This window comes from Streptomyces sp. NPDC055400, from assembly GCF_053644375.1.
The window spans coordinates 62,239-274,650 of the sequence record NZ_JBSHLM010000014.1 but is presented as its reverse complement, the minus strand read 5'-3'; the positions used below and the strand labels follow the sequence as shown (position 1 = coordinate 274,650).

The window sequence follows — 212,412 nt, the reverse complement described above, 5'->3', positions numbered from 1 at the left end:
TTTTGGGGGGGTGCGCGGCCCCCCCCCCCCCCCGGGGGGGGGGCGCGGGCCCCCCACCCCGCGGGCGGCGCCGGGCCTGTGGCCACCGGGCCCCCCCGCCGCTCGGGTGTCACTCGGGTGCGCTCGTGGCCCAACAGGCCCTTCCCGCTCAGTCGTTGGAGACGACCTCGTAGCGCGGGGTGCCCTCGGCCATCTGCTTCAGGGCGTCCTTGCGCTCGCGCTTGGAGAGGCGGTCGATGTACAGGTACCCGTACAGGTGGTCCGTCTCGTGCTGGAGGCAGCGCGCGAAGTAGCCCGTGCCGCGGACCTTGATCGGGTTGCCCTTCTCGTCCTGCCCGGTCACCACCGCGTAGTCGGGACGCGCGAGCGGCGCGTACGCCGTCGGCACGGACAGGCAGCCCTCGTTCGAGTCGTCGAGGCGGCGCCGGTCCGCGGGCAGCTCCTGGAGCACCGGGTTGCAGACCACGCCGGTGTGGCGCGCCCCGTCGTCGTCCGGGCAGTCGTAGACGAAGACCTTCAGGTCGACGCCGATCTGGTTGGCGGCGAGGCCCACGCCCTCCGCGGTGCGCTGGCTGGCGAACATGTCGTCGACCAGCTGCGCGAGCTCGTCACCGAACTCGGTGACGTCCTTGCACTCCTTGTGCAGGACGGGGTTCCCGACGACGGTGATCGGCCGCGACGTGCCGCGCGCGACGGCGGCCTCCTCGCGGGCGGCGTTGTCCTCGGTGTCGAGGACGAAGCCCTCGTCGTCCACGGGGAGCACTCCGGCGTGCTCGTGCTCGGTGTCCTGCTGCGCCATGTCCGACGTACGCCTTCCGGTACCTGCTACGACAAATTTTCCGGGGTACAGCCTACGGGGACCGGTCAGCAGACCTCTTCAAGGTCCCGCCAGTCCCTGGAGTCCGGGCTGTCCGCGACCCAGCCGTCGAGCAGCCCCCGCACCAGCGCCGCGGGCGCCGCGACACCGCACTCGCGCTCGGGCACCCACAGCTGACCGTCCGTGCGGTGACCGAGCGGCCCCGGATGTCCGGGCTCGCTGTGGTCGTGCGGGTCCAGGTGCTCGCCGTCGCCCTCGTCGGACGGCATCCGCGACTCGGAGCACATCCGGCACAGCAGCCGCACGGAGGACGACCAGTCCTCGGCGGCGAACCCGGCGTCGGAGGCGAGCTGCTCCAGGGCGTCCCGGTCGGCCTCGGTCGCCGCCTCCAGGAGAACGACCCAGGTGGGGACGGGCGAGGGAGCCCACAGCTCGATCTCGTCGAAGACGGGGTACGAGTGCCCGATGGCCGTCGTCCGCTCCCCGTGGGGCACGCCGTCGTGCAGTACGACCTCGCCCCAGCGCCGCCCGGAGGAGGGCAGCGGGATGGACAGGACCTCCATGCGGGCGGGGTCGAGCCTGCGCCCCCACACCACCTCGGCCTCGCCCTCCGGCGACAGCCGCACGGCGGCGCTGCCCAGGTCCATGCCGGTCGGCTCGCCGGCGGCGGTCGCGCCGCCCGGCACCTTCAGTCCGTACGCCTGCCAGGCCCGCCGTGCCAGCGGCCAGTCCTGCAGGGCGGTGGCCGCGATGCCCACGTTCCACCAGTCGGGGGCGCCGCTCTCGCGGTCCAGGAGGGCGACCGCGCGCAGGCCCGCGGCCCGCGCCTGCTCCCAGTCGTGCCGGAACTTGTGCAGCAGCGCGAGGTTGAACCAGGACTCGGACAGCCACGGCTCGAGGTCGGCGGCCCGGGTGAGCAGGGCCCCGGCGTCCTCGTACCGGCCGTCGCCGATGAGCGTGAACGCCCGATCGGTGGCCTGCCGCCATGAGGCGGAGGGCCGGTGCCGTCCCTTGCCGAAGATCCTCACGATTCCCGCCTGCATTCCCGCCTGTCGGTCCGGGGGACGGTGCCCTCGGGAGGCCTTCCCCCGAGGAGCACGGCCGGGGCCTGAGCCCCCGGACATCCTCTTCTTCGCATCCAACCACGTGCGGCCGCAGAGCCGCTCATTACCCATGGGTTACCCAGCTGGGGGCAGGGTCACCCCGCCCCTCGACACGACCCTGGCCAGCGATTCCACCACATCGGGCTGGTAGTCGCGCCCCGTGGCCAGACGCAGTCGCTCCAGGGCGGTGAGGGGGCCCTGGGGGCCTTCTCCCCGGGCCATCTCGTCGTATGCGTTGGCGGTGCGGACGATGCGCGCGGTGAGGGGCTGCTCACGGTAGGGGTCGGCCTGGCGCTCGACGACGACGGCGACCTCGGCGTCCACGCCTGTCTGGCGCACGACGGCCCCGCCGAGCAGCGCGATCCGGCGCTGCTCCTGGGCGGGCAGGGCGGCGGTGGCGCCCTCGGCCACGGGGTCGACGAGGGACAGCTGCCCGATGTCGTGCATGAGGGCCGCGTACTCCAGGACGGTGAGGTCGGGCTCGGAGAGCCCCAGCTCACGGCCCACGGCGCGGCTGAGCGCCGCGACGCGCAGGGCGTGGCCCTGGGGCGTGTAGCCGGCGATCTCGGTGGCGCGGGCCAGCGAGGCGATCGTCTGCCGGTACGTGGTCCGCACGGCGGCGTACCGGCGGAAGGCGAGCTGGGTCAGGAGGAGGGGCAGGCAGAAGACGGGCAGCGCCCACAGCCCGGCGACGGCCACGGCGAGGGCGATGACGGCGCCGGTGGCGCACACCGCGGAGCCGATGCCGCTCATGGCCCGCAGCTCGTCCCTGAGCAGCGGCCCGAACGGCCAGCCGGTACGAGCGTGCGCCATGGCCGCGGCGAGGACGGCGTCGCACAGAGCGGTCAGGACGAGCAGCCCGACGAGCAGCAGCGCGTAGGCCGCGCCGTCGCCGAGCCAGGCGCCGAACCTGCCCTCGTTGTACAGGGGTTGGAAGCAGACGGCGGCGAAGGTGACGGTGAGGACGCGCCGCGCCATGTGGTCGGCGGACGGCCCGCGCCCGACCGCGAGATGCGGGACGGAGCCGACGAGCGCGGCCGCGACGCAGACGGCGACGACCTGGAGCGCTCCGTGATGCGTCGCCTGCCCCGCCGTCTCCCCGAGGAGCGCGTACGCGAGCGCGCCGGCGACCCCCAGTGGCGCGGGCTCCCGGTCCCTTCCGGGTGCCCCCCAGCGCGCGAGTTCACCGACGGCGATGAGCACGCCGAAGGCGAGCGCCGTCCCGGGTTCCTCCAGGCCGTTCCAGAGGGTGGCGCCCAGACAGACGGCGGTGAGCACGACGGCGAGGCCGTGGACGGCCGCGATCGTGGTGCGCGCCCGGCCGCTCCCCGGGCCCGGGGACCGCGTCCACGTCACCGCGAGGCCGCCCGCCGCGCGACGCGGGGCCCGGGCATCTGTCCGGCGGCCTCGTCGGCGGTCACGGCGGGGTTCCATCCGTGCCGCCCGAGCGCCCGCACCAGCGCCCCGACCATCAGCGGGTCGAACTGTGCGCCCGCGCACCGGGACAGCTCGGCGAGGGCGACGTCGACGGGCCGCGCCCGCGAGTAGGACCGGGTGGACGTCATCGCGTCGAACGCGTCCGCCACCGCCACCACCCGCGCGAACTCCGGGATCTGTGCCCCCGTGAGCCCGTAGGGGTACCCGCTGCCGTCCATCCGCTCGTGGTGATGCAGGATCGCCGCCCGCGCCTCCCCCAGGAACCCGATGCCGCGCACCATCTCGTGCCCGTACTCGGGGTGCAGTTCGATGATGCGCCGCTCCTCGGGGGTCAGCGGGCCGTCCTTGCGCAACAGGCGGGTGGGGACGCCGAGTTTGCCGACGTCGTGCAGGATCCCGGCGAACCGCAGGACCTCGGCGCGCTCGTCCGCCATGCCGAGTTCGCGGGCGATCATCATGGACGCCCGGCCGACCCGCTCGCTGTGGCCGCGCGTGTATCCGTCCTTGATGTCGACGGCCTGTACGAGGGCCCGGATCGTCTCCTGGTGGGCGGCGCGCTCGCGGTGGTACTGGGCGAACACCCAGCAGGAGATGTACATCGGCAGCAGCACGAGCAGCGCGGCGAACGGGCCGTACGGGCTGCGCCACAGGACGGCCATCATGAGGCCCGCGAGGCCGTGCACGGCGACGGGTCCGAGGGCGCTCGGCAAGAGGCCGCGCCAGGCGGCGCGCAGCGGGACGCGTTCGGCGGTGGCGAGGATGCCGCCGTCGAGCAGGGCGAGGACGGCGCAGAAGACGAGGACGGCCGCTCCGGCGGGCACGAGCGCGTACGGGAAGTGGGGCGCCGACACCGCCGCGGTGCCGCCGAGCGCTGCGTGGACGCGGGCGGCGGCCCAGGTGGCGAGGGCGAGCTGGGCGGCGCGCCAGACGCGGCGCAGGCCGGCCGGGCGGCGGTCCGTCCTCGCGACGAGCGTGCCGGGCACGGCGACGAGGGCGGCCGCCGCCGGCGGCAGGAGGAACGCTCCGGCGAGCAGGACCGGGAAGAAGGTGCCCATGCCCTTGGGGACGCGCCGCCCGATCACGCGGCACTGGCCCGCGTGTTCGCAGCCCGTGTAGAGGACGGCGAGGAGTCCGACGGCGGGCCAGGGTGTGGCCGGGCCCGCGGCGGGGGCCAGGCACGCGAGGGCGCCGCCGGCCACGCACAGGACATAGCCGAGGGCCACTGGCGAAACCGTGCGCATACCGACCCCCCCCTCCCCGTGATCCCGCTTCAGGTTCCGGAGAATAGAGCGGTGGGGAGGGCGCGCGGGCGCCATCGCGAGGATTCCCCGGGCCACCCGACGGCGGATTAGTTCATTCGGGTGACGGGGGCGGGGAACGGCGGCGGGACGTGACGTATCGCCGTCACGTCCCGCTCATCACCGCTCGGCCTCGCGGCCGTGGTCTCAGGCTTCCCGCAGCTTGGGGGCCGACGCCGTCACGTCCTGGTCGGGCACGGCCTGCCCCGACCGGATCAGGTCGATGCGGCCCATGACCTTCGACCGCAGGTCGCTCGGTACGTCGTCCTGGCCGCAGCACCGCTTGACCAGCTTCTTCACGGCCTGCTCGAGGCCGTACTTCTCGAGGCACGGAGAGCACTCCTCGAAGTGCGTCTCGAACTTCGTGCAGTCACTGTCCGGCATCTCGTGATCGAGGAACTCGTAGAGATGGTCGAGGACCTCACTGCAGTCCGTCTCGTGGTGCTCGCCGCAGCTCATGAGCCCGAGCCTTTCGCTTCGTTCGACTCCCCGGCGCCGGCCGGGACCAGTCCGCGGTCGCGGGCGTAGTCCTCGAGCATTCCGCGCAGCTGGCGACGGCCTCGGTGGAGCCGGGACATCACCGTCCCGATGGGTGTCCCCATGATGTCCGCGATCTCCTTGTACGCAAAGCCCTCGACGTCGGCGAGATAGACCGCGATGCGGAACTCCTCGGGGATCGCCTGGAGCGCCGACTTCACGTCCGAGTCGGGCAGGTGGTCGAGCGCCTGCGACTCTGCGGACCGCAGGCCGGTCGACATGTGCGACTCGGCACGCGCCAGCTGCCAGTCCTCGATCTCCTCGGCGGCACTGCGCTGGGGCTCGCGCTGCTTCTTACGGTACGAGTTGATGAAGGTGTTCGTGAGGATGCGGTACAGCCACGCCTTGAGGTTCGTGCCCTCGCGGAACTGGTGGAACGACGCGTACGCCTTCGCGTAGGTCTCCTGCACCAGGTCCTCGGCGTCCGCCGGGTTGCGCGTCATGCGCAGCGCGGCCGAGTACATCTGGTCGAGGAACGTGAGCGCGTCGCGCTCGAAGCGCAGGCTGCGCTCCGCGGCGGTCTCCTCAGGCTCTTCCGCCTGGCCGTGTTCGGTCCCTGCGTCGGTGCCAGTGACCGGACCCACCTCCTCCAACGACGTGGCGGGGCCGAAGGAGACCCCACTCGAATCGGAGAATAGACGACCATCGGTCTCAGCGGCCTGGCGATCTGCTCCGCCCGCCGTCCGAATGGGGGCGGTCTTCGCCGCGTGCAGCACGCTCCACTCCAGGTCAGCGGCGCTGCTGCGGCTCGGGCAGATGGTCGAACCCATGCGGCGGACTTCCTCTCGTAAGCACTCGTGACAACGCGTGATCTCTCGCAAGTCTTCGACAGCACTCTCGTACCGTCTGTTCCCGACAACAGACGCCCGGGCCGCAACATTCCCGGGTGTTACGCGAGTGATCCGGCCCACTTCACGACGGCGTCCACGATGAGTGCCACGGCCTCGTCCTGGCCGATGTCCGCCCGCTTGGGCACCGCGAACCCGTGGTCCCCGTAAGGGATTTCGACGAGCTCGTACGCGGTGGATCCGGGGAATTCGGCGGGCTTGCCGAAGGGGTCGTTGCCGCCCTGGACGACGAGGGCGGGGACCCCGGCGCCGAGGAGTTCGTCGGCGCGGGACTTCTCGGGGCGGCCCGGCGGGTGGAGCGGGAAGCTCAGGGCGAGGACGGCGGCCGCGCCTAGTTCCCGCGCCGTGCGGCACGCCACGCGCGCGCCCGCGCTGCGCCCGCCCGATACGACCGGGAGTCCCGGCTTCTCCAGGGCGGGCCACACCCCGCGCCAGCCGACGTCCAGGGTCTTCGGCGCGGGCGCCACCTTCTTGCCGGCCACCCGCCACGGCTGCTCGACGAGGGCGACGGTCACTCCGTGTGCGGGCAGCTCGGCGGCGACGGCCTTCAGGTCGCGCGCCTCGATGCCGCCGCCGGCGCCATGGCTGAGGGCCAGGACGAGGCGGGCCTTCTTCGCGGGGGCCGGGTGCCAGGTGATGCGGGCCTCACCCGCGCCGGTCTCGACGATCTCGGTCTTCGCGGCGGGCCCGGCGGCGCTCGTGGTCGTGTTCTTGGTCACGTTCTTGGTCACGTCAGAAGAGTGTGCCCTCCTCGGGCCCCTCCAGCTCCTTGAGCAGCTCCGGCCCGTTGTTGCGCACGTTGCTGACCGCGGTCGAGACGGGGTAGGCCCGCATCAGGCCCTCCGGCGGCGGCGCGAGCAGCGACTTCAGGTCGTCGACGTCGGTGTGCGCCGGGTCGAGCCAGGCGTCCCAGCGGTCCGGCGTGAGCATGAGCGGCATGCGGGGGTGAATGTCAAAGAGGGAGCTGGGCCCCTCCTCGGGGGCGACGGCGAGCGGCGCGGTCTCCGCCTCGGTGGTGATGACCGTGCAGGTCACCCACCAGGCGAGGGGGTGCTCGTCGGGCAGGGTGCGGTCGCGCCAGAACTCGTACAGGCCCGCCATCGCGAAGACGGAGCCGTCGGCGGGCGTGACGAAGTAGGGCTGCTTGCGCGGCCGCTTCTTCTTGCCCTCGACCTCCAGGTCGCGCTCGCCGACGCCGGTGACCCACTCGTAGTAGCCGTCGGCGGGCAGGATGCAGCGGCGGCTCGAGAAGGCGCGGCGGTACGAGGGCTTCTCGGACACCGTCTCGGCGCGGGCGTTGATCATCCGGGCGCCGCCCTCGGGGGTCTTCGCCCACGACGGCACGAGGCCCCACTTGAGCGTGCGCAGCTGGCGAACCGGATTCGGGTCGGCGGCGTCCTTCACAGGGCGGTCGAGGACCGCGTAGACCTCCTTGGTCGGGGCCACGTTGAAGTCGGGCGCGAGGGTCTCCTCGGGCTCCCACTTCTCGATCTCAAAGATTCCTGCGAGATCCTCGGGCCTACGACTCGATGCATACCGTCCGCACATACGTGCCACAGTGCCAGATACTGGCCCGCCAGAGGGAGCCGCTCCAACCATGTACGTCACCGCGAGCAGCGGCGCCGCCGACCTGTGGGACCGGGTCTTCGGCAGCCAGTCCGACCCTGATCAGTGGGTGGTGTTCGCCACAGCGGCGGCCGCGCTCGCCGTGATCGTCCCGCACAACATATGGCGGCTGTCCCGCAACGCGATCACCATCGCCCACGAGGGCGGGCACGGCATCGTGGCCCTGCTCAGCGGGCGCCGTCTCGACGGCATCAGGCTGCACTCGGACACCAGCGGCCTCACGGTCAGCCGTGGCAAGCCGTCGGGCCTGGGCATGATCCTGACCGCGGCGGCCGGCTACACCGCTCCCCCGCTCCTCGGCCTCGGCGGCGCGGCGCTGCTCGCCGCCGGGCACATCACGGCCCTCCTGTGGCTGGCCACGGCCCTGCTCCTGGCGCTGCTCGTGATGATCAGGAACGCGTACGGCGCGCTGTCCGTGCTCCTGACCGGCGGCCTCTTCGTGCTCGTGTCCTGGCTGGCGGGACCGCAGGTGCAGGGCGCGTTCGCCTACGTCGTCGTGTGGTTCCTGCTGCTGGGCGGCGTGCGGCCCGCGTTCGAGCTGCAGAGCAAGCGCAGGCGGGGCGGGGCCGGGGACTCCGACGCGGACCAGCTGTCGCGGCTCACGCACGTGCCGGCGGGGATGTGGCTGTTCTTCTTCCACGCCGTCTCACTGTGCGCGCTGCTCGGCGGGGGCCGCTGGCTGCTCGGACTGTGACCCTCTGCTCGGCGGCGCGGGGGCTCGTGATCCGGCCCGATCGCCTGAGCCCACTAAAGTAAAGGCATGACCGAAATCCCCGCGCACACCTCTCTCTGGCCCGCCCCGCACGCGAGCGGCCCCGTCTTCGCGACGGTCCATGTGCCGGGGTCGAAGTCGGTCACCAACCGCGCGCTCGTCCTGGCCGCGCTCGCCGCCGAGCCCGGCTGGCTGCGCCGCCCGCTGCGCTCGCGCGACACGCTCCTGATGGCGGCCGCCCTGCGCGCCATGGGCGTCGGCATCGAGGAGGGCGTGGGCCCGGACGGTTCCGGCGAGGCCTGGCGCGTCATCCCTTCGGGGCTGCACGGCCCGGCCACGGTCGACGTGGGCAACGCCGGCACGGTGATGCGCTTCCTGCCCCCGGTCGCGGCGCTCGCCGACGGATCGGTGCGCTTCGACGGCGACCCCCGTTCGTACGAGCGGCCGCTGAACGGCGTGATCGACGCGCTGCGCGGGCTCGGTGCCCGGATCGACGACGACAGCCGCGGCGCGCTCCCGATGACCGTGCACGGCACCGGCGCCCTCGACGGCGGCCGGGTCGAGATCGACGCGTCCTCCTCGTCGCAGTTCGTCAGCGCCCTCCTGCTGTCCGCGCCGCGCTTCAACCAGGGGGTCGAGGTGCGGCACGTCGGCGGCCCGCTGCCCTCGATGCCGCACATCCGGATGACGGTCGACATGCTGCGCACGGTCGGCGCCCAGGTCGACACCCCGGAGTCCGGCGGCGAGCCGAACGTCTGGCGCGTCACCTCGGGCGCCCTGCTCGGCCGCGACCTGACGGTGGAGCCCGACCTGTCGAACGCCCAGCCGTTCCTGGCCGCGGCCCTCGTCACCGGCGGCAAGGTCACCGTCCCCGACTGGCCGGAGCGCACGACGCAGCCCGGCGACCGGCTGCGCGAGATCTTCACGCTGATGGGCGGCTCCTGCGAACTGACCGGGCAGGGCCTTGAGTTCACCGGATCCGGCGCGATCCACGGCATCGACGTGGACCTGAGCGAGGTCGGCGAGCTGACGCCCGGCATCGCGGCCGTCGCGGCCCTCGCCGACTCCCCCTCCACGCTCCGGGGCGTGGCGCACCTGCGCCTGCACGAGACGGACCGTCTGGCCGCGCTCACCAAGGAGATCAACGAGCTCGGCGGCGACGTCACCGAGACCGCCGACGGCCTGCACATCCGGCCGCGCCGACTGCACGGCGGGATCTTCCACACGTACGACGACCACCGCATGGCCACCGCGGGCGCGGTCATCGGCCTCGCCGTGCCGGGCGTGGAGATCGAGAACGTGGGGACGACCGCCAAGACCCTGCCCGACTTCCCCGACCTGTGGGCCGGGATGCTGGGGAACTGACGGGCGGATCGAGATCATGCGCCGTTACGGCAAGAACCCCGACGAGGACGACATCCGCGTCCGCCCCAACCGCAAGGGCAACCGCCCGCGCACGAACATCCGCCCGAAGCACGAGGACGCCGCCGACGGCATGGTCCTGACCGTGGACCGGGGCCGCCTCACCGTCCTCATCGACGACATCCCGGTCACCGCGATGAAGGCCCGCGAGCTGGGCCGCAAGGCGGCCGTCGTCGGCGACCAGGTCTCCGTCGTCGGTGATCTGTCCGGCAAGAAGGACACCCTCGCCCGCATCGTCCGCATCGGGGAGCGCACCTCTGTCCTGCGCCGCACGGCCGACGACGACGACCCGTACGAACGCGTGGTCGTCGCCAACGCGGACCAGCTCGCCATAGTCACCGCCCTCGCGGACCCCGAGCCGCGGCCCCGCATGATCGACCGCTGCCTCGTCGCCGCGTACGACAGCGGCCTCGACCCGCTCCTCGTCCTGACCAAGTCGGACCTCGACCCGCCGGGCAAACTCCTGGAGATGTACGGGGCGTTGGGCGTCCCCTACGTCGTCACCAGCCGGGACGAGCTGGAGAGCGGGGCCGCGGTCGCGCGGGTGCGCGAGCAGCTCGACGGCAAGATCACGGTGTTCGTCGGCCACTCCGGCGTCGGCAAGACGACGCTGGTGAACGCGCTGGTGCCGAAGGGCAGCCGGCGTACGACGGGTCATGTCAACGCGGTCACGGGCCGCGGCCGGCACACCACGACGTCGGCGCTCGCGCTGCCGCTGCCCGACGACAGCGGCTGGGTGATCGACACCCCGGGCGTGCGCTCCTTCGGTCTGCACTACGTCGACCCGTCGCGCGTCATCCACGCCTTCCCCGACCTGGAGCCGGGCACGGAGAACTGTCCGCGCGCGTGCAGCCACGACGAGCCGGACTGCGCGCTCGACGAGTGGGTCACTCAGGGACATGCCGATCCGGCGCGTCTGTACTCACTGCGGAGGCTGCTCGCCACGAGGGAGCGGCGCGAGGGCGACTGACCTCAGCGTTGTTTGCGACCGCGCCTCGACGGTAAGTGCATAATCGCACCAAGCCGGACGCAAGATCGAAACCGTACGAAGCGGTCACGGAAGTCGAAGATGCTGGAGGCAAGCACATGGCGTGGCTGCTGGTCATCGTGGCGGGGATTCTCGAGACCGGCTTCGCGGTCTGCCTGAAGCTCTCGCACGGCTTCACCCGGCTCTGGCCGACGATCGCATTCTCGTGCTTCGCCCTCGGCAGCTTCGGGCTCCTCACGCTCGCGCTGCGCAAGCTCGACGTGGGCCCCGCGTACGCGGTGTGGACGGGCATCGGCGCGGCGGGCACCGCGATCTACGGCATGGTCTTCCTCGACGACCTGGTCTCCACCCTCAAGCTCGTCTCGATCTCGTTCGTGATCGTCGGTGTGATCGGCCTTCAGCTGTCGGGCTCGGCGCACTGAGCCGTCGGCAGCTGTCTCGCCCCTTCAACCCGGCTTCCCCGACGGGCCGTTCACGTCAGATGACGGCGGCGCCCGCCCTGCGGTGCGTCAGCGCGTCCCGCACGAGGCGCACGACGCCGCCCTCGGCCTCGGGGGCGAGCAGACAGGACAGGGCGAGCCGGACGGCCAGTTCGCAGTCGCGGGCCAGATGGTCCGCCTCCGCCCGTGGCCGCCCCGCCGAACGGAACGCGGCCGCGGCCCGCTCGCGGACCAGCTTCACCAGGTCGCCGGGACCGGGGAGCGGCCCGTCGGCCCGGCGCTGCGCGGGCACGGTGGACGACGAGGGCACCCCGGCGAGCACCGGGGCCGGCAGCCGCTCGCCCCAGCAGCCGGTGAGCACGGCCCGTACGAGCGCGCTGGAGCCGGCCGCGGTGACGGTCCACTCGGCGACGGCCTCGATCCCGGCCTGCTTCAGGGCCCGGTCGACGCCCGCCAGATAGGCGTCGGCCTCGCGCCGGACCAGGGCGCGCGCGAGCCCGTCCTTGCTGCCGAACTCGTTGTAGAGGGTCTGCCGGGACACCCCGGCGACGGCCGCCACGTCGATCATCCGCACCAGGGGCCAGGGGCGCCCGGCCACCGCCGTACCGGCCGCGTCCAGCAAGGACTCCCGCGCTGTGGGCATCGTCGCCTCCCCACGCCGTAGCGGCTCAACCGCCAGGGTTGACGCGCCCGCGTGCCCTGTCAATAGCCCTCGCGGACCGCCGGGCCCGGCGCCCTGTGGCCCCGGACCGACCTCGATCGATACTGTTCATCCATGCCCGACTATCACGATGATCTGCGTCTTGCCCACGTCCTCGCGGACGCCGCCGACGCCGCGACCATGGACCGGTTCAAGGCCCTCGACCTGAAGGTCGAGACCAAGCCGGACATGACGCCGGTGAGCGAGGCCGACAAGGCCGCGGAGGAGCTCATCCGCGGTCAGCTCAAGCGGGCACGGCCGCGGGACGCGATCCTCGGCGAGGAGTACGGGATCGAGGGGACGGGCCCGCGCCGCTGGGTCATCGACCCGATCGACGGCACCAAGAACTACGTACGGGGAGTGCCGGTCTGGGCGACGCTCATCTCGCTGATGGAGGCGGGCGAGGGCGGCTACCAGCCGGTGGTCGGCGTCGTCTCCGCGCCGGCGCTCGGCCGCCGCTGGTGGGCCGCGAAGGGCGCGGGCGCCTACACGGGCCGCAGCCTGACGTCGGCCTCGCGCCTGCACGTCTCCAAGGTCGGGCGCCTCGCGGACGCCTCCTTCGCGTACTCCTCGCTGAGCGGCTGGGAGGAGCAGGGCCGGCTCGACGGCTTCCTCGACCTCACGCGCGCGGTGTGGCGCACGCGCGGATACGGCGACTTCTGGCCCTACATGATGGTCGCCGAGGGCGCGGTCGACATGGCGGCGGAGCCGGAGCTCTCCCTGTGGGACATGGCGGCGAACGCGATCATCGTGACGGAGGCGGGCGGCGTCTTCACCGGCCTCGACGGGCGCCACGGCCCGCACAGCGGCAACGCGGCGGCGTCGAACGGCCTGCTCCACGGCGAGCTGCTGAGCTACCTGCAGACGTGAGCGTCGCGCCGCTACGGCGCGCGGAAGCTCCATAACGGCGCAACGGACCTTCCGCGCCCCCTTGTTGACGGCCCGAACGGCTGCGACTCTGAGAGTCCCCCCACTTGTGAACTTGTGAATCCGTTCTCCAGGTCGGGACCGGAGGCAATCCTTCGGCATCCCGGAGGTCGCGGATTCACCAAGGAGGTGGCTCACGCCCATGCTCGTCCGCGACGCCATGAGCACGATGGTCCTCACCATCGGCCCCGCCCACACACTGCGCAGGTCGGCCCGGCTGATGTCCGAACGCCGCGTCGGCGCGGCGGTCGTCCTCGACCCCGACACCTGCGGGATCGGCATTCTGACCGAGCGCGACATCCTCAACTCGCTCGGCCTCGGCCAGAACCCGGACCACGAGATCGCCGGCACCCACACCACGACCGACGTCGTCTTCGCCGCCCCGGCGTGGACGCTCCAGGAGGCTGCCGAGGCCATGTCGCACGGCGGCTTCCGGCACCTCATCGTGCTCGACGACCAGGAGCCGGTCGGCATCGTGTCGGTCCGCGACATCATCCGCTGCTGGGCCCCGGCCCGCCGCGCGTCGACGACGCTGGTGAGCTGAGCCGCGCACGGCACCGCCGTACGCGAACAAGAGGGCCGGCCCCCGACGGGAGCCGGCCCTCTGCCTGCGTCAAGCGTCCCGGTCAGCCGCGAAGGGCCTGGACCGCGGCCTCGAGGCGCTTGCCGAAGTCACCGTCCGCCTGGCGGAAGTTGCCGATCGCGCGCTCGGCGATGTCGTCGCGGGAGACGCCCGCGATGTTGCCCGCGAGGTTCTCGATCAGACGGGCCTTCTCGTCCTCGGACATCAGGCGGTAGAGGTTGCCCGCCTGCACGAAGTCGTTGTCCTCGGCGTGCGAGGGGGCCTCGTGGTTGCCGGTGCCGCCGGTGACGGGTGTCGACACCCACAGCGGCCGGTCCGTCTGAAACGGGCCGCCGAAGGAGTTCGGCTCGTAGTTCTTCGCGCCCCGGTGGCGGCCGTCGTACAGGAAGCCGTCACGGGAGTTGGTGCGCGCCTCGGTGGCGTGCGGGCGGTTCACCGGCAGGTGGTCGGCGTTGATGCCGACGCGGTAGCGGTGCGCGTCCCCGTACGCGAAGAGGCGGCCCTGGAGCATCTTGTCGGGCGACGGGCCGATGCCCGGCACGAAGTGCGCCGGCGAGAAGATGCTCTGCTCGACCTCGGCGAAGATGTTCTCCGGGTTGCGGTTGAGCTCCAGCTTGCCGATCTCGATCGCCGGGTAGTCCTCGTGCGGCCACACCTTGGTGAGGTCGAACGGGTTGAAGCGGTAGGTCGCCGCGTCGGCCGCCGGCATGATCTGCACCTGCACGGTCCAGGACGGGAACTCGCCGCGCTCGATGGCCTCGCGCAGGTCGCGCTGGTGCGAGTCCGGGTCCTCACCGGCGAGCTTCGCGGCCTCGTCGGCCGGGAGGTTCTTGATCCCCTGGTCGGTCTTGAAGTGGTACTTGACCCAGAAGACCTCGCCGGCCTCGTTGTTCCACTGGTACGTGTGCGAGCCGTACCCGTTCATGTGGCGGAGCGTCGCCGGGATGCCGCGGTCGCCGAAGAGCCAGGTGACCTGGTGCGTCGACTCAGGGCTCAGGCCCCAGAAGTCCCACACGTTGTCGGCCTCCTGCGAGCCCGTGTACGGGTCGCGCTTCTGCGTGTGGATGAAGTCGGGGAACTTGATGGCGTCCTTGATGAAGAACACCGGGGTGTTGTTGCCGACGAGGTCGTAGTTCCCCTCCTCGGTGTAGAACTTCAGCGCGAAGCCGCGGGGGTCACGCACGGCGTCCGCGGAGCCGAGGCTGCCCGCGACGGTGGAGAACCGCAGGAACGTCTCGGTCTGCTTGCCGACCTCGGAGAGGAACTTGGCCCGCGTCCACTGCGAGACGTCCCGGGTCAGCGTGAACGTGCCGTACGCACCGGCGCCGCGGGCGTGCACGATGCGCTCCGGGATGCGCTCGCGGTTGAAGTGCGCGAGCTTCTCGAGCAGCGCCTGGTCCTGGACCAGTACAGGCCCGCCGACGCCCGCGGTCTCGCTGTTCTGGTTGTCGGCGACCGGCGCGCCGGCCTCCGTGGTGAGCGGTCCCTGCGACGTCACGTGCGCCTCCTGCCCCGGTGCAAGCACCGGCTCCACTGGAGCGGCTGTTGCCGCGCCCTCATCTGCTGCAAGTCCTGTCCTTGGCCAAAGCCAGTTTCGATCCTACAATGGACATTGTCCAAGTCAAGTGAGCTTCCAAAGTCACACCCGTTCGGGACCTGGTCCCTCCGCCTGTTAGGCTGGCCCTCATGAGTGACCTGTTGGAACGACTGCGCGGACGCGGCTGGCGTATGACCGCGCAGCGGCGCGTCGTGGCCGAGGTCCTCGACGGCGACCATGTCCACCTGACGGCCGACGAGGTGCATTCGCTCGCCGTCGCCAAACTCCCCGAGATCTCCCGGGCGACCGTCTACAACACGCTCGGCGAGATGGTCTCCCTCGGTGAGGTCATCGAGGTCGCCACGGACAAACGCGCCAAGCGCTACGACCCGAACGCGCACCGCCCGCACCAGCACCTGGTCTGCGCCCGGTGCGGCGCGATCCGGGACGTCCACCCGAGCGGCAACCCGCTCACCGACCTCCCCGACTCCGAGCGCTTCGGCTTCACGGTCTCGGACGTCGAGGTGACGTACCGGGGCGTCTGCCCGAACTGCGCGTCGGCGTAGCCCCCACCACCCTTTCCGAAGAGGGCCCGCACCGGACGGTGCGGGCCCTCTTCGCGCCCCCCTCCAGCGAGCCCCCGCGCGCCCCTTTGGTCCGTATCTCAACAACCCGCCCCCTTCCCCAATCTGACGACCCGTCATATCGTCGGCGGCGGCGCCCACCTCCACCGCACCCCGGGAGGGAAACCGTGGGAGATCCGCACCCCAAACTCCAGGCCCGTACACTCACCCGGTCCTTCGGCCGAGGCCACCGCACGGTGGCGGCCCTCGGCCCCCTCGACCTCACCGTCGCCCCCGGCGAGTTCACCTGCGTGGTCGGCCCCTCCGGCTGCGGGAAGTCCACCCTCCTGCGCATCGCCGCCGGCCTGCTGCGCCCCACCGCGGGCGAGCTGGCCATCCGCACGGACAGCGACCGCCCGGCAGCGATGATCTTCCAGGACTACGGGATCTACGACTGGAAGACGGTCCTGGCCAACGTCCGCTTCGGCCTCGACATCCAGAAGGTCCCCCGCCGCGAGGCCGACGCCCGCGCCACCGACTGGCTCACCCGCATGGGCCTCGCCGACTTCGCGGACGCCTATCCGGCCGCGCTGTCCGGCGGCATGCGCCAGCGCGTCGCCATCGCCCGCGCACTCGCCGTCGAGCCCGAGATCCTCCTCATGGACGAGCCGTTCGCGGCCCTCGACGCCCAGCTGCGCACGATCCTCCAGGACGAGCTCCTCGACCTCACCCAGACCACCCGCACCACCACCCTCTTCATCACCCACAGCCTGGAAGAGGCGATCGTGCTCGGCGACCGCGTCCTCGTGATGTCGGCACGGCCGGGCCGCATCATCGCCGAGCGCCGCCCGCCGTTCGCCCGGCCGCGCACCGGCGACATCCGCTCGACGCCCGAGTTCACCGCGCTGAAGGGCGAGTTGTGGGATCTGCTGCGGGGCGAGGTACGCCGCGACGAGGTGGTCCCGGCATGACGACGACCGCCCCGAAGGACGACACAACGCTCCTGGTCAGACGGCCGGGCCCGCAGGAGCTGCACCCCGCCCGCACCCACCGCAGGCGCCGCGCCCTCGAACTCTCGCTCGCCGTCGCCGTCCCCCTCGTCCTGGTCCTGCTGTGGCAGCTCGCCGCCACCCAGGCGTGGATCGACGACCGCGTCTACCCGGCGCCGTCCACGATCCTCGTGGACGGCTGGCACCGCGCCGCGGACGGCGACCTGTGGCCGGACGTGTGGGCCACCCTCAAGCGCGTACTCGCCGGATACGCGATCGGCACCGTCACCGGATACGCCCTCGGGCTCCTGATGGGCTCGCTCTCCGTGGTGCGCGCCGCCCTGGAACCGATGCTGGACGCGCTCTACGTCGTCCCGAAGCTGGCCCTGCTGCCGGTCTTCCTGAACATGTTCGGCCTCGGCGAAGGCCCGCAGATCGCGCTGGTCGCCACGACCGTCTTCTTCTTCGTCTGGATCTCCACGATGGCGGCGGTGCTCGCCGTCCCCTCCGGCCACCGGGACGCCGGGCAGGTCTTCGGCGCCTCTGCGTGGCAGATGTTCCGGCACGTCCTGCTTCCGGCGTCGCTGCCCGCGGTCCTGGTCGGCGCCCGGATCGCCGCCGGCGTCGCGGTCCTCGTGATCGTCGCCTCCGAGCAGATCGCGGCCACGAACGGCCTCGGCCACCTGATCTTCGACGCCCGCGCCCTCTTCCAGAACGACGTGATGTTCGTCGGCATCGTCTGCGTCGCCGTGCTCGGCGTCGTCTTCTCCGAACTGGTGCGCGTCGCGGGCCGGCTGCTCACTCCGTGGGCGCCGCGCGACCGCGGCCGCGGCCAGTCCTGACCTCCACCGTCCCTTCCCGTACGGAGAATCCATGCGCACCAGACTCGTCTGTACGACCCTGCTCGCGACCGGCGTCCTGTTCACCTCGGCCGGCTGCGGCGGCGGCAGCACCTCCTCGTCGGACACGGCCGCGAAGCCCCGCACGGTCAAGGCGGTGGCGGGCTGCGGGAAGAACGGCTGGACCGATCCGTCGGACCTGGCCGCCGACCGCGCACCCGCCCGCTGCGACAAGGGCGCCCCGGCCCCGGTGAAGCTCGCCAGGACCCGCAAGCTCACCATCGCGACCGGCACCCTGAGCGCCGAGTACGTGGCCCCGCTCGAACTGGCCCTGCAGAAGGGCGAGTTCAAGAAGGAGGGTCTCGACGTCACCCTGAAGGTCCTGCCGACCCCGGACGCGCTCCCGCTGCTGGCCAAGGGGGACATCGACGCGCAGTGGGCGGCGCCCGAGGCCGCGGTGATGAACGGCATCAGCGGCGGCTTCGACATCAAGTGGGTCGCCGGGAACTTCTCGCCGGACCCGAAGTCCAAGAGCGGTATGTGGGTGCGCCTGAAGAAGGGGCGGAGCCCGGACCACGTCCCGATGGCGGGGCGCAGGCTCGGCACGATGATCGGCAAGGGCTCGGTCATCTCGTACCCCATGGACAAGGCGCTGAAGAAGCACGGCGGCGGGCTCGACAAGATCCAGTTCCAGCAGCTCGGCTCGGCCGACGTGCTGACCGCGCTCCAGAACGGCGGGGTCGACTCGGCCTGGCTGCTCGACCCGGTGTGGCGCAAGGTCGACGGCGACAAGCGGTTCGCGTTCCTGGGCGGCCAGCCGCTCGGCGAACCCCTCGGCGGTCTCCTGTTCGGCCCGAAGCTCCTCAAGGAGGACCCGGATGCCGGGGTCGCGTTCCTGCGCGCGTACATCCGCACGGTGAACACGTACTTCGCGGGCGACTACAAGAAGGACCGGGCGTTCGTCGACGGCCTCGCCGGGCTCCTGAAGACCGACAAGGCCGTACTGGAGTCGACGCCGTCGCTGCGCATGGACTGGGAGATCAGGGCGGGCACGACGGACCGGCTCCAGGCGGCGTACCGCGCGGCGGGCGTCTCCAAGGGGGATCCGCTTCCGGAGGACAAGGTCGTGGACCGGGCGCTGTACGGAGAGGCGGTGGGCCACAAGCCGTGACGCCGGGCGATCCAGGCGGTCCGGCCGGGAAACAGAGCTGAGGCCCGGAACCAATGGTTCCGGGCCTCAGGCCTTCAGTAGCGGGGACAGGATTTGAACCTGCGACCTCTGGGTTATGAGCCCAGCGAGCTACCGAGCTGCTCCACCCCGCGTCGGTGAACACGACTGTACGCGAACGCCCCCGACCAGCGCAAATCCCTTCCGGCGTCCGGCCCGCGGGGGCGAAACGAGGGTCTGACGGGGGTGTGGCGGGGACCGGGCGTTCGTCGACGGCCTCGCCACACCCCCGTACGCCTCCGTTACGCGGACAGCTCCGACCGCAGCGCGTCCCGCAACCGCCCGGCCCGCTCGGACACCTCGGCCGGACCGAGCTCCACTGCCCGGTGCGCCCACCGCTGCCCCTCGACGAGGTCGCCACGGCGCGCGCACAGCAGCGCGAGCCGCAGCGCCGCGCGCCCGTGCCCGGCGTCGGCGGCACGCGTCCACCACAGCGCGGCCTCCGGCTCGCTCCCCTCGCGGGCGAGCAGCAGCCCGAGGTTGAACGCGCCGTTGCGCGAGCCCGCCTCCGCGGCCTCGCGGTACCAGCGCGCCGCGCGGACGATGTCGCCCCGCGCCGCGGCCAGCATGCCGACCCGCACCTGCGCGCGCCGGTGCCCCTGCTCGGCGGCCCGCTCGTACCACTCCTCGCACTCGGCGCGCTCGCTGACGCACTCGCCGAGCGCGGGCGGCCCGACCGGGGGCTGCCGCGCGTCGAGGACCGTGGCCAGGCGGTACGCGCCCTCGGCGCTGCCCCCGCCGGCGGCGCACCGCAGATGCCGCTCGGCGGCCCGCTCGTCGCCGTCCCTCAGCCGGACGATCCCGGCCTGGAGCGCGGCCTCGGTGTGCCCGCCCGCCGCGGCCCGCTCGTACCACTGGAGGGCGGCGACCTCGTCGTCCCGGCCGGCGTACAGGATGCCGAGGTTGAAGGCGGCGTCCACGCTGCCCGCCTCGGCGGCCTTGGAGAACCACGGCTCGGCGCCCGCCGCGTCGCCGCCCTGGAGGAGCAGCACGGCCAGCGCGTTCGCCGCCTCGCGGTGACCCGCGTACGCGGCACGCCGGTACCACTGGTCGGCCTGCACGGTGCGGCCCTGCTCGGCGCAGAGCAGGCCGAGGTTGTACGCGCCGTTGATGTCGCCCGCGTCCATGGCCGCGCGGTACCAGCGTTCGGCGGTCTGCGTCTCGCCACGCTGGGCGTGCAGGGCGCCGAGCGCGTTGGCAGCGTTGCCATCGCCCTCCTGGGCGGCGCGCAGCCACCAGACCCCCGCGCTCTCCTCGTCACCGGCGTCGCGCAGCAGGAAGCCGAGCGCGCAGGCGGCCCGGGGCTCGCCGTCCTTCGCGGAGTTCAGGTACCAGCGGCCGGCCTCCTTGAGCTCGCCGCGCTTCTCCAGGATCGCGCCGAGGTGCAGGGCGGCCCGGCGGTGTCCGCGCGCGGCGGCCTGCCGGTACCACTGCTCGGCCTCCGCGGCCGCGGGCAGCTTCCTGCGGGTGCCGGTCTCGGCCGCGACCCCGGGGGCGCCGCTCTCGTCGTCGGCGGGCGCGGGCGCACCACGGAGCGCTCCCTCGGGGCGCTCGTGCGCGGCGCGCCGGTCGAGGGTGCGGGCGAGCCGGTAGGCGGCCTCGCGGTGACCGTGCTCGGCGGCGGCGCGCATCCAGCGCTCGGCGCCGACGTCGCTGCGGTGTTCGAGGAGGTCGGCGAGCGCGTACGCGCCGAGGGCGTGGCCCTGTTCGGCGGACTGCCGCAGCCAGTACTCGGCGGCGGGCTCGTCGCCGCGCTCGCGGTGGTGGCGGCCGAGGGCGTGCGCGGCGGGGGCGGATCCGGCGACGGCGGCGACGCGCCACCAGCCGGCGGCCTCGTCCGCGTATCCGCGCTGGTGCAGCAGGACACCGAGGTTGTTGGCGGCGGCGCGGTCGCCCGCGGCGGTGGCAGCGCGCAGCTGGGGCTCGGCTCCGTCGAGGTCACCGCGGCGCAGCAGCATGGCTCCGAGAACGCTCATCGCCTCGACGTCGCCGGACTCGGCGGCCGGCCGATGACGTGCTTCCTCGGCGGCCGCCCCGGGTTCCTCCCGGTCGGCCGGCTGCACAAACCGCCCCGTCTCCAACAGAGTTGCCTTGTCCCCCATAACGTCCATCGTCGCACCACCTGCAACCTGGGTACACCTGGTATACCGCAGCCAGTGAGGTCACTTCAGCGTTTTGTCGACATGCCCACAGAGAGATAAGTGAAACACGAAAACCTCAACTACCCCCGGGAGAGGCACGCTTCGCACGGACGGACGGTTTGCCGCGCACACGACGAAGGCCCGGATCCTGAAAGATCAGGATCCGGGCCTTCGTCTTCAGTAGCGGGGACAGGATTTGAACCTGCGACCTCTGGGTTATGAGCCCAGCGAGCTACCGAGCTGCTCCACCCCGCGCCGTTGTGTTCAAACCGTACCACGGCGCGAGGTGGGTCTTCGCTCAGCTGCTCGAGCCCCCACTGTTCTCGCCGGTGTCCTTGTCGGCGCTCTGATCAGCACTCTTGTCGCCGGACTTGCCGTCGCCGGCCGCCTTGTCGGCCGCGGACTGCGCCTTGTCGGCGCGCTTGAGGGCATCCTCCAGCTTGTCCTGCGCGTCGGCGTAGGCGTGCAGGTCGCCCTTCTTCATGGCGGCCTGGCCATCCTCGAAGGCCTTCTCCGCGTCCGCGAGAGCTTCCTTGACCGTGGAGTTCTCCGGTGGCTTCGTCGTGTCGCCACCGGGCTTCTCCGGCTCGGCCGGCTGCGCGCCGGCCACGCCGAACGCCTGGTTCAGCGCGTCCCCGAGGTTGTCGGCGAATCCGGTTCTGTCGCCGTAGGAGACCGCGACCTTGCGCAGCAGCGGGTACTCCGCGTTGCGGCCCTGTGCGTAGATCGGTTCGACGTAGAGGAAGCCCTTGTCGAGAGGCACCGTCAGCAGATTGCCGTACAGGACCGTCGAGTCGGCGCCCTTCATGTCGCGGACGAAGTTCGCCACGGACGACAGGGAGTTGAGCTTGTTCTGCACCTGTTCCGGGCCGTACACCTTGTCCTCGGTGACCCGCAGCAGTCTTATCGTGCCGTAGTCCTTGCTGGTGGCATCGGCGTCGACCGCCATGAACGCGCGCAGGTTGGGGCGCCCGCTCGGGGTGAACGTCGTCGTCAGCGAGAACTGCTGGTCGGTCTGGCCCGGCATCTTCATGGACAGGTAGTACGGCGGGACCGCGCTGTTGTCCTTCTTCGTCGGGTCGTTCGGGACCTGCCACGCGTCGGACGCGTTGTAGAACTGGTCGGAGTCCGTGACGTGGTACAGGGACAGCAGCTCGCGCTGCACCTTGAACATGTCCTGCGGATACCGCAGATGGTCCTTGAGCTCCTGCGGGATCGCGCTCTTGGGCTCGACCGTGCCGGGGAACGCCTTCTTCCAGGTCTTGAGGACCGGGTCCTTGTCGTCCCACGTGTACAGCTTCACCGTGCCGTCATAGGCGTCGACGGTGGCCTTCACCGAGTTGCGGATGTAGTTGACCTGGTTCTGCTGGGCCACCACCGCGCGCTGGGTGTCGCCCTCGTTGAGGGAGTCGGCCGTCGTGTCACCGAGCGTCGTACGGGACGCGTACGGGTATCCGTTCGACGTCGTGTACGCGTCGACGACCCACTGGATCTTGCCCTTGACGATCGCCGGGTACGCGTCGCCGTCGATGGTCAGCCAGGGGGCGACCGCCTCGACGCGCTCCTTGGGCGTGCGGTTGTACAGGATCTTCGAGCCGTCGCCGATGGCTCCCGAGTACAGGATCTGCGGCTCGCTGAAGGAGACCGCGTACGCGGCGCGGTTGATCGGGTTGGAGAGGCTGACGCCGCCCTTTCCGCTGTAGCTCGTGGTCTTCTGGGTGCCGTCGTCCTGCTCGTAGTCGAGCTCCTTCTGGGGCCCGCCGACGATCGAGTACTGGCGGGTCTTCTCGCCGTAGTAGACCCGCTGCTGGTACGAGCCCAGGGTCCCGCCGGCGGGCAGGCCCGACTCGGTGAACAGGGGTGCGCCCGGGGAGTCCGGGTCGGTCTGCGTGCCCTTGGCCGCGACCGCTCCGAAGCCGTGCGTGTAGGTGAAGTGGTCGTTGATCCAGTTCCGCTTCTCGACGCCCGCGAGGTTGAGCTCGCGCAGGCCGATGACGGTGTCCTGGCCCTTGTAGCGGTCGACGTCGAGGGTCTTCGGGAACTGGTAGTACTTCCGCTCCTGCTCCAGCTGCTGGAACGTCGGCGAGACCACGTTCGGATCGTTGACCCGGTAGCTGGCCGCCGAGTCGGCATCCGTGCGCTGCTTGTTGGAGTCCTTGACCGTGCCCTTGCCGGTGTAGTCCACCGGGGACACCCCGGCGATCCCGTACGCCTTGCGGGTCGCCTCGATGTTCTTCTCGATGTACGGGGCTTCCTTGGACTGCTCGTTCGGCTGGACCTGGAACTTCTGGACGATGGCCGGATACAGGCCGCCGATCAGGATCGCGGAGAGCACCATCAGGCCGAAGCCGATGACGGGCAGCTGCCAGGTGCGCCGCCACAGCGTCGCGAAGAACAGCACGGCGCAGATCGCGGCGATGCAGAACAGGATGGTCTTGGCCGGCAGATACGCGTTCGCGTCGACGTACCGCAGGCCCGTCCAGTTGTCCGTCGCCTTGAAGTCGCTGGACTTCACCGCGAGCCCGTACCGGTCGAGCCAGTACGCGACCGCCTTGAGGGTCACGAACACGCCGAGCAGCACGGAGAGATGACCGGTGGCCGCGGCGGTGGCGCGCGCGCCCGGGCTGGTGATCCGCAGCCCGCCGTACAGGTAGTGGGTCAGCGCGGCCGCGATCAGGGAGAGGATCGTCGCCGCGAAGCCGAAGCCGAGCAAGAACCGGTACCACGGCAGGTCGAACGCGTAGAAGGCCACGTCGAGGTGGAACTGGGGGTCCTTCTGGTGGAACGGCACGCCGTTCACCCACATCAGCCACGTGCGCCACTGGGTGGCGGCCGAGGCGCCCGCGATGAGGCCGACCAGGGCCGTGATGCCGAGCAGCAGCCACTTCTTGTAGGGCGCGATGCTCATGCGGTACCGGTCGAGGCTCTGCTGCTCCATCGACATGGCGCTCAGCGGGGGCCGCAGCCGGTGCGCGAGCCAGACGTTCAGTCCGACGGCGATCGCCATCAGCAGTCCGAAGACGAAGAACAGCCCGATCTTCGTCCACAGGGTGGTCGTGAAAACGGACGAGTAGTTGACCGATCGGTACCAGAGCCAGTCGGTCCAGAACCCTGCGAACATGACGAAGGCCATGCCCAGTGCGGCAAGGACGCCGAGCGTCATGAGCAGGGAACGGACGCGCCGGGACGGTCGGCCCACTCTCATCCGTGGCCCCGTCGGGCCTCCGCCGCGGTCCGGCATCTGGAAAGCCAAGGTGCGCACCTCGAAAAGTTCGAAATCGATCGGTCAGGCCCCCGTGTTCGCGGACCCATCACCTATGCAACTTACTCACGCTTTACTCAGTTCCCGGTTCCGGGTACTAACGAGGCAGGATTGTGACCATGTCCAACACTCCCATGGCAGCCAGCCCGCTCACCCGGGCCGTACTCGAGATCGATGAGTACGCCTCCGGCCTCGGCTGGGACCAGCCCGCCCGCCTCTTCGCCCTCGTCGACACCGCCCGTCTGCGGGCCCAGGAACCCGGCCTCGCGGCCCAGCTCGGCCTGGACGGCGAGCAGGAGACCGCGGCCTTCACCCCGATCGAGCAGGACGAGGTGCCCGCCGACAAGCCGCTCGACGAGTTCCTCGGCACCATCGCCTGGCCCGACGCGGTCGTCGGCTGCGCCCTGACGGTGGAGCGGCTGATGCTGCCGCCGTCCGCGGAGGCGTCCGTTCCGGAGGGGCTCGGTGAGGCACAGCTCGCCGACTGGGTGGCGAAGCACCCCAGCCGTCAGGAGGTCCGGATGACGGTCGCGGTACTGCGTGACGGTGCGCGCGAGTCGGCGCTGCGCCTGCGCGAGAAGGACTCCCCCAACGAGGTCCTCACCGGGTCGGACCTGGTCCCGGGCCTGGCCGAGGCCCTCGCGGCGACGTTCGCCGAGTAGCACCCGCGCCGCAACGGAAAAAAAGGGGGGCGCCGCACAGTGTGCGGCGCCCCCTTCATGAACCTCGTGTCACCCCTTGACCGTGCACTTCGGCAGGTCGGCGGTGTTGCCCGAACGGATGTCCTTGAGGGCGTTCATCGCGTCGTCGATGGTGTTGACCTTGACGAGGGTCAGTCCGCCCGGAACATCCTTGGCCGCCTCGGCGCAGTTGTCCTTGGGGGTCAGGAAGTAGCGCGCGCCCTTGCCGCGGGCGCCGACGGTCTTCATCTGGATGCCGCCGATCGGGCCGACCTTGCCGTCGTCGTCGATGGTGCCCGTGCCGGCCACGAACCTGCCGCCGGTGAGGTCCTCGGGCGTCAGCTTGTCGACGATGCCGAGCGCGAACATCAGTCCGGCGCTGGGGCCGCCGACGTCGGCGAGCTTGATGTCGATGGCGAACGGGAACGTGTGATCGGTTCCGGCCTGGATGCCGACGATGGCGCGGCCGTCCTTGGCCTTCTCCGTGGTGACCGTGACGTTCTGCGTGACGGTGGGCTGCTTGCCCTCCTTCTCGGCTGCGGCCGCGTCCTTGACGGGCACGGTCGTGAAGGAGACGTCCTGGCCCGGCTTGTGCTTGGTGACGAGCTTCGCGACGTCGGCCGGCTTCCCGACCTTGGTGCCGTCGACGGCCTTGATCACGTCACCGGCGTGCAGCCGTCCCTCGGAGGGGCTGCCCTTGATGACCGACTGGACGATCACCCAGGACTTCACGGGGATCTTCAGCTCGTTCAGGGCGGCGACCTTGGCGCTCTCCTGGGACTGGCTGAACTCCTCGGCGTTCTCCTGCGAGGACTGCTGCTCGGTCTTGCCGTCGGGGTAGAGCGTGGCGTGCGGCACGACGATGCTGTCGTGCGCGAGCCAGCCGTAGACCGCCGAGACGAGGTTCATGTTGTAGTCGGCGCTCGTGACCCGGACCGTCGTCATGTTGAGGTGACCGGTCGTCGGGTACGTCTTCCGGCCGGAGATCTGGAGCACCGGCTCGCCGTCGTGGTCCCCGAGCGTGTTGACCGTCGGTCCCGGGGTCATCTCCGCGTACGGAACTTTGATGAGCACTCCCGCGCAGAGCAGCGCGATCAGCATCAGGGTCGAGGCGAGCATCGTCGCGGTGCGGCGTGGCATGGAACGACAGTACGGGACCGGTCCGTCAGTGCACCGCTGGGGCGTCCGTCCGGGACTCGACCGGGGGCAGCGCGTCCGCCTCGGGGTCAAGGGGGACGGTCTCCGTCCCGGTGTGCGACCGTTCCATGGCCTCGCGGAAGCGGACGTACCCGTTGAGCTCCGACACGTCACCGGTCCTGCGGTTCCGCGCGGCCCAGCTGCCCCACAGACCGGCGCCGACCGCTGCGACAAGCGGAATGAGCAGCCACAAGAGCGCCCCCATGCCGGACCTCCAACCGCACGAGCCACCACAACTGACTGATCAGCAGATTAACCATCTGCTGGGTCAACGCTCGCCGCAGGGGTGCGGTTACGCAACCGGAACCGCCCGTGTGGCCGAAGCGAGGATCGTGGCCCGGCTCCGGGAGGTCAGCAGGCGCCGACCCACTCCTCGGTGCCGTCCGAGAACTTCTGGTGCTTCCAGATGGGCACCTCGTGCTTGAGGTCGTCGATCAGCTTGCGGCAGGCCTCGAAGGCCTCTCCGCGGTGCGGGCAGGACACGGCGACGACGACCGCGATGTCGCCGACCGCCAGATCGCCCACTCGGTGGACGGCCGCGAGGGCGCGCACCGGGAACTGGGCGACGACCTTCTCGGCGACGGCCCGCATCTCGACCTCGGCGGAGGGGTGGCACGAGTACCCGAGCGCGTCGACGTCGGCGCCACCGTCGTGATTGCGCACCGTCCCCACGAACAGGGCCGTGCCGCCCGCCGCGTCCTCCCCGACGGCCCCGAACACCTCGTCCACGGACAAGGGCGTGTCTCGGATCGCGATGAGCCGGATGGGGTCGTGCGCCGACTGCTCTCCGGGGTGGTCGTTCGTGGTGCGTGCCATGAGGCCATCGTGCCGTACGCGGCCACCGGCACGGAATAGCGCTTTCCACCGGCACGCGCGCGTAGTGGCTTGGAGCCTCCTACAGGGCGGGCCGGTCCCGGTGCCGGCCGGGGCGGGCCGTCAGATCCTGCGCCTGGCCTTGCGGGCCCGGCGCACGACGGCGGCCGCGCCCAGCAGGGCGACGGTGGCTCCGGCCGCGCCGGCCGCCGTCGCGTCCTTGCGCCCGAGGCGGCGGCCCGCGACGGTGTGCCGCCCCGAGACCTCCTCGAGGAGTTCGGCGAGAACCTCCTCGTTGGTCCACTGCGGGCGCCATCCGGCGTCGTGCAGCCGGCTCACGCTGACCACCCAGGGGTACATCGTGTACGCGAGGTCGCCGGCGGGGGACGGCGTGAGCCCGATCCGGTGAAGCCGGGCCGCGGCGCCCAGGGCGACAGCGGAGGGCAGCTCCATGCGGCGGATCCCGCTGAGCTCCTCGACCTCCTCCTGCTCCAGCCAGCCGTCGCAGCCGACGGCGAGTTCCCCTTCGACCTTCTCCAGGACGGCGTACTCGAGGGCGCTGCACAGGTCCTCGACATGGCAGAACTGCCAGGCGGGCCGGGATCCCGCCACGACGAGGAGCCGCGGCGACTCGAAATACCTGGTCAGGGCGGTGTCGGTGCCGCCGATGAGGGTGGCGGGGCGGACCACGGTCACATTGAGTCCGGGGTGGGCGCGCGGCGCGCGGCGCGCGAGCCGCTCGACCTCCAGGAGGTCGCCGACGCCGGTGGCCTCCGCGGTCGCGCGCAGTTCGGCGTCCTCGGAGAGGGGCAGCTCGTTGTCCTCGAGCGCTCCGTAGACCATCGCCGAGGTGCACAGGACGACACGGTGGACTCCGGCGGCGGCCGCGGCGGTGAGCACCGTCTGGGTGCCGCGCACGTTGTACGCCGTACGGGCGGCAGGGTCGGTCTCCAGGTCGAGGTCGAGCGCGAGGTGCACGACGACGTCCGCGCCGCGCAGCTTCTCGGCGATCGCCGGGTCGCGCACGTCCAGGATGTGCCAGGTCGCGGACGCGCACTCACCGCGCCGCTCGTCGATGGCCAGGACCTGCTTGATCTCGTCGGACGCGGCGAGTCGCTCGGCAAGGAGCGCGCCGACGCCGGAGGCGGCACCGGTGACCGCGACGACGGGGCCGCGCGCTCCGGAACTGGTCGAAGGGTTTCGCGCTGCGCGAACCTGTGGATCTGGGGAACTCACCGGGCGTCTCCAGCGGTTGTATTCAGTACGTACGTGTACGACGCGTACGTACCAGGAGGCATCCATCCTGCCGCAGGCCGTGAGTCGGCGGAGCACCGAGGCCCGATCGCGTCACGGTGTCTACGCTGGGTGTGTAGTCGGGCAAACGCCGCCGGGACAGAACCGGTGGCCTAACCAGCCGAGGAACCCCGTGAGTGACACCCCATTCGGATTCGGCCTTCCGCCGGAGGAGCCGGACGACGGCGACGAGGGCAAGAAGAAGGATCAGCAGGGCGGTGGCGGTCAGGGACCTGCCAACCCCTTCGGTTTCGGAGGGATGCCCGGCATGGGCGGCGGGGACAACCCCTTCGCCGCGATGTTCGGTTCCCTGAACCCCAATGACCTGGGGGCCGCCTTCCAGCAGCTCGGCCAGATGCTCTCGTACGAGGGCGGCCCGGTGAACTGGGAGATGGCCAAGGACATCGCCCGTCAGACGGTCTCCCAGGGCACCGCCGACGGCACCAAGGACGCGAGTGTCGGCCCCGCCGAGCGCTCGCAGGTCGAGGAGGCCGTGCGCCTGGCCGACCTGTGGCTCGACGACGCGACGTCGCTGCCGTCGGGCGCCGGGTCCGCGGTGGCGTGGAGCCGCGCCGAGTGGGTCGAGGCGACCCTCCCGGTGTGGAAGGAACTCGTCGACCCGGTCGCCGAGCGTGTCGGCCTGGCCATGGGCGATGTCCTTCCCGAGGAGATGCAGGCCATGGCGGGCCCGCTCATCGGGATGATGCGCTCCATGGGCGGCGCCATGTTCGGCTCGCAGATCGGGCAGGCCGTGGGTGTCCTCGCGGGCGAGGTCGTCGGCTCGACCGACATCGGTCTGCCGCTCGGCCCCGCCGGCAAGGCGGCGCTCCTGCCGGTGAACATCGAGGCGTTCGGCAAGGACCTCGGCATCCCCAAGGAGGAGGTGCGCCTCTACCTGGCGCTGCGCGAGGCCGCCCACCAGCGGCTCTTCTCGCATGTGCCGTGGCTGCGCTCGCACCTGTTCGGCGCGGTCGAGGGGTACGCGCGCGGCATCAAGGTCGACACGGCGAAGCTGGAGGACGCGGTCGGCCAGCTCGACCCGCAGAACCCGGAGCAGCTGCAGGAGGCGCTTCAGCAGGGCATGTTCCAGCCGGAGGACACTCCGGAGCAGAAGACCGCCCTGGCCCGCCTGGAGACCGCTCTCGCGCTCGTCGAGGGCTGGGTCGACGCCGTGGTCCACGCCGCCGCGAAGCCGCGCCTGTCGTCGGCCGACGCGCTCCGTGAGACGCTGCGCCGCCGCCGGGCGACCGGTGGCCCCGCCGAGCAGACGTTCGCCACTCTGATCGGTCTGGAGCTGCGCCCGCGCCGCCTGCGGGACGCCTCGCGACTGTGGGCCTCGCTGACGGACGCGCGCGGTGTGGACGGGCGCGACGGCCTGTGGGCGCACCCGGACATGCTGCCGACGGCTTCGGACCTGGACGACCCGGACGGCTTCGTGCACCGCGAGCAGCTGGACTTCTCCGAGATCGACAAGATGCTCGGCGAGGCGGCGAGCAGCGGCCTGGACAAGCCGAACCTCTCCAAGGAGGGCGACTCCAAGGGCGACGGTCCCGCGGACAGCTCCAAGGACGACTCCGACGGCTCCAAGGACGACGAGGGCAAGTGACGCTGCACGACGACGCGGTCCTCGTACTGAAGGCCTACGAGGACCAGCCGGAGCTGCGCCAGGCGTACCTGGACCATCTGTCCGCCCATCCCGAGGACGGCTTGTGGAAGGCCTGCACGGACGGTCATCTGACGGCGAGCGCGCTGGTCATCGACCCGTCCCGCGGGCGGGTGCTGCTCACGCTGCACAAGAAGCTCCAGATGTGGCTGCAGATGGGCGGCCACTGCGAGCCGGGTGACCTGACGCTCGCGGACGCCGCGCTGCGGGAGGCGACCGAGGAGTCCGGCATCCCCGGCTTGACGCTCCTGCCGGGCGGCCCCGTGCGGCTCGACCGGCATCCGATCCCGGGACCGTGCACACGGCATCTCGACACGCAGTACGCGGCTGTCGCTCCCGCCGACGCGGTGGCCGCCATCAGCGACGAGTCGCTCGACCTGCGCTGGTTCCCGTACGACGAGGTCGCGGGGGTGGCGGACGACTCCGTCGTGCGCCTGGTGGAGGCGACGCGCGCCCGACTGTGAGCGGGCATGTGTAAGGGGCGGCCACCACGGTGGCCGCCCCTTACACATGTCACGTGGCACATGGTCAGTCAGGACACATGGTCACTGAGGACACATGGTCGCCCTTCGGGTCAGCTCCAGACGTTGCCCTGGTTCTGACCGCGGGCACCCTGCTGGCCCATGCCGTACTGGGCGCCGAGGCCCTGGCCGATCACCGCGTTCTGCGGGGGCAGCAGCTCGCTGGGCTGTACGAGGGCGTAGCCCTGGCCCATGAAGCTGAGCTCCCAGCCCTCACCCGTGTTGCCGCGGCGCCGCCACACTCCGGAGGAGTGCGTCTGGGCCTGCATCTGCACGCGCAGGCCGTTGGACCAGGCGACGATCGCGTCCGCATCGGCGTTGACGTAGCGGTCCGGGGTGACCTGGAGCATCAGCGGCTGCCCCGACGTCATCAGGGCGACCTTGCCGCGCCCGGTGATGTTGAGCTGGTACTTGCCGGAGCCGGAGATGCCGTACTGGCTGTCGACGGCGACGACCTGGTAGCTGAGCGAGGAGTCGAGCGCGAGGACGTAACTGCTGTCCACGGTCAGACCGTCCTGCTCGACCTCCACCACGTGGATGTACTGGGCGAGGTTGGCGAGGTAGACGGTGCCCTGCCCGTGGCAGCGCATCAGGTCGAGGCCCTCACCGGTGTTGGCGCGGGCACGCCGCTGACCGGAGGTCTGGATCTCGCCGTCGAACTCGACAAGGCCCTGGTAGGCGACCATGGCGCCCTTGCGGGCGAGGATGTCGTCGTGGCCTTCCAGGGTGACCCGCAGCAGCTGCGGGTTCTGAACGGCGTAGCGCTCCTGGGTCTGCTGCTCGGAGTGCGCGAAAAGCGGGCTCTGCATGGTGTTCCGTTCCCCCTCAGCCCCGGACTCGGAGGCGGTCGGTGCTGTCCTCACTGGGCTGTACGACGACGATGCCTTCCCCGGAGAAGCCCATCTGGTAGGCCTCGCCGCTGCCGCGCCCGATGAGCGAGCCGGCCTTGAAGCTGCGCTTGCCCTTCACCTTGAGGTTCGGGGACCAGGCGATCAGCGCGTCCGGGTCGACGTACGTCTCGTCCTCGCCGCGGCCGCAGTCGACGACGATGGGGGTGCCGCGGGACGTGAGGGCGACGTAGCCCTGCCCGGAGATCTTGATGTTCCACAGGCCCTGGCCGGCGAACTTGGCGAGGCCCTTGACGCGCTCGACGCCCCACTGGAGGTGCGCGTCGAACGCGAGCAGGTTCGTGCCGTTCACCGAGATCGAATCGCCGCCGAGGTTGATGACGACGATCTCGGCGCCGTAGTCGGCGAGGTAGAGGATGCCGTCTCCGGTGGCCTTCATCAGGGGCGCGCCCTCACCGGTCATCCAGTCGCGGGCGATCTGGCGGACGGCGGGCGGGTTGGGCTCGTACTGGACGAACCCTTCGTAGGCGACCATCGAGCCCACGCGCGCGAGGAGGTCGTTGCCGGTCTGCATGGCGACCTTGAGCATGTTGGCGCCGTGGTTCTCCATGCGGGCGGCTACCGGGGTCGGGGCGTAGCCCGCGAGCGGCTGGTTCATGACGGGCTCCCTCAGACCTCGAACGGCTGGACGACGATGAAGTTCCCTGGCGCACCCCGGAACTGGAGGTTCACGCTCTCCCCGCTGTGTCCCGGGTAGGCGTTGTAGCGCATGCGCACCTGGCTGGACACGATCGCCTGCGCGGCGGCCGACCAGGCGACGACCGCGTTGCAGTCGGCGAACGTCGTCGGCGTCACGGGCAGCACGACGGGCGTGCCGTGCGTCTTGACGACGACCGTGCCCGTGCCCTGGAACTGCATGACGAACAGGGCACCGCCGGGAATGCCGTGCCCCTCGATCCGGCGCACCTCGTGCTGGAGGCTCTCGTCGAACGCCAGCACGTTCTCCGCGGATACGCAGATCGCGTCGCCCTGGAGCTCGATGGGGTGCAGATGCGTGGCCTCTTCCGCGAGGAAGACCTGGCCGCGGCCGGTGCAGCGCATCAGCTGCATCTCCTGGCCGGTCGCGTTGCCCACGATCCGGCCGGCGAAGCCCGCTCCCTTGTAGCCGAACTCGACCTTGCCCTGGTAAAGCACCATGCTGCCCTGACGGGCGAGCACCGGCTGGTCGCCGCCGGCGCCGAGGTCGACGCGGATCAGCTTCTTGTTCTGCAGGGTCCACCGCTGACCGGTGGGCGCCTCACGGAACGCCGAGAGCGCGGCGGCGACACCGGGAGCACCTCCGCCCTGCGGCACACCCTGAGGTGCCCCGTACGGCGACGGGGCACCCTGCTGACCGGGGAACTGACCGGGCGGCATCTGCCCGTAACCGGCAGGCGGGGTCGGCTGCCCGTAGCCCGGAGGCGGGGTCGGCGCCTGGGGCTGCTGTCCGTAGCCGGGAGGCGCGGTCGGCTGCCCGTAGCCCGGGGGCGGGGGCGCGGTCTGACCGGGCACCTGTCCGATGGGCGGCGCGTGCGGAGTGGGCGCGGCCGGCGGCTGCATGGTGCCGGGCGGCGTGGCCAGCGGTGCGACGATCGTCGGCGCCGCGTGCACCGACGGCGGGGCCGGGGCGGGCGCGGGCGGCGGCGTGGCTCCCTGCGGCGGCGCGTAGCCCTGCTGGGCGTGCTGCGGGGCCGGGGCGGGCGCGGGCGTTGCGGGCGCGGGCGCGCCGAACGCGGGTGGCGCCGTGGCCTGCCCGGGCGGCGCGAACGACGGTGCACCGGCCGACGGCTGGGGCGGCGAGGCGGCGGGCTCCTCGTCGGCAACCTCACCGCCGAAGTTCTTCAGCAGCGCGTCGAGTCCGCCGTCGAACCCCTGCCCGACGGCCGCAAACCGCCAGACGTCCTTCAGGTAGAAGTCGCCCAGCATCACAGCACGTTCGGTCGAGAACTCCGTGCCGTTGAACGAATAGCGGGCGACCTCCTCGCCGCCCGCGACGATCCGTACGTATCCGGGGGCGATCTGCGACATCTGCCCGGCGCCGTCGATCGTCGCGGTGAACGACAGCTTCTGGATGTTCGCCGGGATCCGGTCGAGGGTGACGCGGAAGGACTCGCTGTCGCCGGCCTGCGCACCGAGAAGCTGAATCGACTCCTCGGGCGATTTCGGCTGATTGAAGAAGACGAAATACCGGTCGTCCGAGAGCCGTTCGTCGGCGTCAAGACCGAAGCAGCTGATGTCGAAGGTCAGCCCGGGACCCGTGATCTGCACGCCTACGTACAGATCGGTGCCCGCGGTGAGGTCACTGATCTTGGCCTTGTGGCCGCGTTGGAATTCCCTGGCCATGCGTAACGACCGTCCCCCATCCCGAAGGTGAATACGTCGCGTCAGGCTAACCGCAAACACTGACAGCGGCGGCAGCCGGTACAGCCCTGGTACACAACGGGCACGCGGCGGGCGGAGTCGGCGAAGGGGCGACGGACAGTCAGACCTGGCCGCCGGAAGGTCATAAGAGGGTGACTGCCGGTCGCTCCAAGGCAGTCGCTCATGGGAAGCCACTCACGGGCGGTCACTCCTGGGTGCTCACTCCTCGCGAGCGGCCGGCAGGTGGGCCAGCCGGTCGGCCGCGACAACACCCTCGAGATAGCCCCGCGCCCGCTCCGTGCGCGGATACGCCTCAAGCAGACGCCAGAACCGCGGCCCGTGCCCCGGCACCAGCAGATGCGCCAACTCGTGTACGAGCACGTAGTCGACGACGTACTCCGGCATCCCCTGCAGCCGGTGCGACAGCCGGATGCTGCCCTCGGACGGCGTGCACGACCCCCAGCGCGTGTTCTGATTCGTCACCCAGCGCACGGACGTGGGGCGGGCCCGGCCATCGAAACACTGCCCGGACAGCCGCTCCGCCCGCTCGGCGAGCTCCGCGTCCCCCAGGACCCGTTTGCTCTCCTGCGCGGCCAGCTTGTCGAGCATGACGTTGACCCAGCGCTTCTCCTCGGCCTCCGACATACGGGCCGGAATGAGGACGACGGTCCGGTCACCCTCGCGATACGCGGAGACCGTTCGGCGCCGCCGGGCGCTTCTGCGGACCTCTACCGCGCTCGCCCTCGGGCCGCTCGGCGGCGGGCTGGTCGTGCTGCGCTGCGTGTTCGTGGCACGGTGCAGTGGGTCGGCGGGCACGCCCCGACGTTACCCGCTGCACATGGGGGAAGTCCCGCCTCCGGGACTCTTCGGTGCGGCCCCGCACGCCTCCCGCGCGATTTATACGACTAACACCCACCCCCTGTGGATAACTTTTCACACGGATTCCCCCCGCCGTGCATCCTGGCAATCGACCGACCAGCCACCCGAATTCCGGACCGCGGTCACGTCACCGACACCACCGACTTCGCCAACGTCATCGACTTGACCGCCAACTTGATCACCAGAGCGAGAACACAGACACATCACGGGGGAACAGATGGGCACTTCACCGCCTACAGCCATGCATCCGATCCTGAAACCGGCGCTGCGACGCGGCTGGCGCGACCTCAATACCGTCCAGTTCGGCGTGGCAGCCGCCCACGCCGTCGTACTCGGCCCGGTCGACACCGCGACCGGCACCTTCCTCACCCTCCTCGACGGAACCCGCGGCGTGGCCCTGCTGCGCGACGAAGGCCGCCGGATGGGACTTCCCGACGGCCATGTCGACGCCCTGCTCCACCGCCTGGCGAGGGCCGGACTGCTCGACGACGCCACCGGTGGAGGCCCGGCCTTCGACGCGCTCCGCAGGCGCCAAGGAGTCCTCGACCGGCTCCGCCCCGACCTGGCAGCCCTCACGGTCCTCTCCCCTGAACCAGCCGCAGGGGCAAGGAAATTGGCGGCCCGCCGCAGCATGCGCGTCCAGGTCCGCGGAACCGGCCGCGTCGGCACGGTCATCGCGTCCGTCCTGTCCGCCGCAGGCGTCGGCCACGTCGATGTGCGCGACGGAGGCTGTGTCGAACCGTGGGACGTGGCCCCGGGCGGACTCCCCGTCGAATCCGTCGGAGAACGCCGAGACACGGCCGCGCATCGAGCCGTACGCAAGGCGGCACCCGACCGCCCACCCCGTCCCGACCGCCGCTCCCGCCCACCTCGATCCCAAGCCCAGCCCCCATCCCCGTCAGAGATCCAAGCCCCGCCTTCAGCCGAGGAACCTGCCCTCTCCCTCGTGGTCATCGCCCCACGCGACGGCCTGTCCGCACACACCCCCGACCCCCTGGCCGCCGAAGAACTCATCGCCTCTGGCACGCCCCACCTCTACGCCGGAGTGGTCGAGGCCACCGGAGTCGTCGGCCCCCTGGTACTGCCCGGCGGCACCGCCTGCGCCGGCTGCCTGTCGTTGGACCGCACGGACCGCGACCCCACCTGGCCCCGACTCCTCGCCCAATGGCGTTCCGGACGTCAACTCCAGGTACCCGCATGCGACCTGGCTCTCGCCACAGCCGTCGCCGGACTCACGGCAGCACACGCGCTGGCCTTCCTCGACGGCGAACTGCCGTCCAGCACCGGCGCCCGCTGGGAGGCATCGGCTCCGGGACTCGATTGGCACGCCCGCGCGGTATGGGCACATCCGGACTGCTCATGCGGAGCAGGTGAGAGAAGTAAGGGGGAGCAGACCTCCGAGGGCGGAGAGCAGCACGACACAATGGCCGGGTAACCGCCGCTGGCGGCACGGCAGGCTGGGACTTGGAGGGGCGCATGTCTGATCTTCCCCGGAAGGCGGTAACCCGGACCGCCAAACTGGCCGCGCTGCCACTCGGCTTCGCCGGGCGCGCGACCTGGGGCCTCGGCAAACGCATCGGCGGGAAGTCGGCCGAGATCGTCGGGCGGGAACTGCAACAGCGCACGGCGGACCAGCTCTTCAAGGTTCTCGGTGAGCTCAAAGGCGGAGCCATGAAGTTCGGGCAGGCCATGTCCGTCTTCGAATCCGCCCTCCCCGAGGAGGTCGCAGGCCCGTACCGCGCCGCGCTGACCAAACTCCAGGAAGCGGCGCCCCCCATGCCCACCAGGACGGTCCACGCCGTCCTCGCGGAACGGCTCGGCGACGAATGGCGGGAGAACTTCCTGGAGTTCGAGGACAAGCCCGCGGCAGCCGCATCGATAGGGCAGGTCCACCGCGCCATCTGGCACGACGGCCGCGAGGTCGCCGTCAAGGTGCAGTACCCGGGAGCCGGCGAGGCCCTGCTTTCCGACCTGAACCAACTCGGCCGCTTCGCCCGCCTCCTCGGCCCCCTGATCCCCGGCATGGACATCAAGCCGCTCATCACGGAACTGCGCGACCGGGTGTCCGAGGAACTCGACTACGGGCTGGAGGCACAGGCCCAGCGGGCTTGCGCCGAAGAGTTCGCCGATGATCCCGATGTGCACGTACCCGACGTGGTGCACCAGCGCGACCAGGTCCTCATCACCGAATGGATAGACGGAACACCGCTCTCCGAGGTGATCATCGACGGCACCGACGAACAACGGGACCGGGCAGGACAGCTTCTCGCCCGCTTCCTGTTCTCGGGCCCGGCCCGCACCAGCCTCCTCCACGCCGATCCGCACCCTGGAAACTTCAGGCTGCTGCCCGACGAGAACAACGGCTGGCGACTCGGAGTCCTCGACTTCGGCACCGTGGACCGGCTCCCCGGCGGCCTCCCCGAAACCATCGGCACCTCACTGCGCATGACCCTGGCGGGCAACGCGGAAGCGGTCTACGAACTGCTGTGCACAGAGGGCTTCGTCAAGGAGACGATCGACCTCGAACCCGACGCGGTGCTCGAGTACCTGTTGCCGATCATCGAGCCGGCCCTGGTCGACGAGTTCACCTTCACGCGCGGCTGGATGCGCAGCCAGGCCGCACGCATCGCCGATCTGCGCTCCCCCGCCCACCAGCTCGGCAAGCAACTGAACCTGCCGCCCTCCTACCTCCTGATACATCGCGTGACCCTCAGCACCATCGGAGTCCTGTGCCAACTCGGCGCGACGGTACGGCTACGGGACGAACTTGAGAGGTGGCTACCGGGATTCCTGGCGGGGGACGAGGAGCCGGTTGACGACACGGCAGGCGGAGCGGCCGTGGGATCGTCCGGCGGCACCGTCGAGGGCTCGGCCGTCGGCGCGGGCGAAGACATAGCTGCGGCAGCAGCGGCGAGCGCGGGGACGAGCGAGGGCGTCTCGGCTGCTGAGGCGTGATCAAAAACTGGGGGCGGGGTGGGGCGGGGAGGGGGCGGGAGGGAAGCCCCCCCAAGGAATGTTCCGCCGAAGCTCACCACCACTCCGAATCCAGCCGCCCCTCAATAGCCCGCAGGTTCTCCCGGGCGCAGCGGTCGCAGTAATGCCGGCCGGTCCCGTTCTCCACTGAGTAGGTCCAGGTCGGCGGGGAGCCCTGGGTGGTGGTGCCGCAGAGGGCGCACACGATGGTGCCGGGCTCGGGCTCGGGTCGCTGCGCTGAGTCGCCGTCGGGAAGAGACGTCACGTGGTGACGATAGCTCCGTCTTCCGAGGCTGGGGGGCAACGCACCGCGGGGGCCGGTCCGTTGTGGACCGGCCCCCGCGGGGTGGGTCACTGCATGACCGCCATGGCGAGCGCGCGGCGGGCGCGCAGTGATGCGCGCTCGGCGCGGCGCTGCATCCGGCGGGCCGTTGCCAGGCGCAGTGCGCGGCGTTCGGCCTCGGCGGAGCGCAGCCGCTCGTGCATATGCGCACGAGCCAGTGCTTCTGGGATGAGTTGCATCTCTCGGGTCCTGTTCTGACGCGAGTCGTTCGCGTCCGTGGTGGTGAAGTCTGGGGTCGCAGAGCCGGTGGGCTCGCTGGTGGACGGCTTCATCGGGGCCTGCTTCTGGGGGTCGTGCGTCAGGGGGCGGTCGATCGTTCCTCGTGCGTTCATGCCGCGACCGGGTTCTTGCGCGGGCGGCCACGCGGCCGCTTCCGGGCTACGACGACGCCCTGGACGAACAGTTCGCCGCCCCAGACGCCCCAGGGCTCGCGCCGCTCCTTGGCGCCGGCGAGGCAGGCCTCGACGAGCGGGCAGGTGCGGCAGAGGGACTTGGCGTACTCGACGTCCGCCGGCGACTCCGCGAAGAAGACCTCGGGGTCGTAGGCACGGCAGGGGACGGGTACGCCGAGGTTCTCGATGGCGTCGTCGAGCGCGGTGAGCGCAGTCAGGGGGTTCAAGGCGGGGTCCTCCGTGAGACCGGGCGGGGGGAGAGTGTCTGAAGGCGGTACTGACGGGGCGTGCGCTTCGAGTTGCACGGTGTTGTCTTCCTCGTCTGGTCGTTCCGGCCTGTGGGCCGGGTGGCGGTTGGTACCGGGTCTTTTCTTGTTCCCGAGGCCCCTTCGTTCTGTTGTCCCGTGCGGGCAAAACAGAAGGGCCGCGGATCCCGGGTGGGGTTCCGCGGCCCTGAAGGCGCCGGCCTGATCGAGGATCAGGCTGGATCACTCCAGGGTTCGAGCCCACGGAAGGCCCACATCGTGTGGTGGTGCGTCGTCTGCTTCCGGGATCCGGCACCGGCCGCCGCAATGGCATAGGCCTGGGCCTGTGCCGTTGCTACTGCTTCCGGTGCCTTGGTCGGTCGCTCATTGCCCTCGCGGACGGGAAGACCGGCGAGGGAGAGGAAGGACTCCGGGCGGGCGGCGGGGATGCCGGACGCACCGGTGCCCAGGTTCGAGAAACCGAGCAGGCAGGAAGCGACGACCGAGCGATCGGTCATTTTGGCGGTGCTGATGAAGCTGGCGTTGATGCTGATCACTGGAATTCGCCTCCTCTCGGCGTCTCTGGGACCGGGGTGAACCGGTCCGACGGCTTTAGTACAGCACGGAACCAGGGCCTCGGAGAAGAGGCGCTGTTCCCGTGCTTAAGAACCTATGGGGATTGCTGGGGCATGCGCAAACTATTTTTTCGACGAGTTTGCATCAGTCGTCCTCGTCGACTCCTCCAACGCCCTCATCCGGGGCCCCACCTGCGCAGATGGTGAGTACGTCGGTGCCGAACCGGTTGAGCTTGCGCATGCCGACGCCGGGGATGCGGGCGAGTTGGGCCGCGTCTTCGGGCATGGCTTCGGCGATGGCGATGAGGGTCTTGTCGGTGAAGACGCAGAAGGCGGGCTGTCCGAGCTGTTGTGCCTGGTCGGCGCGCCAGTCGCGGAGTCGCTCGTAGAGGCCTTCGTCCATGTCGGAGGGGCAGTCCTCGCAGCGCATGAGTTTCATCTCGCCGGCGTCGGTGAGGGTGCGTCCGCAGACGTGGCAGCGGGCGACGGTTCGGGCGGTGCGGCGTCGGACGGGTCCGGTGGTGGTGCGGGGCGTTGAGGGTGTGCCGTGTTCGATGCCGCCTTGTCCGGTGCTGGTGTTGCGGGCCGTGGCTCCTGAGGTGCCTGGCCGGATCCCGTCGAGGAAGCGGCTGGGGCGGCGGTTGGGTCGGCCGCCAGGTGAGCGGGAGAGGGACCAGGACAGGCTGAGGTGGTGGCGGGCCCGGGTGACGCCGACGTAGAGGAGGCGGCGTTCTTCCTCGATTTGTTCGTCGGTCTTGGCGTAGGTGATCGGCATCATGCCTTCGGCGAGGCCGACGACGAAGACGGCGTCCCATTCGAGGCCCTTGGCGGCGTGCAGGGAGGCGAGGGTGATGCCTTCGACGGTGGGTGCGTGTTGGGCGGCGGCGCGTTCGTCGAGTTCGGCGACGAGGTCGGTGAGGGTGGCGGTGGGTTTGGCGCGGGCGAAGTCTTCGGCGAGGCGTACGAGGGCGGCGAGGGATTCCCAGCGTTCGCGGACGGCTCCGGAGCCGTCGGGGGGTTGGCTGGTCCAGCCTTCGCCGGAGAGGACGGCTCGGACCTGCGAGGGCAGGTCGACGGCGTCGTCGAGGAGGGAGTCGTTGTTTCCGAAGCGGGCGGCGCTGCGGAGGGCGTGGCCTGCTTTGCGTACTTCCGCGCGCTCGAAGAAGCGTTCTGCGCCGCGTAGCTGGTAGGGGATACCGGCGTCGGCGAGGGCTTGCTCGTAGATCTCGGACTGTCCGTTGGTGCGGAACAGGATGGCGATTTCGCCGGCGGAGACGCCGTTGTCGATGAGGGTGCGGATGCGGCGGGCGGTGCCTTCGGCTTCGGCGGGTTCGTCGGCGTAGTCGGTGTAGGCGGGTTCTGGTCCTCGGTCCCGTTGGGAGATGAGTTCGAGGCGGTGTTCGGCGGCACGGCCTTTGGCGTGGGAGAGGAGGGTGTTGGCGAGGTGGACGACCTGGGGGGTGGAGCGGTAGTCGCGCACGAGTTTGACGACGGTGGCGCCGGGGTGGCGGGTGCGGAAGTTGAGGAGGTGGTCGGGGGTGGCGCCGGTGAAGGAGTAGATGGTCTGGCTGGCGTCGCCGACGACGCATAGGTTGTCGCGGTCGCCGAGCCAGAGGTCGAGGAGTCGCTGCTGGAGGGGGCTGACGTCCTGGTATTCGTCGACTACGAAGTGCTGGTACTGGGAGCGGACCTGTTCTGCGATGTCGTGGCGGTCCTGGAGGATGCCGACGGTGAGCAGGAGGACGTCCTCGAAGTCGATGAGGGTGCGGTCGCGCTTGAGCGTTTCGTAGGTGGCGTAGATCTGGGCGGTCTCTGCGTTGTTGCGGGGGGTGATGCGTCCGGCTTTGGCGGCTGCTGCGGCGTAGTCGGCGGGGACGGTCTGGGTGACTTTGGACCATTCGATTTCGGCCGTGACGTCGCGGAGCTCGCCGCGCTCGAGCCGGATGCGGCAGGCGGCGGCCGCGTCGGCGACGAGCTGGATCTTGCGGTCGACGATGCGGGGGAGTTCGCCGCCGACTGCTTTGGGCCAGAAGAACTGGAGCTGGCGCAGGGCGGCGGCGTGGAAGGTGCGGGCCTGGACTCCGCCGGCGCCGAGGTGGCGGAGTCGGCCGCGCATTTCGCCTGCTGCGCGGTTGGTGAAGGTGACGGCGAGGATGCTGTTGGGCTGGAGGATGCCGGAGCGGACGCCGTAGGCGATGCGGTGGGTGATGGCGCGGGTCTTGCCTGTGCCCGCGCCGGCGAGGACGCACACCGGTCCGTGCAGGGCGGTGGCGACGGCGCGCTGTTCGGGGTCGAGCCCGTCGAGCACCGCATCGGCCGTGTCCGGAACCTGCAGGAAGAGGGTGGAGTGCGTTGCTGCTGTCACCCCGCCATGCTGCCAGGTCGGTGGGGGCAGGTGCGTCGCGTTGTCCACAGGGGGCGGGTGCAGTCGTATTAATGCGGCGCGTGTCACGTCTTGATGCGGCGCGTGTCACGTCTGCGGGTGTGGTGGACCTCATGCGTGGGCGGTGGTGGGTGCTCGGGCGGGGGCGGGAATGGTGGCCGGGTCACGTACGTTCGACTCATTGCGAACAAGCATTCCGAGCCGTGAAGGAGCATGAGGAACATGCCGGGGACTGTGACGATGTACAGCACGACGTGGTGCGGCTACTGCCGTCGGCTGAAGGGCCAGATGGACCGCGAGGGCATCGAGTACAACGAGGTCAACATCGAGCAGGACCCGGATTCTGCGGCGTTCGTCGAGAAGGCGAACGGCGGAAACCAGACGGTTCCGACCGTTCAGGTCGTTCCCGCCAACGGTGGGGCCGAGGTCATCATGACGAACCCGAGCCTTGCCCAGGTCAAGCAGGCGCTGGCCGGCGCCGCCTGATCGCTCCGTCCGTACAGACTGGCCCCTGCTTCGGCGGGGGTCTTCTGCATTTCGTGGTCACTTTCCCTTTGGCCTGTCCGGGTCAGTGTCCCCCTCCAGGGGGTAGCCGATCTTGGTCGCCTCTTCGGCGACAGTGGTCATGGATGCCTCGGGGTTCAAGCGGAGGGTCAAGGTCCGGTTCAAGGGTCGGTGGGCGTACACGTGGCGTACTACGTCGATGTCGACCGCGGTCTCGTAGTAGTCCTCGGCGAATGCTTGGAATGCGGCTGGGGTCGCGTCGGTGAGCAGGCGGAACATCCATCCGGAGCCGTCGGGGTCCGGATGGATGTCGGGGTATTCGATGTCTCCCGTGCGCCACTGTTCATCGTCGGTCTCGCGCCATAGGCATGCCGTCACCATGGGCATGTCTTCGTCGGTGAAGGCCGGTTCGTCGACGTAGGCGCGGAACGGGGCGGGGACCGAGTCCACCACGCCCGGCCAGGGCAGATCGTCGACGTAGGGGCTCATCGGCGACTCGTGGTCGAAGGCCCGGATGTACGCGCCCGCGGGGGCGAAGACGATGTCGAACTCGTCTCCGGAGCCGTTTCTCATCGAAGCGATCTGGTCCGTGTCCGACCAGGTGCGGCTGTACGAGTAGTACCGCTCGCCGTCAGGGTTCAGTACCGCTTCCAGCATCGCCATCGAGCGGCACAGGTCTCGCAGGGCTGGGATGTCGGGAAGGCCGCGAGCTACGTCGTGAACGGTCATGCGGCCAATCCAAGCGGATGCCCTGCCTGATCCGGCTTGATCTGGCCTGATCCGACCTGACCGGCGGGCCCCGGGTCAGGTCGGATCTGATCTGAGCCAGGCTGGGCCTATACGGCGTCGCCGGGCTTGGGGAGGGGCTTGCCGTACCAGAGTTCGATGAGACGGGCCGCGATCGAGATCCCGTAGGGGGCCATGACCTCTCCGGACTCGAACGCGGCGCGCAGGTCTTCGCGGGAGAACCAGCGGGCCTCGTGGATCTCTTCGCCGTCGACGTTGATCTCGGACGAGGTGGCGCGGGCCATGAAGCCGAGCATGAGGCTGGAGGGGAACGGCCAGGGCTGGCTGGCGACGTACTCGACGTCGGGTCCGACGACGACTCCGGCTTCTTCGAAGACCTCGCGGCGTACGGACTGCTCGATGGACTCTCCGGGCTCGACGAAGCCGGCGAGGGTGGAGAAGCGGCCTTCGGGCCAGTGGACCTGGCGGCCGAGGAGTGCGCGGTCCTCGTCGTCCGTGACGAGCATGATCACTGCGGGGTCGGTGCGGGGGTAGTGCTCGGCCCCGCAGGCCTGGCAGCGGCGGATGTGGCCCGCGGCGGCGATGACGGTGCGTTCGCCGCAGCGGGAGCAGAAGCGGTGCAGTCGCTGCCAGTTCTCGAGGGCGACGGCGTGCACCATGAGGCCGGCGTCCCGGGGGGACAGGAGGAGTCCGGCTTCGCGCAGGCCGGCGGGGCGCGCGGACTGGTCGATGCGGCCGGGGAGGGTGTCCTTCTGGAGGGCGAAGTAGCTGACGCCGTCGTCGTCGGTGCCCAGGAAGTAGCGGTGGGCTTCGGTGAGGGGCGCTTCGAAGGACGGGGTCATGACCAGTTCGGTGGCGCCGTCCGGCGTCTCGTCGATGAGTACCTGTCCGCCGGAGACCACGAAGACGCGGGTGGTGGGGTGGCTCCAGGCCGCGGCGAGCCAGGCCTCGTCGAGGCGGTGGTGTGCGGCGCGGTCGATGCCGCTGGGTGCGGAGAGTGAGAGCGGACGGTCGGCTGTGCGGTCGGTCCAGGTGGTCACGGGTGCTTCCAACTCCCCCGGTGGAATGGGTGTTTCGGCGGGACGGTTCGGCTGGGCGGGTGCGTGGTGCGGCGGGTGGGGTGGCTCAGTGTGCATCGCGCCAGTTCTCCGCGAGGTCGCCCCACAGGTGGGCGGCGGTTTCGACGCCCTTTTTGAGGAGGTCGAGTTCGACTTTCTCGTTGGGTGCGTGCCAGCCGTCGGAGGGGACGGAGATGCCGAGGAAGAGGACGGGTGCGTCGAGGACGTCCTGGAGGTCGGCGGCGGGGCCGGAGCCTCCTTCGCGCGTGAAGCGGATCTCCTGGTCGAAGGCGAGGTTCATGGCGCGGACGACGGACTGGAGGGCGGGGTGGTCGAGGGGGGTGAGGCAGGGGCGGGTGGCGGCGCCGAAGGTGATGGTGTGGCGGATTCCGGCGGGGAGCTGCCCCGCGACCCAGTCGGTGACGGCCTTTTCGACGTGGTCGGGGTCCTGTCCGGCGACGAGGCGGAAGGACAGCTTCAGCGTGGCTGAGGAGGGGACGATGGTTTTGCCGCCGGGGCCTTGGTAGCCGCTCCCGATGCCGTTGACCTCGGCGGTGGGGCGGGCCCAGATCCGTTCGAGGGTGGTGTGGCCGGCCTCGCCGTGGGTGGCGTGCGACTTGGCGGTGCGCAGCCACTGGGCTTCGTCGAAGGGAAGCTCGGCGAAGAGTTCCCGTTCGCGGTCGGTGAGGGGGGTGATGCCGTCGTAGAAGCCGGGGACGGCCACGCGTGCGTGGTCGTCGTGGAGGGCCGCGACGAGGCGGGCGGCGGCGGTGGCGGGGTTGGGTACGGCGCCGCCGAAGGATCCGGAGTGGATGTCCTGGTCGGGGCCGTGGAGTTCGATCTCGCAGTCGGCGAGGCCGCGCATTCCGGTGCAGACGGTGGGGGTGTCCTCGGACCACATGCCGGTGTCGGAGACGATCACGGCGTCTGCGGTGAGGCGGTCCCTGTGCTGCTCGGCGAGGGCGCGGAAGTGGGGGGAGCCGGATTCCTCTTCGCCCTCCACGAGGAGCTTGAGGTGGACGGCGGGGGTGGTGCGGCCGGTGGCGGCGAGGTGCGCGCGGACGCCGAGTGTGTGGAAGAACACCTGCCCCTTGTCGTCGGCTGCTCCGCGCCCGTGGAGGCGGTTTCCGATGACGACGGGTTCGAAGGGGTCGGTGTTCCAGCCGTCCTCGCGGGCCGCGGGCTGGACGTCGTGGTGCCCGTAGACGAGAACGGTGGGGGCGTTCGGGTCGTCGGAGGGCCAGTCTGCGAAGACGGCGGGGGCGCCGGGTGTCTCCCAGACCTCGGTGGTCGGGAAGCCGGTCTCCCGGAGTTTCGCGGCGAGCCAGTCGGCGCTGCGGCGTACGTCGGGTGCGTGGTCGGGCTGGGCCGACACGGACGGGATCCGGAGCCACTCGGCGAGGTCCTGGAGGAACGCGTCGTGGTGGGTCTCGATGTACGCACGGACGGTGCTGACGGCGTTGTCAACGGGCTTGCTCATGGTCCCGAGCCTATCCGTCCGCCGAGGCGTGCTCGTGCGGTGGTTCCGGTGCTCTCCGGTCGCCGGGGCCGGGGGTGGGGTCTTCGAGGAGGAGGCGTTCCAGTTCGGCGCGTCCGGGGAGGTCGCGGGGGGTGACGGTCTCGCCGTCGCGTACGTAGACGAACGTCGCCTTGACGGCCTCGGGAGGGAGGCCGTGCTGTTCGGCCCAGGCGAGCCGGTAGACGGCGAGCTGGAGCGGGTCGGCGGTGCGGCCGCGGGTGGTCTTCCAGTCGACGATCTCGTACGTGGTGTCGTCGCCGTCGCCTTCTTTGTAGACGGCGTCGATGCGGCCGCGGATGACGCGGCCGGCGATGGCGAGCTGGAAGGGCGTTTCGACACGGTGGGGGGTGCGGTGGGCGTAAGGCGTGCGGTCGAAGGCTTCCTTGAGGGTTTCGAGGTCGCGTTCGTCGGCGATGTCGGCCTCGCTGCCGGGGAGCTCTTCGGGGTCGAGCATGGGCAGGCGGAGCTCTTCGAAGCGGGATTCGACCCAGGCGTGGAAGCGGGTGCCGCGGCGGGCGGCGGGCTGGGGCGGGCGGGGCATGGGGCGGGCCAGATCCTGGGCGAAACCGTCCGGATCGGCGGCCAGGCGCAGGAGCTGGGAGGCGGTGAGGGTGGTGGGGAGGGGGACGTCGCGGACGGCCTGGCGGGAGCGCAGGAGTTCGCCGGTGAGGGCGTCGAGGTCGCGGTCCCAGGAGGCGAGTGTGCGGGTCTCCTCCGGAGTGAGCGGGTGACGCTCCGGGGGGGCGGTCTTTGTGGGCGCCGGGTCGGGGTGGGGGCGGGTGTCGGCGTCCTGGGGCGGGGTGGGGTGCGGGATGGCACCCAGGGGGTGCGCGTCGGCGGGCGCGTGCGGGGCGTCGTGCACGGGCGCGTGCGGGGCGTCGTGCGTGGGGCGGGCGCCGTCCGGGTGAGGGTGCGCGTCGTTGTGCGGGGCGCCGGCCGCGGGCTGCTCCTGCGCGGGGGTGCCGGTCGGGTGCGGAAGCGTGGGGCGCTCGTGCGGCAACGCGTCCCAGTCGTCCCACTCGTCCCAGTCCGGTCCGGGTCCGTCCTCCGGCGAGCTGAAGAAATCGCCCTCTTCATTAAGAGGCTCGTCTTCGCAAAAGGGCTCGTCTTCGTAGAGCGCCTCTTCGTCCGGCGGGGCCGGCCAGTCCGGGTCGGTGTACGTGGCCGGGTGGGCCATCTCGTGGGAGTGGTCGTCGGCCGGGGTTTCGAGGTGGGCAAGGACCGTGGCCGCGGCCGCGCGGCGGCGTGCCATGGCCTCGTCGTCGAGCGGGAGCGGCCACGCGTGTTCGGCAGATGCCTCCTGGAGCGCGGGGTTCTCCTCGTCCTCTGCCGGTTCGTCGGCCCAGGTCTCGATCTCCCCGTGTCCGGCGGCGCAGTGGTCGTACAGCGCCTGGAGGAAGTCGGAGGGGCCGCGAGGGCGCTTCTGGGCGGGGCCCCACCAGTGGCCGGAGCCGAGGAGGAGGGTGCGGGGTCGGGTGTAGGTGACGTAGCCGAGGCGGAGCTCCTCGGTGCGCTGGTGTTCCTTCATCTCTTCGTGGAAGGCCTTCATGCCCTTGGAGTCCCACGCTTCGATGTCGGGCAGTGTGGCGGCGTCGCCGCGCAGTTCGTGCGGGAGGACCTTGCTCTGGGCGGTCCATTTCTCGCGGCCCTGGGCGCTGGGGAACGTCCCGGTGACGAGGCCGGGGACGGCGACGACGTCCCATTCCAGGCCCTTGGACTTGTGGGCGGTGAGCACCTTCACGGTGTTCTCGCCGCCGGGCAGCGCGTTGTCGAGGCCCTTTTCGTACTGGGCGGCGGTGCGCAGGAAGCCGAGGAAGGCGAGGAGGGTCGCGGAGCTGTCGTTCGCGGCGAACGAGGCGGCGATGTCGAGGAAGTTGGACAGGGTTTCGCGGCGGCGGGCGGCCAGGGCGTGCGGTGACGCGGCGAGTTCGACTTCGAGGCCGGTGACGGCGAGGACGCGGTGGAGTACGTCCATCAGCGGGTCGGCGAGTGAGCGGCGCAGGTCGCGCAGCTCGGTGGCGAGGCGTGCGAAGCGCACGCGGGCCTGCGGTGAGAAGGGCAGCTTGTCGTCGCCCGGTGCGTCGAGGGGCGTTTCGAGGAATGTGTCGAGAGCGTCGGCGAGCGATATCACTTCGGAGGGGTCGACCCCCTCGACGGCTTCGGCGAGACGGCGGTCGGGATCGTCGGCCTGGCCCCCGCGCGCGTGGGCGACGAGGAGGCGGGCGCGGCGGCCGAGGAGGGCGAGGTCTCGGGGGCCGATGCGCCAGCGGGGGCCGGTCAGGAGGCGGACCAGCGAGGCGTTGGCGCCGGGGTCCTGGAGGACTTCGCAGACGGCGACGAGGTCGGCGACCTCGGGCAGGTGGAGGAGGCCGGAGAGGCCGACGACCTCTACGGGGATGTCGCGTGCGACGAGGGCGCCCTGGATGGCGGCGAAGTCGGTCGCGGTGCGGCACAGGACAGCGATCTCGCCGGGGGCGGTGCCGGTGCGTACGAGGTGGGCGAGGGAGTCGCCGAGCCAGTCGATCTCCTCGGCGTGGGTGCGCAGGAGGGCGCAGCGGACGATGCCGTCGCGTTCGGCGCCGGGGGCCGGGCGCAGGGCTTCCACGCCCGCGTGGAGTGCGCGCAGGGGCTGGGCGAGGCCGTTGGCGAGGTCGAGGAGGCGGCCGCCGCTGCGGCGGTTCTCGCTGAGGGAGAGGCGGGCGGCGGGGCGGCCGTCGGCGTGGGCGAAGTGTTCGGGGAAGTCGTCGAGGTTGGCGACGGAGGCGCCGCGCCAGCCGTAGATCGCCTGGCAGGGGTCGCCGACGGCGGTCACGGGGTGGCCGGTGCCCGCTCCGAAGAGGCCGGCGAGGAGGATCCGCTGGGCGACGGAGGTGTCCTGGTACTCGTCGAGGAGGACGACGCGGAACTCGTCGCGGAGGATGGCGCCGACCTCGGGGCGGGTGCGGGCGAGGGTGGCGGAGAGGGCGATCTGGTCGCCGAAGTCGAGGAGGTCGCGGGCGCGCTTGGCTTCGCGGTAACGGGTGACGAGTCCGGTGAGGTCGAGGCGGGCGGCGGCGGCCTCGGGGACCTTGCGCAGGTCGGCGTTGGTGAGTTTGCGGCCTTCGAGTGCGTGCAGCAGGCGGGTGTCGTAGGCGCGGAGTTCGTCGGGGTGGACGAGGTGTTCGGCGAGCTCGCCGTCGAGGGTGAGGAGGTCGCTGACGAGGTCGGCGAAGGAGCGGGTGAGGGCCGGGTAGGGGCCGGGGGCCTCGCGCAGGACGCGGGCGGCGAGCTGGAAGCGGGTGGCGTCGGCGAGGAGGCGTGCGGTGGGTTCGAGGCCGATGCGCAGGCCGTGGTCGGTGAGGAGGCGGCCCGCGAAGGCGTGGTAGGTGGAGATCACGGGCTCGCCCGGGGGGTTGTCCGGGTCGATGACGTCGGGGTCGGTGACGCCTGCCTTGATCAGTGCCTTGCGGACGCGCTCCGCGAGTTCGTCGGCGGCCTTGTTCGTGAAGGTGAGGCCGAGGACCTGCTCCGGGGCGACCTGTCCGGTGCCGACGAGCCATACGACGCGGGCGGCCATGACCGTCGTCTTGCCGGATCCGGCTCCGGCCACGATCACCTGCGGGGCGGGCGGCGCGGTGATGCAGGCCGTCTGCTCCGGGGTGAACGGGATCCCGAGGAGCTCCTTGAGCTGCTCGGGATCGGTGAGGCGCGTGGTCACCTCATCGAGGCTAACCGGCCCCACTGACAGCGCCGCCCGTTCCGGCGGAGGCGCACGTCACTCCACGACGTGTTTGCCTTCGGGGCGGGCGCTGCACGAGGCGCGGAACGCGCAGTGGGTGCAGTGCTGTCCGGTAGTGGGGGTGAAGCGTTCGTCGAGGACCTTGCCGGCGGCGGTCGCGAGGAGGTCGCCGACCCACTCCCCCTCGCCTCCGTCCGCGACGTCCCCCAAGGGGTGCTGCGACTGCACCTTGGGGAGGGCGTCACCGCCGTCCTTCTTGGCGGCGCCCTGACGCAGCTGGACGAGGTCGGCGCCGCCGGGTTCGGGGCGTTCGCCGTCGAAGGGTTCGTCGACGGCGCCCTCGCGGACGGCGAGCTGGTAGACGGCGAGCTGGGGGTGGCGGGCGACGTCGGCGGCTGAGGGCGCCTGCTTGCCGGTCTTGAAGTCGACTACGTAGGCGCGGCCTTCGGTGTCGCGTTCGACGCGGTCCATGGAACCGCGGATGCGCACTTCGTAGGAGCCCGCTTCGAGGGTGACGTCGAAGGCGTGTTCGCTGGCGACAGGGGTGCGCACGGTGCTGGAGTCGACGTGCCAGCGGAGGAAGCGTTCGAGCGCCACGCGCGCGTGCTCCTTCTCCTGGGCGGACTTCCAGGGGGCGTCGAAGGCGAGGGCGTCCCAGACGGAGTCGAGGCGTTCCATGAGGACGGCGAGGTCGGCGGGGGTGCGTCCGGAGGCGACCTCGTCGGCGAGGACGTGGACGACGTTGCCGAAGCCCTGGGCGGCGGTGGCGGGGGCGTCGGCCTTGACCTCGCGGCCGAGGAACCACTGCAGGGAGCAGGTGTTCGCGAGCTGGTCGAGGGCGCTTCCGGAGAGCACGACGGGCTGGTCGCGGTCGCGCAGGGGGATCCTGCTCTCGGTGGGGTCGTCCATGCCCCACCAGCGGTAGGGGTGCGCGGAGGGTACGAGGGGGCGGCCGTCGTCGTCGGTGAGGGCGGCGAGGCGGGCGAGGCGGCGGGCGGCGGCGTCGCGCAGCGTGACGGAGGCGCGTGGGTCGACGGTGGTGGCGCGCAGTTCGGCGACGAGCGCGGCGACGGACAGGGGGCGGCGGGGGCGGCCGGTGACGTCCTGGGGGTCGACGCCGAGTTCGGTGAGGAAGCGGGACGGCTGGTCGCCGTCGTCGGCGGGTGCCTTGACCGCGGTGACGATGAGGCGTTCACGCGCGCGCGTGGTGGCCACGTAGAACAGGCGGCGTTCTTCGGAGAGGAGCGCTCCGGGGGTGAGCGGTTCGGCGAGGCCGTCGCGTCCGATGCGGTCGGCTTCGAGGAGGGAGCCGCGGCGGCGCAGGTCGGGCCACAGGCCTTCCTGTACGCCGGCGACGACGACGAGGCGCCATTCGAGGCCCTTGGAGCGGTGGGCGGTCATGAGGCGTACGGCGTCGGGGCGTACGGCGCGTCCGGCGAGGGTGTCGGCGGCGATGTCCTGGGCCTCGACCTCTTCGAGGAAGTTGAGAGCGCCGCGGCCTCCGGTGCGTTCCTCGGCGCGGGACGCGGTCGCGAAGAGGGCGCATACGGCGTCGAGGTCGCGGTCCGCGTTGCGTCCCGCGGTGCCGCCGCGGCGGGCCGCGCGTTCCAGGCGCTGGGGCCATGAGGTGCCGTTCCACAGCTGCCAGAGGGCTTCTTCGGCGGTGCCTCCGGTGGTGAGGGTGTCGCGGGCCGCGCGCAGCAGGGCGCCGAGGCGCTGGGCGCCTCGGGCGTGGGCGGGGTCGTGGGCGGCGAGGCGTTCGGGCTGGGCGAGGGCGCGGGCGAGGAGTTCGTCGGAGGGCGACGGTACGTGGTTGCCGGCGGCGCGTTCCTCCTCGCGCAGGGCGCGGCCGAGGCGGCGCAGGTCGGCGGCGTCCATGCCGGCGAGGGGTGAGGCGAGGAGGGTGAGGGCGGTCTCGGTGTCGAGCCAGACGGGCGGTTCCTGGTCCTGGTCGCCGTCGGGTTCGGGGATGTCCTGCGCGACGCTGAGGGCGACGGCCCTGAGCGCGGTCAGCAGGGGCGTGACGGCCGGTTCGTGGCGCAGCGGCAGGTCGTCGCCGTCGATGTCGAGGGGGACGCCCGCTGCGGTGAGGGTGCGGCGCATCGCGGGGATGGAGCGGGTGCCGGCGCGGACGAGGACGGCCATGTCGCTCCAGGGGATGCCGTCCTCGAGGTGGCCGCGGCGCAGGATGTCCGCGATGTTGTCGAGTTCGGTGCCGGAGGTCGGGTACGTGCAGACCTCGACGCGGCCGCCGTCCCGCGCGGGGGTGAGCTCTCGGTGGGCGCGGATCTTGTCGGCGGGCAGGCGGGTCAGGGGCATGCGCCGGGTGATGCGGCGGGTGGCGTCCAGGAGGTGTGCTCCGGAGCGGCGGGACGTCGTGAGGACCTCTACGGGGGCGGGGCTTTTGTCGGCGCGGGGGAACCGGTCGGGGAATTCGAGGATGCCGTTCACGTCGGCGCCGCGGAACGTGTAGATCGACTGGTCGGGGTCTCCGAAGGCGAAAAGGGTGCGGCCGTGCCCGGCGAGGGCGTGCAGCAGCCGGACCTGGGCCGGGTCGGTGTCCTGGTACTCGTCGACGAACACGGCGTCGTAGCGGGTGGCGAGTTCGTCGGCGACGGGGGTGCGGTGGGCGAGGAGGACCGCGCGGTGGACGAGTTCGGCGTAGTCGAGGACGCCGTGCAGGTCGAGGACGTCGAGGTATTCGGCGAGGAAGGTGGCGGCCGCTTTCCAGTCGGGGCGGCCGATGCGGCGGGCGAAGGCGTCGAGTGCGGCCGGTCCGAGGCCCAGTTCGCGGCTGCGGGCGAGGACGGCGCGGACCTCGTCGGCGAAGCCGCGGGTGGTCAGGCAGGCCCTCAGTTCGTCGGGCCAGCGGACGTGGGCGAGGCCGGCCTGCTCGAGGTCGATCTGGCCGGCGAGCAGTTCGCGTACGGCGACGTCCTGTTCGGGTCCCGACAGCAGGCGCAGGGGTTCCTCGAACAGGCCGGCGTCCTGATGGGCGCGGACGAGGGCGTAGCAGAACGAGTGGAACGTGGTGGCCTGTGGTGCGTGGGCGGCGCCTATGCGCAGGGCCATGCGGTCGCGCAGTTCGACCGCTGCCTTGCGGCTGAAGGTGAGGACCAGGATGCGCTCGGGGTCGGTGCCTTTGGCGATGCGTGCGGCGACGGCCTCGACGAGCGTGGTCGTCTTGCCCGTGCCCGGTCCCGCGAGGACGAGGAGCGGACCGTGCGGGTGGTCAACCACCGCGCGCTGGCGTGCGTCCAGACGAGGGGGGTCCACCTGGGCCGGCGGGGTACGCACCAGTCGGTACGCGCCGGGGATCCCCTGTCGTACCTGGCGGTGCGACAGGTTCCGGGTGGAGGAAGAGGAGCTCACGTGGATCGCTGGTCCTGGTGGTTGTGCTGGGGGAACTGGGAGGCAGCCGGCCGTCCGCGTCGTCGGGGCGTGGCGGTGGCTGCGGGGTGAGGGAGGTGTGCGCCGTCGACGCTACGCCGTCGAGTGTGGCGGAAGCCGGGCTTCCGCCGGGTCCCCCGGGTCCCGTGCGGCACGGGTGTGCCGCGATTCACGAACGTACGCGGTGGTGGCGAAGTGCCCCTCTCGCCCCGTTTCCCCCGTACGGGCCACAGGCCGTTCGAACAGGGGCGCGATGGAGGAAGCTGTCAGGTGTGAGATTCCGCGCGTTCTTCGCCGTCCCATCGCGCGCGCCTCATGTCGAGGCGCGGGAGGTGCCCCTCGGACGTACGGGAGGCTTCGCGCAGGGGGGTGCTCTCCGCGCGGTAGTGCGCCATGGCGTCCAGTTCGTGGCCGGGCAGCAGCACGCCGTCGGAGCGCACCACGCGCCACCACGGAACGGCTCCTCCGTAGAGGGCCATCGCGCGGCCGACCTGGCGCGGGCCGCCCTCACCGAGCCATTCGGCGACGTCCCCATAGGTCATGACGCGCCCGGGCGGGATCAGCTCCGCGACCTCGAGCACCCGCTCCGCGTACTCCGGCAGCTCTCCCGCCGTACCGCTCTCCTCGCTCATCCGACCCATCCTGCCGCACCCCACCGACACTGTGACGGCCCGGTCACGGGGCGTGGAGAGGCGTATGAAGAAGCACGAATCCGCGGTTGCGGGATACTTTGCTCCCCCGCATTGCACCCTGATGCCCCCCTGTGTCAGTGGGACGTGCCACCATCGTGCGGGCGGTGACCGGTGATACGAGACCAAGAAGAAACGACGGAGCAGCAGGGCGTGCATCCCGATAAGGCGGAGGGCACCTCTGGGGCTTCGGCGCGCCCGGACGGCGAAGAGGCCGACCACTCCCCCGTGACCGAGCGCCGTGGCCACCGGGCCGCGGCGCCACAGGCGGACGTGCCCGCGAAGGCCGCTGAGGCCGGGCCCGAGCGGACCGAGGTCCCTCTGGTCGACCCGGAGTGCATCGACGCCGACGCGCACGCCGAGCGGGTCGACGGCGACGAACCCCTCCTCCCCGCGCGCGTGCACCGTCCCTCCGACCTGATGCGGCTCCTGGTGGGCGTGCTCGCGATCGCCGTGCTGCTGTCGATCGCCGCGTTCGCCCACGGCACGACCTCGGGTCTTCAGCAGGACATCAGCAAGGGCACGGGCGCCGCTCCCGACCTCATGATCAAGTTCGCGGGGCTCGCGTCGAGTATCGCGATCCTTCTCGTACCGGTCGCCTTCGCGATCGAGCGGCTGATCAAACGCGACGGGCTGCGGATCGCCGACGGTGTGCTCGCGGCCGTCCTCGCGCACGGGGTGACGCTGGCGACGGACCTGTGGGTCGCCCAGGGCGCCCCGTCGTCGATCCAGGACGCGCTCACCCGCCCGTCGCCGGGCGACATCCACGCGCTGACCGATCCGGTGCACGGCTATCTCGCGCCCGTCATCGCCTATATGACGGCTGTGGGGATGTCCCGCAGACCACGCTGGCGCGTGGTGCTGTGGGTCGTGCTGCTGCTCGACGCGTTCGCGATGCTGGTCACCGGCTACACGACACCGTTCTCGATCGTCCTGACGGTCCTGATCGGCTGGACGGTCGCCTACGGCACGCTCTACACGGTCGGTTCACCGAACGTGCGTCCCACCGGTCAGACGCTCCTCGCGGGCCTGCGGCACGTCGGCTTCCACCCTGTCAGCGCGGCCCGCGAAGAGGCCCACGAGAGCACCACGGAGAACGGCGACAGAGGGCGGCGCTACTTCGTCACCCTGGAGGACGGCCCCCCGCTCGACGTCACCATCGTCGACCGTGAGCAGCAGGCCCAGGGCTTCTTCTACCGCGTGTGGCGCCAGCTGACGCTGCGGGGCATCACCACGGGACGCAGTCTCCAGTCCCTGCGCCAGGCACTGGAGCAGGAGGCACTTCTCGCGTACGCGGCGATCGCGGCCGGGGCCAACGCCCCGAAGCTGATCGCGACGTCCGAGCTCGGCCCCGACGCGGTGATGCTCGTGTACGAGCACACGGGCGGCCGTTCGCTGGACTCGGTGCCGGACGAGGAGATCACCGACGAGCTGCTGCGCGACACCTGGCACCAGGTGCAGGCCCTCCAGTCACGGCGTATCGCCCATCGGCGGCTCACCGGCGACGCGATTCTGGTGGATCGTTCCGGCACGGTGATCCTCACGGATCTGCGCGGCGGCGAGATCGCGGCCGGCGACCTGATCCTGCGCATGGACATCGCACAGCTCCTGACCACGCTGGGCCTGCGCGTGGGCGCCGAGCGGGCCGTGGCGTCCGCCGTGGGCGTGCTCGGCCCCGACGCGGTCGCCGACTGTCTGCCGCTGCTCCAGCCCATCGCCCTGAGCCGTAATACGCGCTCGACGCTGCGCAGACTCGGCAGGGAGCGTTCCGAACGCGAGCGCGAGGCCGTGCTCGATGCTTCGCGCAGGGCGAAGCAGGCCCGCCTGGAGGAGGCCTCCCAGGCTGCGGCCTCCCTTGCCGAGGCCTCTCCGGCCGAGAAACCAACGCCTGCGGAGACCGTCGCCGAGCGCGCGGCACCCCCGTCGGCCAAGACCTCCGCGAAGGCGGAACGGCAGACCGAGAAGGCCGAGCGGCAGGCCGAGAAGAAGGCCATCGACGAAGCCCTGGACGAGGCGCGCGAGGAGGATCTGCTCACCCAGATCCGCCACCAGGTGCTCCGCATCCGGCCGCAGGCGCCCGTCGAACCGGCCCGCCTGGAGCGCGTCAGGCCGCGCACCCTCGTGAGCTTCATCGCGGGCGCCATCGGCGCGTACTTCCTCCTGTCGCAGCTGACGCACATCGAGTTCGGGACGCTGTTCCGGGAGGCCCAGTGGGGCTGGGTCGCCGCCGCCGTCCTGTTCTCGGCGCTGAGCTACTTCGCCGCCGCGATGAGCCTGCTCGGGTTCGTCCCGGAGCGCGTCCCCTTCCTGCGGACCGTCGCGGCGCAGGTCGCCGGCTCGTTCGTGAAGATCGTGGCACCGGCCGCCGTAGGCGGTGTCGCGCTCAACACCCGCTTCCTGCAACGCTCGGGCGTGCGCCCCGGGCTCGCGGTGGCCAGCGTCGGCGCCTCCCAGCTCTTCGGTCTGGGCGCCCACATCATGATGCTGCTGACCTTCGGCTATCTGACCGGCACGGAGAAGACCCCGTCCCTGTCGCCGTCCCGGACGGTCATCGCGGGTCTGCTGACCGTCGCGGTCCTCGTGCTCGTGGTGACGTCGATCCCCTTCCTGCGGAAGTTCGTGGTCACGCGCGTACGGTCCCTGTTCGCCGGCGTCGTACCGCGCATGCTGGACGTGCTCCAGCGGCCGCAGAAGCTGCTCACCGGCATCGGCGGCATGCTCCTGCTGACGGCCTGCTTCGTGATGTGCCTGGACGCGTCGATCCGCGCCTTCGGGGACGAGACGACGACGCTCAGCCTGGCCAGCGTCGCGGTCGTGTTCCTCGCCGGCAACGCGCTCGGCTCCGCCGCGCCGACACCGGGCGGTGTGGGCGCCGTCGAGGCGACCCTGACGGTCGGACTCATCGCGGTCGGCCTGCCCAAGGAGGTCGCGGCCCCGGCCGTGCTGCTCTACCGGCTCATGACGCTGTGGCTGCCGGTCCTGCCGGGTTGGCTCTTCTTCAACCACCTCTCCCGGAAGGGCTCCCTGTAGGGACGCGTTTGCGGGGGAGGGATCCCCGTAGAGGCACGATTCCCGAGCGGGACCCTGCAGAGGCACATTTCCCGAGCGGGCTCCCCGTAGAGGCACATTTCCCGAACGCGCTCCCCGTAGAGGCACACTTCCCGAGCGGACTCCCCGTAGAGCCCCGCCCCCGTAGCCGTCGTCATCTCTCACCCGCACGGCCCACGCCCCGAGCGCCCCGTGGGCCGTCGCCGCAGGATGGGTTCATGCCCAATCCGTCCCGGCCGCGTGCCGCTGCCCTGGCCGCCACCGCCGTCCTCTTGACCTCCGCCCTCGCGGCGTGCGGCACCGACACGAATGACGTGGACGTGAGGTCCCAGTCCCTCAGCTGGAAGGACTGCCCTGCGCCCTCGGAGTCGGAGGGCGGCGGCCCCGCGCCCTCCCCGCTGCCCGGAGGCGCCACCTGGCAGTGCGCCACCATGCAGACGCCCCTCGACTGGGACAAACCCGAGGGCGACACGATCGGCCTCGCGCTCATCCGCGCCAAGTCCTCCGGCGCCAAAGGCAAGCGCATCGGATCCCTCATCTTCAACTTCGGCGGCCCCGGCGGCTCCGGGGTCACCACGCTGCCCGCGTTCGGCAGCGAGTACACGAAGCTGCGCACCCGCTACGACCTGGTGAGTTTCGACCCGCGCGGCGTCGGCCGCAGCGACGGCGTGAAGTGCGAGAACGACAAGCAGCTCGACAAGTACTTCCAGCAGGACGCCATCCCCGACGACACCGCCCAGACGAAGAAGCTCGTCAGCAACGTCACCCAGTTCAACAACGCCTGCGAGAAGAACTCCGGGCAGGTCATCCCGCACGTCGCCACGACCGACGCCGCCCGCGACATGGACCTGATGCGGCAGGTGCTCGGCGACGACAAGCTGCACTACTTCGGGATCTCCTACGGCACCGAACTGGGCGGCGTGTACGCCCACTTGTTCCCGAAGAACGTGGGCCGCGCCGTCTTCGACGGTGTCGTCGACCCGACCCAGAACGCCGAGGAGAGCTCGCTCGGCCAGGCCAAGGGCTTCCAGCTCGCCCTCGACAACTACGCGAAGGACTGCACCTCCAAGGTCGAGGACTGCCCGGTCGGCGACACCCCCGCGGAGGTCAAGGCCAAGATCGCGAAGCTGCTCAGGGGCCTCGACTCCAAGCCGATCCCGGGGGTCTTCCCGCGCCAGCTGACGCAGACCGCCGCGACGAACGGCATCGCGCAGTCGCTGTACTCCAAGGACTTCTGGGAGTACCTCACCGAGGGCCTCGTCCAGGCCTACGAGGGTGACGGCAAGATCCTCATGCTGCTTTCGGACTCCATGAACGGCCGCAACGAGGACGGCACGTACAGCAACCTCCAGGCCGCCAATGTCGCCATCAACTGCGCCGACGACAAGCCCCGTTACACGCCGGCTTACGTCCGGTCGAAGCTCCCCGAGTTCCGGGCCGCCTCGCCCCTGTTCGGCGACTTTCTCGCGTGGGGCATGCTCAGCTGCACGGACTGGGCGGTCGCCGGCGCCGCGAACCACCCCGACGTGAGCGCGCCTGGCTCGGCGCCGATCGTCGTCGTCGGCAACACGGGCGACCCCGCCACCCCGTACGAAGGTGCGAAGAAGATGGTCGACGCGCTCGGCGATGGTGTCGGGGTGCAGGTCACGTACAAAGGCCAGGGGCACGGCGCGTACGACAGCGGGAACAAGTGTGTGCGGGGTGCCGTGGACGGCTATCTGCTGAACGGGACGGTGCCGAAGGCAGGCACGGTCTGCAAGTAGCCGCGGGAGTACGGGTGTTCGGCTCGTTTGCCGGCTGTGCTCTGCCGCAGGTGATTGTCAGTGGCTCTGCCTAGGATGGCCTCACTGTCTTCGGACCGGGGACAGGCGAGGGGGATCGCCAGGGGGAGGTGCCTGTGTCGCGTCATGTTCGTTCGTTCGCGCTGCTGGCCGCGGGGCTGCTGGTGGCGGGGGCCGCCGCGGGCTGCGGCGGGCCGGGAGACAAGGCCGGGCACGGCGAGGGGAAGGGGCAGACACAGCCACCGCGTTCGTCGCCGCCCTCACCGTCGCCACCGCCCCGCTCGGACAAGGCCGTCCCCGGCGCACTGCCCCGGCTGCCCGCCGCGCTCACCTCTCAGCGGCTCGGCTGGGGCCGCTGCAAGGCCACCGACGACGGCCCCGCACCCGGCTCCGACTGGCAGTGCGCGACGCTGAAGGCGCCGCTCGACTACGCGAAGCCGGACGGGGAGACCATCGGCGTCGCCCTCATCCGCGCCAGGTCCACGGGCGGGAGCGGTCGTTCCGGTTCTCTCCTGTTCAACTTCGGCGGGCCGGGCGGCTCGGGGGTCTCGATGCTGCCCGCCTTCGCACCCGACTACGCGAAGCTGCGCGAGCGCTACGACCTGGTGAGCTTCGACCCGCGCGGCGTCGGCGCGAGTGAGGAGGTGCGCTGCCGCGACGACAAGGCGATCCAGGCCGCCGAGTCCGTCGACTTGACGCCGGACACCCCCGCCGAGGAGCGGGCGTACTTCAAGGACGCCGCCGACTTCGGTGCTGGCTGCGCGCGGCAGGCCGGCAAGCTGCTCGGGCACGTGTCGACGGACGAGACGGCCCGCGACATGGACCTGGCGCGCCAGGCGCTCGGCGACGACAAGCTGCACTACATGGGCGTCTCGTACGGGACCCAACTGGGCGGCGTGTACGCGCACTTGTTCCCCGGCACGGTGGGCCGGCTCGTCCTGGACGCCGTGGTCGACCCGGCCGCGGACACCGTGGGCCACGCCGAGAACCAGACGAGGGGCTTCCAGCGGGCCCTCGACAACTACCTCAAGTCCACCGGCCAGAACCCGGATCATGGCTCCCGGAAGATCGCCGCGCTGCTGAAGCGGATCGACGCGAAGCCGCTGCCGGCCTCGAGCGGCCGCGAGCTCAACCAGTCGCTCGCGACGATCGGCATCACCGTCACCCTGTACAGCAAGAACAGTTGGCCCGCGCTGACGCGTGGCCTCGAGGCGGCGGAGCAGGGGGACGGGACGGCGCTGCTCGCCCTGGCCGACGCGTACAACGAGCGGAGCCCCGCCGGGCATTACAGCTCGCAGAGTCACTCGCAGCGGGCGATCTCCTGCCTCGACGACAAGGAGCGGCCGACGCCGGCGGAGGCGAAGAAGCGGCTCGCGTCGTTCCGCGGGATCTCGCCCGTCTTCGGGGAGTTCATGGCCTGGGACACGGCGGGCTGGTGCCACGACTGGCCGGTGCCGGGCCAGTACGAGACGCCCGAGGTGAGCGCGCCGGGCGCCGCCCCGATCCTCGTCGTGGGGAACACGGGCGACCCGGCGACCCCGTACGAGGGCGCCCGCAGGATGGCGGACGAGCTCGGCAAGGGCGTCGGCGTCGAGCTCACCTGGAAGGGCGAGGGGCACGGCGCGTACGGCAGCGGGTCGGGCTGTGTCGACTCGACGGTGAACGGCTATCTCCTGGAGGGCCGAATACCGCGCGACGGGAAGGTCTGCTCCTGAGGCGGACGGCGAAGCGGCGCCCTATGACGAACGGGCCCCGCACGCGAGGTGCGGGACCCGTTCGGAAAAGCTGCCCCGTGACCGGCGGCCGCGCGGGCCGGCGGGCGGTCTAGTAGACCGGCTTCTCGGGCTCGATCTGGTTGACCCAGCCGATCACGCCGCCGCCGACGTGCACGGCGTCCGCGAAGCCCGCGGACTTCAGAACGGCGAGGACTTCCGCACTGCGGACACCCGTCTTGCAGTGCAAGACGATCTTCTTGTCCTGCGGGAGGCTCTCCAGGGCGGTGCCCATGAGGAACTCGTTCTTCGGGATCAGCCGGGCGCCGGGGATCGAGACGATCTCGTACTCGTTCGGCTCGCGGACGTCGATGATCTCGATGTTCTCGCCGTCGTCGATCCACTCCTTGAGCTGCTTGGGAGTGATCGTCGAGCCGGCCGCCGCCTCCTGGGCCTCCTCGGACACGACGCCGCAGAAGGCCTCGTAGTCGATGAGCTCGGTGACGGTGGCGTTCGGGCCGCAGACAGCGCAGTCGGGGTCCTTGCGGACCTTGACCTGGCGGTACTGCATCTCCAGGGCGTCGTAGATCATCAGGCGGCCGACGAGCGGCTCACCGACACCCGCGAGGACCTTGATCGCCTCGGTGACCTGGATGGAGCCGATGGACGCGCACAGCACGCCCAGGACGCCGCCCTCGGCGCAGGAGGGGACCATGCCGGGGGGCGGGGGCTCCGGGTAGAGGCAGCGGTAGCACGGGCCGTGCTCGGACCAGAAGACCGAGGCCTGGCCGTCGAAGCGGTAGATCGAGCCCCACACGTACGGCTTGTTGAGCAGCACGCAGGCGTCGTTGACCAGGTAGCGGGTCGCGAAGTTGTCCGTGCCGTCGACGATCAGGTCGTACTGGCTGAAGATGTCCATCACGTTCTCGGCCTCGAGCCGCTCTTCGTGGAGGATCACGTTCACGTACGGGTTGATGCCGAGGACGGAGTCCTTGGCGGACTCGGCCTTGGAGCGGCCGATGTCGGCCTGGCTGTGGATGATCTGGCGCTGCAGGTTCGACTCGTCGACCTCGTCGAACTCGACGATGCCGAGCGTGCCCACACCGGCCGCGGCCAGGTACATGAGCGCCGGCGAACCGAGGCCACCGGCGCCCACGGCGAGCACCTTGGCGTTCTTCAGCCGCTTCTGCCCGTCCATCCCGACATCGGGGATGATCAGGTGGCGGGAGTACCTGCGGACCTCGTCTACGGTGAGCTCAGCAGCTGGCTCTACCAGGGGTGGCAGCGACACGGGGGCTCCGTTGATCGTCATTTCCGAACAGTGGTGATTCCGTCAACACTGCCACGCCCCTCTTCATTCCGAGACACCCGTTCCGACCCGCGAGACGATGTCGTCCCAGTACCCGGGCATGGCCTCCCAGGGGTCGGCGGCGCCGCCGCGGTCCGTGCGGTCGGTGAAGTAGATCGTCCCGGCGCCCTGCCAGCGGGCGATGCGCAGCGCCTCGTCGAGGTGCCCGCGGGGCACGCCGTGCACGAAGTGACAGAAGCGCTCGGGCGGATAGTCGGCCGTCCACTCGGCGACCTGGGACCAGCGGTAGTCGCTCCACGGCCCGGAGAAGGTCACCATCTGATCAGCGGTCTCGGCGTAGCCCGGATACGGGTGCGTGCCGTGCCCGAGGACGATGTGGGCGTCCTCACACAGGGCGCGCAGCGTGGTGACGATGCGGCGGACCTCGGGGAGGGCGGCCCGTTCGGTCGGGCAGCGGCCGAGGGAGAAACCGTCGACGCGGTACCAGTCGAGATAGCGGTGGGCGTCGGAGACGACCTCGCCGAACGAGCGGGCGCCGTAGGTCAGATCGAGGTGCCCGAGGACCCGTACGTCGCGGTTGCGCAGCCTGCCCGCGGCTTCGAGGCAGTGCGGGTCGGGGCGCGCCCCGGGGCCGTCCGCGACGTTCAGGACGACCCAGTGCAGGGGAGCGCCGGGACGGGTGAGTTCGGCCCATTCGACGGGCGCCATGAGGGGGTGTGCGTAGCCGGGGATGCCGAAGCCGAGCCGTATGTCGGTGCTCGCGGTCCCGGGGGCGGTGGGGGTCAGATACGGCATGCCGCTTCCATCCAGATGTCGGCGAGTGATTCCTCGAGGTTGATGCGGGGGCGCCAGCCGAGCCGGTCGCGCGCGGTGCGCACGTCGGCCTGCTGCCAGCTGCCGCAGCCGTCCGGGTACGGGTACGCGGCGGGTGCCACGTGGTCGGGGTCGGAGCGGGGGTGGCCGAGCGTCGGGCGGACGGGGCCGCCGGGTGAGTCGAGCTCGTGGAGCGCGCCGCCGAAGCCGGCGACGCGGGCGAGCACGGACGCCGCGTCCCGCAGCCGGACGGCGCGGCCCGAGCCGATGTTGATGACGCCCTGCGCGGCGGAGAGCGAGGCCGCGTGGACGGCGCGGGCCACGTCGCGGACGTCGATGAAGTCGCGCTGCGCGCCGAGTCCGCCGAGCTTGAGTTCGCCGTCGCCGGACTGCATGGCGCGGCGCATGGCCTCGGCGAGACGGCCGAGGGGCGAGCCGGCGGGGGTTCCGGGCCCGGCCGGGGAGAACACGCGCAGGACGACGGCGTCGAGCCCGGAGCCGAGGACGAGTTCCGTCGCTGCGAGCTTGCTGACGCCGTACGGTCCGCCGGGCCGCGGCACGGCGTCCTCGGCGGTGGAGGAGCCGGGCTGCGAGGGCCCGTACTCGGCGCCGCAGCCGATCTGGACGAGGCGGGCGCCGCAGCCGCTGCGCCGCAGGGCCTCGCAGACGGTGGCGACGGCGACGGTGTTGTGGCGGGTGAGGTCGCGGGCGCCGCCGCGCGTGGCTCCCGCGCAGTTGATGACGACTCCGGGGTGGACCGCGTCGAGGAAGCGGGTCAGTGCGCCCGGGCTTCCGGTGGCGAGGTCGAACCGTACGTCCGCGTCGTCCCCCCGGCCGAGCGCGGTGAGCTGCACGGCGGGGTCGGCGAGCAGGCGGTCGGCGACGAAGCGGCCGAGGTATCCGTTGGCTCCGATCAGCAGCACCCTCATCGGGCGGCTCCCCGGGTGAGCTCTCCGAGTTCTCCGGGAAGTCCTGGACGCCCGGGGCGTCGGGATGGTCCGGGGCCTCCGGGGGGAGGGGTGGTCATCTCGCGTTCTCCTTAGGGGTGTTGCCGTGGGTCTTCGGAAGGCCCGCGGTGTCGGCCCCGCGGGAGGGGAGCGGCCGGCCGGCCGCTTCGTGTGGTCGTACGGCGTCGGGCGCGGTCACGGGGTGGCGTCCGTGGGCGCGTGGGCGGAGGCCCGGCTGAGGGTGCGGGCCGCGTGGACGAGGAGGGTGAGCGCGGCGGCGCCACAGGCCAGGGCGGGTACGGTGCCGGGCCCCCAGGCATCGACGGCCGTCTCTACGGGGACGGCGAGGAAGCCGCAGCCGGGAAGGCGTCCCGCGAACACGGTGGAGACGGCGAGCGCCTCGGCCGCTGCGGCCGCGCCGAGGACGACGGCGGGGGCGTGGGTGCGGCCGTGCGCCGTGAGCAGGCGGGCGAGCAGCAGGAGCGCGCCGAGCGTTCCGGCGCCGGCGTATGCCGCGTCCTGGCCGAGTACGGCGGCGGCCACCCCGATGAGGGCGTACAGCGCGCACAGGAAGAGCGCGAAGACGGCGAGGAGGAGGGGGCGCACGGAGGCGGCGAACTCTTCGAGGCCCCGGCTGGAGGCGAGCCTGCGCCGGGCGACCGCGCCGAAGAGCTGGGCGCACCAGGCGCCGGGCGCGACGGCGAAGGCCAGGGCGAGGAGGGGAGCGGTGGCGGGGGCCCAGCCCTCGTCGGGACCGCCCGCGACAGCAGCGGTCAGAAGTCCGTCGCCGAGGAGGGCATAGGCGAGGAGCCAGCAGGTCCAGGCGCCGGTGGCGGGCACGGTGCGGGCGGTGGCGCGCAGCGGGCCCCGGCGCAGGGCGGCGCGGAGTGCGGCGGAGACGGCGAGCACGCCGCCGGCCCCGACCGCGAGCCGCATCCGTCCGTCGGTGAAGTCGAGTCCTACGAGGGTGAGGACGCCCAGCGCGCCGGGCAGCAGCGTGAGGACGGCCCAGACGGGGGGCCGGCCGCGGGGTGTGTCGGATACGGCGTGCCGGGTTTCCGGTCCGATGTCGCTGTCGCGGGGCACGCGCGCGTACATCTCTTCGGCGAGCGAGAAGACGTCGCGGTGCCGGAAGCGGGCAGCGGTCCGGTCGGTGACGCCGTGGGCTTCCAGACCGGCCGCGATCTCCAGGGGGTCGACGGCACGTTCGCAGAGCTCGCGGTGCCGGTGCATCAGGGCTTTCACGGGGTCCACGCCGGTACGGCGTCGGCTGCCGCCGGCGGCCTCGTCGGCCTTGGGAGGGCTGCCGGGATGGGCGGTACCGGCGGGAGGGGAGGCCGGCGCCGGGGGTGTGTCGGGGAGCGGGTTGCCCGTAGGCGCGGATGCGGATGCGGGTGCGACGCCGGCGCGCCAGGCCGCGGGTTCGTTCAGCAAGGCTTCGTCGGCGGGCGCGGAGTCGAGCCCCCGGGCCAGAACCCCCGGTCCGGCCCCCGGCTCCGGCTCCGCACGCCGCTCCGATTCCGGCTCACCATCCGACCCCGCAACCGGCTCAGCACCCGGCCCCGGCCCAACGCCCAACCGCGTCTCAGGCCCCCGAGCCAGCCCCGACGCAGCGCCGGCCCCAGGCCCGGCCCCGGTCTCCCTCGACCCCGACCCCAACACCTCCCGCGACCCCGTCCCCCACGCGTCCGCGCCACCCGGCACCTGCGGCGCGTCCAAGCCCGCGCCCACGACCGTCTCGCCCGACTCCCGCCCGCTCACGCGTCCCCCTCCCCACCGGGAAACGCACCGGCCAACTGCCCGTGCTCACCGGCCGGCCGCTCCCCGCCACCGCCCGAACCAACGGCACCGCTCCCGGAGGCAGCCGCCTCCCCCTCCGTCCCCGCCCAACTAGGCGCGTCCCCAGAGGCGGAGCGCCCCGCCAGCCACGTCCCGAAGCCCCCGCCCGACTCGCTCGTCGGTGCGGTCCAGCGGCCCGGTACGTGGGCCTCCGGAGGGTTGGCGAAGGGCAGGGGTTCGCCCGCGTCGTCCACGGCTTCACGGCGCACGGGGCAGTGGGAAACGATCTCCAGGTAAATGCCGTGAAATGCCGTGATGTTCTGCTCGACGGTGAAGAGTTCGAGCGCCCGTGCCCGCGCGGCCGCGCCGAGGCGCTCGCGGCGCCCCGGGTCCCGCAGCAACGACACACACGCCTCGGCGAGCGCCCGTGGGTTGCGCGGCGGGACCACCAGGCCGGTGCCGCCGATGACCTCGACGACGGCGCCCGCGTCGGTCGAGACCGTGGCGCGTCCGCAGAACATCGCCTCGACGAGGCTGATCGGGAACCCCTCGACGATGCTCGACAGGACGACGACGCTCCCGGCGGCGTACGCGTCCGCGAGGTCGGGTGTCTCGGGCGCGCCGATCTCCTCGAAGGAGACGGGGTTGTCGCCCATCGCGTGGGCGCCCTCCGCCTCGTCGGGGAAGAGCTGGGCGGCGAGGGCCTTGCAGTGGGCGAGGTAGGCGGCGGCCTCGGGGCCTTCGGCGGGCGCTCCGACGAGGCGCAGGCGGGCCTTGGGCTCGTCCTTGCGGATCTCCGCGAAGGCGTGGAGGAGGGAGATCAGGTCCTTGGAGGGTTCGATGCGGCCGACCCAGACCAGGGTGCCGGGCTCCCCCGGCTCCTCGCGCTCGCCGATCTCGGCGAAGCGGGAGGCCTCCATGCCGGGGTGGACGGTGCGCAGTTTCGCCCGGTCGGCGCCGCACCGCTCCTGCCAGCGCCGGGCGTGCGTGTTGCCGGGGGTGATGATCGCGGCCTGCCGGTAGGTCTCGGCGGCGAGGCGGCCGTGGAAGGAGGCGAGCATCGCCCGTACGGGGGCACTCAGTTCGGCGTCGCCGGCCGCGATGTAGTGGGCCCGCAGCTGGACGCCGTACTCCGTGACGAGGAGGGGGACGCCGGAGAAGTGGTGGGCGACGAGTCCGGGCAGGGCGGCGGGGCCGCCGGAGGTGGCGTGGCACAGGTCGACCGAGCCGAGGCCGTCGTCGCCGTACCAGTCGAGGGAGAGCGGGCGCAGGGCGCGTTCGATGTGTCCGGCGACGGCGAGGAGGTCGGGGACGCGGGTGGCGCGGGCCGCGCGCAGGGCGCCCGGTGCGCGGCAGGCGCGCTCCAGCGTGCGGACGGCGGTCTCGGAGCGCAGGGCACCGACGAGTCCGCCTTCGTCGCGGGCGAGTTCGGCGAGCTTGTACAACGCGTTGCCGAAACGGTCCGCCTCGGCGCTGGAGGAGTCGGCGGGCACGCCCGCGAGGCCGGCGGTCTCGGGGGGAGCGCCCGCGCAGACGGCCCCCGCCAGCTCCGCGTACGCGTCGGCGAAGCGCCGCCTGCCGCGGCGCCCGTAGCTGATGCCGTCGTCATCGGCGGTCCACACCGGAGCGGTGCGCACCCGGCTGACCTGCGGCGGCAGTTCGATCCAGCCGCGGTCCTCCTGGTCCTGGCTGCGGCTGAGCGCGTAGAGGTCGAACTCGTGCTGCTCGAGCCCGCGCACGAGCCGGTCGCACCAGAGTCTGGCCTCACCGCTCACATACGGATAGCCACCCTCCGTAAGCAGTCCGATGCGCACGAGTACACCCCCGATCTCCCGTCTGGGGAGCCGCCGTTGGTCCGGTGGCTCAGCGGGACGAACGTATGCGGACATGCCGGTGGCGTGATGGACGGTTGTCCATCACGCCACCAAAAGGGGTGAACGGCCGTAACTTTCCCGCGCGGGTAGCGTTCTGTCGCGCTACACGCCCATTCGGTCACGGAGTGTCATGCTGCGGCCAGCTCCCTGCGGGCGGTGCGTCGCCGCGCGGCGACGGCCGGATCGAGCGCCGGCACGGCGGTGAGCAGCTGCCGCGTGTACGGGTCCTGTGGCGCTCCGTAGACCTCGTCCACGGAGCCGTACTCGACGACGCGCCCCTTGCGCATGACGGCGACCCGGTCGCTGACCTGGCGGACGACGGCGAGGTCGTGGGCGATGAAGACGAGGGCGAGGCCCAGCTCGTCCTGGAGTTCCCGCAGCAGGCCGGTGACCTGGGCCTGGGTCGTGACGTCGAGGGCGGAGACGGCTTCGTCGCACACGATGATGCGCGGTTCGGCGGCGAGCGCGCGGGCGATCCCGACGCGCTGGCGCTGTCCGCCGCTGAACTCGTGCGGATGGCGCCCGTAGTGCGCCGGGTCGAGCCCGACGCGTTCCAGGAGTTCCTCGACCCGGCCGCGCACCTCCTTGTCGCCGCGCGCCCGCAGCGGGTCGGCGACGGACTCCCCCACGCTGCGGCGGGGGTTGAGGGAGGAGACGGGGTCCTGGAACACCATCTGCACGCCGTTCCCGGCGCGCGCCCCTGAAAGGAGCACCTGCCCGGACGTCGGTTCGAGGAGCCCGACGAGCATCCGTCCGAGCGTGGTCTTGCCGCTGCCGCTCTCGCCCACGATTCCGAGGGTCTCGCCCCGGCGCACGGTCAGGGAGACCCCGTCGACGGCGGCGAAGGCGCGCTTACCGCGCCCGAACTCCCTTCGCAGGTCGACCGCTTCGAGCAGGACGTCGCCCGTCGCGTCCGGGCGCTGCGGGCGTGCCGCGTCGACGCGGGGGACGGCGCCGAGCAGTTCCTTCGTGTACGCGGCGGAGGGTGCGCCGAGCACGTCGGCGACGGCTCCGCGTTCGACGGCGCGGCCGTGGCGCATGACGAGGACGTCGTCGACGCTCTCGGCGGCGACGCCCACGTCGTGGGTGACGAGGATGAGGCCCATGCCGGTCTCCTGGCGCAGCCCGTGGAGCAGGTCGAGGATCTGCGCCTGGACGGTGACGTCGAGGGCGGTGGTCGGTTCGTCGGCGACGAGGAGGGCGGGTTCGCAGGCCAGGGCCATGGCGATCAGGGCGCGCTGGCGCATGCCGCCGCTGAACTCGTGGGGGCGTGAGCGCGCGCGGCGGGCGGCGTCGGGGATGCCGACCCGGTCGAGCACTTCCACGGCACGCGCGCGTGCGGCGCGCCGGGACGCCTTGGAGTGCACGCGGTACACCTCGGCGATCTGGTCGCCGACGGCGTAGTACGGGTCGAGGGAGGACAGCGGGTCCTGGAAGACCATCGCGGCCGTCCCGCCCCGCAGCCGCCGCAGGGCCTCGCCGTCGGCTTCCTGTACGTCGGTGCCGGCGACCCGCACGGACCCGGTGACGCGCGCGCCGGTCCCCCGGTGGAGGCCGAGGAGCGCGGAGGCGACCGTGCTCTTGCCGGATCCGGACTCGCCGACGACGCCGAGCGCCGCGCCCTCCTCCAGGCGGAAGGAGAGCGTGTCGACGGCCCGCAGGTCCCCGAACTCGACGGTGAGCGCGTCCACTTCGACGAGGCTCATGACAGGACCACCCGTCGGTCGGCCACCGCGTACAGGACGTCCGCGACAGCATTGGCGAGTACCACGAAGAAGCCGGTGACGAGGACCATGCCGACGACGACCGGCAGGTCGACGACGTTGACGGCGTGCACGAGTTCGCGGCCGAGTCCCGGGATGCCGAACAGGGTCTCGCTGAGCACGGCGCCGCCGAACATGGAGCCGAAGTCGTTGGCGTTCAGGGCGATGACAGGGGCGACGGCACCGCGCAGGGCGTGCCGTCCGATGATGGAGCGTTCGCCGACCCCGTAGGCGCGGAAGGTGCGCACGTGGTCCTCGGCGAGGGTCTCCAGCATGGAGGCGCGGGTGAGGCGCGCGTACTTGGCGGCCTCGATGAGGGCGAGGGACAGCCAGGGCAGGAGCAGGTTCCACGCCCACTGTTCGGGGTCGTCGGTGAAGGGCACGTACTGCGGGAAGGGCAGCCACTGGAGCTGTCCGCAGACGACGATCATCAGCAGCAGGCCGATGACGAAGACGGGCGTGGCCGTGCCGGCGAGGGTGATGCCGGTGAGGATCCGCTCCGTGGGCCGGCCGCGCCGCCATGCGGACAGGACGCCGGTGCCGACGCCGAGGATCAGCCACAGCACCATGGCGCCGAGCGCGAGCGAGGCGGTGGCGGGCAGCTTGGTGAGGATCAGCTGCGTGACCTGCTGGTCGGTCTGGTAGGAGAAGCCGAGGCAGGGGGCGTCGCAGTGCTGGACGGCGGTGCCGGTGGAGAAGTCCTGTCCTGCGAAGATGCCCTCGAGGAAGTGCCAGTAGCGCAGGTACAGCGGGTCGTCGAGCCTCAACTGGTCGGCGACCTGCTGCACTTGGGCGGGCGAGCAGCGGGGGCCGCAGCTGATCTGGGCGACGTTGCCGGGGGCCGCGTAGAAGACTACGTAGATGATCACCGAGATGGCGAGCAGGGTGACGGCGGCGCCGATCGCCCTGCGCAGCAGGAAGCCGGTCATGCGCCGGCCTCCCGCTTGCGGCCCGTGCCGATGCGCAGGCGGGACGCGGCGCGCGGGTCGAGCGCGGTGCGCACGCCGTCGCCGAGGACGGTGAGCGCGAGCACGGTCACGAAGAGCGCGCCGGCGGGCAGCAGTAGGTACTGCGGTGCGGCCTGGTACCAGACGTCGGCGGCGGTGAGCATCTGTCCCCAGGACGGTGTGGGCGGTTTGACGCCGACGCCGAGGAACGAGAGGGCCGCCTCGACGGTGACGTTCGTCGGGACGAGCAGGGACGCGTACGTGATGACGGGCGCGGCGAGCGACGGGAGGAGTTCGCGACGGGCGATCTGCCAGGTGGGCCAGCCGCTGAGCCGGGCCGCGGCCACGAAGTCGCGTTCCTTGAGGGTGATGGTCTGGGCGCGCACGATCTTGGCGGTGCCGCCCCAGGCCACGAGCCCGATCACCAGGGCGACGAGGACGGGCCGGGGAAAGCCGCCCGGGACGATCGCCATCAGGGCGAGCGCGAGGATCATCAGGGGCAGCGCGACGATGACGTCGGTGGCGCGGCTGAGGATCTGGTCGACCCAGCGGTTGCCGAGCCCGGCCGCGATGCCGACGGTGACGCCGATGAGCACCTGCACGACGGTGGCGGCGAGTGCGACGCCGAGTGAGACCCGGGCCCCGTAGACGAGGCGGGTGAACAGGTCGCGTCCGGTCTGCGGTTCGACGCCGAGCCAGTGCTCGCCGCCGGCCCCGCCGAACGCGCCGACGGGCACGCCGCCGCGCGCGGAGTCGATGAGGTGGGGGTGGTACGTGTTGGGGTCCTGGCCCTCGATCAGCGCGAGGAGCGGGGCCCCGAGCGCGATCAGGACGAGCAGGGCGACGACGGCCGCCGCGACGAGGGCGGCGCGCTGCGTGCGCAGGCGCCGCCAGAACTGACGGGCTCCGGAGACGGGGGCGGGCGCCGTGACGGCGCCCGCCCCTGCGGTCTCCGAGGCCACAAGTGCCTCGGTCATCGCGTCACTTCACCGAGACCTGCGAGATGTCGAGCACGCCGGTCCAGTCGCTGATGACGATGTTCTTGACGTCCGGTCCGTACAGGCGCTTGTACACAGGGTGGAACAGCGGCACGGTCAGTGCCTGCTCCCCGATCTTCTTGTCCAGTGCACCCCAGCGCTTGGCGGCAGCGTCAAGATCGGTCAACTTGTTGATCGAGTCGATCTCGTCATTGACGGACTTGTCATTGAGGAAGCCGGTGTTGAAGTTCGCGCCGTCCTTGACGATCTGCCGGCCGTCGAAGATCGGGGCGAGGAACGGGCCGCCGGAGGGCCAGTCGGCTCCCCAGTGCGCGAGGAAGAAGCCGGGCTCCTTCTTGGCGCTGTGGATCGTGTCGGAGTAGTCGTTCTCCTCCAGGCCCTGGAGCTTGACGGTGATGCCGGCCTTCTTCAGGGCGTCCTGGAGGGCGGTGGCGATCTCCGGGCTGGTCTCGAAGTCCTTGGCGTCGGAGTGCGTGAGGGTGACGGTCAGGCCCTTCTTGTAACCGGCCTCCTTGAGCAGCTCCCTGGCCTTGTGCGCGTTGCCCGAGGCACCGGCCGGGAAGTGGTCGTACGCGGTGTAACCGAAGGACTTCTGGTTCGGCAGGTAGGTCGTCGCGGGCTCGGCGAGCGAGGAGCCGCCGGCCGCGTTGATCACCGACGAGCGGTCGACGGCGGTGGCGATGGCCTGGCGCACCTTCGGGTTGTCGAACGGCTTCACCTTCGGGTTGAAGGCGATGTAGTTCGTGTAGCCGAAGTGGCCGGTGCCGACGCGGGCGGCGAGCTTCTTGTCGCCGCTGACCTTGGCGAGTTCGGCGGGACCGAGGTTGGTGTCGGTGGTGACTGCGGCGGCGTCGGCGCCCTGACCTGCGGAGAGCCGCTGGTTGATGACGGAGGAGTCGAGACCGGAGCGGACGTCGATCCGGTCCGGGTAGGCCTTGCGCTCCTCGTCGGTTGTCGCGGACCAGTGCGTGTTGCGCTCCAGAACGAGCCGCTCGCCGTCGTTCTCGTTCTTGACGACCTTGTACGGGCCGGACGAGACGGGGTGCTCCTCGTACTTCGTGCCCTTGTCCTTGGCCTTGGGCACGGGAGCGAACTGCGTCTGCGTGGCCAGGTAGGGGAACTCGCCCTCGGGCTTGTTCAGGTGGAAGACGATGGTCCGCGCGTCCGGGGTCCCGATCGAGTCGAGGCCCTTCTTGTCCTTGTACGGGCCCTGGTAGTCGGCGCCGCCGATCAGCCAGTCCCTCAAGTAGGGTGCGCCGCCGGAGAGTTCGGCCGCGAAGGACCGCTCGATGCCGTACTTGATGTCGGCGGACGTGATGGGCGAGCCGTCCTCGTAGCTGAGGCCCTTCTTCAAGGTGTACGTCCACACGGTCGCGTTCTTGCTGGGCCTGCCCAGGTCGGTGGCGAGGTCGGGGACGACCTTCGCGCCCGCTGCTCCTTCCTCGCGGTTGCGGGTGGTCAGCGTGCGGAAGACGAGCGAGGGGACGTTGCCGCCGCCGGAGGTGTAGAGCCTCGCCGGGTCGAAGTCGGACTGCGGGTTGGAGTTGAGGACGGTGAGGGTGCCGCCCTTCTGCGGCTTGGCGTCGGAGCTCCCCCCTGCGTCGCTGTCCTTGGGCCCGGCGCAGGCGGCGGCGCCGGCGGCGAGAACCACGCTGACGGATGCGGCGGCCACGCGGCGCGCTATGACGGACGGTTGACGCATCGGAAATCGACCCCTTGGGGAATGTGCGCTGCGCTGGGCAGCAGAGGGCAGGCAGGGAAATGCGCAGAACTCGCCCGAGGCATGTCGACAGCCGGAAACCGCGAAACCGGAAACCCTGAGAAGAAATAAGGGTGGAGAGCGGAAAGGAGATTAAATGCGACGCGGCACGCCAGGGGCGGGCGTCAGCAACAGTGCACGTCGGCGACGCACAGCCCGGTCACGCCGATGAGCGTGAGCTCAATGGCGGTGCGCGAGGGTGCGTGGCGGTGCGACATGCGGAGAAATATGAACGAACTTTCGCCGGATGTCAACGCGGCCCCTGCCTTGCGGCTCAACTCTTGGGAAAGGCCCAGGGGTTGGGCTTGCAGGTGATTCCGTCGAAGGTCAGGAACTTGGTCTGCTGCTGCATGACGGGCGCGAGCGCGCCGTTCTTCGTGCAGGTCACGTGATTGAACCCGAGCCGGTGCCCGACCTCGTGGTTGATGAGCATCTGGCGGTACAGATGGATCTTGTTCCCGTACGTCGTCGATCCCTGCGCCCACCGATAGGCGTTGATCATGACGCGGTCGGTGGCGGCGGAATCGCAGGACACATTGTCCTCGGTCGTGTCGAGCCCGGATTTCTCGCACCAGACGCCGGTGGTTCCCGGGCTGGCGAGCGTAATCACGAAGTCGGGCTTTCCGGAGGAAATCCGCTCGAAAGTCCTGCCGCCGTCATGGGCCCAACTGCGGTCGTCGTTCAAGGTCTTCTGCACGGCCTGCGCGAAGAGCCCGCCGTCGAGCCCGAGCCCGTTCTCGACGTCGATCCGGTACCGGAACTTCTGCCCCTTGCCCGGTGCCCTGTCGAACCCGGGCACCGCCGTGAACTTCCCGGAACCCTTGAGCTTGGCGGACAGGGGATACGTCTTGCCCATCTTCTGGTCGTACGTCAGCGGGATGACGGGCCGCGCCTTGCCCCCAGGGGCGGCCCGGTCGTCCGAACGCGACGCCGACCCGTTCGCCGACCGCTTGTCGGGCCCGCCCGCGGGCTGCGCCTGGGCGTCGGCCTTGTCGCCGCGCCCCTGGGCGACATGTCCGGCGACGACGACGGCGAGCACCGTGGTCACGGCGGCGGCCGCGATGCCGGTGTACGTACGGCCCTTGCGCCGTTTGTCACCCGGCTCCTCGTCCTCGGCAGACCCGGCGGCGGCCTCGTCGGGTGCGCCGCCCTTCGCGCCCCAGTCGGTGACGTCGCCGTACGGGTCGGAGGGCTGCCGGGGCTGCGGGGGCCGCGGAGGCTGGGCGAACGCGTCTACGTAGTCCTGCCGTGGCCTGCCGCGCGGCGTCGGCACGACCGGCGCGGGAGCGTACCCGACGCCCATCCGGGTCTCGCCCCGGACACCCCCCTCGAACTGCTCAGGATGCCCACCCCGCACATGCGGAACGCCGTGCGCGGGCGTGTCCTGCGGAAATCCGTGGGACGGCGTCACACGGGGCGACCCTTGAGCCGGAGTCCCCTGCGCCGGGAAACCGTGCGGCGGAGTCGCCTGCGGAAAGCCATGTGCGGGGGTCGCCTCGGAGAACCCGCGCGACGTGGGGCCCTGCGGCGGTGCCACCTGCTGGTAGCCGCGCGGCACAGTCGCCTGCGGGAAACCGCGCGACTCAGTCGCCTGGGGAAAACCGTGCGCGGGCGTCGCCTCGGAGAATCCGCGCGGCGGACCGGCGGCCGGCGCTGCGCCGCGGTACGGGGCCGGTCCCGGCTGGGCCTGCCCGCGCGGGGCGCCCTGCTGCGCCTGGGGTCCCGGCGTGGTGGGGCGTGGGACATCGGGGGCGCCGCGCCGGCGTCGGCCGCGGCCTGCCGCGACCGCCTCCGCGTCGCCCAAGGGTGCGGGCGCCGGTGCCGGTGCCGGCCCCCGGCGGCTATGTCGTCCCACTCGCCGCCTCAGCTCCCCGCCCGCTCGTCCTGTCGCCTTCGGTCAGTTCCCCCGCGTCCGCGAGGAGTTCACGCATCGCCGTGGCGACCGTCTCCGGATACTCCATCATCGCCACGTGCCCCGCGTCCGGCAGGGTCAGGAGCCGCGAGGAACGGAACGTCCGCGCGGCCCGCGCCGCCATCCGGTAGGACACGAGCTGATCGCGTCCACCGTAGACGAGGAGCGTGGGCGCGAGGACACGTTCGGCCTGACGCCAGAGCCCATGCTGCCCGCCCAGGGTGTACGCGTTCACCACGCCACGCGCCGAACGGGCCATCGCGTCCCAGAAATAAGGCAGTTGAAGCCGTCGCTCCATCTCCTCGACGGCGGCCCGGTACCCCTCGGGGCTGACCCGGCCGGGATCCCCGTAACAGAGCGCTGTGACGCCTCTCACCCGCTGTTCGGCGGTCCAGTCCCTGGTGAGGCGGGTGAAGAGCGAGGCCACGCCGGGCACGGCAAGCAGTGCGGTCGGTACCGCCGTGCGCTGCACGCGGATCTCGGGCAGTGCGGGCGAAACGAGCGTGAGGGTGCGCACGAGGTCGGGCCGTACGGCCGCGACCCGGGTCGTGATCGCCCCGCCGAGGGAGTTGCCGACGAGGTGGACGGGTCCGCGGTCCGCCGCGTCGAGGTGGCGGATGACGGCGCGGGCGTGTCCGGTCACCGAGTAGTCGCCGTCGTCCGGCGGCGGCGAGTCGCCGAAGCCGGGCAGGTCGAGCGCCTCGCCGTCGACGACGTCCTCCAGGAGCGGCATGAGGGCCGACCAGTTCTGGGAGGAGCCGCCGAGGCCGTGCACGTACAGCGCGGGCGGCAGCCCCGCGCGGGTGCCGGGACGGGAGCGGATGGTGAGCGTGAGCCCCGGAAGGCCGACCGAGCCGAGCCGCTCGCCCTCCGCGACCCTGACGGTGGCCGGCTTGGGCCCCACGGCCGCGACAGCGGCGGGCACGCGCGGCGACTCGGTCGAAGACATGCGGGATATGTTACGAGACGATCACGCACTGGATCGTGTGTTCGCCGTCACAGATCGCATCGCGTCCCGTTCTGGTGTCTCCTACGCTCGGATCTGGGCACCCGCCCACATGAGGACGCACCAGGACACATGAGGGAAGGGAACCGCCATGACGGTCGACCCATCCGACCCCGGCACATTCGAGGCGCAGGAGGATGACACGGAGTTCGGCGTCGAGGCCCCCGAGGCGGACGCGGCCGAGCAGCTCACGGAGCTCGCCCCGCACCGGGACGACCCTCCGGCGGACGCGGACCCGGACGCCGCGAACGAGGCGGACCGTGCCGAACAGGCCCGCGTGGTGGAGCTGGACGAGGACGACTATCGGTGACCTGCCCGTATTTGCCCGCATGCGGACGGTTTCCCTAGCTGTCCGGTCCGTGAAATTGTGCGTGCGCACCGCGCGCACCACGGTTACCGAAAAGTACGATGGCGAAGCGGCGCACACCGCACACGGACAATCTTGGGAGGCGGCGTGACAGCCATCGAGCAGACAGAGGCAGCGCGCCCTCGGGGCACGCGCCTGCCGCGCCGTGCCCGACGTAACCAGCTCCTGGGCGCGGCCCAGGAGGTATTCGTCGCACAGGGCTACCACGCTGCGGCCATGGACGACATCGCGGAGCGCGCGGGCGTCAGCAAGCCGGTGCTCTACCAGCACTTCCCCGGCAAGCTCGACCTCTACCTGGCCCTGCTCGACCAGCACTGCGAGGCGCTCCTGCTGGCCGTGCGCACGGCACTGGCCTCCACGTCCGACAACAAGCAGCGGGTCGCGGCCACGATGGACGCGTACTTCGCCTACGTGGAGGACGAGGGCGGCGCGTTCCGCCTGGTCTTCGAGTCGGACCTGACGAACGAGCCCGCGGTGCGCGAGCGCGTGGACCGCGTCAGCCTGCAGTGCGCGGAGGCGATCTGCGACGTCATCGCCGAGGACACCGGCCTGTCCAAGGACGAGTCGATGCTGCTCGCCGTCGGCCTGGGCGGCGTATCGCAGGTCGTGGCGCGCTACTGGCTCTCCAGCAAGTCGACGATGCCTCGCGACAAGGCCGTGCAGCTCCTGACGTCCCTGGCCTGGCGGGGCATCGCCGGCTTCCCGCTGCACGGCACCGACCACCACTGACGAGGCGCGGCGCACGGGGCGCGGTGTTTACGGTCTTGTTCGCTCCTGGCGTGCAGCGTGGACGCCGGGTACGTCCCCTCACCGGGCTAATGTGTGGTGAGTACGGCGCGGTCGTCCGCGCACATCACGGATCGTCGGAGGGACAAGGCCGTGGAGGTCAAGATCGGCGTGCAGCACACGCCCCGCGAGATCGTTCTGGAGAGCGGCCAGACCGCCGAGGAAGTCGAGAGCGCGGTGTCCGAGGCACTGTCCGGCAAGGTGCAGCTGCTGACTCTGGTGGACGAGCACGGCCGCAAGGTCCTGGTGCCGGCCGAGCGCCTGGCGTACGTGGAGATCGGTGAGCCGGCAGTGCGCAAGGTGGGCTTCGGCCCGGTGTAACCACACGTACGGCGGCACGGAAGACATACGGGGAAGGCCCGGTGGCAACAGCCACCGGGCCTTCCCCGTGCCCTGTCCGCGACGCTCCGGCCTTCACAGCGCGAGCACAGCGGACCCATACGGGGAGGATTGCATTCCGCGGCCCGGGGGTACACCGGTCAAGACCGATTTGCACCACGGCCAATGCGGGAGGGACCCCACACGATGCTCCTGGAAGCGCTCGGCTCCGCCCTGCTCGGCTTCGGCCTCGCCTGGGCCGCGACGGTCCGCCTGCCCCGCCGGCTCCCGCCCCGGGCGCTCGTGCTGCCGACGGGAATCGCGGGCGCGCTCTTCGGGGCATTTCTGACCCACACCGCGCTCGGCTCCGGCCACGCCCTCGCCACCCTCGTCGGAGCGGTCGTCGTGGGCGTGGCGCTCCTGTCGCTGCTGCTCCGCCCCTCAGCCCCAGTCCGCCGGTCGGCGCCGGCCTAGGCCGTGACCGACCGGCGGTGAGGCGGCCTCAGGCCGCGAGCCCCAGCGCGGCCATCCGCTTGGTGTGCGCCTCGGTGATCCGCGAGAACATCCGGCCGACCTCCGCGAGGTCGAAACCGTCGGCCACGCCGCCGACGAGCATCGTCGACAGGGCGTCCCGGTCGGCGACGACCCGCTGCGACTGCGAGAGCGCCTCGCCCATCAGGCGTCGTGCCCACAGCGCGAGCCGCCCGCCCACGCGCGGCTCGGCCTCGATCGCGGCCCGCACCTTCTCCACGGCGAAGCTGGCATGCCCGGTGTCGTCGAGGACGGCGAGGACGAGGGAGCGGGTGTCCGAGTCGAGGCGTGCGGCGACCTCGCGGTAGAAGTCACTGGCGATCGAGTCGCCGACGTACGCCTTGACCAGGCCTTCCAGCCAGTCCGACGGCGCGGTCTGCTTGTGGAAGCCGTCGAGCGCGGCGACGAAGGGCTCCATCGCCTCGGTCGGCGCGACGCCGATCGCCGAGAGCCGGTCGCGCAGCTGCTCGAAGTGGTGGAATTCGGCGGACGCCATTTTCGCGAGCTCGGCCTTGTCGCCGAGCGTCGGCGCCAGCTTCGCGTCTTCGGCGAGCCGCTCGAAGGCGGCCAGCTCTCCGTACGCGAGTGCGCCGAGCAGATCCACGACCGCTGCGCGGTAATGGGGGTCGACGGATGCCTTCGCCCAGTCCTGGGCGGCGATTCCGGTGGGTTCGTCGGCTGCGGCGGCGGTGTCGGGCGTCTCCATGAAGCGCACAATAGCCCGCCGGCCGCCCCTCGGAAGTCCCTGGTCAATGACTGTGACGACGACTACGTGACCAATTCGGCCATCGCACATGCGCGATTCCGGGGTATGGTGGTAAAGAGCCCGCCGGGTACGAGCAGCACTTTTACGTGTCTGTTTGTACGCGTTTTCGACGGGCTTCATGAATGAGGATGCCCGGTCGGTGGCCCGATCGGCTCCGACCCGACAGCCCTCCGGGCGGTGCGTCACACGACGTACGGCAAGAGGAGGGAATCCCTCAGCGGCACGAGCGCTCGAGCGTCGGCAGTGGTCCCGCGTCACCCGGCCCGCCCGCCTCTCGCTGGCGACCGGCGATCAATCGGCACGGTCACGACCCCCGCGTTCGCCTCGCACCGCGTCTCACAGAAGAGGCAACACCCTGACTACGCAGCAGCTTTCTACGTTCCGAGAGCTCGGGATCCTTCCCGAGACCGCCGAAGCCCTCGAGGCCGTCGGCATCATCAACCCCTTCCCCATCCAGGAGATGACGCTCCCCGTAGCGCTCTCCGGCACCGACGTCATCGGCCAGGCCAAGACCGGCACCGGCAAGACACTCGGCTTCGGGCTTCCGCTCCTCGAGCGTGTCACCGTGCCCGCGGACGTCGAGGCGGGCCGGGCGCAGCCCGAGCAGCTGACCGACGCCCCGCAGGCGCTCGTCGTCGTCCCCACCCGTGAGCTGTGCCAGCAGGTCACGAACGACCTGCTGACCGCCGGCAAGGTGCGTAATGTGCGCGTCCTCGCCATATACGGCGGCCGTGCCTACGAGCCGCAGGTCGAGGCCCTCAAGAAGGGCATCGACGTCGTCGTCGGCACCCCGGGCCGTCTCCTCGACCTCGCGGGCCAGAAGAAGCTCAACCTGAAGCACATCAAGTCCCTCGTCCTCGACGAGGCCGACGAGATGCTCGACCTGGGCTTCCTGCCCGACGTCGAGAAGATCATCAACATGCTTCCGGCGAAGCGCCAGACCATGCTGTTCTCCGCGACGATGCCCGGCGCCGTCATCGGCCTGGCCCGTCGCTACATGTCGCAGCCGACGCACATCCGCGCCACGTCGCCCGACGGCGAGGGCGCGACGGTCGCGAACACCTCGCAGCACGTCTACCGCGCGCACAACATGGACAAGCCGGAGATGGTCGCGCGCATCCTGCAGGCCGACGGCCGCGGGCTCGCGATGATCTTCTGCCGTACGAAGCGGACCGCCGCGGACATCGCCGACCAGCTGCACAAGCGCGGCTTCGCGTCCGGCGCCGTCCACGGTGACCTCGGCCAGGGCGCGCGTGAGCAGGCCCTGCGGGCGTTCCGCAACGGCAAGGTGGACGTGCTCGTCTGCACCGACGTCGCCGCTCGCGGCATCGACGTCGAGGGTGTGACGCACGTCATCAACTACCAGTCCCCCGAGGACGAGAAGACGTACCTGCACCGCATCGGCCGTACGGGCCGCGCGGGCGCCAAGGGCATCGCGATCACGCTGGTCGACTGGGACGACATCCCGCGCTGGCAGCTGATCAACAAGGCGCTGGACCTGAAGTTCCCCGACCCGGTCGAGACGTACTCGTCGTCTCCGCACCTGTACGAGGAGCTGAACATCCCGGCCGGCACGAAGGGCGTACTGCCGCGCGCCGAGCGCACCCGGGCCGGCCTTGCCGCCGAAGAGGTCGAGGACCTCGGCGAGACCGGTGGCCGTGGCGGGCGCGGCGGCCGTGGTGGCCGCACGGCCGCTCCGGCTCCTGTCGAGGAGCGCGAGCGCGAGCCGCGTCCGGCGCGTACGACACCGCGTCGCCGTCGCCGTATCCGTAACGGCGAGCCGGTGGCCGCCCCGACGGCGAACGAGCCGAAGACGGCTCCGGCCGAGGCGGTCGCGGCCTCCGAGGCCGTGGAGGCCACGGTGGTGGAGCCGCGTACGCCGCGTCGTCGCCGTCGCACCCGTTCGGGCGCCGCGCCGGAGGCCGTCGTCGAGACCGCCGCCGTCGTGACGGCCGAGGCCGTCGCCGACACGGTCGAGGCACCCGAGGCCGTGGAGACCAAGCCGAAGCGCACCCGCAAGGCCGCCGTCCCCAAGGCGGCCGCCTCCGAGGAGGTCGCCGAGACCGTCGAGGCGACGGTCCCGAGGCCGCGTCGCCGCACCCGCAAGGCCGCGGAGGCCGTCGAGTCGGTCGAGTCGGTCGAGTCGGTCGAGGCTCCGGCGCAGACCAAGCCCAAGCGCACCCGCAAGGCGGCGCCCGAGGCCGAGGCCGTGGCGGACACCGTCGAGGCGACGGAGGTCGCCGAGGCCAAGCCGAAGCGCACCCGCAAGGCCGCCGCCCCGAAGGCCGCCGCCGACGCGGTCGTCGCCGAGGAGGCCGAGACCAAGCCGCGCCGCCGCACTCGCAAGACCGCGGAGGCTGTCGCCGGCACGGTCGAGGCCGTCGAGGCTCCGGCGGAGGCCAAGCCCAAGCGCACCCGTAAGGCCGCCGCCCCCAAGGCGACCGCCGACGCGGCTGCCGAGGTCACGGAGACGAAGCCGAAGCGCACGCGCAAGGCCGCGGCCCCCAAGGCCACCGTCGACGCGTCCGCCGAGGAGGCGCCCGCCAAGCCCCGCCGCCGCACCCGCAAGGCCGCGGAGCCGACGGAGAGCTGAGCAGGACCACGTAGCAGGCCAATGGCCCGGCACCCGCGAAAGCGGGGCCGGGCCATCGGCGTTCACGGTCACGGAGGTCGCGAAGAGCCCCGCCCGTCCCCGCATGACCCGCGGCGGCGCTGCGGTTAGCCTCGTCGCATGAGTCGGCCTCCCGTTTTCGCCCCGCCGCCCGGCGCCGTCGCCCACGTTCTGCGGACCGAGCGCGGCGACTTCGCCGCCATCAGTGCCGGTCCGCGGGACGCCGGGCACACCGGCACCGCCCTCCTGCTGCCTGGGTTCACCGGCAGCAAGGAGGACTTCATCGCCCTGCACATACCGCTCGCCGCCGCCGGGTACCGCACGGTCGCCGTGGACGGGCGCGGGCAGTACGAGTCGACGGGGCCACTCGACGACGAATCCCCTTACGCACAGCGGGAGTTGGCCCGCGATGTGCTCGCACAGGCGGCCGTCGTGGACGACGGGACGCCGCTGCATCTGGTGGGGCACTCGCTCGGCGGGCAGATCGCCCGGGCCGCCGTGCTGATCGACGCGACGCCGTTCGCCTCGCTCACCCTCATGTCCTCCGGCCCGGCCCAGATCTCGCCGTCGCAGCAGGAGCGCGTCAAGCTGCTGCGGGACGCGCTCGCCGTGCTCGACATGGCGCAGGTGTGGGACGCGATGCAGGCGCTCGACGCCCCGGAGGACACGGACGCCCCGGGAGCGGGCGCGGACGACGCCGCCGCCCTGCGGCACCGCTGGCTGCTCAACAGCCCGGCGCAGCTCATCGCGACCGGCCGCCAGCTGTGCACGGAGCCCGACCTGGTCGACGAACTGGCGGCCGTCCGGCTGCCCAAGCACGTGCTGTCGGGCGAGCGCGACGACACCTGGCCGGTGCAGCTCCTCGACTCCATGTCCATACGCCTCTCGGCCCGCAGGACCGTCATCGCGGGCGCGGAGCACTCCCCGAACACGGACCGCCCCCAGGAGACCGCGGCGGCCCTGGCGGAGTTCTGGGACCTGCACCCGCCTGTGGCCTAGCCGGAGGCCGCCGTACTAGTACTGCGCCTGGAGATGGCTCCAGAAGCCGTCCCGCAGGGCGCGCCGCAGATCGGACTGCCCCCGCAGCGAGTACTGCAGCAGGGCCTCCGCCTCGACGAGCAGTTCCTGGTCGACGGGCCCGGGCAGATACGGGTGCCCCGGCAGCAGCTCCACCAGTGCCTCCCTGCCGCGCGCGGCGAGCCACTTCGCGGCGACCTGCGCGCCGACGAAGCGCACGTCCTCCCGCGAGGGGCGGGGTGTGCCCGCGTTCTCGTACGTCGCCGTGGCAGTGCGCCGGGACACGTACGGCTTGAAGAACGCCAGGTCGAACGTGCGCTGGCTGTCGGCCTCCCACCGGAGCGGGTCCGCCTGGTTGGGGCCCTCGGGCGCCTCGATGCCCCACAGGTGGACGCGTGCGCCGTAACCCTGCGCGGCCTCGACCGCGGAGACGAGGTCCTCGTCCCCGCCGATGAGCGCGGCGTCGCTGATGGCGCGGTGCCGGGCGAGCGACTCCAGGTCCGTGCGGATCAGGGAGTCGACGCCCTTCTGCTGGTTGTTGGCGTTGAGGTTGCCGAGCCTGACCTTCACGTCGGGCAGCTCGGCGATCGACTGCTGCTCGTTCGTGTGGATGCGGCGCCGGGCGCCGTCGTACCAGTAGACGCGCAGCAGCCGGCTGTCGGCGAAGATCGTGCGGGCCTTGTCGATGAGGGCATCGACGATCCCTTCGGCGTCCAGGTCGAAGGCTCTGCGGTCCTCGGTCCCGGTGACGAGGCGGCCGGCGGCGGCGTAGAGGTATCCGGCGTCCACGAAGATCGCGTGGGTGGACGGGGTCTTGGCGACTTCGGCGAGCATGCGCTTGAGCAGCTCGTTCGTACGGTCGAGTTCCGCGCGGATGGCCGTCAGGTCGTCGTTCATATGCGGCCCATTGTCCCGGCCGTCACGCTGCGAACACAACCGGTCCCGCTACCCGCGGGTAATTAGACTCGCGAAAAATTTCCTTAGCGTAGGGAATGTTTGCTGAGGGCAACCCGTTGATCCCTACAGAACGCGGGGCACTGAAGCCACGCAATCCACTCTTAACGGTCAGGCAACCGCCTGGCCGTTCTACGGGGCAAGACTTTGCCCCGTACCAGTAGTTCTCCTCCAGGAGGATGACCAGACGAAGGGAGAAGCGGGTATGCGCTTCGAAATCATGCGACTCGACGATGTCGACGGAACCGCCGTGGACAGCACCGTCGTGGACGCCGCCTCCGTCAACCGGATCGTTCAGCAGGCGGCCGCCATAGGGCAGCGCCTCTACATCCGCCCGGCCGAGTCGCCGGCCTCGTAACAAGACGACGACTCCTGATACACCGTACGTAATCGAATAAGACGCTTCAGAGCCCCCGTACGAGATCCGTACGGGGGCTCTTCTGCGTGCGCGGGGCGGAGGCTCGGCGTCAGAGGGCTCGGGGTCAGGAGCCCTGGATCACCTGGGTCACGCCGTTGATGATCTGCTGGACGGCGATCGCGGAGAGCATCATGCCCGCGAGGCGCGTCACCAGGACCACGCCGCCGTCCTTGATGACGCGGATGATCAGCAGCGAGTAGCGCATCACGAGCCACAGGACGACGTGGATGGCGACGATCGCCGTCCACACCGACACCTGCGTCGCGGCGCTGTCCGCCTTCTGCACGGCGAGGATGACGGACACGATCGCGCCGGGGCCCGCGAGCAGCGGCATGCCGAGCGGCACGAGCGCGACATTCACGTCCTTGGTCTGCTTCGGTTCGTCGGTCTTGCCGGTGAGCAGGTCGAGCGCGATGAGAAGCAGCAGCAGCCCGCCCGCGATCATGAGCGCGGGGACGGAGACATGCAGGTAGTCGAGGATCTGGTGGCCCAGGAGCCCGAACACCGCGATGACGCCGAAGGCGACACAGACGGCCTGGAAGGCCATCCGCTTCTGCACCTTGGCGGGCCGGCCCGCGGTGAGCGCGAGGAAGATCGGGGTGATCCCAGGGGGGTCCATAATCACGAACAGCGTGAGAAAAAGGGATCCGAAAACAGCGACATCGAACACGGGTGTGGCCTTGCGAGTGGGGTCCACGGGATCAGCCGGGACGCGTTGTGCGTGGGGGTGCGGTGCGTGAGCCCGCACCGGGGCATGAGGGGAGCGGCCCGCCGGATCGCGGCAGGGCGCGGGTTACGCGGTGGTTCCGCCCGCCCCCGGCACGGGGAACGCCCCGGTCGCCCGGCGCGTGATCTCCCCGTACACCTCGGGGTCGGTGGTGAACTCGCCGAGTACGCACGTCTTCCGGCTGCCGTGGTAGTCGGAGGAGCCCGTGGCCAGGAGGCCGAGGTCGGCGGCGAGGCCGCGCAGCCGGGCCCGCGTGGCCGGTTCGTGGTCCATGTGGTCGGTCTCGATGCCGTCGAGTCCGGCCGCGGCCAGGTCCGCTATCGCCGACTCGGGCACGACCTGCCCGCGCTTGACGGCTGCCGGGTGCGCGAAGACGGTGACGCCGCCGGCGGCCTTGACCAGGCGGATCGCGTCGAAGGGGTCGAGCTCGTGTTTGCCGACGTACGCGCGTCCGCCGTCGGCGAGCCAGTCGGGCGTGAAGGCGTCGGAGACGGATCCGACGACGCCGAGTTCGACGAGGGCCTCCGCGACGTGCGGGCGGCCGACGGACCCGTCGCCGGCGATGCGGGCGACCTGTTCCCAGGTCACGGGCACGCCGAGGTCCTGGAGCTTGGCGACCATGCCCTGCGCGCGCGGCACCCGGTCGTCGCGTACGAGCTCGCGCTCGCGCAGCAGCCGGGGCTCGTCGGGGTCGAAAAGGTAGGCCAGCATGTGCAGGCCCACGCCGTCGAGGCGGCAGGAGAGTTCGGCGCCGGTGACGAACGTGAGTCCGGCCGGCAGCGCGGCGACGGCCTCCGCGTACCCGCGGCTCGTGTCGTGGTCGGTGAGCGCGACGACGTCCAGACCGGCGGCGGCCGCGTTGCGGACCAGCTCGGCCGGCGTGTCCGTGCCGTCGGAGGCGGTGGAGTGGGTGTGCAGATCGATGCGCACGCGCGTACTCCAGGCTCTGAACGGACGGAAGGGGACGCTCAAGGATAACGGGGATCCGGAGCGCTCCCGTCACCGTCGTCCCCCGGTATGACCCCTTACGTGAGGATGCGTGGCGACAGCGCGCCGCAGGGCACCAGGTCGACCTCGGCGCCCACGTCGCGCAGGTCGGTCAGGACCAGTTCGTCGTACATCAGGAGCCCGGTCTGCTCGGGCCACACGATCGCCCACACCCACAGGCCGCGCGCCTCACCGGCGAAGACCGCGCGGTCGTCGGGGGTGCCGGCGACGTGCCACATCGGGGTCGGGCGTCCGGCGGCCAGGACCTTGACCTGGGGCGGCTTCTCGACGTTCATGTACGGGCCGGGGTCGGGGCCGTCGATGCCCGCGTACCGGGCGCCGAGGCCGACGCCGAGTTCTTCCGCGACGAGCAGCATCTCCCCCACGCCGCCGAGCGGTCCGGGACCCGAGCACGCCACCGCGGTCGCCTTGCCGCCCGTGCGGTCGTCACCCGCGCTGGCCACTCCGGTGAACAGCCACCCGACGGGCAGCGGCCAGGGCATCCACACCGGCACCTGGGTGCGGTGCACGACGACGCTGAGCGCCTCGACGCTGGGCGGGATCACAGGCTGCAGCGGATGCACCGCCCCGTGCACGTCGCACTGCCAGGAGTCGGAGAAGAGGCCGGGAGCCCTGACCCGGCCACCACACTTCGGGCAACTGGGTTCGCCCCTCATAAGGCCCAACGGTCCTCCCCGTCTCCCGCTCCGTCAAGGACGATCACCCTTCCGGGGGCGGGACCTCACAGCACCCCGCCCCCGGAAGAATTAGATGCAGCCAGCAGTAGTTAGCTGGGCTAATTCATCGCGTGTGATGGCGTGTGATGGCGCGTGTACGCCCATGCTCTCCGTGCGCACTTCGCGCGCTGGTCACTGATCGAGCGGCACGGACTTGCGCAGCGGATCGCGCAGGTCCGTTCCGCTGTTCAGCCACTTCTCCTCGAGGGCGGCAGCGCCGTGCACCCGCTTCCACGCCGCCTCGTTCTGCGTCATCGGCAGCAGCGGCAGGAACCGTACGGGATCCAGCGGATCGTCCAGTTCCAGGTCCTCCACGAGGCCCCCGGACTCCGCGACGAGCACCGACGTGAACGGGGCGCCGGGCCACAGGGGTTCGCCCACGTCGAGCGAGGCGCCCGCGGCCACGACGACACCCTCGACCTGTGGCGACGCGGCGAGTACGGCGAGCCGGCGCAGCACCTTGTCGGTGTCGGCGCGGCCGGTGCGCACCGACAGCACGAGTTCCGCGCGCGGGCCCTTGAGCGGGTCGGCGAGCGCGGACGTCGGGTCGGCCATGGGGGCGGCCGACATGCCGAGCGTGGCGTAGCGCACGAGGCCGGTGTCCGCCGCGTCCGTGAAGCGCAGCACCTCGATGCGGTCGGTGCCGAGAAACGTGACCGCGGCGCGCGCGTCCGGTTCACCGAGGGCCGTACGGAGTCGGGCCTCGACCAGAGCAAGAACATCTCCCATGTCGCGAGCATAGAACTCGTATCCCATGGGTAGAGGGTGGGCTCGCTTCTTCAGTCGGCTGATAGTCTTGGCCGCTGGCAGGGGCAGCACGCCAAGCGTTGCTTTCAAGCCCCTGGCCACTATGCGTCCCCTGCGAGGGATGAGACGTCGTCCCTCACGGGGGACCGGCTGGAGGAGGTGGGGCTGCAATGGACCGAAGTCGACCGTGCAGTACCACCCGCTCTTCCGGCCACTGAGCCGCATTTTCCCGGCTTTCCGCGCACGCTCCAGTCTGTCTGCGCACCACGGAAGAGCACTTCGTTTCCGCCTGATCTGAATCAGTAGCGAAGCCGCCACCGCGCCGGTCGCGGTGCTCCCCGCTTTGTGGACGTGCACACAGGATCCGCAGTCAGGACGTCCTCATTCCGGTTAGCGCCGACCCGTATGGCCACCGGCGGCTCCCGCCCGCGAAGGAGCCTGCCCATGTCGATGATCCGTGACCTGCGTGCCGCTGTCCGCCCCGCGCCCCGCGAGACCGGCAGCACGTCAGCCCCGTACGACACCACCCGCGACCCGTCGACGTCCACGGCCGTCGTCGACTGCGCCGTCTACCGCGACGGCGCCCGTGTCCACGACAACGACTGCCTGACGCCCGGCGGCGCGATCAGCAAGGCGCGCCGCGAGGGCGGCTTCGCCTGGATCGGGCTGCACGAGCCGACCGAGTCCGAATTCGCCGGTATCGCGGCCGAGTTCGGGCTCCACCCGCTCGCCGTCGAGGACGCCGTCCACGCCCACCAGCGCCCCAAGCTGGAGCGCTACGACGACACCCTGTTCACCGTCTTCAAGACCATCCACTACGTCGAGCACGCCGAACTCACCGCGACCAGCGAGGTCGTGGAGACCGGCGAGGTGATGTGCTTCACCGGGCGGGACTTCTTCATCACCGTCCGGCACGGCGGCCAGGGCTCGCTGCGGGCACTGCGGCACCGGCTCCAGGACGACCCCGAACTGCTCGCCAAGGGTCCGTCCGCCGTCCTGCACGCCATCGCGGATCACGTCGTCGACGGCTATCTCGCCGTCGCCGACGCGATGCAGGACGACATCGACGAGGTCGAGACGGACGTCTTCTCGCAGACGGGCAAGGGCGCTCCGCGCGGCACCGACGCCGGGCGGATCTACCAGCTCAAGCGCGAAGTCCTGGAGTTCAAGCGGGCGGTGGCACCGCTCCAGCGGCCCATGCAGCTGCTGAGTGAGCGGCCGATGCGGCTCGTCGACCCGGACATCCAGAAGTACTTCCGTGACGTCGCCGACCACCTCGCGCGCGTGCAGGAGCAGGTCGTCGGCTTCGACGAGCTGCTCAACTCCATCCTCCAGGCCAACCTCGCGCAGGCGTCCGTCGCGCAGAACGAGGACATGCGCAAGATCACGTCCTGGGCGGCGATCATCGCCGTACCGACGATGGTCTGTGGCGTCTACGGGATGAACTTCGAGCACATGCCGGAGCTCCACTGGCGGTTCGGCTACCCGCTCGTCCTCGGTGTCACGGTCGGCGCCTGTTACGCGATCCATCGCATCCTGAAGCGGAACGGGTGGCTCTGAACGCCCCGGCTACGCTTGCGCCCATGACAGACCAGGCCAGCCCCTCTCCCGAGCGCCACCCCTCAACGAGCCGCTCCGCGGCACCTCTGTTGATGGACCAGTCCCTCGTCGAGGAGGCCACCAAGAAGTCCGGCCTCATCTGGGTGCGGGGTGCCTCCGGCCCCGAGCGTGCCCTGTGGCACGTGTGGCACGAGGGCGCGGCGAACCTGGTCGGCGACGGGCCCGGCGAGCAGCCGCTGGCCGGCCTCACCGACGGCGGGGCGGCGGTCGTCACCGTGCGCAGCAAGGACAAGGGCGGGCGCCTCGTGGGCTGGACGGCCGCCGTCGTCGAGCTCGCCCCGCACTCCGAGGGCTGGGAGGCGGCTGTCGCCGAGCTGAAGGGCAAGCGCCTGAACGCGCCGGACGGCGAGGCGATGCCGGAGCGCTGGGCACGCGAGTGCCGGGTGCTCCGCCTGGAGCCGACGGGGTCCACGGTCCCGCCGTCGTCCGACGCGTCGGCCGCCGCGCCGCTCGCCACCACGGCGACCACCCGCCGCGAGGCCCCCGCGGCGCTCCCCCACCTCCTGCTCCGCCGCAAGCGGCGCGGGAAGTAAGGGCCCTTTCGAGGGGGCGTCAGGACGTCGGGAGCTGGGCCCCGTAGTCCACCATCTCGCCCTTGCCCGGCTCGCTGAGCGTGAAGTCCTTGCCCCAGTCGCTGAGTTGGAGCGTGCCGGCGCCGCCCGCCCGCTCCAGGCGCAGCGGGTACGGGGTGCCCTCGAGGGAGACGTCGAGCGTGCCGCCCGCGCCCTTGTCGCCGGTGAGTTCGACCGTGCGTACGCCGTCCGACGAGCCCCGGTCGCCCTTCTCCACCTTGCCGTGGAGCGTGAGCAGGCCGTCCAGGAGCGCGCCCTTGACGGTGAAGCCGCTCAGACGTTTGTAGGCCGGGTCGCCCTGCGGGACCTTGACGTACTTGCCGTCGAGCTTGTCCGCGGCGGCCGTGTCCCCGTGCGCCGTGCTGCCCGAACCCTTGCTGTCCTGGTGCGTCCAGAAGTCCGCGTCGGCCTTGAGGAAGAGATGCTCCTTGACCCGCAGCAGCTGGAAGGTCCGGCCGCCCGTCGTGACGGATCCCGTGCCGCCCTCGTCCTTGAGCCGCATGTCGATCTTGTACGAGTGTCCGCTGCTGACGACCGTGCCGGACAGACGCACGGCCCCGGCACCCTGCGCGGCCTTGACGGTGCGGCCCTGGATCTTCGGGGCGGTCAGTTTGGCGACGCCGTTCGTGCCCGCGTCCGGATCCTCGCCGCTGCACGCCGCGAGCCCGAGGCACATCACTCCCACCAGAAGAATCCCTTGGGAACGGCGGGCCAGGGGAAGTACGGTCACGGCTCGCGCTACCTCTCGTACGACGTCTTGCTCGGCGGCAGAACGGCAGCGTACCCGTGTCACCTGCGGTGAACGGAGCCAGTCCGTCCGGACGCAGCGCAAAGGCGCACGGGACCGGGACGGGCTAGCCTGAAGCACACCTTCAGGAAAAATGCGGATGTAAAGGAGGCGCGGCGCATGGCGGCAGGCGCCCCCCGGATCTTCGTCTCGCATCTCTCCGGCATCGCCGTCTTCGACCCCAACGGCGACATGGTGGGGCGCGTCCGCGATCTCGTCGCCATGCTGCGCGTCGGCCGCCGCCCGCCCCGGCTGCTCGGGCTGGTCGTGGAGCTCTCCACGCGGCGCCGCATCTTCCTGCCGATGACCCGCGTGACCGGCATCGAGTCCGGCCAGGTCATCACCACCGGCGTACTGAACGTGCGGCGCTTCGAGCAGCGGCCCACCGAGCGGCTCGTCCTCGGCGAGATGCTCGACCGGCGGGTGCGGCTCGTCGAGTCCGGTGAGGAGGTGACGGTCCTTGACGTCTCCGTCCAGCAGTTGCCGGCGCGCAGGGACTGGGAGATCGACCGGGTCTTCGTACGGAAGGGCAAGGGCGGCGGCGCGTTCCGCCGTGCCAAGGGCGAGACGCTCACCGTCGAGTGGTCGGCCGTCGACGGGTTCTCGCTGGAGGAGCACGGGCAGGGCGCCGAGAACCTCCTCGCCACGTTCGAGCAGCTGCGCCCGGCCGACCTGGCCAACGTCCTGCACCACCTCTCCCCCAAGCGCCGCGCCGAGGTCGCGTCGGCCCTCTCGAACGAGCGGCTCGCGGACGTCCTGGAGGAGCTGCCCGAGGACGACCAGATCGAGATCCTCGGCAAGCTCAAGGAGGAGCGCGCCGCCGACGTCCTGGAGGAGATGGACCCGGACGACGCCGCCGACCTGCTCGGTGAGCTGCCGGAGGACGACAAGGAACGCCTGCTCGCGCTGATGCAGCCCTCGGACGCGGCCGACGTGCGGCGGCTGATGGCGTACGAGGACAACACCGCGGGCGGTCTGATGACGACCGAGCCGATCGTGCTGCGGCCCGACGCGACCGTCGCCGACGCGCTGGCCCGGGTCCGCAACCCCGACCTCTCCCCCGCGCTGGCCGCGCAGGTGTACGTGTGCCGGCCGCCCGACGAGACACCCACCGGCAAGTACCTCGGCACGGTGCACTTCCAGCGGCTGCTGCGCGATCCCCCGTACACGCTGGTGTCCTCGATGCTCGACGAGGATCTCCAGGCCCTCGCGCCGTCCGCCGAGCTCCCGGTCGTCGCCGGGTTCTTCGCGACGTACGACATGGTGGCGGCGCCCGTCGTCGACGAGAGCGGCTCGCTGCTCGGCGCGGTCACCGTGGACGACGTCCTCGACCACATGCTGCCGGAGGACTGGCGCGAGCAGGAGTTCCACCTGGCCGACGCGGAGGTGGACCATGGCGCCGGCTGAGCGCGAGCGGGACGGCCGCCCCGAGGCCGCGCGGGCGCCGCGCTTCCGGCTCGACCTGCCGCGCCCCCCGCGCCGCAAACTGCTGCCCGACTACGACCCGGAGGCCTTCGGACGCCTCTCGGAGCGGATCGCGCGCTTCCTGGGGACGGGCCGGTTCATCGTCTGGATGACGGTGATCATCATCGCGTGGGTCGTGTGGAACGTCTCGGCGCCGGGCAGTCTGCGCTTCGACCAGTACCCGTTCATCTTCCTGACCCTGATGCTCTCGCTCCAGGCCTCGTACGCCGCTCCGCTCATCCTGCTCGCGCAGAACCGGCAGGACGACCGCGACAAGGTCAACCTCGAACAGGACCGCAAGCAGAACGAGCGGTCCATCGCCGACACCGAGTACCTCAGCCGCGAGGTCGCCGCCCTGCGCATGGGCCTCGGCGAGGTCGCCACCCGCGACTGGATCCGCTCCGAACTCCAGGACCTGCTCAAGGAGCTGGAGGACCACCGCGTCACCTTCCCGACCGGCTCCGCGGCCGACGCAGGTCACCGACGTGACGTAGACGACCGCTGACAGGGCTTTCCGGACACGGGTTACCGCGCCGTACTATCGGCGTATGGCTACGGAAGACGCGGTGCGCGAAGCACTGGCGACGGTGAACGACCCCGAGATCCAGCGACCCATCACCGAGCTGGGGATGGTCAAATCTGTGGAGATCGGCGTGGATGGCGCGGTCGCGGTCACCGTGTACCTCACCGTCTCCGGCTGTCCCATGCGCGAGACCATCACGAAGAACGTGACCGACGCGGTCGCGGCCGTCGAGGGCGTCACGCGCGTCGACGTCACGCTGGACGTGATGGGCGACGAGCAGCGCAAGGAGCTCGCCGCCGCGCTGCGCGGCGGCACGGCCGAGCGTGAGGTGCCCTTCGCCAAGCCCGGCTCGCTGACCCGTGTGTACGCGGTGGCGTCCGGCAAGGGCGGCGTCGGCAAGTCCTCGGTGACGGTGAACCTCGCGGCCGCGATGGCCGCCGACGGCCTGAAGGTCGGCGTCGTGGACGCCGACATCTACGGCCACAGCGTGCCGCGCATGCTGGGCGCCGAGGGCCGTCCCACCCAGGTCGAGAACATGATCATGCCGCCGTCGGCGAACGGTGTGAAGGTCATCTCGATCGGCATGTTCACGCCGGGCAACGCGCCGGTCGTGTGGCGCGGCCCGATGCTGCACCGCGCGCTCCAGCAGTTCCTCGCGGACGTCTTCTGGGGCGACCTGGACGTCCTTCTCCTCGACCTGCCGCCGGGCACGGGCGACATCGCGATCTCCGTCGCGCAGCTCGTCCCGAACGCGGAGATCCTCGTCGTCACGACGCCCCAGCAGGCGGCGGCCGAGGTCGCCGAGCGCGCCGGCTCCATCGCGGTCCAGACCCACCAGAAGATCGTCGGCGTCGTCGAGAACATGGCGGGCCTGCCGTGCCCGCACTGCGACGAGATGGTCGACGTGTTCGGCACGGGCGGCGGCGAGCGCGTCGCCGAGGGCCTCACGCGGACGACGGGGGCGAACGTCCCGGTGCTCGGCTCCATCCCGATCGACGTCCGGCTGCGCGAGGGCGGCGACGAGGGCAAGCCGGTGGTCCTCACCGACCCCGACTCCCCCGCGGGCTCGGCCCTGCGTGCCATCGCCGGCAAGCTGGGCGGCCGCGCGCGCGGCCTGTCGGGCATGTCGCTGGGAATCACCCCGCGCAACAAGTTCTGACCCGCTGGGCTTGAGCCGATGGGGCACGGTCATCGCGACCGTGCCCCATCGGCGTGCTCGGAGCCCCTACGCCTCGTAGGCGCCGATGTCCTTGATCATCGAGAATCCGAGGCCGTACGCGCTCATGCCGCGCCCGTACGCCCCCAGGTGCACGCCCTCCTGCGTCGACCCGGCGAGGACCCAGCCGAACTCCGACTCCCGGTAGTGGAACGGCATCGGGACGCCGTCCACCGGCAGGGACAGCGTCGTCCAGTCCGCGCTCTTGAGGTCGTCTGCGAGGGTCCACGCCGTCTCGGTCTGCTGGTCCAGCCAGTCGTCGCGCAGGGTGTGGTCCACCTGCCCCGGCCACGTGACGTTGAGCAGGCCGACTCCCGCGAGCCAGGCCGCCGAGGAGACCGAGGTCGCCTCAAGGACACCCGTACCGTCGGCGCTGCGCCGCACGGGGCTGGCGGCCACGGTCACCACGACCGCGAACCGCTCCTTGGCGTCCTTTCCCCCCGGTCCTTCGCTCCGCACGGTGGGCTCGTCGCCGTGTCCGATGGCACCGTGCTCGACGGCTCCCTCCGCCGAGGTGCCGACCTGCATCAGCCACCGCGGTCCCGTGAACGCCTCGTCGAGGCCGTACCACGGGAAGGGCGCCAGCAGGTAGCCGTCGACCGTGCGCCGGGCCGTCAGGACCTCGGGGGCCCCTTCCGCCGCGGGCGCCTGCGCGCCTACCCGACTCGTCGTCTCCATGTACCCGGCCGCCTCCTCGCTCAGTCGGACCGCGGCGGCCCACCCCCCTCGGGCGTCCTCGCCGCCGATCCGCGCAACAACAAGGCAGGATGCCACACCCGGGCAGGGCACCCCGGGTTCCGGCAGGTACGCGGGGCGGGTCGCCGGGGCGTCCGGGCGGGTCGCATGGCCGCTGGGCGGCGCGTCGCGAAGCCGTCGGGTTACGCAGGCGTCAGGTCGCGTCGGCGTCGTACGGCGGGTGGTCGTCCGCCGCCGGCTTCTCCGGCCTCTTCTGCATGTCGATCTTGGCGGGAGCCGCACCGGACGACGCGGCGGCGGACCCGGAGCCGGACGAGGACTCGTCCGCGCTCTGCACGGCCTCCGTGACCTCGGCCATCTCCTTCTTCAGGTCGAAGCCGTTACGGATCTCTTTCAGCCCGAGCTCGTCGTTGTCCAGCTGCTTGCGGATGAACGTCTTCGGGTTGAGGTCCTCGAACTCGAAGTCCTTGAACTCCGGCCCCAGTTCCTCACGGATGTCCCGCTTGGCGCTGTCCGAGAACTCGCGGATCTTACGGATCGTGCGCGTCACGTCCTGAATGACCTTCGGCAGCTTGTCCGGGCCGAAGACGAGCACGGCAAGAACGACGAGCGTCAGCAGCTCGAGTGGGCCTATGTCGTTGAACACCTTGCGCTCCTAGCGTGTCCTCAGGCCCGCAGCAGGTCTCCGTGGCAGGTCTTCCGGGTTCCGGACCGGGTCCACGGTACCCGGCGTTGCTGTCCGTCCGGTAGCCACTGGGCTACGTCTGGGCTCAGCCGTCGCACAAGCGCTTGCGGCCGGCGCTCCACCATGGCCCCGACGAGGCCCGGGACGGGCCTCGGCCTTGAGCCCGGCCCGGCCTCGCCGGAGGGCCGGGACGGGGCCATGGCGGAGCGCCTGCCGAGCGCCGTCAGTTGCCCGTCAGCTGCCGTCCGCGGAGCCGAGGACGAGGGTCACCTCGCGCTCCTTGCCGTCGCGTTCCACGGTCAGGGCAAGGCGGTCCTCGGGCCGGTGGGAACGGATCTTGACGATGAGTTCCTGGGCGGAGTGGACAGGCGCCCCGTCCACCGCGGTGACGACGTCGCTGCCCTTGATCCCGGCCTTGGCACCGGGGCCGCCCGGATTCACCGGCGAGCCGCCGTTGTTGCCCTTCGTGGCGACACGGGCTCCGTCACCCGAGTAGTCCATGTCGAGCGTGACACCGATCACAGGGTGGGTCGCGCGGCCCGTGTTGATCAGCTCCTCGGCGACGCGCTTGCCCTGGTTGATGGGGATGGCGAAGCCGAGGCCGATCGAGCCGGACTGGCCGCCCTCCAGGTCCGAGCCGCTGTCGGCGGAGCGGATGGCGCTGTTGATGCCGATGACGCGGCCCCGCGAATCGACCAGCGGGCCGCCCGAGTTGCCCGGGTTGATGGGTGCGTCGGTCTGCAGCGCGTCGACGTAGCTGATGTCGCTGCCGTCGCCCTTCTCGCCGCCGGCCGTGATGGGCCGCTCCTTGGCGCTGATGATCCCGGAGGTCACCGTGTTGGCCAGGTCGAAGGGGGCGCCTATGGCCACGACGGGGTCGCCGACCTGGACGTTCTCCGAGTTGCCGAGGGCGAGGGGCTTGAGCCCGCGCACGCCGGTGACCTTGACGACGGCGAGGTCGTAGCCGGAGTCGTGGCCGATCACCTCGGCCTTGGCGGTCTCGCCTCCGCTGAAGGTGACCGATATGTCACCGCTGCTGCCGGCCGGTTCGACGACATGGTTGTTGGTGAGGATGTGCCCCTGGGCGTCGAGGACGAAGCCGGTGCCGGTGCCCTGGGCGTCGGCACCGCTGACGTGGATCGTGACGACGCCCGGCAGGGCGCGGGCCGCGATCCCGGCGATGCTGCCGGGGTCGCGCTTCGCGGACTCGGCGTCGGCCTGCGGCAGTTCCACATCGGCGGACGAGCCGTCGCGCTCCAGATACGTGCCGACGAGACCACCGATCCCGCCCGCGACGAGCGCGACCACGGCGGTCCAGACGACCAGCAGCCGCCGCCCCCGCTTGGTCCCCCGCCGCCGCCCGTCCCTCGGAGCGGGCGCATTCCAGGGGTCGTACCGCTGCCAGGGCCCTCCGGGCGGGGGCGGGTTGATCCCGGGTCCGCCGGGGACCGTACCGGGCCCTTCCGGGCCACCCGCGAGCGGCGGGGCCCCATGGTGCGCCTGCTGTTCGACCGGTACCGCTGCGTGATCCGCCGGGTGCGGGCCGGGCTGAGCGGCCGCGGCAGGGTGCGGGGCGTACGGGGCGGCGTGGGGTATCGGTCCGCCGGCGTACGGCGGCGGTGTGCCGTGCTCCGGCGGCACGGGCGTGCCGTGGGCAGGGGACGGCATGGGCGTGCCCTGCGCGGGCGTGGCGGCGGCCGGGTGCTGCACCGGCGGCGCGGGCGCCCAGGGCCCGGGCTCACCGTAGGGCGGCGTGCCGTAGGGATCCGGCGCATGCAGCGGACGCGGCCGCGCCTGCGGCACGGCACCCTGATCAACCGTTACCGGTTCACTGGGCACCCCGTCAGATTCCTCGGCCACCACTGCATCAGCAACCGGAATGGGATCACTGGGATCACTGGGATCTTCAGCGGCCGGCACATCGCCAACGGCACCGCTGTCACCGGAACCCTCACCTGTACCGGCACCAGTGCCCGCAACCGACGCCCCGTCACCCGAAGCTTCACCGCTCCCGACGAGCACATCCGCGGTACCGGCTCCCGGCCGGGCCTCGGCCTCGGCCCCAAGATCCCCCGAGCCCGCCGCGGGCATCGCCGCCGGCTGGGCCAGCTCGAAGTCCCCGTCATCGCGCGGAGCACTCCCGTTGGGCCGGGGGCGGCTCCACCACTTCGCCTTTGTGGGCTTCCCCTCGTCCATCTTCCGCCGCTCTCCCCACACCTGGCCCGCGGCAACGACCCGCGGGCAGCCACACGGCGATCGCCCCAGTCGGACCGCCTGTCGGCGCCGCGCTCCGGGATCGCCCGGCGGGCGCGGCCGCTCACCATGGATTCAACCAGGTTCGCGGACCGGCGCGCAGAGGGCAGGGTCAGCGGGCGGAGGCCGTGGGCGTGCCGGAAGGCGACGCCGCGCGGGCCGCCTCGAGGCTGGACCCGGAGCTGGACTCCGGGCCCGGCCCGGGGCTTTCGAAAGCGGTGCCGACGCCGGACAGGGGCACCGCGGGGACGGATGCGGCGGGACGTATCAGCGGAGACAGCGTCTGGGTCCCGCTGAGGAGCGAGGCCGCGAGCGGGTAGACGGCGCTCTGCGCGCCCGGCTGCGTGGCCATGCCGGACAGCAGGGGTGCGCCCGACTCCGTGGCGGCGACCGGTGTGTTCAGCGCGCCGCCCGCTCGCTGTCCGAGCATCGACGACATGTTCCGGCGGCGCTGTGATTCGGCCGCCGTGGCGACGCCGGCGCTCTGGGTGCGCAGTGGCGTCGCGTTGCTGCCCGAACCGCCGCCCCGGACGTCACCGCCCCGGTCGGCGGGCACGCCGGTGGAGACGCCGCCGAGCGCGATCGCGGCGAGCGACACGGCACCCGCGGCGGCGAACGCGAAGCGGCGCCCGCGGGAGGCCGCGCGGTCGGCGTCACCGCGGCCGACCTCATGGATGCGGAAGCCGCGCTCCGCGGCGGGGGCGCTGGCGAGCAGTGCGTTGTGGCGGCCGGTCGGGGCGTAGCCGAAGGGGTCGGGGTCTACTCCGAAGACTCCGTTCCCGAACCCTCTGCCGCCGAGTCCTCCCCCGCCGAACGGGGTGCCGTCGCCGTGTTGTGAGTCGTCACCTCCCCCGGGGAGCCCCTGGAGGCGGGCCAGGAAACTCTCGGTGGGGGGCGGCGGTGCCGCCTCGGCGAAGACGCTCTTCAGTCGCCGCTGTGCGTCGGCCTCGGCCTTGCACTTCGGACAGGTGGCCAGATGGGCGAGTCCCCGCTCGCGGGCGTCATGGCCCAGCTCGCCATCGACAAGGGCGGCGAGCCGGTCTCCGAGGTGCTGCTCGGAGAGCTGCCGCTCGGCGGGGTCCGGACGTGATCCACTCACGCGGTCGTGCCCCCTCCTCCAAGCGCGGGAACACCCGTGGCCGCGAGCGAGCGGCGCTCGGCGCGTGCCTCGGGCGAGCGGTGCTGCAGGGCCTTGCGCAGCTGCGAGCGGCCGCGGTGGATCCGGCTGCGGACCGTGCCGAGCTTGACGCCCAGGGTCGCGGCGATCTCCTCGTACGAGAGGCCCTCGATGTCGCACAGGACGACGGCCGCACGGAATTCGGGCGCGAGGGTGTCCAGCGCCTGCTGGACGTCCGCGTCGAAGTGCGTGTCGTGGAAGACCTGCTGCGGCGACGGCTCGCGGCTCGGCAGGCGCTCGGCCGCGTCGTCCCCGAGGGCGTCGAAGCGGATGCGCTGCTTGCGGCGCACCATGTCCAGGAAGAGGTTCGTGGTGATGCGGTGCAGCCAGCCCTCGAAGGTGCCGGGCGTGTATGTCGACAGCGAGCGGAAGACGCGGACGAAGACTTCCTGCGTGAGGTCCTCGGCGTCGTGCTGGTTACCCGTCAGACGGTAGGCGAGGCGGTAGACCCGGCCGCTGTGCGTGCTGACGATCTCCTCCCAGGTCGGGGGAGTCCACGCCTGCGATTCCGCATCATCAGCAAAGGTCGCGGTCTGCGCGGGACGGGCGGCGTTGGAACGGTCAGCGGTGTTGGTCACGGATTTCAGCTCACCCGCCGACCTGAGAAAGCGCCGCAGCGCTCCTCCCCGATCCACAGGCGCAGCCGCACCTCCCCTATCGGCTCTGGTGGTGTCCAGTGGAGCCCCTACCATAGCCACCTCGCCCGTTAGCTCCGGATAAGCGTTTTTACTGAGATTTGCCTGAGGGCGCCGGGCGCTTCGCCTGCGCTGTTTGGTCTGTCGGTCCACCGGCCACCCCCGCGCTCTTTCCCACGCCGTTCTCTCCTGTCCTCTTAAACGCCCGGTCCCATCTGCGAGTTCCCGCCACCAACGGATACAGTCACGCGCAGGCAACCACGGGGACAGGAGAGGGCCATTACCGGCAACCGGCAGACGAGCTGGGCGTTCGCCGACGCCTTTGTCGCCGAGGACGACGCGCTGCGCTGGGCCCGGGACCGGGCCCGTGAGGCCGGCAGCCGCCCGGTGTCCCCCGGCGCGGGCGCCGCGCTACGGATGCTCGCTGCCACCGTGGGCGCCAAGGCGGTGGCCGAGATCGGCACGGGGACGGGGGTGTCCGGAATCCATCTGCTGCACGGCATGCGGCCCGACGGCGTCCTGACCACGGTGGATCCGGAGCCTGAGCGGCAGCAGTTCGCCCGGGAGGCGTTCCGCGCCGCCGGATTCGCGAGCAATCGGGCGCGTTTCATCCCCGGACGGGCCCTCGACGTGCTGCCGCGGCTCGCTGACAGCGGTTACGACCTCGTCTTCTGCGACGGCGACCGCACCGAGTGCCTCGACTACCTCGCTGAATCGTTGCGCCTGCTGCGTCCCGGCGGGCTCGTCTGTTTCGAGGGCGTCTTCGCCGACGGCCGGACGGTCGATTCCGGTCCCCAGCCGGTGGAGGTCCTGCGGATGCGGGAGCTGCTGCGGGCGGTGCGCGAGGCGCAGGATCTGGTGCCTTCGCTGCTCCCGGTCGGCGACGGGCTGCTCTGCGCCGTCAAGCGCTGACGCCGCGCCCCAGCCTCGTAAATGATCTTCTATATATGCTCTGACCTGCGGATACACGACTGCCCCGGCACCGCTTGCGGTACCGGGGCAGTCGACAGGTATGGTCGCTTCCGCGTTAGCCGACGACCTTCTTGAGGGCATCGCCGAGTGCATCGGCCTCGTCCGGAGTCAGCTCGACGACAAGCCGACCGCCGCCTTCGAGCGGAACGCGCATGACGATGCCCCGCCCCTCCTTGGTCACCTCGAGCGGGCCGTCGCCCGTCCGCGGCTTCATGGCCGCCATGCTCGTTCCCCTTCCTGAAACCAGCTCATCGCAGCCGACAACCCAGGTGTCACCGGCATCGAACACATTGCTTCTTGGCCATTATCCCGCATCGCAGGACCCGATGACCAACTTCGGTCTGCATCGCTTGCACAACGCGCTTGAGCAAAACCACTCAATTCGGCGATGTGACTGCGATACTGCGCCTCCTTCACGACTCCGCGGAGACATATTTCTTTGACGCAGGTCACATGCCCGGGCTCCGCCGCAGACCGTGATCTCCGTCATGCTGAGCACTGACGACGACCGAGCCGCACCAGTTGGAGGGTTCCATGGCCGACAGCGTTCTCTACGAGGTGAGCGACGGACTCGCGACCATCACGCTCAACCGCCCCGAGGCGATGAACGCGATGAACACCGAGTCCAAGGTCGCCTTCCGGGACGCGGCGCAGGCGGCCGCGGCGGACGGTGCGGTACGGGCCGTGCTGCTCACCGCCGCGGGCGACCGGGCGTTCTGTGTGGGCCAGGACCTGAAGGAGCACGTGGGCTCCCTGATGGCCGACCGCGAGGCGGGCACGGGCCGCACCATGAACACCGTGCGCGAGCACTACAACCCGATCCTGCGGGCCCTGACGCAGATGCCGAAGCCCGTCGTGGCCGCGGTCAACGGCGTGGCCGCGGGGGCCGGTTTCGGCTTCGCGCTCGCCGCCGACTACCGGATCGTCTCGGACACGGCCGCCTTCAACACGTCCTTCGCGGGCGTCGCCCTGACCGCGGACTCGGGGGTGTCCTGGACGCTGCCGCGCGTCGTGGGCCCCGGGCGCGCCGCCGACCTGCTGCTGTTCCCGCGCTCGGTGAAGGCGCAGGAGGCGTACGAGCTCGGGATCGCGAACCGGGTCGTGCCCGCGGCCGAACTGGCCGAGGAGGCGCGGAAGCTGGCGCGTTCGCTGGCCGGGGGTCCGACGCTGGCGTACGCGGCGCTGAAGGAGTCCCTCGCTTTCGCGGCGGGTCACACCCTGGACGAGTCGCTCGACAAGGAGGACGAACTCCAGTCGAGGGCGGGCGCGTCGGAGGACCACACCATCGCCGTGCAGGCGTTCATCGCCAAGGAGAAGCCCAAGTACCTGGGCCGGTAGGGCGCGTGCGTGGCCCGTGGCGTGTGTGACGTCCGTCCTCAGCGCTTGCGGGCCATGCAGTCCACCAGGTGGTCGTTGACCAGGCCGCAGGCCTGCATCAGCGCGTACGCCGTCGTCGGGCCGACGAAGCGCAGGCCGCGCTTCTTGAGCGCCTTGGACAGGGCCGTCGACTCGTCCGTGATCGCGGGTACGTCTGCGATGACGCGCGGCGCCGGGCGGGCGGCCGGGTCCGGGGCGTGCGACCAGATGAGGGTGTCGAGCTCGCCCTCGGGCCAGTCTGCGAGCACGCGCGCGTTGGCCAGCGTCGCGTCGATCTTGGCGCGGTTGCGGATGATGCCCTCGTCGCCGAGGAGCCGCTCGCGGTCGGTGTCCGTGAACGCGGCCACGTCGGAGATCTTGAACCCGGCGAACGCGGCGCGGAAACCCTCGCGGCGGCGCAGGATCGTGATCCAGGACAGGCCGGACTGGAACGCCTCCAGGGAGACCCGCTCGAACAGCGCGTCGTCGCCGTGGACGGGGCGGCCCCACTCCTCGTCGTGATACTTCACGTAGTCCTCGGTGGACAGGCCCCACGGGCAGCGCAGCGCCCCGTCCGGGCCCGGTACGGCGCCGCCGGCGCTCTCGTCGCTCACTGGTGGCCCTCTCCGGGGTGCCGGCCGAAACCGGGTCCCTGGGGCCGCATCTGGGCCCGCGCGCCCGACAGGGCGGTCTCGAGGTCGGAGATCCGCTGGTCCCGCTCGGCGAGCTCGGCGCCGAGCCGCCCGAGGGCGTCGTCCACCTCCGCCATGCGGTAGCCGCGCAGCGCGACGGGCAGGCGCAGGGCCTCCACGTCGGCGCGGCCGACGGGCCGGTCGTGGGGCAGCGGGTCGGTGAAGTGCTCGGGCGGCGCCTCCGGGAGCGCCCCGCCCTCGCCGCCGCCGAGCACGGCGAGCGTCACCGCGCCGACGACCACGACGAGCGCGACGACCAGAAACAAGAACATGACCATCTTCGCTGTCCCCTGGCTCGAAGCCCGGATCCGGTCCCGATCCCGGTCCGGAAACTGTCAGGGTCCGATCGTGCCATGAGGGTGTGACAGTTAAGGTCGCAGGCGACCGGTCGACAGGTTTCACAGCAGCCGCAAGGAGAGTCACAGGGGATGCTCAGGCTTGGCCCGCGCGAGTTCGGCGCACACGAGCCGGTGATCATGGCGATCGTGAACCGGACCCCTGACTCGTTCTACGACCAGGGTTCGACGTTCCACGACGAGCCCGCTCTCACCCGGGTCGAACAGGCCGTGGCGGAGGGCGCCGCGATCATCGACATCGGCGGGGTCAAGGCGGGCCCCGGGGACGAGGTCAGCGCCAAGGAGGAGGCCCGCCGCACGGTCGGCTTCGTGGCCGAGGTGCGCCGCCGCTTCCCGGACGTCGTCATCAGCGTCGACACCTGGCGGCACGACGTGGGCGAGGCGGTCTGCGAGGCCGGTGCCGATGTCCTGAACGACGCGTGGGGCGGCGTCGACCCCAGGCTGGCTCAGGTCGCGGCGCGTTACGGGAAGGGCCTGGTCTGCACGCACGCGGGCGGCGCCGAGCCGCGTACGCGCCCGCACCGTGTCACGTACGACGACGTGATGGCGGACATCCTGGATGTGACCGTGGGGCTCGCCGAGCGGGCCGTCGCGCTGGGGGTGCCGCGCGAGTCCGTGCTCATCGACCCGGGGCACGACTTCGGCAAGAACACCCGGCACAGCCTGGAGGCCACGCGCAGGCTGGGCGAGATGGTGGAGACGGGCTGGCCGGTCCTGGTGTCCCTGTCGAACAAGGACTTCGTCGGCGAGACGCTCGACAGGCCGGTCAAGGAGCGGGTGATCGGGACGCTGGCGACGACGGCGGTGTCGGCGTGGCTGGGCGCGCAGGTGTACCGGGTCCATGAGGTGGCCGAGACCAGGCAGGTGCTCGACATGGTCGCCGCCATCGCCGGCCACCGGCCCCCGGCGGTCGCCCGCCGAGGGCTCGCGTAGGCGCCTGTTCTCAGGGCCTTACTTGCCGACTTCCTTGGTCACGAGGGAGATCGCCTCTTCCACGTCGTCCGTGACGTGGAACAGGAGCAGGTCGGCCTCAGAGGCCTTGCCCTGGGCGATGACGGTGTTCTTCAGCCAGTCGACCAGGCCGCTCCAGTACTGCGTACCGAACAGGACGATCGGGAAGCGCGTGACCTTCGTGGTCTGGACGAGGGTGAGCGCCTCGAACAGCTCGTCCAGGGTGCCGAGGCCGCCCGGCAGGACCACGAAGCCCTGCGCGTACTTCACGAACATCGTCTTTCTGACGAAGAAGTAGCGGAAGTTCAGGCCGAGGTCGACGTACTGGTTGAGGCCCTGTTCGAAGGGCAGCTCGATGCCGAGGCCCACGGAGATGCCCTTGGCCTCGACGGCGCCCTGGTTCGCGGCCTGCATCGCGCCGGGCCCGCCGCCCGTGATGACCGCGAACCCGGCCTCGACGAGCGCCTTGCCGATGGCGACTCCGGCCGCGTACTCCGCCGAGTCCGGCTGCGTACGGGCCGAACCGAACACGCTGATGGCGGGCGGGAGTTCGGCGAGCGTACCGAAACCCTCGATGAACTCCGACTGGATGCGCAGGACCCGCCAGGGGTCGGTGTGCACCCACTCGGAGGGACCTTCGGAATCGAGGAGGCGCTGGTCGGTGGTGCCCGGCTGGACCTGGTCGCGGCGACGGATCACCGGGCCGAGCCGCTGCTCCTTGGGGCGCTTCCTGCCCTCGGGGTTGCTCATTCGCTGCTCCCTCCACTGCGTACGTGCAGCAAGGGTAGGTCTACGCGGGTTACGCGCGGGGGACCTCGGAGTGTCAGGCCGTGAGCCAGGAACGCAGACGTTCCTCGGCGGCGAGGATCTTGCGGGTGTCCACGTGCTCGTCCCTCTTGTGGGCGAAGATCGGGTCGCCGGGGCCGTAGTTCACGGCGGGGACGCCGAGCGCGCTGAACCGGGAGACGTCCGTCCAGCCGAACTTGGGGCGGGCCTTGCCGCCGACGGCCGCCATGAACGCGGCGGCGGCCGGGTGGTCGAGGCCGGGACGGGCGCCACCGGTGTGGTCGTCGACCACGTAGTCGTCGATGTCGCAGCCGGCGAAGAAGTCCCGGACGAAGGCCTCGGCCTCCTCGGCGCTGCGGTCGGGCGCGTAGCGGAAGTTGACGGTGACCGAGCAGGCATCGGGGATGACGTTGGTGGCGACGCCGCCCTCGATGCGTACGGCGTTGAGGCCCTCGTGGAACCGGAGTCCGTCGACGACGGGCTTGCGGGGCTCGTACGCGGCGAGGCGTTCGAGGATGGGGGCGGCCTTGTGGACGGCGTTGGAGCCCATCCACGCGCGCGCGGAGTGCGCCCGCTCGCCCTTGGTCGTCAGGATGACGCGCAGGGTGCCCTGGCAGCCGCCCTCGACCTCGCCGTCGGTGCCCTCCAGGAGGATCGCGAAGTCGCCCTCCAGCCAGTCGGGGTGTGCTTCGGCCACATGCCCCAGACCGTTGAGGTGCGCGGCGACCTCTTCGTTGTCGTAGAAGACGAACGTGAGGTCGCGGTTGGGCTCGGTGACGGTCTGCGCGATGCGCAGCTGGACCGCGACGCCCGACTTCATGTCGCTCGTGCCGCAGCCCCACAGGACGCCGTCCTCGTCGAGGCGCGAGGGGACGTTGTCCGCGATCGGGACCGTGTCGATGTGCCCGGCGAGGATGACCCGCTCGCCGCGCCCCAGGTTCGTCCGCGCGACGATGTTGTTGCCGTACCGGTCGACCGTGAGATGCGGCAGGGCGCGCAGGGCCGTCTCGATGGCGTCGGCGAGGGGCTTCTCCTGCCCGCTCGGCGACGCGAAGTCGACCAGCTGGGCGGTGAGCAGCGCGGCGTCCCGCGTGAGGTCAAGGGCGGTGAGGTCCATGGCGTCGACCCTAATGCCCGGCGGCCGGGGCGTGTCCGCCACGTCCCGTCGTCCGCCCGGAGGGCGGGCCGGGCGGCGCGTGGTGCGTGCGATCGCAAGGCGCCGGAGAGTCCTCGTAGCGGAGGGACTTTTCGGTAACGCGGCGAGCGTGCGTGCCAGACGCCGCCCGGCAGGCGGGACTTTGCGGACACGCCCCGAGGCCCTGTCGGTGGCCTCCAGTACCTTGGACGCGTGCCTGAGCCCCCCACCCTCGTCCGGCGCGGCCGCCTCCTCCGTATCGGGGCGGCCGTCGTGGTGCTGCTCGCTGTCGCCGCGTATCTGATCGTCCAGTACGTCTCGGGCGGCAGACCGGCCCCGCGCTGCACGGTCGTCTCGGGGAACGGCGACGGCGCGTCCTACGTGTTCACCTCCGAGCAGGCGGTGAACGCGGCGACGATCTCGGCCGTCGGCACCTCGCGCGGCATGCCCGAGCGCGCCGTCACGATCGCGCTCGCGACCGCGCTCCAGGAGTCGGGCCTGCGGAACATCCACCACGGCGACCGCGACTCGCTGGGCCTGTTCCAGCAGCGCCCGTCGGAGGGCTGGGGCACGCAGGCGCAGATCATGGACCCGGTGTACGCGGCGGGGCGGTTCTACGAGCACCTGGACAAGATCCCGGGCTATTCGCGGCTGCCCCTGACGGTCGCCGCGCAGCGGGTGCAGCGCAGCGGCTATCCGCAGGCGTACGCGAAGCACGAGCCGGACGCCACGCTGCTCGCCGCGGCGCTGACGGGCCGGGCGGGTGCCTCGCTGACCTGCGAGGGGCGGCCGAGCGGCACGGAGGTCAGGAAGCCGGGCGATCCGGCGAAGGTGCGGGCGGCGCTGGCGCGTGACTTCGGGCGCGGGGTGTCGCCGGCGGCGGGCGCGGGCGGACACGACGTGACCGTGCCGGTGCCCGCCACGGTGGACTCGGCCGAGGGCGGGGAGCGGCAGCGCGGCTGGGAGCTGGCGCACTGGGCGGTGGCCAACTCCTCGGCGCTGCGCATCGAGCGGGTGTCCTACGCGGGCCGCGACTGGATCGCGGGCGACGACGGCGGCAAGTGGAGCGGGGCGGTGGCGCAGGCCGCGGCGGGGACCGAGAAGGGCCTCGGAGAGGTCCGGATCGTCACCGCGCAGTAGTGCGGTTGATAGCTCGATCGGGCGATGTACGTCAGCCGAGGGCGACGTACATCGCGGTTCTTCGCAGGACCCGTGGGCATATGCGGAAATCCCTTGTGGGCAAAGGGGCGTAGGCGTTTTACGACCTCGCGGAGTGCGTGGCGTTTGCCCGTTTTTCGCCGCAGTTGATAATGCGACACATTGCCAACTCTTTACGTTGCGCGAGCGAAACCTTCGCGACCTTCGAGCGGTAGTCACTGCGTCCGAGCGCCGGGCACCCGACGCCGGACACCACCGTTCTCTCCCGTCTAAGGAGCATCAATGTCCCTCCCCCTGACCCGCCGGATCGCCCGTGCCGCGCTGCTGATCGCAGCGGGAGCGGCTCCCGTGGTCGGAGCGGCCGGATCCGCGAGCGCCGTAGACCTCCCGGCCACCCCGAACGTGGGCGGCCTCACCGCGCTCGACGGCGCGAACGTCGGCAACACCGTCGACGGCGCCGCCCAGAACGTCAGCGGCCTCGCTGGCGACACGGGCAGCAAGGCCGTGAAGAAGGCCGTGCCGACCGCCGGCAAGGCCGTGGGCCGGAGCGCCAGGACGGCCACCCCCGCCGCTCAGAAGGCGGCCGGTGACGTCGCGGGCAGCGCCGGTGACGTGGTCGGCCAGACCGCGGGCACGGCCACCGACGGCGGCCTCCCGACCGACGCGCTCGGCAGCGGCCTGCCCACCGGCGCGCTCCCCGCCACGGGCGAGCTGCCGACGCAGGGCCTGCCGCTCGGCTGAGCATCCGGCACACAGTGAATGGGGGCGGGGAGCCTGTGACGACAGGCTCCCCGCCCCCTTCGCTGTGCCGTGAGCCCCGGCCTCAAGCTCCCCGGCTCAGGCGCCCAGGCTCAGGCGCTCAACCGCCGCGGCCACGCGCTCGTCGCTCGCCGTCAGCGCCACGCGGACGAAGCGCTCGCCCGCCGGCCCGTAGAAGTCGCCGGGCGCGACCAGGATCCCCAGCTCCGCCAGGTGCGCCACGGTGTCCCAGCAGGACTCGTCGCGCGTCGCCCACAGGTAGAGGCTCGCCTCGCTGTGCTCGATGCGGAAGCCGTGCTTGACCAGGGCCTCGCGCAGGGCCGTGCGGCGGGCGGCGTAGCGCCCGCGCTGCGCCTGCACGTGCTCGTCGTCGCCGAGGGCCGCGACGACGGCCGCCTGCGTCGGGGCGGACGTCATCATGCCCCCGTGCTTGCGGATCTCGAGCAGGTCGCCGAGGACGGCGGCGTCGCCGGCCAGGAAGGCGGCCCGGTAGCCCGCGAGGTTCGACCGCTTCGAGAGCGAGTGGACCGACACGATCCCCTCGTACGAGCCGCCGCAGACGTCCGGGTGCAGGACCGAGACCGGGTCGGCCTCCCAGCCGAGCTCGATGTAGCACTCGTCGGAGAAGACGAGGATGCCGTGCTCGCGCGCCCAGGCGACGATCCGGGTCAGCTCGTCCTTGGACAGGACGCGGCCGGTCGGGTTCGAGGGCGAATTGAGCCACAGGAGCTTGATCCCCGTCGGGTCGAGCTCTGTCGGGTCGTCGTAGGAGACGTGGTCCGCGCGGGCCAGGCGGGCGCCGACCTCGTACGTCGGGTAGGCCAGGCGCGGGTGGGCGACCTTGTCTCCGGGGCCGAGTCCCAGCTGCGTCGGGAGCCAGGCCACGAGCTCCTTGGAGCCGACGATCGGCAGGACGTTGCGGTGGGTGAACCCGCGCGCGCCGAGGCGCCGCTCGCTCCAGCCCACGAGCGCGTCCCGCAGCTCGGGCGTGCCCCACACCGTGGGATAGCCGGGCGAGTCCGCGGCCGCGATCAGCGCTTTCTGGATCAGCTCGGGCACCGGGTCGACCGGCGTGCCGACGGAGAGGTCGACGATCCCGCCCTCATGGGCGGAGGCCGTCTTCTTGTACGGCTCGAGCTTGTCCCAGGGGAACGTGGGAAGGCGGTCGGAGACTGCGGACACCTGGCTCACTTCTTTCGTACGTGTCTCTCGTACGTGCATGCGTACTTGGGGTAAACGCCTCGGTCCCGTACGGCGGGTGTGCCGTACGGGACCGGGGCGGTGCGATGTGCGGCCGCTTACTGGTTCTGCGGCGGAAGCGCGGCGATGAAGGCGTGGTCGCGCTCGATCAGGCCGAGCTTGCTGGCGCCGCCGGGCGAACCGAGCTCGTCGAAGAACTCGACGTTCGCCTTGTAGTAGTCCTTCCACTCTTCGGGAGTGTCGTCCTCGTAGAAGATCGCCTCGACCGGGCAGACCGGCTCACAGGCTCCACAGTCGACGCATTCGTCCGGGTGGATGTACAAGGACCGGGAGCCCTCGTAGATGCAGTCGACCGGGCACTCCTCGATGCACGCCTTGTCCTTCACGTCGACACAAGGCTGCGCGATGACGTAGGTCACGCTGTCGTTCCTCCTCGGTAGGGCGCGGCGGGCCGATCTGCGGCTCGTCCGCGTGGCGCGCGGGAGCGCGGCGTCGTCGATGCCCGCCCCTAGTATCTCCGTTCCTGGGCATGATCCGAACAGGAGGGGTGGACCGAGCTGTGGAATTCACTGCGGGCGGACGGCTCGAGCTTCGCTTGACGGCCTCTGACGTGGGAAAACGCGTCTCTGTGCGACGACTGACCGAGGTCGGCTCGCCGGGTGCGAAGTTCACCGACACGGTCGGAGTTCTCACATCGTGGAACGACGGTGTGCTGCTCATCACAAAACGGGACGGAGGGCAGGTCCGCATTCCGGAATCGTCGCTGGTCGCGGGCAAGGTCGTGCCGGCCGCGCCCGCCCGGCGCCGCGGGCCCGCCGCGTCGTACGAGGAGCTGGCGCGGGCTGCCGCGCGCGCGTGGCAGCCGGTGGAGAGCGAGCGGCTCGGCGGCTGGGAGCTGCGGGCCGCCGGCGGGTTTACGCGGCGGGCCAACTCGGTGCTGCCGCTGGGCGATCCGGGGCTCCCCCTCGACGAGGCGCTCACGCGCGTCCGTGCCTGGTACGAGCGGCGCGGACTGCCCGCGTACATCCAGACCGCGACCGGCGCCGAGGGCACGCAGGAGCTGCTGTGCGCGGAGCTGGAGGCGCGGGGGTGGGTGCGTGAGGTCAGTGCGGAGATGTGGGTGGGCGGGCTCGCGCCGGTCGCGGACGGCGTGGACCTCGGCGACCGGGTCGGGCTGACGCGGGAGCCGGACGAGGCATGGCTCGGCCGGTATCAGCGCAAGGGCGCGAGCGAGGTGGCCCTGAAAGTGCTGACCACCGGGCCTTCGGTGTGGTTCGCGACCGTGCCGGGAGACGGCGGGGAGCCCGACGCGATCGGGCGGTGCGTCGTGGACGGGCGGTGGGCCGGTTTCGCCGCGGTCGAGGTGGCTCCGTCACGGCGGCGCGAGGGCCTGGCGTCGGCCGTGATGACGGCGCTCGCGCGCCGCGCCCTTGAGGAGGGCGCGTCGGCGGCCTGGCTCCAGGTGGAGGCGGACAATGAGGGGGCACGGGCGCTGTACGGGCGGCTCGGCTTCGCCGCGCACCACGCGTACCACCACTATCGCGCCCCGGATCCGGACCGGGACCCGGATCCGGATCCGGATCCGGCCGGACACTGAGCGAGGCACGCATGTCCCCTCACATCTCACCCCGCTCCGAGGAACTGCGCCGGCGGTTCGCCGAGGAGGCGCGGGCGGAGCGGCCCGATCTGTCTCAGCTGTGCCTGCTGGTGGCCGCCGAGGCGGACGGCTCGCTCGACGAGGCCGGGATGGACGCCGTCCAGATGGACCTCGACCGGCTCGCCGGGCAGGTGCCGTTCCGTCCCGGCGGACCGCGGGCATGGGCGACGGCGCTGGCCGACCTGCTGGGCACCCGCTGCGGTTTCCGTGGCACGCCGGGCGACTACGAGCGGCTGGAGTCCTCGCTCCTGCACGAGGTGGTGCGGCGCAGGCGCGGGCTGCCGATCCTGTTGTCGGTGGTGTGGATGGAGGTCGCGCGGCGGGCCGGGGCTCCGGTGTACGGGGTGGCGCTGCCGGGGCACTTCGTGGTCGGATTCGGACCCGCGCAGGATCAGGTGCTCGCCGATCCGTTCGACGGGGGCCAGGTGCTGACCGGGGCGGACGCGGAGCTGCTCGTGGCCGGTGCGACGGGGGCGCCGCTGAACGCGTCGATGCTGCAGCCGGCCGATCCGCTGGACGTCGTGCTGCGGATCCTGAACAACATCCGCGCGTGGGCGGCGGCGAGGCCGGAGCGTTCGGACGTGGCGATGTGGGCGGTCGAGCTGTCGCTGCTGCTGCCCGCACACCCGGCCCGGCTGCGCTACGAGCGGGCCCAGCTCCTCGTCCGCAGCGGGGACTTCCTCGCGGGGGCGGCGGAACTGGACGCGTACGCGGATGTGGTGGGTGCCGTGGACGCCCCGGCGGCCGAGATCGTACGCGCGCAGGCGCGGGCGGCCCGGGCGATGCTGAACTGACCGGCTACAGCCACCCCTTCTCGCGGGCGATCCGTACCGCCTCCGCCCTGTTGCGCACGGCGAGCTTCTGGATGGCCGTCGAGAGGTAGTTGCGGACCGTGCCCTGGGACAGGTGCAGGGCCGCCGCCAGCTCGGCGTTGGTCGAGCCGTCGGCCGCCGCGCGCAGGATCTCGCGTTCGCGGTCGGTCAGCGGGTTGGCACCCCCGGCGAGCGCGGCGACCGCGAGGGTGGGGTCGATGACGCGCTCACCGGCGAGCACTTTGCGTACGGCGTCGGCGAGTTGGGCCGCGGGGGCGTCCTTGACGAGGAACGCGTGGGCGCCGGACTCCATCGCCGTACGGAGATAGCCGGGGCGGCCGAACGTGGTGAGGACGACGACCTTGAGGGCGGGCAGGTGCTCGCTGAGCTGGGCGGCGGCCTCGATGCCGGTCATGCCCGGCATCTCGATGTCCAGGAGCGCCACGTCGGGCCCGTGGGCGCGGGCCGCCTCGAGGACCTCGTCGCCGCGCGCCACCTGGGCGACGACCTCGATGTCGGGTTCGAGGCCGAGGAGCGCCGCGAGGGCCTCCCGCACCATCGACTGGTCCTCCGCGAGCAGGACCTTGATCTGAGCGCTCATGCGCCGGATCCTACGGAGCCCACCGGCACCCGGGCCACCAGCAGGAACCCGCGGTCCCGCCCGGGCCCGGCGTCCAGGGTGCCGCCGACGCCCTCGACGCGTTCGCGCAGGCCCGTCAGGCCGTTGCCGGGTACGCCGCTGCCGCCCGCCGCGGCACCGGCCCCGTCGTCCTCCACCGTCAGCTCCATGACGGGGCCGCCGAGGGTCTGGCGGAGGGCGATGCCGACCGTGCAGCGGTGGGCGCCGCTGTGCCGTACGGCGTTGGTGACGGCCTCGCGCAGGGTCCAGGCGAGGGCGGCCTCCTGTTCGGCGGGGAGGTTGTCGGGCGCGTCCGCGGGGACGTCGGCCTCGATGCCGGCGGCGGCCAGCGCGGAGCGCGCTCCGGCCAGTTCGGTGCCGAGGCGGGCGCGGCGGTAGCCGGTGACGGCCTCCCGTACGTCGACGAGTGCCTGGCGGCTGACCTGCTCGATGTCGGCGACCTGCTGGGCCGCCTTCTCGGGCTGGCCGGGGAGCATGCGGCCCGCGAGCTCGCTCTTGAGCGTGATCAGGGAGAGCGAGTGGCCGAGGAGGTCGTGCAGGTCGCGGGCGAGGCGCAGGCGCTCCTCGTTGGCCGCGAGCTGGGCGACGGTGGCGCGCGCCCTGCGCAGTTCGACGGTCGTGCGCACGAGTTGCCGTACACCCGTCATCGCGAAGCCGCCGAGGAGGGCGGGCACGACGAGGCCGAGGTCCCAGCCGCGGCCGAGCGGGATCCCGAGGAGGACCATCGCGGCCGTGACCGCGACGATCGACCAGCGGGCGTACCGCATGGGCAGCACTGCCCCGCACGACACGGAGACGTACACGAACAGGACGAGCCAGGGGGCGCCGAGCGTGAGGGACATGACGACGGCGACCGCGGCGAGCGCCCCCAGGACCGCGGCCAGCCACCCCAGGCGCAGGGCGCGGGCCGTGTGGCGGAAGACGAGGGCCAGGTAGACGCCGACGAAGGCGACCAGGCCGAGCCAGCCGAGCGCGGTGGCCCAGGCCGGGTGGCCGCCGTTGACGAGGTCGTCGATCGGATCCGCCATGAAGACCAGCCAGATGCCGATCCACAGCAGCTTGCGCAGGGCCTCACGGCGGTTGCGGGGCGACTGCCCCATGCCGGTGAGACTGATCTCGTCCGCCGTCTGGGCGTTCACGCCTTCAGGGTGTCCTTCCGGTACAGCCAGGCCGCGCCGCCGGCGAACACCAGGAAGTAGGCGACGATCAGCGTGACGTCCTTGGCGTGCGGGGCGTTGCCCAGCTCGATGGCCTGGCCGAGGGCAGCGTACGCGTGTGTGGGCAGCCAGGACGCGATGTCGCTGAGCCACTGCGGGAAGCCGGTCGAGGGGAACCAGAGGCCGCCCAGGATCGACAGGCCGAAGTAGACGATCATCGTGATGGGGCGGACGGCGTCGCCGGTCGCGAGGTAGCCGATGGCGACGCCGAGCGCGGCGAAGCAGAGACTGCCGGCCCAGATCGCGACGACGAGCGCGAGCCACTGCCAGGCGTCGAGACGCACGCCCTTGGTGACGGCGGCGACGACGAAGACGACGACGATGGACGGCAGGCTGACCACTGCGGCGCTGGCGGTCTTGGCGAGGACGTAGCCGCGTCCGGGGAGCGTGGTGAGGCGCAGCTGGCGCACCCAGCCGCTCTCGCGCTCCTTGGCGATGCGCTCGCTGTTGCCCATGAGGACGGCGGTCAGGGCACCGAAGGAGGCCATCGACACCATCATGAACGCGGCGAGGTTCAGGCCGGTGCCGTCGACCATGGTCGAGCTGTCGGAGCTGCCCGCGATGAGCAGGAACAGGACCGACGGGTAGACGACGGAGAAGAACAGGAACTTCTTGTTGCGCAGCGCCCGGGTGATCTCGAGCTTGATCAGGCTGTTCATGACGTCCTGGCCTCCTCGGCCGTGGTGATGGCTACGAAGGCCTGCTCCAGGCCGAGTCCCGCGACCTCCAGGTTGCGCGGGTAGAGGCCGAGTCCGTACAGGGCGTGCACGGTGGCGTCGGCGTCGCTCGACTGGAGGCGGACGGTGCGGCCCGACACGTCGAGTGTGGTGAGGAACGGCAGGGCGCGCAGGGCCGGTTCGTCGATGTCGCCCTCCAGGTCGAAGGCGACCTTGCGGACGCCCGCCTTGGCCTTGATCTCGGCGGCGGTGCCGTCGGCGAGGAGGCGGCCGCGGTGCAGGACGAGGACGCGGTCGGCGATCGCGTCGGCCTCCTCCAGGTAGTGCGTGGCGAAGAGGACCGTGCGGCCCTGGTCGGCCTGTTCGCGCATCGTGGCCCAGAACGCCTGGCGGGCCGAGACGTCCATGCCGGTGGTCGGCTCGTCGAGCACGATGAGGTCGTTGGCGCCGGCGGTGGCGAGGGCGAAGCGCACGCGCTGCTCCTGGCCGCCGGAGAGCTTGTTGACCTTGCGGTCGGCGATCTGCGCGATGCCGGCCCGGGAGAGGACGTCGCCCGCCTTGTAGGGCCTCGGGTGGAGGTCACAGGCGAGCTTGACGAGTTCGGCGACGGTGACCTCGTCCATGAGGCCGCCGCTCTGCAGCATGGCGCCGACGCGGCCCTGGACGATCGCGTCCCGGGGGCTGGTGCCGAAGACGCGGACGGAGCCGGTGTCCGCCGGGCGCAGGCCGAGCAGGAGGTCGAGGGTGGTGGACTTGCCCGCGCCGTTCGGGCCGAGGAGGGCGACGGTCTCGCCCGGGTGCAGTGCGAGGGTGAGCCCGTCCACGGCCCTGACGTCCCCGTAGCTCTTGCTCACCTGCTCGAAGCTGACCACATCGGTGGCCTGTGCTGTCGTTGTCATGGCTTCCATGCTGGCGGGCGGGGGCGGGTGCCCGGCAGTGTCGGGAGGCCGGAGTCCGGGATGACAGATGTCATGTCCGCGGATACGACTCCGGGCGGGCCCCCACGAGGGGACCCGCCCGGAGTACGGCGTGCGTACCGGCTATCCGGGGTTCGTGTCGATGACCCCGATGCGCTGGGCGGGCGTTTTGCCCTTCAGGGCCTGCCGCATCGCGCCGGCCACGTCGGTGGGTGTCACCGGCGTCTTCTTGCCGTTGGCGCGCATGATGAGGACGCCGTCGAACGTGTTGCCGTACAGCTTCTTCAGCGCCGGCAGGTTGTAGACGTCGACGAGCTTGCCGTCGACGGCCTTGACGCCGAGGATCTGCGGCAGCGACTTGGCGGGGCCGAGCGGGATCTGCGCGTTGCCCGCCTTGATGACGACGTTCGCGGACATCGCCGGCTCGGCGAACTCCTTCATCATCCGGTCGACCTCGGCGTTCGTGACGGTCGGCTTGCGGGTCGTCGTCGCCATCGGCACGGGCCGCGAGGCGCCCGTCTCCACATGCGTGCGGTACGCCTCCTCGACGGACGAGGAGGACCGGGCGACGTCGATGCCCTTGGCCGTCTTGCCGTACACGGCGATGGCCTTGCCCGGGACGAACTTGATCGTGCCGTCGCCCGTGGAGGCACCGCCTGCGGCCCGTTCGAGGGCCGCCTGGAGCTTCTCCTCGTCCACGGGCATGACCGGCTCCACGACGCGCTCGTTGCCGAACAGCGAGCCGATCACGGAGACCGGGTTGTAGTCGCTGCCCGCGGCCGCCGCCACCGTCGCCGTGCTGTCCAGGCTCAGACCCGCCTGGTCCGGCCTGAGCGGCACGGTCTTGCCGTCGACCGACAGCTGGAGCGGGTCGGTGGTGCGCTTGCCGAACGCGGTGTCGAGCTTGGCCGCGGCCTCGTCACGGGTGCCGCCACCGATGTCGACGCCGAGCACGGTCGTGTTCTTGGGCACGTCCGAGTGGCTCATCAGCAGACCGGCGCCGTACGCGACACCGGCGAGGCCCACGACGCCCGCGCCCACGAGGACCAGCTTGTTGCGGCCCTTCTTCTTGCGGGGCGCGGCCGGGGCGCTCTGGCCGACCGGGTCGGGGAGCTTCGGCGGGGTGTGCGGCAGCGGGCCCTCGGGGCGCGGGCCGGACGCGAACGGCGCGTTCGGTCCGCCGAGGCCCGGCGGGACGACCGGGATGCCGCTGGTCAGCGTCTCGCCGGAGACATGGCCGCCCGGGCCCGGCTCGGGCGCGGGCTTCTGCGGCGTCAGGATCGCGGTGTCGTCGCTCATCTGCGGCGGCCGCTGACCGCCGGGAGGGCCGCCGACCGGTCCGCCGGGGCGTGCCATCGGGTTGTCGCCGCCGGGGCGCGCCATGGGGCTGTTCCCGCCGACCGGTCCCGTGGTCGGTCCCGCGGGGCCGCGCGGGGGGACGCCGGGGCCGGTGCCGTCGGCGTTCCCGGCGAAGTAGGGCAGGTCGCCGCGGTGCGGGTCGCCGGAGCTCCCGGGCTGCGGCGGGCGGCCGTGCGGCACGGTGCCGCCGCCCGACGGGCCGGGCACCGCACCGGAGTTGCCCGGAGCGGGAGCGTCGGCGGAGGCGCCGCGCTGGGGCGGCGCCGACTTGCGCGGCGCGAACCAGTCGCTCGTCTTCTCCTCCGCGGCCGGGGCGCCCTGGCCGTCACTCGAAGGAGCGCTCCGGGGGGCGGGCGGGGCGGGGGGCTCGGGTGCCGGGACCGGCGCGGCGGCCGGGGCGGCCGGAACGGCCCGGTCTTGGGTTCCGGGTCCCGCGTCCACGTCGCTCATGGGCGTGCGCATCACTACGGGGGGGATGGGGCGCGATCCGGGGATGTTGATCCGGATCCGCGTCGTCAGCGTGGTCTCCGTCTTGCGTTCCTCGGGGACCGGCCGGCCGTCGGCGGGCTGCCCGGCATCGCCGGGCGCACCGTCGCCGGACCCGGCGCCCTGGGCGGGGGTGCCGTAGGGAGGCGTCCCCGAGGGGTACGCGGCACCGCCGCGCCCCTGGGGCCCGGAGGACGAACTGTCAGTTTCACGGCTCAAAGCAGGTTCTCCCGGTTGGCTCCGCCGCCCGTCTCGACCTCACGCGGGCTGCTCGGCGGCGCGCACCACCATACTGGCCGCGGCCGGAACGCATCCGGTGACCGCCGACGAAACCCGTACGGGGCACGGGCCGAAGTGGTACGTCACTTCCCAAGTCGGGCGGCGGGTCGGGGTGGTTGCTGCGGCAGGCCAAGGGTGGCGCACATCACAGCGACGGCCATCCCGCCGAGAAGGAACAGATAGGAGCCGGTTCCCGCGCCGAAGAGGAAGTCGCCCTCGGGCCTGGTCGACGTGAGCAGGATGACGGTGACGGCCCAGCCCATGGCGGGCGCGACGGCCCCGCCCCGGGTGCCCGTCAACCGCGCCCCGCCGAGGAACGCGCCGGCCGCGCCGAGCAGCGCGAGGAGCAACCCGCCCGGAAACAGGCCGCCTTGGACCAGGGAACCCGCCACCCCGACCAGTGCGCCGAGCACGAGAAGCCCCGTGAGCACGGCGATGCGCCCGGCGCCGGGGCCGGTCCCCACCGGCCGGACCGCCGGGCCGGCCGGGGGCTTCGCGGCGCCGCTCGACGCCGCCGCCCGCCCGGACTTGGCCGGGTTGCCCGACTTTCCCGCGCCACTCATCACGCCACCACTCCCGCGAACAGGTCCGTCTCGTAAGGCGCCCCCGCCTCACCCCGCGCCAGCTCGTAATACTCCACGTCGAAGACCGGCTGGGCGAGCCCGTTCGACAGGGCGAAGATTGGTTCGCCGCCGGGTGCGATCTCGACCTGGGTGGCGTGGGCGCGCATCGCGGCGGTCTTGGCCGCGACGAAGGCCCTGCCGTCGATCTCGGCGGTGACCCGCTCGTCGTCGACGACGCCCGGCACGTCGCCGATCTCGGCCGCGGTCTCGTACGGGGTCGAGCCGAGGACACCGGCCAGCCACCGGAAGCGCTCCTCGGCCACGGAGCGGGGCACGCGGTTCCAGTAGATCTTCGCGACGGTGTGGGTGTCACCGAGGTCCCGGCGGAACGCGGGCTCGGCCGCGAGCTCGGCGGCGCGCGTGGCGACGCGGTGGGCCTTGATGTGGTCGGGGTGGCCGTAGCCGCCGTCCGGGTCGTAGGTGACCAGGACCTGGGGGCGGACCTCGCGGATCACCTCGACGAGATGGGCTGCGGCCTCGTCCAGGTCTGCGGCCCAGAAGGCGCCGGGCCGGTCGTTCTGCTCGGCGCCCATCATCCCGGAGTCGCGGAAGCGTCCGGGGCCGCCGAGGAAACGGTGGTCGGTGACCCCGAGCTCCTTCATGGCGGCGGTGAGTTCGCCGATGCGGTGCGGGCCGAGGATGTCCTCGCGGTCCGGGGCGAGGTGCGCGAGAACGTCCGGGATGACCTCGCCCTCCTCACCGAGGGTGCAGGTCACCAGGGTGACGTGGGCACCGTCGGCCGCGTACTTGGCCATGGTGGCGCCATTGTTGATCGACTCGTCGTCGGGGTGCGCGTGCACGAGGAGCAGACGCCGGTCGGGCAGTTCCGTCATGCGCCCCAGCCTAGGACGTCATGACGGGGCCTAGGGCCTTTCGTTTGGATCATGCTGGGCTCGCGGGGTCTGGCACGCGCATCTGCGGCGTTGTCGTCAATCACCGACGCTCCGCGTCGCCTCAATCCTCCGCCTTGCAGCTGCACGCACCAGACCCCGCTCCCTGATCCAGCCTGATCCAAACGAAAGGCCCTAGAACTTGATCCCGCCGATCATGCCCGCGACGTTCGTCGTGAGCTCGCTGATGGTGGGGGCGATGGAGGAGCTGGCGAGGTAGAACCCGAGCAGGACGCAGACGATCGCGTGTCCGGCCTTCAGACCCGACTTCCTGATCAGAATGAAGACGATGATCGCGAACAGCACCACTGCCGAGATCGAGAGTGCCACAGCGGTCCACCTCCCTTGATCCGAGTCCAACTGCCGTACGCCACGCGGGAGCCGACCGGTTCATACCCACACAGCGCTATGGATCATAACTATCCGTCCCGCCGCATGAGTCGGTGCATGGCAGCAAGGGGGGCGCACGGCGGCACGGCCCCATAGGGTCGGGGGATGACCACCGAGCCTCTCTCCTTTCCGCGCCAGCACGCCCGCACCCAGCGCTTCACGCTCGGCGCACCACGGGCGTTCACGGTGGCGCCCGACGGCGAGCGCGTCGCCTTCCTGCGGTCCGGGTCCGGTACCGATCGGGCGAACGCCCTGTGGGTCCTGGATGTGACGTCCGGCGAGGAGCGGATCGCCGCCGATCCCCGGGCCCTCCTGGGCGGCGCCGAGGAGAATCTGTCGGACGAGGAGCGCGCACGGCGCGAGCGCAGCCGCGAGGGCGCCGCGGGCATCGTCGCCTATGCGACGGACGCGGCCGTGGAGCTGGCCGCGTTCGCGCTGTCCGGGCGGCTGTTCACGGCGGAGCTGCGCGCGGGCACGACCCGCGAACTCCGCGAGCCCGCACGTCATGGTCCGCTGATCGACCCCCGCCCGTCTCCGGACGGCCGCCATGTCGCGTACGTGTCCGGGGGCGCCCTGCGCGTCGTCGGCGCCGACGGCGAGGGCGACCGGGCCCTCGCCGCTCCGGGCGAGGACGAGGCGTCCACTGTCACGTACGGGCTCGCGGAGTTCATCGCGGCCGAGGAGATGGGGCGCTCGCGGGGCTTTTGGTGGTCGCCCGAATCGGACCGGCTGCTGGTGGCCCGGGCGGACGACGCGGCGGTGCGGCGCTGGTGGATCGCGGATCCTGCGCACCCGGACCGCAAGCCCGTCCGCAACGCGTACCCGGCGGCGGGCACGCCCAACGCGCAGGTGCGGCTCTTCGTCATCGGTCTGGACGGGGCGCGCACGGAGGTGTCGTGGGACCGGGCGAGGTACCCGTATCTGGCGCGGGTGCACTGGTCGGCCGACGGGGCGCCGCTGATCCTCGTACAGGCCCGTGACCAGCTCAGTGAGCTGTATCTCGCGGTGAACGTCGGCGACGGTTCGACGCGGATGGTGCACGCGGACGAGGACGGGCAGTGGCTGGAGCTGTTCCCCGGTGTGCCGTCGTGGTCGCCGAGCGGGCAGCTGGTGCGGATCGCGGACGAGGGCGGGGCGCGGGTCCTCGCGGTCGGTGAACGGCCGCTGACCGGGCCGCAGTTGCATGTGCGGGAGGTCCTGGACGTGGGCGAGAGCGACGTGCTGATCTCGGCGTCCGCGGGCTCGGCGGCGGCGGTCCGGGAGACCGGCGAGGTGCATGTGTACCGGGTCAACGAGCTGGGCGTGGAGCGCGTCTCGGACGAGCCGGGCGTGCACTCCGCGGTGCGCGCGGGCGGCGTGACCGTCCTGGCGTCGGCGCGCACCGGCGAGCCGGGTACGCGGGTGCGGGTGATGCGGGACGGCAAGCAGATCGCGGCGGTCGCCTCGCATGCCGAGCGCCCCTCGCTGAGCCCCCGCCTGGCGCTCACGGAGGCGGCCGGCATCCCGTGCGCCGTCCTGCTCCCGTCCTCGTACGAGCAGGGCGACGGGCCGCTGCCGGTGCTGCTCGACCCGTACGGCGGCCCGCACGGGCAGCGGGTGCTCGCCGCGCACAATCCGCATCTGACGTCGCAGTGGTTCGCCGACCAGGGCTTCGCGGTGGTCGTCGCGGACGGCCGCGGCACCCCCGGCCACTCCCCCGCCCGGGAGAAGGCGGTCCGCGACGACCTCACGCTCACGCTCGACGACCAGATCACGGCGCTGCACGCGCTGGCCGACGCCTTCCCGCTCGACCTGAACCGGGTGGCGATCCGCGGCTGGTCGTACGGCGGCTATCTGGCGGGGCTCGCGATCCTGCGCCGCCCGGACGTCTTCCACGCGGGCATCGCGGGCGCCCCGGTCACGGACTGGCGGCTCTACGACACCCACTACACGGAGCGCTACCTGGGCGACCCGAAGGCCGCGCCGCAGGTGTACGCGAAGAACTCGCTGGTCACCGACGACGGTCTGGCCGAGGCGGCGGAGCAGCACCGGCCGCTGATGATCGTGCACGGCCTGGCCGACGACAACGTGGTCGTGGCGCACAGCCTGCGCCTGTCGTCGGCGCTCCTCGCCGCGGGCCGGCCGCACGAGGTGCTGCCGCTGTCGGGCGTGACGCACATGACGCCGCAGGAGCAGGTCGCGGAGAACCTGCTGCTGCTCCAGGTGGACTTCCTGAAGCGCTCGCTGGGGCTGGCCTAGAAAGGCGACCGGCCGGGGCGACATGGCGCGCCCCGGCCGGTCTACGGCACCCGCACGGCCGTACGCTGTTCAGCCTGACGCGTTCGTATATCGGTGCCGCGACGGTCAAGTTGCCTGCGTGTTAACGCAGTTGGTGCGTATTTGTCACGACACGTACGCCTATTCGCTGGGGACGACGTGCTTCTCCTCGGCGAAGTGGCAGGCCGAGTCGTGCTTCGCCGGTGACTCCCCGATGCGGAACTCGGCGGGCACCGCGAGCGCCGGCACCTCCAGTGCGCACCGCTCCTGCGCCTTCCAGCAGCGGGTGCGGAAGCGGCAGCCGGAGGGGATGTTGGCCGGGGACGGCACGTCGCCGGTGAGGATGATCCGCTCGCGGTGCTCGCGCGCGTCCGGGTCGGGGACGGGCACGGCGGACAGGAGCGCCTGGGTGTAGGGGTGCGTGGGGTGTTCGTAGATCTGCTCGTCGGTGCCGGTCTCGACGATCCGCCCGAGGTACATGACGCCGACCCGGTCGGAGATGTGGCGGACGATCGACAGGTCGTGGGCGATGAAGACGTAGGAGAGGTCGAACTCGTTCTGGAGGCTGTCGAGCAGGTTGATGACCTGCGCCTGCACGGAGACGTCGAGGGCGGAGACCGGCTCGTCGGCGACGATGATCTCGGGGCGCAGGGCGAGGCCGCGCGCGATGCCGATGCGCTGGCGCTGGCCGCCGGAGAACTGGTGCGGGTACCGGTTGATGTACTCCGGGTTGAGCCCGACCACGTCCAGGAGGTCCTGCACCTTGCGGCGCCGGTCGCCCTTGGGCGCGACCTCGGGGTGGATCTCGTACGGCTCCCCGATGATGTCGCCGACCGTCATGCGCGGGTTGAGGGACGTGTACGGGTCCTGGAACACCATCTGGATGTTGCGGCGTACGGCCTTCAGAGCGCGCCCGGACAGCTTGGTGATGTCCTCGCCCCTGTACTTGATCTGCCCGGCGGTCGGCCGCTCCAGGTTGACCAGCATCCTGGCGACGGTCGACTTGCCGCAGCCGGACTCGCCGACGATGCCGAGGGTCTCGCCCCGGCCGAGCACGAAGTCGACGCCGTCGACGGCCTTGACCGCGCCGACCTGCTTCTTGAACAGGATCCCCTGGGTGAGCGGATAGTGCTTGACCAGGCCGCTGACCTCGAGGATCGGCTCACGGGCCGGCACGGGGGCGCCGGCTTGCGCCTCTTTCGCCAGGTCAGCCATCGAGCGTCTCCTTCCAGAAGTAGCAGGCGCTCCGGCGCGTCGGGCTCACCTCGAAGAGCGGGGGCACGTCCGCGCGGCACACGTCCTTGGCCAGCGGGCAGCGCGGGTTGAAGGCGCAGCCGGGCGGGATGTGCATCAGGTTGGGCGGCAGGCCCTTGATCGCGTACAGCTCCTGGCCCTTCTGGTCCAGGCGCGGGATCGATTCGAGCAGGCCCTTGGTGTACGGGTGGGCGGGCGCCTTGTAGATCTCGTGCACGGGCGCCGTCTCGACGATGCGGCCCGCGTACATGACGGCGATCTTGTCGGCGACGTCGGCGACCACTCCGAGGTCGTGGGTGATGAGGATGAGGCCCATCCTGAGTTCGCGCTGGAGGTCGGCGAGCAGCTCCATGACCTGGGCCTGGACGGTGACGTCGAGGGCGGTGGTGGGCTCGTCGGCGATGATCAGGTCCGGTTCCAGGGCGAGCGCCATCGCGATCATGATGCGCTGGCGCATGCCGCCGCTGAACTGGTGCGGGTACTGGCCGACCCGCTCCTTGGCGGCGGGGATCCTGACGCGGTCCATCAGCTCGACGGCCTTGGCCCTGGCGTCCTTGCGGGACATCCCCTTGTGGACGGTGAACATCTCGCCGAGCTGATCGCCCACGGACAGCACGGGGTTGAGGGAGCTGAGCGCGTCCTGGAAGATCATCGCCATCTTCGCGCCGCGGACCTTGCGCCGCTCGTCCTCCTTGAGCCGCAGGAGGTCGGTGCCCTGGAAGAGGATCTCACCGCCGGTGATCTTGCCGGGCGGGATGTCGAGGATGCCCATGACCGCCTGCGCGGTCACGGACTTGCCGGATCCCGACTCGCCGAGCACGGCGAGGGTCTCGCCCTCGTCGACGGTGTAGCTGACGCCGTTGACGGCCTTGGCGATCCCGTCGCGCATCCGGAACTCCACGTGCAGATCGCGCACTTCGAGCAGCATGGGCGCCTACCTCAGCTTGGGGTCGAGGGCGTCGCGCACCGCGTCGCCGAGCATGATGAACGCGAGCACGGTGACCGCGAGGGCGCCGGCGGGCCAGAGCAGCATGTGCGGGGCGTTGCGGATGTACTGGGACGCCGAGGAGATGTCGATGCCCCAGCTCACGGTGGGCGGCTTCAGGCCGACGCCGAGGTACGAGAGCGTCGCCTCGAGGGAGATGTACGTACCGAGCGCGATGGTGGCGACGACGATGACCGGCGCGATCGCGTTGGGCAGGATGTGCCGCAGCATCATCCGGGAGTTGGAGGCGCCGAGCGCCCGCGCCGCCTGCACGTAGTCGTTCTGCTTGGCCGTGATGACGGAGCCGCGGGCGATGCGGGAGAGCTGCGGCCAGCCGAGCAGCACCATGAACCCGATGACCGGCCAGACGGTGGAGCTGGTGACCACGGACAGGAGCACCAGGCCGCCGAGCACGACCGGGATGGCGAAGAAGACGTCGGTGATACGGGACAGGATCGCGTCCCACGCCCCGCCGAAGAACCCGGCGAGCCCGCCGAGGACGCTGCCGAGGAGGGCGACGCCGACGGTGGCGCAGACGCCGACGGTGACGGAGGTGCGGGCGCCGTACACGGTGCGCGTGTAGACGTCGCAGCCCTGGCCGTTGAAGCCGAAGGGGTGGCCCGGCTGGGAGCCCTCCTGGGCCTTGGCGAGGTCGCAGGACAGGGGGTTGCCGGAGGCGATCAGGGAGGGCCAGATCGAGATGATCACGAGGAAGACGATGACCAGGCCCGAGATGATGAAGATCGGGTTACGGCGCAGATCGCGCCAGGCGTCCGACCAGAGGCTTCGCGGCTTGCCCGCGGGGCCGGTGCCTTCGGGGCCGCCCGGCGTCTTCTCCAGGGTCCTCCCCTCGCTCGTGGCGAGGTCCATGGCCCCGCCCGCGCCCGTCGCGGCGATGGCTCCTCCGTTCTCCGGGGCTCGGCCCACGCCCGACGCGTAGGGCTCCGGCGGCTCGGGTTCAGGCATAGCGGATCCTCGGGTCGAGTACGGCGTACAGGAGGTCGACGATCAGGTTGGCCGCCAGGAAGACGAGGACGAGGACGGTCACGAAGCCGACGACGGTCTGGGTGTTCTGCCGGAGGATGCCCTGGTAGAGCTGGTAGCCGACGCCGTGGATGTTGAAGATCCGCTCCGTGACGATGGCGCCGCCCATCAGGGCGCCGATGTCGGTGCCGATGAAGGTGACGACCGGGATCAGCGAGTTGCGCAGCAGGTGCCTCACGATGACGCGACGGCGCGGGAGGCCCTTGGCGATGGCCGTACGGACGTAGTCGGCGCGGCGGTTCTCGGCGATCGAGGTCCTGGTGAGCCGGGTGACGTACGCGAGGGAGACCGAGGCGAGCACGAGGCCGGGGACGATGAGTTCGGAGAACGTCGCCTCGGTGGACACCGCGGGTTTGATGATCCCCCACTCGACGCCGAGCAGGAGCTGGAGGAGCAGGCCGGTGACGAAGGTCGGGACGGAGATGACGACCAGGGTGAGCAGCAGCACGGTCGTGTCGACGGGACGGCCGCGGCGCAGCCCTGTGATGACGCCGAGCGTGATGCCGATGACGATCTCGAAGAGGATCGCCACGATGGTCAGGCGGATCGTCACGGGGAAGGCGTCCGCCATCAGTTCGGTGACCTTCTGGCCGTTGAACGCGGTGCCGAAGTCGCCGGTGAAGACGTTCCCCATGTACGTCAGGTATTGCTGCCAGACGGGCTTGTCGAGGCCGAACTCCTTCTCGAGCTGAGCGGCCGTGGCGGGGTCGCACTGCTTGTCGCCGCACAGTCCCGCGATGGGGTCGCCCATCACGTTGACCATCAGGAAGATGAGCAGCGTCGCGCCGAAGAAGACCGGGATCATCTGCAGCAGACGCCTGATCACATAACGTCCCATACGGGGCTCCGGAATCGGGGGGAGCGGCCGCCCGTCCGTGCCCGGACTGCCGCTCCCCGGGCGTCATTTGACCTTGATCTCGTTGTAGACCGGAACGCTGAACGGGTTGAGGGCGACGTGGGAGACCTTGTCGGAGTAGCCGGCACTGCCGTTCTGGTACCAGAGCGGGATGGCGGCCATGTTGTCCCTGACGACGCCCTCGGCCTGCTGGAAGATCTTGACGGCCTTGGCGCGGTCGGACTCGGCGTTGGCCTGGTCGACGAGCTTGTCGAACTCCTTGTTGGACCATTTGCCGTCGTTGGACGAGGCGTTGGTGTAGTACAGCGGCTGCAGGAAGTTCTGGATGAGCGGGTAGTCCATCTGCCAGCCGGCGCGGAACGGGCCGGTCATCTTCTTCTGCGTGATCTTGTTGCGGAAGTCGGCGAAGGTGCCGGTGGGCAGGCCGACGCAGGCCTTGTCGTTCCCGAGGGCGTTGTTGATGCTGTTGCAGACGGCGTCGACCCACTCCTTGTGGCTGCCGGTGTCGGCGTTGTAGCCGATCTTCACCTGGCCGCCGGGGATGCCGCCGCCCTCCTGGACCAGCTTCTTGGCCTCGGCGGGGTTGTAGTCGCACCCGTCGCCGCACAGCCCGTCCTGGAAGCCGCCGTCCTTGCCGAGGACCGGCGAGGTCCAGTCCGAAGCCGGGGTCCGGGTCTTCTGGAAGATCGTCTCGGTGATCTGCTTGCGGTTGATCGCCATCGACAGGCCCTTGCGGACCTTGTCGCTGTCCGCCTTGTTCCACGCGGGGTCGTAGAACGGGAAGGCGAGCGTCTGGATGATGCCGGCGGGGGAGTTGATGTACCGGCCGCTGAGGTCGGCCTTGACGTTCTTGAGCTGCGAGGCCGGGACGTCGTCGACGAGGTCGAGGTTGCCGGCCGTCAGGTCGGTGTACGCCGTGTTGTTGTCGGTGTAGACCTTCAGGTCCACGCCGCCGTTCTGCGCCTTGTCGGTCCCCGGGTAGGCGTCCCACTTGCGCAGGGACATCTGGGAGCCCTTGGTGTAGCTGTCGATCGTGTACGGGCCGTTGCCGACCGGCTTGCTCACCCATGCGTCGTGGTCGTCGAAGAAGGACTTGGGGAGCGGGGCGAAGGCCGCGTAGCCGAGGGTGTCGGGCCACAGCGAGAACTTCTGGTTGAGCTTGACCGAGAAGGTGAGGGGACCGGTGACCTTGAGCCCGGACAGACTGGTGGCGCTCGGGGTGCCGGAGTCGGGGTGGACCTTGTCGTAGCCGTCGATCTGGCCGAAGAAATAGGCGTTCTTCTGGTTGTTCTTCAGGTCCGCGCCGTAGTTCCAGGCGTCGACGAAGGACTTCGCGGTGACCTTCTCGCCGTTGGAGAACGTCCAGCCGTCCTTGACCGTGATCTTGAAGTTGACCGAGTCCGTCGTCTCGATCTTGTCCGCGAGCATGTCCTCGGCGGCGCCGGTCTTCGCGTTGTACCGCTTCAGGCCGCGGAAGACCATGTCCAGGACCTTGCCGCCCTGCACCTCGTTCGTGTTCGCGGGTTCCAGCGGGTTCTGCGGGTCACCCCAGGACGACCGGACGATCCCCGAGCCGTCGCCGCCACTGCCGCCGCCGTCGCCCCCACCACCACAGGCTGTCGCCGCGAGAGCGACGGCCGCCGCGCATACGGCCCACTTGGCGTGCGTGGCTCCACGCATGAAGTGCCTCCTCGGAGTGCTTCTGGGTCCGTGCCTTACGGCACGTAGGCCCAAATATCATCCTTAAAGGCGCGTAACGCACTCTCAGTCCGCCCGTACGAGCCCCAGTTCGCACGGGTGGGTCAGCAGGTTGCCGATCAGCCCCTCCCGGTCGCCCTCCTTGTACACACGGGCCACCCCGGTCAGCCGCCCCTCGTCCAGACGCAGTTCCAGACCGAGCACCGGACCACTGACCCTCGCATCGGCGGTGGGGAGTTGTACGGGGAAGGAGCCGCGCAGGGCGAGGGTGGCCGTGGCTTCGACGGAGGCGGTGGCGCTCTCGTCACCGGTGGCGAGTTCGGCCCGGGCGCCCGGCAGGATCCGCAGCCGCAGCGGGACCTCGCCCTCCGGCGTCGAGGCGTGGCCCGCCCACTCCCCCTCCTCCAGGGTCAGCGGGCGCGCGGGCACGGAGAACACCGGTGAGATCAGTTCGGGCCTGAAGCCGGGCACCAGCTCGCCCAGGACGTGGGCGACGACCGCGTCACGGGCCGCCTTCGCCGTCGTGTTCGTCAAGACCGCCACCGACAGGCCCAGGTCCGGCGCCGACACCGCCATCACGGCCACACCGCCCATGCCTCCGCCGTGGCTCACCAGGAGCGGCCCCTCGCCGCGCGAGACGCACCAGCCGAGGCCGTACCCGAGGTGCTCGCCGATCGGGACGGCGTCGAGGACCGCGGCGGCCGTCTGCGGCTTCAGGAGCCGCGGCCAGGACTGGGCGAAGAGGGCGAGCTGAGGTGCCGTCGCCCAGCCGAGCGTGGCGCCGGGATGGCTGGTGCGCAGGCCCTGGGGATAGGGGCGACCGTCGGGGGTGTAGCGGGTCGCGGCGCCCGGGAGGTGCGTGGCGATGCACAAGCCGTCGAGCCCGAGCGGCCCGATGACGTGCTCCCGGGCGTACGCGGCGAGGTCCTGTCCGGTGGCGTCCTCCAGGAGCCGGCCGAGGAGCCGGTAGCCGAGGTTCGCGTACTCGAAGCCGGAGCCGGGCGCGCGCTGGAGCCGTGTGTACGGCTCCGCGTCGATGGCCGGCTCGCCCTCCTCGCCGTAGTGGAAGTCGTAGTGCGCGCCGAGCCCGCCCCGGTGCCGCAGGAGCTGACGCGGGGTCGCGCCGAGGGGTCCCGGCGCGTCCAGGTCGAGCAGCCCCTCGTCGGCCGCGACGCAGACCGCCGCGGCCGTGACCGGCTTGGTGACGGAGGCGAGGGCGTACGGGGTGCCGACGGCGGCGCGGATCCCCGCGCCCGTGTCGGCGAGCCCGTACGCCTCGGCGAGAGTCACCTCGCCGTGCGCGGCGACCGCGACCGAGACGGACGGGCATCCGTACGCCGCCATCGCCTCCGCGCACCGCGCCTCGAGATCCTCCAGCATGTGCGGCCCCTCTCCCTCGCTCGCTCGTTCCTGGATCATCGCCCACACCGGGACCGTCCTGACCACCCGCCCGGATACGCCGACGGCCCGTCACCGGTGTGTCACCGGTGACGGGCCGTGGGCGGCCGGAGCGCGGACGGTCAGGCGTCCTGGCCGGACTCGTCCTCGAGGGCCGCGAGGGCCGGGTCAAGAACGATGTCCTCGCCGCGGTCCTCGGTGGTCGGCTCCTCCGGGAAGTGGCAGGCCGTCAGGTGGCCCTCACGGTTGCCGGAGATCTGGACGAGCGGGGGCTCCTCCGTGGCGCACTTGTCCTGCGCCTTCCAGCAGCGGGTGCGGAAGCGGCAGCCCGACGGCGGGAAGATCGGCGAGGGGACGTCGCCCTGCAGACGGATGCGCTCGCGGTCCTCGGCGCCCTCGACCTCCACCTCCGGCACGGCCGAGAGCAGCGCGTGCGTGTAGGGGTGGCGCGGCCCGTTGTAGATCGAGTCGCGGTCGCCGATCTCGACGATCTTGCCGAGGTACATGACCGCGACGCGCTGCGAGAAGTGCCGCACGATCGCCAGGTCGTGGGCGATGAACAGGAACGCGATCCCGAGCTCGTCCTGGACCTTCTTGAGCAGGTTGACGACCTGCGCCTGGATCGACACGTCGAGCGCGGAGACCGGCTCGTCCGCGATGATCAGCTTCGGGTTCAGGGCGAGGGCGCGGGCGACGCCGATGCGCTGACGCTGACCACCGGAGAACTCGTGCGGGAAGCGGTTGTAGTGCTCCGGGTTGAGACCCACGGTCTCCAGGAGTTCACGGGCGCGCTTCTCACGGCCGCCGGGCGGCTCGATCCCGTTGACCTCCATCGGCGACTTGATGATCGTGCCGACCGTCTGCCGCGGGTTCAGCGACGAGTACGGGTCCTGGAAGATCATCTGGATCTCGGAGCGCACCGGCGCGAGCTGCCTGCGGCTCGCCTTGGTGATGTCCTGACCCTGGTACGTGATCCTGCCGCCGGTGGGCTCCAGCAGCCGCGTGATCAGCCGGCCGGTGGTCGACTTGCCGCAGCCGGACTCGCCCACCAGGCCGACGCTCTCGCCCGCGTGCACGCTGAGGTCCACGCCGTCGACGGCCTGGACGGCGCCGACCCTGCGCTTGATGGGGAAGCCGCCGTAGATCGGGAAGTGCTTGGTCAGGCCCTCGACGTGGAGCAGCGCCTCGCCGGTCCCTGCGGGCTCTTCGCCAGGTCCCTGCTGCTTGGGAAGGGTGACGTTGTCAGTCATGTCGTGTACGTCCTAGCCGAGCCGGGGCTTGATCCGGTCGATGAAGATGGTCTGCCGCTGCTCCGAGGTGAGGTGGCAGGCGGAGGCACGGCCGTCCGCGAGCAGCGGACGCTCGGTGGTGCAACGGCCGCCGGACACCTGGTCGGGGAAGCCGCACCGCGGATGGAAACGGCAGCCCGTCGGCGGGTTGAGCAGGGAGGGCGGGGCGCCCGGGATCGGTGTGAGCGCCTCGTTGATGTCGCCGCCGAGGCGGGGCATCGACGAGAGCAGACCCCAGGTGTACGGGTGCTGCGGTGTGCGCAGCACTTCGCTCACCGAACCGCGCTCCACGGCCCGGCCCGCGTACATCACGAGCAGGTCGTCGGCCATCTTGGAGATGACGCCGAGGTCGTGCGTGATGAAGACGATGGCGGAGCCGAACTCCTGCTGGAGGTCCTTGAGGAGGTCCAGGATCTGCGCCTGCACCGTCACGTCGAGCGCGGTGGTCGGCTCGTCGGCGATCAGCAGGTCGGGGTCGCAGACCAGGGCCATGGCGATCATCGCGCGCTGGCGCATACCGCCGGAGAACTGGTGCGGGTAGTCGTCGACCCGCTGCTTCGGCTGCGGGATGCCGACCTTCTCGAGCATGTCGATGGCGCGGATCCTGGCGTCCTTCTTGGAAGCACCGGTGTGCTTCATGAAGGGCTCCATGATCTGGCGGCCCACCGTGTAGTACGGCGACATCGCGGTGAGCGGGTCCTGGAAGATCATCGCGGCCTTGTTGCCGCGGACCTTCTCCAGTTCCTTCTCGGTCGCGGTGACGAGCTCCTGGCCGTCCAGGATGATCTCGCCGTCCACGGTGGTGGACTTCTTGTTGTGCAGCCCGAGGACCGTCAGGTTGGTGACGGACTTGCCCGAGCCGGACTCGCCGACGATGCCGAGCGTCTTGCCCCGCTCCAGGTCGAAGGAGAGCCCGTCGACCGCCTTGACGATGCCGTCCTCGGTGGAGAACTGCACCCTGAGGTCACGGACCGAGAGGAAAGCCTCCGAACCGGTCGGGGCCGGGCTGTCCTCGGTCTTGGTCACAGTGGTCACGGTCGTTCTCCTAGGCGAGGCGCACGCGCGGGTCGATGTATGCGTATGCGATGTCCACGATGATGTTCAGGATCAGGATGAAGAAGGCCCCTACCAGCATCGCGCCCATGGTCAGCGGGAGGTCCTTGTCGGTGGACGACTCCACCGCAAGCCGGCCGAGGCCGGGCAGGTCGAAGGTGTACTCGGTGACCACCGCGCCGGCGAGCAGGCCGGAGAGGTCGATGCCGAGGATGGTGACGATGGGGATGAGCGATCCGCGCCAGGCGTAGCGGAAGAAGACGTACTTGCCGCCCATGCCCTTGGCCTTGGCCGTGCGGACGTGCTCTTCCTGGAGCTGCTCGATCATCGTGGAGCGCGCCATACGCGTGTACTGCGCGGTGAAGATCGTCGCCATCACGACCCAGGGGATGAGCAGGCCCAGGAACCACTTGGTGGGACTGTCGAAGAACGGGACGTACTTCGGGTTGTCCATCCAGCCGGTGCTGTACACGAACAGGCCGAGGACGATCGGGCCCAGCAGGTAGATCTGGAAGGAGCTGAGCACGATCGAGGCGCCGGAGACGAACCGGTCGAGCACGGTGCCGCGCTTCCACGCGGCCAGCAGACCGGTGCCGAGGCCCACCACGAGGAAGACGACCAGACCGCCAATGGTCAGCGAGAGGGTCAGCGGGAAGCGGTCGACGATCGAGCCCCACACGAAGTCGTTGGACTTGAAGGACACGCCCAGGCACGGAGCCGGGCAGTGGCCGACCGGGAAGTCGCGCCCCATCACGATGCCCCGCATGAACTCCCAGAACTGCGCGGCGATGGACTTGTCGAGGCCCAGGTTCTCGCGGATGACCGCGATGTTCTGCGGCGAGCAGTTCTTGCCGCAGGCGAGCTCGGCGAAGTCCTGAGGAACCGTATAGAACAGGAAGAACGTGAACGCCGCGATCAGAATCATGATCACGACCGCACCGGTCAACCGGCGGAAAAGAAACTGAAGCATGGCGGTCGGCTGCTCTCTTCGGAGGCGGTGGCAATGAGGGAGTCTGCAGGCCGTGGGGGTGCGCTCCGCCTGGCGCGCACCCCCACGGGTCAGCCGTGGTCGGCTACTACTTCACGAACAGGTCGTTGATGTCGACGTAGCTCGACTCGGTGCTGTACTTCGCACCGCCGATGCCGGAACCGAAGAGCTGGATCGACTTGGAGTAGTACACCGGAGCAGCCGGGTCGATCTCCTCGACGATGCGCTTGTGCAGCTCGGCCCACTTGGCCTTGGCCGCAGCCGGGTCCAGCTTCAGGGCCTCCTTGATGCCGGCGTCGACCTGCGGGTCCTTGATGTGGGAGTAGTTCGACCCACCGTCCTGGACCTGCTCACCGTCGTAGACCGGGGTGACGACCGTGCCCTCGGACGGCCAGTCCTGGCCCCAGCCGGTCATGTAGAGGTCGTACGGGTTGTTCAGCTTGCCGATCTGCTCGTAGAAGCTGGCCCGGTCGATCTCCTTGGCCTGGACGTCGAAGCCGAGCTTGGTCAGGGTGTCCTTGATGATGACCATCTGGGCCTGGCCGCGCGGGGTGTTCGAGTAGGCGTAGGTGAGCTTGGTGCCCTTCTTGACGCCGGCTTCCTTGATGAGCTTCTGGGCCTTCGCCAGGTCGCCGTTGGGCTTCTTGAGCTTGCCGAACGGGTCGAACTTCGGGTCGAAGTTCGGCAGGGTCGGGGCGAACAGACCGCCCGCGATCTCGCCGCCGTACTTGCCGCCGTCCGCCTGGACCATCCGCTGGCTCGGGATGGCGTAGGTGATGGCGTCGCGGACCTTCTTGTCCTTCATCCGGTCCAGGTTGTAGGTCATCTGCCACACGTAGGGCTGGTAGCCCTTGATCGTGCGCTTGTTGACCTTCGGGTCGGTGACGACGTCCTGGAGCTGGGCCGGGTCGACGATGTCGGTGAACTGGATCGCCGTCTTGGCCTCGCCCTGGTCGGCGATCAGACGCTTGGTCTGGCTGTCCTGGGCGACCGTCAGCTCGAAGTTGTAGCCGTCGACGTACTGGTGGCGCACCGAGTCCGTCTTCGGGTCCCAGTTGGTGTTCTTCACCAGCGTGAGGGACTTGCCCGCCTTGTAGTCGGCGAGCTTGTACGGGCCGAGCGAGGCGGGAGCCTTGTCGTACTTCTCCTTGGTGTCCCGCTTCTCGGGGACGATGCCGTAACCGGCCATGGCGAGCGCCTGCGGCAGGTCGGGGCGGGCCGTGTCGAAGTGGAAGACCACGGTCTTGTCGTCCGGGGTCGACAGGACGGAGTCCGGGAGGTGCTTGCCCTTGTACGGACCGTCCGGCAGCTTCTTGCGGTAGTCGGCGCCGGAGAGCCAGGTCTGGACGTACGTCGGGCCGTCGAAGATGACCTTCGAGTACTGACGCTCGATGGTGTGGCGGACGTCCTTGGACGTGATGACGTTGCCCTGGTCGTCCTTGATGCCGTCCTTGAGCGTGTACGTCCAGGTCTTACCGCCGTCGGACGACTTGCCGGAGTCGGTGGCGACGTCACCGACGACGGTCAGGTTGCCCTTGGCGTCCTCCTGGAAGTTCGTCAGACCACGGGTGATCAGGTTGCCGAACTGACCGGCGTCCGAGACGTAGGTCTGTCCCGGGTCCATGTGGGTCAGGTCGGACTGCGCGTAAACGGTGATCTTGCCACCGTTCTTCGCGCCGGGGATGGCCTCCGCCGGGCCGTTGGAGGCGGCGGCGTCACCGTACGCGACGGGCTTGGACTGGCTCGACGCGTCCTTCTGGTTCTTCGAGTCGTCCTTGGCCTTGTCTTTGCTGCCGCTGGAGCATCCCGTCAGGGCGAGGGAGCCAGCCGCGATGGCGATGACTATGGCGCGTGTGGTGCGCGCGTTGAGAGACTTCATGATGCCTTATGCACCTACCTGTCTTGTTATCCACGTGTGCTGCCGGAAGGCTCCGGTTGCCCGGATCTGGGGTAGCAGCCACCCCCCACCAATGGACGTCAGCGTCCGGACTTGGGGTCGAAAGCGTCCCGGACGGAGTCACCGAGAAGGTTGAACGCCAGGACGAAAATCACGAGCGCAGCACCCGGGAACAGGAGGTAGTACGGGTCCTGTTCATAAATTCCGGAGCCCGTCCTGAACATGCGGCCCCAGTCGGGAGTGGGCTCGACGAAGCCGACGCCCACGAAGGACAGGAACGCGATGTTCAGGATGTTGCTGGGCAGCATGTACGTGGTCTGCACCAGGATCGGGGTGACGATGTTCGGCAGGACTTCCTTGCGGATGATCCGTGCCGGGGAGGCGCCGGAGACCTTGGCCGCCTCGACGAACTCCCGCTCGCGCAGGGAGAGTACGGAGCTTCGGACCAGTCGGGCCAGACCCATCCAGCCGAGGAACCAGGTCACGAGAATGATCGCGACAACGCGCAGGTAGGTCGGCGTCTCATCGCGCGGCGACACGAACAGGGCCGTGACGACCGGCATGAAGGCGATGAAGAACAGCTGCGACGGGAACCCGAGGAAGAAGTCGGTGACCCGGCCGAGCCAGTAGTCGACCTTACCGCCGAAGTAGCCGCCGATCATGCCGATGATGACGCCGGTCAGGACGCTCAGGATGGTGATGGCCACCGCCACGTACAGCGAGGTCCGCATGCCGTACAGGAGCTGGGTGAAGACGTCCCGGCCGAGCTTGGGCTCGACACCGAACCAGAAGTCCCCCGACATGCCTCCGAACGGAGAGGAGGGCATCCCGAAGTCGTCGAGGATGTACGGGAAGTCCGGCTCGGCCGGGTACAGCGTGTACGGGTCCTTGCCGTAAATCTTCGAGATCACCGGCGCGAGCGCCGCGATCAGGAAGAAGAAGATCACTACGACTGCGGAGACCATTCCCGTGCGGTCGCGCTTGAAGCGCATCCACATGAGCTGACCGGGCGAGCGCCCCTCGAGCTTCTTGGACCCCTCCGCGCCGTTCGGTTTCGTCGCGCCGGGATCGTCGTCCAAGACGACGGCGACCTTGGCGTCGCCGGCCTCAACTGGACTCGTCATGATTCGTCCGTTTCACAGGTTTCAGCAGCCAGTCGGCAACGCCGGCCGGCAGATGTCGGATCAGTGTCTGGATCTGGCTCGGAGAGGGAGTACCGCCGCACATCCCCGGTAGAGCTAACGCACCGCCCGGACCCGTCCGGACGCACCAACACACCACGCCTGAGGCGGAGTTGGGGCGACGGTACGAACCGGCGGCACGCCGGAGTGCAGCGGGACCTAACGGCCCGTGCGGCTCCCTGCGGGATCAACCGCGCACAGGGAACTGGATCCGACCACGCTCACCCTTGGGGACTTCGTGACCCAATAGGCGCTTGTGGCACCGAACATGGGCTACCTCCTCTTGAGACCGCTCGTTAATTACGAGGAGAGATGCCCTTCACCAGGTCGACACCCCTGACGACACGCGAACGACATCTCACACTGCTCGAAGAGTCCGCACTCCCCACAGTGCGTGACCCATTGACCCGAGCTCTACGCGCTCAACTATCTGGCATCAGAATCGGACCGACCACAGTGTTTTGGTCTCGGTTCGATCACACCTGAAGCGTACTTAGCCCAAAATCCGGACAAACTGATCCTAGATAGATCCCTGCGAAACGGACTCGTTACACATCTATCGGTCAAGGGAGTCCGGATTCCGGACAGTCGCCTCTGGAAAACGAGTTGCACATCACGAGCCGTTGCGCACGGCTGTGGGAAGACTCTCGGCGGGCGAATCAACGCGCGTGGATCGCGCGGGACGGCGTCCAGGATGCCACGAGGGTAGTGAAGTACCACCAGGTGCGGGCGACGATCCTGTAAAAACTCCTGCGCCGACCTCGCGGCGCAGGACATACGACAAGGGCCCGGGCCCCCGAAGGGGACCCGGGCCCAGCCTGTCTCGGGATCAGCCGTTCTTGGCCTTCGAGGCCGCGCGACCGCGCAGCTTCTGGTCCAGGACGACCTTACGGATACGGACCGTCTCCGGGGTCACCTCGATGCACTCGTCGTCGCGGCAGAACTCCAGGGACTGCTCGAGCGAGAGCTTGCGGGCGGGCACCACGTTCTCCGTGGTGTCCGCGGAAGCCGCACGCATGTTGGTGAGCTTCTTCTCCTTGGTGATGTTCACGTCCATGTCGTCGGCGCGCGAGTTCTCGCCGATGATCATGCCCTCGTAGACCTCGGTGCCGGCCTCGGTGAAGATGACACCGCGCTCCTGGAGGTTGACCATCGCGAAGGGGGTCACCGAACCCGAACGGTCCGCGACGAGCGAGCCGTTGTGACGGGTGCGCAGCTCGCCGAACCACGGCTCGTGGCCCTCGAAGATCGAGTGCGCGATGCCGGTGCCGCGGGTCTGCGTGAGGAACTCCGTGCGGAAGCCGATGAGGCCGCGGGACGGGACGATCCACTCCATGCGGATCCAGCCCGAACCGTGGTTCGTCATGGTCTCCATACGGCCCTTGCGGGTCGCCATGAGCTGAGTGATCGCGCCGAGGTGCTCCTCGGGGGAGTCGATCGTCATGCGCTCGATCGGCTCGTGCGTCTTGCCGTCGACCTGCTTGGTGACGACCTCGGGCTTGCCGACGGTCAGCTCGAAGCCCTCGCGGCGCATCTGCTCGACCAGGATGGCGAGCGCGAGCTCACCACGGCCCTGGACCTCCCAGGCGTCGGGACGCTCGGTGTCGAGGACACGGAGCGAGACGTTACCGATCAGCTCGCGGTCGAGGCGGTCCTTCACCTGGCGGGCGGTGACCTTGTGGCCCTTGCCGCCCTTGCCGACGAGCGGCGAGGTGTTGGTGCCGATGGTCATCGAGATGGCCGGCTCGTCGACCGTGATGAGCGGCAGCGCGATCGGGTTCTCGGGGTCGGCCAGGGTCTCGCCGATCATGATGTCCGGGAAACCGGCGACGGCGCAGATGTCGCCCGGGCCCGCCTTCTCGGCCGGCTTGCGGGTGAGCGCCTCGGTCATGAGGAGCTCGGTGACGCGCACGTTGGACATCGTGCCGTCGCGCTTGATCCACGTGACGGTCTGGCCCTTGCGCAGCTCGCCCTGCTCGACGCGGCAGAGCGCGATACGGCCGAGGAAGTTGTCGGCGTCGAGGTTCGTGACGTGCGCCTGGAGGGGGGCGTCCTCGTCGAACTCGGGGGCCGGGACGTGCGCCAGGATCGTGTTGAAGAACGGCTCGAGGTTCTCGCTGTCCTGCGGGACGGTGCCGTCCTCGGGCTTGGTCAGCGAGGCGACGCCGTCACGGGCGCAGGCGTAGACGATCGGGAACTCGATCTGGTCCTCGTCCGCGTCCAGGTCCAGGAACAGGTCGTACGTCTCGTCGACGACCTCGGCGATCCGGGAGTCGGGGCGGTCCGTCTTGTTGATGCACAGGATGACCGGCATCTTGGCCGAGAGCGCCTTGCGCAGCACGAAGCGGGTCTGCGGCAGCGGGCCCTCGGAGGCGTCGACGAGCAGCACGACCGCGTCGACCATCGACAGGCCGCGCTCGACCTCACCACCGAAGTCGGCGTGGCCGGGGGTGTCGATGATGTTGATCGTGATGGCGTCGCCGCCATCCTTCGGGTGGTACTTGACCGCCGTGTTCTTGGCCAGGATCGTGATGCCCTTCTCACGCTCCAGGTCGTTCGAGTCCATCATGCGGTCGTCGAGCGACTCGGCGGCGTGCGCCGCGAAGGCGCCGGCCTGCTTGAGCATGGCGTCGACCAGCGTGGTCTTGCCGTGGTCGACGTGGGCGACGATGGCGACGTTACGGATGTCGTGGCGCGTGGCCATATTGCGGCGTACTCCCGGAGTGAGTGGACGGCTGCGCGTACGTCTCTTCGTACGCGCGCCCTGCCGGGCTGGACACGCCACGGCCTCACCCCATCGTACGGGGCTTCGGCCGAGTAGGCCTTCTCGGGCCCTGGGGTCAGGGATGCACAGTGAGTGAACGTCGCGGAGAGGCGTGGGGGACGCCCCGGAGAAAACGCAGGTCAGAGGTGATACGAACCTTGCCCGCCGGAGGGACCGGCGGGCAAGGGACTTGAGCGAGATCTGAGCTGGGCGATCTTCGGGACTCTCCCCAGGGGCGCTCAGGGCCGCTTCGGCGCACTCAGGATGCGATGTGCGTCACTTCTTCTCGGACGGACTCGCGGACGGCTCCTCGGACGGCGTCTCGGACGATTTCCCGGACGGGTTCGCCGCCGACCTCCCGGCCGGGCCGGCGGACGAGCTCGCCGGGCCGGAGACGTTCGGCCGGGCACCGGGCCGCGCGCCCGGCTTCAGGAAGCCGATGTCCTCGTAATTCGGCTCCTGGAAGCCGAAGGCCCCCGCGTTGGCCACGGTGCGACGGGCGGCCACCAGCTCCGGGCGCTGATAGAGAGGAATCGATCCTGCAGCGGCCCAGATACGGGCGTCGGCCTGCTTGACCAGGGAGCGCTCCTCCCCCTCGTCGAGCTCACCGATCGCCTGGTCGAAGAGCTGGTCGATGTGGTCCGTGCCGACCCGGGTGTAGTTCTGTTCGACGGTCAGCGAGCCGTCCGCGGCGGGTACCGGCTTGGCGTAGATCGGGCGGGCGTCGGTGGCCGGGAAGGCCGTGGCGGGCCACGAGTAGAGCGCCATGTCGTACTGCCCGGACGCGATGTGGTCCTTGAAGTAGCTGGCGTCGGCGACCTTCGACGTCTCGGTGCGGATGCCGATCTTCTGCAGCATCCGCGAGATCCGGTCGGCGACCGCGCGCAGCGAGTCCGAGCCGGGGCCCGACGGGAGCACGAAGCGCAGGTTCAGCGGCTTGCCGTCCTTCGCGAGCGGTCCGGCGGGGGCACCGGCGGGTGCGGCCGTCCCCTTCGGGGCGTACGCACCCGGAGCACCGCCCTGGGCGGCCTCCTTCGCGTACTGATCGGCGTGCTTCTTCTCCTTGTCGGCCTCGCGCAGCTCCTGCGCGTCGGCCTGGTGCAGGAGCGCGCCGTACTGGTAGGAGGCGGTGCGGGCGGGGGCGAAGAAGGGGCTCTGCCGGTCGCCCGGCTTCTGGTCGCTCTCGCCGACGATGTCCGTGCCGTCGTCGGAGCCCTCGGAGGCGGCCCCCTTCTTGTCCTCCGTGCCCTTCTTGCTCTCCGCGCCCTTCTTCTCCTTGTCGCTGTCGGACTCACCGCCCGCCGTCTTCTGCTTGGTCTTCCCGGACTCGTCCTTCAGGGGACCGCCGGGCACCCAGCCCGCGTCAGCGAGCAGCGCCCGGGCCTCGTCGGTGTCCTGGCTGCCGAGGGCACCACTGTTGTCGGCGTACGCCTGCTGCCCGGCGAGGGCGAGATGGCTGCCGACCGTGTGCACGGGCAGGCCGAGCGGCTTGAGGACGACCTCGGCGAGCTTCTTGCGGTCGATGGCACGGGCCACGGCGCGGCGCACGCGCTCATCGGCCAGCGGACCCTCGGAGCCGTTCAGCGCGAGCTGCGTGAAGGCGGGTTCGAGGGACTTGCGCACGACGTAACCGTCCAGGCGCGACTGCTCACTCTCGTACTTCCTGACGGCCGCACGGGTCTTCTCGCGGGCGTCGAGTTCCTTGTCGGCCGCCTTCTCGTCGTCGCCGTGCGCGACGGCCCAGGACCGCATCGCCTCGGCGGGCGTGAGCGCGGCTCCGGGGCCGTGGGCGAGCGGGCCCGAGCTTCCCTTGTCACGGCCGGCGAGGGAGATGCGGGACGCGTCCTGCGGGTCGACGGCGGCGAGATCGACCTTCCCCGCGACGAGTGCGTCGGCGCGCTCCGCGCGGGGCACGGTCCGCAGGACGATCTTGTCGAGCTTGGCCTGGCGGCCCCACCAGTGCGGGTTGCGCACCAGCGTGACCTCCTTGGCGTCGCGGTCGACCTCCTTGACCGCGAAGGGGCCCGCGGTGACCTTGAGCTTGCGCCGGGCTCCCTCGTTGAAGGCGTCCGGGGTTCCCATGACGTCCTTGGGGTACAGGGGCGAGAACAGTGAGCGCCAGTCCGCGTACGGCTTCGCGAAGGTGACCCGCACCTCCAGGTTGTTCTTGCCGCGCTCGATCTTCTCGATGCGGTCGTAGCCCGCGTTGTGGGCCGTCCAGTACGCGGAGTCCTTGCCGGACAGGGCGCGCCACTGGGCGGCGAAGTCGGCGGCCCCGATCTCGCGGCCGTCGCTCCACACCGCCTGCTGGTTGAGCTTGTACAGGACGACCTGCTTGGGCTCGCGCTCGATGACCTCGGCCTTCTCCAGGAAGTCCGGGTCGCGCACCGCCCTGCCCTGGTTGTCGAGCCGGAACATGGAGGGCAGCACGGCGCCGGCGACACGGGCCGTACCCGCGTCGGCGTCGGCCTGGAAGGAGTTGAGGGTCCCCGGCAGGGCGTCGACGGCCCAGCGCAAAGTGCCGCCGTCGGCGACGTCGCCGCGGGACGCGGGCGCGATGTCCTGGGCGGCTGCCGGACTGCTGGTCTCTTCTTCGTCATCGCCCGAGCTGCAGCCGGCCAGGGCCGACACCGCGAGCGCCCCCGACACGAGGAACGCGGCCGAGCGCAGGACGGGACGCCGCGCGGGACGCCTGGCGAGGCGCGATGTGGCGCCGTCATGGGACATCACGGGAACCTCCGGGGCTAGCCCGGCCGCCCGCTTACCAGGACCGGGCCGGGTTTGATCACGTTTGGCGGTATATGGAGCTGATCACATCTATCGCCCCACTGAAGGGGACGGGTCCCTGCGGGGGGCCGCGACACGGCCATGGGTGACCTCAAGCCCACTCGTGCGGCCCAATGTGGGGCGCCTGAGGGCTGGGGTGGGGCTGTTTCGTCTGCGGGTGCGGGTGTGGTGTGGGCTGGTCGCGCCCACACGGCGGAGCCGCATGTCGACACCGTCCCGCGCCCCTTGAGGACCGGAATCGAGGGGGCGCGCGCCACCGCGTGCACCAGCAATCCCGGCAGATCCCTTCACAAGGCGTGATGTGACGCGCGACACTCGCAGGCGCATGAGCATCTCCGCCGCACCAGCGGAATCGAGGGCAAGTCATGTCCCTGAACGACGACTTGGCGGCAGCCGAGCGCTGCCTCGACGAGCTGTGCCGGACCGTGGGGCGCGTCGAGCGGCAGCTCGACGGCAGCCTCGACGTACGGCGCGTACGCACCGACGCCGACCATCTGCGCGAGAGCGTCGCCCTGCTGCGGGCTGCCGCGGCCGCGGCCGGCGCCGCGCCACCACGCCGGCCCGAGCTCGTGCCCATCCCCGACACCCCGTACGACAGCTCGCTCTGGACCGACTCGGACGACGAAGGACTCGGCGCCCGGGACCGGCACGCCCCCTGACCCTCTGAGCGGAGGCTTCGTTGGCCACCGGCACGGAACCCCATCCCCCATCGGACGCGCACGGCGTCCGGGACAGGACGCGCGCCGCGATCGCGTCCGGGCACCTGCGCACCGACCGCTGGTGGCTGGCGCCCGCCAGTACCGCCGCGGGACTGCTCGCCTTCATCGTCTACTCGACGTGGCGGGCCTTCGCGAACACGGACTACTACCACGCGCCGTACGTCTCGCCGTTCTACTCCCCCTGCATCGCGGAGAACTGCAAGCCGATGCACGCGGGCCCCAACTGGGAGATATTCGGCGGCTGGTGGGGCCTGTCCCCCGCGCTGCTCATCCTGATCTTCCCGCTCGGCTTCCGGCTGACCTGCTACTACTACCGCAAGGCCTACTACCGCGGGTTCTGGGCGTCTCCGCCCGCCTGCGCGGTCGCCGAGCCGCACAAGAAGTACACGGGCGAGACCCGCTTCCCGCTGATCCTGCAGAACATCCACCGCTACTTCTTCTACGCGGCGATCCTCGTGGCGGGAATCCTGACGTACGACACCGTGCTCTCGTTCCGCAACGAGAAGTACGAGTGGGGCCACATGGGTCTCGGCACGCTCGTCTTCCTGCTGAACATCACGCTGATCTGGGCGTACACCCTGTCCTGCCACTCGTGCCGGCACATCGTCGGCGGCAAGCTCAAGCACTTCTCCAAGCACCCGGTGCGCTACCGGATGTGGCAGTGGGTCGGAAAGCTGAACAACCGTCACATGCAGCTCGCCTGGGCGTCGTTGATCAGTGTCGCGCTCGCCGACTTCTATGTGTTCCTGCTGTCGTCCGGCGCCTTCGACGATCCGCGCTTCTTCTAGATGGGGTGGCACTTCTGATGTCTCAAGTGGAGCGACAGCAGTGGGACGTTGTCGTGGTGGGGGCGGGCGGAGCGGGCCTGCGCGCGGCGATCGAGGCGCGCGAGCGCGGCGCGCGCACGGCCGTGATCTGCAAGTCCCTCTTCGGCAAGGCGCACACCGTGATGGCCGAGGGCGGCATCGCCGCGGCCATGGGGAACGTGAACTCCGGCGACAGCTGGCAGGTCCACTTCCGGGACACGCTGCGCGGCGGCAAGTTCCTCAACCAGTGGCGGATGGCCGAGCTGCACGCGCGCGAAGCACCCGACCGGGTATGGGAGCTGGAGACCTGGGGCGCCCTGTTCGACCGGACGGCGGACGGCCGGATCTCGCAGCGCAACTTCGGAGGCCACGAGTACCCGCGCCTCGCGCACGTCGGTGACCGCACGGGCCTGGAGCTGATCCGCACGCTCCAGCAGAAGATCGTGGCGCTCCAGCAGGAGGACTTCAAGGAGTTCGGCGACTACGAGGCGCGCCTCAAGGTCTTCCAGGAATGCACGGTCACGCGCGTGCTGAAGGAGGACGAGAAGGTGTCCGGCGCCTTCTGCTACGAGCGCGAGAGCGGCCGCTTCTTCGTCCTGGAGGCGCCGAGCGTAGTGCTGGCGACGGGCGGCATCGGCAAGTCCTTCAAGGTGACGTCGAACTCGTGGGAGTACACGGGCGACGGCCACGCACTCGCGCTGCTCGCCGGGGCGCCGCTGCTGAACATGGAGTTCGTGCAGTTCCATCCGACGGGCATGGTCTGGCCGCCGTCGGTGAAGGGCATCCTCGTCACGGAGTCGGTGCGCGGCGACGGCGGGGTCCTGCGCAACTCCGAGGGCAAGCGGTTCATGTTCGACTACGTCCCCGACGTCTTCAAGGAGAAGTACGCCGAGTCGGAGGACGAGGGCGACCGCTGGTACGACGACCCGGATCACAACCGGCGCCCGCCCGAGCTGCTCCCCCGCGACGAGGTGGCACGCGCCATCAACTCCGAGGTGAAGGCGGGCCGCGGCTCCCCGCACGGCGGCGTCTTCCTCGACGTCTCCACGCGCATGCCGGCCGAGCGCATCCGGCGCCGGCTGCCGTCGATGTACCACCAGTTCAAGGAGCTGGCGGACGTCGACATCACGGCCGAGCCGATGGAGGTCGGCCCGACCTGCCACTACGTGATGGGCGGCATCGCCGTCGACTCGGACACGGCGGCGGCACGGGACGTGCCCGGCCTGTTCGCGGCCGGCGAGGTGGCCGGCGGCATGCACGGCTCGAACCGCCTGGGCGGCAACTCGCTCTCCGACCTCCTCGTCTTCGGCCGCCGCGCCGGACTGCACGCGGCCGAGTACGCGGCCGGGCTCGACGAGCGGCCCGTCATCGACGCGGTCCAGGTCGACACGGCGGCGGCGGAGGCGCTGCGCCCGTTCTCCGCGGAGGGTCCCGCGGACGGGGGCGTCGCCGAGAACCCGTACACGCTCCACCAGGAGCTCCAGCAGGCGATGAACGACCTGGTCGGCATCATCCGCCGCGAGGAGGAGATGGCCGAGGCGCTCGACCGGCTCGCCGGGCTGCGGCTGCGGGCGCGACGGGCCGGGGTGGAGGGGCACCGTCAGTTCAACCCGGGCTGGCACCTCTCGCTCGACCTGCGCAACATGCTGCTCGTCAGCGAGTGCATCGCGCGCGCCGCCCTGGAGCGCACGGAGTCGCGCGGCGGCCACACCCGTGAGGACCACCCGACGATGGACCGCGGCTGGCGGCGCACCAACCTGCTGTGCCGGCTCGCCGATCCGACCGGCGGCCTCGCGGCCACGGATCCGGTCCGGGGCCAGATCGACCTCGTGCGCGACACCACCGAGCCCATCCGCCCGGACCTGCTCGCCCTCTTCGAGAAGGAAGAGCTGGTCAAGTACCTCGCCGAAGAGGAGCTGTACGAGTGAGTTCGTACGATGCGCGTTTCAGGGTCTGGCGCGGGGACGCCGAGGGCGGTGGCCTGACGGACTTCTCCGTCGAGGTGAACGACGGCGAGGTCGTCCTCGACATCATCCACAGGATCCAGGCGACCCAGGCGTCCGACCTCGCGGTCCGCTGGAACTGCAAGGCGGGCAAGTGCGGTTCGTGCTCGGCGGAGATCAACGGCCGGCCCCGCCTGATGTGCATGACCCGCATGTCGGTCTTCGACCGCGAGGACGTCATCACGGTGACGCCGCTGCGCGCCTTCCCTGTGGTCCGCGACCTCGTCACGGACGTCGGCTTCAACTACGCGAAGGCCCGTGAGATCCCGGCCTTCGTCCCGCCGGCCGGGGTCGGCCCGGGCGAGTACCGCATGCAGCAGGAGGACGTGGACCGCTCGCAGGAGTTCCGCAAGTGCATCGAGTGCTTCCTGTGCCAGGACACGTGCCACGCGGTGCGCGACCACGAGGAGAACAAGGCGGCGTTCGCGGGCCCGCGCTTCCTGATGCGGGTCGCCGAGCTGGACATGCACCCTCTCGACGCGGCGTCGGACTCCGGCCTCGACCGCAAGCGCACGGCCCAGGAGGACCACGGCCTCGGCTACTGCAACATCACGAAGTGCTGCACGGAGGTCTGCCCGGAGGGCATCCACATCACGGACAACGCCCTGATCCCCTTGAAGGAGCGAGCGGTCGACCGCAAATACGACCCGGTGGTCTGGCTGGGGAACAAGATCCGACGGAGGCCGTCCTCGTAAGGGCACTACGGAGTGCTCACCCGGCGCATCAGCGCGCCCAGGTCCCCCGCCACGAGCGGCCGCAACCGCTCCGGCGTGACGCGTCCTGCGGACGGCCCGGCGCTCACGCTCAGGGCGAACTCCGCGTCGCCGTCGAGGACGTGGACGGTCACCGTCCGGCCATGGACGACCGTGTACGCCCGGTCGCCCAGGCCCTTCGCCGTACGCACCTCGGCCCGGCCCGGGATCCGCTCGGCGGCCGTCGTGCGCGCCGCGTCGAACTCCGCGCCGGGGTCGGTCCGCTTGTGCAGGACCACGGACGCCGAGAGCGTGGCGGCTCGCGCCGTGCCCTCCTTGCGCTCCAGGTCCCCCGAACAGTCCGCCGTGTCCACCGCCTCGCTGCTGCTGCGCGTGGACTCCCAGCGGGATCCGCGGTCGAAGACCGTGGCGAGGTGGGGCATCGCGAGGAGGGAACAGAGGCGGTCACTCACGCGGTAGCCCCTGAGGTCGGGGCCCTGCGCGCCGAACGCGTACAGGCCGGCGCCCCAGACGGCGGACGCGGCGAGCGCGCCGACGAGCAGCGCGCCGAGAGGGCGCCGTCCCCTGGACCGCTGGGGACTGTCGAGGGGACCGGGCCGGTCCGGGGAGCCGGCGGATCCGGACACCACGAGCTCCGGCTCGCTGATCGCGCCGCCCGCGGCCCAGGGTCCGTTCTCCATGCCGGAAACCTACGTTGAGCAGCGGTTTTGCCGGAAGGGCCGGTGATAACAATGCGGATTCGCCACAACCGGACCGGGCCGATCCCGGTCGCGGTACCCCAGATCCGGTCATACGCTCCCAACTGTGACGCCGCCTCCCAGTCGCCCCCGTCCGGTACGGATAGCCGCGCGGTCGGCCGTGGCCGCCGTGCTCGCGCTCTGCTGGGCGCTGCTGCCCGCCACGGCCTCCCGCGCCGACGACCCCGTCACCCTGTCGAGAGCCGGCCAGATCACCGACAAGGTGGACGCCCTCCGAGACCGTGAGCCCGATGTCGCCTCGGCCCTCGACTCGCTCGACCGCAAGCGCAACACCCAGCTCTTCGTGGTCTACGTACGCGACTTCTCCGGCCGCTCCGCCCAGGACTGGGCCGACGACACGGCCTCCAAGAACGGCCTCGGCCTCAACGACGTACTCCTCGCCGTGGCCACGCACGACCGGCAGTACGCCTACTCCGTCGACCAGGACTCCCAGCTCACCGACGCGCAGCTCAAGGACGTCGCGCAGACCGCGATCGAACCGGCGCTGCGCAGGAACGACTGGGCGGGCGCCGCGATCGGGGCGGCGGGCGGCATCTCCGCCACCCTCGCGGGCAGCCCCGTCCCCACACCGGCGATCACCCCGGGCCCGGCCGACCCCCGCGGCCCGGACACCGGTCCCAGCGCGGCCGATCTCGCCCTGCCCCTCATCGTGGTCGGCGGCGCGGGAGCCCTCGCGGCGTTCACGTACACCCGCCGCACAAGGCGTACGCGTACCCGCACCACGCCCGGCGGCGGCTGGGGCGGGGGCACGGGACCGAAGGTCACGCCGCTGCCCGAGCTGGACAAGCGGGCCAGGCAGATGCTGGTGGAGAGCGACGACTCGATCCGCACCAGCACGGAGGAACTCGGCTTCGCCACCGCGCAGTTCGGCGAGGAGGCCGTCAAACCGTTCACCGAGGCGGTGGCGTATGCGCAGTCGGAGCTGACGGCGGCCTTCCGGCTGCGCCAGCAGCTCGACGACGCGTTCCCCGAGGACGACGCGACGAAGCGGCAGATGCTGGACGAGATCATCAACCGCTGCGCCGAGGCGGGGCGCAGGCTCGACGCCGAGGCCGCGGACTTCGACCGGCTGCGGGCCCTGGAGCGCACCGCCCCCGAGGCCCTCGCGCACGCGGAGCTCGCCGCCCGCGACCTGGCCACCCGCACCACGACGGCCGAGGAGACGCTGACGGCGCTCGGCGCCCGCTACGCGCCGTCCGCGCTGCTTCCCGTGGCGGGTCACGTAGAGCAGGCCAAGGACCGGCTGGTGTTCGCCACGACCAACCTCGAACAGGCGCGCAGTGGCGTCGACGCGGGCGACAACGGCAGGGCCGCGGTGTTCCTGCGGGCCGCCGAGTCGGCCGTCGACCAGGCGGGCACCTTCGTGGACGCGGTCGACCGGCTGGGCCATGAGCTGGCCGAGGCCGCCGAGAAGCTGCCGGCCGCGCTCACCGAGTCCGACTCCGACCTAGCGGACGCCCACGGACTGCTCGAAGGGACGGCCGAGGGCGCGTCCACGGCCGATCTGCGCGGGCGCATCGCGCGCGTGGAGACCGTCGCCGCGGGCGTGCGCAAGGAGATGGCCGCCGGCCCCTACGACCCGATCGACGCGTTGCGCCGCGTGGAGGAGGCCGACTCGGCGCTCGACGCGGCCCTGAACGAGGCGCGCGAACGCGAGTCGGGCACGGCCCGCGCGCGCTCCCTGCTCGGCCAGGCGGAACTCACGGCCCGCAGCAGCGTCGGCGCCGCGTCGGACTACATCACCACGCACCGCGGGGCGGTCGGCAGCGAGGCCCGTACGCGCCTGGCGGAGGCGCAGCGGCACCTGGAGTACGTCACGACGACGGCGCAGGCGGATCCCGCGGCCGCCCTCGCCGGTGCCCAGCGGGCCGACGCGCTCGCCCGGCAGGCGCAGCGGCTCGCCGAGCAGGATGTGCGGTCCTTCGGGAATCCGTACGGCGGCGGCGGGGGCGGCGGGCGCGGTGGCGGGGGCATGGGAGGCGCGGTGCTCGGCGGGATCATCCTCGGCGAACTCCTGGGCGGCGGGCGCGGCGGGCGCGGCGGCGGGGGGTTCGGCGGGGGCGGGGGCTTCGGGGGCGGGTTCGGCGGCGGCGGTCCGGGGAGTTTCGGCGGGGGCGGGACCCGTGGCCGCAGGGGCGGTGGCGGACGGTTCTGACCCGGCGGCATTCACCCAGTTCCTGCGTAACTCCCTTGTACAAGGAGCACTCTCATGACCAAGCAGACCGTTCTCGGCCGCGTCGCCCAGCTCGCGAAGGCGAACATCAACGCCCTTCTGGACGGTGCCGAGGACCCGCAGAAGATGCTCGACCAGCTGATCCGCGACTACTCGAACAACATCGCCGACGCCGAGCAGGCCGTGGCGGCGACCATCGGCAATCTGCGGATGATGGAGCAGGACCACAAGGAGGACGTCGAGGCGGCCGACGAGTGGGGCGGCAAGGCGCTCGCCGCGAGCAAGAAGGCCGACGAGCTGCGGACGGCGGGCAGCGCGGCGGAGGCCGACACGTTCGACAACCTCGCCAAGGTGGCGCTCGGACGGCAGCTGAGCTCCGAGAAGGAGGCGAAGGGCGCCGAGCCGACGATCGCCGCGCAGAACGAGGTCGTCGGAAAGCTGAAGTCCGGCCTCGACCAGATGAAGACGAAACTGGCCGAACTCCAGTCGAAGCGCGACCAGTTGGTGGCGCGCTCGAAGACGGCGCAGGCCCAGAACCAGATGATGGACGCCGCCAGGAACATCGACGTCCTCGACCCGACGAGCGAGCTGAGCCGCTTCGAGGAGAAGGTGCGCCGCGAGGAGGCCAGGGCACTGGGCAAGCAGGAGCTCGCCGACTCGTCGCTCGACGCGCAGTTCGAGCAGCTGGAGGGCCTCGGCGACACGGCCGAGATCGAGGCGCGCCTGGCGGCACTCAAGACGTCCGCGTAAAGGCAGGAAGGCGGCGCACCCGGTCAGTACAGGCTGAGCAGCGCCTCCGTCGGGTCCACGGCCGCCGAGTCGCCGTCCGGCAGCGGGAGTTCGAACCAGACGGTCTTGCCGCGCGGCGTCCTGCGCGAGCCCCAGGACGCGCTGAGCAGGCCGACGAGCTGAAGCCCGCGGCCGCCCTCGTCCGTGTCGCGGGCGCGGCGGCGGCGCGGCTGGACGAGGCCCGCGTCCCACACCTCGCACACGAGGGTGCGGTCGAGCAGGAGACGCAGCCTGATGTCACCCTCGCCGTACCGCAGGGCGTTGGTGACCAGCTCGCTGACCAGGAGTTCCGTCGTGTCGACGAGCGGCTCCAGGTCCCATTCGGTGAGCTTGGCGCGGGTGAACTCGCGGGCTCGGCCCACCGAGCGCGGCTCGCGCGGCAGCGTCCAGTCGCCGACGGCATCGGCCGGCAGGCCCTGCACGCGGGCCATGAGCAACGCGATGTCGTCCTCACCGTGGTGCGTGTCGAGCGTGGCCAGCACGTGGTCACAGACGTCTTCGAGCGCGGGCGAGGGATCGTCCAGGGCGCTGCGGAACGCGGAGAGGCCCTCGTCGAGGGGATGGTCACGGGACTCGACGAGCCCGTCGGTGTAGAGGGCGAGGAGTGAGCCCTCGGGCAGCTCGACCTCGACCTCCTCGAAGGGTTCCCCGCCGACGCCGAGCGGCATCCCCGGGGGTACGTCGAGCATGAGCGCGCCCTCGCCGGGCTCGACCAGGACGGGCGGCAGATGGCCCGCGTTGGCGAAGGTGCAGCGCCGGGTCACGGCGTCGTAGACCGCGTACACGCAGGTGGCGAGGTAGACCTCGGACAGGTCGGCGTCGCCGGTTCTGCGGGCGGCGCGGGTGGCCTGCTGGACGCCACCGCGGGGGCCGAGGGCCGGCGACGAGGGGCCGCCGGGCGCGCCGAGGCCACGGGCGATCTCGTCGAGCGCGGAGAGCACCTCGGCGGGTTCGAGGTCGAGGAGGGCCAGGGTCCGTACGGCGGTGCGCAGTTCGCCCATCGCGACGGCGGCGCGCAGGCCGCGGCCCATGACGTCGCCGACGACGAGCGCGGTTCTGTGCCCCGGCAGCTCGATGACGTCGAACCAGTCGCCGCCGACCTCGGTGGCCGCGTTGCCCGGCAGGTAGCGGCAGGCGATGTCGAGGCCGGACGCCTCGGGGTCGTCCGGCGGGAGCAGCGACCGCTGGAGTATCAGGGCGCGCTCGTGCTCACGCCGGTAGAGGCGGGCGTTGTCGATGCAGACGGCGGCACGGGCGGCGAGTTCGACGGCGAGGGCGCGGTCGCGGTCGTTGAAGGGCTCGCTGCCCTTCGTACGGGCGAAGCGCGCGAGGCCGACGACGGTGTCGTGGGCGACCATCGGCACGGCGAGCGTGGACTGGATGAGGCCGCCGGACGCGGCGGGGACGAACTGGGGGCGGGCGGTGCGCAGGGCGTCCGCGCAGGGCGAGTTGAAGGAGTAGCGGTGGACGGCCCCGACCTCGACGACCCCGTCACCGCCGGACGCCTCGAGGAACGGCACGTCGGCGACGGCGCTCGCGGCGGCGACCCTGCGCAGCTCGGCGCTGCCGTCGGCGAGGCTGCGGCTGTTGAGCGCCGACTCGTCGCCCGCGAGGAGGCCCTGGTAGAGGTCGACGGACGCGAGATCGCAGAAGCCGGGGACGACGACGTCGAGGAGCTCGCGGGCGGTGGTCTCCAGGTCGAGCGAGTTGCCTATGCGGGCGCCCGCCTCGTTGAGGAGGGCGAGGTTGCGGCGGGCGTGGGCCGCCTCGCGGGCGGCGGCGTGCCGCCGGGTGACGTCGGTGGCGAGCCCTGCGACGCCGATGGGCCGGCCGCTGCCGCTGTGCACGCGGTAGAGGTTGATCGACCAGTGGCGACGCTCGGCGGAGTCGGGCGCGGGCCCGACGAGCTGCATGTCGGTGACGGAATCGCCGGTCTCCAGGACGCGGCGCAGCGCGGCCTGCACGCGGTCGGCCTCGCCGCGGGGCAGATAGTCGTGGACGGTGCGGCCGCGGTGGTCGTCGGCCCGGCCGCCGAAGACGGCGGCGAAGGGCCGGTTGGCCCGCTGCACCTTCAGGTCGGTGCCGAACAGCAGGAAGCCGAAAGGAGATTGGCCGAAAATGGCCTGCGACGCGGCGAGGTCCGTCTCGATTCGGCGCAGGGCGCGGACATCGACGACGATGCAGACGGCGGCGCGCTCGCCGGACTCCGTCTCGGTCGGCATCACATAGACCTCGGCGATCCCCTCCGTATACGGCTCGGGGAGGTGCCGGCCTGGGCCGTGCTGATCAGGGACGTGCGGATCGCGCTCGTCGGACCCGGTGCGGCCCGGGTCCGACGCCCGGCCCCTCGGCATCCGGAAGGGGACGACGCCGGTCCACTCGCGGCCGTCGAGGATCTCCGCCATCTTGCGGTGACCGCGCTCGCGCAGTTCCGTGGAGACGAAGGCCTCGATGGGGTCCTTGCCCACGGCTTCCTGTGCCCGGACGCCGAAGAGCTGCGCCGCGCGCCGGCTCCACTGGTCGATCAGGCCGTCGGGGCCGATGGAGAAGGAGGCGACCTTGATGTAGTCGTACATGGACCCGGGCGGACTGGTCTGCCATGTCTCGGCCCGGGGCGGGCCTGCCGCATCGCGCGCGGCCGTCCCGCCCGAGTTGTCCTCGGACGACGTGGCCTTCGCTGGTATCTCGCTCACGCGAACCGTCCCCTCCAGCTCACCGCGTCCGGCACCGGTCACCGGGGCAGCTGCCCGCAGTATCCAGCACTACGGAGCCGCGCAACACGGTGTTCACGATCACACCACGGTCCCGACGCTTTTTGGCCCGTCCCCGCGTAACAGGACGACAACCAGATCCGCGACTGTTCCGTGCCCTTCCCGGCCGGCCTCTTCACCGGTCGGCATGCTCCCTGTCTCCTAACCAGGGAGGGTTCCTCTTAACCGGGGCGACGCCACCGGTTCCGGCCGCCGGGTCCAGCCGCTGTTTCCGGCCGCCCGTCAGTGCCGGCCGGGCAGCGACAGTTCGAACCACACCGTCTTGCCCGCGTCACCGGGCCGCGTCCCCCACCGCCGCGCGGACCCCGCGACCAGCTGGAGCCCCCGTCCGCTCTCCTCGTCCGGTCCCGCGACCCGCTCCAGCGGCGGATCCGGAAGAGGATCGGAGACCTCCACCCGCAGGGTGTGGGCCGGCTCCGCCGACCGCAGGAGACGTACGCCGATGGGGCCGGAAGCGTGCCGGAGGGCGTTGGTCACCAGCTCGCTGACGAGCAGTTCGGTGACATCGCCGAGCGAATCGAGATCCCAGACGCCGAGCTGGCCGCGGACCGCGGCACGAGCGGAACGGACTGCGCCCGGCTCCTCGGGGAAGACCCACTCGGCGCACTCCCCGTCGGTGTCGATCACGCCGATCACTTCCCAGGCAGCAGTAGAACCCCGTCCACCCCTTCGGATCACGTCCGATTTCGTAGGGTTAATCGGCATATACCCGGGTGGGCGTAGGGGCTACCGTCTCACGCGAACACTCCGCGAACGGAGGACGCGGGGCGCCCGACCAGCGGCACGACGGGTGACACAACCCGCGGCGCGGCGGACCCGCGGACAGGTCCCCCGGCGTACGGATCACGGCTGCCGCGCCGCGAGCACCGCCTTCACCGCCGGCACGTCCTGGTCGAGCCAGTCCACGGACCAGATCTCGTCGGGCCCGAGCCAGCGCAGGTCGTCGTGGTCCTCCAGAGGGCGCGGCCGGCCGGACAGCAGGCGCGCGGTCCATACCCGCAGCACGTATCCGGGCTTCAGGGGCCACTCCCCCGGGACGCGGGCCACGAGCTCGGCGCCGATCCCGAGTTCCTCGCGCAGTTCCCGTACGAGCGCCCGCTTCGGGTCCTCGCCGGGTTCGACCTTGCCGCCGGGGAGTTCCCAGCGGCCCGCCAGTTCGGGGGGCGCGCTGCGTCGTGCGGCGAGCAGGCGGCCGCTGTCGTGGAGGGCCGCCGCGACGACGACGGTCGGTTCAGTCATGGGCCGGAGCCTACGGCCGCGGACGGGAACGTCAGCGCGCGGTGCCGTTCTGCGTCTGGCCGAGGCGCTCGACCCAGTAGAGCTGCTTGTGGCCGCGGTCGTCGAGACTGTCGGCGATCTGCTGGGCTTCCGCCCTGGTCGCATACCTGCCGACGCGATAGCGGTTGCCGTTGTCGTCCTGGCGTATGACGAGCCACACAAGCGTGGTCGTGCCCTCGTTCATGTCGCCCCTCCACTCCCCGACCCCGGCTCGCACAGCGCCCCGCTTTCTGAGGAAACCCCACTCCGCATATGCCCGAGCGTACGCCTGACCTTCACGCAGCGGATACGCATTGGCACAAAGAGATACGCAACCAGCCAATCCACAGGGGGCGCACTCCGAAGAGTGCGCCCCCTGGGCGTTCCGTGGCTTCCCCGCTCCGGGTGTCAGCCCGTACGCACCGTCGGCATCGGCATGAGCACCGGCCCCGCTTGCGACTCCTTGCGGCACACGTCGCCGCACTCCGCGTCGAGCGAGCAGCACAGCGAGCAGATCGGGCCCGACCGGACGGGGCAGTCCGCGATGTCGGGGAGTTCGTACGCCGTCTCGCAGACGCTGCACGTGTGGGTCGCGGTGATGTCGGCGATCTCGACGCCGGGGCCGTTCACGGGGTTGGGCCTGGCCAGGTAGTACTTGCCCTTGGTGGCCCAGGCGATCAACGGGCAGAGCGTCAGGGCGAGTCCGGCCGCGATGAACGTCGAGAAGGCCTCCGCGTACGCACCGAACACCCCGAAGAACGCGACGATCGAGACGGTGGACGCGATGACCATGGCGCCGAAGCCGGCCGGGTTCACGGCGTACAGATAGGCCCGCTTGAACTCGATGTACTTGGGGCTCCAGCCGGCCCGCTTGTTGATGACGAGGTCGGCGGCGACGGCCGCGATCCAGGCGATGCCCACGTTCGAGTAGAAGCCGAGCAGCTTGTTCAGGGCCGCGAACATGTTCATCTCCATCAGCGTCAGCGCGATGGCGAGGTTGAGGAAGATGTACCAGACGCGGCCCGGGTGCCGGTGGGTGATGCGGGAGAAGAAGTTCGACCAGGACAGCGAACCGCTGTAGGCGTTGGTCACGTTGATCTTGATCTGGGAGACGACCACGAAGAGCGCGGCGGCGGGCAGGGCGACCGAGCCGAGCCACGGCTTGAGGGCCTCGACCTGCGGCGCGATGGGTTCGAGCGCGTGGGTCCTGCCGACCGCTTCGAGGGCTACGAAGGCGAGGAGCGCGCCGCCGAGTTGTTTCGCGGCCCCGATGATCACCCATCCGGGTCCGGCCGCGAGAACGGCCAGATTCCATCGCTTCCGGTTCTGCTCGGTCTTCGCCGGCATGAACCGCAGATAGTCGGCCTGCTCGCCGATCTGCGCGATGAGGGAGAGCGCGACGCCGGTGCCGAGGCCGAAGCCGAGCCAGGAGAACCCGCTGCCCGCGCCCTCCGTGCCGCCGAAGTGGGTGAAGTCGCCGAACGAGCCCGGCGAGTGGAAGGCCAGGATCACGAAGGGCAGGACGAGCCCGATGAGCCAGACCGGCTGCGTCCACGCCTGCACCTTGGCGAGCGCGCCCATGCCGCGGAAGACGATTGGGATGACGATGAGCGTGGTGAGCAAGTAGCCGACGGGCAGCGGCAGTCCGACGACCTCGTGCATGGCCTGCGCCATGATCGAGCCTTCGAGCGCGAAGAAGATGAAGGTGAACGAGGCGTAGATGAGGGACGTGAGCGTCGAGCCGAAGTAGCCGAAGCCCGCGCCCCGGGTGATGAGGTCCATGTCCAGGCCGTACTTGGCGCAGGCGCGGGCGATGGGGATGCCGGTCAGGAAGATGATCGTCGCCGCGCACAGGATCGAGGCGAGCCCGCTCGTGAAGCCGTACGTGAAGACGATGGAGGCGCCGATCGCGAAGTCGGCGAGATAGGCGATGCCGCCGAGCGCGGTGGACGCGACCATGGTCGGTGACCAGCGCCGGTAGGAGTGGGGCGCGTAGCGCAGCGAGAAGTCCTCGCGGCTCTCGTCCGCGGCGAGCTTGGCGTAGCTGCGCCGCGGCGCGGCCGCCTCTGTGTCACGGGTGACCGTGTCCGTCATGAGGGTTCCTGTCGTCCGGCCGATTGCGGGTACGGACGGAAGTTAGGAGCCGTGCATGACAATGCGGGGCGGCCGGTGATTGCCCCGGCGTTACGGGAAGCGGCGGCGCGTTAAGTCGTGGTCACACCCTGCGGACAGGGCGTTCGCGTATCGGTCACTTCACGGGCAGGTGGTATGCGATCCGGTACCGGTCGGCGGGGACGACGACGTCCGCCGTCTCGACCGGTCTGCCCGACGCGAAGTACGTGCGCTGGATGACGAGGACGACATGGCCGGGCACTCCGCCCAGCGCCATGAGCTCCTCGGCGAGGCCGGGGCGGGCGCCTACCTCCTCCGTCACGTTGTCCACGATCACGTCGATGGCGGACATGCGCTCGACGACGCCGCAGCCGCCGAGGGGGCCTTCCTCGGGGAGCATCACGGGGGTGCGCCCGGTGACCGCCAGGGGCTCCCAGGAGGTGGAGAGCATCATGACCTCTCCCGCGTCCCGGTAGACGTACTTCGTGCACATCACGCGGTCTCCGGCGCGGACGCCGAGGCGCTCGGCGATGGCGCTGCTCGCCTCGGCCTGCTCACTGCGGGACTCCCAGGTGCCACGCGCCGTCTCGTCGGCCTGCTCCTGCTTGAAGGGGGTGGAGCCGCTGACCGGCCGGTATCCGGAGCGGGCGACGCGGCGCGGGACCGGCGTCTCGCGCACATACGTGCCCGACCCCGAGCGTCCCTCGACGAGCCCTTCGGCCATCAGCACCTTGCGGGCTTCGAGAGCGACGGTGTCCGAGACGCCGTACTCCTCGCGGATCCTGGCCTGTGAGGGGAGGCGCGTGTGCGGTGGCAGCGATCCATTGACGATCTTCTGGCGAAGATCACCCGCGACGCGCAGATACGCCGGCTGCTCACCGAATGTCACTGGCTGTACTCCCTAAGACCCATGGCGACCCATCAGATTGACAGACAGCAACAGCGTCGCAACCCTGGGTTGTGCGCCGCAAGCAAAGGCCAAAGAATCACTCGAAGTGATGACATGCGCGGCCGCAAGCCTTTACCCAGGGAGTTTCTCCGGGTAAGGGAATCCTTACACCCTGGCGTCGAGCAACCGTCGAGCGGCGCTCGACCTTCCGTCGAGGCAGGGCGTGACATGCGGCACCCCCGCCATCCGTGGGACCTCCGTCGCGGGTTGCCCGGCTCCCGGCCGGGGCCGCCCGCATCGTCGGTTGCGTGACCCGATCCCGCCGATCCCCCGCCCGCCTCACCGTCCTCCTCGCGCTCGCGGTGCTCGGCGCCTCACCGGGCGCGGCCCTGGCGACGCCCGGCCCCGGCCCGGCACCCGCCGCACCCGCCCCCGTGCCGGCGGGCTCCCCCTCCGAGGCCTCCGAAGCCTGCACCGGCGACCCCGCCTGGGCCCCGGCCGCCACCCGTATCGACCCCGCGAACACCTATCACGCGTACACCGGCAACGGATATCTCGGCGTGCGCGTCCCGCCGTCCGGCGCGGGCTACGCCGAGCCCGGCGACAAGACCGGCTGGCCGCTCTACACGCCGCGCTATGACGGGGCGTTCGCCACCGGGCTCTACGCGCGCGGTCCCGAGAACACGGCGCACCGCGAGGCCATCGCCGCGCTGCCGAACTGGACCGGGCTCGACCTGACGGTGGGCGACGAGACGTACGGCCCGACGAGCCGGATCTCGCACTACCGGCAGACCCTCAGCCTGCGCTGCGGATTCGTCCGTACGTCGCTGACCTGGACGCACAAGGACGGCCGGCGCACCGATCTGACGTACGACGTGCTGGCGGACCGCTCCCACGCGCACACCGGAGCGGTACGGCTGCGCGTCACGCCGCACTGGAGCGGTGAGGCGACCGTCACCGACCGGATCGACGGGCGGGGCGCGCGCCGGATCGCGCCCACCGGCTCCGGCCCCGCGGGCAAGCGCACGATGGCGGTGGGCTTCCGCACGGACGGCACCCGCCACGACGGCGTCGTCGCCTCCACCCTGCGCGCCCCCGGCCGCACCCAAGCGGCGGGCCGCACCGATACGCTGACGAACCATCAGTCCGCTACGTTCTCCGTCGGCACCGGCCGCACGTACACCGTCACCAAGTACGTCGGCGTGGACACGGCCCTGACCTCTCGCACCCCGCACGACTCGGCCGTCGGCGCCTCCCAGCAGGCGGCCGCGGCCGGGTGGGACGAGCTGTTTCGCGAACACACCGCGGCCTGGCGGACGTTGTGGACGTCGGACATCGAGGTGCCGGACCGGCCCGAGATCCAGCAGCAGGTGCGGGCCGCGCGGTACGGGCTCCTCACGGCGGTGCGCGCCGGCGGCCGCGACAGCATCGCGCCCGCCGGGCTCACCAGCGACGCCTACGCGGGCATGGTCTTCTGGGACGCCGAGACGTGGATGTTCCCCGCGCTCCTCGCGGACCGGCCCGACCTGGCGCGCCCGGTCCTCGAATACCGCTACCGCACGCGCGAGGCCGCCGCCGACAACGCCCTCAAGACGTCGGTCAAGGGCCTCATGTACCCATGGACCAGCGCGAGCCGCGGCGCCCTGTGGACGGAGTGCCAGAGCTGGCAGCCGCCGCACTGCGTCACCCAGAACCACCTCCAGGGCGACATCGCGCTCGCCGCCTGGCAGTACTACCTGGCCACGGGCGACCGCGCCTGGCTGCGCTCGCGCGGCCTACCGCTCCTCAAGGGCCTTGCGGAGTACTGGACTTCACGCGTCACGAAGAACGCCGACGGCTCGTACTCCGTCAAGGACGTCGCGGGCCCCGACGAGTACAGCAACGGCGTCGACGACGGGGTCTACACGAACGCCGTCGCGGCCACGGCCCTGCGCTCCGCCGCCCGCGCCGCCCGGCTCGTGGGCGCCGTGCCCCCGGCCGAGTGGACGACGATCGCCGACAGGCTCCGCATCCCGTACGACCCCAGGCGCAAGATCTTCCTCCAGTACGAGGGCTACAACGGCTCGACGATCAAGCAGGCCGACGCGGTCCTGCTGCTGTACCCGCTGGACTGGAAGCCGATGCCGAAGGGCGCGGCGGCGGCGACCCTCGACTACTACGTCGCGCACACCGACCCGGACGGGCCCGCGATGACGGACTCCGTGCACGCGGTGGCCGCCGCGTCGATCGGGGAGCCGGGCTGTGCCACGTACACGTTCCTGCGGCGCGCCTCGAAGCCGTTCTTCCGTGAGCCGTTCGGGCTGTTCTCGGAGGCGCGCGGCACGAAGGCGGGATCCAGTGACCCGCTCGCGGGCACGCCCGCACAGGACTTCCTCACCGGGAAGGGCGGCTTCCTCCAGGTGTTCACGCACGGCCTGACCGGTCTGCGCCTCGAGGAGGACGCCCTGCGGCTTGACCCGTCGCTGCCGCCGCAGCTCGGCAGGGGCGTGACGCTGCGCGGGCTGACCTGGCGCGGACGCACGTACGACATCGCGATCGGGCCGGAGCGTACGACGGTCAGGCTGACCGCGGGCGAGCCGTTCCCCGTCGTCACGCCCACCGGACGCGCCACGGTCGACCGCGGCGGGCTCGTCCTGCGCACCCGGCGCCCCGACCTCGAACCCACCTCCGACCTGGCCCGCTGCCGCACCACGACGGCGACGTCCGAGGAGTCTGGCCTGTACGCGGAGGCGGCGGTGGACGGCAACCCGGTCACCGCCTGGCAGCCGGCGACCGCGCACGCCTCCCTCACGGTCGACCTCGGCCGGACGGGGAAGGTCTCCGGCGTCGACGTGACGGGCACGCGCGCGTACGCGGTGACGACGTCGGCCGACGGTGCGGCGTGGCGGGCCTTCACGCCGGGGCGGGCGGCCCGGTTCGTACGGGTCACCGAGGACGGCGAAAGGCCCGAACCCGTAAAGGAGTTGAGGGTGAGGTAGGGCCCTGCCGCCGACCGGCAGGGCCCTGAGGACGCCGGGCGCCGTGTGCGGCCCCACACCGCGCGACGGCGCCCGGCGGCCGGTCAGCCGGCCTCGGCCGGTACGGCGGCCAGGGAGCGGGACCGCACGACGAACTGGGCGACCGCCGTCACCACCAGGTTCGGGGCGAGCGCGATGAGCCCGGTGTCGACCGTGCCGACGTCCACGCTCCCGAAGGTGAGCCAGATCAGGACCCCGACGCCGGTCAGGATGCCGAGCAGTGCGGGCACGGCGTCCAGACGCACCTTCCTCGCCAGCCCCATGACGATCGCCGGGGCGAGCTGGGTGAGGCCTCCGTAGGTGAGCAGCAGCAGGTCGGACAGGAGTCCGGGCCTGGTCAGGCCGAGCACGAGGGCGAGCGCGGCGGCCGCGACCACACAGAGGTGGTTGGTGCGCAGCTGCGTACGTTCGTTGCGCGCGCTCAGCAGATTGCGGGACAGCAGGCTGGAGATGCCCACGACGATGGCCGCCGAGGGGACCATGGCGGCCGAGGCCGCGGCGACCGCGACGACGCCGACGAGCCAGCCCGGCAGGGTCTGGCCGGCGAGGGTGAGGGCGACGGAGTTCGCGGGCGATCCCGGCTTCACCAGCAGGATTCCGGCGAAGCCGACGATCACCGGGATACCGAGGGCCAGCTGGTAGAGCGGCAGCCAGACCGCGTTCTTGCGCAGGGCGCGCCCGCTTCCGGCGGCGAGGACCGGCGGCCACAGATGGGCCATGGTGCCGAGTCCCCCGCCGATGCCGGAGATGATGACGGCCGTGACGAAGAACGTGGCGTCATAGCCTTCCTGATGGAGCGTCAGGAGCTGCGGGTGACTGTCCCGTACGGTCTCGAAGAGGCCGCCGATGCCCCCCTTCACGGAGACCGCGACGCCGATGAACAGCACCACGAGCCCGACGATCATCAGGGCGTCCTTGAGGTAGGCGACGCGGGCGATGCCGCGGATCCCGGACCACAGGACGAAGCCGACGGTGAGGACGGTCGCGAGGACCATGCTGAGGTTGCCGCCCGTGCGGCTGCCGGTGGCGAGCTGGACGATCATGCCGAGCCCGGTGATCTGGAGCTGGAGGTACGGCAGCAGGAAGACCGCGCCGACGACGGCGACGGCCTTGCCGAGCAGAGGGCTGCGGTAGCGGTCGGCGAAGAAGTCCGCCTGCGTCAAGTAGCCGCCCTTGCGGCCGAGTTCCCGCATCCGGGGTGCGGTGAAGTACTGCAGGACGAAGTTGATCGCGAGGTAGCACAGGGCGAAGGCGGCTGCGACGCCTCCGCCGAAGGCGATGCCGGCGAGGCCGAGGAAGCTGAACGTCGTGAAGGACTCGCCCGCCTGGAGGAACCAGGTGGTGAAGGTGGAGAACTTCCGTTTCCCCACGGTCCATTCGCCGAGTTCCCCGCGGCGCGGTCTGCGCCCGCTCACGCCGACGACGGCGATGGAGACCATGCCGATGAGGGTGATGGCCATGGTGGTGTTCATGCGGCGGCCTCCTCGGCCTCGTCGCGGTCGGCGCGTGCGTTGTCGGTGCGCGCGAAGTGCTCGACGAGGGCGAGCGAGGCCGTCGTACCGGCCGTCCACAGCAGACACCAGGCGAGGACGGACGGGATGCCGAACCAGAGGTACGGGCCGTTGACGAAGGGCAGGAACGGCGTGCTGAGGAAAGCCAGTACGGGCACGAAGGCCCAGATCACGTGCGGTTTTCTCATCAGGGCTCCATACGGCTGCGGGAGGTGCGGCTAGGCGGGAAAGGGGCGGCGGCGTCCGTGTCCGGTGGCGGCCTCGTAGGCGGCGCCGACCTCGAGCACGGTCCGCTCGGCGCGGGGCGGGCCGACGATCTGAAGGCCGACGGGGAGCCCGGCGGCCGAGAAGCCGGCCGGCACGGACAGGGCGGGTGCGCCCAGGACCGAGATGAAGTACGCCGAGCGCATCCAGTCGAGATAGGTGTGCTGCGGCTGCCCGTCGATGACGGTCGGGTACTCCGCCTCGACGTCGAAGGGGGTGACCTGGCTGACGGGTGCGACCAGGACGTCGTAGCGCTCGAAGAAGCCGACGGCGGCGAGGTGGATGCGGGCGTGCTCGGCGGTGGCGCGGGCGAGGTCGGCGCCGGTCAGGCGCCGCCCCTCCTCGATGTTCCAGACGAGGCTGTCCTTCAGGGACGCGCGGTCGCTGTCGAGGAGCGCGCCGAGGCCGTGGTTGAACTCCTGGGCCCGCAGCGTGCGGAAGACGTCCTCGGCGCCGTCCAGGTCGGGACAGTCCTCGACGACGGCGCAGCCGAGGTCCTCGAAGACCTTGGCCTGCCGTTCGAAGACGTCGCGCACGTCGGGGTCGACGGCGACCCGCCCGCCGAGGTCGGGTGCGAACGCGACCCGCAGCCCCGCCGTGTCCCGCCCGAGCGGTGCGCGGAAGGCGGCGCCCGGCCCCTCCAGGGAGATCGGGACGCGCGGGTCGGGCCCCGCCATGACGGACAGCAGCAGCGCGGTGTCGGCGACGGTGCGCCCCATGGGCCCGGCGACGGCGAGGGTCTCCCACAGGTTGCCGGCCGGGTGCGAGGGGACGCGGCCGGGGGTGGGGCGCAGGCCGACGACGTTGCAGAAGGACGCCGGGTTGCGCAGGGAGCCACCCATGTCGCTGCCGTCGGCCAGCGGCTGGAACCCGGCGGCGAGCGCGGCCGCGGCCCCGCCACTGCTGCCGCCCGCGGACCGCGTCGTGTCGTACGGGTTCCTGGTCGCGCCGAACACGGGGTTGAACGTGTGCGAACCGGCCGCGAACTCGGGGACGTTGGTCTTCCCGATGCGGATGGCGCCCGCGTCCTGGATGCGCCGCACGAGCAGCTCGTCCTCGTCGGGGACGTGGTCGGCGAAGAGGGGCGAGCCGTGCGTGGTGCGCATGCCGCGGGTGAGGTGGGTGTCCTTGAACGCGATGGGCAGGCCGTGCAGCGGCCCGAGCTCCTCGCCGCGCGCCTGGCGCGCGTCGGCGGCGGCGGCCTCGGCGAGCGCGCCCTCGGGGTCGAGGGTGACGATCGCGTTGACGGCGGGGTTGAGGCGTTCGATGCGGTCGAGGTGGGCCCGGACGACCTCACGGGCCGACAGCTCACCACGACGGACACGTGCCGCGAGGTCGACGGCGTCGAGGACGCAGATTTCGTCCGGTGCGGGAGCGGAGCCGGCGGGGCCGGTGGGAGCGGGCATGGCAGTCCTAGGGCAGCGGGCGCGGGGGACGTCGCCGTGCGGGGCCGGACAGGTCCGGGGCAGCGGCGCGCGTGGTGCACCACATTGAAGCCATTGACCGTTTCAGTCAACACCTAAGACTCAATGAACTTTTAAGACACCACTCCTTCACTCGTGAATATTTCGGTCACGTCATCGCCGTCAACTGGACGCCGACTAAACGTCAGCTGGACGTCGGGAACTCCACCCCACTGCGCTTGAACGCGTCGACCACCAGATGCGACTGCACGGCCTCCACGTGCCGCACCCAGGGCGAGGCGGTCAGGAACTCGTACAGCGCCGCCTTCGACGGCTGCGTCACGTCGACCAGGAGCTGATGCTCACCCATGACCACGGCCGCGTACCGCACGAGCGGCGACTCCACGAGCAGCCGCCCCACCTTCTCGACCTCGTCGGGGCGGGTCCTGATCCACAGGAGCGCCTCGACCGGGAGGCCGAGCAGCGCGGGCTCGACGGCGGCCCGGATGCTCACGTGCCCGTCGCGGGTGAGCGTCTCGACGCGGCGGCGGGCGGTCGCCACGGAGACCCCGGCGACGGCGGCCAGGTCCTCGTGCGTACGCCGCCCGTCTTCGGCGAGCGCCCCCAGGATCGCGTGCTCCTCGGGCCCGACCTCGACCTCCGGGAGCCCGATCTCGTCGACGATGCCCGACAGCCCGCCGAGCGCCTCGATCTCCCCGGCCCCGAGGATCCCCGGCGACCACTCGTGCACGGTCCTGAAGTACCGCAGTACCGGCGACACGCTCTGGGAGACGAGACCGGGCAGCGCGGGCACCTCGTCGAGCATCAGCGGCGCCAACTGCCCCTGAGAAAACTGAAGTTCGGCCACACAGTCGACGGGTCCCGCGAGCGCGTACGAGAAGATGCAGTCCGCGCGCCGGGCCGCGGCCACGGCCGCGTCGCGCACCGATCCCGGCCGGCATGTCATCCGCAGAATCACGGTCTCGCCCCGCACGACGAGCCCCCGCACGGCCACGTCCCCACTCTCCAGCAACCGCAGCCCACGCCGCGCCACCTTCCGCTCGGGCTCCCCGATCGCGGCCGCGATCCGCCGCCACGACGCCCGCCCATCGATCTGAAGGGCGGCAACGATGCGCCGGTCGAGGGGGTCGAGGGGGGTGGGGGCCGGGTGTGCGGGGGCTGTCGGGGCGGCAGGGGCTGGGTGCTTCACAGGACTGACCATAACGAGCGGGTGTGGTGGGCTGGGCCGGGGCTGTACGGCCGGTCGACTGCCTCGAACCGGACAGGAACCACAACCACAACCGCAAGCGCAACCGGAGCAGGGACAGGAACCGGGCCCCGCCCCTACGCCGCCCCGGCCGCGAGCCGGGCCTGCTCGTCCTCCACGATCCGGCGGGCCAGCGACGTATCGGAGACGTCCACGGCGTCGGGGGTCGCCTCGGCCGTCGCGCTGCGGCGCGCGTAGGCGTCGAAGAGCCGGGACTTGTTCTCGAGGAGCTTCACCATGCGCTCGTCCACGCCCCCCGTGGCGAGCAGCCGGTGGACCTGGACCGAGCGCACCTGCCCCATGCGATGGGCGCGCGCCACGGCCTGGTGCTCAACGGTCGGCTTGACCTGGGGCTCGCAGATGATCACGACGGTCGCGGCCTGCATATTGAGCCCCACGCCCCCGGCCTCGATCTGCGCCAGGAGCACCGCGTGACCGGACACGGCGGCGAACTCGTCGACGAGCTGCTGCCTGCGCGCGGGCGGCACGCTCCCCGAGACCGGGCCGAACAGGGCGGCGCCGTCGAGCGCGTCCTTCACCACGGCGAGAACGTCACGGAAGGTGGAGAACACCACGACCTTCAGCCCGTTCTCCGCCGCGTCCTCGACGATCTCGCGCAGCCGGTTCAGCTTCGCCGACGACTCGGGCCGCGCGTACGCCGCACGGCGCATCGCCATGAAGTTCCCGGCCCGGACCGCCTCCCGATAGGCCTCCTCGTCCGACGCGCTCAACTCCTCCCATTCGTCGGTGTGCTGGAGCGCCGGGAGCTCGGTCAGCACGTCCTCCTGGTTGCGGCGGAGATAGACGGGGGCGACGGCCTTGCGGAAGGCCTTCGAGCCGGCCACTCCGTCGCGGTCGCCGACGACGTCGGCCAGATCGGGCCGGAGGATCTGCACGAGGCTGCGGAACTCGGCGACGCGGTTCTCCATCGGCGTACCGCTCATGAAGAGCACGCGTTCGCAGCGCCCGGCCCACTCGGCGACGGTGCGGGAGCGGCGGGTCTGCGGATTCTTCACGTAGTGCGCCTCGTCCACGACCAGCATGCCGAGCTCGCCGCCGCCGGGGACGGGGAAGCGGCGCAGCGCGTCGAAGGTGGTCACGCCGACACCGCCGCGGCCCTTCCAGTCGGCGTACGCGTCCTGCCGGTCGGGGCCGTGCAGGGGCAGGACGCGCAGCTTGCTGCGGGACTCGATCTCGCGCGTCCAGTTGATCAGTACGCTCGCCGGGCAGACGACCATGAAGTGAGTCCTGCCCTCTGCCGCGAGATGCGCCAGGGCGGCGATGGCCTGGATGGTCTTGCCGAGCCCCATTTCGTCGCCGAGGATCACCTTGCGCTGGGCCAGGGCGAACCGGGCGCCGAAGGCCTGGTAGCCGCGCAGCGACACCCGGCGCCGCGTGTCGTCGAGCGCCTGCCCGCGGACCCGTTCGGCGACCTCGTCGGGCAGGAACCCTTCGGAGGCGGCCGTGTCAGGGGCGCGCCCCGAGATCTCGGCGAGCAGGCTGTAGTACTCGGCGGACCGCAACTCGAAGTCGACCCAGGCCGCCACGTCGTCCGGGGAACCGCGCAACAGGTCCACCGACGCCTGGGCGAGCAGCTCCGGGTGCCCGGCGCGCACCGCCTCCTCGGTCAGCGCACGGATCTCCGCAACAGCCCCAAGTGCCCGCGCCCGCTTGGCCTTCCCGACCAGCAGCATCCGAAACCGCCCGGCGGCCGGTCGAGCGTCGGCCAGCAGCGGACCGAGCCGCTCGGCAAGGGCCGCAGCGGTCTCGACGGCACGCCGCGCCTCGGGCCCCGCCTCCACCAGAACATGCAGGGCGCTGACGAGTGCGGTGGTACGCGGCTCGGGCCGGTCCACATCGATGTGGACGGCGACGGTCTCCCGGACGGCATCGGAAATCTGCCGAGCGGCAGCGACCAGCTGATTGGCGGTCTGCTCCCCCACGCCAGGAATCTGCCGCAACCGATAGGTCCCGGCCTCAAGAACCTGAAGAACGGAGGACAGCCCGCTCCTCTCCACCTCCCCGAGCCTCAACCGCCCCTCGGTGACGTCCTTGAGCCGAGCCACAGAAATAGCCGCCAAGGCCTGCGCGGCCTCGGCCTCATGAATCGGCTGCAAAGCGCTCCTGACGGCCTCGACGGCCCGAGCATGATCCTCAACAACCCCCCGAGCGGCCCCCTCCAGCCGCACGCCCCCGCCGACAACCCCCCGCTCCCGCCGCCCCATCCCAGCCCTTCCTCGCTCCCGTCCCGGCATCCTGCCACCGCCGCCCCCACGAACAACGCCCGCCCGACAGCAAACCAGGGCCCACCCCCGAAGAGGCGGACCCTGGATGACCTGCGGGTGAGGCGGATCAGACGTTGAACCGGAACTCCACCACGTCCCCGTCCTGCATCACGTAATCCTTGCCCTCCATGCGGGCCTTGCCCTTGGCGCGGGACTCGGCGACCGAGCCCGTTTCCATCAGGTCGTCGAAGGAGATGACCTCCGCCTTGATGAAGCCCTTCTGGAAGTCGGTGTGGATCACGCCGGCTGCCTCGGGGGCCGTGGCGCCCTTCTTGATGGTCCAGGCGCGCGTTTCCTTCGGGCCTGCCGTCAGGTACGTCTGGAGGCCGAGGGTGTCGAAGCCGACGCGGCCGAGCGTGGCCAGGCCGGGCTCTTCCTGGCCCATCGACTGGAGGAGTTCGAGCGCCTCGTCGTCGTCGAGCTCGATCAGCTCGGACTCGATCTTGGCGTTGAGGAAGATCGCCTCGGCAGGGGCGACCAGGGCGCGCTGCTCGTTCTTGAAGTCCTCGTCGACCAGCTCGTCCTCGTCCACGTTGAACACGTAGAGGAAGGGCTTGGTGGTGAGGAGGTGCAGCTCGTGGAGCAGGCGGCCCTTCTCCGTGCCGGCGGTGATGCCCGCGGCGAAGAGCGTCGTGCCGGACTCGAGGATCTTCTGCGCCTCCTCGACCGCGGCGAGCACCGCGACCTTCTCCTTCTGGAGGCGGGACTCCTTCTGGAGGCGCGGGACCTGCTTCTCGACGGACTGGAGGTCCGCGAGGATCAGCTCGGTATTGATCGTCTCGATGTCGTCCTTGGGCGAGACCTTGCCGTCGACGTGCACGACGTTCTCGTCCTTGAAGGCGCGGATGACCTGGCAGATCGCGTCCGACTCGCGGATGTTCGCGAGAAACTTGTTGCCCAGGCCCTCACCCTCGGAGGCGCCGCGCACGATGCCCGCGATGTCGACGAAGTCGACCGTCGCCGGGAGGATCTTCTGGGAGCCGAAGACCCCGGCGAGCTTGGCGAGGCGGGGGTCGGGGACACCGACCACGCCCACGTTCGGCTCGATCGTGGCGAACGGGTAGTTGGCCGCCAGCACGTCGTTCTTGGTCAGGGCGTTAAAAAGGGTCGACTTGCCGACATTCGGCAGGCCGACGATTCCGATCGTGAGCGACACGTTGCGACTTCCCGTACGTGAGGATGGAGGACCCCCAGTCTACGGCGTGCCGCGCCACCCCCCGGCGCCCTCTCGAACGCTTGGCCAAGGTCGGCGAAACCGCGTGTCCCGGAGCGGATTCCACACATAACCCGACCTAAGTTGGTGCGGTGGAACAACCCAGTCGCACTCCGCCGCGCGCCCCGCAGAACCGGACCCGCCGCACACCCCCGCTCCCCCCGCAGGCGCAGGGCGGCAGCGACGGACGCGACGGGCCCTCCGGGTCCCGTTCCGGAACGGTGTACCGGGCGTCGGGCAAGAGCGGCGCCAAGGCGCCTCGCCCCGTGCCGCCGGTCGTCCTCGCGCTGCGCCGCTTCCCCGATCCGCGCCTCACCGGCCTGGGCAGCGGGCTGTTCTGCACGGCCTCGATGTTCGCGCTCGCCCTCCTGGACGCCCTGCTGTTCGGCGGCTCGATCGTCGTGTACGGGGTGCTGTTCCTGCTGATGAGCACGCTCACCGCGATGTGGGTGCGGCCCGCCGACCTGGTGGCCGCGCCCGTCGCCGTGCCGATCGGCTTCGCCGTCGGGATCCTGCCGGTGGCCGACGGCTCGGGCGGGTTCGGCGGGCAGGTGATGGGGCTGGTGACGGCCCTGGCGATGCACGCGGGCTGGCTCTACGGCGGCACGCTCGTCGCCGGACTCGTCGTGACCGTGCGGGGCATCCGCCACATGGCCCGTCGCGCGGCCCGCCGCCGAGCCCTCGCCCAGGCCCGCGCCGGCTCCCCCGGCACGCCGGCACAACAGGTGACCTCGGCCCCGCGCCCCCGGCGGCACACGGCCTGAAGGCCAGGGGGCAGGGGGCAGGGGGGCAGGAGGCCAGGAGGCCCGCGCCCTTTACCCCTCCCCCCTCCGCCTCCGCCTCCGCGACCTCTACATCTGCTGCGCCGCCGCCATGGCCGCCCCCACGATCCCCGCGTTGTTCTGCAGTTGCGCCGGGACGATCTCCGCCTTGATGCCCTTGATCAGGGGCAGGAATCTGTCGGCCTTGCGGCTGACGCCGCCGCCGATGATGAACAGTCCGGGCGAGAACAGCATCTCGACGTGCGCCAGGTACTTCTGGACGCGGTGCGCCCAGTGCTCCCAGCTCAGGTCGTGGTCTTCCTTCGCCTTCGTCGAGGCGTGCTTCTCGGCGTCGTGGCCGTTCAGCTCCAGATGACCGAGCTCGGTGTTCGGGACGAGCTGTCCGTCGATGAACAGGGCGCTGCCGATGCCGGTGCCGAAGGTGAGGAGCAGGACCACGCCCTTGCGGCCGCGGCCCGCGCCGAAGTGCATCTCGGCGACGCCCGCCGCGTCCGCGTCGTTCAGGACCGTCACGGGGAGCCCGCCGAGCCGCTCGCCGAGGAGGGCGCGGGCGTCGACGTCGATCCACGACTTGTCGACATTGGCGGCCGTACGGATCGTGGCGCCGCCCGTGACCACGCCGGGGAAGGTGATGCCGACCCGGTCGGGCCGGGTGCCGAAGTGCTCCACTACCTCTTTCACCCCGCCGGCCACGCCGTCGGGCGTGGCCGGGTGCGGGGTGAGGACCTTGAACCGCTCCTGTGCCAGGTCTCCGCGGTCCAGGTCAACGGGTGCGCCCTTGATCCCTGATCCGCCGATGTCCACGCCGAAGATCTGCATGGACACCACGTTACGACGAGTGGCTGAACGTCACTCCTCGGAAGAGCCGTCTCCCGTGAGGGCGGCGGCCTCCGCGCGCAGGTCCCGGCGGAGTTCCTTCGGCAGCGAGAAGGTGATGGACTCCTCGGCGGTCTTCACGGTCTCCACGTCGGCGTAACCTCGCTCGGCCAGCCACTCCAGTACGCCGTCCACCAGCACGTCGGGGACCGAGGCGCCGGAGGTGAGGCCGACCGTGGTGACGCCCTCGAGCCAGGTCTCGTCGATCTCGGCGGCGAAGTCCACCAGGTGGGCGGCGGGCGCGCCGGCGTCCAGGGCGACCTCGACCATGCGGATCGAGTTCGAGGAGTTCTTGGAGCCGACGACGATGACGAGCTCGGCGTCCTCGGCCAGCTTCTTCACCGCGATCTGGCGGTTCTGCGTGGCGTAGCAGATGTCGTCGCTGGGCGGCGAGAGCAGGTTCGGGAACTTGGCCTTGAGGGCGTCGACCGTCTCCATGGTCTCGTCCACGGAGAGCGTGGTCTGGGAGAGCCAGACGACCTTCGACTCGTCCCGCACCTCCACGTTCGCCACGTCCTCGGGGCCGTCGACCAGCGTGATGTGGTCGGGGGCCTCGCCCGAGGTGCCGATGACCTCTTCGTGTCCCTCGTGGCCGATCAGGAGGATGTCGTAGTCCTCCTTCGCGAAGCGGACGGCTTCCTTGTGGACCTTGGTGACGAGCGGGCAGGTCGCGTCGATGGTGGCGAGCTTGCCGGCCGCGGCCTCGTCGTGGACGACGGGCGCGACGCCGTGCGCCGAGAACATCACGATGGAGCCCTCGGGGACCTCCTGGGTCTGCTCGACGAAGACGGCGCCCTTCCGCTCCAGGGTCTGCACGACGTACTTGTTGTGGACGATCTCGTGGCGGACATAGATCGGGGCCCCGTACTGCTCAAGGGCCTTCTCGACGGCGATCACGGCACGGTCCACACCGGCGCAGTAGCCCCGGGGGGCGGCGAGCAGGACGCGGCGGGGGCCAGTCGTAGCAGTCATGCCCACCATCGTAAGGCCGCGTCCAACAGGTCAAAGATCCACCGTTTGGTGAGACTGGAGGCCCGTGCGCGACGACGTGCGCGACAAACGGAGGCCCGATGTCCGCCCACACCGCTCCACCAGCCGGGGAAGAAGGACTGCCGCCCGCGGGAGAGGACACGCTGCGGCGCAGCCTCGGCTTCCGGGACCTCGTCGTCTACGGGCTCCTGTTCATCGCCCCGATGGCCCCCGTAGGCGTCTTCGGCACCCTCGACGCCAAGTCGCACGGCGCTGTCGCGCTGGTGTACGTCGTCGCGACCGTCGCGATGGCGTTCACCGCGTTCAGCTACGCGCAGATGGTGCGGGTCGCCCCGCAGGCCGGCTCGGTCTTCACCTACGCGCGCGTGGGGCTCGGTGAGGCGCCGGGGTTCATCGCCGGGTGGATGGCGATGCTCGACTACCTGCTCATCCCGGCGGTCGCCTATCTCTTCTCCGGGATCGCGATGAACGCGCTGGTGCCGTCGGTGTCGCGCTGGGTGTGGACGGCGCTGGCCGTGATCATCACGACGCTCCTGAACCTGTGGGGCGTGCGGGCGGCGGCCCGCGTCGGCTTCGCGGTCCTGGCGATGGAGATCGTCGTTCTGCTCGTGTTCCTCGCGTCGGCGATCGTCGTGCTCGTACGCGACGGGGCGGAGCGCGGCTGGCTCTCGCCGCTGACAGGGGACGGCTCGCGGGGCGCGTTCGCGCTGTCGGCGGTCGTCGGCGCGGTGTCCGTCGCCGTGCTGTCGTATCTGGGCTTCGACGCGATCGTGTCGTTCGCGGAGGAGGTCACGGGCGGCTCGGCGAAGGTGGCGCGGGCGGTGCTGTTCTGTCTGGCGCTCGCGGGTGTCCTGTTCATCGCGCAGACCTATCTCGTGGCGCTGCTCGAACCGGTGTCGTCGGCGGAGCTCGCCGCTGACCCGGCCAAGCAGGGGTCCGCGTTCTACGACGCGATCGACGTGTCCGTCGGCGGATGGCTGCACGATCTGGTGGCGGTCAGCAAGGCGATCGGCGCGGCGTTCGCGGCACTGGCCGGGCAGGCGGCGGCCGGGCGGCTGCTCTTCGCGATGGCCCGCGACCGGCGGCTGCCGAAGGCGCTGTCACGGACGGACTCCGGGGTGCCGCGGGTCGCGCTGCTGTGCGCGGCGGTGGTGACGCTGGTGGCGGCGGTCTGGGCGGCCCGCAGGGACGACGGCCTCGACCATCTGGTCTCCGTGGTGGACATCGGCGCTCTCACGGCGTTCGTGCTGCTGCACGCGAGCGTGGTGGGCTGGTTCGTGGTGCGGCGCGGCGCGGGGACATTCAGCTGGTGGCGGCATCTGCTCGTGCCGGTGCTCGGCGCGGCCGTCACGATCGCGGTGATCGTGGAGGCGTCGGGCACGGCCCAGGTGGTGGGCGCGATCTGGCTGGCGGTGGGGCTCGTGGTGCTGGTGGCGCAGAGGGGGCGGCGGGGCGAGCGGGTGGTCTGACGGAGCGCGGGGGGTGACGGGGCGAGCGGGTGGTCTGACGGGGCGCGGGGGTCTGACGGGACGTCCGGCTGCTGTGCGCGTACGGGCGCCGGCTCCCTCCCCGTACACCCGGGCTATGCCCCGTCCCCGTACGCCCTCCGTACGTCCCTCGTACGTCCTTCGCGTCACGGAGCGTTGTCGGTGGGTGCGGCTACGCTCACCGGCATGGCTGTGAATACGTCCGCGGACGCCCCGCTGCCCGTCGGGGAGGTGTCGCGGCTCATCGGGCGGTGGATCGACCGGCTCGGTGCCGTGTGGGTCGAGGGACAGATCACCCAGCTGTCCCGGCGCCCCGGCGCCGGCGTCGTCTTCCTGACGCTGCGCGATCCGTCGCACGACATCTCGGTCGGCGTCACCTGCTACCGGCAGGTGTTCGACGCGGTCGCGGACGTCGTGACCGAGGGCGCGCGCGTCGTCGTCCAGGCGAAGCCGGAGTGGTACGCGCCGCGCGGCCAGCTGTCGCTGCGGGCCTCCGAGATCAGACCGGTGGGGGTCGGTGAACTGCTCGCCAGGCTGGAGCAGTTGAAGAAGTCCCTGGCCGGCGAGGGGCTCTTCGCCCCGGAGCGCAAGAAGCCGCTGCCGTTCCTGCCGCAGCTCATCGGGCTCGTGTGCGGGCGCGCGTCGGCCGCCGAGCGGGACGTCCTGGAGAACGCGCGGCACCGCTGGCCCGCCGTCCGCTTCGAGGTGCGCAATGTGCCGGTCCAGGGCGTGCACGCCGTGCCGCAGGTCGTGCAGGCGGTCAAGGAGCTGGACTCGCTCGACGACGTCGACGTGATCATCGTGGCGCGCGGCGGCGGCAGCGTGGAGGACCTCCTGCCGTTCTCGGACGAGCAGCTGGTCCGGGCGGTCGCCGCCTGCCGCACGCCGGTCGTCTCGGCGATCGGCCACGAGCCGGACAACCCGCTCCTCGACCACGTCGCGGACCTGCGCGCCTCCACACCGACCGACGCGGCCAAGAAGGTCGTGCCGGACGTCGGCGAGGAGTACGAGCGGGTGCAGTGGCTGCGGGACCGGGCGCGGCGCAGCGTCGAGTCGTTCGTGGACCGGGAGGAGCGCGGGCTCAGACAGGCCCTCGCCCGGCCGGTCATGGAGGACCCGCACCGCATGATCGAGGTGCGCGAGGAGCAGGTGACGGCGCTGGCCGAGCGAGGCCGGCGCACCCTCGGGCACCTCCTCGACCGCGCCGAGTCGGAGCTGTCGCACACGCACGCGCGCGTGGTGGCCCTGTCCCCCGCCGCGACCCTCAAGCGGGGTTACGCGGTGCTCCAGAAGGCGGACGGGGACGTCGTGCGCGCCGCGGACGACGTGGCGGCGGACGAGGTGCTGCGGGCGCGGGTCGCCGAGGGCGAATTCACCGTACGGGTCGAGACCGCGAACCAGGAGAGCGCATGACCACGAAGACCGACGAGGCCGGGCTCGGCTACGAGCAGGCGCGGGACGAGCTGATCGAGGTCGTCCGGCGGCTGGAGGCGGGCGGCACGTCGCTGGAGGAGTCGCTCGCGCTGTGGGAGCGGGGCGAGGAGCTGGCGAAGGTGTGCCGCCGCTGGCTGGACGGTGCGCGGGCGCGCCTGGACGCGGCGCTGGCGGAGACCGGGCCGGACGGGGGCACGGACGACGAGGAGTGAGCGGCGGGGAGCTGCGGACGGTGAGCGGGACGAGGCACGGCGTCAGGGCTTTGTGAAGCGGGTCACGAGGTTCCGGCTTTGGTTGAAAGTTAAACGGTGCCGACGTACTGTCGTGTGCATCGGCCGATCCGTTCGCAGCGTCGCGACGGACCGGCCGCACCCCCAGCACGTACGTATCGAGAAGGTTGATCCATGTCTCTCGTTCTTGACCCCGCCGCCCAGGACCTGCTGTTCCGCGAGGCCCGCACCGCGAACACCTTCACCGACGAGCCGGTGACCGACGAGCAGGTCCAGGCGATCTACGACCTGGTCAAGTTCGGTCCGACGGCGTTCAACCAGTCGCCGCTGCGCATCACCCTGGTCCGCTCCCCCGAGGCCCGCGAGCGCCTCGTGCAGCACATGGCCGAGGGCAACCGTCCGAAGACGGCCTCCGCCCCGCTGGTCGCGATCCTCTCCGCGGACAACGAGTTCCACGAGGAGCTCCCGGCGCTCTTCCCGCACTTCCCGCAGGCCAAGGACGTCTTCTTCGCGGAGCGCCCCGCCCGTGAGGGTGCCGCCGCCCTGAACGCCGCCCTGCAGGCCGCGTACTTCATCATCGGCGTCCGCGCCGCCGGCCTGGCCGCGGGCCCGATGACCGGCCTCGACTTCGCCGGTGTCCAGAAGGAGTTCCTGGACGACGACCACACCCCGCTGATGGTCATCAACATCGGCAAGCCGGGCGAAGACGCCTGGTTCCCGCGCTCCCCGCGCCTGGAGCACGACCAGGTCATCACCACGATCTGAGTGCTCCCGCCGGGCACTCCCTGCGGGTGCTCCCGCACGCGTGACGAGAAAGGCCCCCCGGCAACGGCCGGGGGGCCTTCCTCATGCACCGAAGTGCCTGAATTACCCGAGATCCCCGAAATCCCGTGCGCCGGGATCCCTGGAACACCTACTTCGTCCGCAGCGCCTCGGCCATCTTCGTCAGCTGCGCGAACGACGCCGTACCGGTCACGACGGTCGTCGACTTGTCACCCTTGAGCACCAGGGCGTCGTACTGGCCGCCCTTGTAGCGCCGCCAGGTCTCGCCGCCGATGCGCTGCGTCGCGCTGGTCTCGGTCGCGCCCTGGCTGGCCCGGTCGATGAAGGCCGACGCCTTCTCCGTGGACTGCTCGACGCCCACGTACTGGCCGTCGGCGTCGTGGAAGCCGAGGTGCCAGGCGTCGAAGTTCGAGCCCTGGAACCGCACCGACGTCGCCTTCCAGGACTTCGCCAGCCCCTCGGGCGCCGCCACCGGGTACGCCGCGGCGCGCCGCGCCGTCAGCAGCTCCACGCGGTAGTCCACGCGCTTCATCGGCGGGGTGCCGGAGTCGTCGTGCGGGACGAACATGTAGATGCCTGCCGCCGCGAGCACGGTCGCGCCCATCGAGAGGACCAGACTTCCCACGGTCTTCTTGCCTTTGGTACCTGCCACGCCCCCCATCGTCGCAGGTACGTGAGCGATCACCGCACGTGGGCCCGGTCCGCTCAAACGTGGGGCCCTCTGCTCATTTTGTCGGCCTGACGATAGAGTCTGTGGACATCACCCTCATCCGGCCGTCGTCGTATCAGAAAGGTGCGTCTCGATGACCGAGCAACACCAGCTGCCGTCCGAACTCGAAGTCCCCGCGGAGGCTCCCGACCGGAACCTCGCCCTGGAACTCGTCCGGGTCACCGAGGCCGCGGCCATGGCCGCCGGCCGCTGGGTCGGCCGGGGCGACAAGAACGGAGCGGACGGCGCCGCCGTGCGCGCCATGCGGACCCTCGTCTCCACCGTCTCGATGAACGGCGTCGTCGTCATCGGTGAGGGCGAGAAGGACGAAGCCCCGATGCTCTACAACGGGGAGCGCGTCGGCGACGGGACGAGCGCCGAGGTCGACATCGCCGTCGACCCGATCGACGGCACCACGCTCTGCGCCAAGGGCATGCCGAACGCCATCGCGGTCCTGGCCGCCGCCGACCGCGGCACCATGTTCGACCCGTCCGCCGTCTTCTACATGGACAAGCTGGTCGCGGGCCCCGAGGCCGCCGACTACGTGGACATCAACGCCCCGGTGGAGGTGAACATCCGCCGTATCGCCAAGGCCAAGCGCGCCGCTCCCGAGGACGTCACGGTCGTCATCCTGGACCGGCCGCGCCACGCGGGCATCATCAAGGAGGTCCGCGAGGCCGGCGCCCGGATCAAGCTGATCTCCGACGGCGATGTCGCGGGCTCCGTGCTCGCGGTGCGCGAGGACAGCGGCGTCGACCTGCTCCTGGGCATCGGCGGCACCCCCGAGGGCATCATCTCGGCGTGCGCCATCAAGTGCCTCGGCGGTGTCATCCAGGGCAAGCTGTGGCCCAAGGACGACGCGGAGCGCCAGCGGGCGATCGACGCGGGCCACGACCTGGACCGCGTCCTGTCGACGAACGACCTGGTCTCCGGCGAGAACGTGTTCTTCGTCGCCACCGGCATCACGGACGGCGAGCTGCTGCGCGGTGTGCGCTACCGCGCCGAGAGCGCCACGACGTCCTCGCTCGTGATGCGCTCCAAGTCGGGCACGATCCGTCAGATCGATTCGCAGCACCGGCTGTCGAAGCTGCGCGCGTACAGCGCGATCGACTTCGACCGCGCCAAGTAGGTCACGCGCGGCAGGTTCTTTCCGCTACGCGTTCGGGGCGCCCCTTTGTGCGGAGGGGCGCCCCATTCGCGTATACGGGAGGGTCGTCAGCCGGCCGCGCGGATCTGGTCGACCGAGCTCGCCGCCTTCTGCAGCTCGACCTCGCGCCGGCGCCTGCGGGCGAGGACCACGCGGCGCTCGGCGGCGGTGAGGCCGCCCCACACCCCGTAGGGCTCGGGCTGAAGGAGCGCGTGCTCGCGGCACTCGACCATCACGGGGCAGCGGGCGCAGACCCGCTTGGCCGCCTCCTCGCGGGACAGGCGGGCCGCGGTCGGCTCCTTGGACGGGGCGAAGAAAAGGCCGGCTTCGTCGCGCCTGCACACGGCCTCCGTGTGCCACGGGGCGTCCTGGTCCCGATCTCGCACTGGCCCCCGCTGCGGGGGGACGGCGGCGACCTGCAGGGACTGATGCGGCGGATGCAGCACGGTCTACTCCTGACGACGGCTTCGCGAGCGAGCGACGATGCAGCAACCTCTACCCGCTGTGTGTGCGCCTATGCACTGAGTTCCGAAGGACGGGAGTTCCCCGGCCACCGGCCGCCGTGCTTCCGCCGCGCGTCCGCCGCCCCGGAGACGCGTCAGCTGTCGAGGTGTTTGCGCACGCGGTCGTGCAGATCGCGCAGGCGCTTGCCGCGCTTGGGCTTGGCCTCGATGTTGCCGAGGACCGCGATGCCGTCGACGTAGACCACGGGCGCGTCCGGGTCGGCCGAGTCGAGAGTGTGCACCTCGAAGTTGCCGAGGACACCGCCGCCGCTGCCGCGCAGCGAGATGTTCTCCGGGACACGGACCTCCACGTTCCCGAAGACGGAGACGGCCTTGATCACGACCTGCTGGTACTCGAAGATCGCCTCGCTGAGGTCGATCTCGATGTTGCCGAAGACGGCGTACGCGTGCGTCCTGCGGCCCACGCGCCAGCGGCCCTTGCGGGCCGAGGTGCTGAAGACGGCGACCAGGTTCTCGTCGGCGACCGCGGGGACCGCGCCCGTGGCGGGACGGTTCGGGGCCGGCGACGAGGCCGTGGGCCGGTGCTGCGTGTGGGCGCCGGGCAGGTCTCTGACGAGCGGCTCCAGCTCGGCGTGGGTCTTGGCGCGGTACACCCCGTCGATCCGCTCGGAGTGCTCCTCCGCGGTGAGCCGGCCCTCCGCGAGGGCCTCGCGCAGGATCTCCGCGGTGCGGTCGCGGTCGGCGTCGGAGGCACGCAGATCGGTCTGCGGCGCGGGCTGCTCGGAGCGCTTCTCAAGGTCCACCCGCTCAGCGTACCCAAACGCGATAGATCGCGACTAGGGGGCGACTGCGGGAACTGAGCCTTACCTCACAGGTTCGCCCGTGCCGTCAGGTTCTACGCTGGTTGGCGCTGCCAACGGATGCCAGCTGCTACCGGCCGAAAGAGGAATGGGCGAGATGCCTGAGTTCGCGTACACCGATCTGCTCCCCCAGGGCGAGGACACCACCCCGTACCGACTGGTGACCACGGAGGGCGTCTCCACCGCCGAGGGGCCGGACGGCCGTACGTTCCTGAAGGTCGAACCGGAGGCGCTGCGCAAGCTCGCCGAAGAGGCGATCCACGACATCCAGCACTACCTGCGCCCGGCCCACCTCGCGCAGCTGCGCCGCATCGTCGACGACCCGGAGGCGTCGGGCAACGACAAGTTCGTCGCGCTCGACCTGCTGAAGAACGCGAACATCGCGGCGGCCGGCGTGCTCCCGATGTGCCAGGACACCGGCACCGCGATCGTCATGGGCAAGCGCGGCCAGAACGTCCTCACGGAGGGCGGCGACGAGGCGGCCCTCTCCCGCGGCATCTACGACGCGTACAAGAACCTCAACCTGCGCTACTCGCAGATGGCCCCGCTGAACATGTGGGACGAGAAGAACACCGGCTCGAACCTGCCGGCGCAGATCGAGCTGTACGCGACCGACGGCGGCGCCTACAAGTTCCTGATCATGGCCAAGGGCGGCGGCTCGGCCAACAAGTCCTTCCTCTACCAGGAGACGAAGGCGGTCCTCAACGAGGGCTCGATGATGAAGTTCCTGGAGGAGAAGATCCGTTCGCTCGGTACGGCGGCCTGCCCGCCGTACCACCTGGCGATCGTCGTCGGCGGCACGTCCGCCGAGTACGCGCTGAAGACCGCGAAGTACGCCTCCGCGCACTACCTGGACGAGATCCCCGCCGAGGGCTCCGAGCTCGGCCACGGCTTCCGTGACAAGGAGCTGGAGGAGAAGGTCTTCGAGCTGACGCAGAAGATCGGCATCGGCGCGCAGTTCGGCGGCAAGTACTTCTGCCACGACGTGCGCGTGGTGCGCCTGCCGCGGCACGGCGCGTCCTGCCCGGTCGCGATCGCCGTGTCCTGCTCGGCCGACCGCCAGGCCGTCGCGAAGATCACCGCCGAGGGCGTCTTCCTGGAGCAGCTGGAGACGGACCCGGCGCGCTTCCTGCCGGAGACCACGGACGAGCATCTCGACGAGTCGGGCGACGTCGTGAAGATCGACCTGAACCAGCCGATGGACGACATCCTCGCCGCCCTGACGAAGCACCCGGTCAAGACCCGCCTCTCCCTGACCGGCCCCCTGGTCGTGGCCCGCGACATCGCGCACGCCAAGATCAAGGAGCGCCTGGACGCGGGCGAGGAGATGCCGCAGTACCTGAAGGACCACCCGGTGTACTACGCGGGCCCGGCGAAGACACCGGAGGGCTACGCGTCCGGCTCCTTCGGCCCGACGACGGCCGGCCGCATGGACTCCTACGTGGAGCAGTTCCAGGCGGCGGGCGGCTCCAAGGTCATGCTGGCCAAGGGCAACCGTTCGCAGCAGGTCACCGACGCGTGTGGCGCGCACGGCGGCTTCTACCTCGGCTCGATCGGTGGCCCTGCCGCCCGTCTCGCGCAGGACTGCATCAAGAAGGTCGAGGTCGTCGAGTACGAGGAGCTCGGCATGGAGGCGGTCTGGAAGATCGAGGTCGAGGACTTCCCGGCGTTCGTCGTCGTGGACGACAAGGGCAACGACTTCTTCAAGGACCCGGCCCCGGCCCCGACGTTCACCAGCATCCCGGTGCGCGGCCCCGGCCTCGCGTAACAGCTGACGCACGACACAAGGGCCGCCCCGCCGACCTCACGGCGAGGGGCGGCCCTTGTGCTGTCTGCCGGAAGGTCAGGCGAACCGCTGGCCCGCCGAGCCGTCGCAGTTCTGGAGCCGTACGTTGTCCTTCGCCGAGGCGAGGGTCAGGCACAGGCCCGTCGAGGCGGCCGGGCGCAGGGTGTCGCCCTGGCGGACGAACTGCTGGTTGGTGCCGCCGTGGCAGTTCCACAGGACGAGGGCCGTGCCCGCCGTGTAGGCGCTGCCGGGGACGTCCACGCAGCGGTCCTGGGTGAGTTCGGAGTGCAGGGACCGGCCGGCCGTGTCGTACCACCAGCCCTGGTTACGGGTTCCCGAGCAGTCCCAGCCGATGACGGCCGTGCCGTTCGCGCTGCTTCCCCCCTTGGCGTCGGCGCACGTGCCGGTGGCCGCGTTCTTCAGTGGCCGGTACGCGTCGTCCCAGCCGCCCTTGTAGAGCTTGGGGGTGCCGGTGCCGGCCGGATCGGCACAACCTGCCTCCTGGTAACCGGAGTTGTAGAGCTGGGTGAGGCAGGAGGCGAAGGCGCCGTGGCCGCGCACGTTCGGGTGGAAGGACTGTCGCACGGAGTTGGAGTCGGGCGGGAACGGGTTGGAGACGTCCACGTAGAGGCCGCGGGCCCAGGTGTCCTCCATGCAGACCTCGTGGCCGTGGAAGAGGCGGGAGTTGTCGAGGTAGACGGCGCCGGACTCCAGGGCGGCCTTGCGCATGCCGCGTTCGAAGGCGGGCACGGCGGCGTTGCGGCCCCAGGCAGCGTCGGAGTCGTAGCCGAGGCAGCCGCCGGGGAGCTTGCCGGGGAAGTTGGGGTTGTCGTGGATGTCGGGGCCGATGGGGCTGGGGTAGCCCATGACGACGAGCTTGTAGTCGCTGTCGGCGTAGCCCGCGCCGCGCATCACGGTCTTCAGGTCGGCGACGGTCGCCTCGACCTTGGGCACGAGCCCGTCGACCCTGGCCTGCCAGCCCGGCGCGTACTTGGGCTCGCACGCGCCCTGGAGCGTGAGGTAACGGGTCACGCAGTCGGTCATGACGGGACCGAACTGGAGGTCGTCGTTGGCGCCCGCGACGAGCACGATCATCTTGATCTTCGTATTGCGCGCCTTGACGGCAAGAGAGTCGCTCTGCACCAGCTCGTCGGCGTACTGCTTGGTGCCGCCGATGCGGATGTTGCCGGTGTACGCGCCCGAGCAGGAGACGTTGTACGTCACGTCGGCCGGGATCCCGGTGCGGTGGATGGCGGAGTCGGGCGAGCGGTGGCACCAGTTGTCCGGGCCGTTCGTGCCGGCCTCGTACGTGCCGACGCCCTCCCCCGAGATCTCGCTGTCCCCGAGCGAGATCAGGGCGGTCCTGCGGTCGGCGAGGGGCCGTTCGGCCGGGTCCCCGTAGAGCTTGGTGGCCTCGGCCGCGCGGATCTTCTCCAGGTCCGGCGGGAGCGGGCTGGTGGCCGCGGTGGCGGGTGCCGCGGACGCGGTCGGCGCGGTCAGGCCGACGAGTGCGGCGGCCGTCGCCGCGACAACGGCGACGGCGCATCTGATGCTGGGTCTGGTGCGGTGCAGGACGTTCATGACGCCTCCCCGGTTTGGGTGTTACCCGAGGTATTTACTGGCGAGTAAGAGACTTGGGAATAGCCAGAACAAGACAAGTGCTCACGTTTTACGGAGGGATGACGATGACGACGGCGATGAATGACGGCGGCGGCGACAGCGGCCGGTACCGGATCGAGCACGACTCCATGGGCGAGGTACGGGTCCCCGCGGACGCCAAATGGCGGGCCCAGACGCAACGGGCCGTGGAGAACTTCCCCATCTCGGGCCAGCGCCTCGAGCGCGCCCACATCGAGGCGCTCGCCCGCATCAAGGCGGCCGCGGCCCATGTGAACGCCGAGCTCGGCGTCGTGGACAAGGACATCGCGCAGGCGATCGCGGAGTCGGCCGGCGAGGTCGCCGACGGGCGCTGGGACGACCAGTTCCCCGTGGACGTCTTCCAGACCGGCTCCGGCACGTCGTCCAACATGAACACCAACGAGGTCCTCGCGACCCTCGCGACGGAGCGCCTCGGCCGCGACGTCCACCCGAACGACCATGTGAACGCGTCCCAGTCCTCGAACGACGTCTTCCCGTCGTCGATCCACATCGCGGCCACCGCCGCCGTCACCCATGACCTGATCCCGGCGCTCGGCCATCTGCGGGCGGCCCTGGAGCGCAAGGCGGAGGAGTTCGCCGACGTCGTGAAGTCGGGGCGCACGCACCTCATGGACGCGACGCCGGTGACCCTCGGGCAGGAGTTCGGCGGGTACGCGGCGCAGGTCGCGTACGGCGTCGAACGCCTTCAGGCCTCGCTGCCGCGCCTGGCCGAACTGCCGCTCGGGGGAACGGCGGTGGGCACGGGGATCAACACGCCGCCCGGGTTCTCGGCCGCCGTCATCGCGGAGGTGGCGCGGACCACGGGTTTGCCGCTGACGGAGGCGCGCAACCACTTCGAGGCGCAGGGCGCGCGCGACGGCGTCGTGGAGACGAGCGGGCAGCTGCGGACCATCGCCGTCGGCCTGACGAAGATCGCCAACGATCTGCGCTGGATGGCGTCGGGACCCCGCACCGGACTGGCCGAGATCAGCCTGCCGGACCTGCAGCCGGGCTCGTCGATCATGCCGGGCAAGGTGAATCCGGTCATTCCCGAGGCGGTGCTCATGGTCGCCGCTCAGGTCACGGGGAACGACGCGACGGTCGCCGCCGCGGGCGCCGCGGGGAACTTCGAGCTCAACGTCATGCTGCCGGTCATCGCCAAGAACGTCCTGGAGTCGGTCAGGCTGCTCGCCAACGTCGCGCGTCTGCTCGCCGACCGGACCGTGGACGGCATCACCGCGCACCGCGAGCGCGCCCGCGAGTACGCCGAGTCGTCACCGTCCGTGGTGACCCCGCTGAACAAGTACATCGGCTACGAGGAGGCCGCGAAGGTGGCCAAGAAGTCACTGGCCGAGCGGAGGACGATCCGCGAGGTCGTCCTGGAGGGCGGCTACGTGGAGCGCGGCGACCTCACGGTCGAGCAGCTCGACGAGGCGCTGGATGTCCTGCGGATGACGCGCCCGTAACAGCGTTTGGCGACTGACCGAATTCGTGACGCGTACCGCGGCGTCACGTGCCGGGGGCACCTAATATCTGTCCATGACGGACCGGACGAGCATTCTGGCAGGTGAGACCGACGGCAGCGTCGGGCGCTGGGCGCCCGGCAGCCGGATTCTGTGGCGGTACCGGACGAACGGCGGGGACGGCTTCCACATCTGCCGCCCCGTCACGGTCGTCGAGGACAGCGCCGAGCTGCTCGCCGTGTGGCTGGCACCCGGCACCGAGTGCGTGAGACCGGTCCTGGCCGACGGCACACCGGTGCACGAGGAGCCCCTGGCCACCCGGTACACGAAGCCGCGCACCGTCCTGCGCGACCGGTGGTTCGGCACCGGCGTCCTGAAGCTGGCGCGGCCCGGCGAGCCCTGGTCGGTGTGGCTGTTCTGGGAGCCGGGCTGGCGGTTCAGGAACTGGTACGTGAACCTGGAGCAGCCGCGGGTGCGGTGGGCCGGCGGCGTGGACTCCGAGGATCACTTCCTCGACCTGTCGGTCTACGCGGACCGCACCTGGCGCTGGCACGACGAGGACGAGTTCGCGCAGGCGCAGATCGCGGGCCTGATGAGCGCGGCGCAGGCCGCATCCGTACGGAGAGCGGGGCGCGCCGCGGTCGAGGTGATCGAGGGCTGGGGGCACCCGTTCCCCGACGGCTGGCAGCACTGGCGGCCCGATCCCGCGTGGCCGGTTCCCGCGCTTCCGGGTGACTGGAACCGTACGCCCGCGCATGTGTCCTCATGAGACCCTTGATGCGCCCCCGTGGTTCAAACGTAGGATCGTCCTCCGCAAGTGCACACAGGTACAACTCTTCGCGCTTGCAGCAGGTCTGACACGATGTCAACGAGGTCATCGAGGGGCGGCGGGACCGTGAGTCACGGCAGCGAGGGTTACGAGACGTACGGGAGCGGCCGCCGGACCCCGGCGCCGGACCGTACGGGCCAGGCCGAGGCCTTCGACGCGATCGGCGCCCGCTACGACGACGCCTTCCCGCACAAGGAAGGCCAGTTGGCCGCGGTGGACGCGCTGCTCGCGGGCCTCGCACCGGGCTCGCGCGTGCTCGAGGTCGGCTGCGGCACGGGAGTTCCGACGAGCCGCCAACTGGCCGACGCGGGGCACCTCGTGGTCGGCGTGGACCTGTCGGCCGGCATGCTGGAACTCGCCCGCAAGAACGTCCCCGAGGCCGAGTTCCATCAGCTGGACCTCGCCTCATTGAGACCCGAACAGGGCGAAGAGCCGGGCGAGTTGGGCGAGTTCGACGCTGTCACCTGCTTCTTCACGCTGCTGATGCTGCCGCGCACCGAGATCCCTGCGGCCCTGCGGCTGCTGCGCTCGATGCTCCGGCCGGGCGGGCTGCTCGCCCTGTCGATGGTCGAGGCCGATCTGGACGACGCGGAAATTCCGTTCCTGGGACACACAATCCGGGTATCGGGATTTCTGCGGGACGAGCTGCGCCAGGCCGTACGCGACGCGGGACTGGAGATCACCGGCGAGCACACGTACGCGTACGCTCCGGCGAGCACCGAAGTACCACCCGAACACCAGCTGTTCTTCAACTGCCGGCGTGCCGGGAAGTGAAGCGGCACGTCGTTAGGCGCGCAGCCCAGGACGGACGGATTCGAAACGCGTGACGGAGCACCCGACCTCCCACGAGGGCCGCCGGCCGGCCGCCCGCCCCGCCGCCCCCGCGGACCCCCGCGGGGCCCTGAGGCGCGCCTCCGACGCGCTCCCCGCACAACAGGGGCGCCCCGGACCGACCGCGTCCGCCGACGACGCCGATCCCGCGCGCCGGGCGCCCGCGCCGGGCGCCTCCGCACCGCGCGACGCCGCGGCCGAGCGCTCCGGAGCAGCGCCCGTCGAGCCGCCGCGTCGTGAGAGCGGTGGCGGTGGCGTGCCCGGGCGGCGCAAGCCCGGTTCAGCTTCCGGGGACGCCGACAGCGCGCCCGAACACGCCCTGTCGGACGCCGGACCGGACGATCCCCACCGGCCGAGGCCCGTGCCCGACCGCCGGAGCGGACAGCCGCGCCCGCCGGGGACACCCTTCCCGATGCGGCGCGACGGTGACCGGCTGCGCTTCGTGGGCGCCGCGACCCGGCGGATCGCCCGCGGGATAGACCTCGACGAGATCGTCATGGGCCTGTGCCGCGCGTCCGTACCCACGTTCTCCGACGTGATCCTGGTCTATCTGCGGGACCCGCTGCCGGTGGGCGACGAGCGGCCCACCGGGCCTGTGGTGCTGCGGCTGCGCAGGACGGACCGGCTGCGCCTCATCGAGGAGGGCGCCGAGGATCCGGACACCGACGGCGGCGGACTCCTGACGATGGCGGCCGGCGCCGCCCAGGGCGACCCCGTCACCGCCGAGCTGTGCGAGGTGCGGACCGGCGGCGCGCTCGCCGAGGTACTGCGGGGCGTACGGCCCGTGTTCGCGGACTCGCCCGCCGCGCTGGCCGCGCTGCCGGAGCTGCTCGGCGACGACCCGGACCTCGCCCTGCCCACCGGGCAGCGGGCGATCCTCGCGCCGCTGCGCGGGCGCCGCCGGGTCATCGGCGCGGCCGTCTTCCTGCGCCGCCCCGAGCGCCACGCGTTCGAGAACGACGACCTGCTGGTCGCGGGGCAGCTCGCCACGCACAGCGCGCTCGGCATCGACAAGGCCGTCCTGTACGGCCGCGAGGCGTACATCGCCGACGAGCTCCAGCGCACGATGCTGCCCGAGACGCTGCCGCGGCCCACGGGCGTACGCCTCGCGTCCCGGTATCTGCCGGCCGCGGAGACCGCGCGCGTGGGCGGCGACTGGTACGACGCGATCCCGCTGCCGGGCAGCCGCGTCGCCCTCGTCGTGGGCGACGTCATGGGCCACTCCATGACGTCCGCCGCGATCATGGGCCAGCTGCGCACGACCGCGCAGACCCTCGCCGGCCTCGACCTGCCGCCGCAGGAGGTCCTGCATCACCTGGACGAGCAGGCCCAGCGCCTCGGCAGCGACCGCATGGCGACGTGCCTGTACGCCGTCTACGACCCGGTCTCGCACCGCATCACCATCGCCAACGCGGGCCACCCGCCGCCGGTCCTGCTGCATCTGGGCGGCCGCGCCGAGGTGCTGCGCGTCCCGCCGGGCGCGCCGATCGGCGTCGGCGGGGTCGACTTCGAGGCGGTCGAGCTGGACGCCCCGGCGGGCGCGACGCTCCTCCTCTACACGGACGGTCTGGTCGAGTCGCGGCTGCGGGACGTGTGGACCGGGATAGAGCAGCTGCGCGAGCGGCTCGCCGCGACGGCCCAGCTGACCGGCCCCGACCATCCGCCGCCCCTCGAGGCGCTGTGCGACGAGGTCCTCGACATGCTCGGCCCGGGCGACCGGGACGACGACATCGCGCTGCTCGCGGCCCGCTTCGACGGGATCGCGCCGAGCGACGTCGCGTACTGGCTGCTCGAGCCAGAGGACGCGGCGCCGGGCCGGGCCCGCCGCCTGGCGCGCAGCGCGCTCGCCCGGTGGGGTCTGGAGGAGCTGACCGACTCGGTGGAGCTCCTCGTCAGCGAGGTCGTGACGAACGCCGTGCGCTACGCGTCCCGGCCCGTCACGCTGCGTCTGCTGCGGACCGACGTGCTGCGCTGCGAGGTCGGCGACGACGTGCCGCAGCTGCCGCGGCTGCGGCAGGCCCGCGCCACCGACGAGGGCGGGCGCGGCCTGTATCTGGTCAACAGGCTGGCGCGGCGCTGGGGCGCGACGCGGCTGAGCACCGGGAAGGTCGTGTGGTTCGAGCTGCCGCACGGGAACGGCACTTCCTGAACCTGGACAGGCGAGGGGGCCCGCGACCGTACGGTTGCGGGCCCCCTCGCGTGCGTCACTGTCAGCCGGTCTGCCCGCGTGGCTTGTTACTGCCCGAACCGGCCGGGTTCTCCGGGATTCCGAAGGTCGGCGACGAGGAGTCCGTCGGGGGCGTGACGCCGCCTGACGGCTCGTCGGTCGGCGGGGTGGTCTCCGGGCTCGACTCCGGGGGGCTCGGGGTGTCCTCCGGGGTGGACTCCGGGGCGCTCGGCGTGTTCTCCGGGGTGGACTCGGGGGCACTCGGGGTGTCCTCGGGAGTGGACGGCACCTCGACGGCGGCGCCCATGTCCGTGTCGAGGTCGAACTCGCTCGGCGCGCCCATCGCGTTGAACGTGTACGCCGCCCAGATCTCGGCCGGGAAGCCGCCGCCGTTGACACGGCCGCCGCCTCCGGCGCCCTTCAGCGTCAGCTGCGTACCTTGCTTGATCGGCTTGCCGTCGGAGTCCTTGGCGCCCGGCGCCGCCTCGCCGAAGAGACCGACCGAGGTGACGAGCTTCGGCGTGTAGCCCGTGAACCAGGCCGACTTGTCCTCGTCGGACGTACCGGTCTTGCCCGCGACGTCCTGGCGGGAGTTGCGCACGGCGAAGCCCGTACCGTCATCGACCACGCCGGTGAGCACCGAGGTGACGGAGTCGGCGGCGCCGCGGCTGATGACCTGGGTGCCGATCGGGTCGGGCAGCTCGACCGTGCGGTCCTTGTGCTCGGCGCTCTTGAGGATCGCCGGGGTGACCTTCTTGCCGTGGTTGTCGAGGGTCGCGTAGACGCCCGCCATCTCCAGCGGGCTCGCGCCCATGGAGCCCAGGGTCTGCGCGGGAACGGCCTGCTGGTCCTTGACGTCCATGCCGAGCTCGCCGGCCGTCTTCATGACCTCGTCCATCCCGACATCCACGCCCATCTGCGCGAAGACGGAGTTGATGGACTTGTTCATGGCCTTCTGGACGGTGGAGGGACCGTAGTCGACGCCGTCCTCGTTCGGCGGGGCGAAGCCGACCTTGCTGCCGCCGTCGACGACGGGGCGCTTGCTCGTGCCGTCGTAGATCGTGTTCGCGGTGATCGGCTTGCCGGTCTGCGTCTGGGCCTGGTTCTCCAGGGCCGAGGCGAAGATGATCGGCTTGAACGTCGAGGCGGGCTGGTAGTCACGCCGCATCGCGTTGTTCGTCCAGTGCTTGGTGAGCCCCTCGCCGCCGTACATCGCGAGGACGCGGCCCGTCTTGGGATCGACGGAGACGGCGCCCGCCTGCACATTGGCGTCGGTCTTGCGGGACTTGGGGTTCAGCTTGCTGGTGAGCTTGGCCTTGACGGCCTTCTCCAGCTGGTCCTGCTTCTTCTTGTCGATGTTGAGCGTGATGGTCCAGCCGCCGTCGTTGACCAGTTTCTCGGCGTCCTTGTCCGAGACGCCCTGGGCGACGAGCTGCTTCTCCAGGGAGGCGTCGGCGGCCTTCACGAGATAGCCGGTCTGGCCTTCGAGGCCGGGCGCGGCCTTGGGCTTGTCGGGCACGGGGAACTTCAGGCCGGCTCGCTCGCCCGCAGAGAGCCAGTGCTTCTCGACCATGTTGTCGAGCACGTAGTTCCAGCGCTGCTTCACCAGCTTCTTGCCGGTGTCGGAGGCGACGGCCCAGTCGTACTGGCTGGGGGCCTGGAGCAGCGCGGCGAGGTACGCGCCCTGCGCCACGGTCAGCTCGCTCGCGTCGACGCCGTAGTAGGCCTGGGCGGCGGCCTGGATGCCCGAGGCGCCGCGGCCGTAGTAGCTGGTGTTGATGTACCCGGCGAGGATGTAGTCCTTGGACTTCTCGCGGTCCACCTTCAGCGAGATGACGATTTCCTTCAGCTTGCGGCTGACCGTCTGGTCCTGCGTCAGGTAGTAGTTCTTCACGTACTGCTGGGTGATGGTCGAGCCGCCCTGCTTGCCCTTGCCGGTGACCGTGTTGATCAGGCCGCGGGCGGTGCCGCGCAGGTCGACGCCCTTGTCGGCGTAGAACGACTTGTTCTCGGCGGCGACGAAGGTGTGCTGCACGCCAGTGGGCACCTCGGAGAGGTCCACGATCTCGCGGTTGACGGCGCCGGTGCGGGCCATGACCGAGCCGTCGCTGTACTTGTAGACGTTGCTCTGCTTCTTCGCGAGGGCGTTGCCCTCGGGTATGTCGATCACCAGGTACAGCACGATGAACGCGCCCATGCCGAGCAGGCACAGGCCGAGGAACGTGCCGAGGATCTTCTTCCAGGTGAAGAAGCGGCGTATACCCGTCCGCCGGGTGGACGAGCCCCCGCGCGCCGCCCGGCGCGCGCCGCCGCGCTGCCGTGCTCGTCTCTCGTCCGCTCGACCCATGGCTCCCGGTACTCCGCTTCTAGTCGCTGACACGTCCGCGCGCCCACGGCGCACTTCACACTCATCGGTGCTGAATCAGCTCATGAAGCTAACACCGCACCTAAGGGCAAAAGGCTGCCGATCCGGGCATTTCCGGACGTGACAATCAGCACCTACCCCATGGGAACCGACGAGCGACGGGCTCGGATGGTTGCGTGATTCTCGATCGTGTGAACCGGATCGCACCAGACAGTACGGGTTCGGGCGTCCTACGATGATGACCTCGGCACCAGTCCATGGGGAGGCGCGAGATGTCCGCAGCGCCTGTCGAGCACACCTGCCCCGAGCCCCAGTCGGCCCCTCGTCCGCTGACACTGCTCGAGCAGGCCGACAAGCTCACGGATCAGCTCCCTGGCTATCGGGTCGAGATCCTCGGAGGCGTGCTCACGGTGACCCACTCCCTGACCTCGCCCACGCGAGAGCTCTGTCCCGCCTCAGGCGCCCGTTCGTCGCGGCCGGCTTGGACGGCGGCGAGACCGAGGTCCTGGAAGGCGTCGGCCTGTGGCTCCCGGACGGCCCCGAGGACTTCGCCGTACCGGACCTCTGCGTGATCGATGCGGACGCAGAGGATCACCTGGTCGAACACAATTGTTACGACCCGGCGCCCTTCCGCCTCGTTCTTGAGGTGACCTCCGGCAACTACCGCAACGACCTCCGGACCAAGGTCGCCGCCTACGGCAACGCGAAGGTCCCGGTCTACGTGATCGTCGACCGCAAGCACAACCGCCTGCACGTCCTGACCGAGCCCATCGAGAACGGATACGGCAGCCACCGCCTCCACGCTCCCGGCCGGCAGGTCACGCTCCCGGAATCCCTCGGCGCGAGGTCACGCTCGACGTGACCGAAGTCCTCTCGGCGGCCACCACGGTCACACCACAGCGCTGAGGGCCCAGCCGGTCCTGAACACAGGAACGCTCTACCGGTGAGCCCCTCGGAAGAGGAGCGCGAGGGTCCCCCCGAGGGGCCCGCACGCCGGTCGCGGCCGCAGCGCAAACAGGTACTGGACCGCTGCCGCGGCGGGGGCGGCCGACCAAGGGATCACAGGGCGACGAGGCGGAGTGAACGGTCCGGGGCACGCGCCCCGGACCGTTTTTTCGCGTCCCCCGAACTCCTCCCGGACTCCTCCCGAACTCCTCCCGAAGACCTCCCGAAGACTTCCGGGAATCCCGCCCGCGTCGCGCTATACACGCCACGTATACCCACTATGTATAGTGACGGCCATGTCCATCGGTCACACCCTTCTGGGACTTCTCGAGTCCGGGCCACGACACGGCTACGACCTCAAGCGCACCTTCGACGCCACCTTCGGGCACGACAAGCCGCTGCACTACGGACAGGTCTACTCGACCATGTCCCGGCTCCTGAAGAACGGTCTGGTCGAGGTCGACGGGATCGAGGCCGGCGGCGGCCCGGAGCGCAAGCGCTACGCCATCACCGACGCCGGCATCACCGATGTCCAGCGCTGGCTCGCCACCCCCGAGGCGCCCGAGCCCTACCTCCAGTCCGTCCTCTACACCAAGATCGTCCTGGCGCTGCTCACCGAGCGCGACGCCGTCACGGTCCTGGACGCCCAGCGCGCCGAGCACCTGCGCATGATGCGCATCCTCACCGACCGCAAGCGCAAGGGCGACCTCGCCGACCAGCTGATCTGCGACCATGCCCTCTTCCACCTCGAAGCGGACCTGCGGTGGCTCGAACTCACCGCCGCGCGCCTGGACAAGCTCGCCGCGGAGGTGCGCAAGCCATGACCCCTGCCGGTTCCCTCCTGGCCGCCGACGGTCTCCACAAGACCTACGGCGCCACCAAGGCGCTCGACGGCGCCGAGTTCTCCGTCCACCCCGGCGAGGTCGTCGCCGTCATGGGCCCCTCGGGCTCCGGCAAGTCGACTCTCCTGCACTGCCTCGCCGGCATCGTCACGCCCGACGAAGGCACCATCACCTACGCGGGACAGAACCTCGCCGGCATGTCCGACGCCGCACGCAGCGCCCTGCGCCGCAGCGACTTCGGCTTCGTCTTCCAGTTCGGCCAGCTCGTCCCCGAACTCACCTGCCTGGAGAACGTCGCCCTGCCCCTGCGCCTGGGCGGCGCCAGGCGCAAGGCCGCCGAGGCCACCGCCCGTACGTGGATGGAGCGCCTGGAGGTCGACGACCTCACCGGCAAGCGCCCCGGCGAGGTCTCCGGCGGCCAGGGCCAGCGCGTCGCCGTCGCCCGCGCCCTGGCCACGAGCCCCCGCGTCCTGTTCGCCGACGAACCCACCGGCGCCCTCGACTCCCTCAACGGCGAGCGCGTCATGGAACTGCTCACCGAGGCCGCCCGGTCCGCCAACGCCGCCGTCGTCCTCGTCACCCACGAAGCCCGCGTCGCCGCCTACTCGGACCGCGAGATCATCGTCCGTGACGGCAGGTCCCGCGACATGGAGCGCATCGCATGAGCGCGACGCGCACGAAGCCGCAGCCCGCGCCTGCCGCCACCGCGTCGGGCTCCGCCCCCACCGGCGTGCCCGCCTGGATCCGCGACCTGGGCATGGGCATACGCTTCGCGGCCGCCGGCGGGCGCGAGGGCTGGATCCGCACGATCCTCACCGCTGTCGGCGTGGGCCTCGGCGTCGCGCTGCTGCTCGGCGCCGCGTCCGTGCCGTACCTGACCGACCACCGCAGCGACCGCTCCTCGGCGCGTGAGGCCGCGGACCGGATGGCCCTCGCGGGCAAGATCAAGCGGTCGGACACGACCGTGCTGATGCGGGACACGTTCACGACGTTCCGCGACCGCTCGCTGGAAGGCAGGTTCGTACGGGCCGAAGGCGGCCGGCCCGTCCTGCCGCCCGGCCTCGGCAAGCTGCCCGGCGACCACGAGATGGTGGTCTCGCCCGCGCTGCGCGACCTCCTCGACGACCCCGGCGCGAGGCTCCTCAAGGAGCGCTTCCGCGACTACCGCGTCATCGGAACGATCGCCGACGCCGGCCTGGTCTCCCCGCAGGAGCTCTTCTACTACGCGGGATCCGACACCCTCACGCCCCGCGACGGCGGCTACCGCGCGGCGAAGTTCGGCACCGACCTGTCGGAGCCGCTGAACGCAATCCTGATGGTCCTCGTCGTCCTGATCTGCGTCGTGCTGCTCACGCCCGTGGCCGTCTTCATCGGTACGGCGGTGCGGTTCGGCGGCGACCGGCGCGACCGGCGCCTGGCCGCGCTGCGCCTGGTCGGCGCGGACGCCAGGGCGGTGCGGCGGATCGCGGCGGGCGAGTCGCTGTTCGGGGCCCTGCTCGGCCTGGCCGTCGGCGCCGTGTTCTTCCTCGCCCTACGGCAGCTGATCGGCGTGGTCGACCTCGACAGGGTCAGCGCGTTCCCGTCCGACCTGCAGCCGGTGCCGGTGCTCGCCGCGCTGATCGTCCTGGCCGTGCCGCTCTCTGCGGTCCTCGTCACCGTCTTCTCGCTGCGCTCGGTGGCCATCGAGCCGCTCGGTGTCGTGCGCGGGGGCGTGCCGCGCAGGCGTCGCCTGTGGTGGCGGCTGCTCCTGCCCGTCGCGGGCATCGGGATCCTCCTGGCCGTCGGCCGGGTCAGCAGTGCCGACCAGGACATCAACGCGTATGCCATCGCGACCGGCGCGACCCTGGCCCTGGTCGGGCTGAGCACGCTGCTTCCCTGGCTGCTCGAATCGGTCGTGGCCCGGCTGCGCGGCGGCCCGGTGCCGTGGCAACTGGCCACACGGCGGCTCCAGTTGAGCAGCGGCACCGCGGCCCGCGCGGTCAGCGGCATCACCATCGCGGTGGCCGGCGCGGTCGCCCTGCAGATGATGTTCGCGTCGATGCACGACGACTTCAACCGCGCGACGGGCCAGGACCCGCACCGCGCCCAGCTGACCGTGAACTCCCTGGCCGGCGACGGCAGGCTCGCGCAGCGGATGATCGACGACTTCCGTGACACGAAGGGCGTCAAGAGCGTCATCGGCACCGTGTCGACCTACGCCACGCGCCCCGGCCCGGTCCCGGAGGGCGGGATCCCGCCCACGACGATGATCAGCATCGGCACCTGCGCGACCCTGCGCGAACTGGCCCGCGTCGGCGACTGCCGCGACGGCGACACGTTCGTCTCGCACACCGGCGACCGGAAGATGAACGACTGGGTCGACGAGTCGGCGCGCCCCGGCAGGCCCGTCGACGTAGGACCCGGCGACGGCGGGAAGTCGAGCCAGGTCCTGTGGACGCTGCCCGCGGACGCCCGCACGGTCCGGGCGCGGCCCAGTCCGACCGGCGACGAGGTCGACGGCATCCTCGCCACCCCCGGCGCGATCGACATCGCGAAACTGACCGAGGCCACGACCACCGCCATGGTGCAGATCGACCCGGAGGCGCCGGACGCCGAGGAGTACGTGCGCAACACCGCAGCCCATATCGATCCGATGCTCGACGTGATGTCGATCAAGGCGGTCAACCGCGACCAGCAGTACGCGAGCATCGCGCGGGGACTGCAGATCGGCGCCGCCGCGACGATGGCCCTGATCGCGGCGTCCATGCTGGTCTCCACGGTGGAGCAACTGCGGGAGCGCAAGCGGCTGCTGGCGGCCCTGACCGCGTTCGGCACGCGACGCCGGTCGATGGCCTGGTCGGTCCTGTGGCAGACGGCGATCCCGGTCGCCCTCGGCCTCGGCCTGGCGATCGGGGGCGGGCTCGGCCTGGGCTACGTCATGACCCGCATGATCGACAAGCAGGTGACCGACTGGTGGGCGTTCGCACCCCTGACAGCGGGCGGCGCCGGACTCGTCGCGGTGGTGACACTGCTGAGCCTGCCGCCACTGTGGCGCATGATGCGGCCGGACGGCCTGCGCACCGAGTGACACACCCTGCCGGTACGGGACTTGCCCCCAAGAGCTGGGGTCACAGCACCCGTACCGGCAGCGGCCGCACCGCCTCGCGCAGGGCCGCGGCCAGCTCCTCGTACTCCGCGCCGCGCGCGGCGCCCGTCCGCATGGCGAGGGCGATGCGGCGGGTCGGCGCCGGGTCCTCGAAGAACCCGGTGAGCAACTGGCTGCTGCGGCTGGCCTCCACGGCGAGCGCGGTGCGCGGCAGCAGCGTCACGCCGAGCCCGCCCGCGACCAGCTGGACCAGCGTGGACAGGCCGGCCGCCGTCGTGGTCACCGGGGCGTCCGCGCGGCCGGCCTCGCGGCAGATGTCGAGCGCCTGGTCCCGCAGGCAGTGCCCCTCGTCGAGCAGCAGCAGCCGCAGCTCGCGCAGCGCCTCGCGCGGGATGCCCTCGCGGCCCCCGAGCCAGTGGTCGAGCGGCGTGACGAGCACGAAGTCCTCGTCGAACAGGGGCAGTTCGGTGACGCCGGGCATCCCGAGCGGCACGGCGAGGAGCAGCAGATCGAGCCGCCCCGCCGCGAGCCCTTCGAGCAGGGACGACGTCTGCTCCTCGTGGACCTGGAGGTCCAGGTCCGGGTACTTCTCGTGGACGAGGCGCAGGACGGCCGGCAGGAGGTAGGGCGCGACGGTGGGGATGGCGCCGAGGCGGAGCGCTCCCGTGAACGGCGCCCGTACCGCCTCGGCCTCCTCCATCAGCGCGCCCACCTCGTCGAGCACGGCCTTCGCGCGCACCGCGAGCCGCTCGCCCTCGGGCGAGAGCAGCACCTTGCGGGTCGTGCGTTCGAGCAGCGTCACGCCGAGGGACTCCTCCAGGGCGGACACGGCGCCGGAGAGCGCGGGCTGGCTCATGCCGATCGCGGCCGCGGCGTCCCGGAAGTGCAGATGCTCGGCGACGGCGGCGAAGGCCCGCAGCTGCGCGAGGCTCGGCTGTCGCCGCTTGGTGCTGGCCACGGTCACTCCCCTTACCTACGGCTACTGATAGCCGGGTCCGATCAACACAACCGAGTCTAGCTATTTCCATAATCAATGCACCCTGTGCCACGATCGGGCCCAGTCCAACCCCCCTTGGAAAGCCCTCAAAAGGGGCCCCTCCATGCTGCAAGGAGTAGTGCGTGCTCACTGTCGGTGACAAGTTCCCCCAGTTCGACCTGACTGCCTGTGTCTCCCTGGAGAAGGGCAAGGAGTTCGAGCAGATCGACCACAAGACCTACGAGGGCAAGTGGAAGATCGTCTTCGCGTGGCCCAAGGACTTCACCTTCGTGTGCCCGACCGAGATCGCCGCGTTCGGCAAGCTGAACGACGAGTTCGCCGACCGTGACGCCCAGATCCTCGGCTTCTCCGGCGACTCCGAGTTCGTGCACCACGCCTGGCGCAAGGACCACCCGGACCTGACCGACCTCCCCTTCCCGATGCTCGCCGACTCGAAGCACGAGCTCATGCGCGACCTCGGCATCGAGGGCGAGGACGGCTTCGCGCAGCGCGCCGTCTTCATCGTCGACCAGAACAACGAGATCCAGTTCACGATGGTGACCGCCGGTTCCGTGGGCCGTAACCCCAAGGAGGTCCTGCGGGTCCTCGACGCCCTGCAGACCGACGAGCTGTGCCCGTGCAACTGGACCAAGGGCGAGAACACCCTCGACCCGGTCGCGCTCCTGTCGGGCGAGTGATCTGACATGGCTCTCGACGAACTGAAGTCCGCCGTCCCGGACTACGCCAAGGACCTGCGCCTGAACCTCGGCTCGGTCATCGGCAACTCGGACCTGCCGCAGCAGCAGCTGTGGGGCACCGTGCTCGCCTGCGCGATCGCGTCCCGCTCCCCGCGCGTCCTGCGCGAGCTGGAGCCCGAGGCGAAGGCGAACCTGTCGCCGGAGGCGTACACCGCCGCCAAGTCGGCCGCCGCCGTCATGGCGATGAACAACGTCTTCTACCGCACGCGCCACCTGCTCTCCGACCCGGAGTACGGGACGCTGCGCGCCGGCCTGCGGATGAACGTCATCGGCAACCCGGGCGTCGAGAAGGTCGACTTCGAGCTGTGGTCCCTCGCGGTCTCCGCGATCAACGGCTGCGGCCAGTGCCTCGACTCGCACGAGCAGGTGCTCCGCAAGGCGGGCGTCGACCGCGAGACGATCCAGGAAGCGTTCAAGATCGCCGCGGTCATCCAGGCCGTGGGCGTCACGCTGGACTCCGAGGACGTCCTGTCCTGACGGACGGATCACCTCGGTAGGCGCATACGCGAACGCCGGGCGGGCTGAAGGAAATTCAGCCCGCCCGGCGTTCTCGTGCGTCCGGCGTTCTCGTGTGTCCGGACGAATGGCCCTAGGCCTTCCCGGCCGTCGGATCGACCGGTGCCACGTCGACGGCGGTCGCCCCGTGCGGCGGAGGCGACTGCCGCAGCGCCGCCTCACGCGAGTACGAGCGCAGATAGCCGACGACGGTGTTCGTCACGGCCACGAGCGGCACCGCCACCACGGCCCCGCCGATCCCGTTCACCAGGCCCCCGGCCGCGACGGAGAGCACCACCGCGAGCGGATGCACCCGCACGGCCCGGCCCAGGATGAAGGGCTGGAGGATGTGGCCCTCGATCTGCTGCACGGCCAGTACCACCGCGAGCGTCATGACGGCCGTGAAGACGCCCTGGGTCACCAGGGCCACCACCACCGCGAGTGCTCCCGAAATCACCGCGCCCACCAGCGGGATGAACGCGAACAGGAAGATGAAGACGGCGAGCGGCACCGCCATCGGGACCCCGAGGAAGAAGATGCCGAGCCCGATGAAGATCGCGTCGATGAGCGCGACTATCACCGTGCCGCGCACATACGCGGTGAGCGTGCGCCAGGCCCGCGGCCCCGCACCGGCGATGCCCGGACGGGCCTGCGCCGGGACGAGCCTGGTGGTCCACTCCCAGATGCGCCGGCCGTCGTAGAGCAGGAAAAGCGTCGAGAACATGGTGAGCAGGATGCCGGTGAGGGCCTCGACGATGACGGTCACGCCTTCGAGGCCCGCGGACGTGATCTGGTCGGTGTTGGCGCCGACCGCGTCCCGCAGGGACTTGGCGATGTCGTTGATCTGGCTCTCGGTCACATGGAACGGACTGTTGAGGAGCCAGTTGCGCAGCTCGTCGATGCCGTCCTGGATCTGGCCCGAGAGGTTGTCGATGTTCTCCTGGACCTGCCAGACGACGAACCAGCCGACAAGTCCCATGATGACGAAGCCGAGGATCGCGGTGAGTGCGGTGGCCAGGCCCCGCGGCACGCCGTGCCTCCTCAGGCGGGCCACGGTCGGCTGGAGGAGCGCGGTGATGAGCATCGCGGCGACGAACGCGTACACCACCAGCTGCACCGCGCTGATGACCCTCATCAGGACCCAGAGGGCGCCCGCCAGGACGAGCAGCCGCCAGCCGGCCTCGGCCGCGACGCGCATCCCCCACGGCACGGCCGCGACGGGGTCGGGCCTGGCCGCTATCGCGGGGGCGTACGCGGGCGGCGGGGGTACGTGGTCGCCGCCGCCGTTCTCCGGCCGGGTGACGGGCACTTGGGTCGCTTCGGCGGCCGCGTGCACGGGTGTCTGAGCGGCATCACGGGTGGGACGAGGGGCGGGTCGAGGGGCGGACCCGGTGGCGGCATCCGGAACGTAGTCGTCCCCGCGGTCGTCGCGCTCGGCCTCGGCGCGGCGCTCGTCCAACCGCTCCCCCATCCGGCTGAGTTCACTGCCGAGCCGGCCGAGCCATCCTGGAACTCGCGACATGATCCGCCCTCTTCCCCCGTGCTCTCTCACCACTCCCCCGGGAGTCGTCGGCTCCGACCGTACATGCCCGAAGCCCCTCACCGTAGGACGGCGAGGGGCTCAGGAAGGTTGACGGGCCAGGGGCCCGTCATGAAGCTGTACCGGCTTCTAGTACCAGTGGTTGGCCTGCCAGAAGCTCCAGGCCTCGCACGGGCTGCCGTAGCGGCTGTCCATGTAGTTGAGGCCCCACTTGATCTGGGTGGCCGGGTTGGTCTGCCAGTCGGCGCCCGCGGTGGAGTACTTGGACGCGGGCAGCGCCTGGAAGAGACCGTAGGCGCCGGAGGAGGCGTTGGTCGCGCGGTAGTTCCAGCTGGACTCGTGGTCCACGATGTTGCTGAAGCACTGGAACTGCCCGGCGGGGACCATCTGACGCGCCATCGCCTGAATCTGCGACGTCGAGTAAGAGGCCTGCGCGGCGAAGCTGGAGGCGTCGCGGGTGGCCGAGCGACTGGCGGCCTTCTTGGCCTCCTCGCGCTCCTTGGCTTCCTTCTCCGCCTTGGCCTTGGCGTCGGCGGCGGCCTGCTGCTTGGCAACGGCGTCCTCGGCGGCCTTCTTACGGGCTGCTTCCTCCGCCGACTTCTGAGCGGCGTTGTCCGCGGCGATGGCCTGCGTCTCCGCCTGCTGCGTCAGTGTGGCGGTCTGCACCTGGGCCTGCTGGCCCGCGGGTATGTCGGCGAGGAGGGTCGCGTCGCTCGCCGTGGCCTCAGCCTCGTTGTTGGAGGGCTGAGCGGTGCTGCCCGAGGCAACACCCACGACTGCGCCGACTGTGGTGACCGCGGTGGCCGAAGCCACTGCGAATCCCCGGACCGAAATCCGGCTCACACGGTTTCCTTCCAGCATCGCCCGCTGTAGGTGACCCTCGCGGACGCAATCGTGCCCCTGGCGCTGGCCTCCCAACTGCGGGGTCACGGGAGACACGGGCCCGATGGGCAACTCCCGCTAAGGGAGAGCCGCGTGGTGCACGGGCGGCATACGACGGCCTCTGTGAAGTTCTGGTGTCCGTGGTGCTCGTAATGCTGTGGATGCACAAGTGTCGTATGCGGGGCCTGACAGGACTGAGACTCTGCCGGACGCGGTTGCCTCAAGGCAATTCTCATCCAAGTGGGAAAGCTCACACCTCGTTTGCCCCAGCGGTTTCACGGAAACAAGCGCACGGCACAACGCCGCCCGGCTAAGCTCCTGCGCTTCGCCGGGCGGCGCCAACTACCGCGTAACCCCTACAAGATGGGGCGCTTCGCTCCCTCTCTCCTCACAGGGGGCCGTCCTCCAGCATCTCGGTGACCAGGGCCGCGATCTGCGAGCGCTCCGACCGCGTGAGCGTGACGTGCGCGAACAGCGGGTGCCCCTTCAGCTTTTCGACGACGGCGACCACTCCGTCGTACCGGCCGACCCGGAGGTTGTCGCGCTGTGCCACGTCGTGCGTGAGCACAACCCGTGAATTCGCCCCGATCCTCGACAGAACGGTCAAAAGGACGTTCCGTTCGAGGGATTGGGCCTCGTCCACGATCACGAACGCGTCGTGCAGGGAACGGCCGCGGATGTGGGTGAGCGGCAGGACCTCCAGCATGCCGCGCGCGGTGACCTCCTCGATGACGGCCTTGCCGGCGACCGACCCGAGCGTGTCGAAGACCGCCTGCGCCCACGGGCCCATCTTCTCGGCCTCGGTGCCGGGCAGATAGCCGAGCTCCTGGCCGCCCACCGCGTACAGCGGGCGGAAGACCATCACCTTCTGGTGCTGGCGCCGTTCGAGCACCGCTTCGAGGCCCGCGCACAGCGCGAGCGCCGACTTGCCGGTGCCGGCCCGGCCTCCCATCGACAGGATCCCGACGTCCGGGTCGAGGAGCAGATCGAGCGCGATGCGCTGCTCGGCGCTGCGTCCCTTGATGCCGAACGCCTCGCGGTCGCCGCGCACCAGACGGACGTTGCCCTCGGCCGTGATCCTGCCGAGCGCCTTGCCGCGCTCGGACTGGATGGTGAGGCCGGTGTGGACGGGCAGCTCCGCCGCCTCCGGAACGTACAGGCTCTCCTCCTCGAAGAGGAGGTCCACCTGTTCACCGGAGAGCCGCAGTTCGGACATTCCGGTCCAGCCCGAGTCCGTGATGGCGAGCTCGGCGCGGTACTCCTCGGCGAGCAGGCCCACCGACGACGCCTTGATGCGCAGCGGCAGGTCCTTGGAGACGACGGTGACGTCGTACCCCTCGGCCTGGAGGTTGCGGGCGACGGCGAGGATGCGGGAGTCGTTGTCCCCCAGGCGGTACCCCGCCGGGAGAACGCCCGGATCCGAGTGGTTGAGCTCGACGCGCAGGGTCCCGCCCAGATCGCCGATGGGGATCGGGGCGTCCAGGCGTCCGTGCCGGATACGGAAGTCGTCGAGCAGGCGCAGGGCCTGCCGGGCGAAGTATCCGAGCTCCGGATGGTGCCGCTTGGCCTCCAGTTCCGTGACCACGACGATCGGGAGCACCACTTCGTGCTCGTCGAACCTGGTCAGGGCGTTCGGGTCGGCCAGCAGGACGCTGGTGTCGAGAACATAAGTGCGCCGGTCGGGCTGGCGCTTGTTGCTGGTCACCACGGAAGGACGTACCCCCTCGGATGAGGTCGGGGAGCGACAGAGGGATCCAGGGCCGGGCGGGGCGGGTCGTACCCGCCGGTCGACGGCCGCGATGCGTGGGCCGTGGACCGGCCCCCAGCCTCTCCAGCGGAGCATGTGCTCCCCGCAGGGTCGTCGTGGCGCAAAGGGCCTCCCGGGCGGACAGCCCCGTGCCGTCCGCTGAGACTCGACGTCCGTGAATCGGACATCGACCTGGAAGGCTTATTCCCTCGAACACGCGCGGCCATGCCACGGCATATGACGGCGCGCGCGTTAACTCCTGGTGACGTACGTCCCCGGGGTCAGCCGCCGTAACGCCGGTGGCGGGCGGCGTAGTCGCGCAGGGCGCGCAGGAAGTCCACCTTGCGGAAGGCGGGCCAGAAGACTTCACAGAAGTAGTACTCGGAGTGGGCCGACTGCCAGAGCATGAATCCGGACAGGCGCTGCTCGCCGCTCGTGCGGATGACGAGGTCCGGGTCGGGCTGCCCGCTGGTGTAGAGGTGCTTCGAGATCTGGTCGATGTCGACGCTCTCGGCGATCTCCTCGAGGCTGGTGCCCTTGTCCGCGTGGTCGAGCAGCAGGGAGCGCACCGCGTCGGCGATCTCCTGGCGGCCGCCGTAGCCGACCGCGACGTTCACGAGTATCCCCGCGTTGTCGGCGGTGGCCTGCTCGGCCTCCTTGAGGACGGTCTGGGTGCGGGCGGGGAGAAGGTCGAGGGTGCCGACGTGGTGGACGCGCCAGCGGCCGTCGACGGCGAGGCTGCGGACGGTCTCCTCGATGATGCCGAGGAGCGGCCTCAGCTCCTCCTCGGGACGGTCGAAGTTGTCCGTCGACAGCATCCAGAGGGTGACGACCTCGACGTCCGTCTCGGCACACCAGCCGAGGAACTCCTCGATCTTGTACGCACCGGCCTGGTGGCCCTGCGCCGCAGTGCCACCGGAGGCCTTGGCCCAGCGCCTGTTCCCGTCGAGGATGACCCCGATGTGTTTGGGCACCTGATCGTGGTCGAGGCGGCCTTCCACCCGGCGTGCGTAAAGTCCGTACACCAGGTCGCGCAGGTTCACTGTCTTTCAGCCCCTCCGTGCAGACGGCAGTCCCCGAGGGCGAAGCCTACCGCTGCTGGGCGCCGTCCTCACTGTGGGGTGTCTGCGCTCCGGTGCTGTGGGCTGTCGGTGCTCTGACGTAGCTTCGTACCCATGAACGACATGTCTTCGTACCGCGCCGCCGCGGACCGCTACGACTCGATGGAGTACCGGCGCACCGGCCGCAGCGGGCTCAAGCTGCCCGCGATCTCGCTCGGCCTGTGGCACAACTTCGGTGACGACCGCACCCTGGACTCGCAGCGGGAGATCCTCCGCCGCGCTTTTGACATCGGTGTCACCCACTTCGACCTGGCGAACAACTACGGGCCGCCCGCCGGCTCCGCCGAGCTGAACTTCGGCAAGATGTTCGCCCAGGACTTCGCCCCGTACCGGGACGAGCTGGTCATTTCGACCAAGGCGGGCTATCTCATGCATCCGGGCCCGTACGGGGAGTGGGGCAGCCGCAAGTACCTGCTGTCGTCCCTCGACGCGTCCCTGTCCCGGATGGGCCTCGACTACGTCGACATCTTCTACTCGCACCGCTTCGACCCGGACACCCCGCTCGAGGAGACGATGGGCGCGCTCGCGTCCGCCGTGCAGCAGGGCAAGGCGCTGTACGTGGGTGTCTCCTCGTACAACAGCGAGCAGACCGCCGAGGCGGCGCGCCTGCTGAAGGAGATGGGCGTCCCGGCGCTCATCCACCAGCCCTCGTACTCGATGATCAACCGCTGGACCGAGGACGACGGCCTGCTGGACACGCTGGAGACGGCCGGCATGGGCTGCATCTCCTTCGTGCCGCTCGCGCAGGGCCTGCTCACGGACAAGTACCTGAAGGGCATCCCGGAGGGGTCGCGCGCCACACAGGGCAAGTCCCTCGACCCGGGCCTCGCGGGCGACTCCGAGGTGATCCGCCGGCTGAACGGGCTGAACGACATCGCCCAGCGCCGCGGCCAGTCCCTCGCGCAGCTCGCGCTCAACTGGGTGCTGCGGGACGAGCGGATGACGTCGGCCCTGATCGGCGCTTCCAGCGTCCGCCAGTTGGAGGAGAACGTGGCGGCTCTCGCGGGCCCGAAGCTCACCGAAGAAGAGCTGTCCGAAATCGACTCGTTCGCGGTGTCGACCCCGGGCACGAACATCTGGGCCGGGCGGAGCTGACTCCTCCCGTTCCGTTCCGCGGGCCGCGGCCCTCGCGCTGTGCGCCGGGGGTACGCGGCCCGCGGAACCACGCGCCCGCGCTCGCCTGGCTGAGCAGGACGACCACGACGACCGCTCCGACCAGCGCGATGGGGCCGCCGATGTTGCCGCGCAGCGTTGCGCTCAGGCCGAGCAGGATCTGCACGCCCGCGATGACGATCGACGTGACGCGCAGCCCGCGGCCCGCCTTCCCGTAGAAGCAGGCGAGGGCCAGCAGCGCGACGCCGAAGACGTTCCCGCCGAACGCGGCGCCGGCGCCCCGCGCCCCCTCCGTGACCCCGACGGCCACGGAGGCGAGGAGGGCGAGGCCGACCATCACTTACGCGCTCGTCCGGGCGGCGCGGAGCGAGGACGGCATGCTCAGGGGCGGCGCGGGGGCGCGACTGCGGGTTCTCCCCGTACGGCCCGGGCGCGTTGCAGGGGCCGGGGATATAGGGGAGGGGAGCGCCGCGCTGACCTGGGCTGCCGTACGGGCCGGGGGCGCTGGGCGGCGCCTGGTGCGGATGGTCGTTCGGCATGCCGCGGACTCCCATCCCGGCGCCACGACCCGGGGGCGCACCCGCGCGGCCCGGCCGGAGACAAAAAACGGGCCGGTCCGTGGGGGGGAGACGGACCGGCCCGAGGGGGGGGTTTCCACCATAACCCTTCGTAAGTGATGGTGGGTGCATCGGCGTGCCACAACTACTCTCCGAAGTCGCGCGGCGACGGCTGGAGGTATGTTTCCGGCCGCTTCGCGCGGGGTTTCGCAACGGTTTTCCCGGCTTACGGCCCGTGCGGGGCGTCCCCCTCACGGGTTAGTCGCGCGATGAACGCGGGCTTGACGTCCGAGCGGCCCGGAGGTTGGCTGCGCACCCATGGCGACCTTCACCGTGCCGGGAATCGAGGCCGAACTGCCGCTGGAAATCGCGGAGTCGGGGCGGGCTCGGCGACGCGGGCTGCTCGGCCGGGACGGGGTGAACGGCGCGCTCCTGCTGACGCCGTCGTCGAGCGTGCACACCCTGGGGATGCGCTTCGTCATAGATGTGGCGTATTTGGACCGGCGTGGCACGGTGCTCGCCGTGCGGACGATGCGGCCGGGCCGGATCGGACTCCCCCGGTTGCGCGCCCGGCGCGTCCTGGAGTCGGAGGCGGGGGCGATGGCCCGCTGGGGGGTGCGGCGGGGGGTGCGGGTGACGGTGCTGGGGCGGTGACGGCGTCTCGCGTCTCGCGTCTCGCGTCTCGCGTCTCGCGTCTCGCGTCTCGCGTCTCGCGTCTCGCGTCTCGCGTCTCGCGTCTCGCGTCTCGCGTCTCGCGGGATGGTCTGGTGATCGCGGGAGGTCCAGTGACCGTAGATGAGGGGGAGGCTCGCGGCACCGCGCAGCCCCCTCCACTGCACGGTGCCGCCGCGCAGCTTTGCTCACGCGAATCGCCTTGGTCTGAACCTACGTGACGGTGACACGTGTAGCGAGCCATTGTCGATAACGATGCGGAATCGGTTGGACGGAGGGCCTCCGCAAAGACACCCCGAACTCCGCCCGGTTGCACACCAATTGCCATGAATCACCCTGCGATCGGCTTGCGGGCCTCGATGAGGTGGCGGGTGCTGTGGGCGACGAACGGCCCTTCCTCCGCGATCCGTTCATGCAGTTCCAGGAGCTGCGGCCGGTACGCCTCTACGGTGAAGCCCGGGACCATCCAGATCACCTTGCGCAGGAAGTGGACGACGGCCCCGACGTCGTAGAACTCGATGCGCAGACGCTCCGCCCGCAGGTCGACGACGTCGAGGCCGGCCGCCTCGGCCTCGGCGCGCTCGCCCTCCGGGTCACGGCCGTTCCTGACCTCTTCCGGCTGCGGACCGAGGAAGAACTCGACGACCTCGAAGACGCTGCTCGGGCCGACGTGCTGCGCGAAGTACGTACCGCCGGGCGTCAGCACCCGGGCGATCTCGGCGAACGGGGCCTTCACGGGGTGGCGGCTGGTCACCAGGTCGAACGTGCCACCGGCGAACGGCAGCGGCGCCCCTTCCGGCGAGGCGACGACCACGACGCCACGCGGGGCGAGCAGCGCCGAGGCCTTGGCGACGTTGGGCGGCCAGCCCTCGGTGGCGGCGATCAGCGGCGGCAGCTTCGGGGCGGAGGCGAGGACCTCGCCGCCGCCGGTCTGGAGGTCGAGCCCGGCCGAGGCCCGGCCCATGCGCTCGCCCATGGCGCGCGCGTATCCCCAGGAAGGCCGCTCCTCGGCGGCCCGGCCCTCGAACCAGGAGAAGTCCCAACCCTCAACGGGGGCGACGGCCGCCTCCGTGACGAGCTCGTCGAAGGGGCGGCCGGCGTGGGTGGGGGGTGTGCTCATGGGGCCATGTTGGCAGCGCCGTACCCGCGACGGCACGTGCTTTTGTACCGGCCGCGCCGCCCGTTGATTCGGCGCTCCTCGGGAGGGCGTGCTGTCGGCGGGCGCTGCTACGTTCCCCGGCATGGGAATCCACGTGCCCTACACCGGGGGCGAGAAGGAAAGTCTGCTGGCGGCGCTCGACCGGCATCGTGACGTCGTGCTCTGGAAGCTGGAGGGCCTCGACGAGGAGCAGGTGCGGCGGCCGATGGCGCCGTCGGGGAACAGCCTCCTCGGCCTGGTCAAGCATCTGGCGTCGGTCGAGTACAGCTGGTTCTGCCAGACGTTCGGGCGGCCGGTGGAGCCGCTGTGGTTCGACCCGGAGACGGACGACGACCTGCGGGTGGGCCCCGAGGAGTCCACGGAGAGCATCACCGCGTTCTACGGCCGGGCGCGGGCCGCGGCCGACGCCGTGATCGCCGGGGTCGGGCTCGAAGAGACCGGTACGTCGTGGGACGGCAGGAAGGTGTCGATGCGGTGGGTGCTCATCCACATGCTGGAGGAGACGGCCCGGCACGCGGGCCACATCGACATCCTGCGGGAACTGATCGACGGGGCGGCGGGCGATCACCAGGGAACGTCCAGGGCGTGATCGTCGGGTGCCGGCGACGGATTGCGGGGCGGCCGGCGGCTCCGTGATCGGGGGGCGCCGGGGCTGGAATTGCGGGCGACGGCGGCCTGATCGGGGGGTGCCGGGGGCTGGAATTCATGGCGACGGCGGCGTGATCGTGGCCGGGCTCTGACCGAGACCGGGCGCTGCGTTGTCGCGCGGCTGCCGCATCATCGTCGCCGGGGCCAGACCGAGACCGGGCGCTGCGTTGTCGCGCGGCTGCCGCGTCATCGTCGCCCGGCTCTGCCCGAACTCCCGCCCGGTTCACGGGCCGGCCCGCTGACGTGGGCGGGGGAGGCCACCGTCCGCCCGGCCTCGGCCCACGGGGGTTCTGCACGTACTCTGGGCGGATCCGCTCCGGGCACCGCTGCCCGACACAGGTAACGGCACCGTCCGTCCCGCGCCGAAATGCGAGCACATGTCCGATCGTTCCCTCCGCTCCGTTCGTTCTGCCCGTTCAGCGATAGCGGCCTGGCTCACCCGCCTCTACTTCGCCCGGCTCCGGAAGAAGGGCGGACTCGACCTCTCCGTCCTCTCGAAGCTGCCCGACGCCGCGCTCCTTCCGCTGCGCCGCGAGGGCCTCGACCCGGTGGCCGAGATCGGCGAGCTGCGCGACCGGGAGCCGGTCAGCAGACTGCCCATCCCCGGCATGACCGTCTGGCTGGTCACCGGCTACGACGAGGCGAAGGCCGTACTCGGCCACGGGTCCGCCTTCAGCAACGACTTCCGGAACCTGGTCGGCAACACCGGTGTCACCGACGACCAGAACCCGGGCGGGCTCGGCTTCACCGACCCGCCGGACCACACCCGGCTGCGGAAGATGCTGACGCCGGAGTTCACGATGCGCCGGCTGTCCCGGCTCACGCCCCGTATCCACGCCATCGTCGAGGAGCGCCTCGCCGACCTCGCGAAGGCGGCGGACGGCGACGGCGCCGTGGACCTCGTCGAGCACTTCGCGATGCCGGTGCCCGCGCTGGTGATCTGCGAACTGCTCGGCGTCCCCTACGAGGACCGGGACGACTTCCAGCAGTTCTCCGTGGCCCGCTTCGACGTGTTCGGCGGCGCGGGCGCGTCGTTCAGCGCCGTGTCGCAGTCCCTCGACTACCTGCGCGGGATCGTCGCCGAGCAGCGCCGCAACCCCGGCGACGGCCTGCTAGGCATGCTCGTACGCGAATACGGCGACTCCATCACGGACGAGGAGCTCACGGGCCTCGCCGACGGCGTCCTCACCGGCGGCCTGGAGACCACCGCGAGCATGCTGGCGCTCGGGACGCTCATCCTGCTCCAGAACCCCGAACACTTCGCGGCGCTGCGCGACGCGGAGGACCCGGAGGCCGTCGCCGCGCCCTTCGTCGACGAGCTGCTGCGCCATCTGACCGTCGTCCAGACCGCGTTCCCGCGCTTCGCGCGCGAGGATGTCGAGATAGGCGGGGTCCAGATATCCGGCGGGGACATCGTCCTCGTCTCCCTCAGCGCCGCCGACCGCGACGCGCGCCTCGGCGAGGACATGGACCGCTTCGACCCGTCCCGCCAGGTCACCGGCTCCCACCTCGCCTTCGGCTACGGCATCCACCGCTGCATCGGCGCCGAACTCGGCAAGATGGAACTCCGCGCGGCCTTCCCCCAACTGGTCCGCCGCTTCCCGGAGTTGAAGCTCGCCGTCGAGCCCCGCGACCTGGAATTCCGCAAGCTGTCGATCGTGTACGGGGTGGACTCACTGCCGGTACGGCTCGGCTGACGGATTACTGGCCCGATCCGGTGGAGCCGGCCGAGTCCGTGGCCGACCCCTTCGGGAAGGTCACCTCCACGCGGCGGTTCTTCTTACGGCCTTCTTCGCTGTTGTTGTCGGCGATCGGGTAGTCCTCGCTGTAGCCGCGCACCGCGAACGTGATGTCCTGGTCCTGTGAACCGAGGGCTGCCGCCAGTTCGTCGTGCACGGCCTCCGCGCGCTTCTTCGAGAGCGTCAGCCCGTGCGCGTACGAGCCGAGGTCGTCGGTGAAGCCGAAGACGCGGACGTTCGTGGCGTTCTGCGCCTTGATCTCGTCGGCGATGGCCTGGATCCGGGACTTCGCGTCCGGATTCAGCTTGGAACTGTCCTTCGGGAACAGCACCTCCGCCTGGAGCGCGAACTTCACGTCCTGGTTGGTGTCCTCACGCCGCTCGTCGCCCGACAGGTCCTCGACGACGGACTTGATGTCGAGCACCTTGGCCGGCGCGAGCGTGGCGCCGTCGGCGAGCTTCAGCCCCGGACTGTTGGCGTCGACCTCCGGGGGCGGCGAGGTGGTCGTACTCCCCGGCGGAGCGCCCGACGGCTCCGGATCATCGGCGTAGGCGCTGCCGCTGAGGCTTGCACCGAGGGTGATCAGGGCGACGGTGGTGAGGGCGGCGAGGCGATGGGTGGGGGGCATGGGGTTACTCGCCCTCGGAGATTTCTACGGGGGCGGGGGGCATCGTCGGCACCTGGAACTGAACCTTCGTGGTGCCTTCGGGAGGCGCGGGGAATTGGGCGAACCAGTCGATGGTGCCGCCTTGTGCCACACCTCCTTGGAATTTCGTGCAGAGGCAACGCCCTGAGGTGTCACGGAGGATGAGGTACTTCTTCTTACCCGCCTCATCGACAAGGCTCGCTCCGGCCAAGGAGCCGCCGTTCTTCTTGAGTTCCGTCTCGTCGCTGATCCATTCAGCACCGATCCAGCGTCCGTCGGTGCCGTTCGTCACTCTTCCGCTGACGGTGACGAAGCCGCCCCCGTCGCGTGATGCCTGGGTAACGGTGAGAGTAATGCCGTTGCTCTTCACCTCGGCCAGGGTCTTGTCTGTCGGCGTCGTCGGCGATTCGCTTTCCTGCTTCTCGCCACCGTCCTGCTTCGCAGGTGTCGACGATGAGGTCCCCTTACCGGAATTGCCGTCATCACCCCCGCCACAACCGGCCACAGAGAGGGCCAGCCCAGCCGTGATCGCTACCGCGGTCAGTACCTTTCGGCCCTTCATTGTGTTTCCCTCTCGTCGTTCGCTCATCAGTCGGCCAAGTGCACGGAGAACAGGACGGATGCGTCAGGCAGGTCCTCCGGAGTGAAGTCGCCCGGGTCGATCTCGAAGTCCTCACCGCCATCGCAGTGGAAGACCACGTCCTTCTTCGGGTCTGAGTCGGGATCGGCCTCACAACGCGGCTGGATGACCGCTGTGGCCTCCGCGTTGGCGTGCTTGGACTCGGTTCCTGGAATGATGGATTCGCCCACTGTGTACTGGGTCCGAATCTCCACCTTGTAGCCCGGATACCCGTTGACGGTCGTGGGTCGGACAGTGCCCAGCACCGTGGAATCGTTGTCCGCCGCCAGCTGCTCGGCAGCCACCTGGGCGCCGTCTCCGGTGAATCCCTCGCCGGCCAACCAGTCGAGCCAGTCGTCTCCGTCCCCTATGCCCAGCCCGAGACCGTCGATCAACTCCTCCCGGCTGTCCTGCGCCGCGGCCAAAGCAGCCGCATCAGCGGCCGACTGGGCTCCGTTGCGAGCGGATGCAGCCTGAGCGAAGGCGAAGAAGGCGAACGCAGCGAAGAGCAGAATCCCTGTCAGCCATATATAGATCGGGAGTGTCTGCCCTGAATCGCTCAGCAGTCGGCGATGGATCAACCCCCGCCGATAACGTCGTCGACCGCGTTGCCGATGGCCTGGGAGATCCGACCGTTCAAGCCGAGCTGATCGATCAAGGTATAGATCCCCGCAATCAGAATCATCAGGCCCGCGTACTCCACGAACCCCGCCCCCGCGTCCCGCTCTCTCCCCCGGATACGGGACTGCACCGTCACGGTCCACTTCACCCACACCCCGAGTACGCGTTCCTTCAGCACGGTTTCCCCTTCGTTCCCGCACGACTTCGCCGCCCCGAACCTCCCGGGCACCATACGCAACGTACGGGAACTGCAACCCTCTGTGCCGTGTTTCGCACATTAACGGTGCGCGCTTGACCGGAAGTTGGTCGCTTCCTGTCATGCCCTTCACCGCCCGTCGTACGCCACCACGACCCCACCCAGGTCGCGGGCGGCGCGGCCCCCGTCGCCCACCCAGCACATCTTCAGGGTGCCGGCGATCGTCGCCGCCTTGATACCCAGGTCCGGATCGCCGGTGGCGCCCCGCGTGGGACTCGCGGTCGGCCCCGGAGTCGGTGATGCGGCGGACGCGAGGCTCATCGCCGGGTCTCCGCCCCCGGCGTCCACCCTGCGCTGTAACTGTTTGAGCTGAACCCAGCCCTCTTCGACTGACATGTGGCCCCCGTCAGTGAGTCGCCACAGTTGCCGAATTCGCAACTGCCAACTAATCGCTCACACCACTGTACCCACGCGACGTCTCGTGCCGCAGTCCCTCAACGCCCCAGAATCGACCCGAAGTCGGACCCGGAGCCGAGGAACATGCCCGTCGCGATGAGGATCATCGTGGCCGGGAGCATGAAGACGAGGGTGACCATCGTGGCCTTCGGGATCGTCTTCGCGGCCCGGCGGCGGGAGTTCTGGGCGTCGGTGCGCCGCATGTCCGTGGCGATCTGGATGAGGGTCTCGGCGATGGGTGAGCCGAGTTCCTCGCCCTGTTGGAGCGCGGAGACGAACTGGGCGACCTGTTCCGACGCGTTGCGGCGGCGCAGTTCGTCGAACGCCTGGCGCCGGCTGACGCCCATGTCCATTTGCCGGAGCGTAATGCGCAACTCGTCGGCCCACGGCCCCTCGTACTTCTCCGCGACCCGGTCGAGCGCCTGCCGGAAGCCGAGGCCCGCGCTGACGACGACGGCGAGGACGTCGAGGAAGTCGGGGAGCGTGCGGTCGATGACCTCTTTGCGCTCGCGTGTGGCCTGCCAGATGAGGCCGTCCGCGGCGAGGAGGCCGAACGCGAGGGTGAGGGCGGCGAACAGGGTCTGGCCGTTGGTGAGGAAGACCAGGCCGAGGACGACGCCGAAGATCCCGTAGACAGCGCGTCGGGCGGCGTAGCGGTCGATGGTGAGGCCACCCGGGTTCCCCGCCATGTCGATCTTGCGGCGCTTCGAGGCGACGCGGCGGGGGCCCATGGCCCGCAGCACGAGGGGGGCGAAGCGCATGCCCAGGCGGTCGACCGCGGACCCGGTTGCGGACACGCGCGTCGCGCCGACCTCCAGGGCGATGGCCAGGTCGCCGGGGAGCTTCGCCTCGGCGCGGTACATGCGGATGCCCAGGAAGATCCCGAGGACCGCGAGGCCCATCGCGAGGGCGAGCAGCAGCCCGATCAGACCCGTACTCATGACCTACCTGCCTCGCTCGGCGTGGGCCGGATGGCGGACGCCCATGTCAGACCTCGATCTTCCCGAGCCGGCGGATCACGAAGAACCCGATCCCGTACAGCCCGAGCGAGACGAGGATCAGTGCCTGGCCGACCGGCGATCCCGTCACCCTGGCCAGCGCGCCCTCGTTCGACGAGTTGATCAGGAGCAGCGAGCCGAGGCCGAGGAGCGGCACGGTGAACGCGGTCGCGTTGACCTCGGAGAGCATCGTGCGGATCTCGCGCCGGGTCTCCTTGCGGTCCTCCAGGGTCTGGGTGAGGTTCCGCAGGGACGACACGACCGAGCCGCCCGCCTTGTTGGCGAGGACGAGGGTCGTGACCAGGACGACGAGTTCGCGCGACGGCAGGCGTTCGGCGAGCTCGCCGAGGGTGTCGTCGATGGTGCGGCCGAGCGCGAGCTGGTCGGCGACCATGGACAGCTCCTCGCCCGCGGGCGCCTCCAGTTCCTCCGCGGCCATCGCGAGCGACGTGCGCAGGGCGAGCCCGGCGGCGGTGGCGTTGGCCAGGAGGCGTGCCACGTCCGGGAGTTGGTTGATGAACGCCTCGATGCGCTTCTGCCGCTGCCAGTTGAGGAAGATCACCGCGCTCCACACGCCGACGAGCCCGGCGATCGGCCCGAAGAAGGGCGCGAGAGCGGCGGACGCGATCAGCCAGAGGGCGACGACCACGGCGAGTACGTACGTGAAGAACTCCCCCGCGGTCAGGTCGAGCCCCGTCGCGGACAGGCGCAGATGGATGGCGCGGCCGAGCCGGGTGCGGCGCAGCCTGCGGTCGACGGTGGCGAAGCGCCGTACGCGACCGGAGCCGCCGCCGTGCGGGCCCGTGCCCGACAGGCCGTCGAGCCGGTCGACGAGGGCCTGGCGTTGGGCACGCCCTGACGCGTACGCGTGAAGGCCGGCGACGGCGAGTACGCAGGTCAGGATGGTGGCGCCGAGGGCGATGAGAGTGCGGTCGCTCATGATCCGCCACCCTCGCCGACGGGTCGCTCGGTCCTCATCCGATGGCCTCCCTCGTGTTGCGTCCGTCGATGCCGTCCAGCACGCCGAATGCCGGCGGGATCGGCTCGTTCGCGACGTACAGCCGCTCGGCCACGCGGCGCGGCAGCGGCAGATGTTCGAAGGTGCCGCGCACGCGGTGGTCGTGGCCGAGGGGGTGGGGCAGGAAGCGGGAGACCGTGGAGATCCTGAACTGTTCCCGGCCGTGCGAGACGAGCAGGGCGATCTCGGTGACCTTGCGCGAGCCGTCGGCGTGCCGGGTGAGCTGGACCAGGACGTCGACGGCCGAGTTGATCTGGTCCTTGAGCGCCTCGAACGGGATCTGCACCTCGGACATGGACCCGAGGGTCTGCAGGCGCATGAGCCCGTCCTCGGCGGTGTTCGCGTGGACGGTGGCGAGCGAGCCGTCGTGGCCGGTCGACATGGCCTGGAGCATGTCGAGGGTCTCGCCGCCGCGGACCTCGCCGACGATGATGCGGTCGGGTCGCATGCGCAGGGAGTTGCGGACGAGGTCGCGGATGGTGATCTGGCCCTTGCCCTCGACGTTCGGGGGCCGTGATTCGAGGCGGATCACATGGTCCTGCTGGAGCTGGAGTTCGGCGGAGTCCTCGATGGTGATGATGCGCTCGTGGGGCGGGATGAGGCCGGAGAGCGCGTTGAGGAGCGTGGTCTTCCCGGAGCCCGTACCGCCGCTGACGATGACGTTGAAGCGGGCGCGGACGAACGCGGACAGCAGCATCAGCATCTGCTCGTCGAGCGAGCCGAGCCCGATCAGCTCGGGCAGCGTGTAGGCGCGCGGGAAGCGGCGGATCGTGAGGGTGGGGCCGGTCAGGGACAGCGGCGGAATGATCACATTGACGCGTTCACCCGTGGGCAGGCGGGCGTCGACCATGGGGGTCGACTCGTCTACGCGCCGGTTCACCGTGGAGACGATGCGCTCGATGGTCTGCATGAGCTGTTCCTGCGAGGCGAAGCGCAGGGGGAGCTGCTCCACGCGCCCGGCACGCTCCACGAAGATCGCGTCCGGGCCGTTGACCATGATCTCGGTGATGGACGCGTCGGCGAGGAGAGGCTCCAGTACGCCGAGTCCGAGCGCCTCGTCGACGACGCGGCGGACCAGCTGGCTGCGTTCGGACGAGGAGAGGACGGGGCCCTCGCGGCTGATGATGTGGCCGAGGACGCGTTCCAGGCGGACCCGCCGGTCGGCCGCCGCGAGCGACGACATCTCGGCGAGGTCGATCTCCTCCAGGAGCTTCGCGCGGTAGACGGCGACGAGGCCGTCGTCGCGGGAAGGGCCGGGCTCCTCGCGGACCGTCACCCGTGATCGCAGGCTCATGTTCCGGCTCAACCCCCTTCCGGGGCACGGTCGTTCGGCATCGTGGCGGTGCGCTGTATGTCCCACCGGTCGTCGAGGAACGGGACGAGGACCGGGACGTGCACGGTGACGGTGGCGGTGGTCGTGTCGCCGCCACCGCCCCCGGCGTCGATGTCCGCGTCGAGCCAGCCGCTCATCGCGGCCTGCCCGGCGCCGGTACCGTCGCCGCCCTGGGACTGCACGCGGGCGGCGGCCCGGGCGGCGGAACCGGCCTGGTTCGCGCTGTATCCGACGAGGCCGAGCTGGATGGCGGCCATGCCGATGAGGAGGAGGAACGGCAGAAAGCCGGCGAACTCGAGGATGGAGACGCCTCGGTCGTCGGTGCGCAGGCTGCGACGGGGGGCGATTTCCGTGCGCGGGCTGCGGGGGGCGTTTCCCGCGCGCGGGCGCCGGGAGCCGTCGATTCTCGTGCGTGGGTGCCGGGCGCCGTCGATTCCCGTCCGAGCGGGCAGCCGGAGGCGGGCCGATGCGTCGCCCGAGCGCCGGCGCCTCACGGCGTGGCCCCCTGGTCGTCCTCCCTCGCGGCGCCCGCCTCGCCCTGGACGGTCCACCCGGCGTCGATCCCGGGGAAGAACACCGGGACCCCGACGCGCACGGTCGCCTTCATCACCGACCCGTCGGGTACGCAGGTGATGGCGGCGCCCTGCCACGCGCCGGGCAGATTCTTCTCGCCGGCGGTCTGGCACGCGCCCGCCGTGTCGCCCGTCCCGGCCTCGGCGGAGGTCGCGGCCCTGGCCGCCTCGTCCGCCGCGTTCCCGGCGAGCGAGTACGTGTACCCGTACAGGACGCACTGCCACAACAAGCCCATCACCACAAGCAGCAGCGGGAACATGCCCGCGAACTCCAGGGTGACGGCTCCCTTGTCGCCGCGGCGGCGGGCGCGGCGGCCGGACTCGGGCGCGGCGGCATCGACCAGGCCGAGCTCGCCCGCGAGCCCCCACAGCGCCTGCTTCACGGTCGACCGGCTGTCGAGGTCCTGCATGCGGCCCGCGTCGACCGCGCCCTGGAGCTCCTTGTACCCGGCGGGCACGCTGGCGCGCGCGACCCGGGTGCCCGTCACGCGCTCCACAAGCGACGCGGTGATCTCGGAGCCGCGCGCGTGACGGTTGATGACGGTGACGGTCTCCTCGGCCTTACGGATCTGGAGGCGGTCCCACATACGGATCATGCGCTTCGCCGCGCGCACGGCGACGACGTCAGGGGTGACCAGCAGGACGGCCTGGTCGGCCAGTTCGACGGCCGCCGCGTTCGCTGACCCCATCTGCGTACCGCAGTCGATGACCACGAGGTCGTAGCGGCTGCGCAGGGCCTGGACGACCTGGCGGGCCACGCGGTCGGTGACCTCTTCGCCGCGTTCGCCGTCGGACGGCGCGAGCAGGAGGCCGAGGCCGGTCTCGTGCGTGAAGACGGCGTCTTGGAGAACGCGCGGGGTGATGTCGCGGATGGCGGCCAGGTCGGCGACGGAGCGGCGGAACTGGACGTCGAGGTACGAGGCGACGTCACCGGACTGGAGGTCGAGGTCGAGGAGTGCGACCGAGCGGCCCGAAGCCTGGGCGGCCAGGGCGAGTTGGACGGCGGTGACGGTGGTGCCGACGCCGCCCTTCGCGCCGGTGACGGTGATGACGCGCCCGCCGGACGTACCGGCCGTGATGGCCAGCTCACCGCCGCTGCCGAGGTGCCTGCGCATGCCGCTGGACCAGGACGCGGCGGCCTGCACGCGCTCGGCGAGCGCGTCGTATCCGAGGGGGAACCCGACGATGCCGCGCGCGCCCGAGTCCATTGCCGCGGTGAGCAGGGCGGGGCTGGTGTCGGCGGTGGCGAGGACGACGCCGACGGCCGGGAAGCGCAGGACGAGGTCCCGGATCAGTTCGAGGGCGGGCACGGGCCCGATCCGCTCGTGGACGAGGACGACCTCGGGCAGTTCGTCGAGCGACTCGCCGGCGAGCCGGGCGAGGGTGTCGAGGAGGGCGGTGGAGTCGGCGACGGGCGGCGCGGGCTCGGCGTCGGGCAGCTGCCCGAGCAGCGTGACCAGGGACCGGGCGGCGTCCAGGTCTCCCACCGCGGGAAGAATACGGATGCTCACAGGCGGCTCGCCTCCTCTCTGAGTCTATTTGTCGGCTTTGCTGGTCTGCTTGTCGCTGGGCTACTTGTCCTCGTCGAGGGTGTACGAGCGGTCGCCCGGCGGGACGGCCGCGTCGCTGCCCGCGGCGACGAGGGCGAGCCGGACGTGGGTCGCGAACGACTCCGCGTACGCGACGCGCTGCGCGTCGGCGGGGTCGAGGGCGAAGGTGATCGGCACGGCCTCGCCCTGCCGGCGCCGGCCGTTGTCGCCGCCCTGTTCGTCGATGGGCGTGAGCTTGCCGACGTCCATGACCTCCGCGTTCTCGACGATGACCTTGGACTGGTCCTTGGCCTTCTCGTTGGCGGCCTTGAAGGTGGCATAGATGTTGACCTTCGACCCGGGCGTGATCTTCCCGGCGACCCCGGTCTCCGCGTCGATCATGATGGCGATCTCCTGCTGCCCGTCCCCGAGCCGGGGCCGGGCGACGATCATGTCGGTCTGGAGCAGGGACCCCCTCTTCAGCGTCGTGACGGCGATCTTGCCGCGGATCTGGCTGAGGCTGGTGACGGCGGTCTTCGAGAGCCACCGCTCGGGCATCTCGACCTTCTCGAACCGGTCGGCGGTCAGCTCCTTGTAGGGCGCGACATCGTCCTTCAGCCGGTACGCCGCGACTTCCGGGCCCACCTTCGAGTTCACGTCGCGGATCACCGAGAGGACCCCGGCGAAGGCGCCGACGGCGCACAGGGCCGAGATGACCAGCAGGATGACGCCGCGACGCTGACGTGAGTTCATGGACCGGACTACCTCGTGGGGATCTCGTCGGGGATCGCTTGGGGGATCAGGATCGGGCGCCGGGTGGCAGGGCTGCGCGGGCCGGTCCGGCGACGGGGGCCAGGGCGGTGGCGGGTGGGAGGCCGGCGGCGGGCGCGAGACCACTGCCGCCTCCGCGACCGCCGGGCGGCTTCGCGGCCGGGGCGGGCGGATCGGCGAGCGGCGCGGCGCAGAAGCCGCAGCGGTCACCGATGAGTTCGAGGCCGCACCAGTGGCACGCCTCGCGCCGGACGGACGAGACGAGCTGGTAGAGCACGGAGATGTCGGGGATGGCGGCCGCGAACTCGGCGAGCTTTCCGGGATTTCCCGGCTTCCCGGTGGCCCACCAGCGCCCCGACTCGGCGGGCAGCCGGGTCTCGACGGCGCCCTGCACCTGCCAGGCGGGCGCGAGGGTGCCGGTGATCCAGTCGGTGGGCTGCTGCCCGGCGGCGTAGTACATACGGGTGCCGAAGGCGGGCCCGCTCAGCCGGGGAGGCTCGGGTCCGGTGAGCCGTACGAGTTCGGGCTGGGGGGTGGCGAGCACGGCGAACTGGGCGCCCGGTACCCACGACTTGGCGTGGGAGGTGAGGCTGACGGGGACGCGGTCGAGGCGGGCGACGGAGCCCAGTACGGCACCGGCGTAGATGTAGTGGGCGAGGAGCCGCGCGGCGGAGGCGAGCACGCCCGGGCTGAAGTCGCACATGGTCAACTGCCGCAGCTGGAGCACGAGTACGGCGAGGCCGAGCGGCGGC

At 71.0% G+C, this 212,412-nt stretch carries 188 protein-coding genes, 2 tRNA genes and 1 pseudogene (1 of these 191 only partly in view); 67 read left to right on the top strand and 124 right to left on the bottom strand.

The window, feature by feature from the left end; genetic code table 11:
- Positions 1–148: 148 nt before the first annotated feature.
- From def to ACWIGU_RS32790, 8 genes are all read right to left on the bottom strand, one after another.
- Positions 149–799: a peptide deformylase gene (def, locus tag ACWIGU_RS32825; protein ID WP_454405296.1), complete on the bottom strand. Its 651-nt coding sequence runs from the start codon at positions 797–799 to the stop codon at positions 149–151.
- Positions 800–864: 65 nt separating this feature from the next.
- Positions 865–1,845, bottom strand: coding sequence for a tetratricopeptide repeat protein (locus ACWIGU_RS32820; protein WP_454405294.1), 981 nt, complete (start codon positions 1,843–1,845; stop codon positions 865–867).
- Between the two features lie 150 nt (positions 1,846–1,995).
- On the bottom strand, positions 1,996–3,354 hold the full coding sequence (locus ACWIGU_RS32815) for an HD-GYP domain-containing protein (RefSeq protein WP_454405293.1): 1,359 nt from the start codon (positions 3,352–3,354) through the stop codon (positions 1,996–1,998).
- The gene (locus ACWIGU_RS32810) at positions 3,273–4,598 is read right to left on the bottom strand and encodes an HD-GYP domain-containing protein (protein ID WP_454405291.1); all 1,326 of its coding nucleotides are present in this window, start codon (positions 4,596–4,598) and stop codon (positions 3,273–3,275) included. The genes ACWIGU_RS32815 and ACWIGU_RS32810 overlap by 82 nt, the downstream gene beginning before the upstream one ends.
- A 204-nt stretch (positions 4,599–4,802) precedes the next feature.
- Positions 4,803–5,114 carry a mycothiol system anti-sigma-R factor gene (rsrA, locus tag ACWIGU_RS32805; RefSeq protein ID WP_326774182.1) on the bottom strand — a complete coding sequence of 104 codons (312 nt, stop codon included), beginning with the start codon at positions 5,112–5,114 and terminating at the stop codon, positions 4,803–4,805.
- Entirely contained in the window at positions 5,111–5,776 is a 666-nt protein-coding gene (gene sigR, locus ACWIGU_RS32800; protein WP_199841903.1) for an RNA polymerase sigma factor SigR, read from the bottom strand. The genes rsrA and sigR overlap by 4 nt, the downstream gene beginning before the upstream one ends.
- A 305-nt stretch (positions 5,777–6,081) precedes the next feature.
- Positions 6,082–6,771, bottom strand: coding sequence for an alpha/beta hydrolase family protein (locus ACWIGU_RS32795; RefSeq protein ID WP_454405290.1), 690 nt, complete (start codon positions 6,769–6,771; stop codon positions 6,082–6,084).
- A gap of 1 nt (position 6,772) precedes the next feature.
- Positions 6,773–7,588: an SOS response-associated peptidase gene (locus ACWIGU_RS32790; protein ID WP_454405289.1), complete on the bottom strand. Its 816-nt coding sequence runs from the start codon at positions 7,586–7,588 to the stop codon at positions 6,773–6,775.
- A gap of 49 nt (positions 7,589–7,637) precedes the next feature.
- On the opposite strand from ACWIGU_RS32790, the gene ACWIGU_RS32785 reads away from it, so the two are divergent.
- The 4 genes from ACWIGU_RS32785 to ACWIGU_RS32770 all read left to right on the top strand — a co-directional run bounded on the left by ACWIGU_RS32785 (position 7,638) and on the right by ACWIGU_RS32770 (position 11,210).
- The gene (locus ACWIGU_RS32785) at positions 7,638–8,360 is read left to right on the top strand and encodes a M50 family metallopeptidase (RefSeq protein WP_454405288.1); all 723 of its coding nucleotides are present in this window, start codon (positions 7,638–7,640) and stop codon (positions 8,358–8,360) included.
- Between the two features lie 66 nt (positions 8,361–8,426).
- The gene (gene aroA / locus ACWIGU_RS32780; RefSeq protein ID WP_454405287.1) at positions 8,427–9,743 is read left to right on the top strand and encodes a 3-phosphoshikimate 1-carboxyvinyltransferase; all 1,317 of its coding nucleotides are present in this window, start codon (positions 8,427–8,429) and stop codon (positions 9,741–9,743) included.
- Positions 9,744–9,759: 16 nt separating this feature from the next.
- Positions 9,760–10,770: a ribosome small subunit-dependent GTPase A gene (gene rsgA / locus ACWIGU_RS32775; RefSeq protein ID WP_454405286.1), complete on the top strand. Its 1,011-nt coding sequence runs from the start codon at positions 9,760–9,762 to the stop codon at positions 10,768–10,770.
- A gap of 116 nt (positions 10,771–10,886) precedes the next feature.
- Positions 10,887–11,210 carry a DMT family transporter gene (locus ACWIGU_RS32770; protein ID WP_100595965.1) on the top strand — a complete coding sequence of 108 codons (324 nt, stop codon included), beginning with the start codon at positions 10,887–10,889 and terminating at the stop codon, positions 11,208–11,210.
- A gap of 55 nt (positions 11,211–11,265) precedes the next feature.
- Here ACWIGU_RS32770 and ACWIGU_RS32765 read toward each other — a convergent pair whose 3' ends face one another.
- A complete protein-coding gene (locus tag ACWIGU_RS32765; RefSeq protein WP_454405285.1) occupies positions 11,266–11,871 on the bottom strand; it encodes a TetR/AcrR family transcriptional regulator in 606 nt (201 codons plus the stop codon).
- Positions 11,872–12,003: 132 nt separating this feature from the next.
- Between ACWIGU_RS32765 and hisN the strand changes: the two genes are divergently transcribed.
- Together hisN and ACWIGU_RS32755 are read left to right on the top strand one after the other, a co-directional pair.
- Positions 12,004–12,798 (top strand): histidinol-phosphatase, encoded by a 795-nt coding sequence (gene hisN, locus ACWIGU_RS32760; RefSeq protein WP_100595971.1) that lies wholly within the window; start codon positions 12,004–12,006, stop codon positions 12,796–12,798.
- A 199-nt stretch (positions 12,799–12,997) separates the two neighbouring features.
- Positions 12,998–13,399: a CBS domain-containing protein gene (locus ACWIGU_RS32755; RefSeq protein WP_100595972.1), complete on the top strand. Its 402-nt coding sequence runs from the start codon at positions 12,998–13,000 to the stop codon at positions 13,397–13,399.
- A gap of 82 nt (positions 13,400–13,481) precedes the next feature.
- On the opposite strand, the gene ACWIGU_RS32750 is transcribed toward ACWIGU_RS32755, so the two are convergent.
- Complete coding sequence (locus ACWIGU_RS32750) at positions 13,482–14,963, bottom strand: catalase (RefSeq protein ID WP_454405284.1); 1,482 nt, start codon at positions 14,961–14,963, stop codon at positions 13,482–13,484.
- A 161-nt stretch (positions 14,964–15,124) separates the two neighbouring features.
- On the opposite strand from ACWIGU_RS32750, the gene ACWIGU_RS32745 reads away from it, so the two are divergent.
- The 4 genes from ACWIGU_RS32745 (at position 15,125) to ACWIGU_RS32730 (ending at position 18,537) form a co-directional block, all read left to right on the top strand.
- A complete protein-coding gene (locus tag ACWIGU_RS32745) occupies positions 15,125–15,541 on the top strand; it encodes a Fur family transcriptional regulator (protein WP_329570499.1) in 417 nt (138 codons plus the stop codon).
- Between the two features lie 185 nt (positions 15,542–15,726).
- Entirely contained in the window at positions 15,727–16,509 is a 783-nt protein-coding gene (locus ACWIGU_RS32740) for an ABC transporter ATP-binding protein (RefSeq protein WP_454405283.1), read from the top strand.
- A complete protein-coding gene (locus ACWIGU_RS32735) occupies positions 16,506–17,369 on the top strand; it encodes an ABC transporter permease (protein WP_454405282.1) in 864 nt (287 codons plus the stop codon). The genes ACWIGU_RS32740 and ACWIGU_RS32735 overlap by 4 nt, the downstream gene beginning before the upstream one ends.
- Before the next feature lie 31 nt (positions 17,370–17,400).
- A complete protein-coding gene (locus ACWIGU_RS32730) occupies positions 17,401–18,537 on the top strand; it encodes an ABC transporter substrate-binding protein (protein WP_454405281.1) in 1,137 nt (378 codons plus the stop codon).
- Positions 18,538–18,615: 78 nt separating this feature from the next.
- On the opposite strand, the gene ACWIGU_RS32725 is transcribed toward ACWIGU_RS32730, so the two are convergent.
- The 4 genes from ACWIGU_RS32725 to ACWIGU_RS32710 all read right to left on the bottom strand — a co-directional run bounded on the left by ACWIGU_RS32725 (position 18,616) and on the right by ACWIGU_RS32710 (position 23,976).
- A tRNA-Met gene (locus ACWIGU_RS32725) sits at positions 18,616–18,689 on the bottom strand.
- A gap of 147 nt (positions 18,690–18,836) precedes the next feature.
- Positions 18,837–20,705, bottom strand: a complete 1,869-nt coding sequence (locus ACWIGU_RS32720) for a sel1 repeat family protein (RefSeq protein WP_454405280.1) — start codon at positions 20,703–20,705, stop codon at positions 18,837–18,839.
- Between the two features lie 211 nt (positions 20,706–20,916).
- Positions 20,917–20,990: transfer RNA gene (locus ACWIGU_RS32715), tRNA-Met, on the bottom strand.
- A gap of 43 nt (positions 20,991–21,033) precedes the next feature.
- The gene (locus ACWIGU_RS32710; RefSeq protein WP_454405330.1) at positions 21,034–23,976 is read right to left on the bottom strand and encodes a UPF0182 family membrane protein; all 2,943 of its coding nucleotides are present in this window, start codon (positions 23,974–23,976) and stop codon (positions 21,034–21,036) included.
- A gap of 140 nt (positions 23,977–24,116) precedes the next feature.
- Between ACWIGU_RS32710 and ACWIGU_RS32705 the strand changes: the two genes are divergently transcribed.
- The gene (locus ACWIGU_RS32705; protein WP_454405279.1) at positions 24,117–24,659 is read left to right on the top strand and encodes a PPA1309 family protein; all 543 of its coding nucleotides are present in this window, start codon (positions 24,117–24,119) and stop codon (positions 24,657–24,659) included.
- Positions 24,660–24,728: 69 nt separating this feature from the next.
- Here the strand turns inward: ACWIGU_RS32705 and ACWIGU_RS32700 are convergent, their stop codons facing one another.
- The 4 genes from ACWIGU_RS32700 to ACWIGU_RS32685 form a co-directional block, all read right to left on the bottom strand.
- Positions 24,729–25,817 (bottom strand): YlbL family protein, encoded by a 1,089-nt coding sequence (locus ACWIGU_RS32700; protein WP_454405278.1) that lies wholly within the window; start codon positions 25,815–25,817, stop codon positions 24,729–24,731.
- A 25-nt stretch (positions 25,818–25,842) separates the two neighbouring features.
- Complete coding sequence (locus ACWIGU_RS32695) at positions 25,843–26,079, bottom strand: hypothetical protein (RefSeq protein WP_454405277.1); 237 nt, start codon at positions 26,077–26,079, stop codon at positions 25,843–25,845.
- Between the two features lie 146 nt (positions 26,080–26,225).
- Positions 26,226–26,690, bottom strand: a complete 465-nt coding sequence (locus tag ACWIGU_RS32690; protein WP_454405276.1) for a molybdenum cofactor biosynthesis protein MoaE — start codon at positions 26,688–26,690, stop codon at positions 26,226–26,228.
- Between the two features lie 120 nt (positions 26,691–26,810).
- The gene (locus ACWIGU_RS32685; protein WP_454405275.1) at positions 26,811–27,923 is read right to left on the bottom strand and encodes an SDR family oxidoreductase; all 1,113 of its coding nucleotides are present in this window, start codon (positions 27,921–27,923) and stop codon (positions 26,811–26,813) included.
- Positions 27,924–28,113: 190 nt separating this feature from the next.
- Between ACWIGU_RS32685 and ACWIGU_RS32680 the strand changes: the two genes are divergently transcribed.
- Positions 28,114–29,586 (top strand): zinc-dependent metalloprotease, encoded by a 1,473-nt coding sequence (locus ACWIGU_RS32680; protein WP_454405274.1) that lies wholly within the window; start codon positions 28,114–28,116, stop codon positions 29,584–29,586.
- The gene (locus ACWIGU_RS32675) at positions 29,583–30,107 is read left to right on the top strand and encodes an NUDIX hydrolase (protein WP_454405273.1); all 525 of its coding nucleotides are present in this window, start codon (positions 29,583–29,585) and stop codon (positions 30,105–30,107) included. The genes ACWIGU_RS32680 and ACWIGU_RS32675 overlap by 4 nt, the downstream gene beginning before the upstream one ends.
- Positions 30,108–30,217: 110 nt before the next feature.
- Here ACWIGU_RS32675 and ACWIGU_RS32670 read toward each other — a convergent pair whose 3' ends face one another.
- From ACWIGU_RS32670 to ACWIGU_RS32655, 4 genes are all read right to left on the bottom strand, one after another.
- The gene (locus ACWIGU_RS32670; protein ID WP_405478659.1) at positions 30,218–30,973 is read right to left on the bottom strand and encodes an AIM24 family protein; all 756 of its coding nucleotides are present in this window, start codon (positions 30,971–30,973) and stop codon (positions 30,218–30,220) included.
- Positions 30,974–30,989: 16 nt separating this feature from the next.
- On the bottom strand, positions 30,990–31,670 hold the full coding sequence (locus ACWIGU_RS32665) for an AIM24 family protein (protein ID WP_100596677.1): 681 nt from the start codon (positions 31,668–31,670) through the stop codon (positions 30,990–30,992).
- A gap of 11 nt (positions 31,671–31,681) precedes the next feature.
- A complete protein-coding gene (locus ACWIGU_RS32660; RefSeq protein WP_454405272.1) occupies positions 31,682–33,394 on the bottom strand; it encodes a TerD family protein in 1,713 nt (570 codons plus the stop codon).
- A 237-nt stretch (positions 33,395–33,631) separates the two neighbouring features.
- Positions 33,632–34,228: a M48 metallopeptidase family protein gene (locus ACWIGU_RS32655; RefSeq protein WP_454405271.1), complete on the bottom strand. Its 597-nt coding sequence runs from the start codon at positions 34,226–34,228 to the stop codon at positions 33,632–33,634.
- A gap of 304 nt (positions 34,229–34,532) precedes the next feature.
- Here ACWIGU_RS32655 and ACWIGU_RS32650 point away from each other — a divergent pair, with 304 nt between their 5' ends.
- Together ACWIGU_RS32650 and ACWIGU_RS32645 are read left to right on the top strand one after the other, a co-directional pair.
- A complete protein-coding gene (locus tag ACWIGU_RS32650; RefSeq protein WP_454405270.1) occupies positions 34,533–35,726 on the top strand; it encodes a ThiF family adenylyltransferase in 1,194 nt (397 codons plus the stop codon).
- Between the two features lie 41 nt (positions 35,727–35,767).
- Entirely contained in the window at positions 35,768–37,246 is a 1,479-nt protein-coding gene (locus tag ACWIGU_RS32645; protein WP_454405269.1) for an ABC1 kinase family protein, read from the top strand.
- Between the two features lie 73 nt (positions 37,247–37,319).
- Here ACWIGU_RS32645 and ACWIGU_RS32640 read toward each other — a convergent pair whose 3' ends face one another.
- From ACWIGU_RS32640 to ACWIGU_RS32620, 5 genes are all read right to left on the bottom strand, one after another.
- Positions 37,320–37,529, bottom strand: coding sequence for a hypothetical protein (locus ACWIGU_RS32640; RefSeq protein WP_454405268.1), 210 nt, complete (start codon positions 37,527–37,529; stop codon positions 37,320–37,322).
- A gap of 86 nt (positions 37,530–37,615) precedes the next feature.
- Positions 37,616–37,939 (bottom strand): hypothetical protein, encoded by a 324-nt coding sequence (locus ACWIGU_RS32635; RefSeq protein WP_326774205.1) that lies wholly within the window; start codon positions 37,937–37,939, stop codon positions 37,616–37,618.
- Entirely contained in the window at positions 37,936–38,304 is a 369-nt protein-coding gene (locus tag ACWIGU_RS32630; protein WP_454405267.1) for a WhiB family transcriptional regulator, read from the bottom strand. Before ACWIGU_RS32630 ends, ACWIGU_RS32635 begins: the two co-directional genes overlap by 4 nt.
- A gap of 173 nt (positions 38,305–38,477) precedes the next feature.
- A complete protein-coding gene (locus ACWIGU_RS32625; protein ID WP_454405266.1) occupies positions 38,478–38,801 on the bottom strand; it encodes a hypothetical protein in 324 nt (107 codons plus the stop codon).
- 163 nt (positions 38,802–38,964) lie between these two features.
- Positions 38,965–41,184: an ATP-dependent DNA helicase UvrD2 gene (locus ACWIGU_RS32620; protein ID WP_454405265.1), complete on the bottom strand. Its 2,220-nt coding sequence runs from the start codon at positions 41,182–41,184 to the stop codon at positions 38,965–38,967.
- Between the two features lie 240 nt (positions 41,185–41,424).
- On the opposite strand from ACWIGU_RS32620, the gene ACWIGU_RS32615 reads away from it, so the two are divergent.
- The gene (locus tag ACWIGU_RS32615; protein WP_454405264.1) at positions 41,425–41,688 is read left to right on the top strand and encodes a mycoredoxin; all 264 of its coding nucleotides are present in this window, start codon (positions 41,425–41,427) and stop codon (positions 41,686–41,688) included.
- A 57-nt stretch (positions 41,689–41,745) separates the two neighbouring features.
- Here the strand turns inward: ACWIGU_RS32615 and ACWIGU_RS32610 are convergent, their stop codons facing one another.
- The 6 genes from ACWIGU_RS32610 to ACWIGU_RS32585 all read right to left on the bottom strand — a co-directional run bounded on the left by ACWIGU_RS32610 (position 41,746) and on the right by ACWIGU_RS32585 (position 52,779).
- The gene (locus ACWIGU_RS32610; RefSeq protein ID WP_454405263.1) at positions 41,746–42,435 is read right to left on the bottom strand and encodes a hypothetical protein; all 690 of its coding nucleotides are present in this window, start codon (positions 42,433–42,435) and stop codon (positions 41,746–41,748) included.
- 107 nt (positions 42,436–42,542) lie between these two features.
- The gene (gene nudC, locus ACWIGU_RS32605; protein WP_383751027.1) at positions 42,543–43,493 is read right to left on the bottom strand and encodes an NAD(+) diphosphatase; all 951 of its coding nucleotides are present in this window, start codon (positions 43,491–43,493) and stop codon (positions 42,543–42,545) included.
- 85 nt (positions 43,494–43,578) lie between these two features.
- A complete protein-coding gene (locus tag ACWIGU_RS32600) occupies positions 43,579–44,991 on the bottom strand; it encodes a dipeptidase (RefSeq protein ID WP_454405262.1) in 1,413 nt (470 codons plus the stop codon).
- Between the two features lie 10 nt (positions 44,992–45,001).
- Positions 45,002–48,727, bottom strand: coding sequence for a UvrD-helicase domain-containing protein (locus ACWIGU_RS32595; RefSeq protein ID WP_454405261.1), 3,726 nt, complete (start codon positions 48,725–48,727; stop codon positions 45,002–45,004).
- Positions 48,728–48,784: 57 nt separating this feature from the next.
- Positions 48,785–52,120, bottom strand: a complete 3,336-nt coding sequence (locus ACWIGU_RS32590) for an ATP-dependent helicase (protein ID WP_454405260.1) — start codon at positions 52,118–52,120, stop codon at positions 48,785–48,787.
- Positions 52,121–52,404: 284 nt separating this feature from the next.
- A complete protein-coding gene (locus ACWIGU_RS32585) occupies positions 52,405–52,779 on the bottom strand; it encodes an MGMT family protein (protein ID WP_454405259.1) in 375 nt (124 codons plus the stop codon).
- 162 nt (positions 52,780–52,941) lie between these two features.
- Between ACWIGU_RS32585 and ACWIGU_RS32580 the strand changes: the two genes are divergently transcribed.
- The 3 genes from ACWIGU_RS32580 to ACWIGU_RS32570 all read left to right on the top strand — a co-directional run bounded on the left by ACWIGU_RS32580 (position 52,942) and on the right by ACWIGU_RS32570 (position 59,371).
- Positions 52,942–55,857 carry a lysylphosphatidylglycerol synthase domain-containing protein gene (locus ACWIGU_RS32580; protein ID WP_454405258.1) on the top strand — a complete coding sequence of 972 codons (2,916 nt, stop codon included), beginning with the start codon at positions 52,942–52,944 and terminating at the stop codon, positions 55,855–55,857.
- 236 nt (positions 55,858–56,093) lie between these two features.
- On the top strand, positions 56,094–57,638 hold the full coding sequence (locus tag ACWIGU_RS32575; RefSeq protein WP_454405257.1) for an alpha/beta hydrolase: 1,545 nt from the start codon (positions 56,094–56,096) through the stop codon (positions 57,636–57,638).
- A 134-nt stretch (positions 57,639–57,772) separates the two neighbouring features.
- Positions 57,773–59,371 (top strand): alpha/beta hydrolase, encoded by a 1,599-nt coding sequence (locus ACWIGU_RS32570; protein WP_454405256.1) that lies wholly within the window; start codon positions 57,773–57,775, stop codon positions 59,369–59,371.
- A gap of 109 nt (positions 59,372–59,480) precedes the next feature.
- Here ACWIGU_RS32570 and moeZ read toward each other — a convergent pair whose 3' ends face one another.
- The 12 genes from moeZ to ACWIGU_RS32510 all read right to left on the bottom strand — a co-directional run bounded on the left by moeZ (position 59,481) and on the right by ACWIGU_RS32510 (position 74,418).
- Positions 59,481–60,659, bottom strand: a complete 1,179-nt coding sequence (moeZ, locus tag ACWIGU_RS32565; protein ID WP_100596698.1) for an adenylyltransferase/sulfurtransferase MoeZ — start codon at positions 60,657–60,659, stop codon at positions 59,481–59,483.
- A 63-nt stretch (positions 60,660–60,722) separates the two neighbouring features.
- Positions 60,723–61,472, bottom strand: coding sequence for a spherulation-specific family 4 protein (locus tag ACWIGU_RS32560; RefSeq protein WP_454405255.1), 750 nt, complete (start codon positions 61,470–61,472; stop codon positions 60,723–60,725).
- On the bottom strand, positions 61,460–62,419 hold the full coding sequence (locus ACWIGU_RS32555; protein WP_356276855.1) for an NAD-dependent epimerase/dehydratase family protein: 960 nt from the start codon (positions 62,417–62,419) through the stop codon (positions 61,460–61,462). The genes ACWIGU_RS32560 and ACWIGU_RS32555 overlap by 13 nt, the downstream gene beginning before the upstream one ends.
- 213 nt (positions 62,420–62,632) lie before the next feature.
- Entirely contained in the window at positions 62,633–63,871 is a 1,239-nt protein-coding gene (locus tag ACWIGU_RS32550; protein WP_454405253.1) for a hypothetical protein, read from the bottom strand.
- Positions 63,872–64,194: 323 nt separating this feature from the next.
- Positions 64,195–66,030 carry a DUF3492 domain-containing protein gene (locus ACWIGU_RS32545; protein ID WP_454405252.1) on the bottom strand — a complete coding sequence of 612 codons (1,836 nt, stop codon included), beginning with the start codon at positions 66,028–66,030 and terminating at the stop codon, positions 64,195–64,197.
- A gap of 188 nt (positions 66,031–66,218) precedes the next feature.
- The gene (locus ACWIGU_RS32540) at positions 66,219–67,796 is read right to left on the bottom strand and encodes a dipeptide ABC transporter ATP-binding protein (protein WP_454405251.1); all 1,578 of its coding nucleotides are present in this window, start codon (positions 67,794–67,796) and stop codon (positions 66,219–66,221) included.
- Complete coding sequence (locus ACWIGU_RS32535) at positions 67,793–68,782, bottom strand: ABC transporter permease (protein ID WP_454405249.1); 990 nt, start codon at positions 68,780–68,782, stop codon at positions 67,793–67,795. The genes ACWIGU_RS32540 and ACWIGU_RS32535 overlap by 4 nt, the downstream gene beginning before the upstream one ends.
- Positions 68,779–69,777, bottom strand: coding sequence for an ABC transporter permease (locus ACWIGU_RS32530; RefSeq protein ID WP_454405248.1), 999 nt, complete (start codon positions 69,775–69,777; stop codon positions 68,779–68,781). Before ACWIGU_RS32530 ends, ACWIGU_RS32535 begins: the two co-directional genes overlap by 4 nt.
- Positions 69,778–69,781: 4 nt before the next feature.
- Positions 69,782–71,500 (bottom strand): ABC transporter substrate-binding protein, encoded by a 1,719-nt coding sequence (locus ACWIGU_RS32525; protein WP_454405247.1) that lies wholly within the window; start codon positions 71,498–71,500, stop codon positions 69,782–69,784.
- Between the two features lie 182 nt (positions 71,501–71,682).
- Positions 71,683–71,775: an Ms4533A family Cys-rich leader peptide gene (locus tag ACWIGU_RS32520; protein WP_324905233.1), complete on the bottom strand. Its 93-nt coding sequence runs from the start codon at positions 71,773–71,775 to the stop codon at positions 71,683–71,685.
- A gap of 56 nt (positions 71,776–71,831) precedes the next feature.
- On the bottom strand, positions 71,832–73,412 hold the full coding sequence (locus ACWIGU_RS32515) for a DUF3152 domain-containing protein (protein ID WP_454405246.1): 1,581 nt from the start codon (positions 73,410–73,412) through the stop codon (positions 71,832–71,834).
- Complete coding sequence (locus tag ACWIGU_RS32510) at positions 73,399–74,418, bottom strand: alpha/beta hydrolase (protein WP_454405244.1); 1,020 nt, start codon at positions 74,416–74,418, stop codon at positions 73,399–73,401. Before ACWIGU_RS32510 ends, ACWIGU_RS32515 begins: the two co-directional genes overlap by 14 nt.
- Before the next feature lie 148 nt (positions 74,419–74,566).
- Between ACWIGU_RS32510 and ACWIGU_RS32505 the strand changes: the two genes are divergently transcribed.
- The 4 genes from ACWIGU_RS32505 (at position 74,567) to ACWIGU_RS32490 (ending at position 76,420) form a co-directional block, all read left to right on the top strand.
- The gene (locus ACWIGU_RS32505; RefSeq protein ID WP_454405243.1) at positions 74,567–74,785 is read left to right on the top strand and encodes a hypothetical protein; all 219 of its coding nucleotides are present in this window, start codon (positions 74,567–74,569) and stop codon (positions 74,783–74,785) included.
- Between the two features lie 144 nt (positions 74,786–74,929).
- Entirely contained in the window at positions 74,930–75,571 is a 642-nt protein-coding gene (locus tag ACWIGU_RS32500; RefSeq protein WP_326774225.1) for a TetR/AcrR family transcriptional regulator, read from the top strand.
- 150 nt (positions 75,572–75,721) lie between these two features.
- A complete protein-coding gene (locus tag ACWIGU_RS32495) occupies positions 75,722–75,949 on the top strand; it encodes a DUF3107 domain-containing protein (RefSeq protein WP_227297095.1) in 228 nt (75 codons plus the stop codon).
- Between the two features lie 204 nt (positions 75,950–76,153).
- Positions 76,154–76,420, top strand: coding sequence for a hypothetical protein (locus tag ACWIGU_RS32490; RefSeq protein ID WP_329570573.1), 267 nt, complete (start codon positions 76,154–76,156; stop codon positions 76,418–76,420).
- A gap of 28 nt (positions 76,421–76,448) precedes the next feature.
- Here the strand turns inward: ACWIGU_RS32490 and ACWIGU_RS32485 are convergent, their stop codons facing one another.
- Complete coding sequence (locus tag ACWIGU_RS32485; protein ID WP_356276887.1) at positions 76,449–77,183, bottom strand: ferritin-like fold-containing protein; 735 nt, start codon at positions 77,181–77,183, stop codon at positions 76,449–76,451.
- 520 nt (positions 77,184–77,703) lie between these two features.
- On the opposite strand from ACWIGU_RS32485, the gene ACWIGU_RS32480 reads away from it, so the two are divergent.
- A complete protein-coding gene (locus ACWIGU_RS32480; protein ID WP_454405241.1) occupies positions 77,704–79,836 on the top strand; it encodes a DEAD/DEAH box helicase in 2,133 nt (710 codons plus the stop codon).
- A 138-nt stretch (positions 79,837–79,974) separates the two neighbouring features.
- Entirely contained in the window at positions 79,975–80,853 is an 879-nt protein-coding gene (locus ACWIGU_RS32475; RefSeq protein ID WP_454405239.1) for an alpha/beta fold hydrolase, read from the top strand.
- 15 nt (positions 80,854–80,868) lie between these two features.
- On the opposite strand, the gene ACWIGU_RS32470 is transcribed toward ACWIGU_RS32475, so the two are convergent.
- Complete coding sequence (locus tag ACWIGU_RS32470; RefSeq protein WP_454405237.1) at positions 80,869–81,768, bottom strand: NYN domain-containing protein; 900 nt, start codon at positions 81,766–81,768, stop codon at positions 80,869–80,871.
- Between the two features lie 262 nt (positions 81,769–82,030).
- On the opposite strand from ACWIGU_RS32470, the gene ACWIGU_RS32465 reads away from it, so the two are divergent.
- Positions 82,031–82,183 carry a hypothetical protein gene (locus tag ACWIGU_RS32465; protein ID WP_165914635.1) on the top strand — a complete coding sequence of 51 codons (153 nt, stop codon included), beginning with the start codon at positions 82,031–82,033 and terminating at the stop codon, positions 82,181–82,183.
- A 124-nt stretch (positions 82,184–82,307) separates the two neighbouring features.
- Here ACWIGU_RS32465 and ACWIGU_RS32460 read toward each other — a convergent pair whose 3' ends face one another.
- The 4 genes from ACWIGU_RS32460 to ACWIGU_RS32445 form a co-directional block, all read right to left on the bottom strand.
- On the bottom strand, positions 82,308–82,913 hold the full coding sequence (locus ACWIGU_RS32460) for a MarC family protein (protein ID WP_356277151.1): 606 nt from the start codon (positions 82,911–82,913) through the stop codon (positions 82,308–82,310).
- A 123-nt stretch (positions 82,914–83,036) separates the two neighbouring features.
- Entirely contained in the window at positions 83,037–83,900 is an 864-nt protein-coding gene (locus ACWIGU_RS32455; protein ID WP_454405236.1) for a PHP domain-containing protein, read from the bottom strand.
- A 95-nt stretch (positions 83,901–83,995) separates the two neighbouring features.
- The gene (locus tag ACWIGU_RS32450; protein WP_454405235.1) at positions 83,996–84,634 is read right to left on the bottom strand and encodes a DUF6758 family protein; all 639 of its coding nucleotides are present in this window, start codon (positions 84,632–84,634) and stop codon (positions 83,996–83,998) included.
- Between the two features lie 192 nt (positions 84,635–84,826).
- Entirely contained in the window at positions 84,827–85,423 is a 597-nt protein-coding gene (locus ACWIGU_RS32445; RefSeq protein WP_454405234.1) for a suppressor of fused domain protein, read from the bottom strand.
- 462 nt (positions 85,424–85,885) lie between these two features.
- Here ACWIGU_RS32445 and ACWIGU_RS32440 point away from each other — a divergent pair, with 462 nt between their 5' ends.
- Positions 85,886–87,001 (top strand): magnesium and cobalt transport protein CorA, encoded by a 1,116-nt coding sequence (locus ACWIGU_RS32440; protein ID WP_454405232.1) that lies wholly within the window; start codon positions 85,886–85,888, stop codon positions 86,999–87,001.
- Between the two features lie 92 nt (positions 87,002–87,093).
- Positions 87,094–87,594, top strand: a complete 501-nt coding sequence (locus tag ACWIGU_RS32435) for a hypothetical protein (protein WP_454405329.1) — start codon at positions 87,094–87,096, stop codon at positions 87,592–87,594.
- Positions 87,595–87,613: 19 nt separating this feature from the next.
- Here the strand turns inward: ACWIGU_RS32435 and ACWIGU_RS32430 are convergent, their stop codons facing one another.
- Complete coding sequence (locus tag ACWIGU_RS32430) at positions 87,614–88,363, bottom strand: hypothetical protein (protein WP_454405231.1); 750 nt, start codon at positions 88,361–88,363, stop codon at positions 87,614–87,616.
- A gap of 177 nt (positions 88,364–88,540) precedes the next feature.
- Here ACWIGU_RS32430 and ACWIGU_RS32425 point away from each other — a divergent pair, with 177 nt between their 5' ends.
- From ACWIGU_RS32425 to ACWIGU_RS32415, 3 genes are read left to right on the top strand one after another with little or no spacing between them, the layout of a single operon-like run.
- Positions 88,541–89,827, top strand: coding sequence for a magnesium transporter MgtE N-terminal domain-containing protein (locus tag ACWIGU_RS32425; protein WP_356276912.1), 1,287 nt, complete (start codon positions 88,541–88,543; stop codon positions 89,825–89,827).
- The gene (locus ACWIGU_RS32420) at positions 89,814–90,389 is read left to right on the top strand and encodes a DUF1003 domain-containing protein (RefSeq protein WP_454405230.1); all 576 of its coding nucleotides are present in this window, start codon (positions 89,814–89,816) and stop codon (positions 90,387–90,389) included. Before ACWIGU_RS32425 ends, ACWIGU_RS32420 begins: the two co-directional genes overlap by 14 nt.
- Positions 90,390–90,432: 43 nt before the next feature.
- The gene (locus ACWIGU_RS32415; RefSeq protein WP_454405229.1) at positions 90,433–91,566 is read left to right on the top strand and encodes an Mrp/NBP35 family ATP-binding protein; all 1,134 of its coding nucleotides are present in this window, start codon (positions 90,433–90,435) and stop codon (positions 91,564–91,566) included.
- A gap of 66 nt (positions 91,567–91,632) precedes the next feature.
- Here ACWIGU_RS32415 and ACWIGU_RS32410 read toward each other — a convergent pair whose 3' ends face one another.
- The 5 genes from ACWIGU_RS32410 to sigE all read right to left on the bottom strand — a co-directional run bounded on the left by ACWIGU_RS32410 (position 91,633) and on the right by sigE (position 97,126).
- Positions 91,633–92,301 carry a hypothetical protein gene (locus ACWIGU_RS32410; RefSeq protein WP_454405227.1) on the bottom strand — a complete coding sequence of 223 codons (669 nt, stop codon included), beginning with the start codon at positions 92,299–92,301 and terminating at the stop codon, positions 91,633–91,635.
- A gap of 211 nt (positions 92,302–92,512) precedes the next feature.
- Positions 92,513–92,965: a sec-independent translocase gene (locus tag ACWIGU_RS32405; RefSeq protein ID WP_454405226.1), complete on the bottom strand. Its 453-nt coding sequence runs from the start codon at positions 92,963–92,965 to the stop codon at positions 92,513–92,515.
- A 273-nt stretch (positions 92,966–93,238) separates the two neighbouring features.
- The gene (locus tag ACWIGU_RS32400) at positions 93,239–95,200 is read right to left on the bottom strand and encodes a trypsin-like peptidase domain-containing protein (RefSeq protein ID WP_454405225.1); all 1,962 of its coding nucleotides are present in this window, start codon (positions 95,198–95,200) and stop codon (positions 93,239–93,241) included.
- A gap of 169 nt (positions 95,201–95,369) precedes the next feature.
- Positions 95,370–96,356: a zf-HC2 domain-containing protein gene (locus ACWIGU_RS32395; RefSeq protein ID WP_454405224.1), complete on the bottom strand. Its 987-nt coding sequence runs from the start codon at positions 96,354–96,356 to the stop codon at positions 95,370–95,372.
- Entirely contained in the window at positions 96,353–97,126 is a 774-nt protein-coding gene (gene sigE / locus ACWIGU_RS32390) for an RNA polymerase sigma factor SigE (protein ID WP_356276933.1), read from the bottom strand. The genes ACWIGU_RS32395 and sigE overlap by 4 nt, the downstream gene beginning before the upstream one ends.
- 156 nt (positions 97,127–97,282) lie before the next feature.
- Here sigE and ACWIGU_RS32385 point away from each other — a divergent pair, with 156 nt between their 5' ends.
- Positions 97,283–97,981: an O-methyltransferase gene (locus ACWIGU_RS32385; RefSeq protein WP_454405328.1), complete on the top strand. Its 699-nt coding sequence runs from the start codon at positions 97,283–97,285 to the stop codon at positions 97,979–97,981.
- A 115-nt stretch (positions 97,982–98,096) separates the two neighbouring features.
- On the opposite strand, the gene ACWIGU_RS32380 is transcribed toward ACWIGU_RS32385, so the two are convergent.
- Positions 98,097–98,264, bottom strand: a complete 168-nt coding sequence (locus tag ACWIGU_RS32380) for a DUF3117 domain-containing protein (RefSeq protein ID WP_003966491.1) — start codon at positions 98,262–98,264, stop codon at positions 98,097–98,099.
- Positions 98,265–98,575: 311 nt separating this feature from the next.
- Between ACWIGU_RS32380 and chcB the strand changes: the two genes are divergently transcribed.
- On the top strand, positions 98,576–99,379 hold the full coding sequence (gene chcB, locus ACWIGU_RS32375) for a 2-cyclohexenylcarbonyl CoA isomerase (RefSeq protein ID WP_454405223.1): 804 nt from the start codon (positions 98,576–98,578) through the stop codon (positions 99,377–99,379).
- Between the two features lie 38 nt (positions 99,380–99,417).
- Here chcB and ACWIGU_RS32370 read toward each other — a convergent pair whose 3' ends face one another.
- Entirely contained in the window at positions 99,418–100,011 is a 594-nt protein-coding gene (locus tag ACWIGU_RS32370) for a DNA-3-methyladenine glycosylase I (protein WP_454405222.1), read from the bottom strand.
- Entirely contained in the window at positions 100,008–100,367 is a 360-nt protein-coding gene (locus ACWIGU_RS32365) for a DivIVA domain-containing protein (RefSeq protein ID WP_454405221.1), read from the bottom strand. Before ACWIGU_RS32365 ends, ACWIGU_RS32370 begins: the two co-directional genes overlap by 4 nt.
- 150 nt (positions 100,368–100,517) lie before the next feature.
- On the opposite strand from ACWIGU_RS32365, the gene folP reads away from it, so the two are divergent.
- Positions 100,518–101,378, top strand: a complete 861-nt coding sequence (gene folP, locus ACWIGU_RS32360) for a dihydropteroate synthase (RefSeq protein ID WP_454405220.1) — start codon at positions 100,518–100,520, stop codon at positions 101,376–101,378.
- A gap of 18 nt (positions 101,379–101,396) precedes the next feature.
- On the opposite strand, the gene ACWIGU_RS32355 is transcribed toward folP, so the two are convergent.
- Positions 101,397–102,146, bottom strand: coding sequence for an LOG family protein (locus ACWIGU_RS32355; RefSeq protein ID WP_356276947.1), 750 nt, complete (start codon positions 102,144–102,146; stop codon positions 101,397–101,399).
- 73 nt (positions 102,147–102,219) lie between these two features.
- Positions 102,220–103,299, bottom strand: coding sequence for a succinyl-diaminopimelate desuccinylase (dapE, locus tag ACWIGU_RS32350; RefSeq protein ID WP_454405219.1), 1,080 nt, complete (start codon positions 103,297–103,299; stop codon positions 102,220–102,222).
- Positions 103,300–103,530: 231 nt separating this feature from the next.
- On the opposite strand from dapE, the gene ACWIGU_RS32345 reads away from it, so the two are divergent.
- Both ACWIGU_RS32345 and ACWIGU_RS32340 read left to right on the top strand, forming a co-directional pair.
- Entirely contained in the window at positions 103,531–104,457 is a 927-nt protein-coding gene (locus ACWIGU_RS32345) for a heavy metal transporter (protein WP_454405218.1), read from the top strand.
- A gap of 300 nt (positions 104,458–104,757) precedes the next feature.
- A complete protein-coding gene (locus tag ACWIGU_RS32340; protein WP_454405217.1) occupies positions 104,758–105,216 on the top strand; it encodes an ATP-binding protein in 459 nt (152 codons plus the stop codon).
- A 96-nt stretch (positions 105,217–105,312) separates the two neighbouring features.
- Here ACWIGU_RS32340 and ACWIGU_RS32335 read toward each other — a convergent pair whose 3' ends face one another.
- Entirely contained in the window at positions 105,313–106,416 is a 1,104-nt protein-coding gene (locus ACWIGU_RS32335; protein ID WP_454405216.1) for a bifunctional succinyldiaminopimelate transaminase/glutamate-prephenate aminotransferase, read from the bottom strand.
- A 116-nt stretch (positions 106,417–106,532) separates the two neighbouring features.
- Positions 106,533–106,853, bottom strand: a complete 321-nt coding sequence (gene fdxA, locus ACWIGU_RS32330; protein ID WP_030573070.1) for a ferredoxin — start codon at positions 106,851–106,853, stop codon at positions 106,533–106,535.
- 140 nt (positions 106,854–106,993) lie between these two features.
- Between fdxA and ACWIGU_RS32325 the strand changes: the two genes are divergently transcribed.
- On the top strand, positions 106,994–108,031 hold the full coding sequence (locus ACWIGU_RS32325; RefSeq protein ID WP_454405215.1) for a GNAT family N-acetyltransferase: 1,038 nt from the start codon (positions 106,994–106,996) through the stop codon (positions 108,029–108,031).
- A gap of 11 nt (positions 108,032–108,042) precedes the next feature.
- Positions 108,043–108,885, top strand: coding sequence for a transglutaminase family protein (locus ACWIGU_RS32320; RefSeq protein ID WP_454405214.1), 843 nt, complete (start codon positions 108,043–108,045; stop codon positions 108,883–108,885).
- A gap of 4 nt (positions 108,886–108,889) precedes the next feature.
- On the opposite strand, the gene ACWIGU_RS32315 is transcribed toward ACWIGU_RS32320, so the two are convergent.
- The 8 genes from ACWIGU_RS32315 to ACWIGU_RS32280 all read right to left on the bottom strand — a co-directional run bounded on the left by ACWIGU_RS32315 (position 108,890) and on the right by ACWIGU_RS32280 (position 116,321).
- Complete coding sequence (locus ACWIGU_RS32315) at positions 108,890–109,504, bottom strand: response regulator (RefSeq protein ID WP_454405212.1); 615 nt, start codon at positions 109,502–109,504, stop codon at positions 108,890–108,892.
- Positions 109,501–110,643 (bottom strand): sensor histidine kinase, encoded by a 1,143-nt coding sequence (locus ACWIGU_RS32310; RefSeq protein WP_454405327.1) that lies wholly within the window; start codon positions 110,641–110,643, stop codon positions 109,501–109,503. The genes ACWIGU_RS32315 and ACWIGU_RS32310 overlap by 4 nt, the downstream gene beginning before the upstream one ends.
- A gap of 35 nt (positions 110,644–110,678) precedes the next feature.
- On the bottom strand, positions 110,679–111,419 hold the full coding sequence (locus ACWIGU_RS32305) for an ABC transporter permease (protein WP_100596615.1): 741 nt from the start codon (positions 111,417–111,419) through the stop codon (positions 110,679–110,681).
- Entirely contained in the window at positions 111,416–112,336 is a 921-nt protein-coding gene (locus ACWIGU_RS32300; RefSeq protein WP_454405211.1) for an ABC transporter ATP-binding protein, read from the bottom strand. The genes ACWIGU_RS32305 and ACWIGU_RS32300 overlap by 4 nt, the downstream gene beginning before the upstream one ends.
- Positions 112,337–112,477: 141 nt before the next feature.
- Positions 112,478–114,418, bottom strand: a complete 1,941-nt coding sequence (locus ACWIGU_RS32295; RefSeq protein WP_454405210.1) for a hypothetical protein — start codon at positions 114,416–114,418, stop codon at positions 112,478–112,480.
- A 143-nt stretch (positions 114,419–114,561) separates the two neighbouring features.
- Positions 114,562–115,041 (bottom strand): DUF6113 family protein, encoded by a 480-nt coding sequence (locus ACWIGU_RS32290; RefSeq protein ID WP_454405209.1) that lies wholly within the window; start codon positions 115,039–115,041, stop codon positions 114,562–114,564.
- A complete protein-coding gene (gene mshB / locus ACWIGU_RS32285) occupies positions 115,041–115,934 on the bottom strand; it encodes an N-acetyl-1-D-myo-inositol-2-amino-2-deoxy-alpha-D-glucopyranoside deacetylase (protein WP_454405208.1) in 894 nt (297 codons plus the stop codon). The genes ACWIGU_RS32290 and mshB overlap by 1 nt, the downstream gene beginning before the upstream one ends.
- 192 nt (positions 115,935–116,126) lie before the next feature.
- Positions 116,127–116,321 carry a hypothetical protein gene (locus ACWIGU_RS32280; protein ID WP_100596611.1) on the bottom strand — a complete coding sequence of 65 codons (195 nt, stop codon included), beginning with the start codon at positions 116,319–116,321 and terminating at the stop codon, positions 116,127–116,129.
- Positions 116,322–116,486: 165 nt separating this feature from the next.
- Here ACWIGU_RS32280 and ACWIGU_RS32275 point away from each other — a divergent pair, with 165 nt between their 5' ends.
- Positions 116,487–118,619: a prolyl oligopeptidase family serine peptidase gene (locus ACWIGU_RS32275; RefSeq protein WP_454405207.1), complete on the top strand. Its 2,133-nt coding sequence runs from the start codon at positions 116,487–116,489 to the stop codon at positions 118,617–118,619.
- Between the two features lie 159 nt (positions 118,620–118,778).
- Here ACWIGU_RS32275 and ACWIGU_RS32270 read toward each other — a convergent pair whose 3' ends face one another.
- From ACWIGU_RS32270 to ACWIGU_RS32210, 13 genes are all read right to left on the bottom strand, one after another.
- Complete coding sequence (locus ACWIGU_RS32270; RefSeq protein ID WP_454405206.1) at positions 118,779–119,852, bottom strand: ABC transporter ATP-binding protein; 1,074 nt, start codon at positions 119,850–119,852, stop codon at positions 118,779–118,781.
- On the bottom strand, positions 119,845–120,819 hold the full coding sequence (locus ACWIGU_RS32265; RefSeq protein ID WP_454405205.1) for an ABC transporter ATP-binding protein: 975 nt from the start codon (positions 120,817–120,819) through the stop codon (positions 119,845–119,847). Before ACWIGU_RS32265 ends, ACWIGU_RS32270 begins: the two co-directional genes overlap by 8 nt.
- A gap of 6 nt (positions 120,820–120,825) precedes the next feature.
- Positions 120,826–121,842 carry an ABC transporter permease gene (locus ACWIGU_RS32260; protein WP_454405204.1) on the bottom strand — a complete coding sequence of 339 codons (1,017 nt, stop codon included), beginning with the start codon at positions 121,840–121,842 and terminating at the stop codon, positions 120,826–120,828.
- On the bottom strand, positions 121,835–122,758 hold the full coding sequence (locus tag ACWIGU_RS32255) for an ABC transporter permease (protein WP_454405202.1): 924 nt from the start codon (positions 122,756–122,758) through the stop codon (positions 121,835–121,837). The genes ACWIGU_RS32260 and ACWIGU_RS32255 overlap by 8 nt, the downstream gene beginning before the upstream one ends.
- Positions 122,759–122,821: 63 nt before the next feature.
- Positions 122,822–124,456 carry a peptide ABC transporter substrate-binding protein gene (locus tag ACWIGU_RS32250; RefSeq protein WP_454405201.1) on the bottom strand — a complete coding sequence of 545 codons (1,635 nt, stop codon included), beginning with the start codon at positions 124,454–124,456 and terminating at the stop codon, positions 122,822–122,824.
- An 84-nt stretch (positions 124,457–124,540) separates the two neighbouring features.
- Positions 124,541–125,854, bottom strand: coding sequence for a serine hydrolase domain-containing protein (locus ACWIGU_RS32245; RefSeq protein ID WP_454405200.1), 1,314 nt, complete (start codon positions 125,852–125,854; stop codon positions 124,541–124,543).
- 140 nt (positions 125,855–125,994) lie between these two features.
- The gene (locus tag ACWIGU_RS32240) at positions 125,995–127,122 is read right to left on the bottom strand and encodes an ABC transporter ATP-binding protein (protein WP_454405199.1); all 1,128 of its coding nucleotides are present in this window, start codon (positions 127,120–127,122) and stop codon (positions 125,995–125,997) included.
- A gap of 12 nt (positions 127,123–127,134) precedes the next feature.
- Positions 127,135–128,196, bottom strand: coding sequence for an ABC transporter ATP-binding protein (locus ACWIGU_RS32235; RefSeq protein ID WP_356277004.1), 1,062 nt, complete (start codon positions 128,194–128,196; stop codon positions 127,135–127,137).
- A 10-nt stretch (positions 128,197–128,206) separates the two neighbouring features.
- Positions 128,207–129,184 (bottom strand): ABC transporter permease, encoded by a 978-nt coding sequence (locus ACWIGU_RS32230; protein ID WP_454405198.1) that lies wholly within the window; start codon positions 129,182–129,184, stop codon positions 128,207–128,209.
- 106 nt (positions 129,185–129,290) lie between these two features.
- Positions 129,291–131,081: an ABC transporter substrate-binding protein gene (locus ACWIGU_RS32225; RefSeq protein WP_454405197.1), complete on the bottom strand. Its 1,791-nt coding sequence runs from the start codon at positions 131,079–131,081 to the stop codon at positions 129,291–129,293.
- A 98-nt stretch (positions 131,082–131,179) separates the two neighbouring features.
- Complete coding sequence (locus tag ACWIGU_RS32220) at positions 131,180–132,223, bottom strand: ABC transporter permease (RefSeq protein ID WP_454405196.1); 1,044 nt, start codon at positions 132,221–132,223, stop codon at positions 131,180–131,182.
- Positions 132,224–133,109: 886 nt separating this feature from the next.
- A complete protein-coding gene (typA, locus tag ACWIGU_RS32215) occupies positions 133,110–134,984 on the bottom strand; it encodes a translational GTPase TypA (RefSeq protein WP_454405195.1) in 1,875 nt (624 codons plus the stop codon).
- Positions 134,985–135,320: 336 nt separating this feature from the next.
- On the bottom strand, positions 135,321–137,771 hold the full coding sequence (locus ACWIGU_RS32210) for an ABC transporter family substrate-binding protein (protein ID WP_454405194.1): 2,451 nt from the start codon (positions 137,769–137,771) through the stop codon (positions 135,321–135,323).
- Between the two features lie 425 nt (positions 137,772–138,196).
- Here ACWIGU_RS32210 and ACWIGU_RS32205 point away from each other — a divergent pair, with 425 nt between their 5' ends.
- The 4 genes from ACWIGU_RS32205 to ACWIGU_RS32190 are packed head-to-tail and all read left to right on the top strand — an operon-like array spanning position 138,197 to position 142,054.
- Positions 138,197–138,490 carry a hypothetical protein gene (locus ACWIGU_RS32205; RefSeq protein WP_454405192.1) on the top strand — a complete coding sequence of 98 codons (294 nt, stop codon included), beginning with the start codon at positions 138,197–138,199 and terminating at the stop codon, positions 138,488–138,490.
- Between the two features lie 20 nt (positions 138,491–138,510).
- On the top strand, positions 138,511–139,338 hold the full coding sequence (locus ACWIGU_RS32200; protein WP_454405191.1) for a hypothetical protein: 828 nt from the start codon (positions 138,511–138,513) through the stop codon (positions 139,336–139,338).
- Between the two features lie 17 nt (positions 139,339–139,355).
- On the top strand, positions 139,356–141,284 hold the full coding sequence (locus ACWIGU_RS32195) for a fumarate reductase/succinate dehydrogenase flavoprotein subunit (protein ID WP_454405190.1): 1,929 nt from the start codon (positions 139,356–139,358) through the stop codon (positions 141,282–141,284).
- Positions 141,281–142,054: a succinate dehydrogenase/fumarate reductase iron-sulfur subunit gene (locus ACWIGU_RS32190; protein ID WP_356277031.1), complete on the top strand. Its 774-nt coding sequence runs from the start codon at positions 141,281–141,283 to the stop codon at positions 142,052–142,054. The genes ACWIGU_RS32195 and ACWIGU_RS32190 overlap by 4 nt, the downstream gene beginning before the upstream one ends.
- A 5-nt stretch (positions 142,055–142,059) precedes the next feature.
- Here ACWIGU_RS32190 and ACWIGU_RS32185 read toward each other — a convergent pair whose 3' ends face one another.
- Positions 142,060–142,752: a hypothetical protein gene (locus ACWIGU_RS32185; RefSeq protein WP_454405189.1), complete on the bottom strand. Its 693-nt coding sequence runs from the start codon at positions 142,750–142,752 to the stop codon at positions 142,060–142,062.
- Between the two features lie 124 nt (positions 142,753–142,876).
- Between ACWIGU_RS32185 and ACWIGU_RS32180 the strand changes: the two genes are divergently transcribed.
- Together ACWIGU_RS32180 and ACWIGU_RS32175 are read left to right on the top strand one after the other, a co-directional pair.
- Positions 142,877–144,985 (top strand): TPM domain-containing protein, encoded by a 2,109-nt coding sequence (locus ACWIGU_RS32180; protein WP_454405188.1) that lies wholly within the window; start codon positions 142,877–142,879, stop codon positions 144,983–144,985.
- Between the two features lie 54 nt (positions 144,986–145,039).
- The gene (locus ACWIGU_RS32175; RefSeq protein ID WP_454405187.1) at positions 145,040–145,753 is read left to right on the top strand and encodes a PspA/IM30 family protein; all 714 of its coding nucleotides are present in this window, start codon (positions 145,040–145,042) and stop codon (positions 145,751–145,753) included.
- A 23-nt stretch (positions 145,754–145,776) separates the two neighbouring features.
- Here ACWIGU_RS32175 and ACWIGU_RS32170 read toward each other — a convergent pair whose 3' ends face one another.
- From ACWIGU_RS32170 to ACWIGU_RS32145, 6 genes are all read right to left on the bottom strand, one after another.
- A complete protein-coding gene (locus ACWIGU_RS32170) occupies positions 145,777–148,485 on the bottom strand; it encodes a SpoIIE family protein phosphatase (RefSeq protein WP_454405186.1) in 2,709 nt (902 codons plus the stop codon).
- Positions 148,486–148,785: 300 nt separating this feature from the next.
- On the bottom strand, positions 148,786–149,268 hold the full coding sequence (locus ACWIGU_RS32165) for an ATP-binding protein (protein ID WP_356277045.1): 483 nt from the start codon (positions 149,266–149,268) through the stop codon (positions 148,786–148,788).
- A 138-nt stretch (positions 149,269–149,406) separates the two neighbouring features.
- Complete coding sequence (locus ACWIGU_RS32160; RefSeq protein ID WP_356277048.1) at positions 149,407–149,802, bottom strand: (deoxy)nucleoside triphosphate pyrophosphohydrolase; 396 nt, start codon at positions 149,800–149,802, stop codon at positions 149,407–149,409.
- 31 nt (positions 149,803–149,833) lie between these two features.
- Positions 149,834–150,025, bottom strand: a complete 192-nt coding sequence (locus tag ACWIGU_RS32155) for an SPOR domain-containing protein (protein ID WP_454405185.1) — start codon at positions 150,023–150,025, stop codon at positions 149,834–149,836.
- Between the two features lie 203 nt (positions 150,026–150,228).
- The gene (locus ACWIGU_RS32150) at positions 150,229–151,914 is read right to left on the bottom strand and encodes a purine-cytosine permease family protein (protein WP_454405184.1); all 1,686 of its coding nucleotides are present in this window, start codon (positions 151,912–151,914) and stop codon (positions 150,229–150,231) included.
- A gap of 154 nt (positions 151,915–152,068) precedes the next feature.
- Positions 152,069–152,821 (bottom strand): GntR family transcriptional regulator, encoded by a 753-nt coding sequence (locus ACWIGU_RS32145; protein WP_454405183.1) that lies wholly within the window; start codon positions 152,819–152,821, stop codon positions 152,069–152,071.
- 308 nt (positions 152,822–153,129) lie between these two features.
- On the opposite strand from ACWIGU_RS32145, the gene ACWIGU_RS32140 reads away from it, so the two are divergent.
- On the top strand, positions 153,130–155,799 hold the full coding sequence (locus tag ACWIGU_RS32140; protein WP_454405182.1) for a glycosyl hydrolase family 65 protein: 2,670 nt from the start codon (positions 153,130–153,132) through the stop codon (positions 155,797–155,799).
- 83 nt (positions 155,800–155,882) lie between these two features.
- Here the strand turns inward: ACWIGU_RS32140 and ACWIGU_RS32135 are convergent, their stop codons facing one another.
- The 6 genes from ACWIGU_RS32135 to ychF form a co-directional block, all read right to left on the bottom strand.
- Complete coding sequence (locus tag ACWIGU_RS32135; protein ID WP_454405181.1) at positions 155,883–157,310, bottom strand: sodium:solute symporter family protein; 1,428 nt, start codon at positions 157,308–157,310, stop codon at positions 155,883–155,885.
- Entirely contained in the window at positions 157,307–157,537 is a 231-nt protein-coding gene (locus tag ACWIGU_RS32130) for a hypothetical protein (protein ID WP_356277064.1), read from the bottom strand. Before ACWIGU_RS32130 ends, ACWIGU_RS32135 begins: the two co-directional genes overlap by 4 nt.
- Before the next feature lie 30 nt (positions 157,538–157,567).
- Entirely contained in the window at positions 157,568–159,019 is a 1,452-nt protein-coding gene (locus ACWIGU_RS32125) for an amidase (RefSeq protein ID WP_454405180.1), read from the bottom strand.
- Positions 159,020–159,221: 202 nt separating this feature from the next.
- The gene (locus ACWIGU_RS32120; protein WP_454405179.1) at positions 159,222–160,226 is read right to left on the bottom strand and encodes an Lrp/AsnC family transcriptional regulator; all 1,005 of its coding nucleotides are present in this window, start codon (positions 160,224–160,226) and stop codon (positions 159,222–159,224) included.
- A gap of 134 nt (positions 160,227–160,360) precedes the next feature.
- Complete coding sequence (locus tag ACWIGU_RS32115) at positions 160,361–162,508, bottom strand: DEAD/DEAH box helicase (RefSeq protein ID WP_454405178.1); 2,148 nt, start codon at positions 162,506–162,508, stop codon at positions 160,361–160,363.
- Positions 162,509–162,635: 127 nt separating this feature from the next.
- A complete protein-coding gene (ychF, locus tag ACWIGU_RS32110) occupies positions 162,636–163,724 on the bottom strand; it encodes a redox-regulated ATPase YchF (protein WP_454405177.1) in 1,089 nt (362 codons plus the stop codon).
- Positions 163,725–163,873: 149 nt separating this feature from the next.
- On the opposite strand from ychF, the gene ACWIGU_RS32105 reads away from it, so the two are divergent.
- Positions 163,874–164,545 (top strand): DUF6542 domain-containing protein, encoded by a 672-nt coding sequence (locus ACWIGU_RS32105; RefSeq protein WP_454405176.1) that lies wholly within the window; start codon positions 163,874–163,876, stop codon positions 164,543–164,545.
- An 87-nt stretch (positions 164,546–164,632) separates the two neighbouring features.
- On the opposite strand, the gene ppgK is transcribed toward ACWIGU_RS32105, so the two are convergent.
- Positions 164,633–165,382, bottom strand: a complete 750-nt coding sequence (gene ppgK, locus ACWIGU_RS32100; RefSeq protein ID WP_454405175.1) for a polyphosphate--glucose phosphotransferase — start codon at positions 165,380–165,382, stop codon at positions 164,633–164,635.
- 30 nt (positions 165,383–165,412) lie between these two features.
- Entirely contained in the window at positions 165,413–166,411 is a 999-nt protein-coding gene (locus tag ACWIGU_RS32095) for a 4-hydroxy-3-methylbut-2-enyl diphosphate reductase (protein ID WP_356277101.1), read from the bottom strand.
- Positions 166,412–166,509: 98 nt separating this feature from the next.
- Between ACWIGU_RS32095 and ACWIGU_RS32090 the strand changes: the two genes are divergently transcribed.
- From ACWIGU_RS32090 to ACWIGU_RS32075, 4 genes are all read left to right on the top strand, one after another.
- The gene (locus ACWIGU_RS32090; protein ID WP_454405174.1) at positions 166,510–167,898 is read left to right on the top strand and encodes an APC family permease; all 1,389 of its coding nucleotides are present in this window, start codon (positions 166,510–166,512) and stop codon (positions 167,896–167,898) included.
- Between the two features lie 204 nt (positions 167,899–168,102).
- Positions 168,103–169,329, top strand: coding sequence for an exodeoxyribonuclease VII large subunit (gene xseA / locus ACWIGU_RS32085; protein ID WP_454405173.1), 1,227 nt, complete (start codon positions 168,103–168,105; stop codon positions 169,327–169,329).
- Positions 169,326–169,562 carry an exodeoxyribonuclease VII small subunit gene (locus ACWIGU_RS32080; RefSeq protein WP_454405172.1) on the top strand — a complete coding sequence of 79 codons (237 nt, stop codon included), beginning with the start codon at positions 169,326–169,328 and terminating at the stop codon, positions 169,560–169,562. Before xseA ends, ACWIGU_RS32080 begins: the two co-directional genes overlap by 4 nt.
- A 192-nt stretch (positions 169,563–169,754) precedes the next feature.
- A complete protein-coding gene (locus ACWIGU_RS32075) occupies positions 169,755–170,345 on the top strand; it encodes a malonic semialdehyde reductase (protein ID WP_266560603.1) in 591 nt (196 codons plus the stop codon).
- Between the two features lie 148 nt (positions 170,346–170,493).
- Here ACWIGU_RS32075 and ACWIGU_RS32070 read toward each other — a convergent pair whose 3' ends face one another.
- Positions 170,494–171,015, bottom strand: coding sequence for a DUF4245 domain-containing protein (locus ACWIGU_RS32070; protein WP_356277113.1), 522 nt, complete (start codon positions 171,013–171,015; stop codon positions 170,494–170,496).
- 151 nt (positions 171,016–171,166) lie between these two features.
- Between ACWIGU_RS32070 and glpX the strand changes: the two genes are divergently transcribed.
- The gene (glpX, locus tag ACWIGU_RS32065) at positions 171,167–172,201 is read left to right on the top strand and encodes a class II fructose-bisphosphatase (protein ID WP_454405171.1); all 1,035 of its coding nucleotides are present in this window, start codon (positions 171,167–171,169) and stop codon (positions 172,199–172,201) included.
- An 86-nt stretch (positions 172,202–172,287) separates the two neighbouring features.
- Here the strand turns inward: glpX and ACWIGU_RS32060 are convergent, their stop codons facing one another.
- A complete protein-coding gene (locus ACWIGU_RS32060; RefSeq protein WP_100596553.1) occupies positions 172,288–172,665 on the bottom strand; it encodes a WhiB family transcriptional regulator in 378 nt (125 codons plus the stop codon).
- Positions 172,666–172,817: 152 nt separating this feature from the next.
- A complete protein-coding gene (locus ACWIGU_RS32055) occupies positions 172,818–173,486 on the bottom strand; it encodes a DUF1707 SHOCT-like domain-containing protein (RefSeq protein WP_454405170.1) in 669 nt (222 codons plus the stop codon).
- A 154-nt stretch (positions 173,487–173,640) separates the two neighbouring features.
- Between ACWIGU_RS32055 and ACWIGU_RS32050 the strand changes: the two genes are divergently transcribed.
- Complete coding sequence (locus tag ACWIGU_RS32050) at positions 173,641–175,311, top strand: fumarate hydratase (protein WP_454405169.1); 1,671 nt, start codon at positions 173,641–173,643, stop codon at positions 175,309–175,311.
- 75 nt (positions 175,312–175,386) lie between these two features.
- Here ACWIGU_RS32050 and ACWIGU_RS32045 read toward each other — a convergent pair whose 3' ends face one another.
- A complete protein-coding gene (locus ACWIGU_RS32045) occupies positions 175,387–176,910 on the bottom strand; it encodes a ricin-type beta-trefoil lectin domain protein (protein ID WP_454405167.1) in 1,524 nt (507 codons plus the stop codon).
- 116 nt (positions 176,911–177,026) lie between these two features.
- Between ACWIGU_RS32045 and ACWIGU_RS32040 the strand changes: the two genes are divergently transcribed.
- From ACWIGU_RS32040 to ACWIGU_RS32025, 4 genes are all read left to right on the top strand, one after another.
- Positions 177,027–178,433, top strand: coding sequence for a class II fumarate hydratase (locus tag ACWIGU_RS32040; RefSeq protein ID WP_454405326.1), 1,407 nt, complete (start codon positions 177,027–177,029; stop codon positions 178,431–178,433).
- Between the two features lie 73 nt (positions 178,434–178,506).
- Positions 178,507–179,199, top strand: a complete 693-nt coding sequence (fomD, locus tag ACWIGU_RS32035) for a cytidylyl-2-hydroxypropylphosphonate hydrolase (protein ID WP_454405166.1) — start codon at positions 178,507–178,509, stop codon at positions 179,197–179,199.
- Between the two features lie 93 nt (positions 179,200–179,292).
- Positions 179,293–180,033 (top strand): class I SAM-dependent methyltransferase, encoded by a 741-nt coding sequence (locus ACWIGU_RS32030; RefSeq protein ID WP_454405165.1) that lies wholly within the window; start codon positions 179,293–179,295, stop codon positions 180,031–180,033.
- Positions 180,034–180,082: 49 nt separating this feature from the next.
- Positions 180,083–182,239: a SpoIIE family protein phosphatase gene (locus ACWIGU_RS32025; protein WP_454405164.1), complete on the top strand. Its 2,157-nt coding sequence runs from the start codon at positions 180,083–180,085 to the stop codon at positions 182,237–182,239.
- A 61-nt stretch (positions 182,240–182,300) separates the two neighbouring features.
- Here the strand turns inward: ACWIGU_RS32025 and ACWIGU_RS32020 are convergent, their stop codons facing one another.
- Complete coding sequence (locus ACWIGU_RS32020) at positions 182,301–184,604, bottom strand: transglycosylase domain-containing protein (RefSeq protein ID WP_454405163.1); 2,304 nt, start codon at positions 184,602–184,604, stop codon at positions 182,301–182,303.
- A 290-nt stretch (positions 184,605–184,894) separates the two neighbouring features.
- On the opposite strand from ACWIGU_RS32020, the pseudogene ACWIGU_RS32015 reads away from it, so the two are divergent.
- From ACWIGU_RS32015 to ACWIGU_RS32000, 4 genes and pseudogenes are all read left to right on the top strand, one after another.
- Positions 184,895–185,528 (top strand): annotated as a pseudogene (locus ACWIGU_RS32015) (Uma2 family endonuclease).
- Between the two features lie 335 nt (positions 185,529–185,863).
- Entirely contained in the window at positions 185,864–186,391 is a 528-nt protein-coding gene (locus ACWIGU_RS32010) for a PadR family transcriptional regulator (RefSeq protein ID WP_454405162.1), read from the top strand.
- A complete protein-coding gene (locus tag ACWIGU_RS32005; protein WP_454405161.1) occupies positions 186,388–187,074 on the top strand; it encodes an ABC transporter ATP-binding protein in 687 nt (228 codons plus the stop codon). Before ACWIGU_RS32010 ends, ACWIGU_RS32005 begins: the two co-directional genes overlap by 4 nt.
- Positions 187,071–189,476, top strand: coding sequence for an FtsX-like permease family protein (locus tag ACWIGU_RS32000; RefSeq protein WP_454405160.1), 2,406 nt, complete (start codon positions 187,071–187,073; stop codon positions 189,474–189,476). The genes ACWIGU_RS32005 and ACWIGU_RS32000 overlap by 4 nt, the downstream gene beginning before the upstream one ends.
- A 40-nt stretch (positions 189,477–189,516) precedes the next feature.
- Here ACWIGU_RS32000 and ACWIGU_RS31995 read toward each other — a convergent pair whose 3' ends face one another.
- Positions 189,517–190,452, bottom strand: a complete 936-nt coding sequence (locus ACWIGU_RS31995; protein WP_454405159.1) for a LysR substrate-binding domain-containing protein — start codon at positions 190,450–190,452, stop codon at positions 189,517–189,519.
- Positions 190,453–190,613: 161 nt separating this feature from the next.
- Between ACWIGU_RS31995 and ACWIGU_RS31990 the strand changes: the two genes are divergently transcribed.
- On the top strand, positions 190,614–191,168 hold the full coding sequence (locus ACWIGU_RS31990; protein ID WP_100598182.1) for a peroxiredoxin: 555 nt from the start codon (positions 190,614–190,616) through the stop codon (positions 191,166–191,168).
- A 6-nt stretch (positions 191,169–191,174) separates the two neighbouring features.
- Positions 191,175–191,705, top strand: a complete 531-nt coding sequence (locus ACWIGU_RS31985) for an alkyl hydroperoxide reductase (RefSeq protein WP_100598183.1) — start codon at positions 191,175–191,177, stop codon at positions 191,703–191,705.
- Between the two features lie 112 nt (positions 191,706–191,817).
- On the opposite strand, the gene ACWIGU_RS31980 is transcribed toward ACWIGU_RS31985, so the two are convergent.
- The 4 genes from ACWIGU_RS31980 to ACWIGU_RS31965 form a co-directional block, all read right to left on the bottom strand.
- The gene (locus ACWIGU_RS31980) at positions 191,818–193,245 is read right to left on the bottom strand and encodes an AI-2E family transporter (protein ID WP_454405158.1); all 1,428 of its coding nucleotides are present in this window, start codon (positions 193,243–193,245) and stop codon (positions 191,818–191,820) included.
- A gap of 147 nt (positions 193,246–193,392) precedes the next feature.
- Positions 193,393–194,124, bottom strand: coding sequence for an aggregation-promoting factor C-terminal-like domain-containing protein (locus ACWIGU_RS31975; RefSeq protein ID WP_454405157.1), 732 nt, complete (start codon positions 194,122–194,124; stop codon positions 193,393–193,395).
- Positions 194,125–194,533: 409 nt separating this feature from the next.
- Positions 194,534–195,853 carry a PhoH family protein gene (locus ACWIGU_RS31970; RefSeq protein WP_454405156.1) on the bottom strand — a complete coding sequence of 440 codons (1,320 nt, stop codon included), beginning with the start codon at positions 195,851–195,853 and terminating at the stop codon, positions 194,534–194,536.
- A 320-nt stretch (positions 195,854–196,173) separates the two neighbouring features.
- A complete protein-coding gene (locus ACWIGU_RS31965) occupies positions 196,174–196,935 on the bottom strand; it encodes an isoprenyl transferase (RefSeq protein WP_100598187.1) in 762 nt (253 codons plus the stop codon).
- A 132-nt stretch (positions 196,936–197,067) separates the two neighbouring features.
- On the opposite strand from ACWIGU_RS31965, the gene mgrA reads away from it, so the two are divergent.
- Positions 197,068–198,108, top strand: coding sequence for an L-glyceraldehyde 3-phosphate reductase (gene mgrA, locus ACWIGU_RS31960; protein WP_329570722.1), 1,041 nt, complete (start codon positions 197,068–197,070; stop codon positions 198,106–198,108).
- Here the strand turns inward: mgrA and ACWIGU_RS31955 are convergent.
- Positions 198,029–198,463 (bottom strand): hypothetical protein, encoded by a 435-nt coding sequence (locus ACWIGU_RS31955; RefSeq protein ID WP_454405155.1) that lies wholly within the window; start codon positions 198,461–198,463, stop codon positions 198,029–198,031. The genes mgrA and ACWIGU_RS31955 overlap by 80 nt on opposite strands.
- 538 nt (positions 198,464–199,001) lie before the next feature.
- On the opposite strand from ACWIGU_RS31955, the gene ACWIGU_RS31950 reads away from it, so the two are divergent.
- Positions 199,002–199,337 (top strand): DUF192 domain-containing protein, encoded by a 336-nt coding sequence (locus ACWIGU_RS31950; RefSeq protein WP_454405154.1) that lies wholly within the window; start codon positions 199,002–199,004, stop codon positions 199,335–199,337.
- Positions 199,338–199,686: 349 nt separating this feature from the next.
- Here ACWIGU_RS31950 and ACWIGU_RS31945 read toward each other — a convergent pair whose 3' ends face one another.
- Positions 199,687–200,475 (bottom strand): class I SAM-dependent methyltransferase, encoded by a 789-nt coding sequence (locus ACWIGU_RS31945; protein WP_454405153.1) that lies wholly within the window; start codon positions 200,473–200,475, stop codon positions 199,687–199,689.
- 121 nt (positions 200,476–200,596) lie between these two features.
- Here ACWIGU_RS31945 and ACWIGU_RS31940 point away from each other — a divergent pair, with 121 nt between their 5' ends.
- Positions 200,597–201,103 carry a DinB family protein gene (locus tag ACWIGU_RS31940; protein ID WP_454405152.1) on the top strand — a complete coding sequence of 169 codons (507 nt, stop codon included), beginning with the start codon at positions 200,597–200,599 and terminating at the stop codon, positions 201,101–201,103.
- 436 nt (positions 201,104–201,539) lie between these two features.
- Positions 201,540–202,859 carry a cytochrome P450 gene (locus ACWIGU_RS31935; RefSeq protein WP_454405151.1) on the top strand — a complete coding sequence of 440 codons (1,320 nt, stop codon included), beginning with the start codon at positions 201,540–201,542 and terminating at the stop codon, positions 202,857–202,859.
- A gap of 4 nt (positions 202,860–202,863) precedes the next feature.
- Here ACWIGU_RS31935 and ACWIGU_RS31930 read toward each other — a convergent pair whose 3' ends face one another.
- The 12 genes from ACWIGU_RS31930 to ACWIGU_RS31875 all read right to left on the bottom strand — a co-directional run.
- On the bottom strand, positions 202,864–203,529 hold the full coding sequence (locus tag ACWIGU_RS31930) for an OmpA family protein (RefSeq protein ID WP_454405150.1): 666 nt from the start codon (positions 203,527–203,529) through the stop codon (positions 202,864–202,866).
- 4 nt (positions 203,530–203,533) lie between these two features.
- The gene (locus tag ACWIGU_RS31925; RefSeq protein ID WP_454405149.1) at positions 203,534–204,136 is read right to left on the bottom strand and encodes a hypothetical protein; all 603 of its coding nucleotides are present in this window, start codon (positions 204,134–204,136) and stop codon (positions 203,534–203,536) included.
- The gene (locus ACWIGU_RS31920; RefSeq protein WP_454405148.1) at positions 204,136–204,747 is read right to left on the bottom strand and encodes a pilus assembly protein TadG-related protein; all 612 of its coding nucleotides are present in this window, start codon (positions 204,745–204,747) and stop codon (positions 204,136–204,138) included. Before ACWIGU_RS31920 ends, ACWIGU_RS31925 begins: the two co-directional genes overlap by 1 nt.
- Complete coding sequence (locus ACWIGU_RS31915; RefSeq protein ID WP_382634715.1) at positions 204,744–204,935, bottom strand: hypothetical protein; 192 nt, start codon at positions 204,933–204,935, stop codon at positions 204,744–204,746. Before ACWIGU_RS31915 ends, ACWIGU_RS31920 begins: the two co-directional genes overlap by 4 nt.
- 177 nt (positions 204,936–205,112) lie before the next feature.
- Positions 205,113–205,379, bottom strand: a complete 267-nt coding sequence (locus ACWIGU_RS31910; protein ID WP_454405147.1) for a hypothetical protein — start codon at positions 205,377–205,379, stop codon at positions 205,113–205,115.
- A 98-nt stretch (positions 205,380–205,477) separates the two neighbouring features.
- Positions 205,478–206,380 (bottom strand): DUF5936 domain-containing protein, encoded by a 903-nt coding sequence (locus tag ACWIGU_RS31905; protein ID WP_454405146.1) that lies wholly within the window; start codon positions 206,378–206,380, stop codon positions 205,478–205,480.
- 46 nt (positions 206,381–206,426) lie between these two features.
- Entirely contained in the window at positions 206,427–207,377 is a 951-nt protein-coding gene (locus tag ACWIGU_RS31900; protein ID WP_454405145.1) for a type II secretion system F family protein, read from the bottom strand.
- A 34-nt stretch (positions 207,378–207,411) separates the two neighbouring features.
- Positions 207,412–208,749 (bottom strand): CpaF family protein, encoded by a 1,338-nt coding sequence (locus tag ACWIGU_RS31895; RefSeq protein WP_454405143.1) that lies wholly within the window; start codon positions 208,747–208,749, stop codon positions 207,412–207,414.
- Positions 208,750–208,757: 8 nt separating this feature from the next.
- Positions 208,758–209,282 carry a TadE/TadG family type IV pilus assembly protein gene (locus ACWIGU_RS31890; protein ID WP_454405142.1) on the bottom strand — a complete coding sequence of 175 codons (525 nt, stop codon included), beginning with the start codon at positions 209,280–209,282 and terminating at the stop codon, positions 208,758–208,760.
- A complete protein-coding gene (locus tag ACWIGU_RS31885) occupies positions 209,279–210,871 on the bottom strand; it encodes an AAA family ATPase (RefSeq protein WP_454405141.1) in 1,593 nt (530 codons plus the stop codon). Before ACWIGU_RS31885 ends, ACWIGU_RS31890 begins: the two co-directional genes overlap by 4 nt.
- 60 nt (positions 210,872–210,931) lie before the next feature.
- Positions 210,932–211,642, bottom strand: coding sequence for a Flp pilus assembly protein CpaB (gene cpaB / locus ACWIGU_RS31880; protein ID WP_454405140.1), 711 nt, complete (start codon positions 211,640–211,642; stop codon positions 210,932–210,934).
- A 46-nt stretch (positions 211,643–211,688) separates the two neighbouring features.
- Positions 211,689–212,412 carry the 3' portion of a hypothetical protein gene (locus ACWIGU_RS31875; protein ID WP_454405139.1) on the bottom strand. 326 nt of this gene lie beyond the right edge of the window, so 724 of the gene's 1,050 nt are visible here — the last part of the coding sequence; its start codon lies beyond the right edge, outside the window; it ends in the stop codon at positions 211,689–211,691.

Bases quoted from the DNA above. Each gene is read 5' to 3' on its own strand.
- ACWIGU_RS32535 (WP_454405249.1), bottom strand. From the start codon at position 68,782: ATGACCGGCTTCCTGCTGCGCAGGGCGATCGGCGCCGCCGTCACCCTG.
- ACWIGU_RS32095 (WP_356277101.1), bottom strand. From the start codon at position 166,411: ATGACTGCTACGACTGGCCCCCGCCGCGTCCTGCTCGCCGCCCCCCGG.
- ACWIGU_RS32050 (WP_454405169.1), top strand. From the start codon at position 173,641: ATGCCTGAGTTCGCGTACACCGATCTGCTCCCCCAGGGCGAGGACACC.
- ACWIGU_RS32130 (WP_356277064.1), bottom strand. From the start codon at position 157,537: ATGAGAAAACCGCACGTGATCTGGGCCTTCGTGCCCGTACTGGCTTTC.
- ACWIGU_RS32475 (WP_454405239.1), top strand. From the start codon at position 79,975: ATGAGTCGGCCTCCCGTTTTCGCCCCGCCGCCCGGCGCCGTCGCCCAC.
- ACWIGU_RS32090 (WP_454405174.1), top strand. From the start codon at position 166,510: ATGTCCGCCCACACCGCTCCACCAGCCGGGGAAGAAGGACTGCCGCCC.
- ACWIGU_RS32410 (WP_454405227.1), bottom strand. From the start codon at position 92,301: ATGGAGACGACGAGTCGGGTAGGCGCGCAGGCGCCCGCGGCGGAAGGG.
- folP (WP_454405220.1), top strand. From the start codon at position 100,518: ATGCTCAGGCTTGGCCCGCGCGAGTTCGGCGCACACGAGCCGGTGATC.
- ACWIGU_RS32075 (WP_266560603.1), top strand. From the start codon at position 169,755: ATGTCTCTCGTTCTTGACCCCGCCGCCCAGGACCTGCTGTTCCGCGAG.
- mshB (WP_454405208.1), bottom strand. From the start codon at position 115,934: ATGACGGAACTGCCCGACCGGCGTCTGCTCCTCGTGCACGCGCACCCC.
- ACWIGU_RS32040 (WP_454405326.1), top strand. From the start codon at position 177,027: ATGAATGACGGCGGCGGCGACAGCGGCCGGTACCGGATCGAGCACGAC.
- ACWIGU_RS32785 (WP_454405288.1), top strand. From the start codon at position 7,638: ATGTACGTCACCGCGAGCAGCGGCGCCGCCGACCTGTGGGACCGGGTC.
- ACWIGU_RS32135 (WP_454405181.1), bottom strand. From the start codon at position 157,310: ATGAACACCACCATGGCCATCACCCTCATCGGCATGGTCTCCATCGCC.
- ACWIGU_RS32610 (WP_454405263.1), bottom strand. From the start codon at position 42,435: ATGACCGTTCACGACGTAGCTCGCGGCCTTCCCGACATCCCAGCCCTG.
- ACWIGU_RS32510 (WP_454405244.1), bottom strand. From the start codon at position 74,418: ATGTCTTCGACCGAGTCGCCGCGCGTGCCCGCCGCTGTCGCGGCCGTG.
- ACWIGU_RS32790 (WP_454405289.1), bottom strand. From the start codon at position 7,588: ATGTGCGGACGGTATGCATCGAGTCGTAGGCCCGAGGATCTCGCAGGA.
- ACWIGU_RS32600 (WP_454405262.1), bottom strand. From the start codon at position 44,991: ATGAGCAAGCCCGTTGACAACGCCGTCAGCACCGTCCGTGCGTACATC.
- ACWIGU_RS32470 (WP_454405237.1), bottom strand. From the start codon at position 81,768: ATGAACGACGACCTGACGGCCATCCGCGCGGAACTCGACCGTACGAAC.
- ACWIGU_RS32755 (WP_100595972.1), top strand. From the start codon at position 12,998: ATGCTCGTCCGCGACGCCATGAGCACGATGGTCCTCACCATCGGCCCC.
- ACWIGU_RS32720 (WP_454405280.1), bottom strand. From the start codon at position 20,705: ATGGACGTTATGGGGGACAAGGCAACTCTGTTGGAGACGGGGCGGTTT.
- ACWIGU_RS32205 (WP_454405192.1), top strand. From the start codon at position 138,197: ATGTCCCTGAACGACGACTTGGCGGCAGCCGAGCGCTGCCTCGACGAG.
- ACWIGU_RS32150 (WP_454405184.1), bottom strand. From the start codon at position 151,914: ATGACGGACACGGTCACCCGTGACACAGAGGCGGCCGCGCCGCGGCGC.
- ACWIGU_RS32525 (WP_454405247.1), bottom strand. From the start codon at position 71,500: ATGCGTCAACCGTCCGTCATAGCGCGCCGCGTGGCCGCCGCATCCGTC.
- ACWIGU_RS32815 (WP_454405293.1), bottom strand. From the start codon at position 3,354: ATGGAACCCCGCCGTGACCGCCGACGAGGCCGCCGGACAGATGCCCGG.
- sigE (WP_356276933.1), bottom strand. From the start codon at position 97,126: ATGGTAGGGGCTCCACTGGACACCACCAGAGCCGATAGGGGAGGTGCG.
- ACWIGU_RS31895 (WP_454405143.1), bottom strand. From the start codon at position 208,749: ATGAGCCTGCGATCACGGGTGACGGTCCGCGAGGAGCCCGGCCCTTCC.
- ACWIGU_RS32165 (WP_356277045.1), bottom strand. From the start codon at position 149,268: ATGCCGATTAACCCTACGAAATCGGACGTGATCCGAAGGGGTGGACGG.
- ACWIGU_RS32265 (WP_454405205.1), bottom strand. From the start codon at position 120,819: ATGCTGCTCGAAGTGCGCGATCTGCACGTGGAGTTCCGGATGCGCGAC.
- ACWIGU_RS32705 (WP_454405279.1), top strand. From the start codon at position 24,117: ATGTCCAACACTCCCATGGCAGCCAGCCCGCTCACCCGGGCCGTACTC.
- ACWIGU_RS32445 (WP_454405234.1), bottom strand. From the start codon at position 85,423: ATGGGAGATGTTCTTGCTCTGGTCGAGGCCCGACTCCGTACGGCCCTC.
- ACWIGU_RS32400 (WP_454405225.1), bottom strand. From the start codon at position 95,200: ATGGACGAGGGGAAGCCCACAAAGGCGAAGTGGTGGAGCCGCCCCCGG.
- ACWIGU_RS32810 (WP_454405291.1), bottom strand. From the start codon at position 4,598: ATGCGCACGGTTTCGCCAGTGGCCCTCGGCTATGTCCTGTGCGTGGCC.
- ACWIGU_RS32450 (WP_454405235.1), bottom strand. From the start codon at position 84,634: ATGAGGGGCGAACCCAGTTGCCCGAAGTGTGGTGGCCGGGTCAGGGCT.
- ACWIGU_RS32490 (WP_329570573.1), top strand. From the start codon at position 76,154: ATGCTCCTGGAAGCGCTCGGCTCCGCCCTGCTCGGCTTCGGCCTCGCC.
- ACWIGU_RS32700 (WP_454405278.1), bottom strand. From the start codon at position 25,817: ATGCCACGCCGCACCGCGACGATGCTCGCCTCGACCCTGATGCTGATC.
- mgrA (WP_329570722.1), top strand. From the start codon at position 197,068: ATGAACGACATGTCTTCGTACCGCGCCGCCGCGGACCGCTACGACTCG.
- ACWIGU_RS32220 (WP_454405196.1), bottom strand. From the start codon at position 132,223: ATGACGAGTCCAGTTGAGGCCGGCGACGCCAAGGTCGCCGTCGTCTTG.
- ACWIGU_RS32290 (WP_454405209.1), bottom strand. From the start codon at position 115,041: ATGAGTGGCGCGGGAAAGTCGGGCAACCCGGCCAAGTCCGGGCGGGCG.
- ACWIGU_RS32185 (WP_454405189.1), bottom strand. From the start codon at position 142,752: ATGGAGAACGGACCCTGGGCCGCGGGCGGCGCGATCAGCGAGCCGGAG.
- ACWIGU_RS32690 (WP_454405276.1), bottom strand. From the start codon at position 26,690: ATGGCACGCACCACGAACGACCACCCCGGAGAGCAGTCGGCGCACGAC.
- ACWIGU_RS32340 (WP_454405217.1), top strand. From the start codon at position 104,758: ATGTCCCTCCCCCTGACCCGCCGGATCGCCCGTGCCGCGCTGCTGATC.
- ACWIGU_RS32010 (WP_454405162.1), top strand. From the start codon at position 185,864: ATGTCCATCGGTCACACCCTTCTGGGACTTCTCGAGTCCGGGCCACGA.
- ACWIGU_RS32615 (WP_454405264.1), top strand. From the start codon at position 41,425: ATGCCGGGGACTGTGACGATGTACAGCACGACGTGGTGCGGCTACTGC.
- ACWIGU_RS32225 (WP_454405197.1), bottom strand. From the start codon at position 131,081: ATGAAGTCTCTCAACGCGCGCACCACACGCGCCATAGTCATCGCCATC.
- ACWIGU_RS32045 (WP_454405167.1), bottom strand. From the start codon at position 176,910: ATGAACGTCCTGCACCGCACCAGACCCAGCATCAGATGCGCCGTCGCC.
- dapE (WP_454405219.1), bottom strand. From the start codon at position 103,299: ATGGACCTCACCGCCCTTGACCTCACGCGGGACGCCGCGCTGCTCACC.
- chcB (WP_454405223.1), top strand. From the start codon at position 98,576: ATGGCCGACAGCGTTCTCTACGAGGTGAGCGACGGACTCGCGACCATC.
- ACWIGU_RS32485 (WP_356276887.1), bottom strand. From the start codon at position 77,183: ATGGAGACGCCCGACACCGCCGCCGCAGCCGACGAACCCACCGGAATC.
- ACWIGU_RS32240 (WP_454405199.1), bottom strand. From the start codon at position 127,122: ATGACTGACAACGTCACCCTTCCCAAGCAGCAGGGACCTGGCGAAGAG.
- ACWIGU_RS32730 (WP_454405281.1), top strand. From the start codon at position 17,401: ATGCGCACCAGACTCGTCTGTACGACCCTGCTCGCGACCGGCGTCCTG.
- ACWIGU_RS32030 (WP_454405165.1), top strand. From the start codon at position 179,293: ATGTCAACGAGGTCATCGAGGGGCGGCGGGACCGTGAGTCACGGCAGC.
- ACWIGU_RS32560 (WP_454405255.1), bottom strand. From the start codon at position 61,472: ATGCCGTATCTGACCCCCACCGCCCCCGGGACCGCGAGCACCGACATA.
- ACWIGU_RS31975 (WP_454405157.1), bottom strand. From the start codon at position 194,124: ATGCTGGAAGGAAACCGTGTGAGCCGGATTTCGGTCCGGGGATTCGCA.
- ACWIGU_RS32660 (WP_454405272.1), bottom strand. From the start codon at position 33,394: ATGGCCAGGGAATTCCAACGCGGCCACAAGGCCAAGATCAGTGACCTC.
- ACWIGU_RS32000 (WP_454405160.1), top strand. From the start codon at position 187,071: ATGAGCGCGACGCGCACGAAGCCGCAGCCCGCGCCTGCCGCCACCGCG.
- ACWIGU_RS32125 (WP_454405180.1), bottom strand. From the start codon at position 159,019: ATGCCCGCTCCCACCGGCCCCGCCGGCTCCGCTCCCGCACCGGACGAA.
- ACWIGU_RS32175 (WP_454405187.1), top strand. From the start codon at position 145,040: ATGACCAAGCAGACCGTTCTCGGCCGCGTCGCCCAGCTCGCGAAGGCG.
- ACWIGU_RS31935 (WP_454405151.1), top strand. From the start codon at position 201,540: ATGTCCGATCGTTCCCTCCGCTCCGTTCGTTCTGCCCGTTCAGCGATA.
- ACWIGU_RS31930 (WP_454405150.1), bottom strand. From the start codon at position 203,529: ATGCCCCCCACCCATCGCCTCGCCGCCCTCACCACCGTCGCCCTGATC.
- ACWIGU_RS32275 (WP_454405207.1), top strand. From the start codon at position 116,487: ATGACCACCGAGCCTCTCTCCTTTCCGCGCCAGCACGCCCGCACCCAG.
- ACWIGU_RS32115 (WP_454405178.1), bottom strand. From the start codon at position 162,508: ATGGGGCGGCGGGAGCGGGGGGTTGTCGGCGGGGGCGTGCGGCTGGAG.
- ACWIGU_RS32315 (WP_454405212.1), bottom strand. From the start codon at position 109,504: ATGAGCGCTCAGATCAAGGTCCTGCTCGCGGAGGACCAGTCGATGGTG.
- ACWIGU_RS32420 (WP_454405230.1), top strand. From the start codon at position 89,814: ATGGCGCCGGCTGAGCGCGAGCGGGACGGCCGCCCCGAGGCCGCGCGG.
- ACWIGU_RS32005 (WP_454405161.1), top strand. From the start codon at position 186,388: ATGACCCCTGCCGGTTCCCTCCTGGCCGCCGACGGTCTCCACAAGACC.
- ACWIGU_RS32435 (WP_454405329.1), top strand. From the start codon at position 87,094: ATGGACCAGTCCCTCGTCGAGGAGGCCACCAAGAAGTCCGGCCTCATC.
- ACWIGU_RS32310 (WP_454405327.1), bottom strand. From the start codon at position 110,643: ATGGGGCAGTCGCCCCGCAACCGCCGTGAGGCCCTGCGCAAGCTGCTG.
- ACWIGU_RS31940 (WP_454405152.1), top strand. From the start codon at position 200,597: ATGGGAATCCACGTGCCCTACACCGGGGGCGAGAAGGAAAGTCTGCTG.
- ACWIGU_RS32650 (WP_454405270.1), top strand. From the start codon at position 34,533: ATGCATCCGATCCTGAAACCGGCGCTGCGACGCGGCTGGCGCGACCTC.
- cpaB (WP_454405140.1), bottom strand. From the start codon at position 211,642: ATGAACTCACGTCAGCGTCGCGGCGTCATCCTGCTGGTCATCTCGGCC.
- glpX (WP_454405171.1), top strand. From the start codon at position 171,167: ATGACCGAGCAACACCAGCTGCCGTCCGAACTCGAAGTCCCCGCGGAG.
- ACWIGU_RS31905 (WP_454405146.1), bottom strand. From the start codon at position 206,380: ATGAGTACGGGTCTGATCGGGCTGCTGCTCGCCCTCGCGATGGGCCTC.
- ppgK (WP_454405175.1), bottom strand. From the start codon at position 165,382: ATGCAGATCTTCGGCGTGGACATCGGCGGATCAGGGATCAAGGGCGCA.
- ACWIGU_RS32210 (WP_454405194.1), bottom strand. From the start codon at position 137,771: ATGTCCCATGACGGCGCCACATCGCGCCTCGCCAGGCGTCCCGCGCGG.
- ACWIGU_RS32745 (WP_329570499.1), top strand. From the start codon at position 15,125: ATGAGTGACCTGTTGGAACGACTGCGCGGACGCGGCTGGCGTATGACC.
- ACWIGU_RS32080 (WP_454405172.1), top strand. From the start codon at position 169,326: ATGACCACGAAGACCGACGAGGCCGGGCTCGGCTACGAGCAGGCGCGG.
- ACWIGU_RS32465 (WP_165914635.1), top strand. From the start codon at position 82,031: ATGCGCTTCGAAATCATGCGACTCGACGATGTCGACGGAACCGCCGTG.
- ACWIGU_RS32735 (WP_454405282.1), top strand. From the start codon at position 16,506: ATGACGACGACCGCCCCGAAGGACGACACAACGCTCCTGGTCAGACGG.
- ACWIGU_RS31980 (WP_454405158.1), bottom strand. From the start codon at position 193,245: ATGTCGCGAGTTCCAGGATGGCTCGGCCGGCTCGGCAGTGAACTCAGC.
- def (WP_454405296.1), bottom strand. From the start codon at position 799: ATGGCGCAGCAGGACACCGAGCACGAGCACGCCGGAGTGCTCCCCGTG.
- ACWIGU_RS31985 (WP_100598183.1), top strand. From the start codon at position 191,175: ATGGCTCTCGACGAACTGAAGTCCGCCGTCCCGGACTACGCCAAGGAC.
- ACWIGU_RS31925 (WP_454405149.1), bottom strand. From the start codon at position 204,136: ATGAGCGAACGACGAGAGGGAAACACAATGAAGGGCCGAAAGGTACTG.
- ACWIGU_RS32270 (WP_454405206.1), bottom strand. From the start codon at position 119,852: ATGGCTGACCTGGCGAAAGAGGCGCAAGCCGGCGCCCCCGTGCCGGCC.
- hisN (WP_100595971.1), top strand. From the start codon at position 12,004: ATGCCCGACTATCACGATGATCTGCGTCTTGCCCACGTCCTCGCGGAC.
- ACWIGU_RS32320 (WP_454405214.1), top strand. From the start codon at position 108,043: ATGTCCCCTCACATCTCACCCCGCTCCGAGGAACTGCGCCGGCGGTTC.
- ACWIGU_RS32255 (WP_454405202.1), bottom strand. From the start codon at position 122,758: ATGGGACGTTATGTGATCAGGCGTCTGCTGCAGATGATCCCGGTCTTC.
- ACWIGU_RS32505 (WP_454405243.1), top strand. From the start codon at position 74,567: ATGACGGTCGACCCATCCGACCCCGGCACATTCGAGGCGCAGGAGGAT.
- ACWIGU_RS32575 (WP_454405257.1), top strand. From the start codon at position 56,094: ATGCCCAATCCGTCCCGGCCGCGTGCCGCTGCCCTGGCCGCCACCGCC.
- ACWIGU_RS32365 (WP_454405221.1), bottom strand. From the start codon at position 100,367: ATGGTCATGTTCTTGTTTCTGGTCGTCGCGCTCGTCGTGGTCGTCGGC.
- ACWIGU_RS32300 (WP_454405211.1), bottom strand. From the start codon at position 112,336: ATGACAACGACAGCACAGGCCACCGATGTGGTCAGCTTCGAGCAGGTG.
- ACWIGU_RS32355 (WP_356276947.1), bottom strand. From the start codon at position 102,146: ATGAGCAACCCCGAGGGCAGGAAGCGCCCCAAGGAGCAGCGGCTCGGC.
- ACWIGU_RS32670 (WP_405478659.1), bottom strand. From the start codon at position 30,973: ATGCAGAGCCCGCTTTTCGCGCACTCCGAGCAGCAGACCCAGGAGCGC.
- ACWIGU_RS32415 (WP_454405229.1), top strand. From the start codon at position 90,433: ATGGCTACGGAAGACGCGGTGCGCGAAGCACTGGCGACGGTGAACGAC.
- ACWIGU_RS32530 (WP_454405248.1), bottom strand. From the start codon at position 69,777: ATGACCGAGGCACTTGTGGCCTCGGAGACCGCAGGGGCGGGCGCCGTC.
- ACWIGU_RS32160 (WP_356277048.1), bottom strand. From the start codon at position 149,802: ATGACTGAACCGACCGTCGTCGTCGCGGCGGCCCTCCACGACAGCGGC.
- ACWIGU_RS32555 (WP_356276855.1), bottom strand. From the start codon at position 62,419: ATGAGGGTGCTGCTGATCGGAGCCAACGGATACCTCGGCCGCTTCGTC.
- ACWIGU_RS32665 (WP_100596677.1), bottom strand. From the start codon at position 31,670: ATGAACCAGCCGCTCGCGGGCTACGCCCCGACCCCGGTAGCCGCCCGC.
- ACWIGU_RS32540 (WP_454405251.1), bottom strand. From the start codon at position 67,796: ATGAGCCTCGTCGAAGTGGACGCGCTCACCGTCGAGTTCGGGGACCTG.
- ACWIGU_RS31900 (WP_454405145.1), bottom strand. From the start codon at position 207,377: ATGAGCGACCGCACTCTCATCGCCCTCGGCGCCACCATCCTGACCTGC.
- ACWIGU_RS32585 (WP_454405259.1), bottom strand. From the start codon at position 52,779: ATGGGTCGGATGAGCGAGGAGAGCGGTACGGCGGGAGAGCTGCCGGAG.
- ACWIGU_RS31955 (WP_454405155.1), bottom strand. From the start codon at position 198,463: ATGGTCGGCCTCGCCCTCCTCGCCTCCGTGGCCGTCGGGGTCACGGAG.
- ACWIGU_RS31945 (WP_454405153.1), bottom strand. From the start codon at position 200,475: ATGAGCACACCCCCCACCCACGCCGGCCGCCCCTTCGACGAGCTCGTC.
- ACWIGU_RS31910 (WP_454405147.1), bottom strand. From the start codon at position 205,379: ATGTCAGTCGAAGAGGGCTGGGTTCAGCTCAAACAGTTACAGCGCAGG.
- ACWIGU_RS32260 (WP_454405204.1), bottom strand. From the start codon at position 121,842: ATGCCTGAACCCGAGCCGCCGGAGCCCTACGCGTCGGGCGTGGGCCGA.
- ACWIGU_RS32380 (WP_003966491.1), bottom strand. From the start codon at position 98,264: ATGGCGGCCATGAAGCCGCGGACGGGCGACGGCCCGCTCGAGGTGACC.
- ACWIGU_RS32770 (WP_100595965.1), top strand. From the start codon at position 10,887: ATGGCGTGGCTGCTGGTCATCGTGGCGGGGATTCTCGAGACCGGCTTC.
- ACWIGU_RS32195 (WP_454405190.1), top strand. From the start codon at position 139,356: ATGTCTCAAGTGGAGCGACAGCAGTGGGACGTTGTCGTGGTGGGGGCG.
- rsrA (WP_326774182.1), bottom strand. From the start codon at position 5,114: ATGAGCTGCGGCGAGCACCACGAGACGGACTGCAGTGAGGTCCTCGAC.
- ACWIGU_RS32155 (WP_454405185.1), bottom strand. From the start codon at position 150,025: ATGAACGAGGGCACGACCACGCTTGTGTGGCTCGTCATACGCCAGGAC.
- ACWIGU_RS32230 (WP_454405198.1), bottom strand. From the start codon at position 129,184: ATGCTTCAGTTTCTTTTCCGCCGGTTGACCGGTGCGGTCGTGATCATG.
- ACWIGU_RS32645 (WP_454405269.1), top strand. From the start codon at position 35,768: ATGTCTGATCTTCCCCGGAAGGCGGTAACCCGGACCGCCAAACTGGCC.
- typA (WP_454405195.1), bottom strand. From the start codon at position 134,984: ATGGCCACGCGCCACGACATCCGTAACGTCGCCATCGTCGCCCACGTC.
- ACWIGU_RS32305 (WP_100596615.1), bottom strand. From the start codon at position 111,419: ATGAACAGCCTGATCAAGCTCGAGATCACCCGGGCGCTGCGCAACAAG.
- ACWIGU_RS32520 (WP_324905233.1), bottom strand. From the start codon at position 71,775: ATGTCGCACCGCCACGCACCCTCGCGCACCGCCATTGAGCTCACGCTC.
- ACWIGU_RS32635 (WP_326774205.1), bottom strand. From the start codon at position 37,939: ATGAACGCACGAGGAACGATCGACCGCCCCCTGACGCACGACCCCCAG.
- rsgA (WP_454405286.1), top strand. From the start codon at position 9,760: ATGCGCCGTTACGGCAAGAACCCCGACGAGGACGACATCCGCGTCCGC.
- ACWIGU_RS32710 (WP_454405330.1), bottom strand. From the start codon at position 23,976: ATGCCGGACCGCGGCGGAGGCCCGACGGGGCCACGGATGAGAGTGGGC.
- ACWIGU_RS31950 (WP_454405154.1), top strand. From the start codon at position 199,002: ATGGCGACCTTCACCGTGCCGGGAATCGAGGCCGAACTGCCGCTGGAA.
- ACWIGU_RS32425 (WP_356276912.1), top strand. From the start codon at position 88,541: ATGGCGGCAGGCGCCCCCCGGATCTTCGTCTCGCATCTCTCCGGCATC.
- ACWIGU_RS32020 (WP_454405163.1), bottom strand. From the start codon at position 184,604: ATGGGTCGAGCGGACGAGAGACGAGCACGGCAGCGCGGCGGCGCGCGC.
- aroA (WP_454405287.1), top strand. From the start codon at position 8,427: ATGACCGAAATCCCCGCGCACACCTCTCTCTGGCCCGCCCCGCACGCG.
- ACWIGU_RS32695 (WP_454405277.1), bottom strand. From the start codon at position 26,079: ATGGGGGCGCTCTTGTGGCTGCTCATTCCGCTTGTCGCAGCGGTCGGC.
- fomD (WP_454405166.1), top strand. From the start codon at position 178,507: ATGACGGACCGGACGAGCATTCTGGCAGGTGAGACCGACGGCAGCGTC.
- ACWIGU_RS32440 (WP_454405232.1), top strand. From the start codon at position 85,886: ATGTCGATGATCCGTGACCTGCGTGCCGCTGTCCGCCCCGCGCCCCGC.
- xseA (WP_454405173.1), top strand. From the start codon at position 168,103: ATGGCTGTGAATACGTCCGCGGACGCCCCGCTGCCCGTCGGGGAGGTG.
- ACWIGU_RS32245 (WP_454405200.1), bottom strand. From the start codon at position 125,854: ATGCTGGAGGATCTCGAGGCGCGGTGCGCGGAGGCGATGGCGGCGTAC.
- ACWIGU_RS32480 (WP_454405241.1), top strand. From the start codon at position 77,704: ATGACGCTCCCCGTAGCGCTCTCCGGCACCGACGTCATCGGCCAGGCC.
- ACWIGU_RS32250 (WP_454405201.1), bottom strand. From the start codon at position 124,456: ATGCGTGGAGCCACGCACGCCAAGTGGGCCGTATGCGCGGCGGCCGTC.
- ACWIGU_RS32765 (WP_454405285.1), bottom strand. From the start codon at position 11,871: ATGCCCACAGCGCGGGAGTCCTTGCTGGACGCGGCCGGTACGGCGGTG.